General features: G+C 65.5%; 213 protein-coding genes, 8 tRNA genes and 2 pseudogenes (2 of these 223 cut by a window edge). 79 read left to right on the top strand and 144 right to left on the bottom strand.

All coding sequences use genetic code 11. The features are described 5' to 3' along the window. A protein-coding gene (locus AC4PTO_RS12140) for a thiamine pyrophosphate-binding protein (RefSeq protein ID WP_492728808.1) crosses the window boundary here: on the top strand, window positions 1-233 show its final stretch. The gene continues 2,170 nt to the left of window position 1, outside the view; 233 of the gene's 2,403 nt are visible here — the last part of the coding sequence; the start codon falls outside the window, past its left edge; the stop codon is at window positions 231-233. Window positions 234-260: 27 nt separating this feature from the next. Here the strand turns inward: AC4PTO_RS12140 and AC4PTO_RS12145 are convergent, their stop codons facing one another. Together AC4PTO_RS12145 and AC4PTO_RS12150 are read right to left on the bottom strand one after the other, a co-directional pair. Beyond that, window positions 261-725, bottom strand: coding sequence for an Lrp/AsnC family transcriptional regulator (locus AC4PTO_RS12145; RefSeq protein ID WP_492728810.1), 465 nt, complete (start codon window positions 723-725; stop codon window positions 261-263). Between the two features lie 168 nt (window positions 726-893). Then, window positions 894-983, bottom strand: a tRNA-Ser gene (locus tag AC4PTO_RS12150). Between the two features lie 335 nt (window positions 984-1,318). On the opposite strand from AC4PTO_RS12150, the gene AC4PTO_RS12155 reads away from it, so the two are divergent. Genes AC4PTO_RS12155 through AC4PTO_RS12185 form a run of 7 tightly spaced genes read left to right on the top strand, consistent with a single transcriptional unit; the run spans window position 1,319 to window position 7,710 of the window. After that, entirely contained in the window at window positions 1,319-2,200 is an 882-nt protein-coding gene (locus tag AC4PTO_RS12155; protein WP_492728812.1) for an SPOR domain-containing protein, read from the top strand. 18 nt (window positions 2,201-2,218) lie between these two features. Next, window positions 2,219-3,382, top strand: coding sequence for a D-alanyl-D-alanine carboxypeptidase family protein (locus AC4PTO_RS12160; protein ID WP_492728813.1), 1,164 nt, complete (start codon window positions 2,219-2,221; stop codon window positions 3,380-3,382). A 4-nt stretch (window positions 3,383-3,386) separates the two neighbouring features. Continuing rightward, window positions 3,387-3,998 (top strand): dTMP kinase, encoded by a 612-nt coding sequence (gene tmk / locus AC4PTO_RS12165; RefSeq protein WP_492728815.1) that lies wholly within the window; start codon window positions 3,387-3,389, stop codon window positions 3,996-3,998. Beyond that, window positions 3,995-5,110, top strand: a complete 1,116-nt coding sequence (locus AC4PTO_RS12170) for a DNA polymerase III subunit delta' (protein WP_492728817.1) — start codon at window positions 3,995-3,997, stop codon at window positions 5,108-5,110. The genes tmk and AC4PTO_RS12170 overlap by 4 nt, the downstream gene beginning before the upstream one ends. A 17-nt stretch (window positions 5,111-5,127) precedes the next feature. Continuing rightward, entirely contained in the window at window positions 5,128-5,934 is an 807-nt protein-coding gene (locus AC4PTO_RS12175) for a TatD family hydrolase (protein ID WP_492728819.1), read from the top strand. After that, a complete protein-coding gene (locus tag AC4PTO_RS12180) occupies window positions 5,931-6,731 on the top strand; it encodes an MBL fold metallo-hydrolase (RefSeq protein WP_492728821.1) in 801 nt (266 codons plus the stop codon). The genes AC4PTO_RS12175 and AC4PTO_RS12180 overlap by 4 nt, the downstream gene beginning before the upstream one ends. A gap of 28 nt (window positions 6,732-6,759) precedes the next feature. Next, entirely contained in the window at window positions 6,760-7,710 is a 951-nt protein-coding gene (locus AC4PTO_RS12185) for an AEC family transporter (RefSeq protein WP_492728823.1), read from the top strand. Window positions 7,711-7,896: 186 nt separating this feature from the next. On the opposite strand, the gene AC4PTO_RS12190 is transcribed toward AC4PTO_RS12185, so the two are convergent. From AC4PTO_RS12190 to AC4PTO_RS12215, 6 genes are all read right to left on the bottom strand, one after another. Then, window positions 7,897-8,808 (bottom strand): ABC transporter permease, encoded by a 912-nt coding sequence (locus AC4PTO_RS12190; protein ID WP_492728825.1) that lies wholly within the window; start codon window positions 8,806-8,808, stop codon window positions 7,897-7,899. 67 nt (window positions 8,809-8,875) lie between these two features. Further along, a complete protein-coding gene (locus AC4PTO_RS12195; protein WP_492728827.1) occupies window positions 8,876-10,126 on the bottom strand; it encodes an ABC transporter permease in 1,251 nt (416 codons plus the stop codon). Window positions 10,127-10,221: 95 nt separating this feature from the next. Continuing rightward, window positions 10,222-11,304, bottom strand: a complete 1,083-nt coding sequence (locus AC4PTO_RS12200; RefSeq protein WP_492728829.1) for an ABC transporter substrate-binding protein — start codon at window positions 11,302-11,304, stop codon at window positions 10,222-10,224. 99 nt (window positions 11,305-11,403) lie between these two features. Then, window positions 11,404-12,507 (bottom strand): ABC transporter ATP-binding protein, encoded by a 1,104-nt coding sequence (locus AC4PTO_RS12205; RefSeq protein ID WP_492728831.1) that lies wholly within the window; start codon window positions 12,505-12,507, stop codon window positions 11,404-11,406. Window positions 12,508-12,874: 367 nt separating this feature from the next. Continuing rightward, window positions 12,875-12,961 (bottom strand) — tRNA-Leu (locus AC4PTO_RS12210). 167 nt (window positions 12,962-13,128) lie between these two features. Next, window positions 13,129-14,427 (bottom strand): peptidoglycan-binding domain-containing protein, encoded by a 1,299-nt coding sequence (locus AC4PTO_RS12215; protein WP_492728833.1) that lies wholly within the window; start codon window positions 14,425-14,427, stop codon window positions 13,129-13,131. 247 nt (window positions 14,428-14,674) lie between these two features. Between AC4PTO_RS12215 and lipB the strand changes: the two genes are divergently transcribed. The 4 genes from lipB to AC4PTO_RS12235 all read left to right on the top strand — a co-directional run bounded on the left by lipB (window position 14,675) and on the right by AC4PTO_RS12235 (window position 18,277). Beyond that, on the top strand, window positions 14,675-15,352 hold the full coding sequence (gene lipB, locus AC4PTO_RS12220) for a lipoyl(octanoyl) transferase LipB (protein WP_492728835.1): 678 nt from the start codon (window positions 14,675-14,677) through the stop codon (window positions 15,350-15,352). Window positions 15,353-15,448: 96 nt separating this feature from the next. Then, window positions 15,449-15,859, top strand: coding sequence for a c-type cytochrome (locus tag AC4PTO_RS12225; protein ID WP_492728837.1), 411 nt, complete (start codon window positions 15,449-15,451; stop codon window positions 15,857-15,859). A gap of 175 nt (window positions 15,860-16,034) precedes the next feature. Continuing rightward, window positions 16,035-17,708: a cytochrome c oxidase subunit I gene (gene ctaD / locus AC4PTO_RS12230; protein ID WP_492728839.1), complete on the top strand. Its 1,674-nt coding sequence runs from the start codon at window positions 16,035-16,037 to the stop codon at window positions 17,706-17,708. 8 nt (window positions 17,709-17,716) lie between these two features. After that, window positions 17,717-18,277 carry a DUF2244 domain-containing protein gene (locus AC4PTO_RS12235; RefSeq protein WP_492728841.1) on the top strand — a complete coding sequence of 187 codons (561 nt, stop codon included), beginning with the start codon at window positions 17,717-17,719 and terminating at the stop codon, window positions 18,275-18,277. 69 nt (window positions 18,278-18,346) lie between these two features. Here AC4PTO_RS12235 and AC4PTO_RS12240 read toward each other — a convergent pair whose 3' ends face one another. Continuing rightward, window positions 18,347-18,805 carry a GatB/YqeY domain-containing protein gene (locus tag AC4PTO_RS12240; protein WP_492728843.1) on the bottom strand — a complete coding sequence of 153 codons (459 nt, stop codon included), beginning with the start codon at window positions 18,803-18,805 and terminating at the stop codon, window positions 18,347-18,349. 167 nt (window positions 18,806-18,972) lie between these two features. Between AC4PTO_RS12240 and carA the strand changes: the two genes are divergently transcribed. Together carA and AC4PTO_RS12250 are read left to right on the top strand one after the other, a co-directional pair. Continuing rightward, on the top strand, window positions 18,973-20,142 hold the full coding sequence (gene carA, locus AC4PTO_RS12245; protein WP_492728845.1) for a glutamine-hydrolyzing carbamoyl-phosphate synthase small subunit: 1,170 nt from the start codon (window positions 18,973-18,975) through the stop codon (window positions 20,140-20,142). Between the two features lie 103 nt (window positions 20,143-20,245). Then, complete coding sequence (locus AC4PTO_RS12250) at window positions 20,246-22,261, top strand: glycosyltransferase (RefSeq protein ID WP_492728847.1); 2,016 nt, start codon at window positions 20,246-20,248, stop codon at window positions 22,259-22,261. Window positions 22,262-22,270: 9 nt separating this feature from the next. On the opposite strand, the gene AC4PTO_RS12255 is transcribed toward AC4PTO_RS12250, so the two are convergent. Then, entirely contained in the window at window positions 22,271-22,906 is a 636-nt protein-coding gene (locus AC4PTO_RS12255) for a GntR family transcriptional regulator (RefSeq protein ID WP_492728849.1), read from the bottom strand. A gap of 124 nt (window positions 22,907-23,030) precedes the next feature. On the opposite strand from AC4PTO_RS12255, the gene AC4PTO_RS12260 reads away from it, so the two are divergent. The 4 genes from AC4PTO_RS12260 to AC4PTO_RS12275 all read left to right on the top strand — a co-directional run bounded on the left by AC4PTO_RS12260 (window position 23,031) and on the right by AC4PTO_RS12275 (window position 25,702). Then, window positions 23,031-23,678: a pyrimidine 5'-nucleotidase gene (locus AC4PTO_RS12260; protein WP_492728851.1), complete on the top strand. Its 648-nt coding sequence runs from the start codon at window positions 23,031-23,033 to the stop codon at window positions 23,676-23,678. Between the two features lie 109 nt (window positions 23,679-23,787). Continuing rightward, window positions 23,788-24,009, top strand: coding sequence for a hypothetical protein (locus AC4PTO_RS12265; protein WP_492728853.1), 222 nt, complete (start codon window positions 23,788-23,790; stop codon window positions 24,007-24,009). Window positions 24,010-24,069: 60 nt separating this feature from the next. Then, window positions 24,070-25,278 (top strand): UbiH/UbiF family hydroxylase, encoded by a 1,209-nt coding sequence (locus AC4PTO_RS12270; protein ID WP_492728854.1) that lies wholly within the window; start codon window positions 24,070-24,072, stop codon window positions 25,276-25,278. 82 nt (window positions 25,279-25,360) lie between these two features. Further along, window positions 25,361-25,702: a hypothetical protein gene (locus AC4PTO_RS12275; protein WP_492728856.1), complete on the top strand. Its 342-nt coding sequence runs from the start codon at window positions 25,361-25,363 to the stop codon at window positions 25,700-25,702. Between the two features lie 22 nt (window positions 25,703-25,724). On the opposite strand, the gene AC4PTO_RS12280 is transcribed toward AC4PTO_RS12275, so the two are convergent. Together AC4PTO_RS12280 and AC4PTO_RS12285 are read right to left on the bottom strand one after the other, a co-directional pair. Continuing rightward, on the bottom strand, window positions 25,725-26,192 hold the full coding sequence (locus AC4PTO_RS12280) for an Lrp/AsnC family transcriptional regulator (protein ID WP_492728858.1): 468 nt from the start codon (window positions 26,190-26,192) through the stop codon (window positions 25,725-25,727). Next, on the bottom strand, window positions 26,189-26,647 hold the full coding sequence (locus tag AC4PTO_RS12285) for an Lrp/AsnC family transcriptional regulator (RefSeq protein ID WP_492728859.1): 459 nt from the start codon (window positions 26,645-26,647) through the stop codon (window positions 26,189-26,191). The genes AC4PTO_RS12280 and AC4PTO_RS12285 overlap by 4 nt, the downstream gene beginning before the upstream one ends. 125 nt (window positions 26,648-26,772) lie before the next feature. Here AC4PTO_RS12285 and ilvC point away from each other — a divergent pair, with 125 nt between their 5' ends. Beyond that, window positions 26,773-27,795: a ketol-acid reductoisomerase gene (gene ilvC, locus AC4PTO_RS12290; RefSeq protein ID WP_492728861.1), complete on the top strand. Its 1,023-nt coding sequence runs from the start codon at window positions 26,773-26,775 to the stop codon at window positions 27,793-27,795. Between the two features lie 75 nt (window positions 27,796-27,870). Continuing rightward, complete coding sequence (locus AC4PTO_RS12295) at window positions 27,871-28,260, top strand: hypothetical protein (protein WP_492728863.1); 390 nt, start codon at window positions 27,871-27,873, stop codon at window positions 28,258-28,260. Window positions 28,261-28,266: 6 nt separating this feature from the next. Here the strand turns inward: AC4PTO_RS12295 and glmM are convergent, their stop codons facing one another. The 8 genes from glmM to AC4PTO_RS12335 form a co-directional block, all read right to left on the bottom strand. Continuing rightward, on the bottom strand, window positions 28,267-29,610 hold the full coding sequence (gene glmM, locus AC4PTO_RS12300; protein WP_492728865.1) for a phosphoglucosamine mutase: 1,344 nt from the start codon (window positions 29,608-29,610) through the stop codon (window positions 28,267-28,269). Then, on the bottom strand, window positions 29,607-30,629 hold the full coding sequence (gene folP / locus AC4PTO_RS12305; protein ID WP_492728867.1) for a dihydropteroate synthase: 1,023 nt from the start codon (window positions 30,627-30,629) through the stop codon (window positions 29,607-29,609). The genes glmM and folP overlap by 4 nt, the downstream gene beginning before the upstream one ends. A gap of 40 nt (window positions 30,630-30,669) precedes the next feature. Beyond that, window positions 30,670-31,590 carry a dihydroneopterin aldolase gene (locus AC4PTO_RS12310; RefSeq protein WP_492728868.1) on the bottom strand — a complete coding sequence of 307 codons (921 nt, stop codon included), beginning with the start codon at window positions 31,588-31,590 and terminating at the stop codon, window positions 30,670-30,672. An 86-nt stretch (window positions 31,591-31,676) separates the two neighbouring features. Further along, on the bottom strand, window positions 31,677-32,366 hold the full coding sequence (locus tag AC4PTO_RS12315; protein WP_492728870.1) for a cell wall hydrolase: 690 nt from the start codon (window positions 32,364-32,366) through the stop codon (window positions 31,677-31,679). Window positions 32,367-32,597: 231 nt separating this feature from the next. Beyond that, window positions 32,598-35,129, bottom strand: a complete 2,532-nt coding sequence (locus AC4PTO_RS12320) for a putative PEP-binding protein (RefSeq protein ID WP_492728872.1) — start codon at window positions 35,127-35,129, stop codon at window positions 32,598-32,600. Window positions 35,130-35,211: 82 nt separating this feature from the next. Beyond that, entirely contained in the window at window positions 35,212-37,383 is a 2,172-nt protein-coding gene (gene glyS, locus AC4PTO_RS12325) for a glycine--tRNA ligase subunit beta (protein ID WP_492728874.1), read from the bottom strand. 1 nt (window position 37,384) lies between these two features. Further along, the gene (locus AC4PTO_RS12330) at window positions 37,385-37,861 is read right to left on the bottom strand and encodes a DUF6446 family protein (RefSeq protein WP_492728875.1); all 477 of its coding nucleotides are present in this window, start codon (window positions 37,859-37,861) and stop codon (window positions 37,385-37,387) included. After that, complete coding sequence (locus AC4PTO_RS12335) at window positions 37,858-38,781, bottom strand: glycine--tRNA ligase subunit alpha (protein WP_492728876.1); 924 nt, start codon at window positions 38,779-38,781, stop codon at window positions 37,858-37,860. The genes AC4PTO_RS12330 and AC4PTO_RS12335 overlap by 4 nt, the downstream gene beginning before the upstream one ends. 198 nt (window positions 38,782-38,979) lie before the next feature. On the opposite strand from AC4PTO_RS12335, the gene AC4PTO_RS12340 reads away from it, so the two are divergent. Continuing rightward, the gene (locus AC4PTO_RS12340) at window positions 38,980-40,806 is read left to right on the top strand and encodes a peptidoglycan-binding protein (protein ID WP_492728877.1); all 1,827 of its coding nucleotides are present in this window, start codon (window positions 38,980-38,982) and stop codon (window positions 40,804-40,806) included. Window positions 40,807-40,843: 37 nt separating this feature from the next. Here AC4PTO_RS12340 and AC4PTO_RS12345 read toward each other — a convergent pair whose 3' ends face one another. Then, complete coding sequence (locus AC4PTO_RS12345; RefSeq protein WP_492728879.1) at window positions 40,844-42,292, bottom strand: TrkH family potassium uptake protein; 1,449 nt, start codon at window positions 42,290-42,292, stop codon at window positions 40,844-40,846. Between the two features lie 183 nt (window positions 42,293-42,475). Between AC4PTO_RS12345 and AC4PTO_RS12350 the strand changes: the two genes are divergently transcribed. The 3 genes from AC4PTO_RS12350 to AC4PTO_RS12360 all read left to right on the top strand — a co-directional run bounded on the left by AC4PTO_RS12350 (window position 42,476) and on the right by AC4PTO_RS12360 (window position 46,224). After that, window positions 42,476-45,910 carry a pyruvate carboxylase gene (locus AC4PTO_RS12350; protein ID WP_492728880.1) on the top strand — a complete coding sequence of 1,145 codons (3,435 nt, stop codon included), beginning with the start codon at window positions 42,476-42,478 and terminating at the stop codon, window positions 45,908-45,910. Between the two features lie 144 nt (window positions 45,911-46,054). Then, window positions 46,055-46,129, top strand: a tRNA-Gly gene (locus AC4PTO_RS12355). Between the two features lie 20 nt (window positions 46,130-46,149). Next, window positions 46,150-46,224: transfer RNA gene (locus tag AC4PTO_RS12360), tRNA-Gly, on the top strand. Window positions 46,225-46,279: 55 nt separating this feature from the next. On the opposite strand, the gene AC4PTO_RS12365 is transcribed toward AC4PTO_RS12360, so the two are convergent. Further along, complete coding sequence (locus AC4PTO_RS12365; protein WP_492728881.1) at window positions 46,280-47,956, bottom strand: BCCT family transporter; 1,677 nt, start codon at window positions 47,954-47,956, stop codon at window positions 46,280-46,282. A 216-nt stretch (window positions 47,957-48,172) separates the two neighbouring features. Between AC4PTO_RS12365 and hisB the strand changes: the two genes are divergently transcribed. Together hisB and hisH are read left to right on the top strand one after the other, a co-directional pair. Then, the gene (gene hisB, locus AC4PTO_RS12370; RefSeq protein ID WP_492728882.1) at window positions 48,173-48,760 is read left to right on the top strand and encodes an imidazoleglycerol-phosphate dehydratase HisB; all 588 of its coding nucleotides are present in this window, start codon (window positions 48,173-48,175) and stop codon (window positions 48,758-48,760) included. Further along, window positions 48,760-49,398 carry an imidazole glycerol phosphate synthase subunit HisH gene (gene hisH, locus AC4PTO_RS12375; RefSeq protein WP_492728884.1) on the top strand — a complete coding sequence of 213 codons (639 nt, stop codon included), beginning with the start codon at window positions 48,760-48,762 and terminating at the stop codon, window positions 49,396-49,398. Before hisB ends, hisH begins: the two co-directional genes overlap by 1 nt. 48 nt (window positions 49,399-49,446) lie before the next feature. On the opposite strand, the gene AC4PTO_RS12380 is transcribed toward hisH, so the two are convergent. Continuing rightward, window positions 49,447-49,830 carry a DUF2147 domain-containing protein gene (locus AC4PTO_RS12380; RefSeq protein ID WP_492728886.1) on the bottom strand — a complete coding sequence of 128 codons (384 nt, stop codon included), beginning with the start codon at window positions 49,828-49,830 and terminating at the stop codon, window positions 49,447-49,449. Window positions 49,831-49,960: 130 nt separating this feature from the next. Here AC4PTO_RS12380 and hisA point away from each other — a divergent pair, with 130 nt between their 5' ends. The 3 genes from hisA to AC4PTO_RS12395 all read left to right on the top strand — a co-directional run bounded on the left by hisA (window position 49,961) and on the right by AC4PTO_RS12395 (window position 51,928). Beyond that, the gene (gene hisA, locus AC4PTO_RS12385) at window positions 49,961-50,680 is read left to right on the top strand and encodes a 1-(5-phosphoribosyl)-5-[(5-phosphoribosylamino)methylideneamino]imidazole-4-carboxamide isomerase (RefSeq protein ID WP_492728887.1); all 720 of its coding nucleotides are present in this window, start codon (window positions 49,961-49,963) and stop codon (window positions 50,678-50,680) included. Between the two features lie 178 nt (window positions 50,681-50,858). After that, window positions 50,859-51,620, top strand: coding sequence for an imidazole glycerol phosphate synthase subunit HisF (hisF, locus tag AC4PTO_RS12390; protein ID WP_492728889.1), 762 nt, complete (start codon window positions 50,859-50,861; stop codon window positions 51,618-51,620). Further along, window positions 51,617-51,928, top strand: a complete 312-nt coding sequence (locus tag AC4PTO_RS12395; protein ID WP_492728891.1) for a phosphoribosyl-ATP diphosphatase — start codon at window positions 51,617-51,619, stop codon at window positions 51,926-51,928. The genes hisF and AC4PTO_RS12395 overlap by 4 nt, the downstream gene beginning before the upstream one ends. Before the next feature lie 15 nt (window positions 51,929-51,943). Here the strand turns inward: AC4PTO_RS12395 and AC4PTO_RS12400 are convergent, their stop codons facing one another. Continuing rightward, complete coding sequence (locus AC4PTO_RS12400) at window positions 51,944-52,897, bottom strand: LysR family transcriptional regulator (protein WP_492728893.1); 954 nt, start codon at window positions 52,895-52,897, stop codon at window positions 51,944-51,946. A gap of 223 nt (window positions 52,898-53,120) precedes the next feature. Here AC4PTO_RS12400 and AC4PTO_RS12405 point away from each other — a divergent pair, with 223 nt between their 5' ends. Continuing rightward, window positions 53,121-54,488, top strand: a complete 1,368-nt coding sequence (locus AC4PTO_RS12405) for an aminotransferase (RefSeq protein WP_492728895.1) — start codon at window positions 53,121-53,123, stop codon at window positions 54,486-54,488. A gap of 84 nt (window positions 54,489-54,572) precedes the next feature. On the opposite strand, the gene phaR is transcribed toward AC4PTO_RS12405, so the two are convergent. From phaR to phaC, 3 genes are all read right to left on the bottom strand, one after another. Then, entirely contained in the window at window positions 54,573-55,133 is a 561-nt protein-coding gene (gene phaR / locus AC4PTO_RS12410; RefSeq protein WP_492728897.1) for a polyhydroxyalkanoate synthesis repressor PhaR, read from the bottom strand. Window positions 55,134-55,266: 133 nt separating this feature from the next. Next, window positions 55,267-55,713, bottom strand: coding sequence for a phasin family protein (locus tag AC4PTO_RS12415; RefSeq protein ID WP_492728898.1), 447 nt, complete (start codon window positions 55,711-55,713; stop codon window positions 55,267-55,269). A 140-nt stretch (window positions 55,714-55,853) separates the two neighbouring features. Continuing rightward, entirely contained in the window at window positions 55,854-57,650 is a 1,797-nt protein-coding gene (gene phaC / locus AC4PTO_RS12420) for a class I poly(R)-hydroxyalkanoic acid synthase (RefSeq protein WP_492728900.1), read from the bottom strand. A gap of 103 nt (window positions 57,651-57,753) precedes the next feature. On the opposite strand from phaC, the gene phaZ reads away from it, so the two are divergent. Beyond that, window positions 57,754-59,022 carry a polyhydroxyalkanoate depolymerase gene (gene phaZ, locus AC4PTO_RS12425; protein WP_492728902.1) on the top strand — a complete coding sequence of 423 codons (1,269 nt, stop codon included), beginning with the start codon at window positions 57,754-57,756 and terminating at the stop codon, window positions 59,020-59,022. A gap of 51 nt (window positions 59,023-59,073) precedes the next feature. On the opposite strand, the gene AC4PTO_RS12430 is transcribed toward phaZ, so the two are convergent. Together AC4PTO_RS12430 and AC4PTO_RS12435 are read right to left on the bottom strand one after the other, a co-directional pair. Continuing rightward, window positions 59,074-59,787: an alpha/beta fold hydrolase gene (locus AC4PTO_RS12430; protein WP_492728903.1), complete on the bottom strand. Its 714-nt coding sequence runs from the start codon at window positions 59,785-59,787 to the stop codon at window positions 59,074-59,076. A gap of 101 nt (window positions 59,788-59,888) precedes the next feature. After that, a complete protein-coding gene (locus tag AC4PTO_RS12435) occupies window positions 59,889-60,644 on the bottom strand; it encodes an alpha/beta hydrolase (RefSeq protein WP_492728905.1) in 756 nt (251 codons plus the stop codon). Between the two features lie 269 nt (window positions 60,645-60,913). Here AC4PTO_RS12435 and thrS point away from each other — a divergent pair, with 269 nt between their 5' ends. Then, entirely contained in the window at window positions 60,914-62,860 is a 1,947-nt protein-coding gene (gene thrS / locus AC4PTO_RS12440; protein ID WP_492728907.1) for a threonine--tRNA ligase, read from the top strand. A 202-nt stretch (window positions 62,861-63,062) separates the two neighbouring features. Then, entirely contained in the window at window positions 63,063-63,269 is a 207-nt protein-coding gene (locus AC4PTO_RS12445; RefSeq protein WP_492728909.1) for a cold-shock protein, read from the top strand. A 56-nt stretch (window positions 63,270-63,325) separates the two neighbouring features. Here AC4PTO_RS12445 and AC4PTO_RS12450 read toward each other — a convergent pair whose 3' ends face one another. From AC4PTO_RS12450 to proS, 6 genes are all read right to left on the bottom strand, one after another. Continuing rightward, window positions 63,326-63,649, bottom strand: a complete 324-nt coding sequence (locus AC4PTO_RS12450) for an ArsC/Spx/MgsR family protein (protein ID WP_492728911.1) — start codon at window positions 63,647-63,649, stop codon at window positions 63,326-63,328. A gap of 17 nt (window positions 63,650-63,666) precedes the next feature. Further along, complete coding sequence (locus tag AC4PTO_RS12455; RefSeq protein ID WP_492728913.1) at window positions 63,667-64,341, bottom strand: ABC transporter ATP-binding protein; 675 nt, start codon at window positions 64,339-64,341, stop codon at window positions 63,667-63,669. After that, window positions 64,334-65,626 carry a lipoprotein-releasing ABC transporter permease subunit gene (locus AC4PTO_RS12460; protein ID WP_492728914.1) on the bottom strand — a complete coding sequence of 431 codons (1,293 nt, stop codon included), beginning with the start codon at window positions 65,624-65,626 and terminating at the stop codon, window positions 64,334-64,336. The genes AC4PTO_RS12455 and AC4PTO_RS12460 overlap by 8 nt, the downstream gene beginning before the upstream one ends. A gap of 81 nt (window positions 65,627-65,707) precedes the next feature. Beyond that, a complete protein-coding gene (locus AC4PTO_RS12465; RefSeq protein WP_492728918.1) occupies window positions 65,708-66,865 on the bottom strand; it encodes a cytochrome-c peroxidase in 1,158 nt (385 codons plus the stop codon). Between the two features lie 97 nt (window positions 66,866-66,962). Next, window positions 66,963-67,451 (bottom strand): DUF2937 family protein, encoded by a 489-nt coding sequence (locus tag AC4PTO_RS12470; protein ID WP_492728921.1) that lies wholly within the window; start codon window positions 67,449-67,451, stop codon window positions 66,963-66,965. Beyond that, the gene (gene proS, locus AC4PTO_RS12475) at window positions 67,451-68,788 is read right to left on the bottom strand and encodes a proline--tRNA ligase (protein ID WP_492728923.1); all 1,338 of its coding nucleotides are present in this window, start codon (window positions 68,786-68,788) and stop codon (window positions 67,451-67,453) included. Before proS ends, AC4PTO_RS12470 begins: the two co-directional genes overlap by 1 nt. 125 nt (window positions 68,789-68,913) lie before the next feature. Between proS and AC4PTO_RS12480 the strand changes: the two genes are divergently transcribed. The 5 genes from AC4PTO_RS12480 to AC4PTO_RS12500 all read left to right on the top strand — a co-directional run bounded on the left by AC4PTO_RS12480 (window position 68,914) and on the right by AC4PTO_RS12500 (window position 75,080). Next, a complete protein-coding gene (locus AC4PTO_RS12480; RefSeq protein WP_492728925.1) occupies window positions 68,914-69,432 on the top strand; it encodes an NYN domain-containing protein in 519 nt (172 codons plus the stop codon). 74 nt (window positions 69,433-69,506) lie between these two features. Then, a complete protein-coding gene (locus tag AC4PTO_RS12485; RefSeq protein ID WP_492728927.1) occupies window positions 69,507-70,589 on the top strand; it encodes an AI-2E family transporter in 1,083 nt (360 codons plus the stop codon). Window positions 70,590-70,594: 5 nt separating this feature from the next. Then, window positions 70,595-71,269 carry a P-loop NTPase family protein gene (locus AC4PTO_RS12490; RefSeq protein ID WP_492728929.1) on the top strand — a complete coding sequence of 225 codons (675 nt, stop codon included), beginning with the start codon at window positions 70,595-70,597 and terminating at the stop codon, window positions 71,267-71,269. 53 nt (window positions 71,270-71,322) lie between these two features. Continuing rightward, window positions 71,323-73,488, top strand: coding sequence for an RNA degradosome polyphosphate kinase (locus tag AC4PTO_RS12495; RefSeq protein ID WP_492728931.1), 2,166 nt, complete (start codon window positions 71,323-71,325; stop codon window positions 73,486-73,488). A 53-nt stretch (window positions 73,489-73,541) separates the two neighbouring features. After that, a complete protein-coding gene (locus AC4PTO_RS12500) occupies window positions 73,542-75,080 on the top strand; it encodes a Ppx/GppA family phosphatase (RefSeq protein WP_492728934.1) in 1,539 nt (512 codons plus the stop codon). On the opposite strand, the gene AC4PTO_RS12505 is transcribed toward AC4PTO_RS12500, so the two are convergent. The 5 genes from AC4PTO_RS12505 to scpA are packed head-to-tail and all read right to left on the bottom strand — an operon-like array spanning window position 75,077 to window position 79,933. Further along, the gene (locus tag AC4PTO_RS12505; RefSeq protein WP_492733614.1) at window positions 75,077-75,448 is read right to left on the bottom strand and encodes an AAA+ family ATPase; all 372 of its coding nucleotides are present in this window, start codon (window positions 75,446-75,448) and stop codon (window positions 75,077-75,079) included. The genes AC4PTO_RS12500 and AC4PTO_RS12505 overlap by 4 nt on opposite strands. A 40-nt stretch (window positions 75,449-75,488) precedes the next feature. Further along, the gene (locus AC4PTO_RS12510; protein WP_492728936.1) at window positions 75,489-76,502 is read right to left on the bottom strand and encodes an endonuclease/exonuclease/phosphatase family protein; all 1,014 of its coding nucleotides are present in this window, start codon (window positions 76,500-76,502) and stop codon (window positions 75,489-75,491) included. A gap of 10 nt (window positions 76,503-76,512) precedes the next feature. After that, the gene (locus tag AC4PTO_RS12515) at window positions 76,513-77,208 is read right to left on the bottom strand and encodes a TerB family tellurite resistance protein (protein ID WP_492728938.1); all 696 of its coding nucleotides are present in this window, start codon (window positions 77,206-77,208) and stop codon (window positions 76,513-76,515) included. Window positions 77,209-77,226: 18 nt separating this feature from the next. Beyond that, window positions 77,227-77,742 (bottom strand): GNAT family N-acetyltransferase, encoded by a 516-nt coding sequence (locus AC4PTO_RS12520; RefSeq protein WP_492728940.1) that lies wholly within the window; start codon window positions 77,740-77,742, stop codon window positions 77,227-77,229. A gap of 58 nt (window positions 77,743-77,800) precedes the next feature. Further along, on the bottom strand, window positions 77,801-79,933 hold the full coding sequence (gene scpA / locus AC4PTO_RS12525; RefSeq protein ID WP_492728942.1) for a methylmalonyl-CoA mutase: 2,133 nt from the start codon (window positions 79,931-79,933) through the stop codon (window positions 77,801-77,803). Window positions 79,934-80,173: 240 nt separating this feature from the next. Between scpA and AC4PTO_RS12530 the strand changes: the two genes are divergently transcribed. Then, complete coding sequence (locus tag AC4PTO_RS12530) at window positions 80,174-80,671, top strand: DUF4174 domain-containing protein (RefSeq protein WP_492728944.1); 498 nt, start codon at window positions 80,174-80,176, stop codon at window positions 80,669-80,671. Window positions 80,672-80,696: 25 nt separating this feature from the next. On the opposite strand, the gene AC4PTO_RS12535 is transcribed toward AC4PTO_RS12530, so the two are convergent. The 6 genes from AC4PTO_RS12535 to AC4PTO_RS12560 all read right to left on the bottom strand — a co-directional run bounded on the left by AC4PTO_RS12535 (window position 80,697) and on the right by AC4PTO_RS12560 (window position 87,787). Continuing rightward, window positions 80,697-82,259, bottom strand: coding sequence for a DUF8728 domain-containing protein (locus AC4PTO_RS12535; RefSeq protein WP_492728946.1), 1,563 nt, complete (start codon window positions 82,257-82,259; stop codon window positions 80,697-80,699). A gap of 1 nt (window position 82,260) precedes the next feature. Beyond that, a complete protein-coding gene (locus tag AC4PTO_RS12540; protein WP_492728948.1) occupies window positions 82,261-84,264 on the bottom strand; it encodes an acetyl-CoA carboxylase biotin carboxylase subunit in 2,004 nt (667 codons plus the stop codon). A gap of 167 nt (window positions 84,265-84,431) precedes the next feature. After that, the gene (locus AC4PTO_RS12545) at window positions 84,432-84,641 is read right to left on the bottom strand and encodes a YMGG-like glycine zipper-containing protein (protein ID WP_492728950.1); all 210 of its coding nucleotides are present in this window, start codon (window positions 84,639-84,641) and stop codon (window positions 84,432-84,434) included. Window positions 84,642-84,990: 349 nt separating this feature from the next. Beyond that, the gene (locus AC4PTO_RS12550; RefSeq protein ID WP_492728952.1) at window positions 84,991-85,383 is read right to left on the bottom strand and encodes a hypothetical protein; all 393 of its coding nucleotides are present in this window, start codon (window positions 85,381-85,383) and stop codon (window positions 84,991-84,993) included. Between the two features lie 442 nt (window positions 85,384-85,825). After that, window positions 85,826-86,221, bottom strand: coding sequence for a DUF6497 family protein (locus AC4PTO_RS12555; RefSeq protein WP_492728954.1), 396 nt, complete (start codon window positions 86,219-86,221; stop codon window positions 85,826-85,828). A gap of 33 nt (window positions 86,222-86,254) precedes the next feature. Further along, window positions 86,255-87,787 carry an acyl-CoA carboxylase subunit beta gene (locus AC4PTO_RS12560; RefSeq protein ID WP_492728956.1) on the bottom strand — a complete coding sequence of 511 codons (1,533 nt, stop codon included), beginning with the start codon at window positions 87,785-87,787 and terminating at the stop codon, window positions 86,255-86,257. 191 nt (window positions 87,788-87,978) lie between these two features. On the opposite strand from AC4PTO_RS12560, the gene AC4PTO_RS12565 reads away from it, so the two are divergent. Both AC4PTO_RS12565 and AC4PTO_RS12570 read left to right on the top strand, forming a co-directional pair. Further along, on the top strand, window positions 87,979-89,181 hold the full coding sequence (locus tag AC4PTO_RS12565) for a multidrug effflux MFS transporter (RefSeq protein ID WP_492728958.1): 1,203 nt from the start codon (window positions 87,979-87,981) through the stop codon (window positions 89,179-89,181). 51 nt (window positions 89,182-89,232) lie between these two features. Beyond that, window positions 89,233-90,627: a helix-turn-helix domain-containing protein gene (locus AC4PTO_RS12570; protein WP_492728960.1), complete on the top strand. Its 1,395-nt coding sequence runs from the start codon at window positions 89,233-89,235 to the stop codon at window positions 90,625-90,627. A 56-nt stretch (window positions 90,628-90,683) separates the two neighbouring features. On the opposite strand, the gene AC4PTO_RS12575 is transcribed toward AC4PTO_RS12570, so the two are convergent. The 4 genes from AC4PTO_RS12575 to betI form a co-directional block, all read right to left on the bottom strand. Next, the gene (locus AC4PTO_RS12575; protein ID WP_492728961.1) at window positions 90,684-90,923 is read right to left on the bottom strand and encodes an HP1242/YdcH family protein; all 240 of its coding nucleotides are present in this window, start codon (window positions 90,921-90,923) and stop codon (window positions 90,684-90,686) included. 106 nt (window positions 90,924-91,029) lie between these two features. Next, window positions 91,030-92,688: a choline dehydrogenase gene (gene betA, locus AC4PTO_RS12580; protein ID WP_492733616.1), complete on the bottom strand. Its 1,659-nt coding sequence runs from the start codon at window positions 92,686-92,688 to the stop codon at window positions 91,030-91,032. A 44-nt stretch (window positions 92,689-92,732) separates the two neighbouring features. Continuing rightward, window positions 92,733-94,187: a betaine-aldehyde dehydrogenase gene (gene betB, locus AC4PTO_RS12585; protein WP_492728963.1), complete on the bottom strand. Its 1,455-nt coding sequence runs from the start codon at window positions 94,185-94,187 to the stop codon at window positions 92,733-92,735. A gap of 33 nt (window positions 94,188-94,220) precedes the next feature. Beyond that, complete coding sequence (betI, locus tag AC4PTO_RS12590) at window positions 94,221-94,811, bottom strand: choline-binding transcriptional repressor BetI (protein WP_492728965.1); 591 nt, start codon at window positions 94,809-94,811, stop codon at window positions 94,221-94,223. 129 nt (window positions 94,812-94,940) lie between these two features. Here betI and choX point away from each other — a divergent pair, with 129 nt between their 5' ends. The 3 genes from choX to choV all read left to right on the top strand — a co-directional run bounded on the left by choX (window position 94,941) and on the right by choV (window position 97,793). After that, window positions 94,941-95,864 carry a choline ABC transporter substrate-binding protein gene (choX, locus tag AC4PTO_RS12595; RefSeq protein WP_492728967.1) on the top strand — a complete coding sequence of 308 codons (924 nt, stop codon included), beginning with the start codon at window positions 94,941-94,943 and terminating at the stop codon, window positions 95,862-95,864. A 73-nt stretch (window positions 95,865-95,937) separates the two neighbouring features. Beyond that, window positions 95,938-96,774 (top strand): choline ABC transporter permease subunit, encoded by an 837-nt coding sequence (choW, locus tag AC4PTO_RS12600; protein ID WP_492728969.1) that lies wholly within the window; start codon window positions 95,938-95,940, stop codon window positions 96,772-96,774. Further along, a complete protein-coding gene (choV, locus tag AC4PTO_RS12605; protein ID WP_492728971.1) occupies window positions 96,771-97,793 on the top strand; it encodes a choline ABC transporter ATP-binding protein in 1,023 nt (340 codons plus the stop codon). The genes choW and choV overlap by 4 nt, the downstream gene beginning before the upstream one ends. Window positions 97,794-97,801: 8 nt before the next feature. Here choV and AC4PTO_RS12610 read toward each other — a convergent pair whose 3' ends face one another. The 3 genes from AC4PTO_RS12610 to AC4PTO_RS12620 form a co-directional block, all read right to left on the bottom strand. Next, window positions 97,802-98,710 (bottom strand): DMT family transporter, encoded by a 909-nt coding sequence (locus AC4PTO_RS12610; protein ID WP_492728973.1) that lies wholly within the window; start codon window positions 98,708-98,710, stop codon window positions 97,802-97,804. 52 nt (window positions 98,711-98,762) lie between these two features. Further along, window positions 98,763-99,371 (bottom strand): LysE/ArgO family amino acid transporter, encoded by a 609-nt coding sequence (locus tag AC4PTO_RS12615; RefSeq protein ID WP_492728975.1) that lies wholly within the window; start codon window positions 99,369-99,371, stop codon window positions 98,763-98,765. Between the two features lie 66 nt (window positions 99,372-99,437). After that, window positions 99,438-101,318 carry a DEAD/DEAH box helicase gene (locus AC4PTO_RS12620; RefSeq protein WP_492728977.1) on the bottom strand — a complete coding sequence of 627 codons (1,881 nt, stop codon included), beginning with the start codon at window positions 101,316-101,318 and terminating at the stop codon, window positions 99,438-99,440. 263 nt (window positions 101,319-101,581) lie between these two features. Here AC4PTO_RS12620 and AC4PTO_RS12625 point away from each other — a divergent pair, with 263 nt between their 5' ends. Continuing rightward, on the top strand, window positions 101,582-102,850 hold the full coding sequence (locus AC4PTO_RS12625; protein WP_492728979.1) for a glycerate kinase type-2 family protein: 1,269 nt from the start codon (window positions 101,582-101,584) through the stop codon (window positions 102,848-102,850). Window positions 102,851-102,923: 73 nt separating this feature from the next. Here the strand turns inward: AC4PTO_RS12625 and dctP (AC4PTO_RS12630) are convergent, their stop codons facing one another. The 18 genes from dctP (AC4PTO_RS12630) to AC4PTO_RS12715 form a co-directional block, all read right to left on the bottom strand. Beyond that, on the bottom strand, window positions 102,924-104,015 hold the full coding sequence (gene dctP / locus AC4PTO_RS12630; protein ID WP_492728981.1) for a TRAP transporter substrate-binding protein DctP: 1,092 nt from the start codon (window positions 104,013-104,015) through the stop codon (window positions 102,924-102,926). A gap of 16 nt (window positions 104,016-104,031) precedes the next feature. Beyond that, on the bottom strand, window positions 104,032-105,354 hold the full coding sequence (locus tag AC4PTO_RS12635; RefSeq protein ID WP_492728982.1) for a TRAP transporter large permease: 1,323 nt from the start codon (window positions 105,352-105,354) through the stop codon (window positions 104,032-104,034). Then, a complete protein-coding gene (locus tag AC4PTO_RS12640; RefSeq protein ID WP_492728983.1) occupies window positions 105,344-105,844 on the bottom strand; it encodes a TRAP transporter small permease subunit in 501 nt (166 codons plus the stop codon). Before AC4PTO_RS12640 ends, AC4PTO_RS12635 begins: the two co-directional genes overlap by 11 nt. Window positions 105,845-105,996: 152 nt before the next feature. After that, window positions 105,997-106,707 (bottom strand): class I SAM-dependent methyltransferase, encoded by a 711-nt coding sequence (locus AC4PTO_RS12645; RefSeq protein WP_492728985.1) that lies wholly within the window; start codon window positions 106,705-106,707, stop codon window positions 105,997-105,999. Further along, window positions 106,704-107,513 (bottom strand): HpcH/HpaI aldolase/citrate lyase family protein, encoded by an 810-nt coding sequence (locus tag AC4PTO_RS12650; RefSeq protein WP_492728987.1) that lies wholly within the window; start codon window positions 107,511-107,513, stop codon window positions 106,704-106,706. The genes AC4PTO_RS12645 and AC4PTO_RS12650 overlap by 4 nt, the downstream gene beginning before the upstream one ends. A 17-nt stretch (window positions 107,514-107,530) precedes the next feature. Further along, entirely contained in the window at window positions 107,531-108,724 is a 1,194-nt protein-coding gene (locus AC4PTO_RS12655) for an MFS transporter (protein ID WP_492728989.1), read from the bottom strand. Then, entirely contained in the window at window positions 108,721-109,497 is a 777-nt protein-coding gene (locus AC4PTO_RS12660) for a GntR family transcriptional regulator (protein WP_492728991.1), read from the bottom strand. Before AC4PTO_RS12660 ends, AC4PTO_RS12655 begins: the two co-directional genes overlap by 4 nt. After that, window positions 109,494-110,684: a CaiB/BaiF CoA transferase family protein gene (locus tag AC4PTO_RS12665; RefSeq protein ID WP_492728993.1), complete on the bottom strand. Its 1,191-nt coding sequence runs from the start codon at window positions 110,682-110,684 to the stop codon at window positions 109,494-109,496. The genes AC4PTO_RS12660 and AC4PTO_RS12665 overlap by 4 nt, the downstream gene beginning before the upstream one ends. Further along, window positions 110,681-111,844 (bottom strand): acyl-CoA dehydrogenase family protein, encoded by a 1,164-nt coding sequence (locus tag AC4PTO_RS12670; RefSeq protein WP_492728994.1) that lies wholly within the window; start codon window positions 111,842-111,844, stop codon window positions 110,681-110,683. The genes AC4PTO_RS12665 and AC4PTO_RS12670 overlap by 4 nt, the downstream gene beginning before the upstream one ends. Before the next feature lie 24 nt (window positions 111,845-111,868). Continuing rightward, on the bottom strand, window positions 111,869-113,263 hold the full coding sequence (locus AC4PTO_RS12675) for an MmgE/PrpD family protein (RefSeq protein ID WP_492728996.1): 1,395 nt from the start codon (window positions 113,261-113,263) through the stop codon (window positions 111,869-111,871). Between the two features lie 10 nt (window positions 113,264-113,273). Beyond that, entirely contained in the window at window positions 113,274-114,545 is a 1,272-nt protein-coding gene (locus AC4PTO_RS12680) for a TRAP transporter large permease (RefSeq protein WP_492728998.1), read from the bottom strand. Continuing rightward, on the bottom strand, window positions 114,542-115,093 hold the full coding sequence (locus tag AC4PTO_RS12685) for a TRAP transporter small permease (RefSeq protein WP_492729000.1): 552 nt from the start codon (window positions 115,091-115,093) through the stop codon (window positions 114,542-114,544). The genes AC4PTO_RS12680 and AC4PTO_RS12685 overlap by 4 nt, the downstream gene beginning before the upstream one ends. A 31-nt stretch (window positions 115,094-115,124) precedes the next feature. Then, window positions 115,125-116,129, bottom strand: coding sequence for a TRAP transporter substrate-binding protein DctP (gene dctP / locus AC4PTO_RS12690; protein ID WP_492729001.1), 1,005 nt, complete (start codon window positions 116,127-116,129; stop codon window positions 115,125-115,127). 70 nt (window positions 116,130-116,199) lie between these two features. After that, window positions 116,200-116,706, bottom strand: coding sequence for a MaoC family dehydratase (locus AC4PTO_RS12695; protein WP_492729003.1), 507 nt, complete (start codon window positions 116,704-116,706; stop codon window positions 116,200-116,202). A 156-nt stretch (window positions 116,707-116,862) separates the two neighbouring features. Continuing rightward, window positions 116,863-118,236, bottom strand: a complete 1,374-nt coding sequence (locus AC4PTO_RS12700) for an amidase (RefSeq protein WP_492729005.1) — start codon at window positions 118,234-118,236, stop codon at window positions 116,863-116,865. Next, window positions 118,233-118,448 (bottom strand): hypothetical protein, encoded by a 216-nt coding sequence (locus AC4PTO_RS12705; protein WP_492729007.1) that lies wholly within the window; start codon window positions 118,446-118,448, stop codon window positions 118,233-118,235. Before AC4PTO_RS12705 ends, AC4PTO_RS12700 begins: the two co-directional genes overlap by 4 nt. Next, window positions 118,445-119,479, bottom strand: a complete 1,035-nt coding sequence (dctP, locus tag AC4PTO_RS12710) for a TRAP transporter substrate-binding protein DctP (protein WP_492729009.1) — start codon at window positions 119,477-119,479, stop codon at window positions 118,445-118,447. Before dctP (AC4PTO_RS12710) ends, AC4PTO_RS12705 begins: the two co-directional genes overlap by 4 nt. A gap of 382 nt (window positions 119,480-119,861) precedes the next feature. After that, a complete protein-coding gene (locus tag AC4PTO_RS12715) occupies window positions 119,862-120,221 on the bottom strand; it encodes a DUF1428 domain-containing protein (protein WP_492729011.1) in 360 nt (119 codons plus the stop codon). A gap of 90 nt (window positions 120,222-120,311) precedes the next feature. Between AC4PTO_RS12715 and AC4PTO_RS12720 the strand changes: the two genes are divergently transcribed. Beyond that, a complete protein-coding gene (locus tag AC4PTO_RS12720) occupies window positions 120,312-121,010 on the top strand; it encodes a winged helix-turn-helix transcriptional regulator (protein WP_492729012.1) in 699 nt (232 codons plus the stop codon). A gap of 94 nt (window positions 121,011-121,104) precedes the next feature. On the opposite strand, the gene AC4PTO_RS12725 is transcribed toward AC4PTO_RS12720, so the two are convergent. The 3 genes from AC4PTO_RS12725 to AC4PTO_RS12735 all read right to left on the bottom strand — a co-directional run bounded on the left by AC4PTO_RS12725 (window position 121,105) and on the right by AC4PTO_RS12735 (window position 124,417). Then, entirely contained in the window at window positions 121,105-121,554 is a 450-nt protein-coding gene (locus tag AC4PTO_RS12725) for a c-type cytochrome (RefSeq protein WP_492729013.1), read from the bottom strand. A 74-nt stretch (window positions 121,555-121,628) separates the two neighbouring features. Beyond that, window positions 121,629-122,003: a hypothetical protein gene (locus AC4PTO_RS12730; RefSeq protein ID WP_492729015.1), complete on the bottom strand. Its 375-nt coding sequence runs from the start codon at window positions 122,001-122,003 to the stop codon at window positions 121,629-121,631. Between the two features lie 149 nt (window positions 122,004-122,152). Beyond that, window positions 122,153-124,417 carry an adenosylcobalamin-dependent ribonucleoside-diphosphate reductase gene (locus tag AC4PTO_RS12735; protein ID WP_492729017.1) on the bottom strand — a complete coding sequence of 755 codons (2,265 nt, stop codon included), beginning with the start codon at window positions 124,415-124,417 and terminating at the stop codon, window positions 122,153-122,155. Between the two features lie 117 nt (window positions 124,418-124,534). Here AC4PTO_RS12735 and AC4PTO_RS12740 point away from each other — a divergent pair, with 117 nt between their 5' ends. Then, a complete protein-coding gene (locus tag AC4PTO_RS12740) occupies window positions 124,535-124,957 on the top strand; it encodes a DUF1489 family protein (RefSeq protein ID WP_492729019.1) in 423 nt (140 codons plus the stop codon). 6 nt (window positions 124,958-124,963) lie between these two features. Here the strand turns inward: AC4PTO_RS12740 and hisG are convergent, their stop codons facing one another. The 3 genes from hisG to hisS are packed head-to-tail and all read right to left on the bottom strand — an operon-like array spanning window position 124,964 to window position 128,228. Next, window positions 124,964-125,671, bottom strand: coding sequence for an ATP phosphoribosyltransferase (gene hisG, locus AC4PTO_RS12745; RefSeq protein ID WP_492729021.1), 708 nt, complete (start codon window positions 125,669-125,671; stop codon window positions 124,964-124,966). After that, window positions 125,668-126,741: an ATP phosphoribosyltransferase regulatory subunit gene (locus AC4PTO_RS12750; protein WP_492729023.1), complete on the bottom strand. Its 1,074-nt coding sequence runs from the start codon at window positions 126,739-126,741 to the stop codon at window positions 125,668-125,670. The genes hisG and AC4PTO_RS12750 overlap by 4 nt, the downstream gene beginning before the upstream one ends. Further along, window positions 126,741-128,228, bottom strand: coding sequence for a histidine--tRNA ligase (gene hisS / locus AC4PTO_RS12755; RefSeq protein WP_492729025.1), 1,488 nt, complete (start codon window positions 128,226-128,228; stop codon window positions 126,741-126,743). The genes AC4PTO_RS12750 and hisS overlap by 1 nt, the downstream gene beginning before the upstream one ends. 74 nt (window positions 128,229-128,302) lie before the next feature. Between hisS and AC4PTO_RS12760 the strand changes: the two genes are divergently transcribed. Continuing rightward, on the top strand, window positions 128,303-128,509 hold the full coding sequence (locus AC4PTO_RS12760; protein WP_492729027.1) for a SlyX family protein: 207 nt from the start codon (window positions 128,303-128,305) through the stop codon (window positions 128,507-128,509). 3 nt (window positions 128,510-128,512) lie between these two features. Here AC4PTO_RS12760 and dnaE read toward each other — a convergent pair whose 3' ends face one another. After that, a complete protein-coding gene (gene dnaE, locus AC4PTO_RS12765; protein ID WP_492729028.1) occupies window positions 128,513-131,959 on the bottom strand; it encodes a DNA polymerase III subunit alpha in 3,447 nt (1,148 codons plus the stop codon). A gap of 157 nt (window positions 131,960-132,116) precedes the next feature. On the opposite strand from dnaE, the gene xdhA reads away from it, so the two are divergent. Genes xdhA through AC4PTO_RS12800 form a run of 7 tightly spaced genes read left to right on the top strand, consistent with a single transcriptional unit; the run spans window position 132,117 to window position 141,392 of the window. Then, on the top strand, window positions 132,117-133,520 hold the full coding sequence (gene xdhA, locus AC4PTO_RS12770; protein WP_492729030.1) for a xanthine dehydrogenase small subunit: 1,404 nt from the start codon (window positions 132,117-132,119) through the stop codon (window positions 133,518-133,520). Beyond that, window positions 133,517-135,799: a xanthine dehydrogenase molybdopterin binding subunit gene (gene xdhB / locus AC4PTO_RS12775; protein ID WP_492729032.1), complete on the top strand. Its 2,283-nt coding sequence runs from the start codon at window positions 133,517-133,519 to the stop codon at window positions 135,797-135,799. Before xdhA ends, xdhB begins: the two co-directional genes overlap by 4 nt. Continuing rightward, window positions 135,796-136,737, top strand: a complete 942-nt coding sequence (gene xdhC, locus AC4PTO_RS12780; protein WP_492729034.1) for a xanthine dehydrogenase accessory protein XdhC — start codon at window positions 135,796-135,798, stop codon at window positions 136,735-136,737. The genes xdhB and xdhC overlap by 4 nt, the downstream gene beginning before the upstream one ends. Then, window positions 136,734-138,257 (top strand): ABC transporter ATP-binding protein, encoded by a 1,524-nt coding sequence (locus tag AC4PTO_RS12785; protein ID WP_492729036.1) that lies wholly within the window; start codon window positions 136,734-136,736, stop codon window positions 138,255-138,257. The genes xdhC and AC4PTO_RS12785 overlap by 4 nt, the downstream gene beginning before the upstream one ends. Further along, a complete protein-coding gene (locus AC4PTO_RS12790) occupies window positions 138,254-139,333 on the top strand; it encodes an ABC transporter permease (RefSeq protein WP_492729037.1) in 1,080 nt (359 codons plus the stop codon). The genes AC4PTO_RS12785 and AC4PTO_RS12790 overlap by 4 nt, the downstream gene beginning before the upstream one ends. Beyond that, on the top strand, window positions 139,330-140,262 hold the full coding sequence (locus AC4PTO_RS12795) for an ABC transporter permease (protein ID WP_492729039.1): 933 nt from the start codon (window positions 139,330-139,332) through the stop codon (window positions 140,260-140,262). The genes AC4PTO_RS12790 and AC4PTO_RS12795 overlap by 4 nt, the downstream gene beginning before the upstream one ends. A 47-nt stretch (window positions 140,263-140,309) precedes the next feature. After that, window positions 140,310-141,392 carry a BMP family ABC transporter substrate-binding protein gene (locus AC4PTO_RS12800; RefSeq protein WP_492729041.1) on the top strand — a complete coding sequence of 361 codons (1,083 nt, stop codon included), beginning with the start codon at window positions 140,310-140,312 and terminating at the stop codon, window positions 141,390-141,392. A gap of 66 nt (window positions 141,393-141,458) precedes the next feature. Here AC4PTO_RS12800 and modC read toward each other — a convergent pair whose 3' ends face one another. From modC to mgtE, 9 genes are all read right to left on the bottom strand, one after another. Then, complete coding sequence (modC, locus tag AC4PTO_RS12805) at window positions 141,459-142,550, bottom strand: molybdenum ABC transporter ATP-binding protein (RefSeq protein ID WP_492729043.1); 1,092 nt, start codon at window positions 142,548-142,550, stop codon at window positions 141,459-141,461. After that, window positions 142,547-143,257, bottom strand: coding sequence for a molybdate ABC transporter permease subunit (modB, locus tag AC4PTO_RS12810; protein WP_492729045.1), 711 nt, complete (start codon window positions 143,255-143,257; stop codon window positions 142,547-142,549). The genes modC and modB overlap by 4 nt, the downstream gene beginning before the upstream one ends. After that, entirely contained in the window at window positions 143,257-144,036 is a 780-nt protein-coding gene (gene modA, locus AC4PTO_RS12815; protein WP_492729047.1) for a molybdate ABC transporter substrate-binding protein, read from the bottom strand. The genes modB and modA overlap by 1 nt, the downstream gene beginning before the upstream one ends. A 138-nt stretch (window positions 144,037-144,174) precedes the next feature. Next, the gene (locus AC4PTO_RS12820) at window positions 144,175-144,915 is read right to left on the bottom strand and encodes a YebC/PmpR family DNA-binding transcriptional regulator (RefSeq protein WP_492729048.1); all 741 of its coding nucleotides are present in this window, start codon (window positions 144,913-144,915) and stop codon (window positions 144,175-144,177) included. A gap of 72 nt (window positions 144,916-144,987) precedes the next feature. After that, window positions 144,988-145,344 carry a hypothetical protein gene (locus tag AC4PTO_RS12825; RefSeq protein ID WP_492729050.1) on the bottom strand — a complete coding sequence of 119 codons (357 nt, stop codon included), beginning with the start codon at window positions 145,342-145,344 and terminating at the stop codon, window positions 144,988-144,990. Between the two features lie 32 nt (window positions 145,345-145,376). Continuing rightward, complete coding sequence (locus AC4PTO_RS12830; RefSeq protein WP_492729052.1) at window positions 145,377-147,155, bottom strand: SLC13 family permease; 1,779 nt, start codon at window positions 147,153-147,155, stop codon at window positions 145,377-145,379. 73 nt (window positions 147,156-147,228) lie between these two features. Beyond that, complete coding sequence (locus AC4PTO_RS12835) at window positions 147,229-148,044, bottom strand: TIGR00282 family metallophosphoesterase (RefSeq protein WP_492729054.1); 816 nt, start codon at window positions 148,042-148,044, stop codon at window positions 147,229-147,231. Between the two features lie 56 nt (window positions 148,045-148,100). Further along, window positions 148,101-148,649 (bottom strand): 5-formyltetrahydrofolate cyclo-ligase, encoded by a 549-nt coding sequence (locus tag AC4PTO_RS12840; RefSeq protein WP_492729056.1) that lies wholly within the window; start codon window positions 148,647-148,649, stop codon window positions 148,101-148,103. Continuing rightward, complete coding sequence (gene mgtE / locus AC4PTO_RS12845; protein ID WP_492729058.1) at window positions 148,646-150,031, bottom strand: magnesium transporter; 1,386 nt, start codon at window positions 150,029-150,031, stop codon at window positions 148,646-148,648. Before mgtE ends, AC4PTO_RS12840 begins: the two co-directional genes overlap by 4 nt. A 124-nt stretch (window positions 150,032-150,155) precedes the next feature. Here mgtE and guaD point away from each other — a divergent pair, with 124 nt between their 5' ends. Next, window positions 150,156-151,451, top strand: a complete 1,296-nt coding sequence (gene guaD, locus AC4PTO_RS12850; protein WP_492729060.1) for a guanine deaminase — start codon at window positions 150,156-150,158, stop codon at window positions 151,449-151,451. A gap of 27 nt (window positions 151,452-151,478) precedes the next feature. Here guaD and AC4PTO_RS12855 read toward each other — a convergent pair whose 3' ends face one another. Further along, window positions 151,479-151,643, bottom strand: coding sequence for a membrane dipeptidase (locus tag AC4PTO_RS12855; RefSeq protein WP_492729062.1), 165 nt, complete (start codon window positions 151,641-151,643; stop codon window positions 151,479-151,481). Between the two features lie 79 nt (window positions 151,644-151,722). On the opposite strand from AC4PTO_RS12855, the gene AC4PTO_RS12860 reads away from it, so the two are divergent. Next, window positions 151,723-152,685, top strand: coding sequence for a tyrosine-type recombinase/integrase (locus AC4PTO_RS12860; protein WP_492729064.1), 963 nt, complete (start codon window positions 151,723-151,725; stop codon window positions 152,683-152,685). Window positions 152,686-152,775: 90 nt separating this feature from the next. On the opposite strand, the gene AC4PTO_RS12865 is transcribed toward AC4PTO_RS12860, so the two are convergent. Then, window positions 152,776-152,851 (bottom strand) — tRNA-Phe (locus AC4PTO_RS12865). Between the two features lie 162 nt (window positions 152,852-153,013). Here AC4PTO_RS12865 and AC4PTO_RS12870 point away from each other — a divergent pair. Continuing rightward, window positions 153,014-154,114, top strand: coding sequence for a hypothetical protein (locus AC4PTO_RS12870; protein ID WP_492729066.1), 1,101 nt, complete (start codon window positions 153,014-153,016; stop codon window positions 154,112-154,114). Here the strand turns inward: AC4PTO_RS12870 and AC4PTO_RS12875 are convergent. From AC4PTO_RS12875 to AC4PTO_RS12920, 10 genes are all read right to left on the bottom strand, one after another. Next, a complete protein-coding gene (locus tag AC4PTO_RS12875) occupies window positions 154,111-154,293 on the bottom strand; it encodes a DNA gyrase inhibitor YacG (protein WP_492729068.1) in 183 nt (60 codons plus the stop codon). The two genes, AC4PTO_RS12870 and AC4PTO_RS12875, sit on opposite strands and share 4 nt — an antisense overlap. After that, on the bottom strand, window positions 154,290-155,333 hold the full coding sequence (locus AC4PTO_RS12880) for a ribonuclease E/G (protein WP_492729069.1): 1,044 nt from the start codon (window positions 155,331-155,333) through the stop codon (window positions 154,290-154,292). The genes AC4PTO_RS12875 and AC4PTO_RS12880 overlap by 4 nt, the downstream gene beginning before the upstream one ends. Then, on the bottom strand, window positions 155,330-155,911 hold the full coding sequence (locus AC4PTO_RS12885; protein WP_492729071.1) for a Maf family protein: 582 nt from the start codon (window positions 155,909-155,911) through the stop codon (window positions 155,330-155,332). The genes AC4PTO_RS12880 and AC4PTO_RS12885 overlap by 4 nt, the downstream gene beginning before the upstream one ends. Before the next feature lie 14 nt (window positions 155,912-155,925). After that, window positions 155,926-156,144: a translation initiation factor IF-1 gene (gene infA / locus AC4PTO_RS12890; RefSeq protein ID WP_010397442.1), complete on the bottom strand. Its 219-nt coding sequence runs from the start codon at window positions 156,142-156,144 to the stop codon at window positions 155,926-155,928. 117 nt (window positions 156,145-156,261) lie between these two features. Continuing rightward, complete coding sequence (locus tag AC4PTO_RS12895; RefSeq protein WP_492729078.1) at window positions 156,262-156,729, bottom strand: arsenate-mycothiol transferase ArsC; 468 nt, start codon at window positions 156,727-156,729, stop codon at window positions 156,262-156,264. Next, the gene (locus AC4PTO_RS12900; RefSeq protein ID WP_492729080.1) at window positions 156,729-157,208 is read right to left on the bottom strand and encodes a UPF0262 family protein; all 480 of its coding nucleotides are present in this window, start codon (window positions 157,206-157,208) and stop codon (window positions 156,729-156,731) included. Before AC4PTO_RS12900 ends, AC4PTO_RS12895 begins: the two co-directional genes overlap by 1 nt. Beyond that, window positions 157,208-158,518: a histidinol dehydrogenase gene (gene hisD / locus AC4PTO_RS12905; protein WP_492729082.1), complete on the bottom strand. Its 1,311-nt coding sequence runs from the start codon at window positions 158,516-158,518 to the stop codon at window positions 157,208-157,210. Before hisD ends, AC4PTO_RS12900 begins: the two co-directional genes overlap by 1 nt. 105 nt (window positions 158,519-158,623) lie before the next feature. After that, the gene (locus AC4PTO_RS12910; protein ID WP_492729084.1) at window positions 158,624-159,103 is read right to left on the bottom strand and encodes a DUF2948 family protein; all 480 of its coding nucleotides are present in this window, start codon (window positions 159,101-159,103) and stop codon (window positions 158,624-158,626) included. After that, the gene (gene murA / locus AC4PTO_RS12915) at window positions 159,100-160,371 is read right to left on the bottom strand and encodes a UDP-N-acetylglucosamine 1-carboxyvinyltransferase (RefSeq protein WP_492729086.1); all 1,272 of its coding nucleotides are present in this window, start codon (window positions 160,369-160,371) and stop codon (window positions 159,100-159,102) included. Before murA ends, AC4PTO_RS12910 begins: the two co-directional genes overlap by 4 nt. 4 nt (window positions 160,372-160,375) lie before the next feature. Next, a complete protein-coding gene (locus AC4PTO_RS12920) occupies window positions 160,376-160,558 on the bottom strand; it encodes a hypothetical protein (protein ID WP_492729087.1) in 183 nt (60 codons plus the stop codon). Between the two features lie 114 nt (window positions 160,559-160,672). Here AC4PTO_RS12920 and AC4PTO_RS12925 point away from each other — a divergent pair. Together AC4PTO_RS12925 and AC4PTO_RS12930 are read left to right on the top strand one after the other, a co-directional pair. Continuing rightward, window positions 160,673-160,747 (top strand) — tRNA-Thr (locus tag AC4PTO_RS12925). Window positions 160,748-161,003: 256 nt separating this feature from the next. After that, on the top strand, window positions 161,004-161,954 hold the full coding sequence (locus AC4PTO_RS12930; protein ID WP_492729089.1) for a helix-turn-helix domain-containing protein: 951 nt from the start codon (window positions 161,004-161,006) through the stop codon (window positions 161,952-161,954). An 8-nt stretch (window positions 161,955-161,962) separates the two neighbouring features. On the opposite strand, the gene AC4PTO_RS12935 is transcribed toward AC4PTO_RS12930, so the two are convergent. From AC4PTO_RS12935 to AC4PTO_RS12980, 10 genes are all read right to left on the bottom strand, one after another. Continuing rightward, entirely contained in the window at window positions 161,963-162,754 is a 792-nt protein-coding gene (locus AC4PTO_RS12935) for an SDR family NAD(P)-dependent oxidoreductase (protein ID WP_492729091.1), read from the bottom strand. Between the two features lie 6 nt (window positions 162,755-162,760). Continuing rightward, window positions 162,761-163,180, bottom strand: a complete 420-nt coding sequence (locus AC4PTO_RS12940) for a diol dehydratase small subunit (protein WP_492729093.1) — start codon at window positions 163,178-163,180, stop codon at window positions 162,761-162,763. Continuing rightward, entirely contained in the window at window positions 163,177-165,498 is a 2,322-nt protein-coding gene (locus tag AC4PTO_RS12945) for a propanediol/glycerol family dehydratase large subunit (protein WP_492729095.1), read from the bottom strand. The genes AC4PTO_RS12940 and AC4PTO_RS12945 overlap by 4 nt, the downstream gene beginning before the upstream one ends. A 135-nt stretch (window positions 165,499-165,633) precedes the next feature. Continuing rightward, window positions 165,634-166,806, bottom strand: coding sequence for an iron-containing alcohol dehydrogenase (locus tag AC4PTO_RS12950; RefSeq protein WP_492729096.1), 1,173 nt, complete (start codon window positions 166,804-166,806; stop codon window positions 165,634-165,636). A 29-nt stretch (window positions 166,807-166,835) separates the two neighbouring features. Then, window positions 166,836-168,173: a glutamine synthetase family protein gene (locus AC4PTO_RS12955; protein ID WP_492729097.1), complete on the bottom strand. Its 1,338-nt coding sequence runs from the start codon at window positions 168,171-168,173 to the stop codon at window positions 166,836-166,838. A 39-nt stretch (window positions 168,174-168,212) separates the two neighbouring features. Beyond that, window positions 168,213-168,926, bottom strand: a complete 714-nt coding sequence (locus AC4PTO_RS12960) for an ABC transporter ATP-binding protein (RefSeq protein ID WP_492729098.1) — start codon at window positions 168,924-168,926, stop codon at window positions 168,213-168,215. Continuing rightward, entirely contained in the window at window positions 168,910-169,680 is a 771-nt protein-coding gene (locus tag AC4PTO_RS12965) for an ABC transporter ATP-binding protein (RefSeq protein ID WP_492729100.1), read from the bottom strand. Before AC4PTO_RS12965 ends, AC4PTO_RS12960 begins: the two co-directional genes overlap by 17 nt. 11 nt (window positions 169,681-169,691) lie before the next feature. Continuing rightward, window positions 169,692-170,660, bottom strand: a complete 969-nt coding sequence (locus AC4PTO_RS12970) for a branched-chain amino acid ABC transporter permease (RefSeq protein ID WP_492729101.1) — start codon at window positions 170,658-170,660, stop codon at window positions 169,692-169,694. A 54-nt stretch (window positions 170,661-170,714) separates the two neighbouring features. Next, window positions 170,715-171,578 (bottom strand): branched-chain amino acid ABC transporter permease, encoded by an 864-nt coding sequence (locus tag AC4PTO_RS12975; RefSeq protein ID WP_492729102.1) that lies wholly within the window; start codon window positions 171,576-171,578, stop codon window positions 170,715-170,717. Window positions 171,579-171,706: 128 nt separating this feature from the next. Continuing rightward, window positions 171,707-172,948: an ABC transporter substrate-binding protein gene (locus tag AC4PTO_RS12980; protein ID WP_492729103.1), complete on the bottom strand. Its 1,242-nt coding sequence runs from the start codon at window positions 172,946-172,948 to the stop codon at window positions 171,707-171,709. Between the two features lie 213 nt (window positions 172,949-173,161). On the opposite strand from AC4PTO_RS12980, the gene AC4PTO_RS12985 reads away from it, so the two are divergent. From AC4PTO_RS12985 to hemP, 5 genes are all read left to right on the top strand, one after another. Then, window positions 173,162-173,569 (top strand): diacylglycerol kinase, encoded by a 408-nt coding sequence (locus AC4PTO_RS12985; RefSeq protein ID WP_492729105.1) that lies wholly within the window; start codon window positions 173,162-173,164, stop codon window positions 173,567-173,569. Window positions 173,570-173,680: 111 nt separating this feature from the next. Then, the gene (locus AC4PTO_RS12990; protein ID WP_492729106.1) at window positions 173,681-174,523 is read left to right on the top strand and encodes a glycosyl hydrolase; all 843 of its coding nucleotides are present in this window, start codon (window positions 173,681-173,683) and stop codon (window positions 174,521-174,523) included. 74 nt (window positions 174,524-174,597) lie between these two features. After that, window positions 174,598-175,194 (top strand): rhodanese-like domain-containing protein, encoded by a 597-nt coding sequence (locus AC4PTO_RS12995; RefSeq protein ID WP_492729108.1) that lies wholly within the window; start codon window positions 174,598-174,600, stop codon window positions 175,192-175,194. A 230-nt stretch (window positions 175,195-175,424) separates the two neighbouring features. Continuing rightward, entirely contained in the window at window positions 175,425-175,586 is a 162-nt protein-coding gene (locus AC4PTO_RS13000; protein ID WP_492729110.1) for a hypothetical protein, read from the top strand. Beyond that, the gene (gene hemP / locus AC4PTO_RS13005; protein ID WP_492729112.1) at window positions 175,583-175,747 is read left to right on the top strand and encodes a hemin uptake protein HemP; all 165 of its coding nucleotides are present in this window, start codon (window positions 175,583-175,585) and stop codon (window positions 175,745-175,747) included. The genes AC4PTO_RS13000 and hemP overlap by 4 nt, the downstream gene beginning before the upstream one ends. Before the next feature lie 8 nt (window positions 175,748-175,755). Here hemP and AC4PTO_RS13010 read toward each other — a convergent pair. Both AC4PTO_RS13010 and AC4PTO_RS13015 read right to left on the bottom strand, forming a co-directional pair. After that, window positions 175,756-175,829: transfer RNA gene (locus AC4PTO_RS13010), tRNA-Gly, on the bottom strand. 139 nt (window positions 175,830-175,968) lie between these two features. Continuing rightward, a complete protein-coding gene (locus AC4PTO_RS13015) occupies window positions 175,969-177,567 on the bottom strand; it encodes a bifunctional metallophosphatase/5'-nucleotidase (protein WP_492729114.1) in 1,599 nt (532 codons plus the stop codon). Between the two features lie 165 nt (window positions 177,568-177,732). On the opposite strand from AC4PTO_RS13015, the gene AC4PTO_RS13020 reads away from it, so the two are divergent. The 3 genes from AC4PTO_RS13020 to arsC are packed head-to-tail and all read left to right on the top strand — an operon-like array spanning window position 177,733 to window position 179,452. Beyond that, window positions 177,733-178,071, top strand: coding sequence for a DUF952 domain-containing protein (locus AC4PTO_RS13020; RefSeq protein ID WP_492729116.1), 339 nt, complete (start codon window positions 177,733-177,735; stop codon window positions 178,069-178,071). Further along, a complete protein-coding gene (locus AC4PTO_RS13025; RefSeq protein WP_492729118.1) occupies window positions 178,068-179,126 on the top strand; it encodes a quinone-dependent dihydroorotate dehydrogenase in 1,059 nt (352 codons plus the stop codon). Before AC4PTO_RS13020 ends, AC4PTO_RS13025 begins: the two co-directional genes overlap by 4 nt. Next, complete coding sequence (arsC, locus tag AC4PTO_RS13030) at window positions 179,117-179,452, top strand: arsenate reductase (glutaredoxin) (RefSeq protein ID WP_492729119.1); 336 nt, start codon at window positions 179,117-179,119, stop codon at window positions 179,450-179,452. Before AC4PTO_RS13025 ends, arsC begins: the two co-directional genes overlap by 10 nt. Here the strand turns inward: arsC and AC4PTO_RS13035 are convergent. The 5 genes and pseudogenes from AC4PTO_RS13035 to AC4PTO_RS13055 all read right to left on the bottom strand — a co-directional run. Continuing rightward, window positions 179,449-181,542, bottom strand: a complete 2,094-nt coding sequence (locus AC4PTO_RS13035; RefSeq protein WP_492729121.1) for a 3'-5' exonuclease — start codon at window positions 181,540-181,542, stop codon at window positions 179,449-179,451. The two genes, arsC and AC4PTO_RS13035, sit on opposite strands and share 4 nt — an antisense overlap. Further along, window positions 181,539-181,937 carry a response regulator transcription factor gene (locus AC4PTO_RS13040; RefSeq protein ID WP_492729123.1) on the bottom strand — a complete coding sequence of 133 codons (399 nt, stop codon included), beginning with the start codon at window positions 181,935-181,937 and terminating at the stop codon, window positions 181,539-181,541. The genes AC4PTO_RS13035 and AC4PTO_RS13040 overlap by 4 nt, the downstream gene beginning before the upstream one ends. 2 nt (window positions 181,938-181,939) lie before the next feature. Further along, window positions 181,940-182,473 (bottom strand): hypothetical protein, encoded by a 534-nt coding sequence (locus AC4PTO_RS13045; RefSeq protein WP_492729125.1) that lies wholly within the window; start codon window positions 182,471-182,473, stop codon window positions 181,940-181,942. After that, on the bottom strand, window positions 182,470-184,296 hold the full coding sequence (locus AC4PTO_RS13050; protein WP_492729126.1) for a putative nucleotidyltransferase substrate binding domain-containing protein: 1,827 nt from the start codon (window positions 184,294-184,296) through the stop codon (window positions 182,470-182,472). The genes AC4PTO_RS13045 and AC4PTO_RS13050 overlap by 4 nt, the downstream gene beginning before the upstream one ends. A 99-nt stretch (window positions 184,297-184,395) precedes the next feature. Then, window positions 184,396-185,721 (bottom strand): annotated as a pseudogene (locus tag AC4PTO_RS13055) (VC_2705 family sodium/solute symporter); the annotation flags it as partial. Between the two features lie 79 nt (window positions 185,722-185,800). Between AC4PTO_RS13055 and AC4PTO_RS13060 the strand changes: the two are divergent. The 3 genes from AC4PTO_RS13060 to AC4PTO_RS13070 all read left to right on the top strand — a co-directional run bounded on the left by AC4PTO_RS13060 (window position 185,801) and on the right by AC4PTO_RS13070 (window position 188,644). After that, the gene (locus tag AC4PTO_RS13060) at window positions 185,801-186,598 is read left to right on the top strand and encodes a Fic family protein (protein ID WP_492729128.1); all 798 of its coding nucleotides are present in this window, start codon (window positions 185,801-185,803) and stop codon (window positions 186,596-186,598) included. Between the two features lie 22 nt (window positions 186,599-186,620). After that, window positions 186,621-186,908 (top strand): HU family DNA-binding protein, encoded by a 288-nt coding sequence (locus tag AC4PTO_RS13065; RefSeq protein WP_492729130.1) that lies wholly within the window; start codon window positions 186,621-186,623, stop codon window positions 186,906-186,908. Window positions 186,909-187,315: 407 nt separating this feature from the next. Further along, window positions 187,316-188,644 carry an ISL3 family transposase gene (locus AC4PTO_RS13070; protein ID WP_492729132.1) on the top strand — a complete coding sequence of 443 codons (1,329 nt, stop codon included), beginning with the start codon at window positions 187,316-187,318 and terminating at the stop codon, window positions 188,642-188,644. A gap of 12 nt (window positions 188,645-188,656) precedes the next feature. On the opposite strand, the pseudogene AC4PTO_RS13075 reads toward AC4PTO_RS13070, so the two are convergent. The 5 genes and pseudogenes from AC4PTO_RS13075 to AC4PTO_RS13095 form a co-directional block, all read right to left on the bottom strand. After that, window positions 188,657-189,106, bottom strand: a pseudogene (locus tag AC4PTO_RS13075) (sodium:solute symporter family transporter); the annotation flags it as partial. Window positions 189,107-189,121: 15 nt separating this feature from the next. Then, entirely contained in the window at window positions 189,122-189,379 is a 258-nt protein-coding gene (locus tag AC4PTO_RS13080; protein ID WP_492729133.1) for a DUF4212 domain-containing protein, read from the bottom strand. A gap of 59 nt (window positions 189,380-189,438) precedes the next feature. Continuing rightward, complete coding sequence (locus AC4PTO_RS13085; RefSeq protein ID WP_492729135.1) at window positions 189,439-190,125, bottom strand: adenylate kinase; 687 nt, start codon at window positions 190,123-190,125, stop codon at window positions 189,439-189,441. A gap of 15 nt (window positions 190,126-190,140) precedes the next feature. Then, window positions 190,141-192,087, bottom strand: coding sequence for an acetate--CoA ligase (gene acs / locus AC4PTO_RS13090; RefSeq protein ID WP_492733618.1), 1,947 nt, complete (start codon window positions 192,085-192,087; stop codon window positions 190,141-190,143). Between the two features lie 361 nt (window positions 192,088-192,448). Beyond that, window positions 192,449-194,119, bottom strand: coding sequence for a SulP family inorganic anion transporter (locus AC4PTO_RS13095; protein WP_492729137.1), 1,671 nt, complete (start codon window positions 194,117-194,119; stop codon window positions 192,449-192,451). Between the two features lie 78 nt (window positions 194,120-194,197). Between AC4PTO_RS13095 and AC4PTO_RS13100 the strand changes: the two genes are divergently transcribed. Then, window positions 194,198-194,692, top strand: a complete 495-nt coding sequence (locus AC4PTO_RS13100) for a HugZ family pyridoxamine 5'-phosphate oxidase (RefSeq protein WP_492729139.1) — start codon at window positions 194,198-194,200, stop codon at window positions 194,690-194,692. Window positions 194,693-194,726: 34 nt separating this feature from the next. Here the strand turns inward: AC4PTO_RS13100 and AC4PTO_RS13105 are convergent, their stop codons facing one another. Then, on the bottom strand, window positions 194,727-197,018 hold the full coding sequence (locus tag AC4PTO_RS13105; protein ID WP_492729141.1) for a glycosyl hydrolase family 28-related protein: 2,292 nt from the start codon (window positions 197,016-197,018) through the stop codon (window positions 194,727-194,729). A gap of 221 nt (window positions 197,019-197,239) precedes the next feature. Further along, a complete protein-coding gene (locus tag AC4PTO_RS13110; RefSeq protein ID WP_492729143.1) occupies window positions 197,240-198,838 on the bottom strand; it encodes a lysine--tRNA ligase in 1,599 nt (532 codons plus the stop codon). A 107-nt stretch (window positions 198,839-198,945) separates the two neighbouring features. On the opposite strand from AC4PTO_RS13110, the gene AC4PTO_RS13115 reads away from it, so the two are divergent. After that, window positions 198,946-199,368 (top strand): tellurite resistance TerB family protein, encoded by a 423-nt coding sequence (locus AC4PTO_RS13115; protein WP_492729145.1) that lies wholly within the window; start codon window positions 198,946-198,948, stop codon window positions 199,366-199,368. An 8-nt stretch (window positions 199,369-199,376) separates the two neighbouring features. Here the strand turns inward: AC4PTO_RS13115 and dacB are convergent, their stop codons facing one another. The 7 genes from dacB to AC4PTO_RS13150 form a co-directional block, all read right to left on the bottom strand. After that, a complete protein-coding gene (gene dacB, locus AC4PTO_RS13120) occupies window positions 199,377-200,807 on the bottom strand; it encodes a D-alanyl-D-alanine carboxypeptidase/D-alanyl-D-alanine endopeptidase (RefSeq protein ID WP_492729147.1) in 1,431 nt (476 codons plus the stop codon). Between the two features lie 53 nt (window positions 200,808-200,860). Beyond that, a complete protein-coding gene (locus AC4PTO_RS13125) occupies window positions 200,861-201,469 on the bottom strand; it encodes a nicotinate-nucleotide adenylyltransferase (protein WP_492729149.1) in 609 nt (202 codons plus the stop codon). 87 nt (window positions 201,470-201,556) lie between these two features. Then, entirely contained in the window at window positions 201,557-202,516 is a 960-nt protein-coding gene (locus AC4PTO_RS13130) for a diguanylate cyclase domain-containing protein (protein WP_492729151.1), read from the bottom strand. Window positions 202,517-202,575: 59 nt separating this feature from the next. After that, window positions 202,576-203,163, bottom strand: coding sequence for a heme NO-binding domain-containing protein (locus tag AC4PTO_RS13135; RefSeq protein WP_492729153.1), 588 nt, complete (start codon window positions 203,161-203,163; stop codon window positions 202,576-202,578). 67 nt (window positions 203,164-203,230) lie between these two features. Further along, window positions 203,231-204,982 carry a hypothetical protein gene (locus tag AC4PTO_RS13140; RefSeq protein WP_492729155.1) on the bottom strand — a complete coding sequence of 584 codons (1,752 nt, stop codon included), beginning with the start codon at window positions 204,980-204,982 and terminating at the stop codon, window positions 203,231-203,233. A gap of 70 nt (window positions 204,983-205,052) precedes the next feature. After that, window positions 205,053-205,784, bottom strand: a complete 732-nt coding sequence (locus AC4PTO_RS13145; RefSeq protein WP_492729157.1) for an HAD family hydrolase — start codon at window positions 205,782-205,784, stop codon at window positions 205,053-205,055. Window positions 205,785-205,845: 61 nt separating this feature from the next. Continuing rightward, window positions 205,846-206,133, bottom strand: coding sequence for a DUF3572 domain-containing protein (locus AC4PTO_RS13150; protein ID WP_492729159.1), 288 nt, complete (start codon window positions 206,131-206,133; stop codon window positions 205,846-205,848). Window positions 206,134-206,217: 84 nt separating this feature from the next. On the opposite strand from AC4PTO_RS13150, the gene AC4PTO_RS13155 reads away from it, so the two are divergent. Further along, window positions 206,218-207,618: a diguanylate cyclase gene (locus AC4PTO_RS13155; protein ID WP_492729161.1), complete on the top strand. Its 1,401-nt coding sequence runs from the start codon at window positions 206,218-206,220 to the stop codon at window positions 207,616-207,618. Window positions 207,619-207,635: 17 nt separating this feature from the next. Here AC4PTO_RS13155 and AC4PTO_RS13160 read toward each other — a convergent pair whose 3' ends face one another. The 4 genes from AC4PTO_RS13160 to AC4PTO_RS13175 all read right to left on the bottom strand — a co-directional run bounded on the left by AC4PTO_RS13160 (window position 207,636) and on the right by AC4PTO_RS13175 (window position 209,832). Beyond that, the gene (locus tag AC4PTO_RS13160; protein ID WP_492729162.1) at window positions 207,636-208,157 is read right to left on the bottom strand and encodes a periplasmic heavy metal sensor; all 522 of its coding nucleotides are present in this window, start codon (window positions 208,155-208,157) and stop codon (window positions 207,636-207,638) included. Next, window positions 208,154-208,561: a hypothetical protein gene (locus AC4PTO_RS13165; protein WP_492729165.1), complete on the bottom strand. Its 408-nt coding sequence runs from the start codon at window positions 208,559-208,561 to the stop codon at window positions 208,154-208,156. Before AC4PTO_RS13165 ends, AC4PTO_RS13160 begins: the two co-directional genes overlap by 4 nt. Continuing rightward, entirely contained in the window at window positions 208,554-209,138 is a 585-nt protein-coding gene (locus AC4PTO_RS13170) for an RNA polymerase sigma factor (RefSeq protein WP_492729167.1), read from the bottom strand. Before AC4PTO_RS13170 ends, AC4PTO_RS13165 begins: the two co-directional genes overlap by 8 nt. A gap of 100 nt (window positions 209,139-209,238) precedes the next feature. Next, the gene (locus AC4PTO_RS13175) at window positions 209,239-209,832 is read right to left on the bottom strand and encodes an EF-hand domain-containing protein (RefSeq protein ID WP_492729169.1); all 594 of its coding nucleotides are present in this window, start codon (window positions 209,830-209,832) and stop codon (window positions 209,239-209,241) included. A 165-nt stretch (window positions 209,833-209,997) separates the two neighbouring features. Between AC4PTO_RS13175 and AC4PTO_RS13180 the strand changes: the two genes are divergently transcribed. Next, window positions 209,998-210,408, top strand: coding sequence for a DUF983 domain-containing protein (locus AC4PTO_RS13180; protein WP_492729171.1), 411 nt, complete (start codon window positions 209,998-210,000; stop codon window positions 210,406-210,408). Beyond that, complete coding sequence (locus AC4PTO_RS13185) at window positions 210,401-211,126, top strand: NUDIX hydrolase (protein WP_492729173.1); 726 nt, start codon at window positions 210,401-210,403, stop codon at window positions 211,124-211,126. Before AC4PTO_RS13180 ends, AC4PTO_RS13185 begins: the two co-directional genes overlap by 8 nt. Here the strand turns inward: AC4PTO_RS13185 and AC4PTO_RS13190 are convergent. The 7 genes from AC4PTO_RS13190 to AC4PTO_RS13220 form a co-directional block, all read right to left on the bottom strand. Further along, a complete protein-coding gene (locus tag AC4PTO_RS13190; RefSeq protein ID WP_492729175.1) occupies window positions 211,120-212,046 on the bottom strand; it encodes an AEC family transporter in 927 nt (308 codons plus the stop codon). The genes AC4PTO_RS13185 and AC4PTO_RS13190 overlap by 7 nt on opposite strands. Then, complete coding sequence (locus tag AC4PTO_RS13195) at window positions 212,043-212,936, bottom strand: EamA family transporter (protein ID WP_492729176.1); 894 nt, start codon at window positions 212,934-212,936, stop codon at window positions 212,043-212,045. The genes AC4PTO_RS13190 and AC4PTO_RS13195 overlap by 4 nt, the downstream gene beginning before the upstream one ends. Window positions 212,937-212,945: 9 nt before the next feature. After that, window positions 212,946-213,419, bottom strand: a complete 474-nt coding sequence (locus tag AC4PTO_RS13200) for a lipocalin family protein (RefSeq protein WP_492729177.1) — start codon at window positions 213,417-213,419, stop codon at window positions 212,946-212,948. A 26-nt stretch (window positions 213,420-213,445) separates the two neighbouring features. After that, on the bottom strand, window positions 213,446-213,790 hold the full coding sequence (locus tag AC4PTO_RS13205; RefSeq protein WP_492729179.1) for a hypothetical protein: 345 nt from the start codon (window positions 213,788-213,790) through the stop codon (window positions 213,446-213,448). A 9-nt stretch (window positions 213,791-213,799) separates the two neighbouring features. Continuing rightward, window positions 213,800-214,843: an aldo/keto reductase gene (locus tag AC4PTO_RS13210; RefSeq protein ID WP_492729181.1), complete on the bottom strand. Its 1,044-nt coding sequence runs from the start codon at window positions 214,841-214,843 to the stop codon at window positions 213,800-213,802. Between the two features lie 129 nt (window positions 214,844-214,972). Further along, window positions 214,973-216,520, bottom strand: coding sequence for an alanine/glycine:cation symporter family protein (locus AC4PTO_RS13215; RefSeq protein ID WP_492729183.1), 1,548 nt, complete (start codon window positions 216,518-216,520; stop codon window positions 214,973-214,975). A 12-nt stretch (window positions 216,521-216,532) separates the two neighbouring features. Beyond that, complete coding sequence (locus tag AC4PTO_RS13220) at window positions 216,533-216,970, bottom strand: universal stress protein (RefSeq protein ID WP_492729184.1); 438 nt, start codon at window positions 216,968-216,970, stop codon at window positions 216,533-216,535. Between the two features lie 272 nt (window positions 216,971-217,242). Here AC4PTO_RS13220 and AC4PTO_RS13225 point away from each other — a divergent pair, with 272 nt between their 5' ends. Both AC4PTO_RS13225 and AC4PTO_RS13230 read left to right on the top strand, forming a co-directional pair. Further along, on the top strand, window positions 217,243-217,674 hold the full coding sequence (locus AC4PTO_RS13225) for a DUF6270 domain-containing protein (RefSeq protein ID WP_492729186.1): 432 nt from the start codon (window positions 217,243-217,245) through the stop codon (window positions 217,672-217,674). 9 nt (window positions 217,675-217,683) lie between these two features. Continuing rightward, a complete protein-coding gene (locus tag AC4PTO_RS13230) occupies window positions 217,684-218,124 on the top strand; it encodes a hypothetical protein (protein ID WP_492729188.1) in 441 nt (146 codons plus the stop codon). Window positions 218,125-218,187: 63 nt separating this feature from the next. Here the strand turns inward: AC4PTO_RS13230 and AC4PTO_RS13235 are convergent. Together AC4PTO_RS13235 and AC4PTO_RS13240 are read right to left on the bottom strand one after the other, a co-directional pair. Further along, a tRNA-Met gene (locus tag AC4PTO_RS13235) sits at window positions 218,188-218,264 on the bottom strand. A 48-nt stretch (window positions 218,265-218,312) separates the two neighbouring features. Beyond that, entirely contained in the window at window positions 218,313-219,317 is a 1,005-nt protein-coding gene (locus AC4PTO_RS13240; protein ID WP_492729190.1) for an NAD-dependent epimerase/dehydratase family protein, read from the bottom strand. Between the two features lie 155 nt (window positions 219,318-219,472). Between AC4PTO_RS13240 and selD the strand changes: the two genes are divergently transcribed. Further along, a complete protein-coding gene (gene selD / locus AC4PTO_RS13245; RefSeq protein ID WP_492729192.1) occupies window positions 219,473-221,659 on the top strand; it encodes a selenide, water dikinase SelD in 2,187 nt (728 codons plus the stop codon). Here selD and mnmH read toward each other — a convergent pair. After that, on the bottom strand, window positions 221,649-222,664 hold the 3' portion of the coding sequence (gene mnmH / locus AC4PTO_RS13250; RefSeq protein ID WP_492729193.1) for a tRNA 2-selenouridine(34) synthase MnmH. 43 nt of this gene lie beyond the right edge of the window; only the last 1,016 of its 1,059 coding nucleotides appear in the window; its start codon lies beyond the right edge, outside the window — the gene reads right to left on this strand; its stop codon occupies window positions 221,649-221,651. The genes selD and mnmH overlap by 11 nt on opposite strands.

A 222,664-nucleotide genomic window follows, 5' to 3' on the forward strand; every position in this document is an offset into this window, starting at 1 on the left:
GCGAATGCCGCCTTGTCACCGTGCTTGACGGCCATCCCGCGACACTGTCGTGGATAGGGGGCGTGGCGGGGCATCGCACGTTGCCGCTCGGGGTTGAGCATTTCGGGCAGACCGGTTCCATCGGCGATCTATACCGCCATTTCGGCATCGACCGGCAGACCATCGCCGAACGCGCTGTCGCGCTGACATCGGGTCGCCGCCCGGAAGAGTTGCGAGGCCTGGTGCGGGGCTAGCCTCCCCCCCCCCCCCGGCAAGACCGTTCAGATCAGGCGTGACTGCAGCCCCTTCACACGCCGGATCGGGATTGAGGATTCGAGTGCGGCAACACCGGACACCTTGGTCAGCCGCCCGGTCAGGAAGCGCTCGAACTCATTCAGCCCGGAAACCGCCACGCGCAGCAGATAGTCGCGGTTTCCGGTCATCAGCCAGCAATCGACCACCTCGGGGAATTGCGCGATGGCCTTTTCGAAACTGACCAGCCGGTCATCGACCTGCCGGTCGAGCTGCACCGAGACGAAGACGGTAAAGCCGAACCCCATCCGCCCTTCATCGATCAGCGCGGCATAGCCGGTGATATAGCCCTTTTCCTCAAGGATGCGCACACGGCGCGCACAAGGTGTGGGCGACAGGCCGACCCGTTCGCTCAGCTCCTGATGGGTGAGGCGTGCATCACGCTGCAATTCCGCAATAATCCTGCGATCCGTGGCGTCAATATCTTTGATCATGCGAATCCCCGCTGGTTTTCTTCAATATCCGGATATCCCGAAACAACCTCCACGACGAGCGCGATCCCGTCAAAAGCCCCTAACCAGACGGCCCACAAGGCATGCCACGACACCTGCAATGCAGCGAACGAGCGTAAAACAACGCTCCGGATCAATGTAAACGAAAGGTGGCGGAAGCGGTGGGATTCGAACCCACGGTGGAGTTTCCCCCACGCTGGTTTTCAAGACCAGAGCCTTAAACCACTCGGCCACGCTTCCTTGACACGGCTTCACGATCGGCGCTTTGCACCCGCTGGCCACGCTTATGTCATTCGCCTGGGGAACCGGCCTTCGCGGGATCCGGAGTACCATTCGCGATTGCTGCGCGATCTAGACCGGATCACGCGATTCTGAAAGCCCGATACGCGCTGAAAACCGCGCGCGGGGGCTTGGCGCACTTTTCTTGGCTTTGCGGAACCGCTAATGTTCGTGCGAAACGTCCGCAGTGGCAGGGCGGAGCCGCCTGGGCAGCGGCTTTTCGATCGCCGCTCTCGGACCAGGGCGACAGACGCGGGCAAATCCGCGCGGGAAGGGGCACTATGGCGAAGCAGGCAATGATCCGTTGGGTACTGGTATTGGGCATCGGCGCAACGCTGGCGGGATGCGAAGAGGGGCAGCAGCCCCTTGGCTTCCTGAAAAAGGCCGATGCGGACACCGGCACCGAGGCGGCGGCGCCGCGCGCCCAAGGCCGCACGGTCGAGCGCGATGTGGAGGCCCCCGAGGTCTTTTCGGCGGATGGAGAGGGGCTTTGGGATGGCCGGCCTTCGCTTGGCGGGGTCTGGGTCGCGCATCCCGATGTCAAGGATCCCGAGCGCGTCATCATCCGCAACACCGCGAACGGCAAATCCGTGATCGGGGCCCTGTTCCGGCGCGAACGCGATAACCCCGGCCCGAAACTTCAGGTCTCGTCCGACGCGGCGGCAACGCTGGGGATGCTGGCAGGTGCGCCGACCAGAATCTCGGTCGTTGCCCTGCGGCGCGAGGAAACCACGATCGAACCCGAAATCGCACCCGAACAAACCCCGAGCGAGGCCGCGGGCGCGATCGGCACCGAGAAGATCGAGGCGAAACCGCTCGACGAGATCACCAGCAACGCGGCCAATGCGATCGCAGCGGCAAGCGCCAAGCCCGCCGCGCCCCCGGCCGCGACCCCGCCTGCCGCGAAACCGCCGGCGCCGGCCGCGCCGACCAAACCTGCCGCGGGCTTCAAATCCTATGTCCAGATCGGCATCTTCAGCATGGAGGCGAACGCCAAACGCGCCGCCGACCAACTGGCCAAGGCCGGCATCGCCCAAAGCATCCGCAAGGAGGAAAGCCAGGGCAAGACCTTCTGGCGCGTCCTTGCCGGGCCCGCCGCATCGGCGGCCGAGCGCGATGCGATGACCACCAAAATCAAGGGCCTGGGCTACAACGACGCCTATGCCGTTTCGAACTGACCGGGAAGCCGACCGAACATGACCCTATTCCGTTTTGCCGCCGCCCTGCTGCTGACGATTCTGGGCGCCCTGCCCGGACAGGCCTTCGAAACCCGTGCGAGTGCCGCCTGGGTCTATGACGTGACGACCCGCACGGTGCTGCTGGAGAAAAGCGCCGACGTAGCACTGCCGCCGGCCTCGATGTCGAAGCTGATGACATTGAACATGCTGTTCGAGGCGTTGCGCGACGGCCGGGTAACGATGGACACGACCTTCTCGGTCTCGGCGCGAGCCAAGGCGATGGGCGGCTCGACCATGTTTCTGAACGAGCAGGACCGGCCGACCGTGGAGGAGCTGATCCACGGGATCATCATCAACTCGGGCAACGATGCGTGCGTGGTGGTGGCCGAGGGGCTTGCCGGTTCGGAAGATGCCTTTGCCAAACTGATGACCGAACGCGCACGCACGCTTGGCATGGAAAACTCGATCTTCGCCAATTCCTCGGGCTGGCCGCATCCGGGGCACCGTATGTCGATGGAGGATCTGGGGATCCTTTCGGTGCGCCTGATCACCGAGTTCCCGGAATATTACCCGCTCTTTTCCGAGACCAATTTCAACTACAAGGACCGGGCTCCGGCGAATGCGAACAACCGCAACCCGCTTCTGACCATGCGCGGCACGGACTGGAAGGCGGACGGATTGAAAACCGGACATACATCCGAAGCTGGCTACGGCCTTGTGGGTTCGGCCTTGCAGGGTGACCGCCGTATCGTCTTCGTCGTCACGGGACTGGAATCCGAGGCCGGGCGTGCGCAAGAGGCCGAGGGTATCGTCAACTGGGCCTTCCGGCAATTCGTCATGAAGACGGTCGCGCCCAAGGGCAAGCGCCTGGCCGAGGCGCCCGTCTGGCTTGGCGATGCGCCCGCCGTGGGGCTGGTCCCGGCAGAGGATGTCACCATGCTGATCCCCGCGCTTGCGCAGGAAGGGCTGAAGGCCGAGGCGGTCTTCGACGGCCCCCTTGAAGCGCCGATCACGGCCGGCACCCAGTATGGCGAGCTGGTGATCACCGCCCCCGGCATCGCAAACGCGCGGCATGTGCCGCTGGTGGCCGAAAGCGATGTGGCCGCGGGCGGTTTTCTGGTGCGCGTGAAGGCCGCCTTCTGGCGGCTGAGCGCGCGGGCGATCGACGCGGTGAACAGCTGAGCGCATGTTCATCACCTTCGAGGGCATTGACGGTTCGGGCAAATCCACGCAGGCGCGGATGCTGGCGGAAACGCTGCGCGCCGAGGGCCACGCGGTCGTTCTGACCCGCGAACCCGGCGGCAGCCCCGGCGCCGAGGAAATCCGCAAGCTGGTCCTTGAAGGCGATCCGGACCGCTGGTCGGCGGAAACCGAGATCCTGCTGTTCACCGCCGCCCGGCGCGACCATCTGGAGCGCACCATCGCCCCTGCGCTTGCCGCCGGAAAGACCGTGGTCTGCGACCGTTTCGCCGACAGCACGCGCATGTATCAGGGCCTGACGCGCGGGGATCTGCGCCGGACGGTCGATGCGCTGCACAGCCTGATGATCGGGCGCGAACCGGACCTGACCTTCCTGATCGACATCGACCCGGAGCTGGGCCTTGGCCGCGCGCTTGCCCGCAACGGCCACGAAGAGCGCTTCGAGGAATTCGGCCTCGACATGCAGGTGCGCATGCGCGGCGGTTTTCTGGCGCTTGCCGGGGAATTCGCCCCCCGCTTCCGCATCATCGACGGCGGACGCAGCCCCGAAGCGATTGCCGCCGATGTCGCCGCCATCGCCCGCGAGGCCCTGGGATGAGCGCGGCCGACCTTCCCGATCCCACGCAGATCGAGGGCGCGGCCCATCCGCGCGACACGCATCACCTTTTCGGGCAGGCCCGCGCCGAGGCGGATTTCCTCGAGGCCTTCACCACCGGGCGGCTGCATCACGGCTGGATGCTGACCGGACCGCGCGGCGTGGGCAAGGCGACGCTTGCCTGGCGCATCGCGCGGTTCCTGCTGACGCGCCCGCATGAGGATGACGGCGGCCTTTTCGGCGCGCCGCCCCCGCCCGCCAGCCTTGACAGCGACCCCGACCACCCCGTCGCGCGCCGCATCCATGCCCAGTCGGAGCCCGGCATCTTCCTGCTGAAGCGCGGTCCGAACGATCGTGAAACCGCGCTTTCGGCCGATATCCGCGTGGACGACGTGCGCCGGCTGAAAAGCTTTCTGCACCTGTCCTCGGCCGAAGGCGGGCGGCGCGTGGTGATCGTCGATGCCGCGGACGAGATGAACACGGCTGCCGCCAATGCGCTGCTGAAGCTACTGGAAGAGCCGCCCCATGGCGTGACCTTCCTTCTTGTCGCGCATCAGCCCGCGCGGCTTTTGCCCACTATCCGCTCGCGCTGCCGCGAATTGCGCCTGGCCACGCTGTCGGCCGGCGACATGGCCGCCGCCCTTGCCCAGGCCGAGGTCGAGACCGACACCCCCGAGGCGCTTGCCGCCCTTGCCGGCGGTTCGGTCGGAGAGGCGATCCGGCTGACCAATCTCGACGGGTTGCAGAATTACGCGCGCCTCGTCGCGCTGATGGGCACCCTGCCCCGACTGGACCGGATCAAGGCCCTGTCGCTGGCCGACAGCGTCACCGGCAAGGGCAACGAGGCGCGCTTCGACCTGATGCTGGGGCTGGCCGACCTGTTCCTGTCGCGCCTGGCCAAGGCCGGGGTCGCCGGCCCTCCCGCCCCCGAAGCCGCCACCGGCGAAGCCGCCCTGCTGGCCCGCCTGGCCCCCGACAGCGGCGCGGCGCTGAAATGGGCGGCGTTGCAGCAATCGCTTGGCGCGCGGGCCCGGCATGGACGGGCGGTCAACCTTGACCCCGCCGCGCTGGTCATGGATATGGTTCTGGAGATAACGGCGGCCGCTGCTGCCTGAGCGACAAGGACCGGCAGATGCCCACCACTCAGCCCAGCATCGTAGACAGCCACTGCCATCTTGACTTTCCCGATTTCGCCGACGACCTGCCCGGTGTCGTGCAGCGCGCGCGCGATGCGGGCGTGACGCGCATGGTCACGATCTGCACCCGCCTGCGCAACGAACCGCAGGTGCGCGCCATTGCCGAGCGCTTCGAGGGCGTCTTCTACGCCGCCGGAACCCACCCGATGAGCGCGGCCGAAGAACCGATGGCCACGGTGGATGCGCTTGTCGACCTGTCCCGGCATCCCAAATTCGTCGGCATCGGGGAAACCGGGCTCGATTATCACTACACCGCCGACAGCGCCGAGGTGCAGAAGACCTCGTTGCGCATTCACATCGCGGCGGCACAGGAAACCGGCCTGCCGCTGATCATCCATGCCCGCGCGGCCGATGACGACATGGCCGCGATCCTGCGCGAGGGCTATCGCGCGCGGCCCTATAGCTGCGTGATGCACTGCTTCTCGTCCTCGCCGGAGCTGGCCCGCGCGGCGCTGGATCTGGGGTTCTACCTGTCGATGTCGGGCATTGCAGCCTTTCCCAAAAGCCAGGAAATCCGCGACATCTTTGCCGCCGCCCCGCTTGAGCGGGTGCTGGTCGAAACCGACGCGCCCTATCTTGCCCCGCCGCCATTCCGCGGCAAGCGCAACGAACCCGCCTATACCGCCCATACCGCCCGCCGGGGGGCCGAGGTCTTCGGCCTTAGCTACGCGGATTTCGCGGCCGCCACCTCCGCCAATTTCGACCGGCTCTTTTCCAAGGCCAGTATCGGGGTGCAGGCATGAGCACGCTGCGCTTCACCATCCTCGGCTGCGGCTCGTCGGGCGGCGTGCCGCGCATCGGCGGCCACTGGGGCGAGTGCGATCCGCAAAACCCCCGGAACCGGCGCACGCGCTGCTCGATGCTGGTCGAGCGTGTGGGCGAGGCGGGCACGACCCGCGTGCTGATCGACACCTCGCCCGACATGCGCGAACAGCTGTTGCGCACGGGGGTCGGCACGCTGGACGCCGTGGTCTTCACCCACAGCCATGCCGATCATGTCCACGGGCTTGACGACCTGCGGCAGGTCACCTTCAACATGCGCAAGCGCCTGCCCGTCTGGGCCGACAGCGACACGCAAGAGGCGCTGCTTGGCCGCTTCGGCTATGCCTTCGTGCAGCCGCCGGATTCGAACTATCCCCCGATCTGCGACCTGCGCGCCATCCATGACTGCTTCGAGGTGGCGGGCGCCGGCGGCGCGATCGCGTTCCAACCCTTCCGGGTCGAGCATGGCAATATCGACGCGCTTGGCTTTCGCATCGGGGATCTGGCCTATCTGCCCGATGTCTCGGCCATCCCCGAACCCGCCTGGGCGCATCTGGCGGGGCTGAAGGTCTGGGTGCTGGACGCGCTGCGCCGCACCCCGCACCCGACCCATGCGCATCTGGCGCTGTCGCTGGAATGGATCGCCCGCGCCGCCCCGGTCGAGGCGGTGCTGACCAACATGCATATCGATCTGGACCATGATGTGGTGATGGCCGAAACGCCCGCCCATATCCGCCCCGCCCATGACGGGATGGTGCTGGAGCTTCCCGAATCATGAGCCGCGCGCCCGCGAAGGCCCGCCGCCCATGACCGCCCTGATCGACGTGATCCTGCCCGTCTTCATCGTGATCGGCTTTGGCTACCTGGTGACATGGCGCGGTATGCTGAGCGAGTCCGCAATCGACGGCGTGATGCGATTTGCGCAGAATTTCGCGGTGCCCGTGCTTCTGGCGCGCTCGATCGGGCGGCTGGATCTGGGAGCAAGCTACGATCCGGGGCTGATGCTCAGCTTCTATTCCGGCGCGCTGACCAGCTTCGTGATCGGCATTGCCGCCGCGCGCCGGCTCTTTGGACGGAGCGGCCCGGATTGTGTGGCCATCGGATTCGCCTGCATGTTCTCGAACTCGCTCCTGCTTGGTGTTCCGATCACCGAGCGCGCCTATGGCGCGGATGCGCTTGCCGGAAACTTCGCGATCATCTCGATCCACTCGCCCCTGCTCTATACGGTGGGGATCGTGGCGATGGAGGCCGTCCGGTCCCATGGCAGCGGCGCGGGGCTGGGACGTGTCGGACTGAACGCGCTGGTCGGAGTTTTGCGGACGCCGCTGGTGATCGGCATCATGGCCGGCTTTGCGATCCAGCTGTTTCAGCTGACGGCCGGGCGCGACCTGCCCGTCCCGGTCTGGGCGGCGATGGACATGATGGCAACTGCCGCCCTTCCCACCGCGCTCTTCGGCCTTGGCGGCGTCCTGTTCCGCTACCGCCCCGAAGGCGACATGAAGGCGATCGCGATGGTCTCGGGACTGTCGCTTCTTGTCCACCCGGCCATCGCGTACGGGATGGGCCGCTGGGTCTTTGACCTCGACACCGCCCTGCTGCGCTCGGCCGTGCTGACAGCCGCCATGGCGCCCGGTGTCAACGCCTATCTCTTTGCCAATATATATAGCGTGGCGAAGCGCGTCGCGGCCTCAAGCGTTCTGCTGGCAACGGCAGGTTCCATCCTGACGGTCTGGGTCTGGATCGCAATCCTGCCATGAGAAAAGGGGGCGCCGCCCCCTCGGCGCTGCCGCGCCTCACCCTCGGGATATTTCCGCTCTGAAGAAACCGCACGCCGCCCTCTTCTTCAGAGCGCAAATATCCCTGGGGGGTGAATTTGCGCAAGCAAAGAGGGGGGCGAGCAGCCCCCCCTTTCCTGTTACACGTCACAATGTGTAGCGCCCGGCTCAGCGCGGGGTCACGCCCCGCAACCGCTCCGAACGCCGCCGCAGCAGCTCGACCGTCGTCAGAAGCGCGATCGAGATGATCACGAGGATCGTCGCGACCGCAAGGATGGCGGGGCTGATCTGTTCGCGGATACCGTTCCACATCTGGCGCGGAATGGTCTGTTGCGTATGGTCTGCCACGAAGAGAACCACCACCACCTCGTCGAAGGAGGTCACGAAGGCGAACAGGGCGCCCGAGATCACCCCTGGCAGGATCAGCGGCATCACGACGCGGAAGAAGGTCGTGCGCGGATTGGCCCCGAGATTGGCCGCCGCGCGGATCAACGACTGATCAAAACCGATCAGCGTGGCTGTCACCGTGATGATCACGAAGGGAATGCCCAGGGTGGCATGGGCCAGGATGATCCCCGGATAGGAGTTTGCCAGCCCGGTCTTCGAATAGAAGAAGAACAGCCCCGTAGCCGTGATGATGATCGGCACGATCATGGGCGAGATCAGGATCGCCATGATCGCCCGACGGAAGGGCATTTCCGGACGCGCAAGTCCAAGGGCCGCCAGCGTGCCCAGCACCGTTGCCACCAGGGTCGAGAAGAACCCGATGATGACCGAGTTCTTGGCGACATGCATCCATTGCGCATTGTGCCAGAAATCCGACCACCAATGGCCATTGCGCGGCGCCTCGGGGTTCTGCATGCCGAAGGTCATCAGGCTGTCATACCAGCGCATGCTGTAGCCTTCAGGGTCGAAGCTGAGCATCTTCTCGGTGAAGGTGAAGTAAGGCTCTGCGTTGAACGACAGCGGCATGATGATCAGGATCGGCGAGATCAGGAACAGGAAGATCAGCGTGCAGATCGCCAGGTAGCAGTAGTGCCAGGTCTTTTCGAGCGGGCTTGCATAGGCTGGAAGCGCCATTGTCTCTCTCTCGGTCTTGCCGGAGGGCGACGTGCCGCTCCGGTCGTTCCAGTCATGTGAAGCCGGATCAGCCCAGCTTCATCTTGTCGATCCCCACCAGCCGGTCATAAAGCCAGTAGAGCAGCAGGATCCCGCCCAGAAGCAGCCCCGCAAGGGCGGCGGCCAGCGACCAGTTGAGGGATTTCTGCATGTGGAAGGCGATCAGGTTCGAGATCAGCTGACCGTCGGCGCCGCCGACCAGAGCGGGCGTGATGTAGTAGCCGACAGCAAGGATGAAGACGAGAAGCGCCCCGGCGGCAATACCCGGAAGGGTCTGCGGCAGATAGACCCTGCGAAACGCGGTCCAGCTTGAGGCACCAAGGCTGCGGGCCGCACGCACATAGCTGGGCGGGATGGTCCGCATCACCGAATAGAGCGGCAGAACCATGAACGGCAACAGGATATGCGTCATCGCGATGATCGTGCCGGCCTGATTGTAGATCATGGCGATCCGGCCCTGATCGTCGATGATACCCAAGGCAACCAGCGCCGAGTTGATCACGCCCTGCTGTTGCAGCAGCACGATCCATGCGGTCGAACGTACCAGAAGCGATGTCCAGAACGGCAGCAGCACGAGGATCATCAGGATATTCGACTTGGCCAGCGGCAGGGTTGCCAGCAAATGCGCGATCGGGAAGGCCAGCAGCATGCAGAGCACGGTAATCAGCCCCGAAAGCATGAGCGTGCGGCCGAACAGCTTCTTGTAAACCCTCTGGCGTTCCTCGACCTGCACGATCTTGCCCGCCTCGTCGCGGGTCATGTCCAGCGCGGCCAGATAGAAATCCGGCGTGAAGGCCGAGGAGGCCGAGCGCATCGCCCGCCAGATCATCGGATCGCCCCAATCCTCATTCAGCGCAAGGATCGCCTCGCGGTAGGGAGGGGCAAGATCGTCGGCGCGGCGCGCGGCGGCGGTGAACAGCGAGCGGGTGCCGGCAACGTCATAGTTGATCCGCGTTCCGGCGGCACCGGCGGTCCGTTCCTCTCTCATCAGCTTGAGGTCGGCCGCGAGCGCTGCGAAAGCCGCCTCGTCCGGCACGGTGCCTTGCGGATTCGCACCGAACCATTCGTCAAGTGCGGGGGCCGCGTCGGAAAATGTCGGGTTGTAGATCGACTGGAACAGCATCTGTCCGATCGGGATCACGAAGGTGATCACGACGAACAGGAAAAGCGGAGCCACCAGCATCAGGGCCTTGCGCTTGGCGCGCGCCTGGGATGCGGCAAGCGCCGCCTTGAGCGGTTTGCCATCGGCCGTAGTCAGCGAAGCGGTTGCGTCGGTCATGCGATGTCCCGTCGTGAAGATCTGGTCGTCAGGCCGGGCTTGCGCGCCGGGCCCGGGTGCAGAGGCGGCAGCGGTGCCGCCTCTGCAAATCGGGATCAGCCGGCAAGCCAGGCGTTGAACTGTTCGCTCAGCTCGACATCATGGTCAGCCCAGAACTCCGGGTCGTCCAGAACAGCGTTCGTCATGTTGTTCGGGGCGGTCGGCATATGCGGGCCCATCTCGGTCTTGCCGTCCTTGTAAAGGCCGACCAGAGCCGCCGAGGATTTCCGCGCGGGACCATAGCTGATGTACTTCGCCTGATCGGCCAGCCGCTGCGTATCGGTGGCGAATTTCAGGTATTCCATCGCGGCCTCGGGGTTCGGCGATCCTTTCGGGATCGCGAACATGTCGAGGTCCATGTACTGGCCGTCCCAGATCACGTCGAAGGGTTTGCCTTCGGACACCATCGCGTCGAAGATACGGCCGTTATAGACCGTGGTCATGCTGACCTCGCCATCGGCCAGAAGCTGCGGCGGCTGCGCGCCGGCTTCCCACCAGACGACATCGTTCTTGATCGTGTCGAGCTTGGCGAACGCCTGCTCCACGCCCTCGGCCGAACCAAGCTTTTCGTAGATCTCCGCGGCGGGGACGCCATCGGCAATCAGCGCCAGATAGAGCGTACGCTTGGGGTTCTTCGGCAGGCCGCGCTTGCCCGGGAATTTCTCCAGATCGAAGAAATCAGCCGCAGTGGTCGGCAGGCCGTTCGGGAACTTGGTGGTGTCATAGGCGATCACGGTACCCCAGACGATGTTCGCCACGGCGCAATCGCGCAGCGCACCGTCTACGAAATCGTCGATGGCCGGGGTGCCGTCGGGCGCGGCGGGCAGATCGTCAGGGTTGATCTCGACCAGCGCGCCTTCGTCACACAGGCGGATCGCATCCGAAACCTCGATATCGAACACATCGCCGGTAACGTTGCCGGCCTCGACCTGCGCCTTCAGCGGCGAGGCCGGGTTGTCTGCGTCGATCATGTTGACCTTGATGCCCGTCATTTCGGTGAAGGGCTTGTTATAGGCTTCGACCTGACTGGCAGAATAGGCGCCCCCCCACGACACCACGTTGACCTCTTGCGCGGACACGGCAAAGCCGGTTGCGACAAGAGCCGTGGTCAGGATCATCGTCTTTTTCAGATTGTTCATATTGGACTCCCGGTTGGTTTGGTTGTTTACGTTTTCTTTGGCCGCCAAGGGGCGGCAGGCTGGCAGTGGCGCGCCCGCAGGCAGCGCCCATGCCGGATGTCAAAGCGGATCGAGTGCCCGCGCATCCTGCGGATGCCAGCCGATCTTGAGCGACTGCCCGGGCGAGAGCTTGGTCTGCCCCAGGGTGTTGCGCATCTTCATGACGAAATCATCGGACCCGGCAACGCGCAGCCGTGCGCGCAGGATGTCACCCATGTAGATGACCTCGAGCACTTCGGCGCCGATCATATGCGCGCCGGGCGGCATCATCTCGGGTTTGAACTCGACCCGCTCGGGGCGGATCGACACGAGCGTCTTCTGCCCCTTCTCGGTAACATTGACCGGCGTTGCGTCGATCAGCTCGCCATTGGCCAGGCGCACCAGGGCCTTATCGGCCCCCAGCTCTTCGATCGTGCCGGGCAGTTTGTTGTTCTCGCCGATGAACTGGGCCACGAAGCTGTTCTCGGGGCGTTCATACAGATCCTCGGGTGGCGCAAGTTGCTGGATGCGGCCATCGTTGAACACGGCCACGCGGTCCGACATGGTCAGCGCCTCGCCCTGGTCGTGGGTGACATAGACGACGGTGATCCCAAGGCTTTCATGCAGGTGCTTGATCTCAAACTGCATATGTTCGCGCAGCTGCTTGTCCAGCGCGCCAAGCGGCTCGTCCATCAAGACCAGCTCGGGATCGAACACCAGCGCACGGGCAAGCGCGATCCGCTGCTGCTGGCCGCCCGAAAGCTGCGCGGGGCGGCGATTGATGAAGCTGCCCATCTGAACCATGTCCAGCGCGCGTTTGATTTTGGTCTCGCGCTCGGATTTGCCCATACCGCGGACTTCAAGAGGAAAGGCGAGGTTCTCCCCCACCGACATGTGCGGAAACAGCGCGTAGTTCTGGAACACCATGCCGATGCCGCGCTTGTGCGGTGGAACCATGTTGATGTTCGTGCCACCCAGCCGGATCTCGCCGTGCGTCGCGGTCTCGAACCCCGCGAGCATCATGAGACAGGTGGTCTTGCCTGACCCCGAGGGCCCCAGCATCGTCAGAAATTCGCCTTTGCCGACCGACAGGTTCAGGTCTTTTACGACCAGCGTTTCCCCGTCATAGCTTTTCTGCACGCGATCGAATACGACGAATCCTTCGCCGTTGGCTGCAGTTGTCAAAGCGGGCTCCCCAGTTGGTTTTTTGTGGTTGGTTTTTATCCCGTATCGCAAACTAAAACGGATGCGCGCCAGTTATTCAAGAACTGATTTTGTCGCGCCTTCCGCTTCGGAAAGGACCCTTTTCGCTTGCACGGAACGCTTCGGCGGCCCCGATCCAAAAGCGACAGGTTGACCCCGTTTTGAGACTAGGGTCGCAAAAAGTTCCGCATTGCAGCACGGCCGGGACACCCGCCAAAAGCCTCTCGCGGGGGCAGGCGCATCCGGGAAAACGGGCGGACGGCGGGACAAAATCCGTCGGATCGCGGATCGCCGCACCGAAATCGAATCGCCTTTATGAGGGAAATTAAAGAATCACACTGAAGGTGATTGGTGCGGTCGAGAAGACTCGAACTTCCACGGGAGTTACCCCACAGCGACCTCAACGCTGCGCGTCTACCAATTCCGCCACGACCGCACGTCTGAGGCTTGGTGGCGGCGTATTAGCCGAGGCTTTCGAGGAAGGGAAGCGGATTTTTTGCCCCGCATCCGAAATCCTTCCGGCCGGCGCTATATGCCCGCCCAAAAGAAATCGGGCAGGCCATCGGCGGCCTGCCCGGCATCAATTTCAGGATCGTCAGAGGATCAGGACCGCCCGCCAAGCGACCATGCGGCCTTGCGGATCAGCTCGTTCCGTTCCGGCTGGCCGGGGGCGAAGACCGGCGTGGTCCCTGCCCCGGCGGCGTCGAATCCAGTCTGATACCAATCCATCGCAAGGTCGGGGCGCATGCTGGTTCCGAATCCCATCGCCAGGTGATGGCCCAGCAATTCGCCATAGACACGCTCGCCAAGGGCCGTCAGCAGCAGCGCCGAGGACAGCGCCACATCCATGTCGTCGGTGCGATAACCGACCGAGAGACAGATCTTCGCCGTACCCGACAGCTGCGCGGGGGTCATCCCCGAACCGAGCGCGAAGGCCGAGACATCGCTGAGCACCGCGTCACGCGCCTTGAGCGACAGTGCCGAGACCTGATCCTTCATTGCCGGGGCCAGCCCCGCGCATTGCGCCACGATCTCGGTCGGGGTTGCGGTCGCGATCTTGGCCGCCATGTCCTCGCCCTGGCTGATGGCATAGGTGCGCGCCAGGCAGAACTGTTCGCTCAGCGCCTGATTGGCGTCGCTCATCGAGGCCAGCGTGGTGAACCCGCCATTGGTCGAGGTCACGAGGTTGACCTTGTTGCAATGCGACGCAAGCGAGGCCTGAACCGCGCCGCCACCGCCCATGAAATTCGGCAGCGCGGCGGTGACAGGCGCCGGTGCAGCAGGTGCAGGAGCCGGTTCCGGCACGGCGGTCTCGGTCGTGGCGAATTGCGGGATCGTGGGCGCGCCCTGCAACACCGGCGGCGCAGGAACCACCGGCACCATGGCCATGGTGCCGGGCATGACCCCGCCCGCGGCCTCGTCGCGCCACGAGACGAGCAGCCCCTTCATCCCCATCGGGTTCGCGGCCGCCTGCTGCATCGTCATCCCGCCCCCCGCGATCGCGCGGTGATACGAGCCGACAAGAAGCGTGCGTTCATACTCGGTCAGCTGGCCCGTGGGCGTATATCCCAGAAGGGCCTGATATTCGCGGATCGCGCCGCGCGAACGCGACCCCAGAACGCCATCGGGCGATCCCGCCGGAAAGCCGAAATGGTTAAGCGCGACCTGCACGTCGCGGTTCGCCTCGCGCTGCGCCGAACTCACCGTGGCCTTGGGTGCCGCGCGATAGGTCCGCTGCGCGGGGGCGCGGCGTTGCTTGTTGCTTTCGTTGACGATGGCCCCGCCGATGATTCCCCCGATGATCCCCCCGACAAGGCCGTCGGCATCCGCGCGCGCCTGCATCGCAGGCCCCGTCGCAAGCGTCAGCGCCAGCGACACGATAAATAGCTTTTTCGTTTTCATACCCGTTTCTCCCTTGCTTATGCCACCCCGACGCAACTCTCCGAAAAGCCGCCGCCCTGTTCAGCGCCATGCGATCCTGTTGCGCCCTTCCCCAAATACGGGCGGCCCGCCGATAAGGCGCGTTGTCAAATACCTTCTGTCCCGAACTTGAATTTGGAACTTGTGACGGAATAACACCAAACAGTGTTCTCCCGAATCGCCATCAAGGCAAGGTTCTTGATCGACCGGACCGGCAAAGGAACAAGGTATGGTTGAATGGATCATGGCGCATGCGCCTGTCGGCTATGCCGAGGCGCTGGAATTCATGGAAGACCGGGTGGCGCAGATCGCCGCCGGGCGGGCCGATGAGGCCGTCTGGCTGCTGGAGCATCCGCCGCTTTATACCGCAGGCACCTCGGCCCGCCCCGAGGATCTGACCGATCCCGACCGTTTCCCGGTCTTCGAGGCCGGGCGCGGCGGCCAATACACCTATCATGGCCCCGGACAGCGCGTGGCCTATGTCATGCTGGACCTCAACCGACGCGGGCGCGACGTGCGCTGCTTCGTGCGCCAGCTCGAGGCCTGGGTGATCGCGGCGCTTGCACAGTTCAACGTGACGGGCGAGATCCGCGAAGGCCGCGTCGGGGTCTGGGTCACGCGCCCCGACCGGCCGCTCAATCCCGACGGCACCCTGCGCGAGGACAAGATCGCCGCGATCGGGGTCAAGCTGCGCCGTTGGATCAGCTTTCACGGCATCTCGATCAATGTGGAACCCGATCTGAGCCATTTCGAGGGAATCGTGCCCTGCGGCATTCGGGAACACGGTGTCACCAGCCTTGTCGACCTGGGCCTGCCGGTGACGATGACCGATCTCGACGCCGCCCTGATTTCACAATTCGGGGAAATTTTTGGTGATTTGCACGAAAAATGCGCTGCAATGCCCTGACGCGACAGAGTGTCATCTGGTAATACAAAGGGGATCGCTCCAACTCGGGGCGCGAAGCCGGCCCGATTGCCGGCCCAACCAGTCAAGGATAACGCGATGAAGATCAGCCTCTATGCCACCCTCGCCGCTTTCGCATTTGCCGTCCCGGCGATGGCACAGGATGCCGCCGTCGGCGAAAAGGAGTTCGCCAAGTGCAAAGCCTGCCACATGATCCAGGCCCCCGATGGGACGGACATCGTGAAAGGCGGCAAGACCGGCCCGAACCTTTATGGCGTGATCGGCCGTCAGGTCGCTTCGGAAGAAGGTTTCAAATACAAGGACTCGATCGCGGCCGTGGGCGAAACCGGCCTGATCTGGGACGAGGCCGAACTGGCCGCCTATGTGACCGACCCGAAAGCCTGGCTGGTCGAGAAGACCGGCGACAGCGGCGCGAAGACCGGCATGACCTTCAAGCTGAAGTCGAAACAGGCCGACGTGGCGGCCTATCTGGCCTCGGTCGCCCAGTAAGGGCCGCGGGCGCGCGGAACACGCGCGATACCGAAAGCACAATCCCTCAAGGCGCGGCAATTTTTCCGATTGCCGCGCCTTCGATTATTGCCGTTCGTGAATTTGGTCTTTAGAACAGTCCTATACCGGCGCAGGTTGGGAGAACCGGCGCCGTCGCGCTAAATGGGAGATCAGCATGGCGGACGCAGCCGTTCACAGCCATGGTGAACATGACAACCGGGGTTTCTTTGCCCGCTGGTTCATGTCCACCAACCACAAGGATATCGGTATCCTCTACCTCTTCACCGCGGGCTTCGTCGGCCTGATTTCGGTGATGTTCACCGTCTACATGCGCATGGAGCTGATGGAGCCGGGCGTGCAATACATGTGCGCCGAAGGTGCGCGCTTCATTGCCGATTCCTCCGCCGTGTGCACGCCCAACGGGCATCTGTGGAACGTGATGATCACCTATCACGGCGTGCTCATGATGTTCTTCGTGGTGATTCCGGCCCTGTTCGGCGGTTTCGGCAACTACTTCATGCCGCTGCATATCGGCGCGCCGGACATGGCCTTCCCGCGGATGAACAACCTCAGCTACTGGCTTTATGTCGCGGGGGTCTCGCTTGGCGTGGCCTCGCTTCTGGCGCCGGGCGGCAACGGCCAGCTTGGCTCGGGCGTGGGCTGGGTACTTTACCCGCCGCTGTCCACCACCGAGGCCGGGATCTCGATGGACCTTGCGATCTTTGCGGTGCACGTCTCGGGCGCGTCCTCGATCCTGGGCGCGATCAACATGATCACCACCTTCCTGAACATGCGCGCGCCTGGCATGACGATCCACAAGGTGCCGCTGTTCGGCTGGTCGATCTTCGTGACCTCGTGGCTGATCCTGCTGTCGCTGCCGGTGCTGGCCGGTGCGATCACCATGCTGCTGATGGACCGCAACTTCGGAACGACCTTCTTCGACCCTTCGGGCGGCGGCGATCCGATCCTCTATCAGCACATCCTGTGGTTCTTCGGCCACCCCGAGGTCTACATCATCATCCTGCCCGGCTTCGGCATCATCAGCCATGTCATCGCCACCTTCGCGCGCAAGCCAATCTTCGGCTACCTGCCGATGGTCTATGCGATGGTCGCGATCGGGGTTCTGGGCTTCGTCGTGTGGGCGCACCACATGTATACCGTGGGCCTGTCGCTGACGCAGCAAAGCTACTTCATGCTGGCGACGATGGTCATCGCCGTGCCGACCGGGGTGAAGGTCTTCTCGTGGATCGCCACGATGTGGGGCGGCTCGATCGAGTTCAAGACGCCGATGCTCTGGGCGTTCGGCTTCCTGTTCCTGTTCACCGTGGGCGGCGTGACCGGCGTTGTCCTGAGCCAGGCGCCGCTCGACCGGGTCTATCATGACACCTATTACGTCGTGGCCCACTTCCACTATGTGATGAGCCTTGGCGCGGTCTTCGCGATCTTCGCGGGCGTCTATTTCTGGATCGGCAAGATGTCGGGCCGGCAATATCCCGAATGGGCGGGCAAGCTGCACTTCTGGGCCATGTTCATCGGTTCGAACATGATCTTCTTCCCGCAGCACTTCCTGGGCCGCCAGGGCATGCCGCGCCGCTATATCGACTATCCCGAAGCCTTCGCCTTCTGGAACTACATCTCGTCGATCGGCGCCTTCGTTGCCTTCGCCTCGTTCGTGTTCTTCATCGGCGTGGTCTTCTACACACTCTTCGCCGGCAAGCGCGTGACCGAGAACAACTACTGGAACGAATATGCCGACACGCTGGAATGGACCCTGCCCTCGCCGCCGCCCGAACACACGTTCGAGCAGCTGCCGAAGCGCGAGGACTGGGATCACGCCCACGCGCACTGAGCGGGCTGATGCCTTATGAATGGGTGATCCACCCCGACGCGGCCCCGGAGCATTCCGGGGCCGCTGTCACTTCGGCGCCCCCGTCCGGGCCCGCGCCCCTGGCCGAGCTGCACCTGTGGCCCTACCGGTCGTTGCCGCGCAAGGGCTTCGTTCTTTTCATCGGCGCCACCTGCACGCTGCTTCTGCTGCCGCTGCTGGCGGTTCTCGGGTCCGTCATCATGTGGGCGCTGCTGCCGTTCCTGCTGGCCGCGATCGGCGCGATCTGGTGGGCGCTCACGCTCAGCTATCGCAGCGGCGAGGTGCTGGAGACGCTGCGCATCTGGCCTGACGAGATGGTCCTGACGCGGCACGACCCGCCCGCGCGCAACCGGCAGTGGCGCGCCAACCCCTACTGGATCACGCCCGAGCTGCACGCCCGTGGCGGCCCGGTCGAACAATATCTGACGTTGAAAGGCGGCCCGCGCATCGTGGAGCTGGGCGCGTTCCTGACACCCGAAGAACGGCTTCGCCTGTGCGACGAGCTGCGCGCGGCGCTGTCCCGTGCCCGCCGGCCTGGCCCCGGCACCTGAGCCCCCGCCCCAAAAACAACACGCCCGCGAAGGATCTTCGCGGGCGCTGAACGGGCATCCTGCGGGCGCTTAGCCCAGCCGGGCCTTCACCATGGGCCCCACCGCGCCGAAATCCATCTGCCCGGTGAATTTCGACTTCAGTTCGCCCATCACGCGGCCCATGTCGCGGATCGAACTGGCCCCGATCGACTTTATCGCGGCATCGACCGCCGCCTCCACTTCCGCGGGCGAGAGCTGCCGGGGCAGGAAATCCTCGATCACGCGGACCTCGGCCAGTTCCTTTTCGGCCAGTTCAAGCCGCCCGCCCTCTTCATAGGCGCGCGCCGATTCCTGGCGCTGCTTGACCATCTTACCCATGATGGCCAACACCTCCGGATCTCCGACCGACCCGCCATCCCCTTCGGAACGCAGGGCAATTTCGCGGTCCTTGATGGCGGCATTGATCAGACGCAGCGTCGAAAGCCGCTCTGAATCCTTGGATTTCATCGCATCCTTAAGGGCCTGTGCGATCTTCTCGCGCATGTCCATGGCTTCATCCCCAGTGGTTCAAGGCGGCCAGAATAGCCAAATCCGGCGGCAGGCACAACCTTGCCAACCCATTGAAATATATAGAAAACGAGAAAGCCCGTTATCCCCTTGACCCCGGCCCCCGCCGCCCGTAGTTTCCAGCAGATTTTTGCCCGGGGAGTCGCGCCATGTCTGCAAGCCAACAGTCATCGGAAAAACCCACCGCACTGATCGCATTGGCAGACGGGCAGCTGTTCTACGGCTACGGCTTCGGCGCGACCGGCGAGACGGTGGCGGAACTTGTCTTCAACACGGCGATGACCGGCTATCAGGAAATCATGACCGACCCGTCCTATGCCGGGCAGGTGGTGACCTTCACCTTCCCCCATATCGGCAATGTCGGCGTCACCCCCGAGGATGACGAAAGCTACGAGACCCCTTCCGCCGCCGGGCTGGTGGTCAAGTGGGACCCGACCGAACCGTCGAACTGGCGCGCCTCGGGCGACCTGCGCGACTGGCTCGAGAAGCATGGCCGCATCGGGATCGGCGGTGTCGATACCCGCCGGCTGACCCGCGCGATCCGCCAGCAGGGTGCGCCGCATGTGGCGCTTGCGCATGATCCGAACGGTGTCTTCGACATCGAGGCGCTGGTGAAGAAGGCGCGCGAGTGGAAGGGGCTTGTCGGGCTCGACCTCGCAAAGGAAGTGACCTGCGCGCAATCCTACCGCTGGAACGAAAAGCGGTGGGCCTGGCCCGAGGGTTACTCCACCCGCGAAGGCGCGGGGCTGAAGGTCGTCGCCATCGACTATGGCGCAAAGCGCAACATCCTGCGCTGCCTGGCCTCGGCGGGATGCGACGTGACGGTTCTTCCCGCCTCGGCCACGGCCGAGGATATCCTTGCGCTTGGGCCCGACGGGGTGTTCCTGTCCAACGGTCCGGGCGATCCGGCCGCGACCGGCGAATATGCCGTGCCGATGATCAGGGATGTTCTGGCCGCCGATCTTCCGGTCTTTGGCATCTGCCTGGGCCACCAGATGCTTGCGCTTGCGCTTGGCGCCAAGACGATCAAGATGAACCATGGCCATCATGGCGCGAACCACCCGGTCAAGGACCTCGTCACCGGCAAGGTCGAGATCACCTCGATGAACCACGGCTTCACGGTGGACAGCCAGAGCCTGCCCGAGGATGTGCAGGAAACCCATGTCAGCCTGTTCGACGGGTCGAATTGCGGCATCGCGGTGAAGGGAAAGCCGATCTTCTCGGTGCAATACCACCCAGAGGCGAGCCCCGGCCCGCAGGACAGCTATTACCTGTTCGAGCGTTTTGCCGAGGCCATGCAGGCCCGCCGCGCCGGATAAACCCGCAGAACCCACGAAATACAGTGGGTTGCGAAGATTTGTTAACCCAACGTTAACCACGGGAAGCGAACGCTGCGCGTATCGTTTTACACGCTGTGGTTTCATGACGGCTTCTGCCCAGCTTCACCTTCGGCCCGTTCCCGCCCCGGCGGCGCGTGGCGATGTCGTGGCCCTGCCCCTCGCGCCGCCCCTCGGGGTGCCGGGGCGCATGCCGCTGGGGCAGATCCTGCTGGACATGGGTGCGGTAAGCCCGACCGACCTCTTGCAGGCGATCGTGATGCGGGATCGTCAGCAGGTGCGGCTGGAGGATGCGCTGCTCAGCAACGGCTGGGTGAGCGAGGCCGACCTGATGGCCGCCCTGGCGCGTCGCTGGCAGGCCCCGGTTCTCGACCTGCTTGCAGAGCGGCCGGACCCGCGCCTGATCGACGCGATCGGCGCGGAAACCTGCCTCGGCCTGTCGCTGGTTCCCTGGCGCCGGATCGGCGGACAGACGGTGATCGCCACCGCCCGGCCGGATCGCTTTGCCGCCCTCTGCGCCGCTTTGCCGGCCGCCATCGGCCCTTATGCCATGGTCCTCGCGCCGGAACGCGACATCCATGCCAGCCTTCTTGCGCAGCGCCAGACCGCGCTGATCCGGCGCGCCGAGACCCGCGTGGCCGCGCATGAAAGCTGCCGCAGCGGCGATGGTGCGCGGCTGTCGCGGCGGGCCCTGGCGCTTCTGGCGGGAACCGCCGTCGCACTTTGGGCCGCGCCTTATGCGGCGTTCACGCTGATCTTCCTGTGGACGCTACTGACGCTGGTGCTGGGAACTGCGCTCAAGGCGGCGGCCTTCGTGGCAGAGCTGCGCGGACAGGCGCGCACCCGCCCGGCCGTGCACACGCCCCTGCCGCCGGGCCAGCTTCCCGTGATCTCGATCATGGTTCCGCTTCTGAAAGAGCGTGACATCGCGGACCGCCTGCTGCGCAGGCTGGGGCGGCTGAACTATCCGCGCGAATTGCTCGACGTGCTTCTGGTGCTGGAAGAGGATGACAGCACCACCCGCGACATGCTGGCAACGACCGATCTTCCGCACTGGATGCGCGTCGTGCGCGTGCCGGACGGCCCGATCAAGACCAAGCCGCGCGCGCTGAACTATGCGCTGAACTGGTGCCGCGGCACGGTGATCGGCATCTATGACGCCGAGGACGCGCCCGCGCCCGATCAGCTTCAGACGGTCGCGCGCCGCTTCGCCGAAGCCGGCCCCGAGGTGGCCTGCCTGCAAGGCATCCTGGATTACTACAACCCCCGCACCAACTGGCTGTCGCGCTGCTTCACCATCGAATATGCGGCGTGGTTCCGATCCATGCTGCCGGGGATCGCGCGGATGGGGCTTGCGGTTCCGCTTGGCGGCACGACGCTGTTCTTCCGGCGCGCGGTGCTTGAGGCGCTTGGCGGCTGGGATGCCCATAACGTGACCGAGGATGCCGATCTGGGCATCCGCCTTGCGCGCCACGGCTACCGCACCGAGCTGATCCCCACCGTGACGGAAGAAGAGGCCAACTGCCGCACCCTGCCCTGGGTCAGGCAACGGTCCCGCTGGCTCAAGGGATATGCAATGACCTGGGGCGTGCATATGCGTGATCCACGGCGGTTGTGGCGCGAACTGGGCCCGCGCCGCTTCGCCGGATTCCAGATCCTGTTCCTGGGGGCGCTGTCGCAGTATCTTCTGGCGCCGGTCCTGTGGTCGTTCTGGATCATCCCGCTTGGCCTGTGGCACCCGATGCAGGAGGTGATGACCGCCGGCCAGATGAACGCGCTGATCCTGTGCTTCCTGGGCGCCGAGGCGGTCAACATCACCGTGGCGCTCTGGGCGGTGCGGGGGCGCGCGCATCGCCACCTGATGCCATGGGTGCCCACGCTTCACATCTATTTCCCGCTCGGCGCGCTTGCCGGCTGGAAGGCGATCTACGAGGTGGTGACGATGCCCTTCTACTGGGACAAGACCGCCCATGGCGTCTTCGACGAGATCCATGAAGAACTTGTCGCCGCCGCCCCGGTCAGCGCGCTTGTGCCCGCCACCCTCGGCCCGGCCGGCGGGCAGACCGGCGGTCGGTTGCCCCGCGCGCCGCTGATCGGCTGAGCGCGCCCGTCAGCGCGGCGCGCGCACGCCGCCCGCATCCAGCTTCAGCCGCGTCTCGAACGCCTTGGAGATATGCGCCCGCAGCGCCGCCTGGGCGCCATCCTCATCGCCCGCGCCGATCGCGTCGACGATCGCGGAATGCTCGGCCAGGGCGGTTTCGCCCCGCCCCTCGGCCGCAAGTGACGTGGTGGCCAGAAGCGCCATGGAGCGATGCACAAGGTCGAGCTGCTGCACCAGGTAGCGGTTATGCGAGGCCAGGTGGATCTGCTTGTGGAACCGCCTGTTGGCGCGGCTGAGCGCCTCGGGATCGTTCAGGATGGTCATGTCCTCGGCCACCATATCGCGCAGCACGCGCACCTCTTCGGCACTGGCATGCTTGGCGGCCAGGCGCGCGGCAAGGGCTTCCAGCTCGGCGCGCACGACATAAAGCTCGGCCAGCTGGTTGTGGTCGAGCGAGGCCACGATCAGGCTGCGCCCGTCCCGCGCCAGCATGGATTGCGTTTCAAGACGTTGCAGCGCCTCGCGCACCGGCGTGCGGGACACGCCGAAGCGATCCGCCAGCTCGGATTCGACCAGCCTGTCGCCGGGGCGATAGATCCCGCCGTCGATCGCTTCGAGGATAAGGGTGTAGGCGTCTTTCTGCATCGGTCCGCTTTCGGCAAGCCACCCGGCTTCGCGGGGCGTGAAACCCTAAGCCGGGCGTGGGGGCGATGACAAGCCCGCGCGCGCCTGCGATTGCCGTTCACCGGCGGCCGGGCTAATATGCGCCATGCCCGCAGAGCGCTTTCATCATGTGACCAACTGGGTCTTCGACCTGGACAACACGCTTTATCCGCCCGCCGCCCGGCTTTTCGACCAGATCGAGATCCGCATGACGCATTTCGTGATGCAGGCCCTTGGCATCGAGCGGACCGAGGCCGACCGCCTGCGCCGCCACTACTGGGCGCTTTACGGCACCACGCTTGCCGGCCTGATGCACGAGCATGACGTGGACCCCGGCCCCTACCTGACCGAGGTCCATGACATCTCTCTTGATCATCTGGCGCCCGACCCCGCGCTGCGCGCCGGGATCGCCGCCCTGCCCGGCCGCAAGATCGTCTATACCAACGGCTGCGCCCCCTATGCCGAACGGGTGGTTGCCGCGCGCGGGCTTTCGGGCCTGTTCGACGGGATCTACGGCGTCGAGCATGCCGCGTTCCGCCCCAAACCCGACCGCGCCGCCTTCGAGACGGTCTTCGCCCGTGCGGACATCACCCCCGCCCGCGCCGCGATGTTCGAGGACGATCCGCGCAACCTTGCGGTTCCGCATGCCCTGGGCATGCGCACGGTTCATGTTGCCCCGGCCCCCGTCGAGGCGCCGCATATCGAGCACCATACCGACGATCTGGCGGGGTTCCTGACCGCGCTCAGGCGCTGATCGCCCAGGCACGCGGACCCGGCGCGACAAATTGTCCGATGGCGAGGCCCGGCCAGCACACTAGATCGAACCGCGATCGACAGGATCACGCGAACGGGAGATCTGCAAGATGACCACCACCACCGCCGCCGAAACCGGCGCCAGCCCCACCATGCCTCACGCCCCCGCGAAGAAAGAGCCGACAGCCGCGCTGTTTCTCTTTGCGCTCGTGCTCGTCGTCGGTGTCGGCGCGGCAACCTTCATCTGGGGGCTCGGAGCGCTTATCATCTCGGCGGTGATCGCCAGCTGGGCCATCCTTGCCCTTCTGGTGTTCATGACGGCGGGCAGCTGACGGCATTGGACCTTGCCCCGCGCCCGCGCTAGATTGCGGGCAAACGATGGAGGGCAGGCCATGGCCGGGCAAACGCGGATCACAACCGATATCCTTATCTCGGGCGGCGGCGTTGCGGGCCTTGTTGCGGCCGCGGCCTTCGGCGCCGCCGGGTTCCGCGTGATCTGCGTGGACCCCGCCCCCCCCGTCACCAGCGAAACCGACGCAGGCGCGGATCTGCGCACCACCGCCTTTCTGCACCCCTCGCGCAGCGTCCTCGAGGCCGCGGGCCTCTGGTCCCGGCTGGCGCCATTTGCCGCGCCCCTCCAGATCATGCGCATCATCGACGCGGGCGGCGAGAAGCCCGAGGCGCGGCTGACGCGCGATTTCAATGCCGAAGAGATTTCGGACGAACCCTTCGGCTGGAACCTGCAAAACTGGCTCTTGCGGCGCGAGATGGTCGCCCGCCTGGCCGAGTTGCCCGATGTCAGCTTCCGCCCCGGCATCGCAACCACCGGCGTCGTGACGCGCGAAACCTCGGCCGAGGTGCGCCTGTCGGACGGCACGCAGGTCAGCGCCCGGCTGCTGATGGCCGCGGACGGGCGGAACTCGCCCGTACGCGAGGCGCTTGGCATTCCCGTCCGCACGACGCGCTATGGCCAGAAGGCGCTTGCCTTCGCCGTGACCCACCCGATCCCGCATCACGACATCTCGACCGAGATCCACCGCTCGGGCGGGCCGTTCACGCTTGTGCCGCTGCCCGACCGCGACGGCCAGCCCTCTTCGGCCATCGTGTGGATGGAGCGCGGCCCCGAGGCCGAGCGGCTGGCGGCCCTGCCCGTCCCCGAATTCGAGGCCGCGATGCTGGAACGCTCCACCGGGTTCCTCGGGCCGCTGACCCTTGCCACGCGCCGTTCGGTCTGGCCGATGATGAGTCAGATCGCCACGCGCTTCAACGCGCAGCGCAGCGTGCTGATCGCCGAGGCCGCGCATGTGATCCCGCCAATCGGCGCGCAGGGCCTGAACATGAGCCTTGCCGATCTGGCCTGCCTGCTGGACCTGTGCCGCAACGACCCCGCGCATATCGGAGAGCCCGCCATGCTGGCCGCCTACAACCGCCGCCGCTGGCCCGAGGTGGCGGCGCGGGTGGCGGGGATCGACATGCTGAACCGTGCCTCAATGGCCTCTGCGCGTCCGCTTCGGGATCTGCGGGCTGGCGTTCTGGGCGCGCTCTATTCGCTGTCGCCGGTGCGCAAGACGCTGATGCGGGCGGGGCTCGGGCTGCGCTGAAAAAATCTGGCGGCCTTATCCATTTGTTAAATCCGATGCAGGAGGCTGGCCGGGACAGCAGCTCATACCCCCGGAGGCTTCGATGCATCTCAAACCCCTCGCCGACGAACTGGCCGATATCCGCGCCGAGATCGCGCGCCTGAAGCGACGCGAGGCCGAATTGCGCGCGGCCTACCTGACCCAGCCGGAACTGCCCCGCGCGGGGCGCCGCCACCGGGTCGAACTGGTCACCCAACGCATGCGCATCTTCGATCCCCGGCTGCTGCCTGCCGAACTGCGCAGCGATCCCGCCTTCCAGCGTGACAAGATCACCCGCGTGCTGCGCACCGTGGCCATCGGACAGGGCGAGGCCGGGATCCCCGAACCGCATCAGTTCGATTTCGCACGCCCGCGCGGCCTGTTCCGCTTTGCAGCGATGCACTGACCCCGCCCTCCGGGCGCCGCGCTCAGCCCAAAGGGCCGGGGCGGCGCTCTTCGGACAAAAGCACATTAGCCTCGACCTGCCCGACTCCGGGCAGCGTCATGATCCGGCGCCGCAATACGCGCTCGAAATCGGCAATGTCGCGGGCGGTGACGCGCAGCCGGTAATCGAACAACCCCAGGACGTGCTGAACCACCTGCACCTCTGGGATCGCCGTCGCGGCGCGCTCGAAATCTTCCAGGCTGACGCGCCCCTTGGTGGCAAGCTTGATCCCCAGGAACACGGTCACGCCGAAGCCCAGCTGCGCGGGGTCCAGAACCAGTCGCCGGCCCTTCAGGACGCCAGCTTCCTCCAGCCGCCGGATGCGCCGCCAGCAGGCGGGTTGCGACAGGCCGATCATCCGGCCCAGCGCCCCGGCGCTTTGGGTGGCATCCCGCACCAGCGCGCGCAGGATCGCCCGGTCGGTATCGTCCATCTCGATCCCTGCGCTCATAGCGGCAGTTCCTCGCTTTTCTTGATCGTCGATACCAGCATCAACGCCTCGGTATCGGCGATATGCGGCAGGGTCAGGATCCGGGCGCGGTAGATTTCCTGATAGTGCGCCATGTCCCGCGCAATCACGTTCAGCCGCACATCGGTCTGGCCCAGAAACGTCTGGATCTCGAGCACTTCGGGAACCTTGCGCGCGGCCTCCAGAAACTCGTCAAAGGCGCGCGGATGCGTCTTGTCGAGGGTGAAACGTAGACTCACCTCAACCTCCCAGCCCAGCACCCGCCAGTCGATCACCGCCTGCTCCCCTAGAATTACGCCCGCCTCGCGCATCTTCTCGATCCGGCGCCAGCAGGTCGCCGTCGTCAGCCCCGCCCGCGCGGCCAACTCGGCACCCGACAGGCCCGGCTCCGCCAGCATCTGACGCAAAATCCTGCGATCGACATCATCTACGCGCATTAATTTATCTCATTATTAAATGATCAAGAATGGATATTACCAATGATCTGCAAATTATTCAAATTTTGAACGGCAATTTTCTTCAACCTTCGTATTCTGCCACCAGACATCAACGGAGGAACGCCATGCGCGTCTATTATGATCGCGATTGCGATGTGAACCTGATCAAGGACAAAAAAGTCGCTATCCTCGGCTATGGCAGCCAAGGCCATGCCCATGCGCTGAACCTGCGCGACTCGGGCGCCAAGAACGTCGTCATCGCCCTGCGCGAAGGCTCGGCCACGGCCAAGAAATGCGAAGCCGAGGGCCTGAAGGTCATGGGAATCGCCGAAGCGGCGGCCTGGTGCGACCTGATCATGTTCACCATGCCCGACGAATTGCAGGCCGAAACCTACAAGAAATACGTCCATGACAACCTGCGCGACGGCGCGGCGATCGCTTTCGCCCACGGCCTGAACGTGCATTTCGGCCTGATCGAGCCCAAACCCGGCGTCGACGTGATCATGATGGCGCCGAAAGGTCCGGGCCACACCGTGCGCGGCGAATATACCAAGGGCGGCGGCGTGCCCTGCCTCGTGGCCGTGCATCAAGACGCGACCGGCAAGGCGATGGAGCTTGGCCTGTCCTACTGCTCCGCCATCGGCGGTGGCCGCTCGGGCATCATCGAGACGAACTTCCGTCAGGAATGCGAAACCGACCTCTTCGGCGAACAGGCCGTGCTGTGCGGTGGCCTGGTCGAGCTGATCCGCATGGGCTTCGAGACCTTGGTCGAGGCCGGGTATGAGCCCGAGATGGCCTATTTCGAATGCCTGCACGAAGTGAAGCTGATCGTGGACCTGATCTACGAAGGCGGCATTGCGAACATGAACTACTCGATCTCGAACACCGCCGAATACGGCGAATATGTCTCGGGGCCGCGCATCCTGCCCTATGACGAGACGAAGGCCCGCATGAAGGCCGTCCTGACCGACATCCAGACCGGCAAGTTCGTGCGTGACTTCATGCAGGAAAACGCCGTCGGCCAGCCCTTCTTCAAGGCGACCCGCCGCATCAATGACGAGCATCAGATCGAACAGGTCGGTGAAAAGCTGCGCGCCATGATGCCCTGGATCTCCAAGGGGAAAATGGTCGACAAGTCGCGCAACTGAGCGATAAGACAGATCTTGCGGGGGGCGCCTGAACGGGCGCCCTTTCGCATTCCGCCCCGGAAGAAAGGCCGAACCATGCACGACACCCCGCAATCCGAACTTGACGCGATCACCGCCGAGCGTGCCCGGATCTTCTCACGCAAGTGGTTCGCGGATCTCATGTCGGGCAGGCTTGGCGCGGGGGATACGTTCTGGCTGGGGAATTACGGCATCGGGCTGGTTATCGTGCCCGCGGTAGTGCTGCTGGCCGCGATCCTTGCCGCTGCGGCGCCGCAGGCGATGGCCCCGGTTCTTGCCGTCCTGGCGGCCGTGGCGGGGATCTACCGGATGGCGCTGCTGCGCGCCTTCCTCATCGTCATGCGGCGGCAGGACGGCCCGCGCGGCTGGTTCCGCGCAGGGGCCGCGATCATCGCCATCGACGGCCTCGCGCTTCTGGGCTATGCGGCATCCGCCCTGACGGGGTGAGGGGGCTCAGATCTCGGCCTCGACCGCCGCCACGATCCCGTCCACGGTTTCGCGCAACATCGCGTCATCCTCGCATTCCGCCATCACGCGGATCAATGGCTCGGTGCCCGATTTGCGGATCAGGATCCGGCCCTTTCCGGCCAGGCGCTGCTCTGAGAGGGAAATCACTTTTCGAACATTATCGGACGAAAGCGGCTCTTGCCCCTGCTGGTAACGCACGTTTTTCAACATTTGCGGCACGGTCTCGAATTGCGTGACAAGTTCGCTTGCGCGCTGCCCGGTCTCGACCATGGCGGCCAGGAACTGAAGCCCGGCGATCAGCCCGTCGCCGGTCGTGGCATAATCGGTCATGACGATATGGCCCGATTGTTCCCCGCCAAGGTTGAAGCCGCCCTCGCGCATGCGTTCGACGACATAGCGGTCGCCCACGGCGGTGCGTTCCAGCCGCAGCCCGCGCGCGTCCAGGAACCGCTCCAGCCCAAGGTTCGACATCACGGTGGCCACCAGCGCGCCGCCGCGCAGGCGCCCCGCCTCGGCCCAACGGGCGGCCAGAAGCGCCATGATCTGATCGCCATCGGCAACGCGGCCGGTCTCGTCCAGGATCATCACCCGGTCCGCATCGCCATCCAGGCAGATGCCCAGATCCGCGCCATGCGCCACCACCGCCTCTGCCGCCGTCTCGGGATGGGTCGAGCCGCAGCGGTCATTGATGTTGAAACCGTTCGGCGCCACGGCAACCGGGATCACGTCGGCGCCCAGCTCCCACAGCACCTCGGGCGCCGCACGATAGGCCGCGCCGTTCGCGCAATCGACCACGACCTTCAGCCCCGAAAGCTGGCCGCGCCCCGGAAAGGTGGTCTTGGCATATTCGACATAGCGGCCCCGGCCATCCTCGATACGCTTGGCCCGGCCGATATTCTGGGGCTGCGCGGGCTCGATCTCGGCCCCGACGATCGCCTCGATCTCGGCCTCGGCCTCATCGGACAGCTTGAAGCCGTCGGGGCCGAAGAACTTGATGCCGTTATCGGCCGCGGGGTTGTGCGAGGCCGAGATCATGATCCCGATATCGGCCCGCATCGAGCGGGTCAGGAAACCCACCGCCGGCGTCGGCACCGGCCCCAGAAGCAGCACGTTCATCCCCGTCGAGGTCAGCCCCGCGGTCAACGCATTTTCCAGCATGTAGCCCGACAGGCGCGTATCCTTGCCGATCACGACGCGGTGGCCGTTGCGCCCGTCGCGGCGGAAATAACGCCCCGCCGCCGCCCCCAGACGCAGCGCCAGCTCGGCCGTCATGGGATAGCTGTTGGCGCGGCCCCGCACCCCGTCGGTTCCGAAAAGCTTCCTGCTCATTGCTCATACCCTTCTGAAATCGCACGCCAAAGCCGCACGCCCTGCGCAACTTCGGCCACATCGTGAACCCTGTGAATCTGCACCCCCTGCGCAAGCCCCGCAAGCGTGACGGCAAGCGTGCCGGGCATGCGCACGCGCGCCTCGGGGGCCTGCCCGATCGTGCCGATGAAGCGCTTGCGCGAAGCGCCCAGCAGAACCGCGCATCCCAGCCCGTGAAACAGGCTCAGCCCGCGCAGCAGCGCAAGGTTATGCGCCACCGTCTTGCCAAAGCCGATGCCGGGATCGACGACGATCCGCTCGGGCCCGATCCCCGCCTGCGCCGCGGCCGCGATCCGGGCCTCCAGGTAGTCATAGACCTCAAGCAGAACATCGTCATAGCGCGGGTCTTCCTGCATCACCTCAGGCGTGCCCCTGGCATGCATCAGGCAGACCGGCGCCCCGGTTTCGGCCACGGCGGCGGTCATGGCGGGATCGTATTCCATCGCCGCCACGTCATTCACAAGATCGGCCCCCGCCTGCAACGCGGCGCGCGCCACGGCGGCCTTGCGCGTGTCGATCGAAAGCGGAAGGCCCATGCCATCGCCCCGCAGGGCCGCGATCACGGGCGCGGTGCGCGCGATCTCTTCGGCATCGGGCACGACGGCGGCGCCGGGACGCGTGGATTCGCCCCCCAGATCAAGGATATCCGCCCCCGCCGCCTGCATCCGCCGCGCCTGATCCATCGCCTCTTCGGGGCGCAGGAACATCCCGCCATCCGAAAAACTGTCGGGCGTGAGGTTCAGGATCCCCATGATCTGCGGCGCCTCAAGACGCAGGCGGGCGACGGGCGCGCGCGGCGCGCTCAGCCGGTCCAGCATGTCGGCGGGAACCTCGGAAAGCGGCACGATACCGTCCGAGCCGCCATGTCGCAGCACCTCGACCCGGTCGAACCAGCACCATCCCCCCGCCAGCGGCAAGGCCCCGCGCGGGCGCGCGGCGGCATCGGTCATGGCGATCGGTCGGAAATACAGACGCTCCATGCCCCCGCTTTCACCCGATCGCAGCCGACTTGGCAAGAGCCTAGCGCGTCACCACCGCAATCGGCACGCGGCTTCCTGCCGGGGCTGAAACATCGCCGTGAAGCTCCAGCCGGGTGGCGGCAAGGGTTTCGGCCAACCACAGCGCAAGCGCCACGGCATCGCGCGCGGGCGCCTTGGGCCCGTCCACCGCATCGAGCACGATCTTGGAGGGCGCCCAGACGATGGTCCGGCCCTGCTTCATCGCCCAGTCGATCTCGGTCCGGCTGGAAACCACCACGCAGCGCGGATCGCGCGCGGCCAGCATCCATGCGTTCTGCTCGATCGCCAGAAGGTCGATGCGCCGCTGCGTCGGGCGATGACCGCTTTGCGGCACCGCCCCGTCGGGCATTCCCACGGCCAGGATCACCGGCAGGCCCGCCGCCTCGATCCGGTCCAGCCGCTGCGCAAGATCGGGCGCCGCGATGGCGGCGTTCGACAGAAGGGCCACCAGCGGATGCAGCGCCTCGGCCGAGCCGTCCGCCGCCACGCCCTGCACCGGAATCGCCGCGCGGGAACGCACGATCTCGACCCCGAGCGCGCCGGGGCCGCGATCCAGCTTTTCGATCCGGACGAAAACGCGCATCGCCTGCGGTTCTGCCAGAACGCGCTCGGCCACACGTTCGGCCAGCGTTTCCAGCAGGTTGAGCCGCTCATCGGCCAGTTCGGCCGCGATCGCCTCGGTGATGCGGTCATAGGACAGGATGCGGTCCACATCGTCGGCCAGCGGAGAGATCTGCCCCCGCACCTCGACCACGACATTGAAGCGCAGCCGCTGCGCATGGCCCCGCTCTTGCTGGAACGCACCGATATCTGCCTGCACGACATGATCGCGCAGCGAGATGCGGTCGCGCGGATCGGCCCCCGCAGAGGCTTCGGCGCGCTCTTCAGGATGAGCGAAGGCAAGTGAGATGTCGCTGGTCATGGGATTTCCGCTTCAGTCGGGCGGATCATAAGCAAAGGGTGGGCCCCGGCCCACCCCGAAACGGCATCCCGCAGTCGCAAGCGACCTCAGTTCATCGCCGTGCGCAGCGGCGGGCGGTAGAAGATGTGCGACCCGATCTGCGTCGTGCGCGTGAAGCGGGTCGACCAGTTCGGCCGAACGGCCGGGGTATGGAAGAAGGTCGCGCCATCGGTCAGCCCGCGTGGTGCACCGTCCAGCATCGCCCGCGCCACCTTGGCCACGTTCACGAAAGTTGCGTTCTGCGGCACCGTATCGGGGCGCCCGTCGCAGGTGAACGAAAACTGGCAGCCACGGCCATTGCTCTGGTTCACGACGCTACAGACCGAGCCCGGAAAGGCCGCGTCATCGACGCGGTTCAGAATAACCTCGGCCACGGCGATCTGGCCCTGAAGCCCTTCCCCTCGTGCTTCGTGATAGATCGCGGAGGCAAGGCACTGGAACTCGGCCCCGCCCGAAGGCGCAGGCTGCGCCGACAGCCATTCGGCCGTGATCGGTTGCGGGGAAGCAACGGATTTGGAAGACTTGCGCGGCGCTTTCGGCGCCGTGGTGATGGCAGAGATGCGTTTTGCCGGGATCGCCTCAAGCGCAGAGCGTTCCTGCCCCAGAAGCGCCACCAGACCGCTGCCCACAATCGCGGTGGGATCGTTCGACTGGCTTACCGTAACTTCGGCACGCAAGCCTCCGGCCATGGCAAGAAGCACGAGCGCGCCCCCCGTCCAGCTTTTCAGCACTGACATGTTTTCTTTCCGATAAGTTCAATCGCCCCGGCCCGCAGGCCGCGACCGCAGTGCCATACCCGAAAAACGGCCAAAGAGTCTACCCGGGGGCGGGATCACGCTTTGCGGCGCGATTTCATGCGCGGATTTCAGCCGAAGCCGCGACCTCGGGAAAGCCGGGAAAGAGGTGCAGGAGCAAAGGCAAACTGCTGAAAAAACGTGCGGAATCGCAACGAGGGTGCGGATTCAACCTCAGGTTTTAGGGGTCAGCAGCGCGAAGTGTGCTGCCGCAAGTCGCGCAACCGGCACGCGAAACGGCGAACAAGACACATAATCGAATCCCGCCGCGCGACAGAACGCAATCGATTCGGGGTTGCCGCCATGCTCCCCGCAGACCGAGATCGTCAGGTCCGACCGCGCCGATCGTCCGCGGGCCGCCCCCATCAGCAACAGCTCCCCCACCCCCTCGACATCGAGAATATGGAACGGATCTTCGGCATAGACCTTCTGATTGACGTAAGAGCCCATGAACCGTCCCGCATCGTCGCGCGACAGCCCGTAGGTCATCTGCGTCAGGTCGTTCGTGCCGAAGGACAAAAAGGCCGCATGCTCGGCGATCTCGCCCGCGCGCAGGGCCGCGCGCGGAGTTTCCACCATTACACCCAGGCGATAGGTGAAATCGGCCTTCGCCTCGTTGCGCACGGCGGCGGCGACCGCGTCGATGCGGGTCTTGACCAGTTCCACCTCGCGCTGCGCCGAAACCAGCGGGATCATGATCTCGGGCACCACGGACGCGCCGCGGCGGCTTGCCTCTACGGTCGCCTCGAATATGGCGCGCGCCTGCATGTCGTAGATTTCCGGCACGGTGATGCCCAGCCGCACGCCGCGCATGCCCAGCATCGGGTTGAATTCGCTCAGCGCCTCGACGCGGCGCGTCACGTCCGACAGGGGGCGGTCCAGCGCCTCGGCCAGCTCGCGCATCCCTTCGCGGTCATGGGGCAGGAACTCGTGCAGCGGCGGGTCGAACAGCCGGATGCAGACCGGAAGCCCCGCCATGATGTCGAAAAGCGCCGTGAAATCCGCACGTTGCATCGGCAGAAGGCGATCGAGCGCGATATGCCGGTCATGCGCGGTATCGGCAAAGATCATCTCGCGCATGACGGTCAGGCGGTCCTCGTCGAAGAACATGTGCTCGGTCCGGCACAGGCCGATCCCCTCGGCCTCGAACATCCGCGCGGTGCGCGCATCGTCGGGCGTATCGGCATTGGCGCGGATGCCGATGTCGCGCGCATTGTCGGCCCATCGCAGCAGGGTGCGGAACCCGTCGTCCAGTGCCGGCTCCAGCATCTCGGCCGCGCCGGCCAGAACCTCGCCGTTGGTGCCGTCGACGGTGATCACCTCGCCCTCGCGGAAGATGCGGCCGTCGGGGGTGCGCAGGGTCCGCTCGCGCGCGTTGGGCTGCATGTCGGAACAGCCCACGATGCAGGGCAGGCCAAGGCCGCGCGCGATCACCGCGGCATGGCTGGTCATGCCGCCGCGTTCGGTCAGAACGGCCACGGCGGCGTGCATGCCGCGAATATCCTCGGGCACGGTTTCGCGCCGCACAAGGATGCAGGGCTCGTCCCGCGCCGCACTGGCCTGCGCGGCGGCCGAGGTGAAGACGATCTTGCCGGTCGCGGCGCCGGGGCTGGCGGCGATGCCATGCGCGATCGTGTCGCGCGGTGCGCGTGGGTCCACCTGGTAATGCAACAGCTCCGACAGCGCCCGCGGCTCGACCCGCAGCAGCGCCTCGTCGCGCGTGATGATCCCATCCTTGGCAAGCGCCACCGCGATCTTCACCGCCGCGCGCGAGGACCGCTGCACCCGCACCGCGTCGATGATCGAGACCGCCCCGTCCTCGACCGCGAATTCGATCTGCATCTCTTCGCGCAACTGCTCGCGGCAGGCCGCGCCATGGCGGACCAGACGGTCGAACACCTCGGGCGAGGCCTCTTCCAGCGATGCCCCGCGCGGATCGCGCGTCAGATACAGCGTCTCGACCGCCTGGTTGCGGCCCTGGCTCTGGCCGCGGAACCGTCCGGTGATGCGGGTGGCGCCGGTCACGCTGTCGACGAACTGCATCGTCCCCGAACCCGACAGGCCGGGCCCGATCCCAAGCGCCATCTCCTGCACCACAAGGCCAAGCGTGGCCTCGGCCGGGGCGCCCTTGGCTTGACGCAGAAGCCGCGCGGTCGTGCCCTCCCAGGCGCGCGCCATCGAGCGCAACACCTCGGCCAACTGGCGGGCGGGGGACTGCGGGAAATCCTCGTCGGTCTCGGCCTGATAGGCCTCAAGCGCCGCGGCAAGCGCATCGGGACCGGGGGGCGCGATGAACATGTCGGGATCAAGCCGCGCGACATGGGTGGCATAGCTTTGCACGAAACGCAGATAAAGCGCATCGGCGGCCTCGGCACCATGGCTCCGTTCCAGCCGGTCGCGCGCGGCATCGTTCATGCCGACATTCAGCACCGTCCCCGGCCCGCCCCATGCGGGATTTTCGGGGCTGGAGCGGACCGAGACCAGAAAATCATCGCCGAAAAGGGCGACCAGCGCCTCGGTATCGGGCATCTGGCCGGCGGCGATGGCGCGCACCGTCTCGACCGGAAGCGCCACGGTGCGCGGCACCGGAAGCTCCATCCGGATCAGGCGTTGCAGGCATTTCGCGCGCCAGCCATGGCGCGAGACGACAACCGGCGCCGAGGGCGTCAGTTCCACGAATTCGGCAAGATCGGCACGCTTCTGCATTGCAGCATTTCCTGAACTTGCGCGAAGCATAGGGCGAAAGCGATTCGCCGCAAGCGCTACCTTTGCCCGCGTCCCTCGCCGCTCAGCCCTCGATCCGCGTCAGATCGGCGACCGAAAGGCAGATCTGGCGGATCCGCGAAAGCAGATTGAGCCGGTTGCGCCGCACCACCTGATTGTCCGCGTTCACCTGAACCGCCTCGAAGAACGCGTCGATCGGCGCGCGCAGGGCGGCCATCGCTCCCATCGCGGCGGAGAAATCCTCGGCCTGCATGGCGGGCGCGATCGCGGCCTCGGCGGTGTCGAGCGCGGCAAACAGCGCGCGCTCCTCGTCGCTTTCGGCGAATTTCGGATCGGCGCCATAGCTGTATTCGACCCCGTCCTTTTCCTCGGCCTGGGTCAGGATGTTGTTGGCGCGCCGGAAGCCCTGGATCAGGTTCCCGCCATCCTCGGTCCCAAGGAAGGCCGAAAGCGCCTCGGCCCGCTTGACCAGAAGCGTGAGGTCATCATTGCCCGGCATGGCGAGACAGGCGTCGATCACGTCATGGCGGATGCCCTGATCGCGGAGATGGACCTTGAGGCGGTCATGGAAGAAGGACAGGAGGTCGAGCAATACAGTAGGAACCTGCCGCCCATCAACATTTGTCGTGACAATCGCGCTCGCCACTAGCGAAATCCCAAGCGCCTCTCGCGCCTCGCCCAAACGGCGATCATGCTCTTGACGATGAACCAGTTGAAAATGCTCAAGCAACAACTTGATCAGTCCGATCCGCAGCCCATTCCCCAACACCAGCCGGATCACCCCCAGCGCCGCCCGGCGGAGCGCGAAGGGGTCCTTGCTTCCCGTCGGCTTTTCGTCGATCGCCCAGAACCCGGTCAGCGTGTCGATCTTGTCGGCCAGCGCGACGGCGACCGAGACCGGCTCGGAGGGCACGTCGTCCGAGGGGCCAAGGGGCGAGTAATGCGCCTTGCAGGCATGCGCCACCGCCTCGGGCAGGCCCGCGGCGCGGGCGTAATAGCTGCCCATCAGGCCCTGAAGCTCGGGGAATTCGCCCACCATGGCCGAGCGCAGGTCGGATTTCACCACGCGCGCCGCCTCGGCCGCAAGATCGGGCTGGGCGCCGACCAGCGGCGCGATCTCGCGCGCGAGCGCCTCGATGCGCCGGATGCGGTCGGCCTGCGAGCCCAGCTTGTTGTGGAAGGTGACATCGGCCAGCCCCGCGCCCATGCCTTCAAGCCCCTCGGCGCGCACGGTGCGCAGGTCGTTCTCCCAGAAGAACCTGGCATCCGACAGCCGCGCCGACAGCACTTTGAGATTGCCCTGCAGGATCGTCGCGCCGTGATCGGCGGTTTCGCGGTTGGCCACGGTCACGAAGCCCTCGATCCGGCCGGTCTTCGGGTTGCGGACCGAGAAGAATTTCTGATGCTCTTTCATCGAGGTCTGAAGCACCTCGGGCGGCAGTTCCAGAAACGCGGGGGCGATGTCGCCCATCAGCACCACGGGCCATTCGACCAGCCCCGCGACCTCGGCCAGAAGGCCCCGGTCCTCGACCAGTTCCAGCCCGCGCGCGAAGGCCATGTTCTGCGCGTCGTGCCAGATATGTTCCTCGCGCTCGGCGCTGTCCAGAATGACGCGGGCGGCCTTCAGCCTGGCGCGGTAGTCGTCAAAGCTGCTGACGGCGAAGCGGCCCGGCGCCATGAAACGGTGCCCCTCGGTCGTGTTGCCCGCCACGATGCCGTCGACCTCAAGCGCCACGACCTCGGCCCCGGCCTCGGAACTGAGCAGGCACAGGATCGAATGCAGAGGGCGCACCCAGCGCAGGCTGCCCGCCCCCCAGCGCATGGATTTCGGCCAGGGAAAGTTGCGGATCGCGCTTTCCAGCACCTCGGCCACGATCTCGGGCGCGCGGCGGCCCGGCTTTTCGATCACCGCGAAATAGACCTGGCCCTTCTTGTCGTCCCGCCGCTCAAGCTGATCGAGATCAAGGCCGGTCGCGCGCAGAAAGCCCTGCACCGCGGCATCGGGGGCGCCGACAGCGGGGCCCTTGCGCTCCTCGCGCAGCGTGGGGCTTTCGTCCGACAGCCCCTCGATTGTCAGGCACAGCCGGCGCGGCGTCGAAAACGCGCCCGCGCTTTTGTAATGCAGCCCGGCCGCGACCAGCCCGTCGGTCACAAGACGGCGCAGGTCCTCGCGCGCGCGGGCCTGCATGCGGGCGGGGATTTCCTCGGAGAAAAGCTCGATCAGCAGGTCGGACATGTCACTTCTCCGCATTCTCGTTGAGTTGGTGCCAGGCATAGGCCCGGCCATCGGGATAGACCGCCACCACGCGGTCGATACCGGGGCGGATCTCGTGTTCGGACAGGAAGGCGATGGCCGCGCCGCTTTCCAGATCGGCGCCGATCGTCGCGGCGTCGAAGCAGTCGAACCAGCCCGGCGCGTTCAGCGGCGTTGCGTGGTCATAGACGGCGAAGGTCTCGGACAGCATCGCCAGCGACAGGGGCGTCGAGAAACAGCCGCGGAACCGCAGCGGAGAGCTGTCCGCGTCGATCCCCGAAAACCCTTCGGTCAGGATCGGTTCGGGCCGGCCGGTCGTAACCGAGGTCAGCCGGATCTCGGCCGCGGGGGCCGAGGCGGGCAGCGGTTCGTAATAGCCGTAGACCTGCATATACCAGACCGCGGCGCCGGCGATGAGGGCGCTCAGCACGATGGCACCTCCGACGAACTTGCCATTCACGCCGCTGCCCCACCCGCTTCGGTCTGCACGAAGGCATCCGCGCATTTCTTCGCAAGCGCGCGCACCCGCCCGATATAGGCCTGCCGTTCCGTCACCGAGATGACGCCGCGCGCATCGAGAAGGTTGAACAGATGGCTGGCCTTGATGCACTGATCATAGGCCGGATGCGCCATCACGATGCGCCGCCCGGCCGCGTCGGTTTCGGGCGCGGCAAGGATGCGTTCGCATTCTGCCTCGGCATCCTCGAAATGCGTCAGCAGCATGTCGGTATCAGCCTGGTCAAAGTTCCAGCGGCTGTATTCCTGCTCGGTCTGGCGGAACACGTCGCCGTATTTCAGTGCGATCGGGGCATCCGGATCGTTGAAGGGCATGTCCATCACATGGTCGATGCCCAGCACATACATCGCAAGGCGTTCAAGCCCGTAGGTCAGCTCTCCCGAGACGGGCTTGCAGTCATGCCCGCCGACCTGCTGGAAATAGGTGAACTGCGACACTTCCATGCCGTCGCACCACACCTCCCAGCCCAGCCCCCAGGCGCCGAGCGTGGGCGATTCCCAGTCATCCTCGACGAAGCGGATGTCGTGCAGCGCCAGGTCGATGCCGATGGCCTCGAGGCTGCCCAGATAAAGCGCCTGAAGATCGGGCGGCGAGGGTTTGATGAGAACCTGATACTGGTAGTAATGCTGCAACCGGTTCGGGTTTTCGCCATAGCGCCCGTCGGTCGGGCGGCGCGAGGGCTGCACATAGGCCGCGGCCCAGGGCTTCTGGCCAAGCGCGCGCAGGGTGGTCGCGGGATGGAAGGTGCCGGCGCCGACCTCCATGTCATAGGGCTGCAACACCGCGCATCCCTTCGAGGCCCAGTAGGACATCAGGCGCAGGATGATTTCCTGGAACGAGCGCGGAGCGGCGGGCTTGGACATGGGGCACCTCGGATGAGAAAGCGCCCTCTCCCTAGACAAGGCACCGGCAAGGGTCAACGGGGGCGCGGGGGGCGGGGGCGCGGAATCGGGCACGCAAGGGTGAATTCGGCAGGCGCATTTTGGGGTGACGCGGGCGCTGGTCCTGCTAATTTGCCCCGCAGGGCACCGCGAACAGGTGCGACAACATGGGATTGAGGTATGAGTGGTTTTGTCAGAGCGGTCTGTGTGACGATGGGGCTTGGCCTGTCGGTGGCTGGCCTGTCGGGGGCCGCACTGGCCGAGGCGTGGGTGCAGATCGAGGCCCAGCCCTCGCTGAGCGGCGCCGAGGCGCGCGCGCGCGACTGGGCGGGCACCTTCCCCGACGTCTCGGGCTATGCGATGTCGACGGGCTGGTATGCGATCAGCCTTGGCCCCTTCGCCACCGAAGACGAGGCGCAGGGCCGGTTGCGGCTCTTGCTGGGCGAACGGCTGATCCCGCGCGACAGCTATGTCTCGGACGGCGGCAATTACCGCCAGCAGTTCTGGCCCGTCGGAGCGGCGCTTGGCACCGGCACGGCCGTCACGCCGGACGGCGCGGCGGCGCTTGGGGCCGGCTCGTCCGCTGCCCAGCCCGTCATTCCGGCCGAGCCGATCCCCCCGGCGGCCACCGAGCCCCCGCCCGAGATCGCGGCCGCGCCCGTCACGCCGCCGCCCCCGCCGGTCGAGACGCTGGCCGATTCCCGCCGCCTTGAAGCCGCGCTGAGCCGCGAGGAACGGCAGGAAATCCAGACCGCGCTGCAATGGCAGGGCTATTACAACAGCGCGATCGACGGCGCCTTCGGGCGCGGTACGCGCGGCTCGATCGTAGCCTGGCAAACCGCCAACGGGTTCGAGCCGACCGGGGTTCTGGCCTCGGACCAGCAGGCCGCACTTCTGGCCGCCTATCGCGGCGAGCGCGACGCCATCGGCCTTGCCCCGATCGAAGAGGAAAAGGCCGGCATCGCGGTCGAGCTGCCCCTGGGCCTTGTGGAATTCGACCATTACGACGCGCCTTTCGTGCATTACCGCGAAAAGAACGGCTCGGGCGTGCGGGTTCTGCTGATTTCCCAGCAGGGCGACCAGAACACGCTTTTCGGGCTTTACGACGTGATGCAGACGCTTGAGATCGTGCCGCTTGAAGGGGAACGCGCGCGCGATCGCAACGGCTTCCGGCTCAGCGGGCAGAACGAGCGGGTCCATTCCTACACCGAGGTGAAGCTGCAAGGCGGCCTCATCAAGGGCTTTACCCTGGTCTATCCGCCGGCCGAGGCGGAACGGATGGCGCGGGTGCAGGCGGCGATGCAGGCCAGCTTCCGCCCGGTGGGGGCGCATGCGCTGGACGATACGCTTGGCAAGCCGCTGGAGGTGGCAAAAAGCGATCTTCTGGCGGGTCTGGACGTGCGCCGCCCCGAATTCGCCCATTCCGGATTCTATGTCGATGCCAGCGGCAATGTCTTGACCGCCGAGCGCGGGCTGGAGGCCTGCGGGCGCGTGACCGTCGACGGCCAGCAGGTCGACCTGTCCTATGTGAACAAGGATCTGGGCATCGCGGTGCTGACCCCGCGCAGCACCCTTGCACCCTCGACCGTGGCCGAGTTCCGCACCGCGCCCGCGCGCACGGGAACCGAGATTGCGGTGGCGGGCTATTCCTATCCCGACGCGCTTTCGGCGCCGGTGCTGACCTTCGGCACGCTGTCGGACACGACCGGCCTGATGGGCGAAGCCGGGCAGGCGCGGCTGACCGCCAGCACGCTTGACGGCGACGTGGGCGGCCCGGTTCTCGACGGTTCCGGCTCGGTCATCGGGCTGCTGCTGCCGCGCGACGGGGGCGACGGCAAGCTTTTGCCCGCGGATCTTTCGCTGGCCGTGCAGGTGGATGCGATGACCCCCGCCCTGGCCGAGAACGGCTTTGTCCCGCAGGCCTCGGCCCGCAGCGGAACGCTTCCGCCCGAGGATCTGGCCAAGCTCGCGCGTCAGATGACCGTGCAGGTTTCCTGCTGGCAATAGGGCCTGCCCGTCCGGCGCGGCCCCCCGCGGGGCCGCGTCACTCGCGCCAGAAGCGCGGCAAAAGCAGCACCAGAACCGACAGAAGCTCCAGCCGGCCAAGGAACATTCCCAGGATCATCAGCCACTTGGCCGGTTCCGGAAAGGCGTTGATCGAGCCGGTGGGCGAAACCTCGGGCCCCCAGGCGGGCCCGACATTGGCAATCGCGGTCCAGGCGGCGGTCATCGCGGTCTGCGTCTCGAGGCCGGTCAGCGACAGCCCCACGATCAGCAGCCCGAATGTCAGGATGAAGAACGAAAAAAACGACACGACCGAATTCACGACCTCTTCGGGGATCTGGCGGTGATCGAAGCGCACCGGCTCGACCCGGTGGGGGCTGTGCAGGCGGCGGATCTGCGTCTTGATCGCCTCGAACAGGATCAGGTAGCGAAACACCTTGACCGAACACCCGGTCGAGGCCGTGCAGCCCCCGATCAGCCCCACGATGATCAGCACCACGAAGGCCATGTGCCCCCATTTCGTGATGTCCTCTGACGCATAGCCCGTGCCCGTGAAGGTGGACACCACGTTGAAGGTGACCTCGCGCAGGGTGGGAAGCAGGCTCGCCTCGTGCCGGATCATCCGGTAGGCCACGATCATCAGGATCGCATAAAGGTTCCAGCGCAGGAAGGCGCGCACCTGCGGGTCACGCCAAAGCGGCGCCACATGGCCCTGCGTCAGCTGGATGAACCGGATGAACGGCATCGCCGCCAGCAGCATGAACACCGAAGAGGCGTATTCCGGCGCGCCCTTGTAGACCCCGAAGCTGGCATTGTAGTTGGAAAACCCGCCGGTGCTCATCGTGGTCAGCGCATGCACGACGGCATCGAAGGCGGTCATGCCCAGGGCCGCGTAAACCGTGGCGCACAGCACCGTCAGCCCGACATAGATGCGGATCATCTGGGTCGAGATGTCCATCGCGCGCGGCAGGATCTTGCCCAGCGTGTCGAACCCTTCCGAGCGGAAATACTGCATCCCGCCGACCTTCATCACCGGCAGGAAGATCATCGCCACGATGACGATGCCAAGCCCGCCCAGCCATTGCAGGATCGCGCGCCACAGGTTGGTGCCCCAGGGCAGCACGTCCAGGTCGGGAAAGGCGGTGGTGCCCGTCGTGGTCATGCCCGACATCGCCTCGAAATAGGCATCGGTGAAACTGACGCCGGGCGCGCCGATCATGAAGGGCAGAGATCCGAAGAAGGGCAGCGCCAGCCACACCCCCGAGGTCAGGATGAAGCTTTGCTGCAAGGTCAGTGTCTTGCGCAGCGCGTTCTGCGAGGCCATCGCCAGAAGCGCGCCCGAAATGATGGTGATGATCGCGGATTCGAGGAAGGCGCGCCAATGCTCGTCCCCGCGATGGAAATCGAGCGCCATCGGTATCAGCATCGCCACGCCGAGAACCGAGATCAGAAGACCAATGATGTAACCCACCGGGCGCAAGTCGATCATGCGCCTTGCTTGCCCCTGTCGGTTCGGACCTGTCAAGGGCAAGCCGCGTCGGCGGCCGCTTGTGCCGAATTCCGCGTCACTCCCCGAAGCGGTGCAAGAATTTGTTACAATCGGTCGGTTTCCGCCTTGCGCCGCGCCGCAGCGTCGCTACCGTTCGCGCACACAGTCCGGGGAGGGTGTCTGATGTTTCGCAAGATCCTGATTGCAAACCGTGGCGAAATCGCGATCCGCGTGATGCGCGCGGCAAACGAGCTGGGCAAGAAGACGGTCGCCGTCTATGCCGAGGAAGACAAGCTTGGCCTGCACCGCTTCAAGGCCGACGAGGCCTATCGCATCGGCGAAGGCCTGAGCCCCGTCGGCGCCTATCTCAGCATCCCCGAGATCATCCGCGTGGCCAGGGAATCTGGCGCGGATGCGATCCATCCGGGCTATGGGCTTCTGTCGGAAAACCCCGATTTCGTCGAGGCCTGCGCCCAGGCCGGGATCACCTTCATCGGCCCAAAGGCCGAAACCATGCGCGCGCTTGGCGACAAGGCCTCGGCGCGGCGCGTGGCGATCGCGGCGGGCGTTCCCGTCATCCCCGCAACCGAGGTCTTGGGCGAGGATTTCGACGCGATCAAGGCCGAGGCCGCCGAAATCGGCTATCCGCTTATGCTCAAGGCAAGCTGGGGCGGCGGCGGGCGCGGCATGCGCCCGATCATGGGCGAGGGTGAGCTGGTCGAGAAGGTCCGAGAGGGCCGGCGCGAGGCCGAGGCGGCATTCGGCAATGGCGAGGGCTATCTGGAAAAGATGATCCTGCGCGCGCGCCATGTCGAGGTGCAGCTTCTGGGCGACACGCATGGCGGGCTTTATCACCTTTATGAACGCGACTGCACCGTGCAGCGCCGCAACCAGAAGGTCGTGGAACGCGCCCCCGCCCCCTACCTGACCGAGGCCCAGCGCGCCGAGGTCTGCGAACTGGCGCTGAAGATCGGCCGCGCGGTCGGTTATCAGAACGCGGGTACGGTCGAATTCCTGATGGATATGGACAGCCAGCAGTTCTATTTCATCGAGGTCAATCCGCGCGTCCAGGTGGAACATACCGTCACCGAGGAAGTGACCGGCATCGACATCGTGCAGGCCCAGATCCGCATCGCCGAAGGCGCCACCCTGGCCGAAGCCACGGGTATCACGGACCAAAGGGGGGTGACGCTTTCGGGGCATGCGCTGCAATGCCGCGTCACCACCGAAGATCCGCAGAACAACTTCATCCCCGATTACGGCCGCATCACCGCCTATCGCTCGGCCACGGGGATGGGGATCCGGCTGGATGGCGGCACCGCCTATGCGGGTGGCGTCATCACGCGCTACTATGACTCGCTTCTGGTCAAGGTCACGGCCTGGGCGCAGACCCCCGAGCAGGCGATCAGCCGCATGGACCGCGCCTTGCGCGAATTCCGCGTGCGCGGCGTCAGCACCAATATCGAATTCGTCATCAACCTGCTGAAACATCCGACATTTCTGGATTACAGCTATACGACGAAATTCATCGACACCACGCCCGACCTGTTCCAGTTCCGCAAGCGCCGCGACCGGGCGACCAAGATCCTGACCTATGTCGCCGACATCACCGTCAACGGCCACCCCGAGACCGCCGGGCGCCCCCGCCCCCCGGCCGAGGCGCGCCAGCCCCGCCCGCCCGCGCCGAAACACCCGGTGGCACCGGGTACACGCGACCTGCTGGTGTCCAAGGGCCCGCAGGCGGTGGCCGACTGGATGGCGGCGCAGACGAAGCTTCTGATCACCGACACCACGATGCGCGACGGGCACCAGTCGCTTCTGGCCACCCGCATGCGCTCGATCGACATGATCGGGGCGGCACCGGCCTATGCGGCGAACCTGCCGGGTCTTTTCTCGGTCGAATGCTGGGGGGGCGCCACCTTCGACGTGGCCTACCGCTTCTTGCAGGAATGCCCCTGGCAGCGGCTGCGCGACATCCGCAAGGCCATGCCCAATGTCATGACGCAGATGCTGCTGCGGGCCTCGAACGGGGTGGGCTACACCAACTATCCCGACAATGTGGTGCAGTTCTTCGTCAGGCGCGCCGCCGAAACCGGCGTGGACGTGTTTCGGGTGTTCGACAGCCTGAACTGGGTCGAGAACATGCGCGTGGCGATGGATGCCGTGGTCGAGGCCGGCAAGGTCTGCGAAGGCACGATCTGCTATACCGGCGACATCCTCGATCCCGACCGCGCGAAATACGACCTGAACTATTACGTCGCCATGGGCAAGGAGCTGAAGGCCGCGGGCGCGCATGTGCTGGGCCTGAAGGACATGGCGGGCCTTCTGAAACCGGCCGCCGCGCGCGCGCTCATCGGCGCGCTCAGGCAAGAGGTCGGCCTGCCGATCCACTTCCACACCCATGACACAAGCGGGGTTGCCGGCGCCACGGTCCTGGCCGCCGCCGATGCGGGCGTGGACGCGGTCGATGCGGCGATGGACGCGTTCTCGGGCGGCACCTCGCAGCCCTGCCTCGGCTCGATCGTCGAGGCCCTGCGCCATACCGAGCGCGACACCGGCCTCGATGTCGGCGCGATCCGCGAGATCTCGAACTACTGGGAGGCCGTGCGCCACCAGTATCGCGCCTTCGAGTCGGGCCTAGAGGCGCCCGCCTCAGAGGTCTATCTGCACGAGATGCCGGGCGGCCAGTTCACCAACCTCAAGGCGCAGGCGCGCAGCCTTGGCCTTGAGGAACGCTGGCACGAGGTGGCGCAGGCCTATGCCGATGCGAACCGCATCTTCGGCGATATCGTGAAGGTCACACCCTCGTCCAAGGTGGTGGGCGACATGGCGCTGATGATGGTCGCGCAGGGGCTGAGCCGGGAACAGGTCGAGGATCCGGCGGTCGACGTGGCCTTCCCCGACTCGGTCGTCGACATGCTGCGCGGCAATCTCGGCCAGCCGCCGGGCGGTTGGCCCGAAGGCATCACGCGCAAGGTGCTCAAGGACGAGAAACCCTCGACCGAGCGTCCGGGCCGGCACCTGCCCGCCGTTGACCTGGAGGCGACCCGCGCGAAGCTCTCGGCCGAGCTGAACGGCTTTGCCGTGGATGATGAGGATCTTGCGGGCTATCTCATGTATCCCAAGGTCTTCCTCGACTATATGGGTCGCCACCGCATCTATGGTCCGGTGCGCACGCTGCCCACCCCGGTCTTCTTCTACGGTATGCAGCCCGCGGACGAGTTCTCGGCCGAGATCGACCCCGGCAAGACGCTGGAGATCCGGTTGCAGGCGGTTGGCGAAACCGGCGATGACGGCAACGTCAAGGTGTTCTTCGAACTGAACGGCCAGCCGCGCGTGGTGCGCGTGCCCAACCGTGCCGCGAAGGCCGCCACCGCCGCAAAGCCCAAGGCCGAGGAAGGCAACCCCAACCATATCGGGGCCCCCATGCCCGGCGCCGTCGCCTCGCTTGCGGTCGGGAGCGGCCAGAAGGTCAATGCGGGCGATCTGCTGCTGACCATCGAGGCGATGAAGATGGAAACCGGCATCCATGCCGATCGCACCGCCACGATCAAGGCCATCCACGTCGCGGCAGGAAGCCAGATCGACGCCAAGGATCTGCTTATCGAACTGGAATGAATGCGAAACGCCACGGGCCCGCCGGCATGCGGGCCCGCCATGGCGGACCTTCCGGCAAGATCAGGAGAATTCCCCCGGTCAAAGAATTTTTCCCTTGCAGACCGCGCCGAGAGGGCCTAAATCCGCCTCCACCGAACCGGTAGCGCGGGCGTAGCTCAGGGGTAGAGCATAACCTTGCCAAGGTTAGGGTCGTGAGTTCGAATCTCATCGCCCGCTCCAGTTCGGTGGAAGTCAGGAGTGCGGGCGTAGCTCAGGGGTAGAGCATAACCTTGCCAAGGTTAGGGTCGTGAGTTCGAATCTCATCGCCCGCTCCAGACAAAAGGGCGCCGGTTTCGGCGCCCTTTGTCGTTTCATGCCGCCTGGACCGGCTTACTTGATGTGCCGGTATTCGCCCATCAGACCCTTCACGATGGCATAGCATGCCCCCAGAAGGACGATGGTGAAGGGCAGCCCGGTCGACACGGCCATGGCCTGCAACGCCGCCAGCCCGCCGCCCAGCAAAAGGGCGATGGCCACAAGCCCCTCGAACGAGGCCCAGAAGACGCGCTGCGGCGTGGGTGCGTTGACCTTACCCCCTGCCGCGATCGTGTCGATCACCAGCGAGCCCGAGTCCGACGAGGTGACGAAGAACACCACCACCAGCACAATCCCCACAAGCGAGGTGATCCCGGTCAGTGGCATCTCGCCCAGCATGGCGAACAGCTTCAGCTCCAGCGCCGCTTCCTGCACGCCGGTGAAGCCATCGTTCAGAAGCTGCCCGATCGCCGTGCCACCCATGGCCGTCATCCACAGGACCGACAGGATGGTGGGAACGATCAGCACCGCGATCAGGAATTCGCGCACCGTGCGGCCGCGGCTGACGCGGGCGATGAACATGCCCACGAAGGGCGACCAGCTGATCCACCAGGCCCAGTAGAAGGCCGTCCAGCCCGAGGCAAAATTGGCATCCTCGCGCCCAAAGGGCATGGCAAGCGCCGGCAGGTATTCACCATAGGCGACCAGATTGGTGAAAAAGCCGCTCAGGATGTCCAGCGTCGGCCCCACAAGGATCACGAATCCCAGCAGCACCGCCGCCAGTACCATGTTGATCTCGGACAGGCGCTTGACCCCCGCGTCCAGCCCAGCAACCACCGAGGTCAGCGCCATTACGGTGATGAGGATGATCAGAAGCACCAGCGCCGGGCTCGAGGTGGGAAAGCCGAACAGGAAGTTCAGGCCTGCCGCTGCCTGCTGCGCCCCGATCCCGAGCGACGTGGCAAGCCCGAAGATCGTTGCGAGGATCGCCAGAAGGTCCACCAGGTGCCCCGGCCAGCCCCAGATCCGTTCCCCGAAGACCGGGTAGAAGCACGAACGAAGTGTCAGCGGCAGGCCCTTGTTATAGGCGAAAAGCGCAAGGGCAAGCGCCACGACGGCATAGATCGCCCAAGGATGAAGCCCCCAGTGGAAGATCGTCGCAGCCATGCCAAGGCGCGCACTTTCGGCAGCATCGCCCGCGGCCCCGCCAAGCGGCGCCCAGTCGGTCCGCATGCCGTTTTCATCCATGGTCGTACCTGCGAACGCGCTTTCGTAATGGCTCATCGGTTCGCTGACGCCGTAGAACATCAGCCCGATCCCCATGCCCGCGGCGAACAGCATCGCAAACCAGCCGGTGTAATTGTAGTCCGGCCGCGCCTCGGGCCCGCCCAAGCGCACCTTGCCCAGCGGAGAGACGATCAGGACCAGACACAGGATCACGAAGATATTGCCCGACAGCAGGAAGAACCAGTCCAGCCGCGTTGTCAGCCAGTCACGCAGACCGACGAATACGGGCTCCAGTTCGGTCTGGAACGCCATCGTGGCGAAGGTAAAGGCGATGATTGCAAGCGCCGAGATCGGGAAGACCGGGTTGTGGATGTCAAATTCGATCTTCCACGCGGTCGAGGCGATGTTGTGCTGACCGATCTCGTAATCGGTCTCGATCAACTCGGTCGTTCCCTCCGGCTCGGGCAACGCTTCGACTGCTGCGCTTTCCTCTTCTTCGCCGGTTGGGATTTCGGGTTCGGTCATATTGGCCTCCTTCCGTTGTCACATCCGCGCATTCGTGGCGCCGATAGGTCATCTTGAAGGCAATGCTAGGGGACAGACGGCCAGAACTACACCCAATATGACAAAAAAACGACATGAAACGCCGCAGAAAGCCCAACGCACCCGCGATTCCCGCCTCCCCCTTCCCACGCGCAAGCCGCGCGCCTATAACGCGAAAAGTTCGTCAAGGAGCCTCCGATGCGCACCGCAACACTGACCCGCAAAACCGCCGAGACCGAGATCACCGTGACCGTGAACCTCGACGGGACCGGCGTATATGACAACGCGACGGGGGTCGGCTTCTTCGATCACATGCTCGACCAACTGGCCCGCCATTCGCTGATCGACCTGACGGTGCGCGCCACGGGCGATCTGCATATCGACGACCACCACACCGTCGAGGATACGGGCATCGCGCTTGGACAGGCGCTTGTGCAGGCGCTTGGCGACAAGAAGGGCATACAGCGCTACGGCCATTTCGTGCTGGCGATGGACGATGCGCAGATCCGCTGCGCGCTGGACCTTTCGGCCCGGCCGTTCCTGGTGTGGAACGTCGATTTCCCGACGCCGAAGATCGGCAGCTTCGACACCGAACTGGTGCGCGAGTTCTTCCAGGCCCTCTCGACCCATGGCGGGATCACGCTGCACCTGGACCGGGTGCACGGGGTCAACAGCCACCACATTGCCGAGGCTGCCTTCAAGGCGGTCGCGCGCAGCCTGCGCATGGCGGTCGGGACCGACCCGCGCATGGGCTCTGCCCTGCCCTCGACGAAGGGCGCGCTTTGATGCTGACGGCGCTTGTCGATTACGATTCCGGCAACCTGCATTCGGCCGAGAAGGCCTTCCAGCGCATGGCGGCCGAGACCGGCGGCGGCCGGGTCATCGTTACCTCGAACCCCGAGGACGTGGCCCGCGCCGACCGTATTGTGCTGCCCGGCGACGGCGCCTTTCCCGCCTGCCGGCAGGCGCTTGACGGGTTCGGCGGCCTGTTCGAGGCGATCGAAGAGGGCGTGCGCGTGCAGGGCAAGCCCTTCCTGGGGATCTGCGTCGGCATGCAGATGCTGGCAAGCTGGGGGCGCGAATATGCCGATACGCCCGGCTTCGGCTGGATCCCCGGAGAGGTGGTGCGCATCGCGCCCTCGGACCCGGCGCTGAAAGTGCCGCATATGGGCTGGAACGATCTGGTGATCGACCGGAGTCACCCGGTTCTGGACGGGATCGTGACCGGCGATCACGCCTATTTCGTGCATTCCTACCATTTCCGGGCAGAGAATGCCGCGCATCTGCTGGCCCATGCCGAATATGGCGGGCCGATCACCGCGATCGTGGGAGAGGGCAATATCGTCGGAACCCAGTTCCACCCCGAGAAAAGCCAGGCCACGGGGCTGCGGCTGATCGCCAATTTCCTGCGCTGGAAACCATGAAAAAGGGCGCCTCCCGGCGCCCTCTGCGATGCCGTTGCGTGGCCTATCTCACTTGATCTTGGTCCAGTTTTGCTTCGCGCAGATCAACCCGCCCGCAACGCAGCCGGCAAGTTTCATCGCCTTGCCGTTCAGCGCGATCTTGCCAAGATAGGTCTTGCCGTTCGAGGGCCGCCAGACCTTGCCCTCATAAGCGCCGTTGCCTTTCGGCGCCATGTTGGAAACGATCTGCTTGCCCAAGTTGGGGGACTGGTATTCGCCGCCGTCGTTGAACGTCTTGACGATGGTGCCGCAGAAATTCGCCCCGCAGGGCGCGATCTGCACATGGGCATAGGCCCCGTCATCCGGCTGGGTCTGCCACAGCCCCTCGATCGGGTCGGCAAAGGCCGCACCCGATGCCAGGGCGAAGGCGGCGGCCAGAATGGTGGTTTTCATGGTCTCTCCTCCCAAAGAACCTGCCCCATCTGCGCATGCACCCCGATTCCCGGCAAGACTGACGTGGCGTTGCGCGCTTGCTCCGCACCGGCGCACATGGCATGAGGCGGCAAACGAACGGAGCCCCGCCATGATCCTCTACCCCGCAATCGACCTCAAGGACGGCCAGTGCGTGCGCCTTCTGCATGGCGAGATGGACAAGGCCACCGTCTTCGGCGACGACCCCGCCGCCCAGGCCGCCAGGTTCGAGGCCGCCGGCTGCGAATGGGTGCACCTGGTCGACCTGAACGGCGCCTTCGCCGGCCAGCCGGTGAATGCCGCGGCGGTCGAGGCGATCCTTGCGCGCATCACGGTTCCCGCCCAGCTTGGCGGCGGCATCCGCAACATGGCCACCATCGCCGCATGGATCGAGAAGGGCCTCGCACGCGTGATCCTTGGCACCGTCGCGGTGGAAAACCCCGCCCTCGTGCGCGAGGCCGCGCGCGCGTTTCCCGGCAAGGTGGCCGTGGGCATCGACGCACGCGGCGGGCGCGTGGCGACCAAGGGCTGGGCCGAGGAAACCGATGTGATGGTCACCGACCTTGCCCGCAGCTTCGAGGACGCCGGCGTCGCCGCGATCATCTATACCGACATCATGCGCGACGGCGCGATGACCGGCCCCAATATCGAGGCGACCGAGGCGCTTGCCCGCGCCGTGGCGATCCCCGTGATCGCTTCGGGCGGCGTCTCCTCCCTGCCCGACCTGATCGCGCTGCGCGACACCGGCGTGATCGCAGGCGCCATTTCAGGCCGCGCGATCTATGACGGCGCGCTGGATCTGGGCGCCGCACTCGACGCGCTCAAGGGATGATCCCCGGCACGGGGGGCGCTGCCCCCCGCCTGCGGCTCCCCCCGGGATATTTCTTCAAAGGTGAAGGGGGGTTCATCTTCGTGCAAATATCCCGGGGGTGCGGGGGCAGAGCCCCCGTTTCACGGGCTGGTCAGTGCCGGGCGCGCCGGGTATGTAGGTGCCACAAGGAGCCCGCCCCATGTTGAAGACCCGCATCATCCCCTGCCTCGACGTGGCCGATGGCCGCGTGGTCAAGGGCGTCAACTTCGTCAACCTGATCGACGCGGGCGACCCGGTCGAGGCGGCCAAGGCCTATGACGCGGCGGGCGCGGACGAGCTGTGTTTCCTTGACATCCACGCCACCCATGAAAACCGCGGCACGATGTTCGATCTGGTCACGCGCACGGCCGAGCAATGTTTCATGCCGCTGACGGTGGGCGGGGGCGTGCGCACCCAGCACGATGTGCGCGCGCTTTTGCTGGCCGGGGCGGACAAGGTCTCGTTCAACTCGGCCGCCGTTGCCAATCCCGATGTGGTGGCCGATGCCGCCGATCGTTTCGGCAGCCAGTGCATCGTGGTGGCGATCGACGCGAAAACCGTCGCGCCCGGCCGGTGGGAGATCTTCACCCATGGCGGGCGCAAGCCCACCGGAATCGATGCGGTGGAGTTCGCGCGCACGGTCGCGGCCAAGGGCGCGGGCGAGATCCTTCTGACCTCGATGGACCGGGACGGCACGCGCGCGGGCTTCAACCTGCCGCTGACGCGCGCCATCTCGGATGCGGTGAACATTCCGGTCATCGCCTCGGGCGGGGTGGGCACGCTCGATCATCTGGTCGAAGGGGTGACGAAGGGGGGCGCAAGCGCGGTGCTGGCCGCCTCGATCTTCCATTTCGGCGAATACACCATCGGCGAGGCCAAGGCCCACATGGCCGCCGCCGGCATCCCTATGAGGCTGACATGAGCACGCTTGCACGGCTGGCCGATACGATCGCGGCCCGCAAGGACGCCGATCCCGACAGTTCCTGGACGGCGAAACTGTTGGCCAAGGGGCCCGAGAAATGTGCCGAGAAATTCGGTGAGGAGGCCGTCGAGGCGATCATCGAGGCGGTGAAGGGGGATCGCGCGCGCCTGACCTCTGAGGCCGCGGATGTGCTTTATCACCTTCTGGTCATGCTCGCCGCGCGCGATGTGACGCTGGATGCGGTTCTGGCCGAGCTGGACCGGCGCGAAGGCATCTCGGGCATCGCGGAAAAGGCCGCGCGCAAGTAGCGCGAGGGGCCGGGCTCAACCCGGTTCGATCCGCAGCGCATCGGCCAGCCAGGGCGCCTCGGCCAGGGCGGGGACGACGATCCGCTCTGCGACAAGGCCACGCAGGCGGGCCGCGACCTGGGCGGGCATCCCGCCCATCATGCCGGCGCGAGTGAACAGCGCGATGCGGCGCGCCAGCGGCGCGAAGGGCAGCGGCCGCATCTCGACCCCGCCATGGGCGCGGTGGCGCACGCCCGAGGGGGTTAGGATCGCCCAGCCCTGCCCCGCCGCCACCATCGCCAGGATCGAGGGATAGCTGTCCAGTTCGAACCGGTGGCCGGGATGCAGGTCTTCACGCGCCAGATGCGCCGCGATCTGCCGCCCCATCAATGTGCGTTGGCTGTAATGGATCAGCGGCAGGTCAGCTTCTGCCCGCCCCCTTGGCCAGACGGCCACGAAGGGCTCGTGCAGAAGGGGATGGGTCTCGATGCCCTCTGCACGGGCCTCTCCGGTATGCGCGGCAACGATCATGTCCAGCGCGCGCGCCTCAAGCTGGGCGTGCAGGCGGTGGCTGGGCCCGGTTTCCAGCAGGAACCGGCAGGCACGCAGATCCTGCCCCATGCCGCCCAGCAGAAGCGGCGTCACCTCAGCCTCGAAATCCTCGATCATGCCCAGCCGGAAGGAACTGAGCCCGGCGGGATCGGCCAGGCCCACCGTGGCGCGGCCGCGCGCCAGCTCGTCCAGCATCGCGCCGGCATGGGGCAGAAAGGCCTGCCCGGCCTGCGTAAGCGCCATCGGGCGCGCCGAGCGGTCCACCAGTTCCGCGCCCATCGCCGCCTCAAGCGCCGCGATCTGCTGCGACACCGCCGAGGCCGAAACCCCCAGCCGCCGCGCCACGGCCGAGATCGCCCCCTCTTCGGCAAGGGCGACAAAGACCTCGACCGCCCAAAGCGTGACCCGTCCGGCGGCCCGGTCATCCCTGATTGCCATGTTCCGCCCCCTGCCCCTGCCGCGCGCGCAGCCTAGCGCCCCACCCGGCCCCACGCAACGCCCCGCCCCACGCAACGCCCGGCAGATTGCGCGCCGGGAAACGCCCGGCCCGCTGCACTTCGCCCGCCTCCGCAAGGCATTCCGCAGGATGCGGCGCAACAGCCCATTGACGCCGCGAAACGCGCCGATAGCGTGGAGGCGACAACGACCGAGGAGACACATGATGCGGGACCAAAGCCCCAACAGCTGGGAAGCGCGCGCCGACGCATATTCGTTCTACGGCTTCACCGATCTGCCCTCGGTCCATGAACGCGGCACGGTGGTGCTGACCCATGGCCACGGCCCCTATGTCGTCGACACGCAGGGGCGGCAATACCTGGATGCCAATTCGGGCCTTTGGAACATGGTGGCGGGTTTCGATCATCCCGGCCTGATCGCGGCGGCGCAGGCGCAATATGCGCGCTTTCCGGGCTATCACGCCTTTTTCGGCCGCATGTCCGACCAGACGGTGATGCTGTCGGAAAAGCTGATCGAGGTCTCGCCCTTCGAACGCGGCAAGGTGTTCTACACCAACTCGGGCTCGGAGGCGAACGACACCATGGTCAAGATGCTGTGGTTCCTTGGCGGGGCCGAGGGCAAGCCGCAACGGCGCAAGATCCTGACGCGCGGCAATGCCTATCACGGCGTGACCGCGGTTTCCGCAAGCATGACCGGCAAGCCCTATAACAGCGTCTTCGGCCTGCCGCTGCCCGGCTTCATCCACCTGACCTGCCCGCATTACTGGCGCTTTGGCGCCGAGGGCGAAACCGAGGAACAGTTCACCGCCCGCCTTGCCGCCGAGCTGGAGGCCACCATCATCAAGGAAGGCGCCGACACGATCGCGGGCTTCTTCGCCGAGCCGGTGATGGGCGCGGGCGGGGTTATCCCGCCCTCGAAGGGCTATTTCCAGGCGGTGCAGAACGTGCTGCGGAAATACGCCATCCCGCTGATCTCGGACGAGGTGATCTGCGGCTTCGGGCGCACCGGGAACACCTGGGGATGCGAGACCTACGGCTTCACGCCCGATGCGATCATCTCGTCCAAGAACCTCACGGCGGGGTTCTTCCCGATGGGCGCGGTCATCCTTGGCCCGGAACTGTCGGACCGGTTGCAGGCTGCCGCCGAGGCGATCGAGGAATTCCCGCATGGCTTCACCGCCTCGGGGCATCCGGTGGGCTGCGCCATCGCGCTGAAGGCCATCGACGTGGTGATGAACGAGGGCCTGTCGGAGAATGTGCGCCGCCTAGCACCGCGGATGCAGGCCGGCCTGGCCGAGATCGCGCAGAACCCCAATATCGGGGAACTGCGCGGCGTGGGCTACATGTGGGCGCTGGAAGCGGTGAAGGACCGCGCGACGAAAACCCCCTTCGACGGCACGCTGAGCGTTTCCGAACGCATCGCCAATACCTGCACCGACATGGGGCTGATCTGCCGGCCGCTGGGGCAATCCATCGTGCTGTGCCCGCCCTTCATCCTGACCGAGGCGCAGATGGACGAGATGTTCGAAAAGCTCGACCGCGCGTTGAAGAAGGTCTTTACCGAACTGGGCTGAGACGCGCGGCGGAACAAAGCGACAGGGGCGCGGGTCATTCCCCCCGCGCCCCTTTGTCATGTGGCTGCCGCCGCGCGCCTGTGCCTAAAGCTTGGAAAGCTTGGATTGCAGCTCTGCCAGTTGCTTCTTTATCGCCGTCAGTTCGGCCCGGTCGTCGGCCGCGCTCTGGCTGTCGTCCTCTTCGGGTTCGGGCCCCGACGATCCGGTCCAGCCGCTCATCATCTGGCGCAGGAAGGCCTGTTGCTGGCGTTGCAGCACATCGAAGCCCGGCATTGAGGACATCGGGTGCGGGATGGACGAGAAATTCTCCATCATCTTGGACTGCCCCTCGCGCAGCAGCTCGAACGAGGCGGCAAGGAACTGCGGCACAACGCTTTGCGCCTGCGTGGTGTAGCTGCGCACCAGATCGGTCAGCACATCCACCGGAAGGACGTTTTCGCCCCGGCTTTCGTGTTCGGCGATGATCTGAAGCAGGTATTGCCGGGTCAGGTCGTCGCCCGATTTCAGATCGACGATCTTGACCTCGCGGCCTTCGCGGATGAAGCCGGCGATATCCTCCAGCGTAACGTAATCGCTGGTTTCGGTATTGTAGAGACGGCGGCTTGCATAGCGTTTGATCAGCAGCGGTTTTGCGTCATCTGCCATCCTGACCTCCCGTAGTTTGTTTGGCGGCGCAGCAATGATTAAGCCGCGCCGCCGCAAAAGCAACACAAGAAAAAGGGCAGGCGCATGGCCTGCCCTTTTCCGAAAGGTCTCGATCCGCCCGAAGGCAGCGCGATTATTTCGAAGCGGTCGCTTTCTTGGCAGCGGCGCTGACTTCCTCGGTCGCTTTCTTGACCGCGGCGGTCGCGTCGTCCGAGATGTCCTTGCCGGCGGCCAGCATCAGCTCGACGGTTTCCATCTGAACCTTTTTTGCAACTTCGGCGAAGGCGGCCATGTTCTCGGCAGCCATCTCGGCCGAGGCCGACGCGAAATCGCTCACGGCTTTGGCGTAGTCCGAGGGCTCGTCCTTGGTCTTGGCAAGCGTGCCGACCTTGGTGATGGTGTCTTTCGCCCATTTGGACGAGATTTCGGTCGACTTTTCAGCCGCGTCCAGCGCGACACGCGCCATCTTCTCGCCCAGGACGGCCTGGGTCTTGAACGCATCCTGGAATTTCGACGCGTCAACGGGCATCGAAGCCATCATGTCCTGCATGATCTTGGTGAAGTCTTGGGTCTTGGCCATGGTATCTCTCCGGTTGTAACGGGCCCGTGGGAGGAATTCGGCGAAGGGCCCCTGTCGCTCATGGCAAGGATATACATGCTGCGCCGCAGCATTTCAAGACCATTGTCGCTGCGGCGCAGAAAATTGCCGATATGCTGGCCTCAGGCCCCGGCCCGCTGCTCGATCACATAGGTGCCGGGCGCGGCACACAGGACCGGATGATCGGGCCCGCCGGGTTCGCGGGCGGGAACCATGCGCCCGGACCGTTTCGCCAGCCACTCGCCCCAACGCGGCCACCAGCTTCCGCGATTGTAATCCGCGCTCGCCTTCCACTCGTTGGCATTCTCGATCGGCACGCCCGAGGTGTAATGCCCGTATTTCTCCTTGGAGGGCGGATTGATGATGCCGGCGATATGACCCGATTCCGAGACGATGAAGGTCTTGTCCTTGGAGCCCATCTTCGACACGCCGTTGAAGCTTGCGATCCAGGGGGCGATATGATCGCTTTCGCAGGCAATGGCGCAAAGCGGCACCTTCACCCCCGAGATATGCAGCGATTCGCCCAGCATCTCGATCCCGTCGCGGGCAAAGCGGTCCTGCTGGCACAGCTGGCGCAGATACTCCATCGCCATCCGTCCGGGCAGGTTCGTGCTGTCGCCATTCCAGAACAGAAGATCGAAAGCGGGCGGCGCCTCTCCCATCATGTAGCTGCGGATCGCGGGCTGATAGACCAGATCGTTGGCGCGCAGGAAGCTGAAGGTCCGCGTCATGAAATACGACGACAGGATGCCATCGGCATTCACCTGCGCCTCGATCCCGTCCACGAAATCGTCCTGAAGGAAGGCCGTGAACTCTCCCTGATCCGAGAAATCGGTGAGCGCGGTGAAGAAGGTCGCACTGTTGATCGACTTGTCCTTGCGCTTGTCCATAAGCGCCAGCGTCAGGCTGAGCGTCGTTCCCGCGATGCAGTAGCCGACCGCGTTGACCTTGGCCTCTCCGGTGATCGCCTTCACCTGTTCGATGGCGGTCAGGTAGCCCTCTTCGATGTAGTTCCCAAGCCCGACATCGGCATAGCTTTCATCGGGGTTTTTCCAGGAAACCACGAACAGCGTGAACCCTTGCGAAACGATCCACTTGATCAGGCTGTTCTGCGGCTTGAGGTCCATGATGTAGAACTTGTTGATCCACGGCGGGAAGATGATCAGCGGCGTCTTGTGCACCGTTTCCGTGGTGGGCTTGTATTGGATCAGCTCGAACAGGCGGTTGCGATAGACGACCGAGCCCTCGCTGATGCCGATATTCTCGCCAACCTTGAAGGCATCCCGGTCGGCAAGGGTCACGACGAGATCGCCCTTGTTCGCCTCGATGTCGCGCACAAGGTTCTCAAGGCCCTTCACAAGGCTTGCCCCCTCGGTCTGGACCGCGCGTTCCAGCGCGTCGGGATTGGTGGGCAGGAAGTTCGTCGGCGCCATCATGTCGACGATCTGGCGGGTGAAGTAATCCACGCGGCGCCGGTCGATCGGGCTGAGCCCTTCGATGGCGGCAACCGAATCCTCGACCGTCTTGGCGGTGATCAGGTATTGCTGCTTGATGAAGTTGAAATAGGGATGCGTGTCCCAAAGCGGGTTGGAAAAGCGGCGATCCTTGGGGCCCGGGTCCGCAGGTGCCTGCAATTTGCCCTGCGACAGCGCCTCGCTGGCCTCGATATAGTGCTTCATCGCCTGAGCCCAGTAATTCACCTGGGTCTCGAGAATCCGCGAGGGCTTGTCCATCATCTCTTTCAGGAAAGCCGAACCGGCGGTCAGGTAAAGATCCGCCCCCGGCCCCTCCAATGCCGGATTCGGCGCCTTCTTTTGCGCCAGTGCGGCCACCAGACGTTGCGACAAAGCCTCTATCCTGGCCATATTTTCCTTCATTTGCTGCGTCGCAGCAGAAGGGGCCTCGTCACTTGTTGTCATATGAATATTTCCTCCCTATCCTCCGCTTACAAGCATAGCGCCGCTTTTACGGGGGGGTAAAGCGACGATTGCAGGGAAGTTTCGAGGGTATTTAGGAGTCTTCATGCGTGGGATGATGCGGTACGACCTGATGGAAACCATCAGGAACTCTCAGGAATGGATGGGCGCGTCGGCCCGGGCGATGGCATCGTATCCGATGTGGTCGATGATCCCGCATCCGATGTTCAAGGTGATGTCGGCCTGGGGCCGCGTGACCGAGCGCAGCTTCGCACGCATGGTGATCAAGCCCGACTGGGGCATCCGCACGATCGCGGGCGAAGACGGGCGCGACCATCTGGTCAGCGTCGACACCGTGGTCGCCAAGCCGTTCGGCGACCTGATCCATTTCAACGTCGCGGGCCGGGCGCCGATGGCGCGCCGCGTTCTGCTCGTCGCTCCGATGTCGGGCCATTACGCAACGCTCCTGCGTTCCACCGTGGCCAGCCTGCTGCCCGATTGCGAAGTCTATGTGACGGACTGGCACAACGCGCGTGACATTCCCGTGTCGGAAGGCAAGTTCGACATCGAGGATTATACGCTCTACCTTGTCGACTTCATGCGCCATCTCGGGCCCGACCTGAACGTGATCGCCGTCTGCCAGCCCGCGCCGCTGACCCTTGCCGCCACCGCCTATCTGGCCGAAGAGGAACCAGACGCGCAGCCCCGCACCCTGACCCTGATCGGCGGCCCGATCGACCCCGACGCCGCCGCGACCGAGGTCACCGATTTCGGCCGTCGCGTCACGATGGGCCAGCTGGAGCATCTGGTGATCCAGAGGGTGGGTTTCAAATACAAGGGCGTCGGACGGATGGTCTATCCCGGCCTGATGCAGCTTGCCTCCTTCATCTCGATGAATCTCGACAAGCACACCGCCGCCTTCCAGGAGAAGATCCTCAACGAATCGAAGGGCGAGGGATCGGAGCACGATCACCACAACCGCTTCTACGACGAATACCTTGCAGTGATGGACATGACCGCCGAATTCTACCTTTCGACGGTCGAGCGGATCTTCAAGGGCCTCGAAATCGCGCAGAACCGCTTTGTCGTGGACGGCAAGATGGTCGATATCGGCAAGATCACCAAGGTTGCCGTGAAAACCGTCGAAGGCACGAATGACGACATCTCGGCGCCGGGCCAATGCGTTGCGGCGCTTGCGCTTTGCACGGGCCTGCCCGACAGCATGAAGGCCAGCCACCTGGAGCCGGGCGCAGGCCATTACGGCATCTTCGCGGGCAAGAGCTGGCGCAACAATATCCGCCCGCTCGTGCTCGATTTCATCGACCAGAACTCGGGCCTGCCGAAATCGAAGATCCGCCCGGTGCGCGCGCTCTGACACCGCCGCCCACGGCACTTTCCACACGGCCTCCCCCCGCGGGAGGCCGCTTCATTTCAGCAAGAGCGGCGCATCCAGCCATTCCCTCAGCGCCTGCGTGACCCGCTCGGGCTGCTCCAGCGGGCTCAGGTGGCCCGCATCGCGGATCATGCGAAAGCTGGCATGCGGCATCAGTTCGGCCAGAAACTCGTGCCGGCGCGGAGGGCAGATCGTGTCATGCTCGCCGCACAGCAGCAGCGCCCGGACCTTGGTGTTACGCAGTGCGCGCTGCTGGTCGGGCCTGCGCATGAGCGCGCGCGACTGGCGCTGGAAAACCTCTCCGCCCAGATCCTCGGCCATCTCGATCATCATGGCCAGAACGGCGGTCTGCTCCGGCCCGGGCGCAAGCGCCTCGGGCGGGATCTCTTCCAGCATCGCCTCGGTCAGCTTGCCCGCGCGCGCCCGCGCAATGCGCGGCTCGCGCAGCGCGGAGACCTGCGGCGTCTCGGGCAGGGCCGAAACATCGGCAAGCGCGATCCGGCTGACCCGATCCGGCGCGCGGCGCAGGATCTCCATCGCCACCAGCGCCCCGAGCGAATGCCCGATTGCGGCGAAATGCGGCGGCGCATCGGCCAGCACCTCTTCGGCCATGTCCTCGATCGTGCCCCCGCGCGCAAGCGAGGCGACGTGAACGGGCCGCGACGGAGAGAAGCTGATGATCTGGTGCCAGAAAAGCCGCGCATCGGCCATGAACCCCGGCAGGACGACTAAAGGCTCGGCACGCATATATCAAAGGCTTTCTTCAGACATCGCGGGCAGTCTGACATGTCGTTGCAGCCGCTGCCAGCCCCCTGCCCAAGGGTCGGCAGGCCCTTGCCTGCGCATCGTCACCGGCCGCCGGCCCGGCCCAGAACCTCTTCGACCGCCGCTTCGATCAGCGCCAGGCATTCGGGCGTCGAAAAGCGGTGATCGGCGCCCTTGACCAGCGTCAGCCGCATGTCCCCGCCCTCGGCATGATCCAGAAGCCGCAGCGCAACCTCCTGCGCGACATCCTCATCCGCCGTGCCCTGCAACATCCGCACCGGGAACGGCAATGGCAGCGGGCTGCGCAACACCAGCCGGTTGCGCCCCTCGTTGATCAGCCGGCGCGTGATGACATAGGGGCCGTCGCTATACTCCGAAGGCAGCTCGATCTGCCCCTCCTGCTCCAGCCGGCGGCGCGTGTCCTTGTCCATCGAGGCCCACATGCTGTCCTCGGTGAAATCCGGCGCCGCCGCGATGGTGACCATGCCGCACACCCGCTCGGGCAAGGCGCGCGCGATCAGCAGCGCGATCCACCCACCCATGGAGGAACCGACCAGGATCTGGTGCCCCTCGGTCAGGTGAAGGATCGCATCGCGCGCATCCTCGAACCAGTCGCCGATCGCCCCTTCGGTGAACTTGCCCGAGGATTTGCCATGCCCGGAATAGTCCAGCCTCAGGAACTGCCGCCCCTGTGCCCGCGCCCAGGCCTCCAGCGCAAGGGCTTTCGTCCCCTCCATGTCCGACCGGAATCCCCCGAGGAACACGACGCCCGGCCCCGCGCCTTCGCTGAGATTATAGGCAATGCGCCGGCCTTCGGGCGTGGTGAAGAAATCAGTCATGAACAATCCTCCTTGCGTGGCAAGACTAGCGTGCCCGCCCCGCCTCTTCCAGACCGGTCCCGGCGGAACGCGCCGCGGGGGATATTTGGGCGAAGATGAAGGGGCTTTCACATTCGTCCAAATATCCCCGCCGGAGGCTCCGACAGTGCAGTTTGCGCAGCGGCCGGGGCAAGCGGGCGCGATTGACTTCGCCCCGCAAAAGGCCGATACCCGCGCGACATAACCCGCAACCGGGCGTTCCGTGGGCGCCAAACCGACGAGGAGGACACATGTCCCAGATTTCCCTGACCTTTCCCGATGGCAATTCGCGCGACTATCCCGCCGGCGTGACGGCGGCCGAGGTGGCGGCCTCGATCGCGCCTTCGCTGGCCAAGGCCGCGATCTCGGCCACGCTGGATGGCGCGCATCACGATCTGGCCTGGCCGATCACGTCGTCGGGCCGCATCTCGATCAACACGATGAAGGATGACGCCGTCGCGCTGGAACTCATCCGCCACGACTTTGCCCATGTGATGGCCCGCGCCGTGCAGGAACTCTGGCCCGACGTGAAGGTGACCATCGGGCCGGTGCGCGATCAGGGCTGGTTTTACGATTTCGACCGCGAAGAACCCTTCACGCCCGAGGATCTGGGCGCGATCGAGGCGCGGATGAAGCAGATCATCAATGCCCGCGACCCGATCAAGACCGAGGTCTGGGACCGCGCGCGCGCGATCGCCCATTACGTCGCCAAGGAAGAACCCTTCAAGGTGGAGCTGATCGACCGCATCCCCCTGGGCGAGGATGTGCGCATGTATTGGCACGGCCACTGGCAGGATCTGTGCCGCGGCCCGCATCTGCAGCATACCGGCCAGCTTCCGGCCGATGCCTTCAAGCTGACCACCGTGGCCGGGGCCTATTGGCTGGGCGACAGCACGCGCCCGATGCTGCAACGCATCTACGGCGTCGCCTTCAGGAACCGCGACGACCTGAAGGCCCATCTGACCATGCTCGAAGAGGCCGCCAAGCGCGACCACCGCAAGCTTGGCCGCGAGATGGAGTTGTTCCACCTTCAGGAAGAAGCCCCCGGCATGGTGTTCTGGCACCCCAATGGCTGGTCGGTCTATCGCACGCTTGAGGATTACATGCGCCGCCGGCAGCGCGCGGCGGGCTACCGCGAGATCCGCACGCCGCAGGTCGTGGACCGGGTGCTGTGGGAGCGCTCTGGCCATTGGGAGGCTTACCGCGAGAACATGTTCATCGTGGAGGTCGACGAGGAAGGCGCGAAGGAAAAGCGTATCAACGCGCTGAAGCCGATGAACTGCCCCTGCCATGTCCAGGTCTACAATCAGGGCCTGAAATCCTATCGTGACCTGCCCCTGCGTCTGGCGGAATTCGGCTCGTGCCATCGCTACGAATCCTCGGGCTCGATGCACGGGCTGATGCGGGTGCGCGGCTTCACACAGGACGATGCGCATATCTTCTGCACCGAAGAGCAGATCGAAGAGGAATGCGCCGCCTTCATCGAGCTGCTGTCCAGCGTCTATGCCGACCTTGGTTTCGACAGGTTCGACATCAAGCTGTCGACCCGGCCCGATGTGCGCATCGGCAGCGATGCGGATTGGGACACGGTCGAGAGCGCGCTGGAAAACGCGATCCGCAAGGTGGGGCGCGACTATGTGATCGACCCCGGCGAAGGCGCCTTCTACGGGCCGAAGCTGGATTTCAAGCTGACCGACGCGATTGGGCGCGAATGGCAATGCGGCACCTTCCAGGTGGACCCGAACCTGCCCGCCCGCCTGGGCGCCGAATATATCGGCGAGGACGGGGCCAAGCATCGCCCCTACATGCTGCATCGCGCCATCCTTGGCAGCTTCGAACGCTTCCTTGGCATCCTGCTTGAGAACTACGCGGGCAAGCTGCCCTTCTGGCTTGCGCCGCGCCAGGTGGTCGTCGCCTCGATCGTGTCGGATGCGGACGACTATGTGCGCGAGGTCACGAACGCGCTTTGCGCCGCGGGCATCCGCGCCGAGGCCGACACCCGCAACGAGAAGATCAACTACAAGGTGCGCGAGCATTCGGTGGGCAAGGTGCCGGTCATCCTGGCGATCGGCATGCAGGAGGTCGAGAAACGCTCGGTCTCGGTCCGCCGGCTGGGGGAAAACCGCACCGAAAGCACCAGCCTGGAGGACATCATCGCAACCCTGACGCAAGAGGCCACCCCGCCCGACCTGCGATGACAGTTGCGTGAAGATTTCGGCGGGGGCCTGCCACCCCGCCTGATTCCTTGTTGATTTTTCTTGGCGCTAGGGCATGCTTTTGCCTACGTGACCTGCGACTTTCCTACCGCCTCCCTCTCATGGGGCAGCCGGAAGACCCGAAAGACCTGGCTGCACGGCCCGAAGCAATTACGCCTCGGGATGGAACTGAGAGGAGATACGGATGGCCACTGGCACCGTGAAATGGTTCAACACGACCAAGGGTTTTGGTTTCATCGCCCCCGACGATGGCGGCAAGGATGTGTTCGTGCACATCTCGGCCGTTGAGCGCGCAGGCCTCAAGGGACTGAATGACAACCAGAAAATCAGCTACGAGCTGCAAGCCGGACGCGACGGGCGTGAATCGGCGGCCGAGCTGAAGCTGCTCTGACCCGCGGTCGGATACCGGAATGACGAAAGACCCGCAGCCTTGCGGGTCTTTTGCATTCAAAGCCCCTGCGCGGCCTGGGCGGTCTTGTCCCAGCCAAGCGTCAGGGCGGCGCCCCGAATCACCGGTCGTTTCATCAGCGCCGGATGGCGCGCCAGCAGCACGGGCGCGGGTTCGGCGCGCTCGGCCTCGGGCAGGCCGCGCCATGTGGTCGAGGCGCGGTTGACCAGCCTGTCCCCGAACGCCGCGATGAATTCGGCGATTTCGGCTTCGCTCAGCGGGGCGGCGCGCACGTCGCGCAGCGTGACCGCATGGCCCGCGGCCTCAAGGGCCTTTTTCGCCTTGCGGCAGGTATCGCAGGTGGGAATGCCATAAAGGATCATCGGGGGCCTTTCCTTTGTCAGACAAGCCGACCGTCATCCAGGCGCAGGATGCGGTCCATGCGGCCGGCCAGTTCCATGTTATGCGTGGCGATCAGCGCCGAAAGGCCGGTTTCGCGCACCAGCTCCATCAGGACCGAAAAGACCTGATCCGACGTGGTCGGATCAAGGTTGCCCGTCGGTTCATCAGCCAGAAGCAGGCGCGGGCCATTGGCAAGCGCACGGCAGAAGGCCACGCGCTGCTGTTCGCCCCCCGACAGGGCCGAGGGGCGGTGCCCCATGCGCGCGCCCAGCCCGACCTGTTCCAGCAGCGCGCGGGCATGGTCATGCGCCTGCGCGCGCGGCACGGCATTGGCCAGTTGCGGCAGGACGATGTTTTCCTCGGCGGTGAACTCGGGCAGCAGGTGGTGGAACTGGTAGACGAAACCCATCTCGCTGCGCCGTGCGGCGGTGCGGCGGCGGTCCGACAGGCCGGTCAGATCCTCGCCCGCAAGGGTGATGCGGCCCCGGTCGGGCGTGTCGAGCAGCCCCGCAATATGCAAAAGCGTGGATTTGCCCGCCCCCGAGGGCGCGACAAGCGCCACCACCTCGCCCCGCGCGATGCGCATATCTACGCCGCGCAGCACCGAAACCTCGGCCGGGGTGCCGCGGTTGTAGCTTTTCCCGATCCCCGACAGGGTCAGCACGTCACTCATAGCGCAGCGCCTCCACCGGGTTCATGCGGGCCGCGCGGCGCGCGGGAAAGATGGTGACCACGAAGGACAGGCCAAGCGACAGGATGACCGCGCGCAGCACGTCCCAGCCCTGAAGCCTGGCCGGCAGGGCATAGATCCCGCGGATCGACGGATCCCACACCCCGCCCCCGTTCAGCCAGTTCACGAAGGACATGATCTGGTCGATGTAAAGCGCCATCAGGCAGCCAAGCCCCACCCCGGCCAGCGTGCCGATCACCCCGGTAAAGGCGCCGCACAGGAAGAAGACGCGCAGCACCGAGCCCTCGGTCAGCCCCATGGTGCGCAGGATGCCGATATCGCGCCCCTTGTTCTTGACCAGCATGATCAGTCCCGAGGTGATGTTCATCGCCGCGATCAGCACCAGCACCGACAGGATCACGAACATCACGTTATCCTCGATGTCGAGCGCGCGCAGGAAACTGCCCGAGCTGTCGCGCCAGCTCCACAGAAGGGTGCCCGGCCCGCCCGCCGCGATCAGCGGTCCGGCCCAGTCCTCGACCGCCTCGGGATCGGTGACCGAAACCTCGATCTCGTCGGCGCCGCCCTCGCGGTTGAAATAGGATTGCGCCTCGGCAAAGGGCATGTAGATGCGCGTGCGGTCGATATCCCACCGGCCGGCGGTGAAGATATAGACCACCTCATAGGCGTTCACTCGCGGGCTGGTGCCGAAGGCCGTCTTCGCGCCATTGGGCGAGATCAGGCGCACCCGGTCGCCGATTCCGACGCCCAGCTCGCGCGCAAGGCCCGAGCCGATGGCGATCCCGTCCCCGAAACGCGCCAGGTCGCCAAGCGCGGTTTCGGGGTTCGCCACGCGGGGGATGGTCGCCAGATCCGCGCCCGAGATCCCGAAAACCTCGGCCACGTTCGCGCGTTCGCCCATCGTGGCCATGACCTGCCCGCGCACCAGCGGGGCCGCGCGCGTCACGCCGGGCACGGCACGGATCCGCTCGGCCCGTTCGGCATAATCGCGCAGCAGGCTTGAGGTGACACCGCTTCCCGGCACCACCTCCTGCGGGGCCGAATAGACCGTCATATGCGCGTTGGAACCAAGGATCGTATCCACGAATTCCGCGCGGAACCCCGCGCGCACGGCCAGCGTCAGGATCAGCGCGGCCACGCCAAGGGTGATGCCGATCAGGCTGATCCATGTCATCACGCTGACCCCGCCCTCGGCGCGGCGCGCGCGCAGGTAGCGCCAGGCGATCATGAATTCGAAGCCGGAGAACGGGGCGGTGCGTTGGGCCATGCGGGTCTTTCCCTAGATCGCGCGCAAACTGGATGCGGCCGGATCAAAGGTCAAGGGCAGAGCGCTCACGCCTGCGTTGGGCTATTGCGGCAAAAGATGCTCGTAGCGCGCATCCGTCAGGGTGTTGAGGAAGGCCACGATCGCGTCGATGCGCGCATCGTCAAGCGCGGGGCCATGCTCAAGCTCTTCCAGCGACAGGGTGCCGGGCACCTCGGGCGCGTCATAGGGCTGGCCGGTCTCGGGGTTGATCCCGGCCGAGGCCTTGCGCGAATTATACTTGTTGTAGAACAGGATGACCGTGCGCAGATCCGCGAAGACGCCGTTATGCATGTAAGGGCCGGTCACCGCCACATTGCGCAGCGTGGGCACCTTGAACCGGCCGTCCTGGGCCGGGTCGTCGATGGCCGGATTTTCCAGAAGCCCGTGATCGACATGCCCCGCGCCCAGCCCGTTCAGCGCACGCGCCGCGGGATTCGGGGGAACGCCGATATTGTGATACTCATAGTTCGAAAACGTCTCTTTTTCCGTCAGCGGACCGGGATTCAACTGGTGGCAAAGGTGGCAATTCGTAAACTGCTGCGAAAAGAACAAAAGCCGCCCCAGCTCTTCCTCGTCGCTCAGCCGTGCCTCTCCGCGCAGGTAGCGGTCGTATTTGCTGTCGAAGGGGGCGAAGGTTTCGGTCTGCTCGAAGGCGGCGATCGCCCTGGCCACGGCGGCAAAGGCCAGATCGGGATCGGAGGCCGCGCCCGCACCGCCAAGCGCGCGCAGCGTCGCCGCATGGCGCGGATCTTCGGCCAGGCGCGCCGCGATCGCGGCCGCATCGGGCATGCCCATCTCGATCGGGTTGAGCGGCGGGCCCGCCGCCTGATCGGCCAGCGTGGCGGCGCGCCCGTCATGGAACTGGCCGCCTTTCCACTTGCCCTCGGGCGTGCGCGTGAAGGCGGGCGAGAACTTCGCATAGGCCGCGGTCGGCGCGTTGCGGTCGCCAAGCGAATGGCCGTCATCGCCAAGCGAGACGGCCAGCCCTGCCTCGGTCTCGCGCGGGTCGGTGAAGGCGCGGGCCGGATCGTGGCAGGTGGCGCAGGACTGGGTGCGGTTGGCCGAAAGGTTGGTATCGAAGAACAGCGCCTCGCCCCAGGCTTCGAGGCTGGGATAGGGCGCGGCCTCTTGTCCGCCCGCCGGCAGGGCAAGCAACAGCGACAGCGACAGCGACAGGGCGGCGGGAAGTATCTTGGTCATCGCGGATCCGTTCGAAAGGCGCCCCCTGTCTGCGCCGGAACGGGGATGCGCGCCTTGACGCAAGTCAATACCTGATAAATTCAGTCAGATCCAGGAATCATTGCGCCCGCCGCCGGAACGGCCGCGCAAGCACCCCAAACAGGAGCGACAGCCCCGTCCAGCCCAGAAAGAAGCCCAGGCCCGCCGCGATCAGCCCCGCAGAGGTCACCGGCACCGCCGGCTGATAGTCGGCCCAGGTGGCCTCAAGCGTCTCGGTATCGCGGAAACGGTGCGGCAGGGCCATCCGCTCCAGCGGGCCCGCGGCCCTGAGCAGCGCATAATCGGCATCGACCCGCGCGGCGCGCGCGATGACCGCGCGCATGTCGCCCTGCCGGGCGTTCAGGAAATGGCTGCCCGAAAGCTCGGCCAGGGCGGCCTCGCGGCTTAGCCCCGCGCCGCTGGCCGAAGCGTCGAAATCGGCCACGACCGCATTCAGCGCGTCGCGCTGCCCGCCAAGACGTTGCAGATATTGCTGCGAGAATTCGGGGAATTGCGACAGGCCCGTGCCCGCCGCAACCCCGCCGATCAGCGCCAGCATCCGCAGCATCAGACCCCCACGTAGATCGCGGCGATACGCTCGACCGCCGCCTCCGGCGACATTTCCTCGGATTCGCCCGAGCGCCGCGAGGTCAGTTCGACCAGGTTATTGGCCAGCCCCCGCGGGCCGACGGTGATCCGCCAGGGCAGGCCGATCAGGTCCATCGTGGCGAACTTGGCGCCCGCGCGTTCGTCGCGGTCATCGTAAAGCGGATCGAGGCCTTTCAGTTTCAGCGCCTTGTAGATCGCCTCGCAGGCGCTGTCGGTCGAGACATCGCCCTGCTTGAGGTTGACGATCCCCGCATGGAAGGGCGTGACGCCTTCAGGCCAGATGATGCCCTTGTCATCGTGGTTCGCCTCGATCAGCGCGCCGACCAGACGGCTGACCCCGATCCCGTGCGACCCCATCTCGACGGGCACGCGATTGCCTTCGGGGGTGACGACGGTGGCGCCCATCGCCTCGGAATATTTCGTGCCGAAATAGAAGATCTGCCCGACCTCGATGCCGCGGCCGACCATGCGCCGTTCCTCGGGGATCTTGTCGAAGGCCGCCGGGTCATGGGTTTCGTCGGTGCGCGCGTAAAGCGTGGTGAACTCTTCGCAGATCGCGGCAACTTCCGCGCGGTCGTCGAAATCGACCTCGCGCGTGCCCAGCTTCAGCTCGGGCACCTTGGCATCGTAGAACACCTCGGATTCGCCGGTCGAGGCAAGCACGAGGAATTCATGCGTATTGTCCCCCCCGATGGGCCCCGAGGCCGCGCGCATCGGAATCGCCGTCAGGCCCATGCGTTCATAGGTGCGCAGATAGCTGACCATATGGCGGTTATAGGCGTGCAGCGCGTCTTCCTTCGTCAGGTCGAAATTGTAGCCGTCCTTCATCAGGAATTCGCGCCCGCGCATCACGCCGAAACGCGGGCGGACCTCGTCGCGGAACTTCCACTGGATATGATACAGCGTCAGCGGCAGATCCTTGTAGCTGTTCACATGGCTGCGGAAGATGTCGGTGATCATCTCTTCGTTGGTGGGGCCGTAAAGCATGTCACGTTCATGCCGGTCCCTGATGCGCAGCATCTCCTGGCCGTAATCGTCATAGCGGCCGGATTCGCGCCACAGGTCGGCCGGTTGCAGCGTCGGCATCAAAAGCGGGATGTGACCGGCGCGAATCTGCTCTTCATGCACGATCTGCTCGATCCGGCGCAGCACCTTGAACCCCATGGGAAGCCAGGAATAGATCCCCGCGGCCTGCTGCTTGATCATGCCCGCCCGCAGCATGAGCCGGTGGCTGACGATCTGCGCCTCGGCGGGGTTTTCCTTGAGAACGGGGAGGAAGTAGCGGGAAAGGCGCATATCGGACCTGTCGGTGGGGGTTTCGCGTTGCCTTGGGCTAACGGAAAAGCCCGCGCACAGCAAGATCGCGCTTGCGGGGGGCGGGCGGGCCGATACAGTTCGGGCAGCAATTATCGAGGCACATATTGGATTTTCTTGCACAGGTTGCCCCGCTGAGCGGTTATCTTGCCGAAATCGGACTGGGGCTTGCACTTGCGCTCATCTGGCTCACGCTTGACCTGCGCCGCCGACGGCGCGCGGCGCGGGTCTGGGTGGTGCTGGATGGCTCGAATGTGATGCACTGGCACGAGGGCACACCAAAGATCGAGACGGTGATCGAGGTAATCCACACGCTTGAGGCCCGCGGCTTTACCGCCGGTGTCGTGTTCGATGCCAATGCGGGTTACAAGGTGCTGGGACGCTATCTGGGCGACAACGATCTGGCGCGGCGGCTTAAACTGCCGCCAGACCGGGTGCTGGTGGTGGGGCGCGGCACGCCTGCCGATCCGGTGATCTTGCAGGCCGCGCGCGATCTGGGGGCACGAATCGTGACCAATGACCGCTATGCCGATTGGGCAGGCGATCACCCCGAACTGCGCCAGCCCGGCCATCTGATCCGCGGCGGGTATCGCAGTGGGCGGCTTTGGCTGGATCTGCCCGGCTGAAACACCCCTGTCGCTGCCCCTTGAATTTGCGCGGCAATGCGGCAATTTAGCGAAGACGTAGAAGAGAGGTTCTCATGGCCTTGCCGGTGCGGCAACAGGTGACCTATTGGGGCGTCGCGTTCGTGGCGCTGTTTGCCGTGCTTTGGGGGCTGGGCAATGTCGTGCTGCCCTTCCTTGTGGGCGGCGCGATCGCCTATTTCATGGACCCCGTCGCCGACCGGCTGGAACGTCTGGGCCTGTCGCGCATCGCCGCCACGGTGGCGATCGCGCTTGTGGCGACGCTGGCTTTCGTGGTGCTGGGGCTGGCCATCATCCCCGCGCTCGTGCGGCAGCTGAGCGGCCTGGTGGAGACCGCGCCCGAGATCACCCGCCGCCTTCTGACCTTCCTGAACGCGCAATTCCCCACCCTGATGGAGCCCGGCTCGGTCGTGAACGAGGCGCTCACCACCCTGGGCGAGGCGATCAAGGCGCGCGGCGGGGAACTTGCCTCGACGCTGCTCAGCTCGGCCATGAGCGTGGTGAACTTCGTGGTCTTCATCGTCGTCGTGCCGGTCGTGGCCTTCTACATGCTGCTGGACTGGGACCGGATGGTCGCCAAGGTCGACGGCTGGTTGCCGCGCGATCACGCCGACACGATCCGCGGCCTGGCGCGCGACATCGACAGGGTCCTGTCGGGATTCGTGCGCGGGCAGGTCTCGGTCTGCCTGATCCTCGGCACGTTCTATTCGGTGGCGCTGATGCTGGCGGGACTGAATTTCGGGCTTGTGGTGGGGGCGATCGCGGGGGCGATAACCTTCATTCCCTATATCGGCGCGCTGATCGGCGGGGCGTTGGCCATCGGGCTGGCGCTGTTCCAGTTCTGGGGGGACTGGCTGTCGATCGGGATCGTGGCGGGGATCTTCGCCATCGGCCAGTTCCTCGAAGGCAATATCATCACGCCGAAACTCGTGGGCAATTCGGTCGGGCTGCATCCGCTCTGGCTGATCTTCGCGCTCTCGGCCTTTGGCACGCTGTTCGGCTTTACCGGCATGCTTGTCGCAGTGCCGGTGGCGGCGATGATCGGGGTTCTGGCGCGCTTTGCGCTGGATCGCTATGTGGGCAGCCGGCTCTACAGCGGGCTGAGCACCGACGCCGCCCCCCCGCCGGACGAAGGTTAGGCCCGATGGAACGCCAGCTGGCTTTCGACCTGCCCTGCAGAAGCGCGCAGGGGCGCGAGGATTTCTTCGTCGCGCCCGCCAATGCGCTTGCCCTTGCAACGCTGGATGCGCCCGAGACATGGCCGCAGCGCAAGATGCTGGTGATTGCGCCCGAAGGCGCGGGCAAAAGCCATCTGGCGCAGATCTGGGCCGACGAACGCAGCGCCGTGATCGTCGATGCCGCGGCGCTGAATGCCGAGAACGCGCCCGGCCATGCCGCTGCGGGCGCGGTCGTGGTCGAGGATGCCGACCGGATCGGCGGCCTTGGCGCCGCCGAGGCGGGCCTGTTTCACCTGCACAACCTCTTGCAGGCCGAAGGTGGGCTTTTGCTGCTGAGCGCGCGCAGCGCGCCCCGCGACTGGAACCTGACCCTGCCCGATCTGCGCAGCCGGATGGAGGCCACGCCGAATGTCCGCATCACTCCGCCCGACGATGCGCTTCTGGCCGCGGTGCTGGTCAAGCTGTTCGCGGATCGTCAGCTGGTGATCTCCGCGACGCTGGTGCCGTGGCTTGTGACGCGGATGGACCGCTCGCTTGCCACGGCGCGCCGGGTCGTTGCCGCGCTTGACGCGCGCGCGCTTCAGAAAGGCAGCGCCGTGACCCGCGCCCTTGCCTCCGAGGTTCTGGACAGTCTTGCCTAGGCAACGCAGAATGCTGTCACAATGCCGAAACAATATCTCAGCATAAGCGCATCATGACACAGGCAGATTTCCTTCAGACCCCGTTCCCCACCCCGATCGAGAAGCCCGAGGACGTGATCCACGGCCCCGCGCGCTTCTTCAATCGGGAACTTTCATGGCTTGCCTTCAACTGGCGCGTGCTGGAAGAGGCCCGCAACCCCCGCGTGCCGCTTCTGGAGCGGTTGCGGTTCCTGTCGATCTCGGCCACCAACCTGGACGAATTCTACACCGTGCGCGTCGCCGGCCTGCGCGAGCTGGTGCGCGAGGGCAACGTCACGCCATCACATGACGGGCTGCCCCCGGCCGAACAACTGGTGCTGATCAATGCCGATGCGCGCCGCCTGATGGAAACGCAGCAGACCAGCTGGAACCGCATCCGCCGCGCGATGGAGGCCGAGGGGATCCACCTTCTGACCCGCTCCAAGCTGACCAAGCGCGACGAGACCTTCCTGCGCGACCACTTCCTGATGAATGTCTTTCCGGTCCTTTCACCGTTGGCGATCGATCCGGCGCACCCCTTCCCCTTCATCCCCAACACCGGGTTCTGCCTTGCGCTGGAGCTGGAGCGCGAATCCGACCGCAGGCGGCTTCAGGCGCTCTTGCCGATCCCGCAGCAGATCGACCGCTTCGTGCGCCTGCCGGGCGAGGCCCGCTTCCTGCCGCTGGAAGAGCTTTTGCTGCTGCATCTCAACTCGCTCTTTCCCGGCTACCGCGACACCGGCCATTGCGCCTTCCGGGTGCTGCGCGACAGCGACCTCGAGGTCGAGGACGAGGCCGAGGATCTGGTGCGCGAATTCGAGACCGCGCTGAAACGGCGCCGCCGCGGGCAGGTGATCCGCCTCAAGATCACCGCGGGCGCGCCCGAAACGCTGCGCTCGCTGATCATGGACGAGCTGCATGTCAGCACCGACGAGGTCGTCGAGGTGCGCGGCCTTCTGGGCATCGCGGATCTGAAGGAACTGGTGCTTTCATCGCGCAGCGACCTGCTGTGGTCCTCGTTCACGCCGCGCGTGCCCGAACGGGTGCAGGACCATGACGGCGACATGTTCGCCGCGATCCGGCAAAAGGACATGCTGCTGCATCACCCCTATGAAACCTTCGACATGGTGATCCGCTTTCTCAACCAGGCGGCGGCGGACCCCAACGTCCTTGCGATCAAGCAGACGCTTTACCGCACCTCGAAGGACAGTCCGATCGTGTCGGCGCTCTGCGAGGCGGCGGAATCGGGCAAATCCGTCACCGCGCTGGTCGAACTGAAGGCACGTTTCGACGAGGCCGCCAATATCCGCCAGTCGCGCCGGCTGGAACGCGCGGGCGCGCATGTCGTCTATGGCTTCATCAACTACAAGACGCATGCCAAGATCTCGACCGTGGTGCGGCGCGAGGGGGACCAGCTTGTCACCTATACCCATTACGGCACGGGCAACTATCACCCGATCACCGCGCGCATCTATACCGACCTGAGCTTTTTCACCTGCGACCCCGCGCTCGGGCGTGACGCGACCAAGGTCTTCAACTACCTTTCGGGCTATGTGCAGCCCGAAGGGCTTGAGAACCTTGCGATCTCGCCCATCACGCTGAAGCCCCGCCTGCTTGAGATGTTCGCGCAGGAGGCCGAGTTCGCGCGCCAGGGCAAGCCGGCCGAGATCTGGGCCAAGATGAACAGCCTGATCGACCCCGAGGTGATCGACGCGCTTTATGCTGCAAGCCAGGCGGGGGTGAAGATCAGCCTTGTGATCCGCGGCATCTGCGGCCTGCGCCCCGGCATCAAGGGCCTGTCCGAGAATATCCGCGTCAAATCCATCGTCGGGCGTTTTCTGGAACATTCCCGCATCGTCTGCGTCGGCAACGGCCACGGGCTGCCTTCGAAGAAGGCGCGGGTGTTCTTCTCCTCGGCCGACTGGATGGGGCGCAACCTGAACAGGCGGGTGGAAACCCTGGTCGAGGCGACGAACGACACCGTCAAGGCGCAGATCGTCAGCCAGATCATGGCCGCCAACATGGCCGACGAGGCGCAAAGCTGGATCCTGCAACCCGACGGGAAATTCCTGCGCGAACTGCCCGAGGGCAAGGACGACCTGTTCAACTGCCACCGCTTCTTCATGGAAAACCCCTCGCTTTCGGGGCGCGGTTCCGCAGGGGCAAAGGACGTGCCGAAGCTTGCCCACAGCATGGACTAGGGGCTAGGTTCCCCGCGACTGGCTTGCACGACTCATAGAACCGGGATGGAACGATGAACGGATTGACCGAGGCCCATGGCGACGACTGGGACCCGTTCGGCAAGCCGCTGTTCGATGATCCCTCCGCCCGCGCGCTGTCGCGCGTGGGGGTGGTCGATGTCGGCTCAAACTCGGTGCGGATGGTGGTGTTCGACGGCGCCGCGCGCAGCCCGGCCTATTTCTACAACGAAAAGGTCATGGCGGGCCTTGGACAGGGGCTGGCCGAAACCGGCCAGCTGAACCCCGCGGGGCGCGAACGCGCGCTTGCCGCGCTAAGGCGCTTTTCGCTTCTGGCCGAGGCAATGGGCATTGATCTGGCCTGCGTCGCCACCGCCGCCGTGCGCGACGCCAGGGACGGCCCCGCCTTCGAGCGCCAGGTCGCCAGGGAAACCGGGCTGCGCCTGCATGTCATCGACGGCAAGGAAGAGGCCCGCCTTTCGGCGCAGGGCGTGCTTCTGGGCTGGCCGGGGGCCGAGGGTCTTGTCTGCGATATCGGCGGCAACTCGATGGAGCTGGCCGAGGTGCGGGGCGGCAAGGTCGGCCGCCGCCTGACCTCGCAACTGGGCCCGTTCCGGCTGCAACAGGTTGAGGGCGGCCGCAAGGGCATCGTCGATCATGTCGAGGCCGTGATGCGCGATCTTGGCGACCAGATCGGCCGCGATCATGACCGGATCTACCTTGTCGGCGGCTCATGGCGGGCGATCGCGCGGCTGGACATGGAGCGGCGCGGCTATCCCCTGCCGGTCCTGCACGAATACCGGATGGACCAGGAAAACCTGCTCAAGACCATCGGCTGGATCGAGAAGAACGATATCGGCGCGCTGCGCGCCCGCACCGGAACCTCGGCCGCGCGGATGGAACTGGTGCCGCTTGCCTCGATCGTGCTGCGCGCCCTGGTGGCCGAGTTCGACCCGACCGAGATCGACGTGTCCTCCTACGGGATCCGCGAGGGGCTGCTTTACGAACAGATGCCCGAAAAGCTGCGCCGGCGCGACCCGCTGATCGAGGCCTGCCGCCATGCGGAACGCACGATGGCGCGCATCCCCGGCTTCGGCAAGAAGCTTTACAACTTCGTCCTGCCGCTGTTTCCCGGCGCGCCCCATGCGCGCCTTCGCCTGATCCGCGCGGCCTGCTTGCTGCATGACACCACCTGGCGCACGCATCCCGATTATCGCGCCGAGGCCTGTTTCGACAATGTCACCCGCGCCCACATGGCCGCGCTGTCGCATTCCGAACGGGTATTCCTGGGCCTTGCACTTCTGCATCGCTACAAAAACTCGCGCAGCGGCTCGCGGCTGGAGCCGCTTTTCGGCCTGCTCTCGCCCGAGGATCTGCGCGATGCAGAGGTGCTGGGCAAGGCGATGCGCTTCAGCGCCATGCTGGCGGTCCAGGACCCGCAGGATGCAGGTGAATTGTCGCTGTCGCCCAAGGGCGACCAGATCCGGTTGACCCTGTCTAAACGCGGCAACGGCCTGTTCGGAGAGGTCGCCGAGGCGCGCTTCCAGTCGCTTGCAAGCGCATTGAAGGCCGAAGCCGTGGTCAAACGTCCCTAAAGCTCGATCTCGGACTTCTCGTCACGCAGATCGGGCGGCAAGGGCGCGTCCGGCTTGCGCCGGATGATGATATCACCATTGGGAAGCCGCTCGGGCGCGTCATAGTTGCGTATATCGTCGATCATGCCCCAAAGCGCCTCCAATGCGGGCCGGGCCTCCTCCGAGAAGTTTTCAAGCCCCTCCTGCATATCTTCAAGCGCCGGTCCCATCTGGTCGACAAGCCCCCGGAACAGAAGCTTCGCCCCCTCTTCGAGAAGGCTGAACCCCTGCTCGACCTCGCCCGAAGGGGCCTCGGCCCCGTCCTCTTGCGCGGCCAGCGGGCCGACGGTCAGGCCCAGGACCAGAGGAAGCACCAGAACATACCGCATCGTCACAACATCACCCTTTGCCAAAGGTTGCCCGCGCAGATCAGAACGACAGATCGACGCTGACGGGAAAATGGTCCGAAGCCTGCAACAGCGCCTCGCGCAGTTCGGGGGTCTTGTAGCAGACCGGGTCATCGAACGGATGCCAGATCCGCCATTTCGGGTTGTCCACACATAGATCGGGCGAGAGCAGCACAAAATCAAGCATGGCCGAAAAATACTGCCCTACCGGCGCAAGATAGAAGCGCGCGGACGAGGGCGCCGCCTCGCAGGCCGACTTGCGGCCCAGGCGGGCATGCGGGTCGCGCAGGCGCAGCTCGGGCGGGGCCTGTTCGCCCACGACGATATCCAGCCCCGAGCGGCCGAACAGCTTCTCGTATTCGTCCAGCCCCGGCCCGTCGTTGAAATCGCCCAGCACGATCAGGCTTTCGTTGCGCGCCAGATGCTCCTCGACGCGTTCGCGCAGCCAGATGCATTGCGCCATCTGCTTGCGGCGGTTCTCGATGGCGATGCGTGTCTCGGCCTCGGGCGAACCCGCGCCATGGGGGGCCTTGGATTTGATATGCACCCCGATCAGGCGCAAAAGCCGGCCCGCCTCGGTGCGCAGTGCCACCTCAAGCGGCGGCTTCGAGAAGATGACGGTGTCAAGCGTCGCGTCTATATCGAGGTCGATCCTGTAACTCTGGTCGAAACGCGGGCTTTCGCCCTCGCCGCCGCGCGGATCATGCGTGGCCTTCAGCTTGTCGGGATCGTAAAGCAGCGCGATCTCTTGCTGGGTATCGTTGGAAAAGCCGATCAGCGCGCGCCGCTGACGCAACTCGAACTGCGCGGCAAAACCCTCAAGCATCGCCACCGTCTGGCGCCGGCGATTGTTGTCGGGCGCCTCGATGATCATAATCGCATCGGCATCCAGCGCCGTCAAAACGATGCCGATCGCCTCAAGCTGCTCGCGCCGCGTCACCTGATAGCGCGAGGACCATTCGCCATCCGCCATCATCCGGCCGTTGCGGTCGAAAAGATTGGTGAACCACTCGATATTATAGGTGGCGATACGCATCGCGCCCTCCTCAGGCGGCCCTGTCACCGCGAATTTCCTGCCAGGCGCGGTTCAGTGCGACCACCCGCGCCTCGGCCAGCCGCACCGCCTCTGCGGGAAGGCCGCGCGCGAGCGCCCGGTCGGGATGCGCGTCGCGGACCGCGCGCCGCCAGGCCGCGCGCACCTCCTCCAGCGGGGTTCCGGGGGCCACCTCGAGAACCGCCCAGGGATCGTGCCCGGCATTGGGCGCAATGGCCGCCCGCAGGGCATAAAAACAGCATTCCTCCAGGCCGAAGATTCGCGCGACCTCGTGCAGGAAGACATCCTCGGCCTCGTGATACTCGCCATCGGCCGCGGCAATGAAGAACAGCCCCTCCAGCAGATCCTTCAGCACCGGATCGCCGGGGCCGAACATCGCCGCGATCTTGCGTGCATAGGCGTCGAAGCCTGCCACATCGGTGCGCGCCAGGTTGAAGACCCGCGCCGCATTACCCTCTTCCTCCGGCGGGATTTGGAACACCTCGCGGAAGGCGGAAACCTCGTCGCGCGTCACCTTCCCGTCGGCCTTGGCCATCTTCGCCCCCAATGCGATGACGGCAATGGTGAAGGCCACGCTGCGCTCGGGGGCCGCGCGCAGATGGTCGAAAACGGCCGCCAGCCCCTCGCCCCGGGCAAGGGCGGCCAAGGCCTCGGAAATGCGCGACCACAAGGAAAGCGGCTTGTCCATGCGGGGGACTTTAGCGGGTCAGAGCAGCTTTTGCATCAGCACAAGATCAAGCCAGCGACCGAATTTTCGCCCGACCTGCGGCATCCGCCCGGTCTCGACATAGCCAAGGGCGGCGTGAAAGGCGATCCCGGCGGCGTTCTCGCCCGAAATGCCCCCGACCATCACATGCCCCCCCGCCTGCCGCGCATGGTCCTCGAGCGCATGCATCAGACGCCGGCCGATCCCTCCCCCGCGCACCTCCCGCGCAAGGATCACGGTATGCTCCATCGCATGGCGATACCCGTCGCCGCCGCGAAACTGGTCATAGCTCGCAATGCCCACCGCAAGCCCGCCCAGATCGGCCACGAACACTTCGCGCCCCGCCGCACGGCGCGCATCGAACATCGCCCGCAACCCCGCCTCGCTCTTCTCCTCGGAAGCGAAGGTCACGGTGGTCTCGCGGATGACGGGGTTCCAGAACCCGACGATCGCGGGAATATCCGCCTCCCGCGCCACCCGGATCGCCACAGTCTTCATCGGGGAACCCGCCACCATTTCATCTTCGCAAGAAATATCCCGGGGGTGCGGGGGCAGAGCCCCCGCCCCTTGCACCTCAGGAAGCGCCCTGCGCGCTGATCATGTCAAGGATTTCGCGCGCCGCGGCCGGAATATTCGTGCCCGGCCCAAAGATCGCCCGCACACCGGCCTTGCGCAGGAACTCGTAATCCTGCTGCGGAATGACCCCGCCGCAGATCACCAGGATATCCTCCGCCCCCTTGGCCTTCAGCGCCTCGATCAGCTTGGGCGCAAGCGTCTTGTGCCCCGCTGCCTGGCTCGAGATCCCGACCACATGCACATCGTTGTCCACCGCATCCTGCGCGGCCTCGTCCGGGGTCTGGAACAGCGGCCCCACATCCACGTCGAACCCGATATCGGCGAAGGCCGTGGCAATCACCTTGGCGCCGCGGTCGTGACCGTCCTGCCCCATCTTGACCACCAGCATGCGCGGGCGCCGCCCCTCGCGCTCGGCGAAGGTCTCGACATCCTTCTGGATCTGGGCAAAGCCCTCGTCGCCCTCATAGGCCGAGCCATAGACCCCGGCCAGCGTCTTCACCTCGGCCCGGTGCCGACCGAACACTTTTTCCATCGCCATCGAAATCTCCCCGACCGATGCCCTTGCCCGCGCGGCCGCCACGGCCGCTTCCAGAAGGTTTCCGCCCTTTTCGGCACGCCGGCCCAACTCGTCCAGCGCGGCCTGGCAGGCGGCCTCGTCGCGCGATGCGCGCATCTTTTGCAGCCGCGCGATCTGCGCCTCGCGGACCTTGACGTTGTCGATATCCAGAATGTCGATCGGGTCTTCCTTGGCCAGGCGATACTTGTTCACCCCCACGATGACCTCTTCGCCGCGGTCGATCATGGCCTGGCGCCGCGCCGCGGATTCCTCGATGCGCAGCTTGGGCATGCCCGAGGCCACGGCCTTGGTCATGCCACCCATTTCCTCGACCTCCTCGATCAGCGCCCAGGCCTTCTCGGCCAGCTCCGCCGTAAGGCTCTCGACATAGTAGCTGCCCGCCAGCGGATCGACGACCCTGGTGATCCCTGTCTCTTCCTGCAAGATCAGCTGCGTGTTGCGCGCGATCCGGGCCGAGAACTCGGTCGGCAGCGCGATCGCCTCGTCCAGCGCGTTGGTATGCAGCGATTGCGTGCCGCCAAGCGCCGCGGCCATCGCCTCATAGGCGGTGCGCACGACGTTGTTGTAGGGGTCCTGCTCTTGCAGCGACACGCCCGAGGTCTGGCAATGGGTGCGCAGCATCAGGCTGCCGGGTTTCTTCGGCTCGAACTCGGACATGATGCGGTGCCACAGCATCCGCGCCGCGCGCAGCTTCGCGGCCTCCATGAAGAAGTTCATGCCGATGGCGAAGAAGAACGACAGGCGGCCCGCGAAGGCATCCACATCCATCCCCCGCGCGATCGCGGCGCGCACATATTCGCGCCCGTCGGCCAGCGTGTAGGCCAGCTCCTGCACGAGGTTCGCGCCCGCCTCCTGCATGTGATAGCCCGAGATCGAGATCGAGTTGAATTTCGGCATCTCGTTCGAGGTGTATTCGATGATGTCCGCGATGATCCGCATCGAGGCCTCAGGCGGATAGATATAGGTGTTGCGGACCATGAACTCCTTGAGGATATCGTTCTGGATCGTGCCCGACAGAAGGCTGCGATCCACGCCCTGCTCTTCGCCCGTCACGATGAAGTTCGCCAGGATCGGGATCACCGCGCCGTTCATCGTCATCGACACCGAGATCTTCTCCAGCGGGATGCCGTCGAACAGGATCTTCATGTCCTCGACCGAGTCGATGGCCACGCCCGCCTTGCCGACATCGCCCTCGACGCGCGGGTGGTCGCTGTCATAGCCGCGATGGGTGGCAAGGTCGAAGGCCACCGAAACCCCCTGCTGCCCCGCGGCCAGTGCCTTGCGGTAGAAGGCGTTCGATTCCTCGGCGGTGGAGAAGCCCGCATATTGCCGGATCGTCCAGGGGCGGCCGGCATACATCGTAGCGCGCACCCCACGCGTGAACGGCCCGATACCCGGCACCGTGCCCATATGCGGCAGGCCGGCAGTGTCCTCTTCGGTATAAAGCGGCTTGACGCGGATCCCCTCCAGCGTCTGCCATTCGAGGGAGTCGAGCGGCCTGTCGCGCAGTTCCTTCTGCGCAATCTTCGCCCAGTCCTGTTTGCGGTCCGTCATCGCTTTGTCCTTCCTTCCCGGCCATCGGGGCGGCCGGCGAACCCGGCGCCCCTGATGGCAATCCCGTCATATTTCCGATGCCCCGCACCACAGGGGCGCGCGGCCTTGCCCCGGCGCGATCCCCGCAGGCGCCCGGCAGGCGCCGCGCAGGTATCGCACCGGAAAAGTTGTGAAATTGCAGTCCCCCGGCCTTTGCCCCGGGCCGGAGATGCCCCTATATCGGTAAGGAAGGAGACCTGCATGTTGCGCATCGCCCCCCTTGTCGCGGCCTTCGGCCTGCTCTGGCTGCCCCCCATGGCCGCGGGGGCACAGGATAACACCCCTGCCCCAAGCGCGGCAGCAGCGGCCGAGGCGGCGGATGAGACCGCCTTCGCCCCGGTCCCGGCCACCGATGTGACGCTGGACGAATTCGTCTGGCACAAGCGCCCCGTGGTGGTCTTTGCCAATACGCCCGAGGACCCGGCCTTCATAGAACAGCTGCGCCAGCTTGAGGCCCGCTGGCCAGAGCTGCGCGCCCGCGATGTCGTGATCATCACCGACACCGCGCCCGAGCCGCTGAGCGCGGTGCGCCGCGCACTGCGCCCGCGCGGGTTTTCACTGGTCATCATCGAAAAGGACGGGACCGTCGCGCTGCGCAAGCCCTTCCCCTGGGACGGGCGCGAGATCATGCGCGCCATCGACAAGATGCCCATCCGGCGCGAGGAAATCCGCAACGGCGGCCTTGGCGCAAGCGGTTGATCCGCCAACTGACGCCCCCCCGCCCTCATGGCGCCACCGGCACGGGTACAAGCAGCGCCCCGGCTGGAAGCGTGGGGGCGAAATCTGCCAGAAGGGCCGCGATCACAGGGGCCTCGGCAGGGTCGGTCGCGTAAAAAGACACCTCCCAGCCGCCAAGCGCGCCTCGGCGGTTCTCCATCGTCAGCTCGGCCAGCTTGACCCAGGTCTCTCCGACGCCCTCCTCAAACCAGCGGTCGTAGATCATCGCAAGCCGCACGCCTTTTTGCGCGGCAAAGGGTGCAAGCCAGCCCTTCTGGGCACCCCCCTCGCGCAGCCGCTCGGCCAGAGCCTCGGGTGAGCCGAGCCCGTAGGCGTCGAAGACATAGCTGGGATTGCGCCAGGCGACGCGGCCCAGATCGTTGACCAGAACGGCGGACTTGAACCAGTCCTGCGCAAAACGGCCCATCTGCTCTTGCTGGAGGTGGATCGCACGCGGGTTCCACACATACAGCCCCAGAAGCGTCGGATAATAGGCCACCGCGGCCATGGCACATGCGGTCAGGGCGAACACGCGCGCAACCAGCCCTTCGCGGGCCAGCAAACCCGATCCGGCCAGCAGCAGTGCCGCCACCTGCGCCACAATGATGTAATGTTCGTAGCGGTGCATCCAGCCGATCTGTCCGCCCACCAGATGCGCAAACCCGGCGATCGCCAGAACCCCCGCCAGGATGCCCTGAGACCGTTCGCCCTTGCTCAGCAGGATCATAGCGATAAGGGCCAGCAGCACGCTGAGCGCGCCCAGCAACCTACCCGCAAGCGAGGTCAGGTTGACCAGCACCCCGAAGATCAGCCGGTCCACCCCGCCCAGATCCGGCGCGGCAAGCCCGACCTTGGCCATCACCGAACCCGGCAACGGCGGCAGCCCGAGCGAGGTGAGGTAAAGCGCAAAGGCCGCCACCGGCAAAAGCACCGCCGCGCCAAGCCCGACCCCCGCCCGAACCCGGCCCTGAAGCATCACCACCGCAACCGCCAGAAGCGACAGCGCCAGCCCCTCAAGGCGCAGCAGCGGGCCAAGCACGGCCCCCGCGATCAGAAGCCATCCCACCGGCCCGCCGTTCAGGAAGCGCCACAACCCGATCACCAGCGCAAGCGCGGTGGCGGTGTGCAGGCTGTGCTCCATCCCCGTAAAGCCGACACCGGGCACATTGAGCGCAACCGGCCCCAGCAGCGCAAACAGGATCCCGGCACCACCGCGCAGGCCGGCCTCGACCAGCGCCATCCCCCAGAACCAGCCCACGGCAAGGATCGCCGCGAAGTTGATCGCAAGCGGCAGGAATCGCTGCGCCTCGGACCCGCTCAGCGGGGCCAGAAGGAACGGATAAAGGATCGACGAGGCCGCCGAGGCAGGCTCGGACGGGTTGATCCCGTATTCCCCCGCCGCGATGCTTTCGGCCATCGCCAAGTGGATATAGACATCGTCAAGGGGGTATTCGAACACCCCGCCCGCGATGGACATCGCCATCATCTGGAGCGCGATGAACCCCAAGCCGGCCGCAAGTGCGGCAAGGGCCGGAAGGCCCCGGCTGCGGTCTTGCGGCAGGGAAATCATGTCACTCGAACTCCATGATCACGTCGTCGACGCGCAGGCTGTCGCCCGCGGCCGCGTTGATCTTGGAAACCACACCGCGTTTTTCGGCGCGCAGGATGTTCTCCATCTTCATCGCCTCGACCGTGGCAAGTGCCTGGCCTTCCTGCACTTCCTGGCCTTCTTCGACCGCGATCTTCACGATGAGGCCGGGCATCGGGCAAAGCAGGAACTTCGAGGTATCGGGCGGCAGCTTCTCGGGCATAAGCTGCGCCAGTTCCGCCTGGCGCGGGGTGCGCACATGCACCTTCAGATCCGCACCGCGGCAACGGATGCGGAAGCCCGAGGGGATCTTGCCGACTTTCAGCACCAGCGGATCGCGGTCGACCTCAAGCCGGGCAAGCGGGTCGCCCGGCGTCCAGTCCGAGGTCACACGATGCTTGCCGCCCCCTGCGAAGCTGACCGTGGCGCCATCGCGGTCGGCCGCGATCTTCACCGCGTAATCCTGACCCTGAAGCGAGACCACCCAGTCTTCGCCCACATGGCGTTCGTGGTTGCCAAGACGGCCCGAGATACGCGTGCGCCGGATCTCGGCCACACGGTTCATCGCGGCGGTCGCGGCGGCGATGCGGCGCAACAGTTCCTCGTCCAGGACGGCGCCCTGGAAGCCTTCGGGATATTCCTCGGCGATGAAGGCGGTCGTGATGTCACCCGACACGAAGCGCGGATGGTCCATCACCGCGCCCACGAAGGGCAGGTTGTGCCCGATACCCTCGACCTCGAAGGTATCCAGCGCCAGCCGCATCTCTTCGATGGCCTCGGCGCGGGTCGGCGCCCAGGTGCAAAGCTTGGCGATCATCGGGTCGTAATACATGCTGATCTCGCCGCCCTCGTAGACGCCGGTATCGTTGCGCACGATGCCGCCGCGGTCGGTCGGGCCTTCCACCGGCGGGCGGTAGCGCGTCAGCCGCCCGATCGAGGGCAGGAAGTTGCGATAGGGGTCCTCGGCGTAAAGGCGGCTTTCAATGGCCCAGCCGTTGATCTTGAGGTCTTTTTGCGTGAAGGGCAGCTTCTCGCCATCGGCCACGCGGATCATCTGTTCGACCAGATCGACGCCGGTGATCAGTTCGGTCACCGGGTGCTCCACCTGAAGGCGGGTGTTCATCTCGAGGAAGTAGAAGTTCTTGTCGCCATCGACGATGAATTCCACCGTGCCCGCGCTGGTATAGCCCACCGCCTTGGCAAGCGCGCAGGCCTGTTCGCCCATCGCCTTGCGGGTCGCCTCGTCCAGGAACGGCGAGGGCGCCTCTTCGATGACCTTCTGGTTGCGGCGCTGGATCGAGCATTCACGCTCGTGCAGGTAGACGCAGTTGCCGTGCTTGTCGGCCAGCACCTGGATCTCGATATGGCGCGGCTGCGTCACGAACTTCTCGATGAAGATGCGGTCATCGCCAAAGCTGTTGGCGGCCTCGTTCTTCGAGGACTGGAACCCTTCGCGCGCCTCTTCGGCGTTCCAGGCGATCCGCATGCCCTTGCCGCCGCCGCCGGCAGAAGCCTTGATCATCACCGGAAAGCCGATCTCCTCCGAGATCTTCACCGCCTCGTCGGCATCCTCGATCAGGCCCATATAGCCCGGCACAGTGGAAACGCCCGCCTCCTGGGCGATCTTCTTCGAGGTGATCTTGTCGCCCATCGACTCGATCGCCGGGCTCGGCGGGCCGATGAAGGCCACCCCCTCTTTTTCCAGCGCCTCGGCGAATTTCATGTTCTCGGACAAAAAGCCATAGCCCGGATGGACCGCCTCGGCGCCGGTCTGGCGGATCGCGTCCATGATCTTGTCGATCACGATATAGGACTGGTTCGCGGGCGGGGGGCCGATATGCACCGCCTCATCGGCCATCTTGACGTGCAACGCATGCGCGTCGGCATCGGAATAGACGGCAACCGTCCTGATCCCCATCTTCTGCGCCGACTTGATCACGCGGCATGCGATTTCGCCGCGGTTTGCGATCAGGATTTTCTTGAACATCTCAGACCCTTCCCATCGGGCGCCGGGGGAAAACCCCGGCCCCGCTCTTCGTTATGGCTTGGTAAATGGCGGAAAAAGAAATGCCACCGGGACGGAAGGTCCCGATGGCATTGTCACAAGGTCTGTCACCGGCGCGCGCTGCGCGCCCGTTCAGACGAAGCCTGCAATCAGTAGCTGCGGCGGCAGATGCCCGCGTCGTCGCAATAGGTGCCGGCAAGGGCGCCGATCGCCGCACCGGCGACCATGTTCTCATCGGTGGCATCGGCGACAAGGGCGCCGGCCGCGGCGCCGGCCAGGGCGCGCTCGCCATCGGTCTGCATGCAGCCGGCAAGGGTTGCGGCCGCGATGAGGGAAAGAAGGAACGGGGTCTTGCGCATGATGATCTGCCTCTGTTCAGGTTTGTTTTCGGATGCGATTTTACCGCAATCCGCACCGAACGAAAGCCAATAGCACACATGCAGAAACCATCGGCAATGCCCCGCCGATGCAGCCCCGGAACCACCCTGCGGTCTTCGATCCCCCACGGGAAAGGCGGCCCGACCCGCGTGGGGTCGGACCGAAGGGGAAGGGAAGGGGTACGGACTTGACAGTCACGAAGCACCGGCCAGTGCACCGGGTGTTCCGCAACTACAGGATGCGCTGCTTCGGCCGTTCTGGCAAAGCCCGTTTCACCCCCGCCCGAGGTTTCGGCAACAAGCCGCCATTTCGCGCATGAGGTCGGCAAGATCATGCCAGATCATCCTCGTCTTCGTCGCCCCATCCGAAATCGGCGCCCTCATCGAACACTTCGGGGAACGCGGCGCGCGCCTTGGCAGCGTCGATCCGCAACAGGGCCTCGTAGGACGCCGGATCGAACGGGTCCTCGGCTGCAACCACCTCGCGGCCGAAAAGCCAGGACAGGCGTCCCGCATCAAGATTGCCACGTTCGAAAGGCTCTTCGCCGAAATGGTCCCAAAGTGCCGCCATAAAGCCCGCGTCGGCACGCCGGTCGGCCGCCGCGCGGTCACGGAACCGCTCGCGCCGGATGATCTTGGTCGCGCCGGCCTTGTTGGCCCGGCGAATGACGAACTGGAAATCGGTTCCGGGAAGACGCCCGGGGAAACCGCGATGTTTCAGCATCTCGTGCCCTCCGCAGAAAGGGGCAGGCCCGAGCGCCACTGAAACGCCGTCACGCCAAGGCGCGCGCGGCAGGGGTCAGGGGCGGGAACGGGTCCCCGCCCCAGTCCGGCATTACTTGTATTTGCCGGTGTAGGTCGGCTCGACGGTGACTTCCTGAACCGGCTCGGTTTTCGGTGCGCAAGCGGCAGCGAAAGCGACCAGAGCGATCGCGAGCAGAGCTTTCTTCGACATTTCGTTCTCCTGTCCCGGCAGAGGTGGCCCGGGCCTGCGCCCTCAGGGTTCCGCCGATTGTCATCTTTGCAGGTCAACAGATTCTGACCCTCCCCGACAATATCCCGCGCCCACGCGCCATTACAGAGGGAAAAATACTTCTCTGCACAGATAGTTGCACGAAGGCTTACCCTCCATGATGGAAAACGGAGCGGTGAAGGGACGGCACGCATCAATAAAGCTCCCAGATGCAGGCGCCGTCTTCGATCTGGAACGCCTCGAAATACTGCACCGCCTCGGCATCGGTCACGCCGAACTCGACCGGCCGGTCACTGAGCGAGATCACGACGGTCTGCGCCACGATCCCCTCATGGCTTAGCCAGGGCAGCGCGAAACTGTCACACAGCGCAGCCATGTCACCAAGCGCGGCCTCGGCGTCAACGTTGCCCCCCTCGGCGATCGCCGGCGCCAGGAAGCGGAACCGCACCACCGCCTCTTCCCCGCCCGAGGTTTCGTCGATCACCTCGACGAAGGCGACGCTCTGCCCCGAGGGCACGCCCACCGGTTCGGCCGCGCCAAGCGGGACCGCGCCGGCAAGGGCCAGAAGCCCCGCCGCCGACATGCGCATGAACCTACCCCTGCAAAGCATCGCCGCCCCCGGTCAAAGCGGAATATTGTCGTGTTTCTTCCAAGGGTTGGACAGCTTCTTGCTGCGCAGAGAGGCGAAGGCCCGCGCCACCCGCTTGCGGGTGGAGCGCGGCTGGATCACCTCGTCGATGAAGCCCTTCTCGGCCGCCACGAACGGGTTGGCGAAGCGGTCCTCGTAATCGCGGGTGCGCACCGCGATCTTGTCGGGATCGCCCAGTTCGCTGCGATAGAGGATCTCGACCGCGCCCTTGGCGCCCATCACCGCGATCTCGGCGGTGGGCCAGGCATAGTTGAAATCGCCGCGCAGATGCTTGGAGGCCATGACGTCATAGGCACCGCCATAGGCCTTGCGGGTGATGACCGTCACCTTCGGCACGGTCGCCTCGCCATAGGCGAACAGCAGCTTCGCGCCGTGCTTGATGACGCCGCCATATTCCTGGCCCGTCCCCGGCAGGAAGCCCGGCACGTCGACGAAGGTCAGGATCGGGATCTCGAACGCATCGCAGAAGCGCACGAAGCGCGCCGCCTTGCGCGAGCTGTCGATGTCAAGACAACCGGCCAGCACCATCGGCTGGTTGGCCACGACGCCCACGGTCTGCCCCTCGATGCGGATGAAGCCGGTGATGATATTGCCCGCGAAATCCTTCTGGATCTCGAAGAAATCGCCCTCGTCCGCAACCTTCACGATCAGCTCTTTCATGTCGTAGGGCTGGTTGGGGTTGGCCGGGATCAGGGTATCGAGGCTTTCCTCGATGCGCGCGACATCGTCGAAAAACGGACGCACGGGGGCCTTTTCGCGGTTCGACAGCGGCAGGAAGTCGATCAGGCGGCGCGTTTCGGCCAAGGCTTCCACGTCGTTTTCATAGGCGCCATCGGCGACCGAGCTTTTCTTGGTGTGGGTTGAGGCACCGCCAAGCTGTTCGGCGGTAACCACCTCGTTCGTCACGGTCTTCACCACGTCGGGACCGGTGACGAACATGTAAGAGCTGTCCTTCACCATGAAGATGAAGTCGGTCATCGCGGGGGAATAGACCGCGCCGCCCGCGCAGGGGCCCATGATCAGGCTGATCTGCGGCACCACACCCGAGGCCATGATATTGCGCTGGAACACCTCGGCATAACCGGCAAGCGAGGCGACGCCCTCCTGGATCCGCGCGCCGCCCGAATCGTTGATGCCGATCACCGGGGCACCGTTCTGCACCGCCATGTCCATGATCTTGCAGATCTTCTCGGCATGGGTTTCGGACAAGGAGCCGCCGAACACCGTGAAGTCCTGGCTGAAGACATATACCATGCGGCCGTTAACCGTGCCCCAGCCGGTGACCACGCCGTCGCCCGAGGGACGGTCTTCCTGCATCCCGAAATCGACGCAGCGATGCGCCTTGAACATGTCGAACTCTTCGAAAGAGCCCTCATCGAGCAGCAGCTCGATGCGTTCGCGCGCCGTCAGCTTGCCGCGGGCGTGCTGGGCATCGATTCTGCGCTGACCGCCGCCAAGACGGGCTTGGGCACGGCGGTCTTCAAGTTCGCTCAGGATGTCTTTCATGGGTCCCCTCCGAGATTTCGGGCACACTATACGCACACAAGGCTGTTACAAAGCAGATTTGCGTAAATTTGCAAAATGTTGGCAACCGCCTCGGTGCGAATTGCAATCTTGCAAATCCATGGCCACGCCCGGGATTGAACCCATACATTTCCGCGATGGACAAACCGGCGGGCCGGGCCTAGCGGTCGGATATGCGCGCTGTATTCCTGGATCGGGCGAGCCCGCCCCATATCGTTACGCTGGTCCTGATCGCGGGGCTGGCGGCGCTGTCACTGAACATCTTCCTGCCCTCGCTGCCCGGAATGGCGCGGCATTTCGGGGTGGATTATGCGGTGATGCAGCTTTCGGTTTCGGCCTATCTGGCGGTTTCAGCGGTGCTGCAACTGGCGGTCGGGCCGCTGTCGGACCGCTACGGGCGGCGGCGCGCCCTGCTGGTATCGCTGACGATCTTCCTTCTGGCGACAGTGGGCACGCTGCTTGCGCCCAACGCGGGCATCTTCCTGGCCTGCCGCATGATCCAGGCGGTCATCGCCACGGGCTTCGTGCTGTCGCGCGCGGTCGTGCGCGACATGGTGCCGGCGGAACAGGCCGCCTCGATGATCGGCTATGTCACGATGGGCATGGCGCTTGTGCCAATGGTCGGCCCGGTGATCGGCGGCGCGCTGGACGAGTTGTTCGGCTGGCAGGCGAGTTTCATCTTCCTGCTTTTGTTCGGCTGCGCGATCTTCGCACTGGTCTGGGCCGATCTGGGCGAGACGACGCGCGATGGCGGCGTGCCCTTTGCCGAGCAGTTGAAAAGCTATCCCGTGCTGTTCAGCTCGCAGCGGTTCTGGGGCTATTGCTTTGCCGCCGCTTGCGCCTCGGGGCTGTTCTTCGCCTATCTCGGCGGCGCGCCCTTCGTCGGCACGCAGATTTTCCATCTCAGCCCGGCCGAGCTTGGCTCCTATTTCGCTCTGCCGGCGCTTGGCTATGCGGCGGGCAATTTCATCTCGGGGCGCTATGCCACGCGGATCGGCATGGACCGGATGGTGCTTCTGGGCACGGTCTTCGCCACGCTGGCCCTGGTGGTCGCCCTCGGAGCCGAGTTCGCGGGCTTTTCGCATCCGCTGATCTTCTTTCCCGCGGTCGGCGTCACCGGGCTTGGCAACGGGATGGCGCTTCCCTCGGCCAATGCCGGGATGATGTCCGTCCGGCCCGAGCTGGCCGGAACCGCCTCGGGCCTTGGCGCGACGATCACGGTGGGCGGGGGCGCGGCCTTGTCGGCCGTTGCCGGCGCGATGCTGGGCCCCGACAGCGGCGCCGCACCGCTTCTGATCATCATGACGGCATCGTCTCTCGGCTCGATCCTGTCGATCCTCTGGGTGATCCGGCGGCGGGCGCAACTGGGGGTTTGACCTTCGCCCTTTGCAAAGATTAGATGCTCTTTGCAAATAAGGGGGTGCGCGATGGCGACGCAGAAACTCTATGCCGGCGTCAAGCTGCGCGAGACGCGCACCAAGCTGGGCCTGACGCAGAAGGTCTTTGCCGACCGGCTTGGCGTCTCATTGCCCTATCTCAACCAGATGGAAAACAACCATCGCCCCGTGTCGGCCGCGGTGGTGCTGGCGCTTGCGGGCGAATTCGGCCTCGATGTGACGGAACTATCCGCAGGCGATGCCGAGCGGCTGGTCAGCGACATGCGCGAGGCGCTTGCCGATCCGGTTTTCGCCGATACCACCGCGCCGCTTGCCGACCTGCGGCTGACCGCCTCGAACGCCCCTGCCCTTGCCCGCGCCTTCCTGGAGCTGCACCGCGCCTATCGCCAGGCGCATGAGCGGCTGGCCTCGCTGGACGAGGCCTTGGGCCGCGAAGGCGCGCAGACGGTCGTTTCCCCTTGGGAAGAGGTGCGCGATTTCTTTCACTATTGCGACAATTACATCGACGCCGTCGACCGCGCGGCCGAGCATTTCACATGCCCGAACGGAAACAGAAAAGATCCGATCAAGCGCGCCCTGGAAACCCTGGGCGAACGCGGGGTTGAAGTTCAGTTTTCCAACATCGACGGATTGCGCAATCGCAGCGGCAAGAAGATCGTCATCTCATCGCGCGCCGGGGGGGCCACGCAGGCCTTCCAACTGCTGCACCAGGTGGCACTGATCACCCAGAACGAGCTTCTGGAGGCCACGCTGGATCTTGCCCGGTTCCAATCCGAAACGGCGCGCACCATCGCCAAGATCGGGCTGGCGAACTATTTCGCGGGGGCGGCGCTGCTGCCCTATCGCGCCTTTCTTGAGGCCGCGCAGGAAACCCGCCACGACCTGGAACGGCTGACCGACATGTTCGGCGCCTCGGTCGAGCAGGTGGCGCATCGGCTGTCCACCCTGCAACGCCCCGGCGCGAAAGGCATCCCCTTCTTCTTCGTGCGGGTCGATCAGGCCGGCACGATCACCAAGCGCCATTCCGCCACCCGGCTGCAATTCGCGCGGTTCGGCGGCGCCTGCCCGCTTTGGAACGTGCACCAGGCCTTCGAGACGCCGGGCCGCTTCCTGCGTCAGCTCGCCGAAACGCCCGATGGCGTGCGCTATCTGTGCATTTCGCGCGACGTGTCGAAAACCGGGGGCTCGTTCCACGCGCCGGTGCGCCGCTTCGCTATTTGCCTGGGATGCGAGATCAGCCACGCCAAGGGGCTGGTCTACGCCGACGATCTGGACGTGAACAACCCGCGCGCCTATCAGCCGATCGGCATTTCCTGCCGCATCTGCGAGCGCAAGGATTGCCATCAGCGTTCCGTTCCGCCGCTGGAGCGCCGCCTGCGCGTCGACCCCGACAGCAGGGGCGTGCTGCCTTACGACATCGCATGATCGCATGAAAAAGCCCCCGTCTCCGGGGGCTTGCATCACTTTTCTCGGGCACTGCCTCAGGCGGCCGAAAGCATGCGCGCGATCTCGTCCTTCACCAAGGCGCGCTTCTTGCGAAGCTCCACCTCGGCCAGTTGCTCGATCGGCTCCACATTGGTTTCGGCCCGATGCACCTTGTCGTTCAGCGCATCATATTCATCCAGAAGCCGGGCGAAATGCGCGTTCGAGACCTTGAGCGCGTGGATCGCATCCATCTGGGTGGGGAATTCGTCCTGAAGCGTGTGCGGTGTATTCGACATGATGTCTCCCTTGTTTCCGTCGCTGTCGAAAGGATTCTAGCGCGCGGAATCGGCGCCAGCCTTGACCGGGATCAATATCGCCGCACGCGGTGATTGCAATGCGATTTCAGCGCTGCGCCACCTGCCAGTTGGGGTGAATCCAGGGCGCAACGTTCTGCGGCGCAAGGGGCGCGCGGCCCAGAACCAGATCCGCCGCCTTTTCCCCCACCATGATCGAGGGCGCGTTCAGGTTGCCGTTGGTGATGCGCGGAAAGACCGAGCTGTCGGCCACGCGCAGCCCCTCGACACCGATCACCCGCAACTCCGGGTCGACCACGGCCATCGCGTCGTCGCGCGCGCCGATCCGTGCGGTGCCGCAGGGATGGAAGGCGCTTTCGGCATGTTCGCGGATGAAGGCGTCGATCTGCGCATCGCTTTCGACCCCGGTGCCGGGCTGGATCTCTTGCCGGACAAAGGGGGCCATGGCGGGCTGGGCGAAGATCTCGCGCGTCAGGCGCAGGCAGCGGCGGAACTCGTCCCAATCGTCGGGATGCGACATGTAGTTGAAGCGGATCTCGGGCGCGGCATCCGGATCGGCCGAGCGCAGCCGGATCGTGCCCCGCGATTTGGAGCGCATCGGCCCGACATGGGCCTGGAAGCCATGCCCGCGCAGGGCGGATTTCCCGTCATAGCGCACCGCCAGCGGCAGAAAGTGGTACTGGATGTCGGGATAATCCACCCCGGCGGCCGAGCGGATGAAGCCGCAGGCCTCGAACTGGTTCGACGCGCCAAGCCCGGTGCCGGTGAACAGCCATTGCGCCCCGATCAGCGCCTTGCCCAACAGGTTCCAGTAACGATAGAGCGTGACCGGCTGCGCCGCCGCGAACTGCACATAGACCTCGAGGTGGTCTTGCAGGTTCGCCCCCACGCCCGGACGGTCGGCCACCACCCCGATCCCGCGCGCGGCCAGATGCGCGGCCGGGCCGATCCCCGACAGCATCAGAAGTTTCGGCGTGTTGATCGAGCTGGCCGCAAGGATCACCTCGGCCCGCGCGCGGACAACTTCGACCTGCCCCGCGCGGGAAATCTCGACCCCCGTGGCGCGGCCCTCCTCGATCACCACGCGCCGGGCAAGGCCGCGCAGGATCGTCAGGTTCCCGGTCTTCAGCGCCGGGCGCAGATAGGCATTGGCCGCCGACCAACGCCGCCCCTTCCAGATCGTCGCCTCCATCGGGCCGAAACCCTCCTGGCGCTCTCCGTTGTAATCGGCCGTCGCGGGATAGCCGGCCTGCTGCCCGGCCTCGATGAAGGCCGCAAAAAGCGGGTTCGCGCGCGGCCCGCGCGTGACGTGAAGCGGCCCGCTGTCCCCGCGCCATGCGGCATCGGCCCCGTCGGACCGGCCGTGCCAATGCTCCATCCGGCGGAAATAGGGCAGCACATCGGCATAGGACCAGCCGGTGGCGCCGGATTCGGCCCAATGGTCGAAATCGCGCGCATGGCCGCGCACATAGACCATGCCGTTGATCGAGGACGACCCCCCGATCACCTTCCCGCGCGGCGTGACCATGCGCCGCCCGTCAAGGTGCGGTTCCGGTTCCGAAGAAAAGCCCCAATCGTATTGGCGCATGTTCATTGGATAGGAAAGTGCAGCGGGCATCTGGATGAACGGGCCGAAATCGCTGCCACCATGTTCGATAATGACAACTTTGCGCCCGGCCTCGGCCAGCCGGTAGCCCAGTGCCGAGCCCCCAGACCCCGCCCCTACGATCACATAATCGGCTTCCATCACCCTTGCTTTCCGATCCGTCATTCCTGCCCCCGCGGGCGTGTTCAATAGGGCGCCTCGACCGGGCCCATGCCGACATAAACCGCCTTGATCTGGCTGTAGTGATCAAGGGCCGCGCGCGAATTTTCGCGCCCGAAGCCCGAGCCCTTGACGCCGCCGAAGGGCATCTCAACCGGGGTCAGGTTGTAGCTGTTGATCCAGCAGGTGCCCGCCTGAAGCTGCGCGATCACGCGATGCGCGCGCGCCAGATCGGCGGTGAAGACACCGGCGGCCAGCCCGAACTGCGTGGCATTGGCACGGGCGATCACCTCTTCCTCGGTGTCGAAATCCAGCACCGCCATGACCGGGCCGAACACCTCTTCGCGCGCCAGCGTCATGGTGTCGGTCACCTCGGCGAAGACGGTGGGCTGCACGAAAAGCGCCCCCGCATTGCCCGCGGCCCCGCCGGTGACAAGCCGCGCGCCCTCTTGTTTTGCGCGCGCGATATAGCCCATCACCTTGTCATGCTGTGCCGCATTGATCAGCGGGCCGAATTGCGTGGCCGGGTCCATCGGATCGCCTGCAACGATGGCCGCACTCCGCGCGGCCAGGCGCGTCAGGAACCGCTCTTTCAGGGCGCGCTGCACGAAGACCCGCGTCCCGTTCGAGCAGATCTGCCCCGACGAGTAGAAGTTGCCCAGCATCGCGGCGCCCACCGCATCCTCGAGGCTCGCGTCGTCAAAGACGATCAGCGGCGACTTGCCCCCCAGCTCCATCGTGACATGCTTCATGCCCGTGGCGGCGGTGGCATAGACTTTGGCCCCGGTGGGGACGGACCCTGTCAGCGACACCTTGGCCACGCGCGGATCGCCCGCAAGCGCCGCGCCCACCGCGCCAAGCCCCTGCACCACGTTGAACAGCCCCGCGGGGGCGCCCGCCTCGATCAGGATCCCGGCCAGTTTCAGCGCGCCAAGCGGCGTGACCTCGGAGGGCTTGAAGACCATCGCATTGCCCATCGCAAGCGCGGGCGCGGCCTTCCAGCAGGCGATCTGGCTGGGATAGTTCCACGCCCCGATGCCGACGCAGACCCCAAGGGGTTCGCGGATCGTATAGGCGAAATCGCCGCCAAGGGGGATCGTCTCGCCCGTCACCGCGGCCGCGAGACCCGCGAAATATTCCAGCGCATCGGCCCCCGAGGGCCAGTCGGCCACCTCGGTTTCCTGGATGGGCTTGCCGGTATCCATGGTTTCCAGACGCGCCAGTTCCGCCCCCCGCGCCCGGATCAGATCGGCCGCGCGGCGCAGCACCCGCCCGCGTTCCACCGGGCGCCACGCGGCCCAGTCCTTCTGCGCGCGCGCGGCGCTGTCCAGCGCGGCCTCCAGAATGGCCGGCGTGGCCGCGTGCAGCCGGGCGATCGTTTCGCCCGTATAGGGGGTGGTCACGTCGATCGGCGTTCCTGCGCTGTCTTCGACAGGGCGGCCATCGACGAAATGGCTGGCGGCGGGCTGGAACTGGGACATCGGGATACCTCTGGCAAAACGGTGCGGATCGGCCTAGCGCGGGGCGCCAAGCTCTCGGGCGAGGGCATCGAGCACGAGGTCGGCCGCCGCCTGACGGTCAAGCCCGCCCTCGGTCGGGGCCGAAAGCGCCGCGCGCAGATAGACCCCGTCGATCAGCGCGCCCAACGCCTCGGCGATCATCGCGGCGCGCGCGCCGGCAAGGGGGCGCAGATCGTGCATCAGATTGGTGCGCAGCCGGCGGTGATAGACATTCAGCAGGCGCCGGGCCTCGGGCTCGGTCTGGGCGAGGACGTAGAAATTGAGCCAGGCCGCCACCACCTCGCGCCGGAACGAGCCCGAGGCGAAGGAGGCTCGGATGATCGCCTCGACCCGCGGCCGCGGGCCATGCGCGGCGGCCAGGGCCCCGCGCACCTCGGCCCCGAAGATCGTCAGGACATGGCGCATCGTGGCCACGAAGATCGCCTCCTTGGAGCCGAAATAGTGATGCGCAAGGGCCGAACTGACCCCCGCCCGGCGTGCGATCTGCGCCACCGTCACCTCAAGCGAACCGCGCGCCCCGATCTCGACGATCGTTGCTTTCACAATATCGGCTCTTCGTTTAGGCTCCGCCGCAATCCGTGCCATATTGCCCTCAAAAACAGTTGCAATACGGATTTTGACGTGAGTTAATTGACTCGTCAATCAAGAAACGCCGGGCCAGCGGCGAAGACCGCGCCCAGCAAGATGTCAACCATGACGCCCAGGGAGTGTCCTATGAAACTGAGAACCACGATCCCGACCCTTGCCGTTCTGGCCGCTGCGGGCGCGGCACAGGCCGATTGCGCAAAGGTCACGCTTTCCGATGTCGGCTGGACCGACATCACCGCCACCACCGCCGTCACCACGACCCTGCTGAACGCGCTTGGCTACGAGACCGACGTGAAGCTTCTGTCGGTGCCGGTGACCTATTCGGCGCTGTCCACCGGCGATGTGGATGTCTTCCTTGGCAACTGGATGCCCACGATGGAGGCCGACATCGCCCCCTACCGTGAAAACGGCACGGTCGAGACGGTGCGCACCAACCTTGTCGGCGCGAAATACACCCTGGCCACCAATACCGCGGGCGCCGATCTGGGCATCGCGGATTTCGCCGATATCGCCGCACAACGCGAGGCGCTGGAGGGCAAGATCTTCGGCATCGAGCCCGGCAATGACGGCAACCGCCTGATCCTCGACATGATCGAGGGGAACGCCTTCGAACTCGGGGGGTTCGAGGTCGTCGAAAGTTCGGAACAGGGGATGCTTGCGCAGGTGGAGCGCGCGGACAAGGCCGGTGAACCGGTCGTCTTCCTTGGCTGGGAACCCCATCCCATGAACGCCAGTTTCAAGATGACCTATCTGGCCGGCGGCGATGACTTCTTCGGTCCGGATTTCGGCGGCGCCGAGGTGGCGACCAATGTGCGCGCCGGCTATGTGGCCGAATGCCCCAATGTCGGCAAGCTGTTGCAGAACCTCGAATTCTCGCTGCCGCTGGAGAACGAGATCATGGGCGCGATCCTCAATGACGGCGCCGATCCGGGCGATGCGGCCAAGGCCTGGCTTGCGGCGCATCCCGATGTGATCGGCCCCTGGCTTGACGGCGTGACCACGCTGGACGGCGGCGATGCGATGGCCGCCGTGACCGAGGCGCTGAAGTAACGCCCGAAACCGCATCCGCGCCGCGACACGGGCGGCGCGGAGCCTTGCCGCGCAATCAGGGGAGATCGGCGCGATGGATTGGCTGACCGCCAACAAGATACCGGTGGGCAAGACCGCCAAGGTGATATTCGACTGGCTCAAGGATCATGCCGGCGTGTTCTTCGACGCGCTCTCGGTGGCGATGCGGGGATTGATCGACGCGATCCTGCTGGTCTTGCAGGGGCCGCATCCGATGATCATCGTGGCGGCCTTCGTCGCGTTGACGGCCTTTCTGCAACGCGACTGGAAGACGCCGCTTCTGGTGCTGGCGGGGTTCCTGTTCATCCTCAACCAGGGATACTGGAAGGAAACGACGGAAAGCCTGACGCTGGTGCTGTCGTCCTGCGTGGTCTGCATGGCGATAGGCGTGCCGATCGGCATCGCCGCCGCGCACCGGCCCCGGCTTTACGCCTGGATGCGGCCGATCCTCGACCTCATGCAGACGCTGCCGACCTTCGTTTACCTGATCCCGGCCATCGTCTTCTTCGGCATCGGCATGGTGCCGGGCCTGATCGCCACGGTGATCTTCGTGCTGCCCGCGCCGATCCGGCTTACGCATCTGGGCGTGTCGTCGACCCCGCAGACGCTTCTTGAGGCCGTTACCGCCTTTGGCGGCACCCGGCGGCAAACCCTGTGGAAGGTAGAGCTGCCCTATGCGCTGCCGCAGATCATGGCGGGGCTGAACCAGACCATCATGCTGTCGCTGTCGATGGTGGTGATCGCGGCGCTGGTGGGCGCGAACGGGCTGGGCGTGCCGGTCGTGCGCGCGCTGAACTCGGTCAATACCGCGCTCGGCTTCGAATCGGGCTTCATCATCGTGGTGGTGGCGATCATCCTTGATCGGATGCTGCGGATCGGAGGCAAGAAATGACGGTTGCGGTCGAATTCGACAAGGTCAACATCGTCTTCGGCGATCACCCCGACCGCGCCCTGCCCATGATGGACAAGGGTATGAGCCGGGCCGAGATCCAGAAGGCGACCGGGCAGGTGCTGGGCGTCCACGACTGTTCGCTAAGCGTCGAAAGCGGCGAGATTCTGGTGCTCATGGGGCTGTCGGGCTCGGGCAAGTCGACGCTTCTGCGCGCGGTCAACGGGCTGAACCCGGTCTGCCGCGGCCGCGTCGTCATTCATGACGGGGACTGGACCTGCGACATGGTCGGCGCCGCCCCCGCCGACCTTCTGCGCGTGCGCCGCGAATGCGTGGCGATGGTGTTCCAGCAATTCGGCCTGCTGCCGTGGCGCACCGTGCGCGAAAACGTGGGCCTCGGCCTTGAACTCTCCGGCCAGTCTGCTGCCGGGCGGCGCGCGAAGGTGGATGAGCAACTGGCGCTGGTCGGGCTTTCCGACTGGGCCGAACGCAAGGTGGGCGAGCTGTCGGGCGGCATGCAGCAGCGCGTGGGCCTTGCGCGCGCCTTCGCCACCGACGCGCCGATCCTTCTGATGGACGAGCCGTTCTCGGCGCTCGACCCGCTGATCCGCTCGAAGCTGCAAGACGAGCTGCTGGACCTTCAGGCGAAGCTCAGGCGCACCATCATCTTCGTCAGCCACGACCTGGACGAGGCTTTCAAGCTGGGCAACCGGATCGCGCTGATGGAGGGCGGACGCATCGTGCAATGCGGCACCGCGCGCGAGATCATCGCCGCCCCGGTGAACGACTATGTGGCCGATTTCGTGGCCCACATGAACCCGCTTGGCGTTCTGACCGCCGCGGATGTCGCGCAGGAAGGCCCCTGCCCCGAGGGCTGTGCGGTATTGCCCGCCGATACGCCGGTGCGCGACATCATGAAACGGCTTTGCTCCGAGCCCGCGCTTGCCCTGTCCGACGGACGGATGGTGACGCGCGAGGGCGTGATCGCGCATCTGATAGATCCGCGCGGAACCGTGGCCTGAGAAGACCCTCAGACCTTGGTTTCGCCCACCGCCGGGGTGACGGCGCGGCGCTTCAGCTGCGCCTCGCGCCAGGTCATGTAGCTGATCGCGCCGATGATCAGCCCACCCCCCAGAAACACCCAGGGGTCGGCGGCCTCGTCAAAGACCAGAACCCCCAGCAGCGTCGCCCAGACCAGTTGCAGGAAGGTGACCGGCTGCGTCACCGTCATCGGCGCGGCGGCAAAGGCGCGCGTCATGCAATAATGCCCGGCCGTGGCGAAGGCCGCCACCAACGCCAGCCACACCATCTGCTCAGCGCGCATGGGCACCCAGACCGAAAGGGCAAGCGGCGCCAGGCCCAGGGTGACCGTCAGCGACAGCATCGCCACCACCGCGCCGGCCGGAATACGCTCGGACAGCCGTTTGGCGATCAGGTAGCTCAGCCCGAAACTGACTGCGGCGCCAAGCTGGGCGTAGTGGCCCGGAAGGATTTCGCGCAGGCCCGGGCGCAGGACAACCACCGCCCCCAGCAAGGCCACGCCGATCGCCATCAGCCGCCGCGCCGCCAGCCGTTCGCCAAAGGCGATGGCCGCGCCAAGCGTGACGACGATGGGATTGAGATAGCCGATCGCCGTCACCTCGGCGACGGGGATGCGCGCCATGGCATAGAACCACAGCGACACCGCAAGCGTATGAAGCGCGCCGCGCAGCGCGAACATCGGCAGCGCGGCCTGCACCGCGGCCATGCGGAACGTGGACAGCAGCACCGGCGCAAGGAGCACCAGCCCGAACAGGAACCGCATGAAGGCGCCCTGCACCGCGGGAAGGTCGGTTCCCAGATGCCGCACGATCCCGGTGACCGCGACGAAGCAAAGCCCCGTGACAAGCATCCAGACAATTCCGGCAAGGGGTCTGTTGGGGGGCTGCGCCATCGTCATTGGCCGAGATAAGCCCATCGCGGCGGGCACCGCAAGGCAGCGATTGTGTCGGTCACATCCCGCCAAGCGCAAGTCGCGCCGCGATAGAGACCATCACCACCGCCACACCCGCATCCAGAATGCGCCAGGCGACCGGGCGCGCAAAAAGCGGCGCAAGGGCGCGCGCGCCATAGGCAAGCAGGAAGAAGAACCCGAACGAGGCCGAGATCGCCCCCGCGGCGAACGCCACCCCCTTCCCCGGAAACTGGGCCGAAACCGCACCAAGAAGCACGACCGTATCCAGCCAGACATGCGGATTGGCCCAGGTCAGCGCCGCGACGGTCAGCATCACCCCCCAAAGCGGCACCGGCGCCTGCCCGCCCGCCGCGGCAAGCGCGGCCTCTCCGCGCCAGGCCGAATGGGCGGCGCGCGCGGCATAGGCCAGAAGGAAGGCCACCCCGCCCCACCGCATCAGCGGCAGCATCCAGGGCGCGGCCTCGGACAGCGCGGCAAAGCCCGCCACGCCGAGTGCGATCAGCAGCGAATCCGACAAGGCGCAGAACAGCGCGACGGCAAAGACATGCTCGCGCCGCAGCCCCTGGCGCAGCACGAAGGCGTTCTGCGCCCCGATCGCCACGATCAGGCCCAGCCCCAGCTTCAACCCTGCCCAGTAAGCACCCATGCCACCCCCTTCGACACGAGGGTCTAGAGGGTAAGCCCCGATGGTTTCAAGCGTTTTCGCGCGGGCTTATTTGCGCCCGCGGCCACCGCCCTCGGGTCCGCCCCGCGCGGGCCGTGCCTTGGGCTTGCCCCCTTTTGCGGCGGGCTTGCCGAAGGACGGCTTCTTGCCCTTGGCGGGCTTTCCCGCGCTCTCGGGCTTTCCCGCCTTGCCGGGCGCTGGTGCATGCGAAGCGGGCTTTGGCTTCTTCGGGCGCGCAGGCGCGTCCCCAAGGGTCCGCTCAGGCGGCGCGCCTTTCGGGCCCGGCCGCTGATATTTGGGTTTTCCGGCCCCGCCACGCCCCGGCTTGCCGCCTGCGAAGGGCGCGCGCCCGGCCGGCGGAGCACCTACCGCGCCAAGCTGCGTCAGCACCGCGCCGCCCTCGATTCGCATCTCGGGCCCGATCGCGGCAAGAAACCCCGTCACGGCGCTTTCGCGGATTTCGAACAGCGATTCATCGGGCTGGATACGGATCGCCCCGATATCGTCGCGCGTGATGTCGCCCGCCCGGCACAGCATCGGCAACAGGCGGCGCGGATCGGCATTCTGGCTGCGCCCGCCGGGGATCGAGAACCACACGCTGGGGCCGAAGGCCGTGCGCGGCGCGGACCGCTCGTCCACGTCCGACAGGTCTTCGGGGGCCGAGTGGCGTTCGCTGTAAAGCCGCAGGTAGGCCGCGGCGATCTGCGCGACCGAGAAGCGCGCGGCAAGCTTGTCCACCGCGCCGCGCTCGGAGTCCGACACCGCCTCCTGCCAAACCGGGTCCAGCATCATCCGCTCTTCGTCGCGCGCGCGCACCGCATCGGCCGAGGGCGCCTCGGTCCATTCCGCATTCAGCTTCGCCGCACCCAGCAGGCGCTCGGCCTTGCGCCGCGCCACGGGCGGCACGATCAGCGCGCTGACCCCCTTGCGCCCGGCGCGCCCGGTGCGCCCGGACCGGTGCAGCAATGTCTCGTGGCTGGTCGGAAGCTCGGCATGCACGACCAGATCGAGGTTCGGCAGGTCGATCCCGCGCGCAGCCACGTCGGTGGCCACGCAGATCCGTGCCCGCCCGTCGCGCATGGACTGAAGCGCATGCGTGCGTTCGTTCTGCGACAGCTCTCCCGACAGGGCCACGACCGAGAAGCCGCGGTTCGAAAGCCGCGTCGTCAGCCGGGTGACCATGGCGCGCGTATTGCAGAACACGATCGCATTGGGCGCCTCGTAGAAGCGCAGCACGTTGATGATGGCGTTTTCCGCATCGCGCGGCGACACCATCATCGCGCGATATTCGATATCGGCATGCTGCGATTTCTCGGCCGCCGTCGACACGCGCACGGCATCCTTCTGATAGCTTTGCGCAAGCCTGGCGATCGCCGCGGGCACGGTGGCCGAGAACAAGAGCGTCTGGCGGGTTTCCGGGGCCTCGCCCAGGATGAACTCCAGATCCTCGCGGAAACCGAGGTCCAGCATCTCGTCGGCCTCGTCCAGAACCACGGCGCGCAGCTCCCCCAGTTCGATCGAGCCGCGCATGATGTGATCGCGCAGCCGCCCCGGCGTGGCAACGACGACATGCGCCCCGCGTTGCAGCGCGCGGCGTTCGTCGCGCATGTCCATGCCCCCGACGCAAGAGGCCACCACGGCGCCGGCCTGCGCATAAAGCCAGCCCAGTTCGCGCTTGACCTGAAGCGCCAGTTCGCGCGTGGGCGCGATGATCAGCGCAAGGGGGGCCGCGGCGGGGCCGAACACCTCCTCCTCGCCCAGAAGGCCCGGCGCGATGGCAAGGCCGAAACCCAGCGTCTTGCCCGACCCGGTCTGCGCCGATACCAGCATGTCCGCGCCCGCAAGCTCGGGTTTGGTGACGGCAACCTGCACCGGGGTCAGGCTGGTATATCCACGTTGTTCGAGCGCGTCTGCGAGGGCTTTTTTCACGGTCTGGCTTTTCTGTAGCTGAGGGGGCGGGCGACCCGATGGCACCGGGGCGCCCACATCGGGGCGCAGGGCGGGCCCTGCATCCGGGAAGGTCGATCCGGGGCCTCTATAACGTCCGGCGCAAAATGTATAGGCATATCTGCGCCCGGTGGCGCATCCGGGCGCCGGCACGCAGCGGGCTGTTGCGCATTGCCCGCGCCGGGGCCAAGCTTTGCCGAAGGCCACCGGAACAAGGACCACCCGATGCAGCGAAAGGGCATGGCATGACCGATCCCGCGGCGCTTTTGCGAAAGCTGTTCGATACCGCCGTCGCCACGGCGGACCCGATGCGCGTCATCGCCCCGAACCTGCCCCCGCCGCCGAAGGGGCGGCTGATCGTGATCGGTGCGGGCAAGGCAAGCGCGCGCATGGCCGAGGCGGTCGAGGCGCATTACGGGCCCTGCGCGGGGCTGGTCATCACCCGCTACGGCCATGCCCGCCCCTGCACCGGGATCGAAATCGTCGAGGCCGCCCATCCCGTGCCCGATGCCGCCGGGGTCGCGGCCACGGCGCGGATGCTGGCGCTGCTGGACGGGCTGGGGCCCGACGATCTGGTGATTGCGCTGATCTCGGGCGGGGGATCGGCGCTTCTGTGCGCCCCCGCGCAAGGGCTGAGCCTTGAGGAAAAGCAGGCGATCAACGCGGCCCTTCTGGCATCGGGCGCACCGATCTCGGCGATGAACACGCTGCGCAAGCATATCTCGGGGGTGAAGGGCGGCCAGCTTGCCGCGCGCGCGGCGCCTGCACGGATGCTGGCGCTGCTGATCTCGGACGTGCCGGGCGACGATCCGGCGATGATCGCCTCGGGGCCGACGGTCGGGGATGACAGCACCGCGGAAGACGCGCTTGCAATCGCGGAGCGCTGGGGGATTGCGCTGCCCGATAACCTTCGCGCGGCGCTGCTTCGGGGGCGCACCGGCGTTGTACCCCGCAACGACCCGCGCCTTGCCCATGGCGAGACGCGGGTGATCGCCGCGCCCGCGCAATCCTTGCAAGCCGCCGCGAAGGTGGCCCGGTCCGAGGGCTGGCAGGTCATCGTCCTGGGTGACGCGATCGAGGGCGAGGCCCGCGAGGTTGGCGCCGCACACGCACACCTTGCCAAGGGGATCGCGGCCGCATTGGGCCCCGGCGCGCGGCCCGTGCTGCTTTTGTCGGGCGGAGAGCTGACGGTCACGCGGCGCGGCGACGGCATCGGCGGGCCGAATGCCGAATTCGCGCTTGCTGCCGCGCTGGAGCTTGGCGGCGCGCCCGGCATCCATCTTCTGGCCGGCGATACCGATGGCGTGGACGGCGCGGCCGAGGTCGCAGGGGCGCTGATCGGCCCCGACATCCTGACGCGCGCCCGCGCCGCCGGGCTGGATGCGGCCGAGGCCCTTGCGCGCAACGACAGCCACGGCTTTTTCGGCGCAACGCAGGCGCAGTTGATTACCGGCCCGACCCTGACGAATGTCAACGATTTCCGCGCCGTCGCCATCCTGCCGCCACGCCGCTGACAGGCGAGCACGAAAAAGGCCCGCACAGTTCCCGCGCGGGCCTTCGTTTCCTGCGATCCTGCCGGATGCGGATTTACTGCGCGCAGGCGCGGATCTTCTCGATATCCGGGCCGTTCGGCGTGCGGCCGAGGTTGAAGGGCGCAGAGGCATCACGCCATTTGGCGTAGTCGGCCAGATATTCCAGCTGGCTGAGATAGACCTTGGCGGAATCGGGGTTTTCGCAAGCGGTTTCCTCGATCACCGTGTTGGCCATTTCCTGCACCTTCGCGAGGGTTTCGTCATCGTAACGGCTGATCTCGGTGCCCGCGTCCACGAATTGCTGATAGGCTTCGGTCGCGCGCTTTTCGGTGAAGGACAGCGACCAGATCAGGTTGGCCTGCGCCGCGATCTTCAGGTCTTCCTGCGTTTCGGGCGACAGCGCGTCCCACGAGGCCTTGTTGATCATCACCCCGAAGACCGAGGCCGACTGGTGCCAGCCGGGCGTTGCCCAATACTTGGTCACCTGCTGGAAGCCGCCCGAGAAGTCGACGTTCGGCGTCGAGAATTCGGCCCCGTCGATCACGCCGCGCTCAAGCGCCTGATAGATCTCACCGCCTGCCATGGAAACCTGGCTGCCGCCAAGCTTTTCAAGAAGGCGCCCCTGCTCGAGCCCCGACAAGCGCAGACGCTTGCCCTGCAGGTCATCGAGCGACACGATCTTCTCGTTGGTGCGGAAGCCGGATTCGTTGTTGGTCACGCCGTAGGGCAGATAGACCATGCCGAACTTGCCATAGATCTCGTTGTAAAGATCCGCGCCGCCCCACTGCTCGATCCAGTTGACGTAATCGACCGCGTTGAACAGGCTGGCCGTGGTCGCCAGCGGCGAGAAGGCCGAGTTGCGGCCCGCCCAGTAGCCCGGCCAGTCGCCGCCGGCCTGGATCGTGCCCGATTCCACCGCACCGAAAACCTCGCCCGCGGGCACAAGGGCACCGCCCTCGAAGAACTCGATGGTCAGCGCATCGCCGGTCAGCTTGTTGGCCAGTTCCACGAAGTGCTTGTCGATCTCGATCAGTTCAAGCGAGGTCGGCCATGTGGTGGTCATGGTCCAGCTTTCCTGCGCGAGCGATTGCGTGGCAATCCCTGCACCCAGTGCGATACCCGCCAGAACGGCTGTTTTCGTCGTCATCTCCACTCCTCCTTGTTTAACTCTTGTAAAGCGTGTGCGGCAGCCAGGTCACAAGGCCCGGCAGCAGTGCAACGGCAAGACACATCAGGATGATCAGCCCGATGAAGGGCAGCACGCCCACGATGATCTGGGACGTCTTGACCGTGCTTGGCGCGATGGCGCGCAGGTAGAACAGCGCGTATCCGAATGGCGGGGTCAGGAACGAAGTCTGCAACACCACCGACATCAGCACCACGAACCACAGAAGGTCGATGTTCAGTTCCTGCACGATGGGCAGGAAGATCGGGAAGGACAGAAGCACGATGCCCGTCCAGTCCAGGAACGCCCCCAAGATGAAGACGATGAACATCATCATGGTGATCAGCAGCCACGGCGCCATGTCGAGGTTGCGGATGATCTCTTGCGTGGCGCGCAGGCCGCCGGTGATGTTGAACACCCCCGTGAAGGCGGTGGCCCCCACCACGATGAACAGGATCATCGCCGAGGTGCGCCCCGTCTCCAGCATCGCGCCGTAAAAGCTCGACCAGTTGAACTTTCCGCGCAGGATCACGATCACCAGCGCAAGCGCCGCCCCGATCGCCGAGGCCTCGGTCGCGGTGGCGATCCCGGCCAGAAGCGAGCCAAGGATCCCCAGGATCAGCACGAGGGGCGGCACCGCCTCGATTGCCAGCATGCGCAGAAGCGCGGGACGCGCGATCTTTTCATCGGGCTCGACCGCGGGGGCCATGTCGGGGCGGAACACCGCGACGATCACAACCCAAACCGCGTAAAGCAGCCCCAGAAGGACGCCCGGCACCATCGCACCGGCAAACAGCTCGCCCACCGACAACGGCGAATAGCTAGCCATGAGGATCAGCATGATCGACGGCGGGATCAGGATGCCAAGGCAGCCCGAGGCCGCGATCACCCCGGTGGTCAGCGTCGGGCTGTAGCCGTATTGCAGCATCGGGCGCAGCGCCATCACCCCCATCACTGTGATCGAGGCACCGATGATCCCCGTCGTCGCCGCCAGCAGGATCGAGATGAACACCACCGCCAGCGCAAGGCCGCCGCGCACATTCGACATCAGCAGCCGAAGGGATTCGAACATCTTGTCGGTCACGCCACTGTCGGACAGGAAGCGAGCCATCAGCACGAAGAGCGGGATCGCGATCAGCGTGTAGTTGTCCAGCACATCGCCGAAAATCCGGTTAATCACGATGCCAAGCAACATCGGCTTGCCGGCAAGCAGCGTGCCCGCCACGGCGGCGCCGCCCAGAACGAAGGCCAGAGGATGGCCCATGAACAGCCCCAGAAGCAGCAGGCCGAACATGGACAGTGCGATTAACTCAGGCGACACGGACATCCTCCTGGCGATTGAACACAAGCTTCAGAAACTCGGAGATCCCCTGCAACAGCAGCAGTGCCGCCGCCACGGCCATCGCCATCTTTAACGGATAAACCGGAAGCTGGACCGACCCATAGGTCGTCTCGGCCTGCGCATAGGAGCGCATGGCGAATTCATACGAGCGGGTCATGAAGACCCATGCGAAAGGGAAAAAGAAGATCACATAGCCTGCCGCCTCGACCCAGCGGCGCACATTGTGCTGCAAGGCCGCGGTCACGAGGTCCACGCGCACATGCGACTGATGGCGCAGCGCATAGCCCCCCAGCATCACGAAATAGAAACCGAAAAGCTGCTTGGTCACGTCAAAGGCCCAACGGGTCGGCGCATTCAGCACATAGCGCATGATGACATCGTATATGATGATCGCCGCGAAGATGACCGCGACCACGGAAATGATCCTCCCGACAAGCTCATTGAGCCCGTCGATCGCACGGAAAAGCATGATTTTTCCTCCTCTGTGGCCCGCAGGTTAGTGGCTGGGAAAGAGAAGACAAGCACATTTCCGGCGATCCGGCGCAGTTGGCGGGGCCAAAGGCCGGTGCGGCATTGCTTTGCCCTGATATCAGGCATTTCCACGCCGGAGGTGACCTTGCGTCACATGGCCGCGCGGCGCAATAGCGTTACCCGCATCGGCCGCGCAAAGTGTCCTTCCAGCGGCACGGCAAGCCGGTCCCATGCTGCGCGGACGCGGGGACGGATCTCCGGCGAGACGGGGCGTGGCAAGGTCGGCAGATGCATCATGCGCCGATCGAAATCGTCGAAATCGGCAAAGCTGACCGGGGCCAGGAAAAGCCGCTCATCAACCAGATCGAACGGCCCCCCGGCTACCGAGGCATGCAGCGCGGCAAGCGCCGCGGCGCGTTCGGCCTGCTCGTCGTGGAAAAGGCGCATGATCTCGTTCAGCGGCCCCGCGAAGACAGGTTCGCAGACATAAAGCAGCCCCTCGGGGCGCAGCACGCGCGCAACCTCCTGCAGGGCCGTTGACATGGAAGCCTGCGGCACATGATGCAGCGATTTCAGCATCAGGGCCGCATCGAAGCTACCATCCCCAAAGGGCAGCGCCTCGGCACGGCCCGAGATGAAATCTGCCGGAACATCGCCCGGCGTCAGCGCGGTTGCGCGTGCGACATCGGCGGGATCGACCTCGACCCCGGTCACGCGCGCCCCGGCCTTTGCCAGCCGGCGCGACATCGCGCCATCGCCGCATCCCAGATCCAGCAGGCGCGCGCCCGCAACGGGAAGGGTGGCGGCAATCAGGTCGAATTCGTCGGCGATCAGGGCGGGGCGCAGCTCAGGAAGGCTCATGGCGTGATCGTCTCCACAAGGCGGCGGGCGCGTTCGGCCACGGGGCGGTCGATCAGCTTGCCATGCAGGCGGATCGCGCCATTGGCGCCCGCCGCATCGGCCGCGGCGACAATCGCGCGGGCCTGCGCGATCTCGGCTTCGGAGGCGGCGAAGCCCTCGTGCACGGGGCCGATCTGGCGCGGATGGATGCACAGCTTGCCCCCGAAGCCAAGGCCCCGTGCGCGGGCCACGTCACGGCGCAGGATCGCGGCATCGTCCAGCGCGACGGTGACCCCGTCCATCGGCGCCGCGATCCCCGCGACGGCCGAGGCCAGCACAAGGCGCGCGCGGGCATGCAGCAGCGCGTCGTAATCATCCTCTGAATCGGGAATGCCGGCATCAAGCTGGAAATCGACCGACCCGAAGGCAATCTGCGTCACCCCCGGAACGGCGGCCAGATCGCGCGCGTTCCACACGCCAAGCGCGCTTTCGACCAGCGCGATAAGCGCGCAGCCCGCGGGCAGGACTGCGGCCAGCCGCGCCAGATCGGCGGCCTCTTCCGCCTTGGGCAGCATGAGCGCGCAAAGACCCGGCTCTTGCAGCAGCGACAGATCCTTTTCGTGCCAGGGCGTGCTCACGCCGTTCACCCGCACCCCGGCCCTGCCGCCGTTGCGCAGGAAAGCGCGAATCTGCTCGCGCGCGGCGTCCTTGGCATCGGGCTGCACCGCATCCTCAAGGTCAAGCACGACCAGATCGGCCCCCGTGGCCAGGGCCTTGGCGAAACGCTCGGGGCGGTCGGCGGGGGTGAAAAGGCAGGATCTGAACATCGCGGGCTCCTTGCAGGTCACAGTTCGGCCATGCGCGGACGGGTCAGCCCCAGAAACGCGCCGACCGCGAGGATCACGATCCCGATCGCCAGGAACGAGGCGGAAAAGCCGCCGCTGGCTGTCAGGGTCGCGGCAAAGCAGGGCGGCCCGGTCACGACGCCGAAATAGGTGAAGAACAGCGTCCCGCCGGTCACCTTCCCGGCCTGTCCGGGCGGGGCAAGGCGCGCAACCTCGGCCAGGTAGACGCCGTTCCAACCGATGGCCGTGGCCCCGGCCGTCAGCGCCACCAGCCCCACGACCAGCAGCGGCCAGCCCGGCCCGATCAGCGCGAACAGAAGCGCGCAGATGCCGATCGTCACCCCAAGGCTTGCCAGCATGATGCGCGGGGCCACGAAGCGGTCGGCCAGCCAGCCCCAGAGCAGGCGCCCCGCCACGCCGCCGCCCTGCGCGAAAGCCATCATCAGGCCGGCGGCCAGCAGGTCGAGCCCGTAGCTTTGCGTCAGCCACAACACGAGATAGGTCGTCAGGCACAGCTGCACCGAGGCGAAGAAGAACGAGCAAAGCGCGATGTCGCGCAGCGCAGGATGCGCAAAGATCAGCCTGAGCGGCGACAGCACCCCGGCGATCCCGGCCATGCGCGCATGGCCGTTGCGCCCGGCATCCAGCGCGCCGCGCAAGGGCTCGCTCAGCACGGCCATCAGAAGGCACATCCCCGCAACCATCAGCACCGCCACCTCCCAATGCGAGACCGCCACCGCCATGGGCACGAGGATCCCCGCCATCGCGCCCCCCAGCGGCACGCCAGTCTGCTTGAGCGAGAATGTCAGCCCCATGCGATGCGGCGGGGTGGTGCGGATCAGGATGTAAGAGCTGGCCGGCGTGACCGGACCGTAGCCGAACCCCAGCAAAAGCGCGCCGAGCGCGATCTGCCAAAGCCCGCCAAGCACCGTCATGCCCAGCCCCGCTGCACAAAGCAGCAGGCAGACCTGACTGACCCGGATCGGGCCGAAACGCTCGATCAGGTCGCCGCTGACCAGCGACGAGGTCATCGCCCCCGCATAGACGATGCCGATGAAGACCCCGGCCAGGCTTGCCGGATGCCCGGTTGCCGCCGCCGCCTCGGGCGCGATCACGGGGATGGTCAGCGATGCCATCGAGACCAGGGCCTGAATGGCAAGGGTCACGATCAGCGGTGCAAGGTTCTTTATCAATTCCCGGGTCCGTTTTCGGCTTTGAGGCGCAGCGTGCTGACATGGCTGAACCGCGAACCGGGATGCAGGTTGACGGCAAGTTCGAAAAGCTCGTTACGGCTGGAATAGTATTTACGCACGACGCGCAGGCCCGGCTCACCCGCTTCCATGCCAAGACGCCGCGCCACGGCCGGATCCACCGCCACAGCCGAAATTTCCTGGCGGACCTCGGTCAGCTGCAGGCCGAACCGGCGCTCGATCAGGGCATAGATCGGCTCATCGGGTTCGTTTACATGTTCGACCGCCGAACGATAGGGAGCCGCGACATAAATGTCGCTTAGCGCGATCGGTTCGGATTCGCCTGCGACATGGCGCTCACCGCGCATGCGAAACCACTTCTGGCCGGGATTGCAGCCGATCATCCCGGCCAGGTCGTCATCGGCCACCACGTCTTCGCTGTCCGTCAGCGTCAGCGTCACATCGCGCACATACTGGAACAGGTCCGAGATGCCCTCGGCGGACTGGACATAATGGCTGACCGGGCGCGCCGCCTTGACATGCGTGCCTACCCCCGCCTTCGCCGCCACCAGTCCCAGCGCCGCAAGCCGCCGGATCGCCTCGCGCACGGTGTGGCGGCTGACGCCGAACTGCTTGCAGAACTCGGCCTCGGTGGGCAGCAGCGTGCCCACCGGATAGCGGCCGGACTGGATGTCATGCATGATCGCCTGGGCCACGACGAAATAGCGTGGCTGACCCGTGGCGAGGCTGGCTTTGGCGGTGGGCGGCATACTCATACGATCCTGCGTTTGGACAACTCCCCGATCCACTCGTCATCGTCCCGTATCCGGCGCAGCACCTCCTCGGTATGCGCGCCCAGACGCGGCGCGGGCCGCGCCGGCAGGGTTTCGCCCGGACAGCGGATCGGACAGGCCAGCGTCTGGATCGTTCCCCGCACGGGATGAGGGACATCGACAATGAACTCTTGCCCGCGGACATACGGATTGTCGAGCGCTTGCGCAACATCGTAGACCGGAGAGGCGGGCACCTTGCCGCCAAGGGCTTCCATCCATTCCGCCGTGCTGCGCGTCGACAGAACGGCATCAAGCTCTTCGGTCAGCGTGTCGCGGTTTTCCAGCCGTGCGGCAAAGTTATGGTAGCGTGGGTCGTCGGCCCATTCGGGCTTGCCGATCGCATTGGCCAGCACGCCCCAGAACTTTTCCTTGTTGCACATGATGAAGATCCAGCCGTCGCCGGTGCGGTAAAGCTGGCTGGGCGTGAGCGAGGGGTGCGACGAGCGCGGCTTGCGATCGGTCTCGACCCCGTCATTGAGATACCAGGTGCCCAGATAGGTCAGGTTGTGCAGCGCCACCTCGAAGAGGTTGGTGTCGACATCGCGCCCCTGCCCCGTCGCGCGCGCGCCCAGAATGGCCGATACCGTGGCAAGCGCGGCCATCGTGCCGGTCATCATGTCGATGATCGAAATCCCGAAGCGCGCGGGCGGGCCGTCGGGCTCTCCGGTCAGCGACAGATAGCCCGCCTCGGCCTGCGCCAGATAGTCATAGCCCGGCCAGGCCTTGCGCGGCCCCGTGCGCCCGTAGGCCGAAAGATGGGTGCAGACGATCGCGGGATTGACATCCTTCAGCGCCGCGTAGGTCAGGCCCAGCCGTTCGGGCAGATCGCCACGCAGGTTGTTGAACACCGCATCGCTTTGCGCCGCCAGTTCGCGCAGGATCTCCATTCCCTCGGGGCTTTTGAGATCAAGCGTCATCGACTTCTTGTTGCGGTTGAACGACTGGAAGAAGTGGCTGTCGCCCGGCTCGAAGAAATGCGGACCCACGAGGCGGCCGACATCGCCCCCTTCGGCGGGGTTCTCGATCTTGATGACCTCGGCGCCCAGATCCGCCAGATGCTGGGTGCCGAACGGGCCCGCGCCATATTGCTCGATGGCAATGATGCGGACCCCGTCCAGAGGGAGCGTCATACCTTGTTCCTCTCGATCTGTTGGCGCGCGATGATGATGCGCTGCAATTCGTTGGTGCCCTCGCCGATCGTTAGAAGCGGCGCGTCACGATAAAGGCGCTCGACATTGTATTCCTTGGAATAGCCATAGCCGCCGTGGATGCGCATGCATTGGGTGGCGTTCGTCAGCGCGGCCTCGGTGGCGAAGTATTTCGCCATGCCCGCCTCCATGTCGCAACGCTCGCCCCGGTCATAGGCGCGGGCGGCATTCTCGACCAGAAGCCGCGCGGCCTCGGTCCGCGTCGCCATCTCACCCAGATAAAGCTGGATGGCCTGATGTTCGCAGATCGGCTTGCCGAAGGTCTTGCGGATCTGGCTGTAGGTGGTGGCCTCGTCAAGCGCGGCCTGCGCCACGCCCACGCCGCGGGCCGCCACGTTGATGCGGCCCAGTTCCAGCCCCGACAGGATTTGTTGCAGGCCCCGGCCCTCGACCCCGCCCACCAGCCGGTTCGCGGGCACGCGATAATCCTCGAAAAGAAGCTCGCAGGTATCGATGCCGCGATAGCCAAGCTTCTCCAGCTTGCGCGTGACCTTGAAGCCCGGCCCTTTCTCGGCGATCAGCAGGCTCATGCCCTTGTGGCGGGGCTGGGCCGCGGGATCGGTCTTCACCAGAAGCGCGATGCAGTTGCCCTGCCCCGAATTGGTGATCCAGGTCTTGGCGCCGTTCACGACGTAATCCTCGCCGTCACGCCTGGCGACCGTACGGATCGCCTGAAGATCGGTGCCCGCATCCGGCTCGGTCAGCCCGATGCCGCCGCGCAGCTCTCCGGTGGCGAATTTCGGCAGGAACTCGGATTTCTGCGCCTGCGTGCCGTTGCGCTGCACCGCCGAGGCCATGATGAGATGCGAATTGACGATCCCCGACAGCGACATCCAGGTGCGCGAGATCCGCGCGATGATCTTCGCATAGGTTGAGGTGCTCAGCCCCAGCCCGCCGTAATCCTCCGAGATGATGCAGCCGAACAGGCCCATCTCCTTCATCTTCTCGACGATCTCGGCGGGATAGATATCCTCATGCTCCAGCTTGCGAACATGCGGGACCACCTCGGCTTCAAGAAAGCGGTCCAGCATGTCGAGCATCATGGCTTCCTGCTCGCGGCGGTCTTCTTCGGTATGGCTCATGTCTGTTGTCCTTGATCTGCGGCCTCAGCGGCCGGCAAGCAGTGCCGCGAAAGCGGGCGTGTCGGTGATGTCGTCCAGCCCCAGAACCGCCTCTTCGATACGGTCAAGCGCGCTGTGCGACAGCGCCATGGCTGCGTTTTCACGGTATTTCTTCACGATGTCGTCCGCGCTCAGCGGCCGGTCCGAGGCCCCGCGGTTGATCTGTTCACGATGCGCCAGTTCGCGCCCGTCCTTCGTGCGCACGATCACCTCGCCCGAGTAGTATTTCGGGAAGGCCGAATTCGGATCGACCTCGTAGGCGACCTTCGCGGCCAGCCCCAGCGTCTCTGGGTCGGCAAGGGCCTCGGCCTCCAGCTCGCGCAGGCCGAAGCGGCCAAGATGCAGGCCCGAGGCAACCGCGAAGGGGATCGAGAACTGCGCGTCATAGCTGTTCTGCGGGCGCTGCTTGGTGGCAACGGGTTCGCAGACGGTCTTGACGACCTCGGCCGGGATCAGGGCGCGGACGCTTTCGATCATGTCGGCGCTCAGCCCGTGCTTTTCGCGCAGGATCACGGCCGCATCGGCACAGGCATGGGTGAAATGGCACGCGGGCAGCGGCTTCACGGCCACCTGCGACACCTCCCAGATATCGCCAAGCGCTTCGGTGGCCAGCGACAGGTCGCAATTCTCGGCCAGCGGACCCAAATGGCTTGCATAAAGACCGAAGCGCCCTTCATAGGCGGCTTTCGGGCCGACAAAGCCGTTGCGGGCAAGCGCGGCGGCGGTGATCCCCTGCGCGCCGGCGATACCGGGATGGATGCGCTTGGTCCAGGCGCCATCTTGCAGGAATTCAAGGCTGCCCGAGGCCAGTGACAGCGCAATCCCCTGCGCCGAGGCCAGTTGATCCTGCGTCAGCCCGCGCATCCGCCCCGCGATCAGCGCGGTGGCAAAAATGCCGATCAGCCCGGTGGGATGGAAGCCGGTCTGGTGGAACCCGCCCTTCGCAACCGAGCCAAGCCGCGTCGCCACCTCCATGCCCACGATATAGGCCGTCACCATGTCCTTGCCGCTTGCCCCGGTCTCCAGCGCCATGCCAAGCGCGGTGGGGAAGGTGCTGGCCGTGGCATGAATCACACCACGGGTATGCGTGTCGTCATAATCGAGGCCATGCACCAGAAAGCCGTTCATCGTGACCGCATCGCGCAGCGGCAGGCGCGCGCCATATCCGATCACCGGCGAGGGGCCCGCGCCGAACTCGCGCAGCGCGGCAAGAGTGCGGTGCGAAAAGTCGTATTGCGTGGAGGCAAGCGCGATCCCGACCGCATCGAGGATCAGGTAGCGCGCCCTTTCGCGCACCTCGGCCGGGATCGCCGCCGGATCGAGCCCGCCGGCAAATGCCGCCAGTGTCTGCGAGATGGGCGAAGGGGTGGTCTGCGTCATGTCATCCTCCTCAGCGCACGAGCGCAAGCGATATTTCAGGTATGTATGAGATCAGCATCAGCCCGGTCAGGCGGATCGCGAAGAAGGGCAGCACGCCGCGCGCGATCTCGTGCACCGGGATGCGGGCGATGCCGCTCATCACGAACAGATTAAGGCCGATCGGCGGGGTAAGGGTGGCGATCTCGACATTGGCCACCATGATCACCGCGAAATGGATCGGGTCGATGCCAAGCGCGATCGCCATGGGGAACAGCAGGGGCGCGGTCAGCACGATCAGCGCGATGCCGTCAAGGAACATGCCCAGGATCAGAAGCAGCACGTTCACCACGATCAGGAACATCCACGGGCTCATGTCCATGTCGCGGATGAACGCTACCATCTGGGCCGAAACCCCCATCCGTGCAAGAACGAAGCCGACCAGGGAACCGCCCATCACGACCGCGAAGATCATCGTGGTCTGAAGCACCGATTCCCGCGCCACCAGCCAGAACCCCGTCAGGTTGACCGAGCGATAGACCAGAAGGCACAGCACCGCGGCATAGGCCGCCGCGAAGGCGGATACCTCGGTCGGGGTCAGGAAGCCCGCGTAGATCGAACCGATCACCAGAACCGGCATCGCCAGCGCGGCCGAGGCCTTGGGCAGGCGATGCGCGAAACCTGACCAGTCGGGGCGCTGCGCCTTCATGCCGTAGCCGTGGCGCCGGACCATGAAGGTCACGCCAATGATCAACAGACCCGCCTCCATCAGTCCCGGCAGGATGCCCGCCATGAAAAGCTTGTCGACGGGCAGCCCGACGATGGAGCCGATCAGGATGAACCCCAGCGACGGCGGGATCATCAACCCCAGCGTGCCCCCCACCGCGACGATGGCGGCCGAAAACCGGGCGGGGTATTTCTCGCGCCGCAACCCCTCGACGGTCGAGGCCCCGATCGCGGCGGCGGATCCCACGGAAGACCCCGACACGGCGGCAAAGAAGACGCTGGTGATCAGCACGGTCAGCGCCAGCCCGCCGCGCACCGCGCGCACGATGGCCCCGACAAGGTCGATCATCAGCTCGGCGATGTGCCCCTTCATCATCAGGTTGCCCGCCAGGACGAACATCGGAATGGCCATCAGCGGATAGCTGTTCACCGATTTGAACGCCGTCTGCGCGATGACCGTGGCCGGCACCCCGTCGATGGACAGCACCAGCAGCGCCGTCACAAGGCCCAGTGCGATCGAGACATGCGACCCGATGCCAAGCAGCAGGAGCGTCAGAACAAGTGCGAAAGCGATAATCACAGCATTGGGCCTTTCATTGCGCCGCTATCCGTTGGTGCGGCTTCGGCCTGGGCATAGGGATCCTTCCCGCCGATCGCGGTCAGGAACGCACCTGCGTAATAGATCCCCATCAGGGCCGCGCCGATCGGCATTGCCAGGAACAACAGCCACATCGGCAGGTCGAGCGTGGATTCCGTCATCATGCCCATCGTGTAGTAGCGCAGCACCTGCGGCACCGAGGCATAGAACAGGATCCCCGCAAACAGCATCCCCAGCACGGTGGTCGTCACATTGGCGATCCGCCGAAGGGCGGGCGGCAGGGCATCGACCAGCATTTCCGTGCGGATCATGTGGCCCGCGCGCCCCGCGCAGCCGATTGTCAGGAAGAACGCCCAGACCATCAGGTAGCGCACCGATTCCTCGGCCCAGAAATAGCTGTGGTTGAAAAACCCCCTGCCCGCCGCCTCGAACATCATGATCGTCGTCGCCAGAAGCGCGAGGCAGGTCGCCACCGTCAGAAGCACCGACCGCTCGAAACGCACCCAGAGATTTGGGCGGGTCGTCGGCATATTGCCGGCAACCCCTTCCACATTTGTGCGTTCATCCCCCGAGGCCACAAGAGGCCTCCAGTTCTGCAAGGGCCTTGACGACATCGCCATGCGCTTCGGTGAAGGAACCCGCATTGGCTGCAGCCATGTCGCGCCAGCGCTGAAGCTCGGCCCCCTCGGCCACATGAACCACCGCACCTTCGGCCTTCATCTTCTCGATCAGCTTTTCGTCGGCGGCTTTCGCCTCGTTCCACTGGCGGTCAGCGATTTCGGCGATCGTGTCGTTGATCGCGGCCTGCTGGTCGGCCGGAAGCGCCTCGAACCAGCCCTTGTCGACCACCACGGCATAGGTCGACAGCGAGAAGCCGGGCACATACCAGGCATGATTGCCGGTGATGCCGATCATCTCGGCCCAGCCCGCCGGCGAGGTGAAGACGCCGTCGATCGCCCCCTGGGACATCGCCGTGCTCATCTCGGAGGCGGCCATCGAGACCGGGCTTACCTGAAGGGTCTTCATCGTGTCCTGGAACACCCGGCCGCCGGTCACGCGGACCTTGGTGCCCGCCAGATCCTCCATCTTCGCCACCTCGCGGTCCTTGAAGATGAACAGAAGGTCGGCTGTGCGCAAGAAGCCCAGAACCTTGAGGTTGCGCGGATCGACATAGCCCGAGATCAGCGGGGTCAACCCCTTGTTGAAGCAGCTGTTCAGCATCATCTCGTCGCTGAGTGCGAAGGGCAGGTTGAGAACACCGGTTGCCGGTTCGATCGATTCAAGGCGAACCGAAACCGGCCAGACCATGTGAACCGCCCCGGTGCCAAGGGCGGCAAGCGCATCCTGTTCATTGTAAAGCTGACCGGCGGGGAACACCTTCACATCGATCGCACCGCCGGTGCGTTCACCGACCTTCTGCGCGAATTCGTTCTGGTAGTCGGTCTTCCAATGCGTGGCCGCAACCTCGCTTGGCAACACCAGCTCGTCGGCCGCCGCGAAGCCCGCAGACGCGGCCCCCAGAAGCGCGGCCGCGCACAGCGCCCGGAAACCTTGGTTGATCATCATTTCTCCTCCCGTTTCGTTATCTTGATCGTTCCGAGCCGCCACAATCCTCGTGCCGGGCCGAAAGCGGCAATCAGTAACCTGCCGCCTCGTCGATATTGCCCGCCCGCTTCTGGATCAGCGCCGTGCGGTCAAAGCGCATGAAGACGGTGCCGCAGGCCTTGCGCCCCGTAGTCCGCACCGTGACGATCCCGGCATTTGGACGCGACTTGGAGTCACGCTTTTCCAGAACCTCGGATTCCGCATAGACGGTGTCGCCGGGAAATACCGGGGCGACAAGGCTGATGTCCTTCCAGCCAAGATTGGCGATGGCCTTGCCACTGACTTCGGGCACGGTCATGCCAAGCACGATGGCCAGCGTCAGCCCGCTATTGACCAGCGGCTTGCCAAATTCGGACTTGGCGGCATAGGCGCTGTCGCAATGCATCGGATGCAGGTTCATCGTCATGAGCGAAAAATTGATGTTGTCCGCCTCGGTGATGGTACGGCCGGGGCGGTGCTCGTAGACATCGCCAATCTCGAAATCCTCGTAATAGCGCCCGATTTCACCGCGATATCTTTGATCGCCGATTTTCTTCACGCATGTCTCCTTTCAGCGGGCGGCGGATACTCCGCCATTTGTACGGACATTAGGATATTAATCGGACAAATGAGTCAAGACACTTCGGAAGCACCGTGAAACTTTTTTACCGGGTGACCCGTCCCCCGCTGCCTGGTTGCGGGAGACGGAGGGCAACTACTGCAGGAACGGCGGCCGCATCCGGTTGAAGCCCGCGGCGCTTTCGAACGCGTGCCCTGCCCGCAGCAACAAGGCCTCCTGCCGCGGCGCACCGATCATCTGAATCGCCATGGGCACGCCCGCCTCGTCCAAGCCGCAGGGCGTAACCAGCCCGGGAAGGCCCAGGAAGTTCAGCGGCCGCGTGAAGGCCGTGATCGCCTCGAGGTTCCGCCGCATCGCATCGCCGTTTGCCTCTTCGACGTCGACGGCACACGGCGCTGGAATGCGCAAGGCCGGGGTCAGGATGATGTCGCACGCGTGCAGCGGGCCATCCAGCATCGCGCGCAAGGCAAGGCTGCGCAACTGGTGTGCCCGGACATAGTCCACGGCCGAGGTCGCAAGTCCCTGCATCAACCGCGCCCTGGCCTGCGGCGCCAGTCGCTCGGGATCGGTCTGCAATGTCCTGAGATGCAGCGCGGCCGCCTCCGGCTTCCAGATCGCATCGGCCAGATCTGCATAGGGGCCATGATCGGGCAGGTCTACCTGGCGGATATCGCATCCCAGATCCCGCAACACCCCGATGGCCGCGTCGAAGGATGCCGCCACTTCGGACGCGAGATCCTCGACATAGTAGCTTTGCGGAATGCCGATGCGCAGACCACGCACCCCGGCCTCGAGGCCGCGTTCGTGATGCGCCGTGCCGCACATCACATCCATGAGGCGCGCGATATCGCCGCTTGAGCGGGCCATCGGCCCCGGACAATCCAAGCTTTCCGACAGCCCCATGACCCCTTCCAGAGACAAGAGCCCCTGCGTCGGCTTGAGTCCGACAACCCCACACAATGCCGCCGGAAGGCGAACCGATCCCCCCGTATCGGAGCCAAGCGCGCCGTAGGCGAACCTCGCGGCCACCGCCGCACCCGAGCCGGACGAAGACCCGCCACTGATCCGGTCGGGCGCGAAGGGATTACAGCAGCGCCCGAAGCTTCTGTTATGCCCGGTTGGCCCCATGGCATATTCCGCCATGTTCAGCCGCGCAAAGCTGATCGCACCCGCCGCATCCAGCCGCTGCAAAAGCTCGGCCGTGCTGCCCATGCGGGTGTCGCGTCGAAACCCTGCGCCGCAGGTCGTCACCTCTCCGGCACGGTAATACATGTCCTTGTGGGCCAGCGGCACGCCATGCAAAGGCCCGCGCGCCTCTTTGGGCAACCGATCCAGCGCCGCGGCCTCTGCAAAGGCCCGCTCGGTCTCGATCGCCAGGACAGCGTTGCAGATGTGATCGTGACGCCCGATCGCCGCGACCACCTCGCCCAGCAGCTCCTGCGCGCCGATCCGGCTGGCCCGAAGCAAGTCCGCCACCTCGCGCAATCCCATCATCAGGACGTCGCTCATCCCGGTTCTCCCCCTGCGCGCAGCGCCACATCGAAGCTTGCCATGCGGATATCGAATAACGGCCCGGCCGCATCCGCCGCCCGATTCACCGCCTGGGCCGAGCGCACCATCTCGGCCGAGAACCAGCGGCTTTCCTCCGGGTCCAGCCGCAATCCCATGACGGTGAGGGCGTATTGCGCCCCCACCTCGGGTTTCATCCCGGACGCGCTCATCTGAAGGGTGCCAATGCGGCCTGGAAATCATCCCATGCCTTCGGATGTTGTTCCTTCCAGGTCTCGTTGATGCTTTGCGCGGCCTCGACGAAGGCCTCACGCTCGGCACCCTCAACCTTCGAAAGCTTTCCGCCCCGTGCAACGATGGCGTCCAGCGTTTCCTGATCCAGCCGCTTGGCATCCGGCCAGTTGCTCCGCACGAATTCGGCCGTCGTCTCCTCGATGGCGGCGCGCAGATCGTCCGGCAGGGATTTCAGCCAGGTGTCGTCGATCATGATCGCGTAAGTGACCATGTTGAGCCCCGGCACCAGCGAGGCATAGGGCACGACATCGGTTCCGACCATCTCCCAACCCCCGGCAGAGGTGAGCGCCCCGTCGATGGCGCCCTGCGCGAGGGCGGGCCCCATCTCGGGCGCGGGCATCGCGATCGAACTCGCGCCGAACTTGCCCAGCAGATCAAGCAGCACGCGGCCGCCCGTCGCACGGATTTTCATGCCCTGAAGGTCGGACATCTCGGCAATCGGTTCCTTGCGGGTCAGGAAAAACAGATCGGCGGTGCGCGCCACCCCCATTACCCGGATCCCGAGCGGTTCGAGATATTTCGACAGATAGGCGCCAACCGCCTCCGGGGCGCCCTCCTTGCCCATCAGTGTATCGTCGATCGCAAAGGGAAGGCTGAGAACGCCCGCTTCGGGCGCGATGGTCTCAAGGCGCACGGCGACCGGCCAGACCATATGCACCGCCCCTGTCCCAAGCGCGGCAATGGCATCCTGATCGTTGTAAAGGCTTCCAGCATGGAAAACCTTCGGGGTCACGCGCCCGCCGGTGCGCTCTTCGATCCGGCGGGCGAAATCCTCCATGACGCCCGTCGTCCAATGGGTGGTTGCCAGTTCGTTGGTGATGACCATGTCAATCGAATCCTGCGCCGCGGCCGGGCCGGCCGCCAGGCCAGCCACCGCCGCAAGACCAAGAGCCGACGCCAAGGCACGCATCCGCGCAATCAGCGCGGAAGGCTGATGTAGAAACTGCATATCTTCCTCCCTGTCAAATGCCCGAATGTCCGAACATTATGAGGGGACGTTAGGAAAACATGCCGGCGACATGCAAGGAAAATTCCGAAATATCTGGAAAACGGCGCTGGCCGCTCATCGACGAGCACGGCCAAGGCGGAGCGAATTCTCCTGGTAACAGACTGTTATGAAATGAAATTCATTGGGAAACCAAGCAGACTCGCCACGCGTGGCGATCAACGGGAGAACACCCCCCGATCCCCTGCCCAAAAACCAGATCTCCCGAGCGAAGGCCGACTCACCCGGCCACTCCCGCTCGGGATAGGGCTATCTGTCCGATCCCGAGCCTGAAGCGGTAGTCCACAGAAGATCGGCATAAAGGGACGGAACCGCACCCGGGGCTTCAGCCCTCATCGGAATCGAAGACCGGAGAAAAGCCGCCCCAGAACATGCGCATGCCGTCGAACGGCATTTCCGGCATCGGACTGTCTCTCATCTCGTCCTCCATCCGCGCCCAGGCGGCATCGGCCGTCGCGCGGTCGGGCCATTCGATCCAGGAAAACAGTGGCACTTCCCCGTCCTTCGCATCGGTCGCGCGATAGAAATCGGTCTGCTTGCCATGAGGCACATCCTCGCCCCAGTTCTCGACCATGCGGATTGCGCCCGCCCGTTGGAACATCGGCCACGCCTGCCGGGCATGCTCGATATAGGCCTGCTTGTTGGCAGCAGGAACCGCGGCGACGAAACCGGAATAATAGGTCATTGCAACTCTCCCTGTTATACGGGCCATAAGCCCATCACCAGAGGCAGCATATCCCTTGCAGTATGAAAAACCAACCGTTAGTATTAAAATATGAGTACCATCGGCGAAACCCCGCGCCTGCGCTATGACGAAGGCTGCCTTGCGGCCCACGCGCTGAATCTGATCGGCGATCGTTGGGCACTTTTGGTGGTGCGCGAACTGATGCTGCGCGACAAGCGTTTTCAGGCGATCCGCACAGGACTTCCGGGGATCACCGCTGGCGTGCTGACGCAGCGGCTGTCGCAACTGATCGGGGCGGGCGTGGCGCTTCATGACCCGGAAACCGGCCTCTACGGGCTGACCGGATCCGGCAGGGCCTTGCAGCCGGTTCTCGTGGCGCTTTGCCATTGGGGCAGCCAGCACCCCGGCCACGATCCGCGCCGCTTCATAAGCCCCACCGCGCTGATGATCTCGATGTCAGCCAAGATCAACACAGCCGCCGCCGCAGGGTGTGGCACCGTGGCCGGGATCGCAGCCGGAAACGAGGCCTTCACTCTTCGCCTGGACAAACACGGCGCGCTTCTGGCGACGCCGGGTTTGCAGAACGGGTGCGACTTCATCCTGTCGGGCAGTGGCAACACACTGGCCCGCGCCATCTATGGCCCACAGCCGGTGGCCGCGTTACAGGCCGCAGATATCATCGCGCTGGAAGGGGATGCCTCCGCCGCGCAAAGCTTCGTCGACCTGTTCAGCCTGCGACACATCGGCGACATCGTGACGACAGGGGCCAATGCGGGCGACCGCGGCTGACCGCGGCCCGCCCCGAGACCCGAGCAGACAGGATGGCCGCGCCGGCCGAACAAGCTGAGAGGCGCACCTTTCCCCTGGCACGCCTCGCCCCAGCCTATTCGATGCCGTTGAAGCGCTGCAATTCGCGCACATAGGCGACGATGGCGCGCACATCGCCCTGTGTCAGCCCCTCTTGTGGAGGCATGTCGCCAAAAGTCCAGTGATGCGCGCGCACGCCCTGCGTCACCGCCATCAGGAACGACATGTCTCCATGGTGGTTCGGTTCATAGATCCTGTGAACAAGCGGCGGCCCCACGCCATCGTTGCCTACGCCACCCGTGCCATGGCAGGCCGCGCAAACCGCGTCGAAAGCCTTCTCACCGGTCTGCGCCAGCGGCGACAGTTCTGCGGGCAAGTTTACCTCGACGAGCGGCCTTGCCTGCTTGGTCTCGACGGCGGACTGACCGGTCACGACAGCCTCTGTTGCGGTCGGCGATTTGAAATAGGCAGCGGCGGCAAGACCCGCGGTAATGCCTGCGGCTGCCAGAAGAAGAGTGCGTTTCATATGTGACTCATGCGTTAAGAGCGTAGCAAATCGCTACGGGATGGGAACACAGCCCCGAAGGGCGTCGGCATGAGTCAGGCCCGCGGTGGCGGAGGCTCGGGCACGAGCGCGCGCTGCGGCTTTGTGCCAAGGCCTGCAGGCGGCGCGGCAAGAAACCCGGCAAGCGGGCTCGGGAATGCGGCGGAAACCGCCGTTACGAAAGAGGCAGGCATCGCACAGCCTGCATGGGTGCCGCACAAGGCCCCCGCCGCCGCACAAGCAGGCAACATGGCGTGGCCCTCTTGCCGCTCGGGGCAGCCTGGACAATCGGGGCAGTCGGCGGTTGCAGCCATGGCGCCATGCGACGCTTCGGTCGCGGCCGAAGGCTGCGGCGACAGGGCAAGGAAGACACCCCAGATCAGGCAAAGGATCAGTGCAAACTGGCGCAAGCTGGCCTCGATGGTTGGCATCACGGACCGAGTCGCCTCGGGTCCACCGGACGATATTGGCACGTACACGCGCCCTGCCTCCATGACATTTGTCATGTCGCGGCGCGCGTGACACATCGGATCATGGACGGCCCTGTCCTACGGGTCAGCGTGCCACTTTATGCCCTGGGTCATCCGCATTTGGAATGGCCGCAATCCGCGCAGGTCATGCAGCCTTCGATCATGCGCATCGCATAGGCGCCGCAATGTGGGCAGGCGGGCGCGCGCGGGGTGTCGCCCGCAACCATGCGCTCGGCCTGCGGGTCGGCCTTCAGGCCCATCCCCTCGCCCTCGATGAAGCCGATCGAGATCAGGTGCCGTTCGATCACGCCGCCGATCGCGGCGAGGATCGACGGGATATAGCGCCCCTCGATCCATGCCCCGCCACGCGGGTCGAACACGGCCTTCAGCTCTTCGACCACGAAGGACACGTCGCCCCCGCGCCGGAACACCGCCGAGATCATCCGCGTCAGCGCCACGGTCCAGGCGAAATGCTCCATGTTCTTGGAGTTGATGAACACCTCGAAGGGGCGCCGGTGGCCGCCCTGCACGATATCGTTCACCGTGAGGTAGATGGCATGTTCCGAGCCGGGCCATTTCAGCTTGTAGGTTGCGCCTTCCAGCGCCGCGGGCCGGTCCAGCGGCTCGGTCAGATAGACCACCTCGGCGCCGTGATCGGCCTCGGGCGCGGCCTCGGACTTTTCGGACACCGACAGCACCGAGCCGGTCACGTCATTGGGCCGGTAGGTCGTGCAGCCCTTGCAGCCCTGATCCCAGGCCGCCATGTAAACCTCTTTGAAGGCGTCGAAAGAGATATCCTCGGGGCAGTTGATCGTCTTGGAGATGGAACTGTCGATCCATTTCTGCGCCGCCGCCTGCATGCGCACATGGTCAAGCGGCTGAAGCGTCTGTGCATTGACGAAATAGTCGGGCAAGGGCGCATCGCCCTTCAGGTCGCGCCACATCTGCACGGCGTAATCGACCACCTCTTCCTCGGTCCGGCTGCCGTCCTTCTGCAACACCTTGCGGGTATAGGCATAGGCGAAGACCGGCTCGATCCCCGAGCTGACATTGCCCGCATAAAGGCTGATCGTGCCGGTCGGCGCGATCGAGGTCAGAAGCGCGTTGCGGATGCCATGCGTGGCGATCGCGTCGCGCACGTCCTTGTCCATCTGCATCATGTTGCCCGAGGCCAGATACCCCTTGGCGTCGAACAGCGGGAAGGCCCCCTTTTCCTTCGCCAGATCGACCGAGGCAAGATAGGAGGCCCGCGCGATCGCCTTCATCCAGGCCTCGGTGCGGGCGGCGGCCTCGGGGCTGCCATAGCGCAGGCCCATCATCAAAAGCGCATCGGCAAGCCCGGTCACGCCCAGCCCGATGCGGCGCTTGTTCTTCGCCTCTTCGGCCTGTTGCGGCAGCGGAAAGCGCGAGGCATCGACGACATTGTCCATCATGCGAATGGCGGTGCGCACCAGATCGTCCAGCGCCGCCAGATCCAGATGCGCGGCCTCCGAGAACGGCGCGCTGACCAGCCGCGCAAGGTTGACCGAGCCCAGAAGGCACGCGCCATAGGGCGGCAGGGGCTGTTCCCCGCAGGGGTTGGTGGCCGCGATCTGCTCGCAATAGCCAAGGTTGTTCATCTTGTTGATGCGGTCGATGAAGATCACGCCCGGCTCGGCGAAATCATAGGTCGCGCGCATGATCCGGTTCCACAGGTCGCGCGCGTTCAGCGTGTGATAGATCTTGCCGCCGAAGGTCAGCTCCCAAGGGCCGTCGGCCTTCACGGCCTCCATGAAGGCATCGGTGACAAGCACCGACAGGTTGAACATGCGCAACCGCGCACTGTCCTGCTTGGCGGTGATGAAGGCCTCGATATCGGGGTGATCGCAGCGCATCGTGGCCATCATCGCGCCGCGGCGCGAACCCGCCGACATGATCGTGCGGCACATCGCATCCCACACATCCATGAACGAGAGCGGCCCGGACGCATCGGCCGCCACGCCCTTCACCTCGGCCCCGCGCGGGCGGATGGTCGAGAAGTCATAGCCGATGCCGCCGCCCTGCTGCATGGTCAGCGCGGCTTCCTTGAGCATGTCGAAGATGCCCGCCATGCTGTCGGGGATGGTGCCCATCACGAAGCAGTTGAACAGCGTCACCGCCCGGCCGGTGCCCGCCCCCGCGGTGATGCGGCCCGCGGGCAGGAAACGGAAATCCTCGAGCGCGGCGTAGAACCGCTCTTCCCACGCGGCGGGGTTTTCCTCGACCTCGGCCAGGGACCGCGCGATGCGGCGCCAGCTGTCCTCGACCGTGGCATCGACCGGGGTGCCGTCCGCCTCTTTCAGCCGGTATTTCATATCCCAGATCTGTTCGGCGATGGGGGCGGCAAAGCGGGTCATGCGGTTCCTCGGGATGGGCAATGCGACAAGGATAACCAAGCTACCCCCAGCGGGCGGCATGGTCAATTGATTGTGGACCGGCCAAAGCCCCTATATAGTCGGCACAGGGGATGACGAATGGCCGATCTTGTGCATCTGATCAAGCTTTGCGTGGGCGCCGAGAAGGTCGAGGACCTGATCGACTGGCAGGCCGGCCGCTATGGCGACGGCCCCGCGCGGCATGTCACGCGCATGTGGCCCAAGCGGGGCGACGAGATCCTTGCCGGCGGATCGCTTTACTGGGTGTTCAAGGGGGTCGTGCTGGCCCGCCAGCGGATCATCGGCCTTGAAGAGGTGCCGGGCGCCGACGGCATCACGCGCTGCGCCATCGTGCTTGACCGCGATGTGGTGCGCACCGAGGCCCTGCCCCGCCGCCCGTTCCAGGGCTGGCGCTACCTTGCCCAGAACGACGCGCCGCGCGACCTGCCCGCCGGGCGCGAACGCGAAGACCATCTTCCGCGCGACCTCATGGCCGCACTGTCCGAGATCGGGCTGCGCTGAGGCCGCTCAGAACTTCGGCAGGGCGATGCCGCATTGCGTGCAAAGGGCGGCCAGGGCCGCGCCGCTTCCGCCCGTCCAGTCGGCGCCGCGCGCGGCAAACAGCGTGGCCTGGCTTTGGTGGATCACCCCGTCCGACAGGATCTTCAGGTGATTGGCGCGCAGCGTTTCCCCCGACGAGGTGATGTCGGCGATCGCCTCGGCGGTCAGGTTCTTGACGGTGCCCTCGGTCGCGCCCTGGCTGTCGACCAGCTGGTAATCGGCCACGCCCTGCCGCGTCAGGAATTCCCGCACGAGGCGGTGATATTTCGTGGCGATCCGCAGCCGGAAGCCGTGTTCGCGCCGGAAGGCATGGGCGACCGCGTCCAGATCCTCGAGCATGTCGACATCGGACCAGCAGGCAGGCACCGCGATGATCAGATCGGCATGGCCAAAGCCCATCGGTGCCAGATCGGCCACCTGCGTTTCCCAATCGGCCAGCTTCTCGCGCACGAGGTCCGATCCGGTAACGCCCAGATGGATGCGCCCCGCGGCCAGTTCGCGCGGGATCTCGCCCGCCGAAAGCAGCACCAGCTCCACCCCGTCCGCACCCTCGACCGCGCCGGAATATTCCCGCTCGGACCCGGTGCGGTGCAGCCGCACGCCATGCGCGGCGAACCAGTCGAAGGTCTGCTCCATCAGCCGCCCCTTGGAGGGCACGCCCAGCTTCACACTCATGGCGCAACCTCCAGATCGGCCACCAGCCCCGGACGGATCACCCCGCCCACCGCCGGGATCGAGCGGCCCTGCCCCAGCACGCGGGTCAGCGCATCGTAGCGCCCGCCCGTCGCCACCGGCGGAAGGCCCGGATCGGCGGCCGAGAAGGTGAAGACGAAGCCGTCGTAATATTCCATCGTCGTGCGCCCGTGGCTGGCATCGAAGCGCAGCGTGGCAAGGTCGATCCCGCGCGCCTCAAGCGCCGAAAGGCGGCGCGCCAGCCGCGCGATCGCGGGGGCGAGCGCGGAAATCCCCAGACCCTCCAGCCGCTGCGGCGCCTCGGGCGCTGCGCAGCGAAGCGAGAAGAGCGCATCGAACCGCGCCACCTCGGCCGCGGGCAGCGGCGCGGCGGCGGCATCCTCTTGCAGGCGGGTCACGCGTTCGTGCATCTCGTCCGGCGCGCGCAGCCCGATCCAGGGCGCATCGCTTTCCGCCTCGCCCGCCAGAAGCGTCTGGCGCGAGGGCGGCACCGGCGTCAGCCCGGCATAGCGCTGCAACAGCGCATGAAAGCGCCGGGGCCGCCAGATATGCCGCGCAAGCGCCGATTTGCGCACGGCAAGCGTATCAAGCCCCGCAACCGCCGCCGTCAGCAGCCCGATATCCCCGATCGTCGCCTCAAGGCCAAGCGGCGCAAGCTGCGCGGCGAACAGCGCGAAAACCTCGGCATCGGCCTCTTCGGGGGCGGTGCGGTCGAAAACCTCATACCCGGCCTGAAAATACTCGGCCGCGCGGGCCGGGCCGCTGTGATCCTGCTGGCGGAACACCTCGCCCAGATAGCAGTAGCGCGCAGGCTCGGCCCCGCCGGTCATGTGTTCCTGCACCACCGGCACGGTGAAATCCGGGCGCAGCATCATCTCGCCGCGCGAGGGATCGTGGGTGACGAAGGCGCGCGCGCGAATATCCTCGCCGTAAAGATCCAGAAGCGCCTTGGCGGGTTGCAGGATGTCGGGATCGACGGCGCTTGCCCCCGCCGCGCGGAAGGCTTCCAGAAGGCGCGCGCCGGTCGCGCGGGCGGCGGCTTTCGTGGCCATCAGACCCCCAGCATCTTCTTGACGGTGGCAACCATGTCGGCGCGCGGCACCTCGACCTGCGCGGGCTGGGATTTCCATTCCTCCAGCGAGGCTTCGGCCGCGATCTTCGCACCCAGCACCAGATCCTTGATCTGCACCACGTCGCGCGCAGCCTCGTCCCCGCCCTGGATGATCGCCACGGGGCTTTCGCGTTTGTCCGCGTATTTGAGCTGGTTGCCGAAGTTCCTGGGATTGCCCAGATAGACCTCGGCGCGGATGCCCGCGCGGCGCAGATCGGCGGCCATGGACAGATAATCGCCGATCCGGTCGCGGTCCATCACCGTCACGACGACGGGGCCCTGCGCCTGCCCGCCGATCCGGCCCTTGGCGCGCAGCGCGGCCAGCAGCCGGTCAACCCCGATGGAAACGCCGGTGGCCGGCACCGCCTGCCCGGTGAATCGCTTGACCAGATCGTCATAGCGCCCGCCGCCCGCGACCGAGCCGAACTGCCGCTTGCGGCCCTTTTCGTCGAGGATCTCGAAGGTCAGCTCGGCCTCGAAGACCGGGCCGGTGTAATAGCCAAGGCCGCGCACGACCGAGGGGTCGATCACGATGCGGTCGGGGCCGTAGCCCTGCGCCTCCAGAAGCGCCGCGATCTGCTCAAGCTCGGCCACGCCCTCCATCCCGAGGGCCGAGCCGCCGACCAGCGCGCGCAGCCGCGCGGCGGTTTCGGCCCCCGTCTCGCCCAGTGCCCCCATGAAGCCCATCACGACATCGGCCTGCGCATCCGAAAGCCCCGCGCCCTTGGTGAAATCGCCCGACTCGTCCATCCGGCCCTTGCCCATCAGCGCGCGCACGCCGGGTTCGCCGAACTTGTCGAACTTGTCGATGGCGCGCATCACGATGCCGCGCTCATGCGCGAATTTCTCGGGATCGGCGGGGTCGAGTACGCCCGCCACCTCCATCACGCCGTTCAGGACCTTGCGGTTGTTCACCCGCACGATGTAGTCGCCGCGCGGAATGCCCACCGCCTCCAGCGCATCCGACAGCATGCCGCAGATCTCGGCATCCGCGGCCACGCTGGCCGAACCGACCGTGTCGGCATCGCATTGATAGAACTGCCGGAAACGCCCCGGCCCCGGCTTTTCGTTGCGCCAGACCGGGCCCATCGTGAAGCGCCGGTAGGGGCTGGGCAGATCGTTGCGGAACTGCGCCGCGACGCGCGCAAGCGGCGCGGTCATGTCATAGCGCAGCGCCAGCCAGTCGCCATCCTCTTCCTGCCAGGCAAAGACGCCCTCGTTCGGGCGGTCCACATCGGGCAGGAACTTGCCAAGCGCCTCGACGGTTTCCACCGCCGATGTTTCCAGCGGATCGAAGCCGTGCGCGCGATACACCTCGGCGATTTTGCCAAGCATTTCCTGACGTTCGGTCACATCCGCGCCGAAATAGTCACGAAATCCCTTGGGCGTTTCCGCACGCGGTCGACGGGGAGCCTTGTCCTTGGCCATCACTTGCACCTGTTCTGATCTCGGGCGAGGGTGTAGCGGAAGGGACGCGGGGCGGCAAGCAGCGGGAGCAACCTATGCAGGATCGGATCGAAAAGGCCGAGGAACAGATCGCACATCTGACACGGATGGTCGAGGATCTGTCCGATGTGGTCGCGCGCCAGGAAACCGAGATCGCGCGGCTGACCCGCCGCCTTGGCCTTCTGATGGAACGCGAGGCCGAGCGCGAAATGGATGCCGGCGGACAGATCCCGCTGGCCGATCAGCGCCCGCCGCACTGGTAGGCGCTAGACCTCCTCGACCATGACGACGCCGCGCAGCGCGCGCAGCGCACCCTTGATCTGCGGATTGACCGGAAAGTCGCGGCCCGCGGCAATCTCGTATTCCGCGCCGCGCGCGGCATCGGTCACGCAAAACGAAATCGGCCCCTGGCTGCGCACCTTGCCCTCTTGCACCATCCGGCCCAGAAGCGCCGCGACCGAGGCCACCGCATCGGCGGTTTCCAGATGCACGCGCAGCCCCGCCCCGCCCGCATCGGCGGCCACGCTGTCGATCGGCTGCGCCGCGCGGGCCAGCAGCTTCAGCGTCTCGCCCTCCAGATTGGCCTCGACCGTCAGAACCACGGCCATGCCGGGTTCAAGGAACTGGCGCGCGGCCTCCAGCGTGTCGGAGAAAACTGTCACCTCGTAAAGCCCGGTCGGGTCCGACAGCGACACGAAGGCGAAGCGGTTGCCCTTGGCCGATTTCTTTTCCTGCCGGGCCGAGACATTGCCCGCGATCTTGGCAACCAGCGGCCCGCCCTCGGCACGCGCGGTGATCTCGGCCAGCGTCATCACCTGCTTGCGCTTCAGCGCCGGCATGTAATCGTCCAGCGGGTGGCCCGACAGGTAGAACCCCACGGCGCGGTGCTCTTCGGCCAGCCGCTCGGCGGGCAGCCAGTCGTCGGTATCGGCCAGACGCGGCGGGGGCAGATCCTCGCCCGCCTCGCCGAACAGCGAAACCTGGGAACTGGCCTTGGCCTCGGCCACCGCCGCCGACCATGCCGACAGCGCATCGAGACTGTCGAAGACGCGCTTGCGGTTGGGATCGAGCTGGTCGAAGGCGCCCGCACGCGCCAGCATCTCCAGCGGCCGCTTGCCGATACGCTTGAGGTCGCAGCGCCGGGCAAAATCCACCAGATCGGCAAACGGCGCCTCGCCCCGCCCCTCGACGATCAGGCGCATCGCCTCCACGCCCACGTTCTTCAGCGCACCAAGCGCATAGACCACGCGCCCCGCGGCCACCGTGAAGGTGGCAAGGCTGCGGTTGACGCAGGGCGGAACCGTCTCGATCTCCAGCCGGTCGACCTCGCGCTTGTAGACGGCCAGCTTGTCGGTCAGGTGGATATCGCAGTTCATCACCGCGGCCATGAACTCCACCGGGTGGTTCGCCTTCAGCCATGCCGTCTGATAGCTGACCACGGCATAGGCCGCCGCATGCGATTTGTTGAAGCCGTAATTGGCGAACTTCTCAAGCAGGTCAAAGACCTCGCCGGCCTTCTTGCCGTCGATCCCGTGGGTGGCCTTGGCGCCCTCGATGAATTTCGGGCGCTCCTTGGCCATCTCTTCGGCGATCTTCTTGCCCATGGCGCGGCGCAGAAGGTCGGCGCCGCCAAGGCTGTAGCCCGCCATGACCTGCGCAATCTGCATCACCTGTTCCTGATAGACGATGATGCCCTGCGTCTCGGCCAGGATATGGTCGATCGTGGGGTGGATCGAGGTGATCTCGCGCAGGCCGTTCTTGACCTCGCAATAGGTGGGGATGTTCTCCATCGGGCCGGGGCGGTAAAGCGCCACCAGCGCCACGATATCCTCGATGCAGGTGGGCTTCATGCGCCGCAGCGCATCCATCATGCCGGTGGATTCCACCTGGAACACCGCCACCGTGCGCGCGGCGGCATAAAGCTCGTATGTCGCGGCATCGTCCAAGGGAATGGCCGAGATGTCCACCTCGACCGCGCGCAGGCGCAACAGGTCCAGCGCGTTCTGGATCACCGTCAGCGTCTTCAGGCCCAGGAAGTCGAACTTCACCAGCCCGGCCTGCTCCACCCATTTCATGTTGAACTGCGTGGCCGGCATGTCCGAGCGCGGGTCCTGGTAAAGCGGCACCAGCTCGTCCAGCGGCCGGTCCCCGATCACGACACCGGCGGCATGCGTGGAGGCGTTGCGCAACAGCCCCTCGACCTGCTGGGCATAGTTCAGAAGCCGCTCCACCACCTCTTCGGCGCGTGCCGCCTCGCGCAGGCGCGGCTCATCGGCAAGGGCCTTCTCGATGCTGACGGGCTTCACGCCTTCAACGGGGATCATCTTGGACAGCCGATCCACCTGCATGAAGGACATCTGCAACACGCGCCCCACATCGCGCACCGCCGCCTTAGACAGAAGCGCGCCGAAGGTGATGATCTGGCCCACCTTCTCGCGCCCGTATCTGCCCTGGACATAGTGAATCACCTCTTCGCGGCGATCCATGCAGAAGTCGATGTCGAAGTCCGGCATCGACACCCGCTCGGGGTTCAGGAAGCGCTCGAACAGCAGGCTGTAGCGCAGCGGGTCAAGGTCGGTGATCGTCAGCACATAGGCCACAAGCGACCCCGCGCCCGAGCCCCGCCCCGGCCCCACCGGAATCCCCTGCGCCTTGGCCCATTTGATGAAATCGGCAACGATCAGGAAATAGCCTGGAAAGCCCATCTGCTCGATGATGCCCAGCTCGAATTCCAGCCGCGCGCGATACTCCTCGACCGGGGCGGCATGCGGGATCACGGCAAGCCGCGCCTCCAGCCCCTCCCAGGCCTGACGGCGCAACTCCTCCACCTCGTCATCGGCAAAGCGCGGCAGGATCGGCTTGCGCTTGTAGGCGGCAAAGGCGCAACGGCGCGCGATCTCCACGGTATTCTCAAGCGCCTCGGGCAGATCGGCAAACAGCGCCGCCATTTCCTCGGCACTCTTGAAATAGTGCTGGGGGGTCAGGCGGCGGCGCGGCTCCTGCTGGTCGACATAGGCGCCCTCGGCAATGCAGATCAGCGCGTCATGCGCCTCATACATCTCGGTCCTGGGGAAATAGACATCGTTGGTGGCCACCAGCGGCAACCCCATCTCATAGGCCATCTCGACAAAGCCGCGCTCGCTCAGCCGTTCGGCGCGGGGCAGTTGCCCGCCCTCGCCCGGATGGCGCTGCAACTCGACATACAACCGCTGCGGATAGATCGCCGCCAGACGCTCCAGCAACAGCCGCGCCTTGCCCGGATGGCCGGCTTGCAGGAATCGCCCCACCGGCCCTTCGGCCCCGCCCGTCAGGCAGATCAACCCCTGCGCATGGGCCTCCAGCTCCTTCAGCGTCACCTGCGGCACCTGCCCTGCCTTGTCGAGATAAAGACAGGAATTGAGCTTCATGAGGTTCATGTAACCCGCCTCGTCCTGCGCCAGCAGCACGACAGGCGCAGGGTCGCGCGGCTTCTCGCCGGGCTGCGCGGGATCATGGGCAAGTGAGACCTGGCATCCCATGATCGGCTGCACCCCCGCCCCCTTCGCCAACACCGAAAACTCCAGCGCGGCGAACATCGCATTGGTGTCGGTCACCGCCACGGCCGGCATCTGGGCCTTCTGGCACAGGCCGATCAGCTTCTTGACCGGCACCGCCCCTTCCAGAAGCGAGTATTCGGTGTGCACACGAAGATGGATGAATCGCGGATTGCTCATGACGTGACCCTATCCGAGACATGTGGCGGCGAAAAGTCTTGCCAAACCGCCCGGTCCTGCGGTTTCCTGACCAACAGGACAAAAGCCGCGCCCCCGCTTTACGCCGCATCGGGCGGGGCCGCGACGCTCTGGCGAACAGACCGCGGCGGAACACACCATGGACATCACGTTTCTTCTGAACGGAGAAACCACGCATCTGACCGTGACCGACCCCACGCAAACGGTGCTCGACTGGCTGCGCGAGACACGACACCTCACCGGCACGAAAGAGGGCTGCAACGAAGGCGATTGCGGCGCCTGCACGGTAATGCTCAGCGACGCGCACGGCAGCCGGGCGCTCAATGCGTGCCTGCTGTTCCTGCCCCAGATCCACGGCAAGGCGCTGCGCACCGTCGAAGGCATCGCCGCCCCCGACGGCACCCCCCACCCCGTGCAGCAGGCCATGATCGACCAGCATGCAAGCCAGTGCGGCTTCTGCACGCCGGGCATCGTGGTCGCGCTCGCCACCGCGCATCTCAACGCCCGCGACGATCACGACGACATCCTCGCAGGCAACCTGTGTCGCTGCACCGGCTATGCCCCCATCCTGCGGGCCGCACAGGCCGCCCGCGCCGCCCCCCCGCCCGACTGGATGCAGACCGACCGCGCCCGCGCCCCTGATTTCACCAGAGCGGAAATATCCTCGGGGGTGCGGGGGCAAACAGCCCCCGCCTTCGTGCCGCAAGATGCCGACGAACTGGCCGCCTGGTATGCCGAACATCCCGATGCCACGCTGATCGCGGGCGCCACCGACCTGGGGCTCCGGGTGACCAAGGGGCTGCAAGCGCTTGCGCCCGTGGCCTTTCTCGGCCGTTGCCGCGATCTGGCCGGGATCACACAAACCGCCGATGGCATCACCGTCGGCGCGGGCGTCACCATCGCCGATCTGCGCGCGGCCATGAGCGGCCCCCACCCCGCCCTGGCCGAGCTTCTGCGCCGCTTCGCCTCGGAACAGATCCGCCAGGCCGCCACCATCGGCGGCAATATCGCCAACGGCTCGCCCATCGGCGACGGCCCGCCCGCGCTCATCGCGCTCGGCGCGCGGCTGACGCTGCGGCACGGGCCCGAACGGCGCACGCTGCCGCTTGAGGATTTCTTTCTCGACTACCGCAAGCAGGACCGCCGCCCCGGCGAATTCGTGCAGGACATCACCCTGCCCGCGACCGCCCCCGATCTCGCCTGCTACAAACTGTCCAAGCGGTTCGATCAGGACATCTCGGCCGTCTGCGGCTGCTTCGCCATCACCCGCAAGGGCGGAAAAGTCACCGCGGTCCGGATCGCCTTCGGCGGCATGGCGGGCATTCCCAAGCGCGCCCGCACGGTCGAGGCGGCGCTGATCGGCGCCGACTGGTCCGAAGCCACGATCGAGGCCGCCCTGCCCGCTTTCGCCGAAGATTTCTCGCCGCTCAGCGACATGCGCGCCTCGGCCGGCTACCGGCTGGAAACGGCCCGCAACATGCTGCGCCGCTACTGGCGCGACAGCATGGGCGAGACCACCGCCATCCTGGGGGTGCAGCCATGAGCGTGACCCGCCCCCTGCCGCATGATTCCGCGCTTTTGCATGTGACCGGCGCCGCGCGCTATACCGACGATCAGCCGACGCCCGCGGGCACGCTGCACCTGGCCTTCGGCCTCTCGGATGTGGCCCATGGCACGATCACCGCGCTCGACCTCGACGAGGTGCAAAGCAGCCCAGGCGTGGTTGGTGTGCTGCGCGCGGGCGATCTGCCCTTCGCCAACGATGTCTCGCCCTCGGCGCATGACGAACCGCTGCTGGCCACCGGCAAGGTCCATTACATCGGCCAGCCCATCTTTCTGGTGATCGCCGAAAGCCACCGCGCGGCGCGGATCGCGGCCCGCAAGGCCCGCATCGAGATCGCGCCCCTGCCCCCGATCCTGACGATCGACGCGGCCATGCAGGCAAACAGCCGGTTCGAGGACGGCCCGGTGATCTGGGCGCGCGGGGACGCCGCCGCCGCCATCGCCGCCGCCCCGCACCGGATCGAGGGCAGCATCGAGATCGGCGGGCAGGAGCATTTCTACCTCGAGGGCCAGGCCGCCCTTGCCCTGCCCGGCGACGAGGGGATGGTGATCCACTGCTCCTCGCAGCACCCGACCGAGATCCAACACAAGGTGGCCGAGGCGCTTGGCCTTGCGATGCACGACGTGCGCGTGGAAATGCGCCGCATGGGGGGCGGTTTCGGGGGAAAGGAAAGCCAGGGCAACGCGCTTGCCGTGGCAACCGCCGTGGCCGCCCGCCTGACCGGCCGGCCCTGCAAGATGCGCTATGACCGCGACGACGATTTCACGATCACCGGAAAACGCCACGATTTCCGCATCGGCTACCGCGCCGGGCTGGACGGCGACGGCCGGTTACTCGGGGTCGAATTCGTGCAGCTTGCGCGCTGCGGCTGGTCGCAGGATCTCAGCCTGCCAGTGGCCGACCGCGCCATGCTGCATGCCGACAACGCCTATTTCATCCCCAACCTGCGGATCGAAAGCCACCGGCTGCGCACCCATACCCAAAGCGCCACGGCCTTTCGCGGCTTTGGCGGCCCGCAAGGCATGCTGGGGATCGAGCGGGTGATGGACCATGCCGCGCACCGGCTCGGGCTTGACCCGCTGGAATTGCGCCGGCGGAACTTCTACGCCGCGCCGGACAGCCCGGCCCAGCACACCCATTACGGGCAGGAGGTGCGCGATTTCATCCTGTCCCCGCTGATCGCGGAACTGGAGAAAACCAGCGAATATGCCCGCCGAAAGGCCGAAATTGCCGATTGGAACAGCAAGAACCGGACATTGAAGCGCGGGATCGCCCTCACCCCGGTCAAGTTCGGCATCTCGTTCACGCTGACCCATCTCAATCAGGCCGGCGCCCTGGTGCATGTCTATCAGGACGGTTCGGTCGTGCTCAATCACGGCGGAACCGAGATGGGCCAGGGCCTGCACCGCAAGATGACTCAGGTGGCCGCCTCCGCCTTCGGCCTGCCGGTGGAGCGCGTGCGCGTCACCGCAAGTGACACGAGCAAGGTGCCCAACACCTCGGCCACGGCGGCAAGTTCGGGGGCGGACATGAACGGCATGGCGGTCAAGGCCGCCTGCGACACGATCCGCACGCGCATCGCGGAGTTTCTGGCCAGACGCGAGCGCTGCGACCCGCAGGAGGTGCATTTCCAGGACGGCCGCGTCTTTGCAGGCTTGGCCGAGATGCGCTTCGACGAGGCGGTGCAGGCCGCCTATCAGGCGCGGGTCAGCCTGTCCTCCACCGGCTTCTATGCCACCCCGAAGATCGCCTGGGACAGGGTGGCAGGGCGCGGCCGGCCGTTTCTCTACTTTGCCTATGGCGCGGCGGTCAGCGAGGTCGTCATCGACACGCTGACCGGCGAGAACCGCATCCTGCGCGCCGACATCGTGCACGATGCGGGCACCAGCCTGAACCCCGCCATTGACATCGGCCAGATCGAGGGCGGCTATGTCCAGGGCGCGGGCTGGCTGACCACGGAAGAGCTGGTCTGGGACGACAGCGGACGGCTGCGCACGCATGCGCCCTCGACCTACAAGATCCCCGCCTGCGCGGACCGGCCGCGCATCTTCAACGTCGCGCTCTGGCCCGAGGCGAACCGCGAAGAGACGATCTACCGCTCCAAGGCGGTGGGAGAGCCGCCGCTGATGCTGGCCAATTCGGTGCTCATGGCGCTGTCGGCGGCCTGCGCGGCCTGCGGGCCGCATTATCCCGACCTGCGCGCCCCCGCCACCCCCGAGGCGATCCTGGCCGCGATTCACCGCGCGGAGGGCACATGAGCCTGTCCCCCGATCTGCTTGCAAAGGCCGCGCGCCGGGGCGCGTTCGTGCGCGTGCTGGTCGCGGGCACGCAGGGCTCCGCGCCGCGCGAGGCGGGAGCGGAAATGCTGGTCTGGCCGGACGGGACCGAGGGCACGATCGGCGGCGGCCACCTGGAATGGGCCGCGATCGAGACCGCACGGCGCGCAACGCTTCCGCGCATCGAACGCATCGCGCTTGGCCCCGCGCTTGGCCAGTGCTGCGGGGGCGCGGTCACGCTGGTGATGGAACGGTTCGACGCGCAAGCCGTGGGTGCCATTCCCCCCGGCTTTCACGCCCGCCGCATCGAGGGCCCGGAACGGATGCCCCCGGCCGCCGAACGCGCCCTTGCGGCCATGCGGCGGCAGGGGATGGCGGCGCCCGTCCTTGTGGATGGCTGGTTGATCGAGGCGGTCGCGGCTGCGCCCATGCCGGTCTGGATCTGGGGCGCGGGCCATGTCGGGCGCGCCATCGCGGGCGTTCTTGCGCCGCTTCCGGGCTTTGCGATCCACTGGATCGACACCGACCCGGCACGGTTTCCCGATGATGATCCGGGCACCACGCGGCTGATGGCGCAATCGCCCGAAACGCTTGTGCCGCTTGCCCCGCGCGATGCCGCGCATCTTGTCCTGACCTATTCGCATGCGCTGGATCTGGAACTGTGTCACCGGATCCTGTTGCACGGATCGCGTTTTCTTGGCCTGATCGGCTCGGCCACCAAGCGCGAGCGATTCCGCCGCCGATTGCGCCTTCTGGGTCATCAGGGCGACGATATCGCGCATCTGATTTGCCCAATCGGAGAACCGGCGCTTGGAAAGCATCCGCAGGCCATTGCTGTCGGCGCCGTCGCCGCGCTACTGAAAGAACAGAATGCGGCCCGCACGGAACGCGCCGCCACCAAGGGGAGACGTGCCGTTTGACTGGGGATGAAACGCTGCTTGCGGTCGACGGGCTGACCAAGGCCTATCCGGGTGTCGTGGCCAATGACGGGGTCAGCTTTTCCGTCGCTCCGGGCGAGGTTCACGCGCTTCTGGGTGAAAACGGCGCGGGGAAATCCACGCTGGTCAAGATGATCTACGGCCTCGTGCGGCCCGATCAGGGCACGATGCGCTTTCGCGGCGCCCCCTATGCCCCGGCCGAGCCGCGCGCCGCGCGCGCCGCGGGCGTTGCCATGGTGTTCCAGCATTTCTCGCTGTTCGAGGCGCTGAACGTGGCCGAGAACGTGGCGCTTGGCATGGAGAACCCGCCGCCCATGCGCACGCTTGGGCAGCGCATCCGCGAGGTTTCGCAGACCTACGGGCTGCCGCTCGATCCCGACCGCCTGGTGGGCGATCTGTCGGCCGGCGAGCGTCAGCGGGTCGAGATCATCCGCTGCCTGCTGCAAGACCCCAGGCTGCTCATCATGGACGAACCGACCAGCGTGCTGACCCCGCAAGAGGTGGCGATCCTGTTTCACACCCTTCGCAAGCTCTCGTCCGAGGGCACGGCAATCCTTTACATCTCTCACAAGCTTGAAGAGATCCGCGCGCTTTGCGATCACGCGACCATCCTGCGCGGCGGCCGCGTGGTGGGCAGTTGCATCCCGCGCGAAAAGACCGCCCGCGAGCTGGCCGAGATGATGGTCGGCGCCGAGCTGCAACTGACCGACCGCGCCGGGCGCACCGCCGGAGAGGTGGCGCTGGAGGTCGCAGGGCTGAGCCTTGCACCGCTGTCGCCCTTCGGGCCCTCGCTCAAGGATGTGGGGTTCGAGCTGCGCATGGGCGAGATCCTCGGGATCGGCGGGGTCGCGGGCAACGGACAAGAAGAACTGCTGGCCGCCCTCTCGGGCGAGCGGCCGACGGCCCCCGGAACGGTCATGCTGGGGGGGGCGGATATCGCGGCACTTGGCCCCAACCCGCGCCGCGCGCTTGGAATTCTGGCCGCGCCCGAGGAACGGCTGGGCCATGCCGCCGTGCCGGACATGAGCCTGACGGAAAACGCCATCCTGACCGGCAGCGTGCGCAAGCCGCTGACGAAGAACGGCTTCATCGACATGGCCGCCGCCCGCGGCTTCGCCGACGAGATCATCCGCGCCTTCGATGTCCGCACGCCGGGCGCACATGTCGCGGCGCGCGCGCTTTCGGGCGGGAACCTGCAAAAATACGTCATCGGCCGCGAGGTTCTGCAAGAGCCGCGCGTGCTGATCGTCAACCAGCCCACCTGGGGGGTGGATGCCGCCGCCGCCGCCGCGATCCGCCAGGCGCTGCTGGACCTGGCCGCGCGCGGCGCGGCGGTGATCGCCATCAGTCAGGACCTTGACGAGCTGCTGGAGATTTCGGATCGTTTCGCCGCCCTGAACGAAGGGCGCCTGTCCGCGCCGCGTGAAACCGCGGCCCTGACGCTGGAAGAGATCGGCCTGATGCTTGGCGGGGCCCATGGCATGCAGGAGGCCGCGCTATGATCACCCTGGTCAAACGCCCCGCCCCCTCGCGTCTGTGGGCATGGTCGACGCCGCTTCTGGCCGTTCTGGCCACGATGATCGCGGGTGGGGTGTTGTTCGCCCTGCTGGGCAAGAACCCGTTCGAGGCGATCCGCACGATCTTCTGGGACCCGCTTTTCGGCCCCAACGCCGCCTATTTCCGGGGCCAGCTTCTGGTCAAGGCGGGGCCGCTGATCCTGATCGCCTCGGGGCTGGCGGTGGGGTTCCGGGCGGGCGTGTGGAATATCGGGGCCGAGGGGCAATATGTCATCGGCGCGATCTGCGGCGCCTCGGTGGCGCTTGCCGCCTATCCGGCCGAAAGCGGGCTTCTGTTTCCCGCGATGGTGCTGGCCGCGGCGATCGGGGGCTGGGCCTGGGGGATGATCCCGGCGGTCCTGAAGAACCGTTTCGGGGTGTCCGAGATTCTCGTGTCGCTGATGCTGGTCTATGTGGCCGAGAACCTTCTGGCCTACATGGCCTTCGGGCCGCTGAAGAACCCGCAAGGCTTCGGCTTTCCCGGCTCGCGCAACCTGCAACAATATCCGGCCGCGCATAACCCCGAACTGATCGCCGGGACGGGGATGCACTGGGGCGTCGTGGCGGCCCTTCTGGCGGTTGCGGGCGCCTATGTGCTGATGCATCGCCACATCGCGGGGTTCCGCATCCGCGTCGCGGGCGAGGCCCCCCGCGCGGCGCGTTTCTCGGGCGTGGTGCCCGCGCGGCTGGTGGCGTTCTGCCTTGGGCTTTCGGGCACGCTCGCGGGGCTTGCGGGCCTGTTCGAGGTGGCCGGCCCCGCCGGCCAGATCACCGACAGCTTCAACGCGGGCTACGGCTTTACCGCGATCATCGTGGCCTTTCTGGGCCGGCTGCACCCGATCGGCATCCTGCTGGCGGGGCTTCTGATGGCGCTGACCTATATCGGCGGGGACATGGCGCAGCTGATGCTGCAACTGCCCGCCGCCGCGATCCAGGTGTTCCAGGGGATGCTTCTGTTCTTCCTTCTGGGCTTCGATTTCCTGACCAATTACAGCATCCGCATCCGGGGGGCGCTCGCATGATCATCGGCGGCATCGACATCATCGCGCTTGTCGCCACGCTCATGGCGGCCTCGACCCCGGTGCTTCTGGCCGCCACGGGCGAGCTGGTGGCCGAGAAGTCGGGCGTGCTGAACCTGGGCGTCGAGGGGATGATGATCATGGGCGCGGTCGGCGGTTTCGCCGCCGCCGTCAGCACCGGAAGCCCGGTCCTGGGCTTTGCGGCCGGCGCGGTCGCGGGCGCGGTCCTGGCGCTTCTGTTCGCCTTTCTCACGCAGGTTCTCTTGTCCAACCAGGTGGCCACGGGGCTTGCGCTGACCCTGTTCGGCCTTGGCCTTTCCGCGCTGATCGGCAAGGGGTTCGAGGGCATCCGCCCGCCCCCCACCGCCAAGGTGCCCTTCGGCCCGCTGGCCGAGATCCCGGGCCTTGGGCGCATCCTGTTCTCGCATGACTGGATGGTCTACTTCTCGCTCTTGCTGGTGGCGGCAACCTGGGCCTTCCTGCGCCATTCGCGCGCCGGGCTGATCCTGCGCGCGGTCGGCGAAAGCCATGACGCGGCGCATGCGCTTGGCTATCGGGTGGTGGCGGTGCGGATCGGCGCGCTTGCCTTCGGGGGCGCACTTGCCGGGCTTGGCGGCGCCTATCTCAGCCTTGTGCGCGTGCCGCAATGGACCGAAGGCATGACCGCGGGCGCCGGCTGGATCGCCCTTGCGATCGTGGTCTTCGCAAGCTGGCGGGCCGAACGGGTGCTGCTTGGCGCCTATCTGTTCGGCGGCATCACGGCGGCACAGTTGCAGTTGCAGGCCGCGGGCTATGCCATTCCCGTGCATCTTCTGTCGATGGCGCCCTTCGTCGTCACCATCGTGGCGCTCGTGCTGATCACGGCGCTGCACCGCCAGGGATCGCAGGCCGCACCGGCCAGCCTTGGCCGCGCCTTCCACGCCTCAAGCTGAGGCAGGATTACCGCCCCAACACGGGGCCCAACCAACGGGGAGTTCCCATGAACCGCAGATCCTTTCTGACCACCACCGCCGCAACGGCCCTCATTGCCGCCGCCTCCGGCCTGCCCGCCCTGGCGCAGGAACCGCTGAAGGTGGGCTTCATCTATGTCGGGCCGGTGGGGGATATGGGCTGGTCCTACCAGCACGACCTGGGCCGCAAGGCGATCGAGGAGGCCTATGGTGAAAAGGTCGTCACCTCTTACGTCGAATCCGTGCCCGAAGGCCCCGACGCCGAACGCGTGCTGACCCAGATGGCGCTGGAAGGCAACAAGCTGATCTTCGCAACCTCGTTCGGCTTCATGGATTCGGTGATGAATGTCGCCGCGAAATTCCCCGACGTGAAATTCGAACATGCCACCGGCTACAAGCGCGCCGACAACGTGGCCACCTATGACGCGCGCTTCTACGAAGGCCGCGCCGTGATCGGCACCATCGCGGGCCGGATGACCAAATCGAACAAGATCGGCTATATCGGCTCGTTCCCGATCCCCGAGGTGGTGCAGGGCATCAACTCAAGCTTCATCCATGCCCGCAAGGTCAACCCCGATGTCGAGATGAAGGTGGTCTGGGCCTATACCTGGTTCGACCCGGCGAAGGAGGCCGACGCCGCCGCCGCCCTGATCGCCGAAGGCGTGGACGTGATCCTGCAACATACCGATTCCACCGCCCCGCAGGCCAAGGCGCAGGAAGCCGGGGTCTACACCTTCGGCCAGGCCTCAGACATGTCGGCCTTTGCGCCCACGCCGCGGCTGTCCTCGATCATCGACAACTGGGCGCCCTATTACGTCGAGCGGGTCGGCCTGATGCTGGAGGGCAAGTGGGAATCGACCGCCGCCTGGAACGGCATCGCCGGGGGCGAGGTCGAAATCGGCGAGATCACCGAAGCCGTGCCCGCCGAGGTGAAGGCCGAGGCCGAGGCGCTGCGCGACAAGATCGGCGCGGGCGAATACCACCCCTTCACCGGCCCGCTGAACAAGCAGGACGGTTCGGCCTGGCTGGCCGATGGCGAAGTGGCCACCGACGAGATGCTGTCGGGCATGAACTTCTATGTCGAGGGCATCACGGCCGAACTGCCGCAATAAGCGCGGGCCGAACGGTTGGAAAAGGGCCGGGTTTCCCCGGCCCTTTTTCGTTCCCGCCTGCGGGTCTCAGGCCCCGCCCCGGCCCACATCCTCGGGGGCGACGGCCACGGATTTCAGGATCGCGTGGCATTCCGCGCCCGGCACCAACCCCAATGCCTGCACCGAGCGGCGGGTCAGCCCGGCCAGCACCGTGCCCGCCGGGGTGCGGATCGACACGATCGCGCCATGGCTGTCGCCGGGGCGGACCTCTTGCACCACGCCGGGCAGGATGTTGAGCGCCGAAAGCCCCTCGGGGCGCGCGCGCGATATCAGAACCTCATGCGCCGCGATGCGCACGCGCAGGCGCGCGCCCGGCGCGGCGGCCACCTGCGGAAGAAACAGCGGCACCCCGCCGGCATCGGCCTCGCTCAGCCCGTCAGGGTGATGCGCGACCAGCCGCGCCTCGAGAACGGCGCCGGCGCCGCGCACCCCGACCGGGGTGACGGCCGGATCGCCCAGAACCTCGGTCGCGCTGCCCTGACGCAGGACGCGCCCGTCCTGCAACGCCACCACCGTGGTGGCCAGCCGTGCCACCTCGGCCGCGGAATGGCTGACGTAAAGGATCGGCACCGAGACCTCGTCGCGCAGCCGCTCGAAATAGGGCATGATCTCGGCCTTGCGCTCATCGTCCAGCGCGGCCAGGGGTTCATCCGCCAGGATCAGCCGGGGCGCGGCCAGCAGCGCGCGGCCGATGGCGACACGGCTTTTCTCGCCCCCCGACAGCAGCGCGGGGCGACGGTCGAGCAGATGGCCGATACCCAGCATCTCGACCACGCGGCCGAAATCCTCGCGCGCGGCGCCGCGCGGCGCGAACCACGCGCCGTAGCGCAGGTTCTGGCGCACGCTCAGATGCGGGAACAGCCGCGCTTCCTGAAAGATGCAGCCCAACCGGCGGCGATACGGCGGCAGCCAGCGATGCGCGGCGGTGTCGAACAGGACCCAGTCACCCGCCGCGACGCGGCCCTCATCGGGGCGCAGAAGGCCGGCGACGGCGCTGATGATCGCGGTCTTTCCCGCGCCCGAGCGGCCGAACAGGACGGTCACGCCGGGCGGCGCCTCGAAATCCACATTAAGGGTGAAGGCGCCGAAGGAATGGCGCAGGCGCACCGAAAGCGTCATGTGCCCGCCACCCGTCTGGCCACCCGCCGCGCAAGGATCTCGGACAGAAGCAGCGCCGCCATCGCAATCACGACCGAAACCGCCACCAGCCGCCCGGCGGCCTCGGTGCCGCCCGGAACCTGAAGGAAGGAATAGATCGCCGAGGGGATCGTCTGAGTCTGGCCGGGAATGTTCGACACGAAGGTGATCGTGGCGCCGAATTCGCCCATCGCCTTGGCAAAGGCCAAGACCGCACCCGCGATGATGCCCGGCAGGATCAGGGGCAGCGTGACCGTAACAAAGACCCAGATGCGCGAGGCACCAAGTGTGCCCGCCGCCTGTTCAAGCCGCGGGTCCACCGCCTCGATCGCAAGGCGCACGGCGCGCACCATCAGCGGAAAGGCCATCACCGCCGCGGCAAGCGCAGCCCCCGTCCAGCGGAACGAAAGCACGATGCCGAAGACCGTTTCCAGAAACCCGCCGATCGGGCCGCGCCGACCAAAGCCCAGCAGCAGCAGATAGCCCGTCACGACCGGCGGCAGGATCAGCGGCAGATGCACCACCCCGTTCAGCAGCTGCTTGCCCGGAAAATTGCCGCGTGCCAGAAGATAGGCCACCAGAATGCCGAAAGGCAGGCTGAGAAACGTCGCCCAGAACGACACGCGGAGTGACAAGCGCACCGCCTGCCACTCTGCCGGACCCAGGATGCCAGTCAGCGTTTCCCACATCAGTCAAATACCGTGAAACCCTCGTCCAGCCAGATCGCACGCGCGCCGGGCGTACCGAGATAGCCAAGGAATTCCTCGGCCACGGGGCTTTGGCTTTGCGCGGTCACGGCGGCCGGGTAGACGATCGGCGCATGGGTCTCGGCGGGGAAGGTGCCGATCACGGTGACATTCTCCGAGGCGGCGGCATCGGTCGCATAGACGATCCCGAAAGGCGCCTCGCCCTGTTCGACAAGGGTCAGCGCGGCGCGCACGTTATCCCCCTGCGCAACCTTCGCCTCGACGCTGTCCCACAGCCCAAGCGCGGTAAGCGCGGCCTTGCCATAGACCCCCGCGGGCACGGAATCGACCAGCGCCATCGCCATCCGCCCATCCCCCAGAAGCGCGGACAGATCGAGGTCGGGGCCGATCTCGACCGGCGCGGCCCCGGTGCCATGCGCGATCAGGACCAATGTATTGCCCAGCAGGTCGCGGCGGGTCTCGGGGCGGATCTCGCCCCCGGTCTCCAGCGCATCCATCCAGTCGGTGCTGGCGGAGATGAAGATATCGGCCGGGGCGCCCTGTTCGATCTGGCGGGCAAGTGCGGAAGAACCGGCATAGGAAATCGTCGTGGTGTTGCCGGTTTCGGCGGTCCATTCCGCCGCGATCCGGTCAAGCGCGGTGCCAAGGCTGGCGGCGGCGAACACGGTCACGTCCTCGGCCGCCGCGCGCAGCGGCAGTGCCAGAACGGTGACGGCCGCGAGTGCCGCGAAGAACGAGGGGCGAAGCAGGCGGGATTGCATGGCGATCTCCATCAGTATGTTCGGCAGAACATATCGCCCGCCGCACCGCCCGAGGCAAGCGTTATTTTCCATCGGATATATCCGGAACGGAAAAGGCCCCGCGCCGGCGGGGCCCCGTCCTTTCTGCTGCGCGGCGGCTTACAGCTGCGCGGCAACGTCTTCGGGAACGTCGAAATTATGCGTCACTTCCTGCACGTCATCGTCCTCTTCAAGCAGGTCGATCAGCTTCATCAGCTTCTGCGCGGTCTCGAGGTCGACCTCAGTGCGGACCTGGGGCTTCCAGATGAGCTTCGATTCGCGGCTTTCGCCAAGCTCTTTCTCCAGCGCATCGGACACGTCCGAAAGGCTTTCCATCGCGCAGTAGATGTAATGGCCCTCTTCGTCGCTTTCGACATCGTCGGCGCCCGCATCCAGCGCGGCCATCATTACCGTATCGGCATCCGCGGCCTCAGCCGGGTAGCTGATCTCGCCCACGCGGTCGAACCCGTGGCTGACCGAGCCGGTCTGGCCAAGGTTGCCACCCGCCTTGGTGAAATAGCTGCGCACATTCGATGCGGTGCGGTTGATATTGTCGGTCATCGCCTCGACGATGACGGCGATGCCGTTGGGGCCGTAGCCTTCATAGCGGATCTCGGTATAGTCCGCCGCATCGCCGCCCAGCGATTTCTTGATCGCGCGTTCGATCACGTCCTTCGGCATCGACTGGGCCTTGGCCGCCTTGACCGCAAGGCGCAGGCGCGGGTTCTTGTCGGGGTCCGGGTCACCCATCTTCGCGGCGACGGTGATTTCCTTCGCCAGCTTCGAGAACATCTTGGAGCGGAGCTTGTCCTGCTTGCCCTTGCGATGCTGGATGTTTGCCCATTTGGAATGGCCTGCCATGTGCCCTCTCAGTCGAAATTCGCTTGATCCCGGCCTCTATATGCCAGCGACCCACCCTGCCGCAAGCGCCGCTCAGCGTCCGCCCGACCAATCGCCAAGCGGGCCCTGGCGGGCATCGGGCGTGCGGTAGCTGTCCCGCCAGCCGCTTGCATCGCCAAGCGTGATCGTGGCGTAGGGCGCAAACAGCCCCCCGAGGGCGCGCAGATGGCTTTCCTGTTCGACCGTCACCGCATAGTCCAGCGGATGGGCGCAATCGGGCAACCGCCCCGCAGGCACCTGCCGGAAGTCCGCCCGGCACATCACCCCGTCCGTGAAGATCACTACAAGCCGGTCCCCGGCAAGCTGCACGATATCGGGGCGTGCACCCGGCACGGGGCCGCCGCATGCCACCAGCACAAGCAGCCCGGCAAGCGCAAGCAGATGTTTCATGATCGCACCTTCGTGTTGGACGGCCGCCCGTCTTACAGCGGCCAGAACAGGGGGATGATAAGGCAGGCGGTGATCCCCGTCACGATATCCATCGGAATCCCCAGACGCAGGAAATCCGAGAACCGGTAGCCGCCGGGGCCATAGACCATCATATGCGTCTGATAGCCGATCGGCGTGGCAAAGGCCACCGAGGCCGAGAACATCACCGCAATCGCAAAGGGCCGCGGGTCCAGCCCGAGCGCGAGCGCAAGCTGGATGGCGATCGGCGTATAGATCACCGCCACCGCGTTGTTCGACAGGAACTCGGTCATAACGAGCCCCAGGAAATACACCGCGAACAGCGCCGCAAGCGGCGGCAGCTGCCCCAGATGCGGGGCCACCAGATCGACGATCAGCTGCACCGAGCCGGAATGATCCAGCGCCTCGCCGACCACCAGCATGGAAAAGATCATCGCCAGCAGGCGGCCGTCGACGAAGGTGAAGGCCTCGTCCGCGTCGATGCAGCGGGTCGACAGGATCACCGCCACCGCCACCATCGCCAGAAGCATGATCGGCGCCACGTCCAGCGCGGCCAGCCCCACGACCGACAGAAGCGCCGCCACCGCGATCGGCATGTGGCTGCGCCGGAACGCCCGCATCGCCGGCTTGGAGACATCGACAAGATCCATGTCCGCGGCCAGGCGGGCGATATCCTCCGGCGCGCCTTCCAGAAGCAGCGTATCGCCCACCACCACGACCAGATCGTCAAGCTGGCGGCCGATATTCTGGTTGCGGCGATGCGCGGCCAGAACATAGACCCCGTAGCGACGCCGCAGGCGCAACTCTCCCAAAGAGCGGCCGACCATCCGGCAGCCGGGCGAGATCAGCACCTCGACGGTTTCGGTCTGCACCGAGCTGAGCTTGTCCACCATGCGCAGGTCGGGATTGGCCTGCATGCCCAGAAGCTCGGTCATCTCGGTCCGCAGCACCACGCGGTCGCCCGCCTCGATCGCGGTATTGGGCAGGTCGCGGCGCAACGAGGCATCGCCGCGCAGCACGTCGATCAGGCGCACCCCGTCACGGCGGAACACGTCGATCTCCTGCACCTTCTGGCCGATCAGCGCCGAACCTTCGGGAATGGCGACCTCGGTGAAATATTTCATCTTCGGCCGGTCGCCCAGCAGGAAGGACATGGATTGCCGTTCGGGCACGAGGTGCCTGGCGAAAAGCGCCATGAAGACCGAGCCGACCAGACAGATCGCAATGCCGACCGGCGCGATCTCGAAGATCGAGAACGGCTCCAGCCCGTCTTTGCGCACGACGCCGTCGACAAGGATGTTGGTCGAGGTGCCCAGCAGCGTGATCATGCCGCCCATCACCGTGAAATAGGACAGCGGCATCAAGAGCCGAGAGGGCGAGACATTCAGTCGCCGCGCAACCTGGATGAAGATCGGGATCATCACGGCGACGACGGGCGTGTTGTTCATCACCGCCGAGGACACCATCACCAGCCCGAACATCATCACCAGCGTCACATGCGGCCGGGTCGAGATATGGCTTTCGGCAAAGCGCGTCATCCGGTCAAGCGCGCCGGTGCGCACCAGCGCCCCCATGATCAGGAACATGAAAGCGATAGTCCAGGGCGCCGAGTTCGACAGTGCCGCCGTTGCCGTGCTGTAGGGCACGAAGCCCAGAACCAGCATCACCGCCGCGCCCGACATCGCCACGACCTCGGGCGGCACGCGTTCGCGCAGGAACATCACGAACATACCCAAAACGATCAGCAGCGCTGCAACAGCCGTGCCCGTGGCGGAAAGATGCAGGTCGATCATGGGCCCTCTGCGGCGGATTGGGTTATCGCAGCGATACTATCCTGCCCGCGCACGGGCACAAGAACCAAGCCGCTCAGTTCGGTGCAGACGGCATGAGCCGCCCCCCCACGCGCACCGGCTGGCAGCGCAGCGCCTTTCCGGTGCGATCGTCGGTTTCCACATAAAGGCCCGACAGCGTGGCTTCGCCGGCGGCGGGGGTGAAGCGTTCGCGCGCCATGCCGGTTATGAAGCGCCGCATCGGCTCGGCCCGCTCCATCCCGATGACCGAGTGGTAATCGCCGCACATGCCCGCATCGGTCAGATAGGCGGTGCCGCCCGGCAGCACCATCGCATCGGCGGTCGGCACGTGGGTATGCGTGCCCACCACGACCGAGGCGCGCCCGTCGCACCAATGCCCCATCGCCATCTTCTCCGAGGTCGCCTCGCAATGCACATCGACAAGGATCGCCTGCGCAAGGCCCCCCAGGGGGTGGGCCCGCAGGACCGTATCCACCGCCGAGAAGGGATCGTCGAAGGGTCGTTTCATGAAGACCTGGCCCAGCACCTGCGTCACCAGGACCTTGCGCCCGCGCTGGTCGGAAAACAGGCGCGCGCCCTTGCCCGGCGCCTCCTTGGCATAGTTCAGCGGGCGGATGATCCGCGGCTCGGTGTCGATGAAGCGCATCATGTCCTTCTGGTCGAAGGCATGATCGCCAAGCGTGACGCAATCGGCCCCCGCCTCAAGGATCAGGCGCGCGTGATCGGCCGTCAGCCCCGCCCCGGCCGAGGCGTTCTCACCGTTGACCACGACGAAATCCAGCCCCCAATCCGCGCGCAGCTTCGCCAGCTGCCCGCTGATCGCCGCGCGCCCGGCGCGGCCCATGACATCGCCCAGAAAAAGTAGCTTCATGACCGCAGGCTTAGGCCCTGAACGCCGCAAGGGCAAGGAAAAGCCGACCGGCCGGGCTACGGCACAAGGCAGCCGTGCTCGGTCACGATCAGGTCGAGCGGCTGATCGATCGGCTCGGTCGGAACGCGGCCGACCTCTTGCGCGGCAAAGGCGAAGCCGATGGCCGTGACCGGCCCCGCGGCGCGCAAGCCTTCCAGCGTGCGGTCATAGAACCCGCCGCCATAGCCCAGCCGGAAGCCGCGCCGGTCGAAGGCCAGAAGCGGCACGATCAGCACGCGCGGCACCAGAAGATCCCCTGCCTCGGGGATCAGCGCGCCGAATTCGCCCGGCACCATCCGCGCCGTGGGCGTCCAGCGGCGAAACACCAGGGGAAGGCCCGCCCCCGTGATCACCGGCACGCAGACCGGCCCCTCATGCGCGCCCATCGCCCAAAGCGGGTCGATCTCGGTGCGCATCGGCATGTATCCGGCCAGCACCTGCCCCTGATAGGGGGCAAGCACCTCGGCCAGCCGCTCGATCCCGCCCCGCGGACGCGCGGCGAACGCGGCCTTGCGCGCGGCGAACGCGGCGCGGCGGGCCGCGGCCTTCTCTTCAGGTAGGCTCATAGCAGCACCGCCGCGGCCAGCCCCAGAAAGGCGAAGAAGCCCACCACATCGGTGACGGTCGTGACGAATGTGCCCGAGGCAAGCGCCGGGTCCGCGCCCATCTTCTCAAGCGTCAGGGGCACGATGATCCCGGCAAGGGCCGCTACGAACAGGTTGATGACCATTGCCAGACCGATCACCAGCCCCAGCTCGGCCTGCCCGAACCAGACCCAGGCCACGCAGCCCATGACCACGGCGAAGGCGATGCCGTTGAACAGCCCCACCACCGCCTCGCGGCGCACCACGCGCCAGACGTTCGATTCAGTGAGGTTCTTGGTGGCAAGCGCGCGCACCGCGACGGTCAGCGTCTGCGTGCCCGCATTGCCCCCCATCGAGGCCACGATCGGCATCAGAACCGCAAGCGCCACCAGCCGTTCGATCGTGCCCTCGAACAGCGCGATCACGCCCGAGGCCAGGATCGCCGTCAGCAGATTGACGAATAGCCAGGGCAGCCGCTGCCGGCTGGTTTCCAGAACCGTGTCCGAGATCGCGCTGTCCTCGCCCACGCCAGCCAGACGCAGGATGTCTTCCTCGTGCTCCTCGTCCAGGACCGACATGGCATCGTCGATGGTGATCACACCCACAAGCCGGTCATCGTCATCCACGACCGCGGCCGAAATCAGGTGGTACTGGTTGAAGGCATAGGCCACGTCGGCCTCTTCCTGATAGACCGAGATGGTGCGGAAGCTTTCTTCCTGAATTTCGGTCAGCGCCGTCTTGCGCGTGGCCGACAAAAGCCGCCCCAGCGTGACATACCCCACCGGATGATGCGCAGGATCCACCAGAATGACGTGATAGAACTGGTCAGGCAGCCATTCCTCGGCGCGCAGGAAATCGATGGTTTCGCCCACGGTCCAGTGCTCGGGGGCGGTCACCACCTCGCGCTGCATCAGGCGGCCGGCCGAATATTCGGGATAGGTCAGAGACTGCTCGACGGCCGCACGGTCGGATTCCTCGAGCGCGCCGAGAATGGCTTCCTGCTGCGGCTCTTCCAGATCCTCGATCAGGTCGACCACATCGTCGGAATCAAGCTCGCGGACCGCTTCGGCCAGAACGTCGCGCGGCAGCGCCTCGATCACCTCTTCGCGGATCGATTCGTCGATCTCCGACAGGATCTCGCCGTCGATCTCGCGGCCCCACAGGCGCAACAGTTCGCGCCGCTCGGACCCACCGATCTGTTCGAGAAGGTCGGCAATGTCGGCCGCGTGCAACGGTTCCAGAAGCTCGGTCAGGCGCGCGGCGTCCTGCGCCTCGATGGCGTCGAGGACCTGATCGACGACATCGCCGTCAAGCCGGTAGTCCTCTTCCTCGCGCGCCTCGTCTTCCGTCCGTTCTTCGACCATCCTGCACCCCGCCTGCAATCGCCAGACACCTTACCCGAGCGCCCCGGTGGAATACAGGGGCCGAAGGGAATTTACCTTGTTCGCGCCCCCCTCTAGCATGGCCGCGTGACGGAAAGGAGACCGTATGCCGGAACTGTTGCTTGGGCAGGTGATCGCCTTCACCGACGACCCCTTCGTTGCCGGGCCGGCAGCGGCGCGCCATCTGGTGCGTGGCGCGGTTCTGCTGGAGAACCGGCAGATCCTCCGCGTGGCCGAGGCAGACAGCCTGCGCGCGGAATATCCGCATGCCCGGCTGCACGACTACGGATCGGCGCTGATCTCGGCCGGGTTCGTCGATGCCCATGTGCACTACCCCCAGACCGGCATCATCGCCAGCTGGGGCAAGCGGCTGATCGACTGGCTGAACAGCTACACTTTCCCCGAAGAGATGCGCTTCGACGATCCGGCCTATGCCGCGCAGATCGCCGCGCGCTATTTCGACCTCGCGCTTGCGCACGGCACCACCTCGATGTGCAGCTATTGCACGATCCATCCCGAAAGCGTGGAGGCCTTCTTCGCCGAGGCGCAGCGCCGCGGGATGCGCGCCCTGGCCGGCAAGACCTGCATGGACCGCGACACCGCCCCCGCGGGCCTGCGCGATACCGCGCAATCGGCCCATGACGACAGCCTGCGCCTGCTGCGGAAATGGCACGGGCGCGACCGGCTGGGCTATGTCATCACGCCGCGGTTCTCGCCCACCTCGACGCCCGCTCAGCTCGAGGCGCTTGGCGCGCTTTGGGCCGCGCATCCCGATTGCCTGATGCAGACCCATCTGAGCGAGCAGCCCGACGAGATCGAATGGGTGCGCGCGCTTTACCCCTCGGCGCGGGACTATCTGGACACCTACGAGGCCCACGGCCTGCTGGGCGCGAACGGCGTCTATGGCCATGCCATCCACCTTGAGCCGCGCGAACGCGACCGGCTGCGCGACCATGGCGCGGCCCTTGTGCATTGTCCGACATCGAACACCTTCATCGGATCAGGCCTGTTCGACATGGCCGGGCTGATGGCCGAGGGGCAGCGCATCGGCCTTGCCACCGATACCGGGGGCGGCTCGTCCTTCTCGATGCTGCGCACGATGGCGGCGGCCTATGAGGTCGCGCAGTTGCGCCACAATCCTCTGCACCCCGCGCAGCTTTGGTGGCTGGCAACCGTCGGCGCGGCGCGCGCGCTGCGGATCGACGCGCAGGTGGGCAATATCGCGCCCGGAATGGAGGCCGATCTGATCGTTCTCGACCTGCATTCGACACCCGCCATCGCGCAGCGCGCCGAACGTGCGGAAAGCTTCTGGGAAGAGCTGTTCCCGACCATCATGATGGGCGACGACCGGGCGATCAGCGCCGTCTGGATCAACGGGCGACCAGTCCGCACCAGACCCTGATCGCCCCGAAAGAATCTTGCGTCGGCGCTATACAGTCCAGACCCGGTCAAGAAGCGCGACCCAGTTCTCGCCCATGACCCGACGGATCTTCGTCTCGGACCAGCCCGCGCGCTGCATCGCGGCGGTTAGGTTGGGGAAATCCGCTATAGATTCAAGGCCATCGGGGAATTCAACCTTCCAGATCTCGGTCAACTGGCGGGCATAGCCCTTGTCACGATTGAGGTATTCAAAGAACTTCGCCCCGTACCGGCACGGCGGCGGGAAGATCCGGTTGCGCGGCCCGGTCGGATCCCCCGAATTCCTCACCGACTACCGCCGCGCCGCCGCCGGGCCGAAGGTGACGAGGGGCGGCGACAAGCGACCCGGCCGGGTGATCCCGAAGAGTCTCCGCTGGCTCTGCGTCGAATACTTCAAAAGCGCCATGTTCGCGGAACTGGACGCGCGTACCCAGAAGGTGCGCCGCTCGATCCTGGAACGCGCCTGCCAGATCAAGGATCGCGGCGACCACCCTTATTCGCTTCTGATGCCCCGTCACCTTCGCAAGTGGCGCGACGAGATGATGGACCGGCCCGAGGCTGCCAACGGCATGTTGAAGGCTGCGCGGCAACTCTACAAATTCGCTGTGCGGTACGATCACCACGACCGGAATCCGGCTGCCGAAGTCGAATACCTTTCGAGCAAGAATCCCGAAGGCTTCCATTCTTGGACCTTGGCCGAGATCGAGGCATTCGAGGAAAAGCACCCGGTCGGCACGACCGCCCGCCTTGCCTTGGCCCTCGCCCTATACACCGGGCAGCGCCGATCCGATCTGGTTCTATTCGGGCGCCAGCATATCCGCGACGGATGGCTGATCTTCACTCAGCACAAGAACCGCAACACGAACCCGGTGCGGATGGAGATCCCGGTGATCCCGGAACTGCAAAAGATCATTGACGCCACCCCGACCGGCGACCTGACCTTCCTTCAAACGGCGTTCAACCGCCCCTTTACCTCGAACGGATTCGGCAATCGCTTCCGCAAGTGGTGCGACGAGGCGAAGCTGAGTCAGTGCTCCGTTCACGGGCTGCGCAAGGCGGCCGCCGCCCGCCTTGCGGAACTGGGCTGTACCGAACAGGAAATCATGGCGATTACCGGGCACCGGACCTCGAAAGAAGTGACGCGATACACCCGCGCCGCCCGCCAAAAGACTCGTGCCGAAAGCGCCCTGAAGCGCATGTCAGGAGAACAAAAGTAAGACAAAAGTGTCCCACTTTTCCCGACCATGGCAAACGGTGGGACAATTTTGCCGCTTAACCACTTGATATGTAAGGAGAAAAAATTTGAGTGGTGCCCAGAGCCGGAATCGAACCAGCGACACGCGGATTTTCAATCCGCTGCTCTACCAACTGAGCTATCTGGGCACCGGGCCTTACCGGCGTTGGTGGAGGGTTACTAGACGAGGGTGGTGGGGCTGTCCAGAGTGTTTTTAGGCTGATCTCTGGAATTCTGGTGCGCCCCGGCTCCAACTTGAATCCGCCATATTTCGATTTTATCCCGACCAGCGAATTGATCCGAAGATTTCAATGCTACGTTTGTTTACTATCCTTCTGGCGCTTTGCGCCGCCCCTGCCGCATATGCACAGGACGCCTCGACCGATTATGCCGAGTTGCTTGGCCTGCGCGAGGAATTGCTGGACATCCTCACCGCGCAGCAGCAGGCGCTCGATGCGCTTGTGCTGGGCGTGGCGGGGTTCGATTGCACGATCCGCACCCATCCCGCCCAGGCGCAAAGCAACCTTTATGCCGACCGGGGTTGGGACTGCACCCCCACGACCGGCGAGGCCCGTGGACGGATGGTGGTCACGGCCACGCTGACCCCATTCGAGGCCAAGAGGGATCGCGCGGAGTTCGAAAGCGCGCGCAAGTCCGCGACCTACCCTGCGGTCGTCCGCACGATCGGCGCGTGGCAGACGGCCATAAGCGTCGCATGGGCGATGGCGATCTTCGACGGATCGGCAACACTGGAAATGCAAAATCTCGATGGCCGCAAGGGTGAGCCGGTCACCGAGGCCTTCATGGCGGGCGTTCTGGCGCATCCGAGCGAGGCGCTGGCCCTGAGCCTGCAAGCCGAGCCCCGCGCCGAGGACCTGCGCGCCCGGATCGGCGAGATCCAGCTGCGCCGGTCCGAGCGGCTCTATACGGCGCTCGTCGCAGCGGGAGGGACGAACGGCGGCGCCTGCACCACCCTGCCCGTCGTGCCCTGCGCCCGGGCGGGTTTCGAAGTGCCGGCGATCTCGGAAACCGGGGAGCCCTGTCATGTCACGGTCGGTCTCAGCGCAACCGCGATCGACCTGGTCCAGACGAAGGACGCCGAACGCGACGCGCGCAAGCTGATGCGGAACCCCGAGCAGCGCGCGCTGCTGATCGAGGAGCCGGTCGAGAGACCTCGGGGCATCGGCACGTTCAGCGTCTTTATGCAGACCCTGACCTACCGGCTCGACGACGCGATGTCGGTGCAGATCAGGGGTGGGATCGACCGCAGCCTGCCGGACGATGCGCAATGCCTGCAATCGGTGGCACAGCTGTTGCCGCTTCTGGAGCGCATCGAGGCGAACCTGCATCTCGAGGACGGCGACGCCGACATGGCGGCCCGGATCGCGGCGGCGTTCGATATGCCGCGTTAGTGCAGCGGGCCGTCCCGGCCCTCGACGCCCTCGGGAGCGCGCTCATCTTCCTCGGCGATATCGCCCGAAATGACGTAGGAATTGTTCAGCCAGCGCGCCAGATCCACGTCCGCACAGCGTTTCGAGCAGAACGGGCGATATTTTGGATCGGAGGCCTTGCCGCAGATCGGACAGCTCATCCGCGGCCCTCCAGCACCTGAGTCAGCGCAACCCGGTCGCGCTTGCGCTGAAGCTCGAAATTGCCAAGCGGGGTCCAGCCGGCAAGGCTCGTTTCGGCCGCCTCGCCCTTGAAGGCCACGCGCAGCTGCTGTTCCAGCGTGGCGCGGTCGCGCTTGGGCATGGGTGCGAAATCGACGGTGACCTGCCCGCCAAGCCCGCGCAGGCGCAGCTGGCGCGGCAATTCCCGCGCGGCGGCGATATTGACCTTCAGCGCCGCCGCCGGAGAGCTGTCGGCACCGGTATTCACATCCACCGCGATCAGCGCGCGGGTCGGCTCGATCAGCATATGCCCGCCGCCCGGCAGCGCGACCTCGGGCGCCAGAAGCGCGTCGATCGCCTCAAGAACGCCATGGGCGGACATGTCGCCCTCGATCACCTCGTCGGGCGCCGGATCGGCCCAGTCGCGCCAGGCCTCTTCATGCGGACCGGGGGCATCAACCAGCAACTCCGGCGCGCCCGAAAGATCGGCCATCACCGCTTCGGCAAGGGCGCGCATCGCCCCGATATCGCCGGAAATCTCGTCGGGCGCCGCCCCCTCGCAGGCCGAGCGCAGGATCAGCCCCATCGCGCTTTGCGCCATTGCCGCGGCCGCAAGCGCATCCAGTTCGGCGCGCAGATCCTCGTCCCGGATGCGGCGCGAGATGTTGAGCCCCGGCGCCCCCGGCGTCACGATCGCGTAGCGCGACTTGAACAACACGCGCAGGCTGACCGGCAGCGCCTTGCCGGCCTCGGCCCCGCCGGTAACCTGGCAGATCACGGACTGGCCCGGAGAAAGGCCCTTCACCTCGCGCAGGAAACCCTTTTCACCGCCCGGCAGGCGCACGAACACGCCGCCCTGCCCCTTCATCTGCCGGTCGACCGTGCCGCGGCAGATCGCACCGGGGGCAAGGGCCACGACCTCGGACGTGTCAAGCAAAAGATCCTCGAGCCGACCGTCAAGCATCAGCGCGGCGGCCTCGCGCCCCGCGATCTCGCCCAGGATGACGGTGCGCCCCTTCATGCGGTTTCCTCCTTCGCGGCGATCCCGAATGCGCCCAGCAATGTCACGGTTTCCGCAAGGGGCAATCCGACCACGGCCGAGAAAGACCCCTGAAGCCACGGGATGAAGGCCCCGGCCCGGCCCTGGATGGCATAGCCGCCGGCCTTGCCCGCCCACTCGCCCGAGGCGAGATAGCCGTTCACATCGGCATTGGAAAGCGGGCGGAACCGCACGATCGTGTCGACCAGCCGCGCGCGCAGCCCCGAGGGTCCGCGCACGGCAACGGCGGTCAGAACGTGATGGCGCCGCCCCGACAGCGCCCAAAGAAACTCGGCCGCCTCGCCCGCATCGCGCGGCTTGCCCAGGATGCGCCGCCCCAGCGTGACCGTGGTATCGGCGCACAGGATCACCTCGTCGGCCGCGCAATCAAGCGCCGCCGCCTTCTCGCGCGCCATGCGCGCCACATAGGCGCGCGGCGTTTCCGATTTTCGCGGGGTTTCGTCGATCTCGGGCGCGCGCACGGCGTCGGGCACAAACCCGGCCTGAACCAGAAGCTCATGCCTGCGCGGGCTGGCCGATCCCAGGATCAGACGCGGCACGGAAGGCGCCGCGATCACTTGAAGCGGTAGTTGATGCGACCCTTCGTCAGGTCATAGGTGTTCATTTCCACCTGCACCTTGTCGCCGGCCAGAACACGGATGCGGTTCTTGCGCATCTTTCCTGCCATATGCGCGATGATCTCATGGCCGTTTTCCAGCTCGACCCTGAACGTCGCATTGGGCAGAAGTTCCTTCACGACGCCGGGAAATTCGAGCATTTCTTCCTTGGCCATGGTCACTCCTTGATATGCCGCCCGCCGGATTCCGCGAGCGCGCATTAAATGCGCCTCGGTAACGTTTTTTTCAAGGGCTATATGGCCGCCCGCCCGCATTTCGACCGGCGGATGCGGTCATCCTGCCTGCGTTTGCGCCGTCGGGGGGCCAAAACGCTCGATCATGCGCGACACGATCTGGTCGCGCGTGCGCCGGAAGGCGGCCAGCTTGGCCTCGCGCCCCTCGGCGATGCCGGTGGGGTCCATGATCGGCCAGTATTCGACATCCAGATGGAAAAACCGCGTCAGTTCCAGCGCCCGGCGCTGACTGGCGGGCGACAGCGCGATCACCAGATCGAAGCCCGAAAGATCGTCGCCCCAATCCTCCATCTCGTCGAAAGAGCGCGAGCGGTGGCGCGACAGCTCGACACCGATTTCGTTGCACACGGCGATGGTGAAGCCGTCGATATCCATATCGGCCTTCACGCCGACGGACTGGACATAGCATTCCTGCCCGTAAAGCTTCTTCATGATCCCTTCGGCCATCGGCGAGCGGATGGCGTTATGGTCGCAGCAGAACAGGACCGAATGGGGAAGCTTGCCCATCAGGTCACCGGCGCAAGCACGCAGATCAGGGTGAACAGGCGCCGCGCGGTGTCTATGTCCAGCTCAGCCTTGCCTTCAAGGCGCTCCTGCAACACGCGCGCGCCCTCGTTGTGGATGCCGCGCCGCGCCATGTCGATCGCCTCGATCTGGCTGGGCGGCAGCTTCTTCACCGCCTCGAAATAGCTTTCGCAGATCTGGGAGTAATCCTTCACCACCTGCCGGAACGGGCCGAAGGACAGGTGGAACTCGGCCACCTTTTCGCCCGCCTCGGTGGCGGTGTCGAAGACCAGCCGCCCGTCACGCACCGACAGGCCAAGCGCGAAGGGTCCCTCGGGGGTGGGGGCGTCGCCGCGGCCGGGGATCGAGAAGCTGTTATCCTCGAGCAGGTCGTAGATCGCCACGCGGCGCTCCTGCTCGATCTGGGGCGACGGCGCGGCCAGGCCGGCCTCGTCGATATCTATGCGGCAGATACGGGACATCAGCTTTCCCTTTCGTTCAGGGCGTTCAGGCGCACACGCACAGACAGACCGTGCGCCTCGAGGCTTTCCGATTGCGCCAGCCGCTCGGCGGCAGGCCCGATGGCCGAAAGCGCCGCGGGCGTCATGCGCGCCAGCGTGGTGCGCTTGAGGAAATCCATCACCGACAGCCCCGAGGAAAACCGCGCCGAGCGCGCGGTGGGCAGAACGTGGTTCGGCCCGCCGACATAATCGCCGATGGCCTCGGGGGTGAAGGCGCCCAGGAAGATCGCCCCGGCATGGGTGATCCGCGCCGACAGCGCATCGGGATCGGCCACGCACAGCTCAAGGTGCTCGGGGGCGACGCGGTTCGACAGCTCTGCCGCCTCGGCCAGGTCGCGCGTCACGATCACCGCGCCGTTCTCGCGCCAGCTTGCCCCGGCGATCGCGCGCCGCTCCAGCGTCTTCAGCCGCGCCTCGACCGCGGCCGCCACGGCAGTGCCGAAATCCGCGTCATCCGTGATCAGGATGGATTGCGCGCTTTCGTCATGCTCGGCCTGGCTCAGCAGATCGAGCGCGATCCAGTCGGGATCGTTGTCGCGGTCCGCGATCACGAGGATCTCGGAGGGGCCGGCGATCATGTCGATGCCGACCTTACCGAACACCCGGCGCTTGGCGGCGGCTACATAGGCATTTCCGGGGCCGGTGATCTTGTCCACCGGCGCGATCGTCGCGGTGCCATAGGCCAAGGCCGCCACCGCCTGCGCGCCGCCGATCCGGTAGACCGTATCCACCCCCGCGATCCGCGCGGCCAGCAGGACCAGCGGATTGACCACGCCCCCCGGCGTCGGGCAGGCGATCACCAGCCGCTCTACCCCCGCCACCTTGGCCGGGATCGCATTCATCAGAACCGAAGAGGGGTAAGAGGCAAGCCCGCCGGGCACATAAAGCCCCGCCGCCGACACGGGCGTGAAGCGCCAGCCCAGCATCGCGCCCTCGGGATCGGTCCATTGCTGGTCCTCGGGCATCTGGCGGACGTGATAGGCGCGGATCCGTTCGGCCGCCAGTTCCAGCGCCGCGCGATCTTCGGCCGAGACCTTCGCAACCTCTGCGGCGATCTCGTCGGGTGAAAAGGCAAGCGTTTCGGGCGTCAGCGCCAGGCGGTCCAAACGCTCGGTCAGTTCGATCACCGCCGCATCGCCCCGGCTGCGCACCTGCGCGATGATATCGGCCACGGCGGCATCCACATCGGGCGCATCTTCCCGCTTCATTCCAAGCAATGCCTGGAAGCGTGCCTCGAAACCGGGCTCTCGGGTCGACAGGAACTGGGGCATCGGCGGCTCTCCTCAGGTCGCACAGGACTTAGAGTGTCATCGCGCCTGCCGCAAGCGCCCTGCGCGGGGAAAGCCGCAATCTGGTGCCCCGAAAAAGACGGCTGCCTATTGCGGATGCTCCGGTGCCTTGCCCGAAGGCGCCGCATAGGGCCGCGTCACATCGCGCAGGTCGATATCGAGACATTCCACCTGCGCGGCGATCGCGCCATCACCGGCCAGCGTGATGAGCACGCGCCCCGCCCCGTCCTCGCCCGGCTCGAATTGCAGGTCCAGCATGGACAGGATCGTGTCACGCTCGCCCCGGTCAATGCCCTGGCTGGCAACACCCGTCACCCCGGACACGACCAGAAGCGCGCGCGCGCGCTCATAGGGGCGGCCAAGCGCCTCGGCGGTGGCCTTGTCCTCCCAGCGGAAGCGGTTGATCAGGAAGGCGAGCGTGCGGGCGCGGGCATTCCAGACGATATCGGTGACCGGCAGGATCGCATCCTGCACCAGCGCCGCGATCACGGGCACGTCCTCGGGCGTTTCGGCGCGCAGGCTCAGCGCGCTTTCGCCGGCATCCTCGAAACGCGCATCCCCGCTCATTCGCCCTTCACCCGCTCGATGGTCGCGCCAACGGCCGACAGCTTTTCCTCGACCCGCTCATAGCCGCGATCGAGGTGGTAGACGCGGCTGACCACGGTTTCGCCCTCGGCCGCCAGCCCCGCCAGAATCAGCGAGACCGAGGCCCGCAGATCGGTGGCCATCACGGGTGCCCCGCGCAGCCGCTCCACCCCCGTCACGGTCGCATGGCCGCCATGGACGTCGATCTTCGCGCCCATCCGGATCAGTTCGGGCGCGTGCATGAAGCGATTCTCGAAGATCGTCTCTTCCAGAACGCTGACCCCGTCGGCCGTGCACAAAAGCGCCATCATCTGCGCCTGAAGATCGGTCGGAAAGCCCGGGAAGGGTTCGGTCGTCACATCCACCGCCGACACCCGCCCGTTCCTGCGCGCGACCTTGAGGCCCTTTTCCGTCTCTTCCACCATGATGCCCGCCGCATCGAGCTTTTCGCAGAACGCCGCCACAAGCTCGATCCGCCCGCCGATGCACTCCACCTCGCCGCCGCAGATCGCGGGGGCGAGCATGTAGGTGCCCAGCTCGATCCGGTCGGTCACCACCGGATGGGTCGCGCCGCCAAGCCGCTCGACCCCCTGGATCGTGATGGTCGCGCTTCCCTCTCCCTCGATCTGCGCGCCCATCTTGCGCAGGCAGCGGGCAAGATCGACGATCTCGGGCTCGCGCGCGGCGTTGCGCAATTCGGTCGTGCCCTTGGCCAGCGTGGCCGCCATCAGCGCGTTTTCCGTGGCGCCCACCGACACCAGCGGGAATTCCACCACAGCCCCCTTCAACCCGCCCGAGGGCGCCTTGGCATGCACATAGCCGTCACGCAGTTCCAGCTCGGCCCCCATCGCCTCAAGCGCCTTGAGATGCAGGTCCACCGGGCGCGCTCCGATCGCGCAGCCACCGGGCAGCGACACCACCGCATGCCCCGCTCGCGCCAGCATCGGCCCCAGCACCAGGATCGAGGCGCGCATCTTGCGCACGATATCGTAATCGGCGGTATGGTTGCTCAGGTCATGGCTGGACAGCGCCAGAACCTGCCCGCCCTGAAGGCTCGCCACCTCGGCCCCGAGCGAGGCCAGCAGTTCGGACATCGTGCGGATGTCGGACAGGCGCGGCGCATTGGTCAGCGTCAGCGGCTCGTCCGACAAGAGCGTGGCCGGCATGAGCGTGAGACAGGCGTTCTTCGCCCCCGCGATCGGGATCTCGCCACGAAGTTCCGCGCCGCCCCGCACAATGATCTGATCCATTCGCCTACTCGTCCTTTGTGTCAACGCCCGAAGGGCCGCCCGCCGCGCCGTCCGCCCGCGCCTCGTCCGACCGCGCCCGCGCCTGCGCCTTGCGCTTTTGCAGATTGGCCCGCAGCGCGGCGCGCAGCCGTGCCTCGCGGCTGTCCTCGGGGGGCTTGTCGCCGGTTTTGCGGGGTTTGTCATCCATCGCCTCTCTCTAGCGCGTCGCCCGAAATGCGTCCAGAGAGCTGCGCGACTTTGCGCTTGCGCGGCCCGGCGAATACGTCTAAATCCCCGCCACGGTCGAATTCGACCCACCGGCGCTGCGGTAGCTCAGTGGTAGAGCACTCCCTTGGTAAGGGAGAGGTCGAGAGTTCAATCCTCTCTCGCAGCACCATCTTTTTCCCTCCCCTTTTCAGGTTTAAAAGCGCCAGACTGCAAAGAGTACCTCCCGGGGTTCGGCTTCATGCCGTTCGTCCGGTATCGGGGCGGCGGTAAAGAGTTGCCCGAAACGGCTTCTTGATCCGGGCGACACAAGGCGCATAACATCCCATCAACGGACCGGCTGCATCCGACGTAAGATCGGCGCGACCGGTCCGCACCTTTCGACTCTGGACGCATCGTGACAGGCGCGCGCAAGACGAAGGAGACCGATGAACACCGCAACCGGGTCTGAAGATCATATCCGCCGCAGCGACAGCGTTCACCATCAGGCGGAACTACTGGACAGATGGGATCAGCAATATTCCCAACTGGGCAGCGGGTTATTTTCGGGCTCCGTCACCATGTGCAGGAACGGCGCTGCCCGACTTTTTCGCGAAGACCTGAACCTAGATGTCTATCAGGTCGGCGGCTTGTCGACGCCGCGGATCGCTTTCGGCTTTCCCCTTCGCTTCGATGGCAACTGCTTTCTTTGCGGCGAAGCGGCCCGAATCCGTGATCTGCTGGTCTTTTCAGGCCAGTCGGGATTCGAGTTTCTTTCGCCACGGGATTTCGAGTTCTACGGGGTCGAGTTCGATGCCTCGAAAGCCACCGACCCGGTGCTTGCGGCCATGCTCGATGAGTTGTCGGACGTCTTCGCCAGCGGAAGGCGTTCCATCCGGCTCGATCCGTCGCAGGCCAACAACCTCTCCTCCTCTCTCGTGTCCCTGTTCCATGCGCGCGCGGCCGCCGAAGCCACCCCCTGGTCGGCCGAGCAGACAAATGCCATCAATCGCCAGATCGCGGGCTCCACGCTCGATTGCCTGCCCGCCGACGCGGCCGGGGGGCCGCGAAGCGAACGGCATTGGGACGTCATCTCGGCGGTGCGCGATCTGGTGCGCGACAATCCCTATTGTCCGCGCTCGGTCGCGGAACTGACCATCGAGTTGGGGATATCCCGCCGCACTTTGCAAAATGTCTGTCAGGACATCCTGGGAATCAGCCCCGTGCATTTCCTGCGCGTTCTGCGCCTGAACGAGGCGCGCCGCGCTATCGAAGCCACCCAGTCGGTCACGCAGGCCGCCACACAATTCGGTTTCTGGCATCTGAGCTATTTCGCGCGCGATTACCGCGCGCTTTTCGGAGAGCTGCCCTCCAGAACGCTGGAACGGGTCCGCCGCTAACCATCGTGCTACAGAAACTCTCCTCCGTCCACCACGAAGGCCTGTCCGGTCATGAAGGCCGACATGTCCGAAGCCAGGAAGAGGATCGCATCGGCAATCTCCGAGGTGCTCGCCCAACGGCCCATGGGAATGGCCGTGCGGATATAGGTTTCCAGCTGCGCCCGCCCGCCCATCTGCTTTTCGAAGCCCGCGTTGAAGGGCGTGTCAACGAACCCGGGGCAGAGCGCATTCACGCGGATATTGGCGCGTGCATAATCCGCCGCGATCTGGCGCACCATGGCAACGGCTGCGTGCTTGGTCGTCGCATAGGCGATCATCTCACGGTCATATTGCACGCCGGAATTCGACGCGGTGATGATGATGCTGCCACCACCTTGCCGTTTCATCGGCCCGACAGCAGCCTGGGCCGCCACGAAATGCGCCCGCACGTTTAGCCGCCACGAGGCATCCATCTGCGCCACGTCCACCTGTTCAAGTGTGCCCTCGACCTGCAACCCCGCATGCGAATGCAGAACGTCCAGCCGGCCATGTGCCGCAACCGCCCCTTCGATGGCGGCGCGCAGCGCAACGTCATCCGTGACATCAAGTCCGAGCCCCGTGACCGAAAGCCCCTCGGCTTGCAGTGCGCCGGCCACCTGGCTTGCGCGCGCGGGGTCAAGATCGGTCGCAACCACCGTCGCGCCGGCCCGGGCAAGAGCTTCGGCCCCGGCCCGCCCGATGCCCGACCCTGCCCCCGTCACAAGACAGACCTTGCCCGCCATGAGCGCGGGACAGCGCACGGGGTTTTCAGCACTCACCATCGTTCGTCACTCCTCTTTCAGAAGGCCTCGGCGCAGGTAGATCTCTGCGGCACGGTCGATGAAATCGGCCATCAGGGGCGCCCCGTAACGGCTGCGAAACTCCTCGGCACGGTCCGTCAGGATGCTTTTGGAACGCACGCGGCCGGGCCGCAGCATTTCGTAGGTGTCCATGATCACATCCTGCGGAACGTCGACCAGTTCGGCCCCGCGTTCGAAATTGCGGGCAAGTGTATGGCGTCCGGCAGCATCCGCGATTGCGGCCTGCGCCCTCAGCGCATCCTGCGTGATACGCAGGTCCTCCATCTCGACCCGACCCGACAGGACGGCATCCAGCGTGATTTCGTCCGGCGCTATGCCCCGGCGTCCCCTGATCCTGTCCCCCTGCGTTTCGGCCAGCGGGTAATCGGCAATGGTCGGTTTCTTCATCGGCTGCCACCTCCCTTGGCCTCGTCGAGAAATTTCAGCGTCACCTCATCCGGAGCGCGGTCGGGGTCGACAAGGCCGGTCTCGATCGCGTGGATCAGCGCCACCTGCGCATGGAATCGCGCGCCGAGCGCCTCGCCCTGGGTCGGCACGACGATGGGTTCCACCGCCACACCAAGCGCGTAACCGGCAGCGTTGCGCCCAAGGCCCCGATAATGCTCGAGCGTGGTAATCGGCGCATTGGAAAACAGCTCAAGGTTGTTATGCGGCAGGCGGTCGCGCGAATGGATGATCGCAGTGCCCTTGGCCTGAATGCCGATCCCGACCCCCGATCCCGCCAGCCGTGCCGCGGAATGACCCAGGAAAGAGGTGTCGGCAGTATGGTGCATGCGCACGATGCGCGCCACGGCACCCCCCTCTTCGATACCGCCCACGATATGACGCAACACCTGCGACAGGTTAAGCCCTCCGGTGGTCTGGTAAAGCTGCAGCCCGAAAGCCGGGCTGATACCTACCACCACTTCCTTCGGATCATTGCCTTCCCGCGCCTCGCCCGCCTCGAGATAGGCGATCCGCTGCGCCTCGGCCTTGCGGTGCATGGATTGCGCGCTCAGCACATCGCTTTGCCCCAGAAGGTCACGCAGATCGCTGATTTCGCCCCGCCGCTCTTCGGTCAGCCTGTAACCGCTGCCGGGTCCGGCGTAGTCATTGGGGTCGTTGATCGCACTGATCACACGGCCCTCGCGCACGATGGCCGAAGTCTGAAGATAATCGCCCGAGACCCGCAGCTTGACCAGCCGCAATAGGTTCTCGGCCTCTGGCACGAAACCGCGATTGGCAAGCGCGCAGATCACGTCGATCACGGTGATGCCCCGACCCTGGATCGCCTCGCTGATCTGCGCGGTTGCCCCAAGCGCGAAGGTCTGCGTCTCGCGCGAGCCCGAAGCGACGACGACACTGGCCTTCATCTCGGCGGTGGGGCTGGCCAGGTCCAGTTCTTCAAGCACAGCCGAGATCGCATCCACCGCCCGCGCCCGCAATTCCAACGCGCGCGATTCCGGCAGCGGCGTCAGCCCGCCATCGGCCTCGAAATCGCGTTGCAGCGCAAGGTAATCCTCCATCTCCTCGCCATTGAACAGTGAGGCGTTGAACGAATTGTCATAGGACAGGATCGACCCGAAGCCCGAGCAGATGAAATCCGACCCCGCAATCAGATAAGGCAAGATCTTCGCCCCAACCCGGATCTCGGATTCGGTCGAACGCGCATCGTTGCCGCTGGCACATTCCAGATCCAGCCATACGGCAAGCAGGTTCTCGGCCATCATCTCGCGCACACCGCCTGCAATCGTTGCGGTCAACGGCGCGCCGTCGATCCCCCCGTTTTGAGTGCCCTGAACCCCCATGCCGCGTTGCAGGCACAGGCAGCGCGCCTCAAGATACAGAAGCGACTTCGCCTCGTGAAAACCCATCAGAAGCTCGGACCCGCCGCCCGAGGTGCAGCGCGCCTTGATCCCCCGCGAGGCATAGGCAGCCACGAGAAAAGCCTTGGACCAGGGCGTATCGTCCCCGTCAGTAAAGCTTTTCTCGGTGCCATAGACGGAAACCGTCTCCGCGTAAGAGGTAAAGCCCGCCATGCCGATGCGAAGCTCCTCGGCCTCTTCGCTGGAACATTGAAAAAGCGTCCCCCACCGCCCGACCGATGAACCGACAACGCAGGCCATCGCGTTTGACCAGGCGTTGCGCGACACGCGCATCGTGGTTTCCAGCTCATCAAAGCCAAACCCCACAGCCGTGGCCGCATCGGCGGCAAGTTGCAGCGGATCGTCCTTCGCATTGGTCACATGCGCCTGGTTTCCCGGCGTCTTCCGCGGGCGCATCTTGGAATAGGCAAACGCGATCTCAAGCGCATTGAGGCGTGACACGACATCGGCCAGCTTCGCCGGCGTCATGCCGCGTGCCAGCCGCACCAGATCGCTGCGTGGCACATTCATGTCCACCAGCATGCGCGCGATCTTGGCCGAATCCATCGCCATCGCCTCGGCCGCAACCTCGGGATCCAGATGATGCTCGGCGATGAAGGCGTCGATCATGTCGAAGTCATGCACCAGAACGCCATCCATGCTGGCGATCCTGCCTTGCGACAACGTCACCCCGGGCTTGGGATCGGCGGGGCTGGAGAAGGCTGCAAAACCGTTCGCCGCGTCCTCGCGCGCGAACTTGTCGAGCCGCAGGGGCCGGTCATCCCAGTCCGAATAACGCCGCCAGCGGTTCGGCACCGGCGTTTGCACCGCGCGTTGGGTCTGCTTTTCCGTCTTGTCCATCGTCACCCCATGGCCTCCGCTATGTTGGCAATGACATAGGCGCCGCGCATCCGGTCGAACCCAGCGGGGCGTCTGGCACGGCAACGGTCTTCCTGTGTCGGCATGGTGTTCCTTTCTGTCAATAGCGGGACCGGATCAGGCCAGGTCCAGATCACCCCGAACCGCCGCCAGATAGACACGGCGAAAATCTTCCACATCCATCCTGCGCGGGTTCGACGCAGTCGAGGGATCGACCAGCGCCTTGGCCGCAATCTCATCTGCATCCGCCGCCGTCAGGCCAAGATCGGCCAGACGATGCGGAATCCCCAGAATTTCGCGAAACTCCAGCAACCATTGCAGAAAGCCGTCGAAACCACCTTCGATTTCCATGCTATGTGCAATCTTTGCAACTTTGGCCTCGATCACGGGCCGGTTGAAGCACACGACATAGGGCAGGATCACAGCGTTGGCGAGACCGTGCTGGATGTCATGGATCGCCCCCAGGGGGTGGGCGATCGAATGCACCGCCCCCAGTCCCTTCTGGAAAGCGACACCGCCCATCATCGCCGCGACGAACATCTTCATCCGCGCGTCAAGATCCGCCCCGTCGGCACAGGCGCGGGGAAGGTTTTCCTTGATCAGCCGCATGCTTTCCAGCGCAATTCCGTCTGCCATTGGGTGAAAACGCTCGACACAATAGGTCTCGAAGCTGTGAGTGAAGGCATCCATCCCGGTTGCCGCAGTCAGCGCGGCGGGAAGACCCACGGCAAGCTCCGGGTCGCCGATCACGACCGAAGGCAGCATCCGGGGATGGAAGATGATCTTCTTCACCGCGTCGGCGCTGCGCGTCAGAACCGCGGCCCGCCCGACCTCCGATCCTGTCCCCGCCGTGGTCGGCACGGCGATCACCGAATAGATCGCCGTGGCATCCGCCCGCGTCCACCAGTCGCCGATATCCTCCAGATCCCAGACCGGAATGGTCTGGCGCGCCATCAGCGCGATCAGCTTGCCCACATCCATCGCCGAACCCCCGCCGAACGCGACGATCCCGTCATGCCCGCCGGCCCGGAAGGCCGCGATACCCGCTTCAAGATTGCTGTCCGTCGGATTGCCCTGCACGTCGCTGAACAATGCGGCCGTGATCCCGGCTTGTGACATTGCCGCAAGGGCCACAGAAATCATCGGAAGCCCGGCAAGGCCCCGGTCCGTCACCACCAGCGGGCGGCGCAGCCCGAGTGCCGCACAGTGCCGGGGCAACTCGCCGATCTTGCCCGCCCCCGCATGGATCGCGGTGGGATAGGTCCAATGGGCAGACAATTCGTATGGCATCGGCGGGTCTCCTCCTGTGGCGCGACCTGTCAGATCATCTCGAAATAGCGGTGCAGTTCCCAATCCGACACGGCGGCCCGGCAGGCTGCCTCTTCGGCTTCGCGGCTGGCGGCGTAATGTTCGACAAACGGATCGCCGAACCACTCGCGCGCCATGGCCGAACTGCGCAACCTTGCGGCGGCCTCGCGCAGCGATGTCGGGAATTGCAGCGCTTCGGGGTGGTCAGCCGCATAGGCATTGTCGCGGGTGGGAGCGGTCGGTTCGATCCCGTCACGAACCCCCGCAAGGCCCGAGGCAAGCGCCGCCGCCAGCACGAGATAGGGGTTCGCATCGGCCGCGGCCGGACGGTATTCCACCCGCAAGGAGGCATCACTGTCCCCGATCACGCGCAGCGAACAGGTGCGGTTGTCAAACCCCCATGTCGCCGCGGTCGGGGCCCAGTAGCCCGGAGCAAGGCGGGTGAAGGAATTTATCGTCGGCGCAATCAGCGCCAGAAGCTCGGGCATGTAGCGCTGCTGTCCGCCGATGAAATGCCGCGCGGTCATCGAAAGACCATCCTCCGCAGCCGGGTCCAGGAAGGCCGAGGCGCCCGCCTTGCGCAGCGACAGATGCAGATGCCCGCCACATCCCGGAAGCCCCGCGATGGGCTTGGCCATGTAGCACAGCATCACCCCGCTGCGCTGTCCCCACGCCTTGCTGAAGGTCTTGAACACCACCGCCCTGTCGGCGGCCTCCAGCGCTTCGCAAGGCGCAAGCGCGAATTCCATCGCGCCTTCGCCTGCCTCCGGGTGAATACCCTCAAGCGGCGTTTCAAGCGTATCGGCTAGCCCCATCAGGCCATCAAAAAGCCAGGGGTTGGCCGCGCTGCGCAGCACCGAATAGCCCCCCGTGGTCGGTGACAACGGCGTGAGGTTGCGATACCCCTTCGCCATCGCCGAAGCCGGGGTTTCGTGAAACACGAAGAGTTCGTATTCGAACCCTGCCATGGCCGAAAACCCGGCTTCGGCCGCCTTGTCGATCATGCGGCCGGCCAGGCGACGGGCGCAGATCCTGCGCCCGTCGCCCGCGAATTCCAGCAGGTGGAAATCCCGCCCGTCCTCGGCCAGGGTGCGGCGCGATTGCGGCACCACGCGCAGGTCGTCATCGGGAAAGCCGTTGAACCAGCCGGTATAGGCGTTCTCATAAAGCCCATCACGCGCGTCCCAGCCTAGAACGACCGAACAGAAAGCCCCGCCCTTCTTGCAGATCGACTCGAACTTCTGGCGCGAGACGTATTTTCCCCGGATCAGCCCGTCGAGATCGACATAGCCCAGCATGACGAAATCTTCGCGCGGTCGGCTCGGTGCGGGATCTATTGGCGTCTGCATGGTCTCTCTCTTGTTTGCAAGTTGCCGATATCTGTCCGCTCAGGCCCCCAGATAGGCCTTGGCCACCTCGGGGTTTTCCAGCAATTCGGCCGAGGGGCCGTGCAGCGCAATGGAGCCTGTTTCCAGGACATAGCCGTGGTTGGACAGGGTCAGCGCAAGATTGGCGTTCTGTTCGACCAGGATGATCGACAAGCCTGAATCCCGCAGAGACACGATCAGTTCGGCGATCTGATCGATCATGATCGGCGCAAGTCCCAGCGAGGGCTCATCCATCAAGAGCACCTTCGGACGCGCCATCAGCGCCCTGCCCATCGCCACCATCTGTTGTTGCCCACCGCTCAGGCGGCCGGCCATTTCGTTCTGCTTCTCGCGCAGAATCGGGAACCGATCGAACACATCCTCGATCCCCTGGTGGATCGCGGCCCTGTCCTTGTTGAGATAGGCCCCAAGGCGCAAATTCTCGCGCACGGTCATAAGCTTGAACAACCGCCTTCCCTCGGGAACGTGCACGATCCCCATACCGACGATGTCGTTGGGCGCAGTCTTGTCGATGCGCTTGCCGTTATAGCGGATCTCACCCGAGCTTGGCCGCACCAGTCCGGAAATTGCCTTGAGGATCGAGCTTTTCCCCGCGCCATTGGCCCCGATCAGGGTGATGACCTCTCCCTGCTCAAGCTTGACGGTTACGCCCTTGACCGCCTCGACCTTGCCGTAATGCAGATGGAGTTTGTCGACCTCAAGCAACATGGGCATGGCTCCCCAGATAGGCCTCGCGCACGCCGGTATCGTTGCGTATCGCTTCGGGCGTGCCTTCCGCGATCTTGTTACCAAAGTTCAGAACCGTGATGTTGTCGCAAAGGCCCATCACGACCTTCATGTCATGCTCGATCAGCATGACCGAGATACCGGTTTCCCGGATGCGGCGCACAAGGTCGATCATGGCGCGGGATTCCTCGTTGTTCATGCCCGCGCAGGGTTCGTCCAACAGCAGCATATGCGGCTCGGCCGCAAGGGCGATGGCGATGCCAAGGGCTTTTTGGTGCCCGTGCGGAAGGCTTGCGGCCTCTTTGTCGGCAATGCCACCAAGGCCCACGAATTCAAGGATCTCGCGCGCGCGCCTTTCGCTACCCGCCTCCGCCTCGCGGGTCTTGCGGGTGCCGAAAAGCGCACCCAGATAGTCGTGCCCCGAATGCAGGTAGTTGCCGGCCATCACGTTCTTGAGCACCGAGAACTTCTTGAACAGCGTCACGTGCTGGAAGGTCCGCACCAGGCCGAGGCGCGCGATCTCATGCGGTTTCAGCCCGCTGATCTTGTGGCCGCGGAACCGAATTTCTCCGCTGGTGATCGGGTAACGCCCGCTACAGGCGTTGAACAACGTGGTCTTGCCCGCGCCGTTCGGCCCGATAAGCCCGCGAATGTCGTTTTCATTCACCGTCAGGTTCAACCCGTCGATGGCGGTGACGCCACCGAATTTCATCGTCAGGTCGGTCACTTCAAGCTGATGCACCGCCAAGCCTCCTATTTACCCGAACGTTGAAAGAGATTGCGCAGCCGCTGCGGAATGGTCTCAAGCCCGCCGGGCAGCAGCACGACCGATGCAATCAGAACGACACCGAAGAAAATCGTGCGGAAATAGCCTGTTGCGCGCAACAACTCGTCCACGACGGTCAGGCTGATCGCCCCTGCCACAGGCCCCCCTACCGTTGTCAGCCCGCCGACGATGACATGGACAAGCGCGAATTCCGATTTCCAGATATCGAAGGATTTAGGGCTGATATAGGTTTGGTAATGGGCATAAAGCGCGCCCGTCAGCCCGGCCAGCGTACAGGCGATGGTGAAGGCGATGACCTTCTGGCGAAACACGTCGATGCCGGTATGCTGGGCCAGAAGCTCGTTCTCGTGAATGCTCCAGTAGATCATCCCGGTGCGCGAGTTGTTCATGCGATAGATGATCAGCACGATCAGCGTCACGAAGAACAGCGCCAGATAGTAATAAGCGACGCGATTGGCGAAATCGACCTGCAGGAAGCCCAGGTCAAGCTTCGGCGCGCGAATGTCGAAGATACCGTCCCAGCCACCGAACAGATCACGGAAATAGGCGAAGTTGCGCTTGATCACCTCGCCGACGGCCCAGCTTGCCATGAAGAAATAGACCGCACGCGTGCGCATCAGCGGAACGCTGATGGCAAGCGCGATGGCGCCGGAAACAAGGGCCCCGATCCACAGCCCATACCACATCGAAAGCCCCAGCTTGGTCAGCAGGAGGGCCGATGTATAGGCCCCGATCCCCATGAACCCGGCATGGGCGAAAGAGATGAAGCCAAGCGACCAGATCATCCACATACTTGTGGCAAGCGCGACGTTGAGGCTGATGGTGATCGCCACATGGATCATGTATTTGTCAAAGCCGACAAGGACCGGAACAAACAGCGCGACGGCAAACAGTGCCAGCCATGCAATCTTCCGGGGTCGATCAGGGTGCTCCATCTTCACATTCCACTGTTTTTCTTGACGGGGGCCGGGGTGCCGGCGGTTTCAGGGCTAGTCCCAGTGCTGGCCGAACAGGCCCGATGGCCGGAACACAAGAACGAGGAAGATCACCACGAAGCTGAGGATAAGCGCGATGTCGCTGCTGATGGTGGTGGTCACGACGCTGTCGATCATGCCAAGGATCAGCCCGCCGACGACCGCCCCCAACACGCTGCCCAATCCGCCCATAATCACGATCATGAAAGCCTTGATCGTCGCAAGAAATCCCATCGTCGGCACGATCGACAGAAGCGTTCCCATCATGCAGCCCGCGATCGCGGCCATCGAGCTGCCCAGGCCGAAGGCGATCCAGTGAATGCGACTGGTGCGGATGCCCTGAAGCGCGCTGGTGTCCGGGTCTTCGGCCACGGCGCGGATCGCAAGGCCCGTGGTGGTAAAGCGCAGAAAGAACCACAGCGCCAGGATCAGCGCCGCCGATACCGCCGAAATCACCATGCGTTCGTAAGACAGGTAAGTGCCCGCGAACAGCACCCCGCCGCTGACCGCACTCGGGATACCCTTGACGGTGGTGCCGAACAGGATCTGCCCGCTGCTCGAGATGATGAGCACAAGCCCGAGCGACACCGCCAGCGAATAGAGGATATTCTTGCCGTGCAGCCGGCGAAACAGAACAATCTGGAGAAACGCACCGAACAGGAAGATGACGACTGCGCTGACCGCGACACCGGGCCAGTAAGGCAGGCCGAATTCGGCATTCCAGTAATACAGCGTGAAAGCGCCCAGCATGAACATCTCGCCATGGGCATACTGGATGATCCGCATGACACCGAAGATCAGCGTAAGACCGATGGCGATCAGCGCATACATCAGGCCCAGATTGAACCCGGTCAGTCCCATCTGCAAAAGTTCGCTCATATCAAGGGCTCTCCACTTGGGGCTGCAGTGCCGGCGCACCCGGCCACAAGGGGCCGTGCGCACGCAAAAAGGTTGGGAAAAGACGGGACGATGCCCGAGGCACCGTCCCTTCAGTGCCCGCCCCGCGATCAGTAATCGTCGGGCAGGCTGGGGAAGCGGACATCCGCAAGCGTGGCGACGCCGTTGTCGATCGTCGTGGTGAAGCAGTCATAGACGCCCTGGCGATTGACCCCGAAAGAGTTCTCGCCCGCCCATTTCACCTTGCCGACATAGCTGTCCTCAAGCTCGACCTGCGCGAGGGCCTCGGCGACGGCGGCTGTATCCTCGGCGGTGCCCGCCATCTCGATCCCGGCCTTGAGCGCATAGATCCACCACGAATAGTTGCCGGCCAATGCGTTGAACGTGCCGAAACGCTCCATGAAACGGTCCCGGATGGCGGTTTGCGTTTCACTGGACGGGTCCACATTGGTCACCGGCAGAATCACGTCGGTCGCGTGTTCCCCCGCCACTTCGAGGATGGTCTGCGTCTCGGAAGCGGCAGGCGAAGCGATAGGCCCCTTGTAGCCAAGCTCGCGCGCGGCCTTGATGATGCTTGCGGTAATACCCGGCGGCGAAGGGCTGGTGACGATGAAATCGGGCGTGTCGCGGATGGTCTTGGCGACGATCGGATAGAAATCCGTGTCTTCCCAGTTGAAATACTCGACCGATTTCTTCTCGATCCCGTAGTAGTCCATCAACCGCTCGTAAGAGAAGTGGCAGTCGATGCCATCCTGGTCGTCGGGTCCGATGAAGGCCGCCGACTTCAGCGCGTCCTTGCCGTATTTCTCCTGCATGTAGGGGATATAGGCGAAGCCCTGCTCGTAATCTGACATCTCTGCCCGGAAATGCAGCGGATAGTCCTTGCCGAACAGCTCCAGATAGCCCCAGCAGGCCACGATGGACAGCACGCCCGCCGGTTCGGTCACCTGAAGCATGCCGACCGTGCTTGCGGCGGCCTGGCTGTAGACGAACTTGACGCCGTCCTGCTCGACCAGGCGCATGGTCGCTGCGCGGGAATCGGCCACCTCGCCCTTGGTGTCGTAGTTGATGACTTCGATCATGTGGGGTTCGCCATTGACCATGACGCCACCGGCCTCGTTGATGACGGCGGCGCCATCGACAAAGCCCTGCATGGTGGACTGGCCCCAATAGGCAACCGGGCCCGAAAGCGGTACCGCGCCACCGATCTTGATGGTCCGGGTCTGGGCGAAAGCGCTGCGCGGAAGGATAGCCGGGGCCGCAAGGCCGCCGGCAAGAGCAAGCCCCCCGCGCTTCAGCAGGCTACGGCGGTTCATCCGCAACAAGGATGGCGGAGTCTGATTCCTGATCATGTCTTGTCTCCCTGTGTTTTATGATTGAATCAACTATTCTGCCTGCCTTGCGGCTTGACTATCCCATATTGGCAATGCCCCGGATCGGACTGAAAAACCGCCCCGCATCGCAGGGAAACAAGCGCCGGTCGCGGTTGCGGCCGATCCATCCGCGATGGACATTTCCCATCCGTTGCGCAATGAAGGGCGGGCCATTTTCAGGACATCAGCCGAATGCGGAAAATCGACAATATGGCCGAAACCGAAACGGAAATGCCGCGCAAACCGCCTGGACGTGTTTCCGGGCTGGGGCATCTTTTCGCGGCGGGAAGCTATTCCATTGGCGGCCTGCGCAGGCTGTGGCGTGAAACCGCATTCAGGCATGAGCTTCTGTTTTCGGCCGTGGGGATCGGCCTTTTGGTCGCATTCGGCGCCAGCCCTGCCTGGGTGGCGGGATTTGTCGTTCTGAACCTGGCGCTTATCGCCATCGAGGCGCTGAACACCGCCATCGAATGCCTGGTCGATCACGTCTCACCCGACTGGGCCGAATTTGCACGTGACGCCAAGGATCTCGGTTCGCTTGCCGTGGCTTGCCTGATCGCGGCAAACGTCGTCTGCTTCGTGGCAGCGCTACTGCTCTGAACGCCTGCCCGCGGCCCCGGGGCACAATCCCCAATTGCATGAGTTGGCCGCATTCGCGCCTTATTTGTCCCTTGATCTGCCGTTATTGCCGAAGCGATATCGGAGGTTAAGATGCTCTACAGGCTTCTTGCAGGTGTGATCCTTATGCTGCTGGCGACTTCGGCCCATGCCCAGAAGGTGGGAATCGGCGCATGGGAAAACCCCGCGCTGACCATGCTGGAATGGGTCGAACGGGGTGAACGTCTGGGCTGGTATTACAACTGGCGCAGCGATCAGATCCATCATCGCGGCAATCTTCAGCGCTCGGTCGAGTTCGTGCCGATGATCCATGGTGCGAAGAATGTGAACGACCGGATCCGTTCGGACCTGCCGGTACGCGCGCTTCTGGGATTCAACGAACCCGATGGCAAAGCGCAAGGCCAGACCAATATCACGGTCGAGAAGGCAGTGGCGCTTTGGCCGAAGCTGCAGGCCCATGGCCTGCGTCTGGGCAGCCCGGCCACCACGCGCGAAGGCACTCTTGGCAAGAATTCGTGGCAGCGTCGCTTCATGGACCAGGTCGCGGCGCGCGGCCTGCGGGTGGATTTCATGGCGGTGCACTATTATTCCCCCGACGGAGACGTGGCCACGTTCGAGCGGTGGCTGCGCACCGTGCATGCGGAATACCGCCGCCCGATCTGGGTAACCGAGTTCGGCATGGTCGACTGGAGCAATCCGGGCAAGACCACCCGGGCACAGAACGCCGCCTTCGCGATGGCAGCGATCCAGATGATGGAACGCCTGCCCTTCGTCGAACGTCACGCCTGGTTCGCCGCCAATCCGTACAGCTGGGGTGGCAGCACCATCCAGACCAATCTGGTGGATAACGATCTCAACACCACCGTTGTCGGCGCCGCGTTCGAGCGGATCGCGGCACGGCTTGGCGGCATGCGTCTGGCCGACGCGCGCGAGTAACCCGGACAGCTTGCCCCATCGCGGGTAACAGGGCAAAGTCAGCCTTTCGGTTCAAACCGGAAGGAGGAACGTCCATGCGCCCGCACTTTTTCGTCCTGGTCCTTGGCCTGTCATGCGGCCCAGCCGTTGCCGAGGACATGCCTGTCGGCATCACTCATGACATGAAGTCGGTCACGATCCAGACCGAGAGCGGCCCCGCCGAGATCTCTCGCATTCAGGATCCTACACACGAACTGTCGGGGGAATGGGCGCGCACCTCACGCCCCTGCCCCGATTTCTGCATCCAGCCGATGCATGTCGCCGAAGGTGTCAGTACGATCGGAGAGCTGGAACTTCTGGACATGCTTGCCGATCCCGAGGCCATCGTGGTCGACAGCCGCACGCCCGAGTGGTTTCAGGGCGGCACGATCCCCGGCGCCGTTTCGATGCCCTATACCGAGATGACCGATCATCTGGCCGAGCTCGGCTGCGAGATCGACTTCGACGGCTGGGATTGTGCGCAGGCGCGCGATGTCGCGTTGTTCTGCAACGGCATCTGGTGCGGCCAATCCCCGACCGCCATTCGCGCGATGATCGCGGCAGGTTACCCGGCCGAACGGATCTTCTGGTATCGTGGCGGCATGCAGGTATGGCGCCTGCTTGGGCTGACCGTGGCCGGGGGACAGGGCTGACCCCCAGTTGCCCCAACCCGGCCATTATCCAGCACCGAAAACCGACGGCCGTTCTCGAAATCAACGGCACCCAATCCGTTTTGCGCCCCGTTTTCAATAATAAAATCAATATATTACCGGTAAGGTTATTTCCGATTAAAAGAATCGGTATTTACATAGGTGAGTTTTTTGGTCAGATTACGTTCACCGCCAGTCCTCGGACCAGCCCGAACGCCAACAGGAGACCGGATATGAAAGCCATCCCCTTGCCCGGCCCCACTGCCCGGGCCAGTGACAGACTGACTGAACCGCCGATTACACTGCGCGACATCGTGCAGGCGCTCTGCTCGGGCATGGCCGCGCATGGCCAGGGCATCGAACTTGTCCTCGACCGTATCGAGAGGGCGTCATGACCATCCCGCAGAGCTTTTCGCCGCAGACCCTCTCGCAATCGCTTCCCGCACATGATGCCGAAGCGCTGACGGGGGGCGGCAATACCGCACATATCCTGCTGAACGGTCAGGTCTACACGCTGCGCATCACGCGGGCGGGCAAGCTTATCCTGACGAAATGAGGATGGGTTGGAGCGGGTGATGGGAATCGAACCCACGTATTCAGCTTGGAAGGCTGCTGCTCTACCATTGAGCTACACCCGCGTCCCCCTCCTATAAGCCGCAATCGGGGCGAAGCGCAAGCGCTTCGCCCCATCCCTGATCGTCCATCGGACCGGACGAAAAATCCCTCAATCTCTGCGATCAAAGGGCGGGCGGCGCGTTTGCGCCGCCCGTTCCGCGTTCATTTGCGGGTGATCCGGCCATCCAGCGCCGGGGTATAGGGGCCGATCTTCGCCATATACTCGGCCGTCACATCCGCAAGGTCGGGGCCGTAGTCATAGGCGTTCATCGCCTCCGAGGCGAACATCCGATACCCGTCGCCGCCCTGGCGGACATAGTTGTTGGTGACGACGCCATAGGTCTTGTCGGCCTCGATCGGCACCCAGGCATCGCCCTCCATCACCATCACGTCCGAAACGCGGCTTCCGGGGGGCTGCGCCGGATCGAAGGTGTATTTCAGCCCCGCAACCTGGGTGAAGCGCCCGGCACCGTCCTCGATCTGGCTTGCGCCGTTTTCAAGCGCGGCCACCACGACCGAGCCTTTCGCCTCAAAGGTGGAAAGCGTGTTCTGGAACGGCAGCACGCTCAGCACTTCGCCCATGGTCACCGGCCCCGCGTCGATGGAGGAACGCAACCCGCCGCCGTTCTGGATGGCGATGCTCACGCCCTGATCCTTCACCCGGTCAAGAATCGCATCGGCCACAAGATTGCCCATTGCGCATTCCACCTGCCGGCAGGTATCGCGCGAGCCGTCGATCTCGGCCGTGCTTTCGGCCACGACCTTGTTCTTCAGCTCTTCGATGGGGGCCCCCATCTCGGCCACGCGGGCGGCGATCTCGGGATCGGGGGTCACGCTGGCATCCAGCACGATCGTGTCCCCGTCGGCGAATTTCAGGTTGCCCTCGTCGTCGAAGGTCAGCTCCAGATGGCCGAGATACTTGGAATAGGCATAGGCCTGAACCACGGGAACCATCGTTCCTTCGGCATCGACCCAGGTCGGATAGGGGCCATGGCGGTCGGGGTCGCTGGCGGACAGGAAGGTGTGCGAATGCCCCCCCACGACTGCGTCCACCCCCGGCACCGAGGCGGCGATCTCCTGATCCTTGTTATAGCCGACATGGGTCACGGCGATGATCTTGTTGACCCCCTCGGCGGTCAGCGCCTCGACATCCGCGCGCAGGCTTTCGATTTCGTCCTGGAACAGCACCGCGGGGCCCGGCGACGAGGTATCGACCGTATCCGTCGCAAGCGCCGAAATGATGCCGATCTTCTGCCCGCCCACATCGAGAACGGTGCGCTTCGTCACCTTGTCCTTGAGCAGATTCGACTGGCTGAGATCGAGGTTGCCCGAAACCACCGGGAATTCGACCTTGTCGATCAGGCCCGCCAGCCCCTCGGGGCCATCGTCGAATTCGTGGTTGCCGACCGCCATGGCGTCGAACCCGATCTTGTTCATGAACTCCGCGACCTCTGCCCCCTTGTAGGTCGTGTAGAACAGAGAGCCCTGGAACTGGTCGCCCGCATCCAGAACAAGCACGTTCTGTCCGTCGGCGCGCAGCTGGTCGCGCAGTTCGTTGATCTTGGTGGCAACGCGCGCGACGCCGCCGAAACATTCGCCCTTGGCTTCGGTTTCGGCATCGCAGGTCGAATCGTATTTGTTGATGGATTCGATCCGGCTGTGCATGTCGTTGATATGCAGCACATGAAGCGTGTAGTCGGCGGACGCCGTGCCGGCCGACAGCGCCAGAACGGCCGCCGAGGCAAGGAAACGGGTTTTCATGAGGGACCTCCGGTTCAAACAGACTGGGTTCAGATTGCGGCGACTGGCCGCAGGAGTCAAAGCTCGTCTCGCCTGCGGGTGTTAAAGGGCTGTCATGACAATGGGATGTCGGCGCATGCACGCACGGGATTGACCGGCGGGCAGGCAAAGGGCATGTGAGGTTTCATGCTGATCTACAAGATATTCCGTCGCCCCGAATGGGACGCTTTCCGCGCCGCAGGTGAAACTGCGGGCGCGCCGGTCGATCTGGAGGACGGGTTCATCCATTTCTCGACCGGAGCGCAGGTCACCGAAACCGCCGCCAGGCACTTTGCGACCGAAAGCGATCTGGTTCTGGTGGCGGCCCAGGCCGAGACACTTGGCCCCGCCCTGAAATGGGAACCTTCGCGCGGGGGGGCGTTGTTTCCCCATCTCTACCGCCGGCTGAAACTCTCCGAGGTGGTCTGGGACAAGTCCCTGCCCCTTGGCGCAACCGGGCACATCTTTCCGGAGGCCCCGCTGTGAGCCTGCTTGAACGCACCACCCTGGCGGTCATGCACCGCCTCGACCCCGAGCTGGCGCATGGCCTGTCGCTGCGCGCGCTGCATTCGGGCTTTGCCCCCCTGCCTGGCCCGGTCAGCTCGCCCCGGCTTACGACCGATCTGGCGGGGCTGAGCCTGCACAACCCGGTCGGGCTTGCCGCGGGTTTCGACAAGAACGCCACCGCCGTCGCGGCCCTTATGCGCGCCGGGTTCGGCTTTGTCGAGCTGGGTGCCGCGACGCCGCGCCCGCAGCCGGGAAACCCGCGCCCGCGCCTTTTTCGCCTGACCGAGGATCGCGCGGCCATCAACCGCTTCGGCTTTAACAACGACGGTGTCGAGGCCATCACCGCGCGGCTGGCCGCACGCCCGCCGGGCATTCCGGTGGGCCTCAACCTCGGGGCCAACAAAGACAGCGCGGACCGCGCGGCCGATTTCGCCCGCGTGCTGGCCGTCGCGGGGCCGCATGTGGATTTCGCAACGGTAAACGTATCCTCGCCCAATACCGAGAGGCTGCGCGACCTTCAGGGCAAGGAGGCGCTTGGCGCGCTGCTGCGCGGGGTGATCGAGACGCGCGCGGGGCTGGCCCGGCGGGTTCCGGTCTTTCTCAAGATCGCGCCGGATCTTGGGGCGGCCGAGCTTGAGGATCTGGCCGAGGTGGCCCTGACATCGGGCATCGACGCGGTGATCGCCACCAACACCACGCTGGCCCGGGACGGCCTTGCAAGTGCCCATCGCACCGAGGCGGGCGGACTGTCCGGCGCCCCGCTGTTCGAGAAATCCACCCGGATCCTTGCGCAACTGTCGCGCCTGACCGAGGGGCGGCTACCGCTGATCGGCGTGGGGGGCATCTCGAACGCGGAACAGGCCTATGAAAAGATCCGCGCGGGCGCCTCGGCCGTGCAGTTCTATACCGCGATGGTCTTTCACGGGCTGTCGCTGGCCGCCGATATCGCGCGCGGGCTGGACGACCTTCTGGCGCGCGACGGGTTTTCCCATGTGGCCGAGGCGGTCGGGACGGGGCGCGACAGATGGCTTTGACGATCTGGCACAATCCGCGCTGCACGAAATCGCGTGAAACGCTGGCGCTGTTGCAGGCACGGGGCTTGCAGCCCGAAATCCGGCTTTACCTGCAAGACCCGCCGGACCGGGCCGAGCTTGAGGCGGCGCTTGCGCTTCTGGGGCAGCCGGCCTCGGCGCTTCTGCGCCGGAAAGACAGCGGCCTGGCGAAGGATGCCGATAGCGGGCAGATCCTCGACGCGCTGCTGCGCAACCCCGCGCTGATCGAACGCCCGCTGGTCCTCACCGACAGTGCGGCCGCGATCGGCCGCCCGCCCGAGGCGGTTCTGGCGATCCTGCCCGCCTAGCCGTTCAGATCCTTCAGAAGGCGGCCGTGCTTCTTCACCTCGGCGATGACATCGCCGAAGGTCTCGATCCCGCGCGCGCGCAGGGCCGGCAGGAGCTTGAGAAACGCATCCGCCGTGGCGACCGTGTCGCCGATCGCGGTGTGGCGGGCCTCTTCGGGGATCGTGATACCCAGCCGATGGGTCAGCGCATCGAGGCTGTGGGTTTCGCTTTGCCCGAAGACCACCGCCGACAACAGCACCGTGTCCAGGATCGGGTGATCGAAGGTCTTGCCGATCACGCCTTCCTTGCGGCGCAGGAACTCCATGTCGAAGGGCGCGTTGTGCGCCACAAGCACCGCGCCTTCGGCGAACTGGTGGAACCGCCGCCCGATCTCGGCGATGTCGGGCGCATCGACCACCATCGCATCCGAGATGCCGTGCACCTCGGTCGAGGCGGGCGGGATCTTGCGCCCCGGATTGACCAGCGTGTCGAAGACTTCCTTGTCGACCCGGCGGCCGTTGACGATGCGCACCGCCGCGATCTGCACGATCTCATCGCCCTCGGAGGGCAAAAGGCCCGTGGTTTCGGTGTCGAAGACGACATAGACCAGATCGGACAGTTTCGCGCTGACGACCTCGGGGTTGCGGACCTTCGAGAGCAGGTCGAAATCATAGACCACCGCGCGCGGCACCGGCGGCGGGCGCTTGGCGGCACCCCGCGCCTCGCGCAGCGGCAGGCACAGGCGCGCGCGCCCGTCGGGCAGGGTTTCGGGCCAGATTTCGGTTGCATGGGTCGACAGCACCCGTCGCCCCGTCACATCGGCCAGCCCGACCTCGAGCGGCCCGGCGATCCAGCGGTCAAGCTCGGAGACCGGGGGCGGCGCACCGCGCCAGTCCAGCGCGACAAGCGCGCCGGGCCCGTCGGCGGTGATCGCCAGGCCGAAATCGTCGCGCCCCGGCGCCAGATGCCCGATCAGCGCCGAGGTCAGCGCCACGATCTCGAAACCGTCGCAGCGCAGGATCAGCGGCTCGACCGAGACGCGCAGCGCGACACCTTCGGTTTCGGCGCGCGCGCGGGTCGCCTCGGCCAGGTCAGAGGCGCGCACCATCGACAGCGGCCACCAGTTCGCCCGCGCCGCATCATGGCGCGCGGCCAGCTCGGTCACCGAGCGGGCGAGAGAGCGGACCTCGGCCATCATCGCACGGTCAAGCGCCTCGGGCACCGTGCCGCCGGTTTCGGACACGACGCCAAGCACCGTCTGAAGATTGGCCGCCGGGCGGCGCACGCGGTCGAACAATTCGTCGATCAGCGCGGCCTGCTCGGCATGGGAGGCCAGATCGCCCGTCACATCGCGCAGCGTCAGCACATAGCCGGGGCGTTCGTGCAGATGATGCTCGGCCCCCTCGGCAAGAAGGCGCATCCGCGCGGCCAGCACCTTCGCCTCGCCCTTGGTGGCGCAAAGCAGGTCCGAGGCCGCATCGGGATCGTCGGTTTCCAGAAGGCGGGCATAGGCATGCCGGATCGGGGCGGCGTGCAGATAGTCGAAGACCCGCCGGTCAAGCCCCGGCGCATAGCCCGCGTCGATCCCGCCCAGAAGGTCGACGGCATGGCCGTTGTAGAACACCAACTGATGGTCGGGCGAACACAGCAAAACCCCCACCGGCACATCGGACAAGAGCGCCTCAAGCCGCTCCTTCTCTTGCGCGAGACGGGTGGTTTCGCGCGCCACCGCCTCGGCCAGGGCGTTGCGCGTTTCGGCAAGGTTGCGCGTCACGGCCACCGCCGCGGGCGCCAGATCCCCCAGATAGCGCGCGGGTGCCTCGTCGATCTCCGAGGCAACCTCGGCATGGCTGCGCGCGCGCATTCCCCCCGCCAGCCGCTCGATAGGCTTGGCCACGTTTTCGTCGAAGAGGAACCAGACCCATGTCACCAGCCCCAGGATCACGAAGCCCGCGATCAACCCGCCGATGACAAAGGCGTTAAGGACATTGGGATCGCCAAGCCTATGATACCCAAGATAAAGCCCGACCCCAAGGGCCGCGACATTGCCCACCGCAAGGGCGGCGAAGAACAAAAAAACCCGCAGCCGCAGGCTCAGGCGCCTGATCATGCCGCGCCCCCGGCATGCTGCAAGAGCCGCTGCACCTCTTCGCGCAACTCCTTGAGTTCGAACGGCTTGGCGATGAACCCGTCCGCCCCGAGCGCCAGCCCCTTGCGCCGCTCGAGCGCGGAACCGCGCGCCGTCATCATCAGGATCTTCACGTCGCGCAGGCTGTCGTCGGCGCGCACCTCCTGACAGATCTCGTAGCCCGAAACCTCGGGCAGCATCACGTCAAGCAGCACCAGATCGGGATGCGTCCTGCGGATCGCGCCGATGGCCTCTGCGCCATTGGCGATCCGGTCGTGATCGTAGCCCTCGCGCGACATCAGGTAATCCAGCGCGATGGCGATATTGTCCTCATCCTCCACGATAAGAACGCGGTGTTTCCTCCCCCCGTCGGCCATGCTCATCCTCCGTTGCAGGCGGCCTTGAGTCCCTCATCAGTCAGTCCAACCGGAATCCATTCCGCCCCGGTAAGGTTTCCGGCTTCGTCCATTGCAGCACCCCCGATCAGATCGGCGCGCGCGCCGGCGGCACAATCGAACACGACCGGCACGCTGCGCATCGGTGTCCAGCGCTGAACCGCAAGGATCCGCGCCGTGACCAGATCGTCGTTTGCGGCAAGGCGATGCGTCTCGGCCCGGTCGATGGCCAGGAAACGCGACTTCATCGGGGCGATATAGGTCCAAGGCCGCCAGGGCGCGCTTTCCTCGACCGTGTGCACCACCGCCACGGTTTCGGGCAGTGCCCGCGTGACCCGGCCATACCAGGAATATTCGTTCCAGATCGAATAGCCGATCATCGCCGCGCCCGCCGCGGCCGGCAGCACCCATTTTGGCAGCCTGCGGCCGCTGGTCCGGCGCCAGAAATGACCAAAGGCAAAGGCGACGCAGGCGGCCAGGATGCCCGCGGCCAGCATGGAAATCAGGTCATTCGTCACGTCACCGCCCCTTTGCCATGCCCCAGCGCCGATTGCATCGTGCGCACCACCACGAACGCATCGCGCAGATGCGAGCGTTCGAAATCCGACAGATCCGAGGGCGCGAGGTAATTGTCCGGCTTGCGCCCCGATTTCACCAGATGCAGCTGGTTTTCCAGCCGCATCGTGGCGATCAGGTCATAGGCCTCGACCAGATCGCGCGCGCCCGAGGCCGAGATCACCCCGGCATCCTCTGCCGCCAGAAGCCGCGCACGGGTATTGGCCGCCGTCAGCCGCCCCTGCAACGCATAGACCCGTGCCAGATCGGTGACCGGAACCACCCCGTTATGCTTCATGTCGATATGGTTGCGATGCTCGCCCGAGCGGATCGTGGCAAAGCCCCGGATCAGCCCCAGCGGCGGCGTATGCTTGAGGCTGTTGGCGATCATATGCGCCACGAAGATCGAGTTGCGCGACGCGTTCTCAAGCGTTTCGGCCTGCAAGTCCTGAAACAGTCCGACGGCGTTGCCCCCGATCGGGCGCAGGTCGAACATGACCGAGGCCAGCATCTGCGCCTCGGGCGAGGGCTTGTTGATCCAGCCCCGGAAATACTCGCGCCAGACGCGCATCGGCTGGCACCACCGCTCGGCCGTGGCCATCATGTCGCCGGGGCAATAGACATATCCGCAGGCGTTCAGCCCATCGGACACGAATTTCGCCAACTGTTGGAAATAGGACATATCGCCGGGGGTAACGGCATCGTCCAGCAGCAGGCAGTTGTCCTGATCGGACACCCCGGTCTGTTCCTGCCGCCCCTGGCTGCCACAGGCAAGCCACAGGTAGGGAACCGGCGGGGGGCCAAGCCTTGCCTCGGCCATGGCCAGCAGGCGGCGGGTTACAGCATCGGCGATATCGGTGATCAAGCGGGTCACGACCTCGTGGCTGTGATTGCCGCCGACCAGTTGCACCAGAAGCTGCGGGATCCGCGCCGTGACCGCCGCAAGTTCGGCCACGCTGTCCGAGCCGACGATGTCGCGGATCAGCACGGCCGAGCTGACGGCCTGGAACCGAGTCAGGTCGGTCTGCGTGATCATGCCCACGAAACGGCCATTCTCGACGATCGGCAGGTGGCCGATGCGGCGCTCGAGCATGATATGCAGGATGTCCGAGCCGAGCGCCGATGGCGGCAGAGAGACCGGATCGGGCGTCATCACGGAACGGACTGGCGTGCGCGGGTCAAGGCCGGCGGCCAGCACCTTGTTCGACAGGTCGCGCACCGTGACGATCCCCAGCAGCTTGTCGTCCTGCGTCACGCCAAGCGACGAGACATGATCATCGCGCATCTGCCGCGCCACCTCGGCCACGCTGGTGTCCGGGGCGCAGTCCAGCGGCTTGCGGGCAATAAGGTCCGAGACCTTGAGCGTTGCGATATCAGGGTTGCGCGCCTCGGTGCTGCGGCTGCGGTTGAAGAAACGTGCAAAGGGCGGTGAATCATTGAGGAGCCGCTGGAATTCGTCGACGGGCAGCACCAGAAGGACGCTGTCGGTCTTGGTCCGCGCACGGGTAACGGCCAGCCCGTCGCGCAGCAGCCCGCGCTCTCCAAAGCTGTTGCGCGCCGACAGAAGCGAGACGAGGGCGCCGTTGCGGTCAAGCACCTCGACCCCGCCCTGCATGATCAGGTAAAGCCCCTCGAGCGAATCCGCGATGTCGTAGACCTGCGTTTCGGCTGGCACGTCCCTGCGGCTGAAGAAACCGGCGACCCGCACCAGTTCGTCCCGCGGCAGACTGTCATAGGGATGGACGGATTCCAGAAATGTGACGATTGCCTGCAGGTCCGGATCCATCTTGTCCTCCGTTGGTCGGGTTGGCGCCCCTGGACGGGGCGCCCCCTGTTGTCAGTCCGGGGCAGGTGCGCGTCAAGCGCATCCGCCCCGAAACAGATCTTAGTGGCCCGTCGCGGCGCCCGCACCTTTCGGCACGCGGATCGACTCGACCAGTTCCTGAACTTCGACCGGCGGCTCTTCGGTCGCGCTCGACACGACATAGGCCACCACGAAGTTGATCAGGGCACCGACCGCACCGAACGAGGTCGACTTGATCGACAGCAGCAGCGGATCCGCATCCGTGAACGAGTTGGTGTCCGGAACGAAGAACCAGCCCTTGTGCAGGAAGATGTAGATGATCGTGACGATCAGACCTGCAAGCATGCCGGCCACGGCGCCCTTGTTGTTGATGCGCTTCGAGAAGATGCCCATCATCAGCGCCGGGAAGATCGACGAGGCCGCCAGACCGAAGGCAAGTGCCACCGTCTGCGCCGCGAAACCGGGCGGGTTCAGACCCAGATAGGTTGCCACGGCGATAGCGACACCCATCGAGATCCGGGCTGCCAGAAGCTCGCCCTTCTCCGAGATGCCGGGGTTGAGCTGACCCTTGATAAGGTCATGCGACACCGCCGAGGAGATCGCGAGCAGAAGACCCGCCGCCGTCGACAGCGCGGCGGCAAGACCACCGGCAGCGACCAGAGCGATCACCCAGCCCGGAAGCTGTGCAATCTCGGGGTTGGCCAGAACCATGATGTCGTTGTTCACGGTCAGTTCGTTGGCCTCTTTGTCGCCAACATAGTTGATCAGTCCGTCGCCGTTTTTGTCTTCAACGGTCAGGAGGCCTGTCGTGACCCAGTTTTTCACCCAGTCAAGGTTGTTGCCATGACTGTCCACGCCCGCTTCGATTTCGGCCACGCTCAGCGGTTGCGAGGCGGTGCCTTCGGGGTAGAAGGTGGTGATCAGGTTCATGCGCGCCATCGCGGCCACCGCCGGAGCGGTCAGGTAGAGAAGCGCAATGAACACCAGCGCCCAGCCGGCCGAGGAACGGGCATCCGCCACTTTCGGCACGGTGAAGAAGCGCACGATCACGTGCGGCAGGCCCGCCGTCCCGATCATCAGCGACATGGTGAACAGGAACATGTTGAGCGTGGTATCAGACTGGTTCAGGTAGGATTTGAAGCCCAGATCCGTGACCAGACCTTCCAGCGTCTGCAACAGCGGCTGGCCGGTGTGAACCTCGTTCGAGAACAGGCCGAGCGGCGGAAGCGGGTTGCCGGTCAGTTGCAGCGAGATGAAGATCGCCGGAATGGTGTAGGCGATGATCAGCACGACATATTGCGCCACCTGGGTGTAGGTGATGCCCTTCATGCCGCCGAGAACGGCATAGGCGAACACGATCGCCGCACCGATATAGAGGCCCGTCGCGTTCGACACTTCGGGTATCCGTAATTCATGATTGAAGTGCTGCCGATGCGCGTGTATTAATATTCGCAATACATGATTGTTTTGGGCAAGGGGCGAGCGGATGCAACTGTTCGAAAAATTGGGGTTCAGGTGGGATCGTTCAGCGGTCCCTGCCGATGTGCCTGCGTCCGTTGATCGCGCGATCTTTCGCTACAAACAGATGCTTGCGCAGTTCGTATTTGACGCGAGTTCTCTCGAAGGGAATCCTTTCACCTTTCCCGAAGTCAAAACGCTTCTGGACGGGGTGACGGTTGGTGGACACAAGCTGACGGATGAACAGCAAGTTCTTAACCTTGCCGCCGCCGGAAGGGAGCTGTTCGCGCTGGTCAAAGCGGGATCGTTCCGGCTCGACAAGGCAACCTTTGATCGCCTCCATGCTCTCGTCGCTCGTGAGGAACCCTTGGAATGGGGGTATTTCCGTGGTGAGGGTGAGTTCACAGACATAACACCACACGTCGGTCTTGGCTATGAAGGCGAATTTGTGCCTTCCCATCCTACGGAACCCGGCGCGAAAAACCTCAAGAAGCTGTTTGCCGATGCTGTGCAAGCCCTTGAAGCCGAAGTCGCCGATCCGCGCGAACGCGGAATGGCCTTCTTCCTGTTCGGGGCGTTGCAGCAATTCTATTTCGACGGAAACAAGCGCACGTCGCGCTTCATGATGAACGGCGTTCTCATGTCGCATGGCTTTGACGCCATTTCGGTGCCTGCGAAGAGAGCGCAAGAATTCAACGAGAATATGGTGCGGTTCTACACGAATAAGGATGCAACAGAGATGATGCACTTCCTGATCGACTGCCAACCGAAGAACGCACCAACACCGAAGCCTAAACCCGCGCCTAGTTCCGGGCCGTCAATGTGAAATTACGAGGAGAACAACACTCATGACAAAACCCATCACTAAAGCCGATTTGATCGCTGATATTGCGGAACGGAGCGGCATCAGCAAAGCGCAAGCCGGAGAGGCGCTTGACGCTGTTACCGCGTCGATCTCAGCCCAGCTTGTTGCTGGGAATGCGGTTGCACTTCCGGGGCTGGCAAAGTTCGAAACCCGTGATCGACCAGCCCGTCAGGTCCGCAATGTCGCCACAGGAGCGATGATGGACAAGGAGGCAGATCGGACGGTGAATATCACCGCACTGACCGCGATCAAAGTGGCGGTGAATGGGTGAGGTTCGTATGATAATTGCTAATGGTTTGCAAAAATGAAGCAGATACCTTCGCCTTTAGACGCTTTGGAGTACCTGGTTGGCACGCCAAATAGAGAGCGGTGGTTCGCACGTATCGTGGTGTTTTATCTGATAGTTGTAGGTCTTTCGATACTTTTATATCCTTGGAAGGTTTATGAAGAAAGAACGCGCTACGCGAACGCGATAGTTCAAGCCTGCGAAACAAGAAATGGCCCCGGCCCTCGCACAGCACCGGATGCCGAGCGCTTTGAGTGGTTCGAAAATTGCATAAAAGAGATGTTGTCCGAGTGAAGAAAAAGCGCGGGGCGGGCGTTGAATTTTCGACAGGGATTGTCGGATCAAGCGCCTTACTTTGGGGGATTGGCGGGCCCTAGCCGCCATGATCGTGCATGGACCTTCTGCAACTCGATGACTTCGATCTGATCCGCGTGGTTGAGGAAGATCACGACTTCCACATCTATGCCAAGCTCTCCGGTGAAACGACACACTGCCAGCATTGTGGGAAATATGGCGTTATCGGCTTCGGACGGCGCGAGCAGGTTATCAAGGATTTGCCGCGCCTTGGTAAACGATCTTCGATCTATGTAGAAACCCGCCGCTGGCGCTGTAAACACTGTGGCAAGACCTTCTATGAAGACCTGCCCCACATGGACGAAAAGCGCCGCATGACCGATAGACTCGTCCACTGGATCGGCGAGCAGGCCGTGCGACGGACAAATTCCAGTGTGGCCGAAGAAGTCGGCGTGACCGAAGGCACGATCCGTCTTGTCTTCGCAGAGTATGTCCAGCGCAAGTATGATGCCATGCGCTTTGCCACGCCGCGATGGCTGGGCATAGATGAAATCCATCTCATCAAGCCGCGCTGTGTTCTCACCAATGTCGAAAAGCTGACGGCCTTTGACATCCTTGAGAACAGGAACAAGCAGACTGTCGCGACCCGACTTGCGCGGCTCGATCACCGCAACAACATCGAGCTGGTGACGATTGATATGTGGCGACCCTATCGGGATGCCGCCGCTGCGGTTCTCCCGAACGCCACAGTCGTCGTTGACAAGTTCCATGTGGTGCGAATGCTGAATGCCGCCTGTGAGACCGTCAGGAAGGCGTTACGGGCCGATCTCACGCCCGCTGAGCGCCGTGGACTGGTGAACGACCGTTTCCTGATCCTGAAGCGCAAGCACCGGCTGAATGGCAAGGAGCATATGATGCTGTCTGGCTGGTTGGAAAACTATCCGGCGCTGGCCATGGCCTATGAAATCAAGGAAGCGGGCTATCGCATCTATGACGCTAAGACCCGCGATGAGGCCGATGCAGCTTTTGAAGAATGGCGGTCGTCCGTGCCGCAAGAGATGAAAGGCGCGTTCGGCGGCTTCGAGCGGGCGTGGCGCAACTGGCGAGAAGAAATCCTCGCCTACTTCGATTGCCGCGCGACCAACGCCTACACAGAGAGCTTGAACAATCTGATCCGCACCACCAACCGGGTCGGACGTGGATACTCATTCGAAGCGCTACGCGCGAAGGTGCTGCTGTCTGAAGGGCCGGAGAAGAAAGCTGCGGCTCGCCCAGCTTTCCAGAAGATGTTGAGCCGTGATCATGCCTTCGAGACGACAGTGCATGATATGCGCGTTCCTACGCGCTATGAGGGGCGCTACGGAACGCTCCTGTCAACACTTCCCGAGATTCTTCGCGAAAGCGATTTGACCCCAAAACAATCATGAATTACGGATACCCGACACTTCAAGGAAGCGCGAGAACGCCACGCCGACGCCGGTCATCTGGCCGATAACATAGGTCACCGAGGCGACGATCAGGCAGATAACGGCAACAAGCCGAGCGGTCGGTGAATAGAATCGGTCGCCGATGAATTCCGGCACGGTGAACTTGCCGAACTTGCGCAGATAGGGCGCAAGAAGCATCGCCAGAAGCACATAGCCCCCGGTCCAGCCCATGAGGTAGGCCGAGGTGTCATAGCCGCCAAAGGCGATGATGCCGGCCATCGAGATGAACGAGGCGGCGGACATCCAGTCCGCGCCGGTGGCCATGCCGTTCATGACGGGGTGAACGCCCCGGCCGGCGGCATAGAACTCGGCGGTCGAGCCCGCGCGGGCCCAGATCGCGATGCCGATGTAAAGCGCGAAGGTCGCGCCGACCACCAGCAGGTTGAGGGTAAACTGATCCATTGTCCCTGCTCTCCCTTATTCTTCCACGCCGTGTTCACGGTCCAGTTTGTTCATCCGCGCCGCATAGGCGAAAATGAGAACCAGGAACACGAGGATCGACCCTTGCTGGGCAAACCAGAAACCCAGATCGGTGCCGCCGATGCCAATGCCCGAAAGCACCGGGCGCAGCAGGATGCCGAACCCGAAGGAACACACGAACCAGATCACCAGAAAGATCTGGATCGTCCGGATGTTGGCCTTCCAGTAGGCATTGGACGAAGATTTGTCCGCCATGAGAGTAACTCCCTTTTTTAACTTTAGACGGGCCCCGGCATGGGCCCCGCCCCTCCCCATCAGGTCGCGGATACGCGCGACACGACCTTACCCAGCCCCGTAGCGATCGCCTCGATGCTGCCCATCGCGTCGATCCGCTCCAGAACCCCCAACCGATCATAATGCACGATCAGCGGCGCCGTTTCGGCGTGATAGGCCTGAAGCCGTGCACGCGCCGTTTCGGCATTGTCGTCGGCGCGGCGCTTGAACGCCGTGCCGCCACATTTGTCGCAAGTGCCCGCCACGGCGGGCTGCTTGAATTCGTCGTGATAGCCTTCGCCGCAGGCCGCACAGGTGTAGCGGCCCGAAACCCGCTTCACCATTGCCTCGTCATCGACCTCCAGGCTGACCGCGGCGGTCACCTTCTGCCCGGTTTCCTGCAGCAGCGTATCAAGCGCCGCAGCCTGACCCGCGGTGCGCGGGAAGCCGTCAAGAATGACGCCGCGCGCCACATCGGGCTGGGCCATGCGGTCCCTGAGGATCGCCAGCACGATATCGTCAGATACAAGCCCGCCCGATTCCATCACCGCCTTGGCGGCCAGGCCGGCGGGGGTTCCCGCCGCAACGGCCGCGCGCAGCAGATCGCCGGTCGAAAGCTGGATCAGGCCGAACTGCTCTTCGAGCATACGGGCCTGCGTCCCCTTCCCGGCGCCCGGAGGCCCGAGAAGGATCAGGACGGCGGGGGTTGTGGTCACTGGATCTGTCATGAACTCCCCCACCCCTCAGCCGCGATTCATGCGGTTGGCGATCAGATCGTCGACCACCGAGGGATCGGCCAGCGTCGAGGTATCGCCAAGCGCGCCATAGTCGTTCTCGGCGATCTTGCGCAGGATGCGGCGCATGATCTTGCCCGAACGGGTCTTGGGAAGGCCGGGCGACCACTGGATCAGGTCGGGCTTGGCGATCGGGCCGATCTCGGTGCGCACCCAGGTCTCCAGCTCCTTGCGCAGCGCGTCGGTGGGTTCGACATCGTTCATCAGGGTTACATAGGCATAGATGCCCTGCCCCTTCAGTTCGTGCGGATAGCCCACCACGGCGGCTTCGGCTACGGCGGAATGCGCTACGAGCGCGCTTTCGACCTCGGCGGTGCCCATGCGGTGCCCCGAGACGTTGATCACGTCATCGACGCGGCCAGTGATCCAGTAATAGCCGTCCGTATCGCGGCGGCAGCCGTCACCGGTGAAGTAATAGCCCTTGTATTGGCTGAAATACGCCTCCTGGAAACGCTCGTGATCGCCCCAGAGGGTGCGCATCTGCCCGGGCCAGCTGTCCGAGACGCAGAGCACGCCCTCGGCCTCGGTCTCGCCCTGGCGCACGGCGGTCGACGGATCGAGCACAACCGGCTTCACCCCGAAGAAGGGCAGCGTGGCCGCGCCCGGTTTGGTCGGCGTGGCATAGGGCAAGGGGGTGATCATGTGGCCACCCGTCTCGGTCTGCCAGAACGTGTCGACGATGGGGCATGTGCCCTTGCCGACAAACTTGTCATACCAGGCCCAGGCCTCGGGGTTGATCGGCTCACCGACCGAACCGAGGATGCGCAGGTTTGAAAGATCGTATTTCTCGACCCATTCCGGCCCCTGCCCCATCAGCGAGCGGATCGCCGTGGGCGCGGTGTAGAACTGGGTGACCTTGTGTTTTTCGCACACGGCCCAGAAGCGGCCGGCATCGGGATAGGTCGGAACGCCCTCGAACATCACCGTGGTCGCGCCGTTGGCGAGCGGGCCGTAGATGATGTAGCTATGCCCGGTGACCCAGCCCACATCGGCCGTGCACCAGAACACGTCGCCATCCTGATAATCGAAGGTGTATTGATGGGTCATCGCGGCATAGACAAGATAGCCGCCGGTCGTGTGCACGACGCCCTTCGGCTTGCCGGTCGAGCCAGAGGTGTAAAGGATGAACAGCGGATCCTCGGCCCCCATCGGACGGGGCGGGCACTCGGGGCTCGCGTGTTCCATCAGCGCCTTCACGTCCACGTCGCGGCCCTGGATCCAGGTGGTCTGGTCGCCTGTATGCCGGACCACGAGGCAGCGGACCTTGTCCGAGCAGTGCAACAGCGCGGCATCGGTATTGGCCTTCAGCGGCGTGCGCCGGCCGCCGCGCGGAGCGGTGTCGGCGGTGATGACGACCTTCGCGCCAGAGTCGTTGATGCGATTGGCCAGGGCGTCCGGCGAAAAGCCCGCGAAGACGATCGAATGGATCGCCCCGATCCGCGCGCAGGCCAGCATGGCATAGGCGGCCTCGGGGATCATCGGCAGGTAGATCACCACGCGGTCGCCACGCATCACGCCCTGGCTGAGCAGAACGTTCGCCATGCGGTTCACACGCTCGGAGAGCTGGCGGTAGGTGATATGCTCGGCCGGGGTTTCGGGATCATCGGGCTCGAAGATGATCGCCGTCTGCTCGCCGCGCGTGGCAAGGTGGCGGTCGATGCAGTTGACGCTTGCGTTCAGCACGCCGTCCTCGAACCACTTGATCGACACCTGACCATAGGTGAAATCGGTGTCCTTGACCTTGGTATAGGGGGTGATCCAGTCCAGCCGCTTCCCCTCGCGGCCCCAGAAGGTGTCGGGATCCTGGATCGATTCCGTATACATCGCGCGATACTTGGCCGTATCGGCATGTGCCTTGTCATACCCCGTCGGAACGTCCCGCAGTGCCGGCGTCATTGCCGCCTGGTCCTGAGTGGCCATCATGGATCCTCCCTCAAATTCAAGCGGCCGCCGGCCGCGAATTGCCCCCGGCCATGCCGAAAGCGTTCAACCCGAGAGAATTGTAAACCAAAACGCGGTTTTCATGTAACCCCCTTTATCGCATGCATTTTTTTGTAAATTTTTTCACACAGTTTGCGATAACTGTGTAAATCTTTCACTTTTTGAGAGTTTTTTGACATTTTATTTCAACGCCTTGGGTGTTCACGGAACGGTGAAGCCGGCGGCGGTCCGCCGCCCACGGGGCAACGGGGCGTCAGGCGGCCTTTCGGCCGCGCATCGGGTTTTGCCGGAAAGGTGATTCGATTCGCTGCGGGAATCAGCCGCCATCGGGCGCGTGCAGCGCCGCCACGACCGCGTCGCTGTCAGGCAGGAAACGCACCTCTGTTTCCGTCAGGCCCTGCGCCTCCATCCCCCGGCGCAGTTCGGGGGAAACGCCGGTCAGGTAAAGCACGCCGTTCCTGCGGGCCAGCTTGCGTGCAAGCGTCAGCACCATGCGCGCGCCGGTCGAATCCACGAAGCTGACCTCGGAAAAGTCGATGACGACGGCGCGCGGGCGCTGCGCGATGCGGTCCAGAACCGTGCCCAGCCGGGCGACCGAGCCGAAGAACACGGCCCCGTGCAGCCGGTAGATCACCAGATCGCTGTTCTGGCTTTCGACATCCTCGGCCTCCTCGTGCGTCAGGGGCGCGCGTTGCAGCCGCGTCATCTCGGACATGTGGCGGATGAAGACAAGGCCGCCAAGCGCGAAGCCCACCACGATCCCTTCGGTCAGGTCGCGGAAGACCACCAGCAGGAAGGTCGCCAGCAGAACCAGCGCATCTCCGCGCGAGCTGCGCAGCAGGGCAAGGAACTCGTGTCGCTCGATCATGTTCCAGGCGACGATCGCCAGAAGGCCGGCCAGGGCGGCAAGCGGAATATAGCCCGCAAGCGGCGCGGCCACGACCATGAACAAAAGGATGAACAGCGCATGCAACATCCCCGAGATCGGCCCCCGCGCGCCGGCCCGCACATTGGTCGCGGTGCGCGCGATCGTGCCGGTGACGCAGAATCCGCCGAAAATGGCCGCCCCCATATTGGCCAGCCCCTGCGCCACCAGCTCCATGTTGGAGCGGTGCTGGGTGCCCGACATCCCGTCCGCCACCATCGCCGAAAGCAGCGATTCAATCGCGCCCAGCAGGGTAAAGCTGACCGCCCAGGGCAGCGCGGCGATCACCGCCTCGCGGCTGAAATCGGGCAGTGCGGGGGCGGGAAGGATCCGGGGCAGCGCGCCGAAGCGGCTTGCGATGGTTTCCACCTGAAGGCCAAGGACCGCCGCCACAAGCGAGGCAAGCGCGACACCGATCAGCAGCGACGGCAGCCGCGAATCGATGCGCTTCACGGACTCGATCACAAGGATGGTTCCCAACGCGACGCCAAGTGCCGTCGGGTTGAAGCTGTCCCGCGCGGCCCAGAGGGTTTCGACCTTTGCGATGATCTCGCCGGGCTCGGGGCCGCTCAGATGCAGGCCGAACAGGTCCTTCATCTGGCTGGCCAGAATGATCACCCCGATGCCCGTCGTGAACCCGACGGTGACGGGATAGGGCATGAAGCGGATATAGCTTCCCAGCCGCAGCACCCCCAGCACGGCAAGCATGCCGCCCGAAAGGAAGGTGGCAAGGATCAGCCCCTCCACCCCCGTCTGCATCACGCAGGCCGAAACGAGCACGATGAACGCGCCCGCCGGGCCGCCGATCTGGAACCGCGATCCGCCGAATGCCGAAACCAGGAAGCCGCCGATGATCGCGGTGTAAAGCCCCCGCTCCGGCCCGACGCCCGAGGCGATGGCGATCGCCATCGACAGGGGCAGCGCCACGATGGCGACCGTCAGCGCGGCGATCGCATCCGCCCGCAGCGCGGCGAAGGAATAGCCCTCGCGCAGAACGGTGAGAAGCTTGGGAAGCAGCGGCTCACGCGCCGCCACCGGGGAGTCATAACTTGTCGATGTCATTTGGCTGGGCTACCGATTGGATGGCTTAACAAAGCCGCCCGCAAATGAAGTGTCAACAAGGACCGCGGAGGCAAGCCCATGCAATCGCCCAAACCCTTCTCTCCGATCCGGGAAACGGATGACGAGGCGCGCGTGCTGGCGCGGGGCCTGATCGCAAAGGCGCGCTTTGCCGCCCTTGGCGTGCTGGACCCCGATACCGGCGCCCCGGCCGTCAGCCGCATCGCCATCGGCACCGGCCCCGAGGGTGGCATCTGGACGCTGGTTTCCGGCCTTTCGGCACATTCGCGGGCCCTGCGCGCGGACCCGCGCGCGGGCCTTCTGATCGGAGAGCCCGGCCTCAAGGGCGATCCGCTGACCCATCCGCGGCTCAGCCTTTCGGTGCGCGCCCACCCCTTCCCGCCCGACGCCCCCGGCCTTTCGGCTCTGCGCGCGCACTGGCTTGCCGGCCATCCGAAGTCGAAACTCTATCTCGACCTGCCGGATTTCTTCTTCCTGCGCTTCGAGGTGCTGTCAGGGCTGCTCAACGGAGGGTTCGCGCGGGCCTATCGGTTGACACCCGCCGATATGGAATGACCGGGGCGGGCGCCGCGGCACCCGCCCCGATCGCTCAGTTCGGGTTGTCCATGCGGATCTTCAGGTTCACCCGCCCGCGCGCCGCCTGGGACCAGTTCAGCGTCACCTGCCGGCGCTGCGCGCCCTGCTCGACATTGACGAAGGGCATTTCGGAGACACGCGCGCCCGTAGCATTGGCGATCATCCCCTCGGCCACCACGCTTTCCACATTGCGCGCCCAGCCCCCGAACGGCAGATAGCCCGCCGGGTCGATCGTCCAGACCGTCTGCGCCGCAGCCTGATCGAACTGAAGCAGGACCGGGTTCGACACGAATTGCGTCACCCCGTTGAAAGTGTTCCCCTCGATCTTGATGTTGCGCATCCGCTCGTTGTCCAGCGCGGCAAAGGTCGTGTCGACCCTTTCGAAGCGGTCCACCGATCCGTTAAGCGACTTGAACACGTTATCCGCGATCGTCAGGCCGTGGATGAAATGCCCCGGCCCATGGGGCTTGACCGAAAACCACGCAAACCACGGCGCGACGTTCAGGCAGACGAAGGTGTTGCCGCTGACCGTCAGCCCGCCAAAGGAATACTCGACCCCGAAATCCGGTTCGGTATCGTATTCGTTCGTCCACTCGATCACCGAGTTGTCGATGTAGTTGCCGGTCACGGCCGATTGCACATTGGTCTGCGTGAAGACAAGGCCTGCGCCGCGCACGCCGGACTGCTCTTCATCGCCCTGGAACCAGTGGTTCCCGACGATCAGGTGCCCGGTCCCGTTCAGGATCATCGTCGTGCCGAAACGCACGAAGCGCGAATCCCGGATCTTGGAATCGTTGGCATTCACGTTCAGCGCAACGGTCGTGCGGTCCTGCACCGGCATCTGCATCTCGTTGGACAGAAACTGGCAGCGGTCGATCAGGATGTCCTGGCAGCCCCGCCCGATCGAGGTGATCGCGCGGTCCTTGGGGCGCACCACATAGCTGTCGCGCAGATGGAACATCTGGCCCTCGGCGGGCAGCATGATGCAACTGCCGATGCCGTTGCACAGGAACTCCACATCGTCGATGTTGAAGCGGTCCAGCCGCGCCAGCCCCGAGAAGTCGAGCGCATACTTGTAGCGCCGGAAGCTTAGCACCCGCGTGCCAGAGCCGCCATGGAACGGCTGTGACAGGGTAATCGCCCCCGCGGCCACATTAACCGCACGCACATAGACCTCGCGCCCGACGCCTGCGCCCGTCACATGTGCACCAACGGGGATATTGGCCACATTGGCCACATTGCTCAGCGTAACCGGCTGCGCGATGTCATAGCTCGCCTGCGAGGTCACGACCGTGTCGTCCCAGGCGGGACCCGCGATCAGGTTGATCTGCCCGTTGCGCAGCACCCGCCGGTTCGAGAAAGAGCTCAGATCCGGCGCCACCGCCTTCATGTCGATCGGTTCGGTCAGTTCCACCCGGCGGCCGCACATATCCAGAGTATTGTGATCGGTATAGGAAAACAGCGCCTGAAGGGCTTTGCGAAGGCCCGTGGCCTCGTTCCCGAATGCCTCCGCATAGGTCGGGAAATCGTAACTTGCCAGAAGCGCCAGGCGCGCCGTGTCCGGCATGACAAGCGTGCCCTCGAAGCGGACCGGCGCACTGATCGCCAGCGAACTGCCAAGGAAATAGCTGCCCTCGGACACGAGGATCGAGCGCCCGCCCGCCGCCGCATCCGCCGCAAGGAACGCCGCCGTATCGTCGGTGACCCCATCGCCCCGCGCACCGAAATCGCGCACATCGACCCAGTCGATCATGTCGCGCAGGAAGGCGCCGGTGATATCCTCGATCTCGATATCGTCGATGCGCACCACGCCGCCATTGGCCCCGACCAGATCCAGGCCGAAATGGCCGTAAACCGGCCCGGTCCCCCAGACCATGTCGACACCGCCGCGCGCGCCCGTCCCGACAATCGCCGAGACGGTGACCACGCGGCCATAGGCCGCCAGCGTCACCTCGGGACCGGCCTCGATCAGGCCGCCGACATGGGTGCCGTCGGCCCGCGCGGCATAGCCCGCGATGCGAACGCGCGGCAGGTTGCCGCTCATGGCTTTCACGCGCGCGGTGATGCGCAGGTAGCATCCCGGCAAGACCAGCGTCTGCCCGGTATAGCGCAGCTTTTGCGTGTCGGCGGTCTTGGCCAGCTCCAGGCAACTGCCGAAATCCTGATCCGCGGGAGCAAGCGCCGCATTTGCCGCGCCCTGATAGCTTGCCGATCCGGCCGTCCCGTCGCCGCTGGACCACACGCCCAACCCAAGCTCGAAGGCGGGCGGCATCAGCACCAGCCCGTCGGTAATCGCCTTGTTCATCAATGACCCCTTTGCGTTCCGGCCCATCCAGCATGCGGCACGGCGCGCAAAGGGCGGGGGTCCGGCCGATCCGGTCCCTCCGGCCGCATCGCGGCGCGTTTCTCGTGCTGGGAGGTTGCCGGGCGCACCATGCCCCGGCGCAGGCGAAGCTAGGAGCAAAGGTTAAAAAAGGCCTGAGCCCACCGAACGCCCGGCAGGCTCAGACCATTGCCATTGGGCTGTCAGACCAGTTCGCCCGCAAGCGCGCGGTCGATCAGGGCAACCGTCTCGTCCACGCCGTAAAGGGCGATGAAGCCGCCGAAACGCGGCCCCTGAGAGGCCCCCAGAAGAACCTCGTAAAGTGCTGTGAACCAGTTGCGCAAAGGCTCGAACCCGTGATCGCGTCCGACCGCGAAGACAAGGCTTTGCAGCCCTTCGGCAGGGTCTTCGAAGGTGACGTGCAGATCCTGCTTCGGCAGATCCTTCAGCCGCGCGACCAGATCCTGCATCGCCGCGCGTTCCTGATCGTCCGGAAGGCGGAAGACGCGCGTAGGCGCCACGAAATCGCGGAAATAGCGCACCGCGAATTCGGCGGCCTGATCCAGATCCGGATGCGTTTCGGGCGTTGCCTCGGGCGCATAGCGCTTGATAAAGCCCCAAAGGCCGGTCTTGTCGGTCGCCCCGGCCACGCTGGCCAGGTTCAGAAGCATGGCGAAAGGCACCACCATATGGCTTTGCGGCGGGGTGCCGCCGTGAATATGCCAGACAGGGTTGTTGACCTGCGCGGCGACATCCTGCGCCGGATAGGCCCGAAGCTGCTGGTGATATTCGTCCACCGCCTTGGGGATCACGTCAAAATACATCCGCTTGGCGGTCTTCGGCTTGAGATACATGAAATAGCTCAGCGACTCGGTCGAGGCATAGGTCAGCCATTCGTCGATCGACAGGCCATTGCCCTTGGATTTCGAAATCTTCTCGCCCTTGTCGTCCAGGAACAGCTCATAGGTAAAGTGCTCGGGCGCGCGGCCGCCAAGCACTTCGCAAATCCCGTCATAGATCGGCGTGTTGGTGGAATGATCCTTGCCATACATCTCGAAATCGACATCCAGCGCCGCCCAGCGGGCACCGAAATCGGGCTTCCACTGCAACTTCACATTGCCGCCCGTCACCGACAGGGTCAGCTCCTCTCCGTCCTCGTCGTTGAAGGTGATGGTGCCCGCCTGCGCATCGACATGCTTCATGGGCACATAAAGCACCCGGCCCGTCTTCGGGCTGATCGGAAGGAAGCACGAATAGGTCTGCTGGCGCTCCTCGCGCAGGCTGGCCAGCATGATCTTCATGATGTCGTCATACCGCTCGGCCGCGCGCAGCAAAACGGCATCGAGCTTGCCCGAGCGGTAATAATCCGTCGCGCTTGCGAATTCATACTCGAAGCCGAACGTATCGAGGAACCGGCGCAGCATCGCGTTGTTGTGGTGGCCAAAGCTTTCATATTCACCGAAAGGGTCCGGCACGCTGGTCAGCGGCTTTTGCATGTGCTGGCGCAGCATTTCCTGCTGGGGCACGTTCTCGGGCACCTTGCGCATCCCGTCGAGATCGTCGGAAAAGCACAGAAGCTTCGTCGGAATATCCGAGATGATCTCGAAAGCGCGGCGCACCATGGTCGTGCGGGCCACCTCGCCGAAGGTGCCGATATGGGGCAGGCCGCTTGGCCCGTAGCCCGTCTCGAACAGCACATAGCCCTTCTTCGGCGGCGCCTTCTCATAGCGTTTGAGCACGCGGCGGGCTTCCTCGAAAGGCCATGCTTTGGAGTTCATTGCAGCGTCGCGCAGCGTCGTCATGTCATACCTCTTCGCGGGGGCCCCTTGCCCCCATCGCGCTCCACCTATTGAACGGGGGGGCAATCGTCAATAATTTGCGCTGAACCGTTCTTATCAGGATGACCCCCGTGACCGACACCCTCGCCTCGCTTTCCCCGCAAGACGCCCTGATCGCCGTGATGGTGGCGGTGTCGATCTCGGACGAGAATATCCGCACCTCCGAACTTGTTGCGATCGAGCGCATGGTCAACCACATGCCGATCTTCGCCACCTATGACATCGACCGGATCCGCATCGTGGCGGGAACCGTCTATTCGCTGTTCGAGGAAGAGGACGGCCTTGACGCGCTGTTCGGCCTTGTGCGCGACGCACTTCCCGAAAGCCTGCGTGAAACCGCCTATGCCCTGTCTTGCGATGTGGCCGCGGCCGATGGCGCGCTGCGCCAGACCGAGCTGCGGATGCTGGAAGAGGTGCGCAACGAACTGGCCATCGACCGGCTGCATGCCGCCGCCATCGAATGGGGCGCACGGGTCCGGCACCTGACGAAGTAGCGCGGGGCCTAGCTTCCGTAGATCGCGGCCCACCGCTCGATCAGCTGCTGTTGCAGGCGCTTGGACCGGCGCACCCACTCGACCGAGCCTTCCGCGACCTCGAAGTCCTTGAAGCGCGCGCGCCGCGCGACATCGCCGGTCAGGATGGCAAAGACCAGTTCGGTCCCGTCCGGCGCGGTCATGAACCCCGCAAGGCTGGAAACGAAATTCAGCGTGCCGGTCTTGGCCTGCACCTTTACCGGGTGCGATTTCATCGCGCGCCCGTTCTGATCGCGCAGGGCAATATCGCGCAGGATGCCGCGCAGCCCCGCCGGCGGGCCCAGCATCGCAAGCGCCCGCACCATTTCCGCGGGCGTCACGCGCGACGCCGCGCCAAGGCCGGAATGGTCGACGAATTTCGCGCGACTCATCCCCGAACGCGCGCGCGCCCATTCGCCCATGGCCGGGCCGGACCGGCCAAGCGCGGCCGGGGCACCGCGTTGACGGCTGGCCGTCATTCCCACCGCCTCGGCGGTGATGTTGGTCGAATATCTCAGCATGTCGCGCAGGACATCACGCAGCGCGGCACTGGATTTCTGCACCAGAACCGTCCCCCCCGGCAGCGCGGCGACCGGCTGCGGGGCGGGCAGCGGGATCCCCTGTGCACGGGCCAGGGTCTGGAACACGTCGCCCGCATAAAGCTCGGGGTGGCGCACCGGCAACCAGCGGCTTCCGCCCTTGCCAAGCGCGGCCTGCGCAACGGTCCAATGCTCTTTCCCGCCGCGATCGCCATAGGTGAAAAGCGGCGCACGGCGATTGGCCAGCGAGACATCGGCCGTATAGGCGCGCGGCAGATGACGCTCGCCACGCGCATCCATGCTCAGCTGATATCCCCCGCCCGCGCGCTTCCATTCGAAATGCACGCGGTTGTAGTTCAGGATCAGGCCCGAAATCGACGGGTTGTAGCCCACATGCACGGGCTGGTCATTGGCAATCTCGGGCGCGAAGGGCAAGGCGCCGCCCCAGACCAGAAAGGCGCCGGTCACCCCCGTTACCCCCCGCGCGCGCAAACCCGCGGCCATATCGCCCAGATCGTCGGTGCCAAGCGTCGGATCACCACCACCCGCCAGGACAAGGTCCCCCTGGACGATCCCGCCCGCAACCGGGCCGGTGGCAATCAGCCGGGTGTCGAACCGATAGCTCCCGCCAAGTGCCTCGAGCGCGTAAAGCGCAGTGATCGCCTTCACGGTCGAGGCGGGCGGCATCGGCCGGTCGCCGGCGCGCGCCTCAAGAACAAGGCCGGTCCGCATATCGGCAACCTGATAACAGACATCACCCCCAAGGGCGGCCGCGCGCACCAGATCCTCGGCCGCGGCGACGGACTGGGTCGCCTGACCGAAGGCCGGACCGGCAAGCCCCGCCGCCAACCCGCCAAGCATCGCGCGCCGCGTGATCTGCATCCTCGTCCCCCTCATCGTCCCGAAAACAGCTTAGCGCGTGCCTGACGCCGCGTTCAAGATGACCTTCGCCATTGCCCGCTTGCCCTGATCCGGCTTGAGGACATGTCGTTCATCGGCGCATTGATCAGGCACCATGCCGGCGGCGCGCAATGGGGCAGCCGGCGTGCCTCGGCCTCGGACAGGCGGGCAGGTTCGTAAATGCGCGCCGCCCGCGCCAGCCTTGCCCGCAGCCGCGTTCCGGGCCGCGTGATCACCCCCACCGGCACCATCCCCAGGATGCCCTGCCAGTTGTCCCAACGGTCGAACTGCACGAGATTGTCCGATCCCATAAGCCAGACGAAGCGCACGCCGGGATAGATCGCGCGCAGGCGGGTCAGCGTTTCGGCCGTGTAGCGCGTGCCAAGGCGCGCCTCGACATCGGTGATCGTGACGCGCGGATCGCGCATGACTGCGCGCGCGCGGGCCAGCCGCTCGGCTATCGGAGCCGGCCCCTCGGGTTTGAGCGGGTTGCCCGGACTGACCAGCCACCACACCCGGTCCAGCCCGAACCTGCGCAATGCAGTGCGGGTGATATGGACATGGCCTTCATGGGCGGGGTCGAACGACCCCCCCAGCAAGCCGATGCTCATACCCTTTCGGGCAATGGGAAACCCTTGTTTCATGGCCAAGCCCTAGCGGATCACGCACCGGAAGGGGAGAGTGAATTTCCACCCGCCCGCCGCGCGCCCGTCTCTGTGCGGCCGGGCCGTTCATCCCGCCCCGGCCAGCGTGCAGCGCCCCCGCCCCGCACGCTTGGCGGCATAAAGCGCCGCATCGGCATCGGCATGCATGCGATCGGGGTCGGGCCGCGCGTAGGCGCTGGAAATAACCCCCCCGATCGACCCGGAAATCCGGCACGGCGCGCCCTCGATCAGGCAGGGCTCTTCCAGCCGCGCGATGATCCGCCCGGCCAGTTCCTTCAGGCGGCAAGGGTCGGACACCCCATGAAGCAAAAGCACGAATTCGTCCCCGCCGACGCGGGCGACGACATCGCCCTTGCGGGTTTCGGTGCGCAGGATCCGCGCCACCCGTTCAAGGATCCGGTCGCCTGCGGCATGGCCGAGGGAATCGTTCACCGCCTTGAACCGGTCCAGATCAAGATGCATCAGCGCGAAAGGCAGGCCCCCGCGGTCAAGCGCCGCCACGGCGTCGCCGATGGCACGCTCAAGCGCCCGGCGATTGGCAAGCCCGGTCAGTGGGTCGGTCTGCGCCTGCGCCTCGGCCGAAAGGCGCGCCTGCTCAAGCCGCAGATTGAGGGCGCGCAACTCGGTCAGCACCGCCTCTTTCGCCTCTTGCAGATAAAGCAGCTCCATCGCCAGGTCGCTTGGTGCGAAATCCGCCTCGGTCAATCCGAATTCCCGCACCGCGTCGAACAGACCGATCCCGAAACTGAGGTTCAGCAGAACCCCGTGCCGCCCCGCCGCGCCCAGATCCACGGCGCTGCCCCGCAGAATCGTCGCCGGGCGCGCGACCAGCGTCAGATGCAACCGGCCCCGCCGCACCAGCCCTTCGGCAAAGCCGCGCTGCGCCTGACCGCAAGGCGCGCGCCCGATCTTGAAATGCCGGTCGAAAGGCTGGCCGACAGTGCGGCACCCGCCCAACAACTTTTCCAGGGTCGGCCCCACCCCCAGAATCCCGCCCTCGCGCGACAGCCAAAGAAACATCGGCATCAGCCGTGCCAGGGCCGGCGGAGAAAGGGGGACGGCGGGGCTTGCAGCGGCGGCCCCCATCAGTGAACGGCCGCGGGCTGGGTCAGATCGAAGCGCCGCCCCTCGGCAAATCGCGCGTCATGCAGCGTCACATGGACGATCCCCGCAGCCCCGTATCCGGCCTCTTCCATTTCGATCAGCGCCAATGCGCCGTAATCGTCGGCCATGGCCCGCAGCAACCCCGCGACGACCGCGACCCAACCTTCCCAGCGGGCATGCACCTGCATCCGGAACCGCCCGCCCGCCGCGTCGCACAAGACCAGAGAGGGCATTTCAAGCTCGGGCAAGGCCATCAGCCCGCGGCCCTCCAGCTCATCCAGAGACAGCACGAATTCCGCGAAATCCGCCCCCCCAAACCGCAAAAGCCTGCGCAGCGGCTCGATCGAGACAAGATGCGCCCCCAGATCCTCAAGCAAGGCAAGGCGCGGCTTTCCAAGACGCGCGGCCGCGGCATCCAGCAACGCCTCGGTCAGATCATCTGGATATTGCAGCATCGGCTCGAACCCATCCGGCAAGAGGCCGATTTCCCCCGCAACATCGCGCCACAGGTTCTTTCCATAGGTTTCGTTCAGGAAATTCTGAACCGATCTGTTGATCAGGCCATGCATGTGCAACCTCTACCGTTTCACGGCAGACTAGCCCTGCGGGGTTAAGAAACCCCCAATTCCCGAAGGTTCAGGGGCTGGCGACGAAACTGTGGCCGCCGACATCAAGCGCGTTGATCCCCGACGGCAGGACGGAAAATCCCTCGCGCAGGATGCTGTCGATCAGATCGCCGGCGGAAATCTCCTCGCCGCTCAGCGCGCGGGTAAAGGCCGATTGCTGCCACCCCGCGGGCCCGTTCAGCAGGACCGGCGCGCCGGACAGCGCACGCAACTGCCTGTGATTCAACAAGATCACGGCTTCCTCACCCGCAGCATCGGGCAACATGTCCGCCAGCACCACCAGGCATCCCGCATGCGCCGCTGGCGTCGGCTTTTCGCAGGCCTGAAGCCATCCCTGCAAGATGCGCGCGCCCACGTTGTCGAAAAGCCCGTCGGGCAGCACAGCCCCCCGCGGCGCCACCAGAAAGGCCTTGCGCGCTGCTGCAATGGCATCACGGTCCGGTGCCGCCGCCTGCGCGGGGCGCATCTCCCAGCTACCCTCTGCGGTATCAAGCTGCACCAGCCGCGCCGCCAGATCTTCCTGCCCCGCGCCCTGTGCCCGCTGCCGCAACCCGGCAACGGCATGCGCGCCCGCCGTCCCCCAGTCATGCGCCAGTTCCCACAGGGGCAGGTCGCCTACGGGCAGCTGCCCGGCCTCGAAACGCGCCATCTGCGAGCGGACCGCGATCCGCTCGGGCGAGATCAGCGGCGTCAGCCACAGGGCCGAAAGCGCGATCAGCACCAGCGCCATCGCCAGATTGGCGCGCCGGACAAGCCCCATCCAGCCACGCCCCGCCAGAACCGCCAGCGTGTAAAGCAGCGCATAGCCACAGGTGACAAACACGCTTGCCGCGGCCGAAACCCGCACCGGCGTCCAGCCATATTGCCCCACCCGCAGCACAAGCGCCCAGACGGCAAGCCCGGCCAGCACCGGCAGTAACAGCGCCAGAAGCCGCGCCGCAGGCGGCAAAAGCCTGTCATGCGCGCCCTCGATGTCATCCTGATCGACGGTGATCGAGATCAGCGCCACCGCCGCGGCCGCCACCCCCACCAGGATTCCCGTTGCCGAAAGATGGCCGAAAAGCCGGTCGAGCCCGCGAAACGGCAGCGCGGCCACGAAAACCGCCACCACGATCAGGACGACGGGCAGCAGCAACCGCAACAGGCGCAACAGCAGATAGGGCGAGATCAGGTCCGGAAGGTCCGTCACCACGGCCAGGCCCAGCCCCAGCACCGCGCCGCTGAGCATCCAGATCACCGCCTCTTCGCGCAGCAGATGCTTCAAGGCGTCGATCCCGACAAGTTGCAGCAGCTCGTAAGACAGCACCAGAACCAGCCAGACCACCGCCACGAACATCAGCGCCGCGGCATAGCGCACGACGATGTTCCACGAATTCATGAACAGCGCGGGATAGTCGTTCCAGCCCGCGCGCCCCTGCTGCCCGATCCCGATCAGGAACGGCACCGGAAGCGCGCCCAGCAACACGGCGGCAAACAGCACATGTCCCGTTTCAAGGAATGCCCCTGCCGTGGGAAAACCAAGCGAGTCGATGAAGACAAGCACCCCGAGGGGCAGCGCAATCACGGCCGCAAACAGAAGCGTCGGGCGCAGCCGCAACTCGGCGGCCATGGCAAGCGCGGGGCCGAAGAAGCCCACGACGAGAACCGTCGCCACAAGCGCCAGCCGGCCCTCCCAAAGATCGGGCAGCCGGTCGGTCATCACCCAGCACGAAAGCCCGGCAATGGTTCCGAGAATGACGTAGGAAAGCCTGCCGATGCCCATGTCGCACCCTTGTCGCGTCTGATGTTGCGCCGGAACGCTAACGGTCCGGGGCCGGAAATGCCAGAGGCGCTCAACCCGCGGCCAGACGGTCCAGCCAGCCCGGAAGCCCGCCGATATCGGGCAGGACAATGTCGGCCTCGGGGGCCAGGTCGTCGTGCCGCGCGGGCCCGCTCAGGACCCCCACGGTCCGCATGCCGGCCGCACGCCCCGCATGCAGGTCGTGCAGGCTGTCGCCGACCATGGCGATCGCGCCCGGCGCCGCGCCCACCGCCCTTGCAAAGGCCAGCAACTGACCGGCAGCCGGTTTCGCGCCGAACCCGCTGTCATATCCCGCGACATAAGAGAAAAGATCCTCTACCCCGGCCTTGCACAGATGCGCGCGGGCCGGCGCCTCCGCGTCATTCGTTGCCACCCCGAGCGTAAGGCCACGCCCGCGCAACCCCTCCAGCAGCGGGCGCAGCGGCACGGCGGGCACAAGCGGGGCCTCGGCGGCACGCAGGTTCATGTCGGCAATCAGATCGGGGCGGCGCCACTGCGTCAGGTGTGGCAACAGAAGCGCGGCCACCTCATCGACCGTCCCGGCAATCACCGGCGACCGGGGATCGAAACTGCCCGCCCCGCGCACCCCATCCGCATCTGGCGGGTCGAAGCGATAGCCGATCGCATCGGCCAGCCGCGTCGAAAGGGCCAGGTCGCCATCGGCAAGACGGCCAAGCTGATCGCGCGCCCATGCCCCCCAACTGGCCTGAAAATCGAAAAGCGTGCCGTCCTTGTCGAAAAGGATCGCTCTAATCGCCGGCATTGCACCTGTCCTTTCCCTGAATGCTCTGGCTGACCGATCGGCGCCCGATTTGCAAGGCCGCTCAGGTCCAGTGACGCATGTCCCCGCCGCCCAGGATCGCGCGGGCCTGCATCGGCTGTTCGGGCGGCGTCTGCGTATCACGGCAGAACCCCAGCACCCATTCATCTTGCATCAGAAGGAAATCGAGCACCGCCGCAAGGAAAGCCGGATCTTGTGCGCGCTGCCGGATCCCCGCAAGATCGGCCCCGGTCGCGCCCAGAAACGCCCCGAAGATTTCGTCATCCCCGGCGATCCAGCCAAGCGCCCGGATCGCCAGATCCTGCGCATCTTCCTGCCGATGAAATGCCATGTCCGACCTTCCGGAAAGGGTTTGTTAACCTTTTTGAAACAAAAAAGTCCTTGATGGTCGAATGTAAAGGGAGCGCGTGCTAGAGTGGCTGGGAAAATCCTCATCGTGGACGATTTTGCCGCCAACCTGGCCGAGCTTGGGGCCAGGCTGGCCGCCGCACGATACGAGACAGCGCAGGCGGACAGCGCAGGCGAGGCGCTTCGCCTTTGCATTCAGGAACGCCCCGACCTGGTGATGATCGGCACACATCTGGCAGACCCCGGCGGTGCACAACTTTGCCGGCAGTTGAAGCAAACCGCCATCACGGCCGAAATTCCGGTGATCCTTGTTTCGAACCACTGCGATACCAAGGGGCGCCTTGCCGCCCTGCGGGCCGGGGCCGACGATTTCCTGTCCAAACCCGTCGACGACATCCTGCTTCTTGCGCGTCTGCGCAGCCTGCTGCGCGCCCGCGAAACCGACGAGGAGCTGCGCCTGCGCGACCAGACCTGCCGCACGCTCGGCTTCGCCGAGGCGGCAGAGGGTTTCAGCGGCCCCGCCCGGATCGCGCTGATCGCCGCCGACAGGGCGACCGGCGCGATCTGGGAAACCACCCTTTCGGGTTTCATGCCGCGCGACCTGTTCACCGTGCTTGCCCAGGAAGAGGTGCTCGGCGCGGCCGACCTGAATGCCCCGCCCGATGCCTATGTGATCTCGGCCGATCTCGCGCATCGCTCCGAAGGCCTGCGCCTGATGTCGGAACTGCGTGCGCGTCCCGCCACGCGCCACGCCGTGATCTGCATCGTGATGGATACCACGCCGTCCGAAGGGGCGGCCATGGCGCTGGACCTGGGCGCCAACGACCTTCTGCCTGCGGACATGGCCTCGGCGCCGCTTGCGGAAGAAGCCGCGTTGCGGTTGCGCCGTCAACTGGCGGGCAAGCGCATTGCCGACAGGCGCCGCCAGCGTGTGGCGGACGGGCTGCGCCTTGCCGTCACGGACCCGCTTACCGGGCTGCACAACCGCCGCTACGCCCTGCCGCACCTGTCGCGCGTCGCCGATCAGTCGCAAAAGACCGGGCAGCAGTTCGCGGTGATGATCCTCGATCTCGACCGCTTCAAGTCAATCAACGACACGCTTGGCCACAGCGCGGGTGACGGGGTTCTGGTCGAGGTCGCCCGCCGCCTGGACGCCAACCTGCGCGAAGGCGATCTTGTCGCCCGGATCGGCGGAGAGGAGTTTCTTGTCGTGATGCCCGAAACCTCGCTCGGCGCGGCGCGCGTCACCGCCGAGCGGCTTTGCCGCGCGATCGAACGGGAACCGATCGAGCCGGGCGGGGGGCATGCGCCGGTCTCGATCACCATTTCGATCGGTCTCGCCATCGGCGGGGGCGGCGGGGTGCAGTCCACGGACGATCTGGTCTCGCAAGCGGATCGGGCGCTGTTGCGCTCCAAGGCCGGCGGGCGCAACAGGGTCCATATCTCGGGCACGGCAAGCGCGGCCTGATCCCGGGCCGCGGCCGCCTAGTTGCCTTTCGCGTGGTCGGGCATGCGTTCGCGGCGCTCTGCCATCCGCTCCAGCCGGTCGGCAAAGGCCTGCCGTTCCGCGGCGCTCATCGCCTTCACGCGTTCCACCATCAACCGCTCTCCAAAGGCCGAACGCTCCGCAAGCCTCTGGCGGCGGGTTGCGAAGACCTCCTGGACCACGGCCTCGTCCAGAGGTTCGGCGCGCAGCGCGGCGATCAGCCTTCGGTAATCCTCGCGGGCGGCCTGGCGCATCGCACGAAACCCCGTGCTTTCGCGCTGCGCCGCACGGCGCAGGGCCTCGCGGTCGTTCTGCGACAGCGCCTCCGTGAACGGCCCGATCGAGACGTCGGAGATCATCGGGCGCGGCGGGTGCCTGTCATGCCGGATGATCCCGCCCACAACCACCCCCGCAACCAGAAGGTTGAGCGTGACCGACGCGATGAACGCCGCCTTGACCCAGCCCTTCAGGCGCGCGCGCGCCGGTTCGGACGGTGCTGCGATCTTGTCCTTTTGCGTCATTCCTGACCCTCCAGTTCCGTGGCGAAGGCCAGCACATCGGATTCAGGCATCAATTCGACCGTGCCCAGAACCTCGGTAGCCCCCAGATAGCCCGACGCGGCATCGGTGATGCCGCCCACGCCCGAAAAGCCGATCCACACCCCGGCGGCGGTGGCCATCACCATGCCGCCCGCAGTTTGCCAGCCGCCGAAAATCGCGCGCAAACCCGCCAGCAGGCCCGACCGGGCCGCCCCGGCGGGCGCAGCGCCCGCCACTTGCACCGCGGCCGGGCGACGCGCATCCGCATCCTCCAGCATCCGGGCCAGCAATGCCGGCGACGGCTCGGGCGGCGCGCGGCGCGCGGCGGCGAAGAAATCTTCCACATGATCAAGATCCGGACGACCGGACCGTTCGTTCTCAGTCATGACCAAACCCCAGTTCCTCTTTCTGCCCGGCCAGATCCGCGGCCAGTGCCCGTTTCCCGCGCGCCGTAAGGCTTTCGACGGCCTCGACGCCAATATCCATCGCAACGGCAATCTCGGGGTTCGAAAGCCCCTCGAGATGACGCAGCACTACCGCCTGACGCTGACGCGCGGGAAGCCGGTCCAGCGCGCCCTGCAAGGCCGCCGCGCGGTCCGCGTCGATCATCGTCTCAAGCACGCCGGGGCGCCCGTCCTCGGGCTCGGGCGCCTCGTCAAGCGCCACGCCCCGCCGGCGGCGCAGCCGGTCCGTCGCCAGGTTCGTCACCACGCGATACAGCCACGTTGAGACCTGCGCCTCGCCCTGACGCCATTCCGGGGCAACCTTCCACAGCCGCAGCATCGCCTCCTGGGCCAGATCCTCGGCCTCGGCGGCATCGCCCAGCATCCGCATCGCCACGCGATAGGCCAAAGGGCCAAGCCGCACGACCAGACTGCGGGCCGCGCCCCGGTCCCCATTGGCATAGAGAACCAGGAGTGCCTCGTCAGAAGCGTCGTTTTGCGCGTCGAATGCCATATCCATCCTGCTGCCGGCCTAGCGCGAATTCACCCGATTGGCAATTTCCACACCTATGTGCCCGCGCGCCCCAAGGCCACCCGCCCCGGGGCGCGCAGCGCGATCCTCAGTTGCGTCCGCCGCGCCCCGGCATGCCGTCACAGTTGAACCGGCCCTTGCCGTCCTTGCCGCCATGGTGCCGGCCGAAACGCGCATCCTTGCGGCCATCGCGGCCCTGCGCGCGCATCATGTCCCGGCGGGCCTGCATCTCTTCGGCGCTGACCGCGCCGTCGCCATCGGCATCCATGCGCTGGAACATCCGATCGGGCATCGGGCGGGCGGCAAGCTCGGCGGCCGACAACATGCCATCGCCATCGCTGTCCTGCGCCGCGATCCGCGCCTTCACGCGCGCCTCGATACGGGCCTGGGCATCCTTCATCTCCTGCGCCACAAGCTCTTCGAGGCTGATCTTGCCATCGCCATCCGCGTCAAGCTCGGCCGCCCTGGCCGCGCGGGACGCCTGGATCTCGGCCTCGGTCACCTTGCCGTCGCCATCGGTATCGAACCGGGCAAACGGGGCGGCAAGGCCCTGCGGCGCCGTATCGGCCGCCGCCGGCGGCGCGGCGGGCGCTTCGGACTGGGCATAGACCGGAATGGCCATCGCAAGGCTTGCGCCGCCCAGAATGATCGCCACAGCGGCATCCCTGAAATTCGGTTTCATCACGTCGTCTCCTGTATGGTCCGCAGCTTCCCGCTGCCTGATGCAAACCAAACGCGGCAGCCCCACGTTTCCGTCGCAAAATCCCCGATCTCACCAAAGCGTGACATTGCGTGCTTTTCTTGCCGTCCGTTTCGATGGATAACTACCCCGTCAAGGGAGAAGACGATGACCGACACCACCTACGATCAGGAGACGGACCGCCCGATGCGCCGCTCGATCCTGCGCGGCCTGGCCTGCCGCTGCCCGCATTGCGGCAAGGGGCGGCTCTTGCATTCCTATCTGAAGGTGAACGATCACTGCCCCGAATGCGGCGAGGAATTCTTCCATCACCGCGCCGATGACGGGCCGGCCTACATGACCATCCTGATCGTCGGGCATCTTCTGGCCCCGCTGATCCTGTGGTTCTTCGTGGCCTACCGGCCCGAGCCGATGACGATGATCGCCATTTTCATGACCGGCAGCATCGCGCTGTCGGCGGTGCTGCTGCCGCGCATGAAGGGCATGATCGTGGCGATCCAGTGGGCCCAACGCATGCATGGCTTCGCCCACGCCGGAGCATCGCGCCGCAATGACTGACACCGCCGCGCCATCGCAAGGCCCCGATATCGACAAGTCCCGCATCATCCGCGATGCCGCCACGATCCTTCTGGTCCGGCGCGACAGGGGCAAGGCGCCTTCGGTTCTGATGGGCATGCGGGGGGCCGGGGCGGCCTTCATGCCGTCGAAATACGTCTTTCCGGGCGGTGCGGTCGATCCGGGCGATGCCTCCATCCCGCTGGCGCGGCCCTTGTCCCCGGTCTGCGCCGCGCGGCTTGAAAGCGGCACCACCCCCGGCGCCGCCCACGGGCTTGCCGCCGCCGCCGTGCGCGAGCTGTGGGAAGAGACCGGGCTGATCCTGGGCGCACCCGGGCAATGGCCGGGCGCGGTGCCCGCCGACTGGGCCGGATTTGCCGCGCGGGGCTATCTGCCCTCGGCCGCCGCGCTGAATTTCGTGTTCCGCGCGATCACGCCGCAGGGCCGGCCGCGGCGCTTCGATGCGCGCTTCTTCCTGGCCGATGCCGCGCAGGTGCAAGGCGATCCGGACGATTTCTCGCAGGCCTGCGACGAGCTTTCGCACCTGCACTGGGTGCCCATCGCCGAGGCGCGGCAACTGAACCTGCCCTTCATCACCGAGGTGGTCCTGGCCGAGGTTTCGGCGCTTCTGGGGGATGGCAGCGCAGCGCCCGCACACCCCGAGAGCGTGCCGTTTTTCGACAACCGGCACGCGCCCTCGGCTTTTCGCCGGATTCAGTAAAGCCAGGAGATCAGCGACAGCGTAAGCGGAATGCTGACAAAGGCCACGATGGTCTGGGCCGTGATGATGGCCGCCATCAGCGGGGCGTCCGCCCCCATCTGGCGCGCCAGCGAATAGGCCGCCACCGCGACGGGAAGCGCCGCATAGATCATCGCCACCTGCGCCACGATCAGCGGCGGCCCGATCAGCCAGATCGCAACGGCCACCACCAGCGGAAAGACCACAAGCTTGCCCACCGCCGCAAGGATGACCGGCCCCATCGAGGCCCGCAGCCCGTCCAGCCGCAGGTTCGCGCCCACACAAAGCAGCATCACCGGCAACGCACCCTGCCCCAGCACCAGCGCGGTTTCGTGCAGCACGGGCACATGGCCCAGCCCCATGAGGTTGAACGCGACACCCGCAAGGATCGACAGGATCAGCGGGTTGCGGATCAGCTCGCGCAGCGTGCCGCCAAGGCGCGATCCGCCATGCGTGCCCAGCATCATCGCCAGCATGCTCACCATCACCACATTGACCACCGGCACCAGCAGCGCCGAGCCCAGAACCGCCGTCTGCAAGCCCTGCGCGCCGAACATCGCCTCGGCGATGGCAAGGCCCACGAAGGTGTTGAAGCGCCCCACCCCCTGCACGACATCCGTCCCCTGTGCAGGCGCATAACCCGCAAGGTGCTGCGCCAGCCAGCCAAACCCCACCGCGGCGAAAAAGCCGGCGTAAAGGATACCTGCAAAGCCCCCCAGGGGGGCCGCGCCCAGATCCGCGGACGAGATCTTGGCAAAGAACAGCGCCGGCATCAGCACCCAATAGACCAACCGGTCGTTGAGGTTCCAGAACTCGAAGGATGGAATGCCGCCCCGCCGCAGCACATAGCCAAGAACGATCAGCGCAAAGGTCGGCGCGATGGCCAGCCAGGCTCCTATCATCGGGGCGCTCCAAGAACGATCAGCACAAGGCTGGCGACCACCATCGCAATCCCCCCTGCCTCGCGCAAGCTGAGCTTTTCATGAAAGACCAGCGCCGAGGCGATCAGCGTGAACACGATCTCGACCTGCCCGACCGCGCGCACGAGCGCGGCGTTTTGCAGCGAAAAGGCCGTGAACCATCCCGCCGATCCCAGCACGCCAGTCACGCCCACCCAGACCGTGCGCCGCCAGGCCAGGGCCACGCGGCGCAGCTCTCCGGGTTCGCGCAGCGCAAGATAAAGCGCCATGCCAAGGGTTTGCATCGTAGTCACACAGGCCAGCGTCACCACGGCGCGGGACAGGAAATCAAGCGGCATCAGTTCCAGCGTGGCACCGCGATAGCCGATGGCGGAAATCCCGAAAAGCCCGCCTGCCAACACCCCGAAAAGCGAGGCCCGCGTGACAAGCCCGCCCCCTGCGGGATGGCGCGACAGCAGCAACACCCCCGCCAGCCCGACAAGGATGGCAAACCACCCCCAAGGCCCGACCCGCTCGGACAGGATCAGCGCCGAGAAGACGGCAACCTGAACCGTCTCGGTCTTCGTGAAGGCAACCCCAACGGCGAAATTGCGCAGGCTGAACAGCGCCACGGTCAAGAAGGTGGCGGCAACCTGCGCCGCGCCGCCGAAACCCGCAAAAAGCCAGAAGCGCGCCGTGAATCCTGGCATCACTTCGGGCGTGCGCGCCAGCAGCAGCGCCGCGGCCATGGCCGCAAGCGGCGCAGCAAAGACGAACCGCGAAAACGTGGCCCCCCCGGTCGACAGCCCGACACCCTTGAGCTGTTTTTGCAGCATGAAGCGCACCGTCTGCATTGCGGCCGCGCCAAGCGTGATCCAGATCCAGAGCGTCATGACAGCGCGCTACCGGGGGGCGAAACGGGCAGGATCGTAGCCGTTGAAGGCCAGAACCTCTTGCGCCGCGCGCATCAGGTCGGGGCGCGGCGCGGGGCTACGCGACAGCACCATCCCCCACTCGCCCGAGGGCGTGCCAAGCGCCGCGATACGGTAGCCTTCGTCGACCCAAAGCACATAGACCGGCTGGCGCGCAAACGCGCTTTGCGCCGTGATCCGCCCACCGGGCCCGGTCACGACCGCGCGGCCGGCAAGGGCGGCAGGCGCCGGGCCCGCGCAATCCGTGCCCGACAGGCTGTAGCTGCCGACGTCTTCCATCCGCCAGTCCTGCACCGCACCCGCGCATCCCGCCGCATGGCTTTGCACCACATGCCAACGCCCCGCGAACCGGGCCGCATCGAACAGCGCCGCCGAGGAAATCCGCGCCGCGGGGTCACGCCGCCCCGCCCCGCGATCTGGGGACGCGCACGCGGCGAGAAGCATTAGAGCGGTCAGGGCCGCAGCCCGCATCACTCCACGCATTCGCGCACCCGCAGACCGGAAGAGGTGATGACCTCGTTGCATCCAAGAAGTGGCTTGACCGGCGCGCAGGTCATCGAACGGGCAAGGCACACGCCCGCGCAATCCGCCCCCGTCCGGCAGCTTTTATCCGCATCGGGCAGCCGCATCAGGCAGACCCAGCCGCCCGCGCCGGCCTTGCGAAACTCTCCTCCGCGCTTTTCGCAGGCCGCGCGCTCCAGCGCGACGCGCGCCTCGCCGACCGGGGGAAGCGGGGCGGCGGGCGGTTCCCGCCCCGGAATACATCCGGCCAGAACAAGGCCAAGAAGGACACAACTGATGACAAGACGCGGCATCATACCTCCTCAGAACGGCATGGAATGGGCACGATAGGCGCGCAGGATCGCCTTGGAAACCGCCTCATCAAGCACAAGATCCGCCGCATCCAGCGAACGGTCAAGCTGTTCGACCGACGTGGCGCCCACGATCGGGATCACCGGGAAGGGCCGCGACATCACCCAGGCCACCGCCATCGTCACGGGATCAAGCCCGGCCTCGGCGGCAATCGCGGTATAGGCCTCGGTCGCGGCCCAGGTGCGCGCGTTCACCCGCCCCCCCAGTTCCGGCACCAAAGACCGGCGCGAGCCCGGCGGCACCGCCCCGTTGGCATATTTGCCGCTCAGCAATCCGGCGGCCAGCGGCGAATAGGCCAGCAGGGTCACGTCCTCGTTCACGCCAAGCTCGGCCAGATCGCCGTCATAGTAGCGGCACAGCAGCGAATATTCGTTCTGGATCGCCACCGCGCGCGGCCCGTGCCCCTGTTCGGCCAGGCGCAACCACTGCGCCATGCCCCAGGCCGATTCATTCGACAGACCGAAATGCCGGATCTTGCCCTCGGCCTGCAACGCCCCCAGCGTTTCAAGGCAGGCGGTCATGTCGGCAAGCGTGGCCGCCCGGTCCTGCCCCGAGGCATCGAACCCCCAGATCTGGCGGAAATGATAGCTGCCACGGTTCGGCCAGTGGAATTGGATCAGGTCGATATGGTCGGTCTGCAACCGGCGCAGCGCCCCCTCGACCGAGGCGCGGATGGTCTCGGGCGAAATCGGCGCGCCGCCCCGCACCGCCTTCAGACCCTCGCCCGAGACCTTGGTGGCCAGCACGACATCATCGCGCCGCCCGCTTGATGCAAACCAGGTTCCGATGATCTCTTCGGTGCGCCCGATGGTCTCGGCGCTGACGGGATTGACCGGATACATCTCGGCCGTGTCGATGAAATCCACGCCCCTCTCCAGCGCCCGGTCGATCTGCGCATGGCCCTCGGCCTCGGAATTCTGTGTGCCCCATGTCATCGAACCAAGGCAGATCGCCGAAACGGAAATCCCGCTCCGGCCCAGGGGCAGTTTCTTCATCGTCAACTCCGCATTCCAGTGTCGGGCAGACCCTGCCACAGCCCCGCCTCGGAAGGAAGGGGGCCGGGGCATGCAGGAACGCCCCCCGGAACAGACGGCCCGGCACCGCCGGACCGCCCGCAGATCCGCTTACCTGCTGACGAATTTCCGGATCTCGCCGGATTTCAGCCGCGCGCGGTAAGAGGCCAGCTCGGCCCGGACGATGGGCATGAGCACATAAAGCGCCGCGATATTGACCACCGCCATCGCAAAGATCGCCGCATCCGAAAAGTCGATCACCGGGCCAAGGCTTGCCGCCGCCCCGATCACGACGAAGACGCAAAAGAGGATCTTGAAGGTCAGTTCGGTCGTCTTGCCCTCGCCGAACAGGTAGGTCCAGGCCTTGAGCCCATAATAAGACCACGAGATCATCGTCGAGAAGGCGAACAGGATCACCGCGACCGCCAGCACATAGGGGAACCAGCCGAACCCCGTGGCAAAGGCCGCCGAGGTCAGCGCCACCCCCGAGACATCGCCCACCGTCTGGATCGAACCTCCGTTCACGATGTAATCGCCCGTGGCCGGGTCGACCATCAGATGGCCCGAGATGGTGATGACCAGCGCGGTCATCGTGCAGATCACCACCGTGTCGATGAACGGCTCCAGAAGCGACACGAAGCCCTCGGTGATCGGCTCCTTGGTGCGCACCGCCGAATGGGCGATGGCGGCCGAACCCACGCCCGCCTCGTTCGAGAAGGCGGCCCGCTTAAAGCCCTGGATCAGCGCACCGACCATGCCCCCCGCGACACCGGCCCCGGTAAAGGCCCCGTCGAAGATCTGCCCGAACGCCCAGCCGATCCTGTCGAAATTGACCAGCAGGATGATCACCGCGGCACCGACGTAAAGGATGCCCATGAAGGGCACGACCTTCTCGGTCACGCGCGCGATCGACTTGATCCCGCCCACGATGACCGCAAAGACCAGCGCGGCGAACAACAGCCCGGTGATCCAGCCCGGATAGCTGCCGAAGATGCCCGAAATCTGGGCATGCGCCTGGTTGGCCTGGAACATGTTGCCCCCGCCCAAAGACCCGAGGATGCAGAACACCGCAAAGAGCGCCGCCATGAACCTGCCGCCCGGCATCCCGCGCTCGGCAAAGCCCTTGAAGATGTAATACATCGGGCCGCCCGACACGCTGCCATCGGGATACTCGTTGCGGTATTTCACCCCCAGCGTGCACTCGGTGAACTTGGAGGCCATGCCAAGCAGGCCCGCCAGGATCATCCAGAACGTGGCCCCCGGCCCGCCGATCCCGACGGCGACCGCGACCCCCGCGATATTGCCAAGCCCGACCGTGCCCGAAAGCGCCGTCGCAAGGGCCTGGAAATGGCTGACCTCGCCTGCGTCATTGGGGTCCGAATAGTCGCCCCGGACCAGCTCGATCGCGTGTTTGAAGGCCCTGAACTGGATGAAGCCGAAATAGATCGTGAAGATCGAGGCGGCCACCACCAGCCACATCACGATCCACGGGAACGCCGTGCCCGGAAGCGGCGCGAAGATCAGGCTGACGAACGGGCCCGTCACGGTGTCGAAAACCTCGTTCACGGCCTCATCGATGGTTCTGCTTTCCTGTGCGGCCGCCGACGTGGCGGCACCGGCAAGCAAGATGAGAGCTGCGGGAAAAAATGCGTGTTTCATCTGTTCTCTCCTTCAGCCGACGACCGTGACGGGCACGCTTGCATGCATCACGAGATTGGCGGTGGAGGATCCGAAGATCCGGCGCTTGATGCCCCCTTCCGAGGTGCGTGCGACGATGATCTGATCGGCGCCGCGCTCGACCGCGATGGTATTGAGAAGATCGGCGACATCGCCGTGGCGAACCTCGCCCGATGCTTCGACACCGTCCTTCTTCAATGCATCGACCGCCGGGGACACGACGCGCTCCATTGCGGTCTTGATCTCTTCTTCCCGGCGCTTGTGGCGCTGCGCGTTTTCTTCCGCGGTCTGAAAGGAATAGGGTGACCATTCGATCACATAGACGAGGATTATCTCGCAGTTTCCGATAAGCCGGGCTACCTTTTCGGCATAGGAAACCGCGCGCGATCCCGCGCCGCTTCCATCCAGCCCAACAACGATCTTTGCAGACATGATGTCCCCCTGTGTTGGAAAAGCTATTGTTTTATTTTGATATTTTTGGAAGTTCCCGCGACAGGACCGACAGGAACAACCCTTTCATTGGACCCGCCTCATGACCCTGGGTCAACAGGCAATGCGCCGGGCCGGCAAAGACCGGCATCCGCCGGGCGGCAAAAGGCGGCGAGGACGCGGCGCCCGGCCGGCACGATTTCCGCCATCCGGGCGCGGAATCCGGTTTGACCCGGCCTCGAACCGGACGCAGACTAAGCCACCACAGGGAAGGCATGAGCATGGGCTTGCATCGGGTTGCGATACACGGATCTTGTGTATCCAGGGACAACTTCAACACGCAGTTCAACGCGGATTACAAAGATCGATACACCGTTACCCTGCTACAGAATCAAAGCTCCATCGTCAGCTCGGCCGCCCCACCGCTATCGGGGATTGAAGACCAGATCTCGGAACTGAACGACTGGAGCAGGACCACGGTCCTGAATGATTGCAGCAAGAACTTTCTGTCGCGTTATCGGGAATCAAAGGAAGGCATCGTAATCTTTGACAATTTTGCGGATGTCAGGTTCGGGTATTCCGAAATCCTCGATACGCGCGTCACGCATAATGTCTGGCAGATCGGCAATTCCCGGTTCGAACAGAATTTCAAGGGCATCAAGGACCACAAGCCGGCCGACAATATCCGCGCCTATCTGCCGGTCTAACGCAAGTCATTGAAGCACGTCATCAAGATCATAAGGCGCGCGAATCCCGAGGCGATCATAATCCTGAACTGCGCCAGAGCCGCATCCGATGAGGTCAGCGAGGCCGGACTGACCAAAGGAAAATACAGGATGTCGCGCTTCAACGAGGCCTGGGCCGCGCTCGACAAGGCCTTTATGGAGATCGTTCCGGAATGCCGTCCCATCACGGTGTCCCATGACAGGATCATAGGCTGGGCAGGCCATCCCTGGGGGCCGGGCTACGTTCACTACGTACCCGAATTCTATAACGAATTTCTGGAAAAACTGGGCGCCACGCTCGATGACAGCACGGGGGCCCGCCGATTGGCGTCCGGCGGCAGGAAACCCGGCCTGCCGGGCGCGCTTATCAAGCGGCTTTATGCGGCGTGTTCTCGAAACCGTCTCTGGGGGGCTGCGGGGGACAAGGATTGAAGATCCTGCCACCCCATTCCCTGAACGCATCCGCGGGTCCGGCGCCATGTTAGGGGGGATCGGTGGTGGCGAGGGGGGGACTCGAACCCCCGACCCCGTGATTATGAGTCACGTGCTCTAACCAGCTGAGCTACCTAGCCATTGAAGCGGGTCTCTACGGCAGGCACCCAGTTGCGTCAAGGGCGAAATCAGTTTCCGTAATAGCCGCGATACCAATCGACGAATTGCGCGATACCCTCGCGCACGCCGGTTTGCGGCCGGTATCCCGTCAGATGCTGCAAAAGGCTGTTGTCGGCCCATGTCGCGCGCACGTCGCCCTTTTGCATGCCGGCAAGCTCCCGTATCGCGGGGATGCCGGTGGCGGCCTCGATCGCGTCGATGAAATCCATCAGGGCCACCTTGTCCCCGTTGCCGATATTGACCACGCGCCAGGGCGCCACGGGCGAAAGGCTGTCGCCCTCGGCCACGGGGCGGCCGCGTTCGGGCACCGCGTCGATCAACCCGCGAATGCCGCGCACCAGATCGGTGACATAGGTGAAATCACGATACATCCTGCCCTCTCCGAACACCTTGATCGGTTCGTTCGCCAGGATCGCGCGGGTAAAGAGGAACGGCGCCATGTCGGGCCGCCCCCAGGGGCCGTAGACGGTGAAAAAGCGAAACAGCGTCGTGGGAATGCCATGCAGGTCGGCATAGGCATGGCTCATCGATTCGCAGGCCTTCTTAGTCGCGGCATAAAGCGAGACCTGGCTGTCGGCCTTGTCGGTCTCTCGGTAGGGCATCCGGGTATTGGCGCCATAGACCGACGAGGTCGACGCGATCAGCAGATGCGCCACGCCCACCGCGCGCGCGGCTTCAAGCACGTTGAACGTGCCCTCGATATTGCCGCTGATATAGCTGCGCGGCGCCTCGAGGCTGTAGCGCACGCCGGCCTGCGCGGCCAGATGCACGATCACGTCGGGGGCGAATGCCGAAATGTCGGCCAGAAGGCGGTCGCTGTCCTCAAGCATCGCCTCGGTCGAGGTGAAGCCCGCATGGCGTTCCAGAAGGGCCTGGCGGTCGCGCTTCAGCTTGACGTCGTAATAGGGGGTGAAGCCGTCATAGCCGTGCACGCGAAAACCCTGTTCCAGCAGCAGTCCGGCCAGATGGAACCCGATGAACCCCGCGGTTCCGGTAACATAGATGCGCCGCATGCAATCCCTCCCCTGCGCGCCAATTTGTGCGACAACTTGTGCTACAATTTTGCGCGACAATGACGCGCCGCGCGTCCAAGGTCCAGTGCCGACACCGGGGCTGGCCGTGGCGTGGCCGGCAGGTTAGGGATGGGCCGAGCAAAGGGATACGAGTGATGCAGAACGCCCCCCTTCCCCTGACCCGCGACCTTGTGCTGATCGGCGGCGGGCACACCCATGCCCTGTTTCTTCGGATGTGGGGCATGAAGTCCCTGCCCGGTGTGCGGCTCAGCGTCATCAACCCGCTGCCCACGGCGGCATATTCGGGCATGCTTCCGGGCCATATCGCCGGGCATTACCCGCGCGAGGCCTTGCAACTGGATCTGGTGCGCCTTGCCCGCCACGCCGGGGCGCGGCTGATCCTTGGCCGGGCCGAGGGGATCGACCGCGAAGCGCGGCGCATCCATGTGCCGGGGCGGGCGCCGATCGGCTATGACATCGCCTCGATCGACATCGGCATCACGGCCGAGATGCCTGACCTGCCCGGCTTTGCCGACCATGTCGTGCCGGCCAAGCCGCTTGACGCCTTTGCCGACCGCTGGTCGGGCTTCGTGGCCGATCCGCGCAAGGGGCGGCGCGTGGTGGTGATCGGCGGCGGCGTAGCGGGGGTGGAACTGGCACTGGCCGCCGCGCATCGCATCGGGCCGGAGGGCACGGTCACCGTGCTCGAGGCCGCCCCCGAGGCGCTGTCCGCCCTCGGGCCGGGGGCGCGCCGGCGGCTTCTGGCCCATTGCGACCGGCTTGGCGTGCGGGTCGAGACGCACGCGCAAGTGGTTGCCGCGCAGGCCGGGGGCGTCACGCTTGGCGATGGCCGTTCCATCGGCGCGGATTTCGTCATCGGCACGGGCGCAACCCGCCCCGCGCCCTGGCTGCAAGAGACCGGGCTGCGCCTGCACGACGGCTTTGTCGAGGTCGCGCCGACCCTGGCCTCGGTGAACGATCCGGCGATCTTCGCCGCCGGGGACATCGCCCATATGCGCCACGCACCGCGCCCCAAGGCCGGGGTCTATGCCGTGCGGCAGGCCCCCGTCCTGATACACAACCTGCGCGCCGCATTGTCGGGCGGGCGGCTGCGCAGCTACAAGCCGCAGCGCGATTACCTGAAGCTCGTCTCGACCGGCGACAGGCGGGCCGTGGCCGACAAATGGCGCCTGCCGCTTGACGGCGCCTGGCTCTGGCGCTGGAAGGACCGGATCGACCGGCGCTTCATGGCGATGGTGCATGACCTGCCGCAGATGCCCCCCGCCGCCCTTCCCGCCCGCGTGGCCCTGGGGCTGCGCGAAGAGGTCGCGGGCAACAAGCCGCTTTGCGGCGGTTGCGGCGCCAAGATGGACCGCACGGGGCTGATCGCCGCGCTAGGCGAACTGCCACGCGCCGGGCGGCAGGACGTGCTGACGGGGCCCGGCGACGATGCGGCCGTGCTGCGCCACGGGGCGCAGGGCGGGCTTCAGACCATCACCACCGATCACGTCCGCGCCTTCACCGAAGACCCCTGGCTTCTGGCGCGCATCGTGGCGGTCCATGCGATGGGCGACATCTGGGCCATGGGGGCCAGCCCGCAGGCCGCACTTGCGCAGGTCACGCTGCCGCGCATGTCGCGCGCGCTGCAACAGCGCACCCTGGCCGAGATCCTTGCCGCCGCGACGGCCGAGTTCGCCGCCGCCGGGGCGGAACTGGTGGGCGGCCATACCAGCATCGGCGCGGAACTGACGCTTGGCTTCACTATCACCGGGCTTGCGCAGGACGGGGCCATCCTCACCAATGCAGGCGCGCGGCCGGGCGATGCGCTGATCCTGACCAAGCCGCTTGGCACCGGGGTCGTACTTGCGGCCGAGATGGCGCGGGCCGCACCCGGCGCGGCCGTTGCGCATACCCTGGCCTCGATGGCGCGCGGCAACGCCGCTTCGGCGGCGATTCTGGCGCCGCACGCACATGCCATGACCGATGTGACCGGCTTCGGATTCGCCGGGCACCTGATGGCGATCCTGGAGGCCTCGGGCTGCGCGGCCACGGTCGATCTGAGCGCGATGCGGTTTCTGCCGGGCGCCGAGGCGCTGTCGCTGGCCGGTCACGGCTCCAGCCTGCTGCCGGCGAATACCGAGGCGCTTTCAGGCCTGATCACGGCCCCGGACCATCCGCGCCTTCCGCTTCTGTTCGATCCGCAAACCGCAGGCGGGCTGCTGGCCGCGATTCCTTCCGACGAAGCCGCCGATCTGCTGGCCGCCCTGCGGGAGGCAGGCGAGGATGCGGCCCTTGTCGGGACGCTTTTGGCCGGCCTGCCGCATCTGAACGTCACGGCCTGACCAGTCGCCCTGCCGCGGCCGCCACGCGCGCGGCCAGTTCGGGAAGCGCATCGGCGGCAAGGCTGTCGGCCACGACCCGCAGCCCGGCGCCATCGTCATGACGCGCGCGGTGCTTTTCGTAGCGCGGATCGTAATGCTGCTGCATCAGCTCTTGCGCCAGTTGCGTAACCTCGCCCGCGTGCGCAAGCCCGATCCATCGCCCGATCACCTGCGCGGCATGCATCGGCCGCAGCCGCAGGATCGTCGTTTCCAGCCGCCCGATATCGGCTGCCAGATCGCCATAGGCCCGCACGAGATAGCGCGCGCGCTCCTCGACCGGCAGCGCCAGATGCAGCCGCGGTGCCGCGCACATCGCCTTCCAGAGCCCCCGCGGCACCGATATCGCCCCGATCCGGGAACTTTCGGCCTCGACCAGAACTGGGCGGGCCGGATCGAGCGCGGCAAGCGCAAGCGCCAGGCGGCCTTCGAAGGCCTTCTGGCCGGGCTGCCCCCCGTCCCGCGCGCCGAAAAGAGAGCCGCGATGATTGGCAAGCCCCTCAAGGTCGATGACCTGATGCCCGGCCAGGGCACAATGCTGCAAGATCTCGGTCTTGGCCGAACCGGTATTGCCGTCCAGAACCACAATCGGCGCCGCAACCGGCGCGGCGACCGCCTCGACGACCAGTCGGCGCCAGCTCTTGTAGCCTCCCTCGATCAGTTCGGCGCGCCACCCGACTTGCCGCAGGATGGTTGCGAAAGATCCCGACCGTTGCCCTCCGCGCCAGCAATAGATCAGCGGTCGCCATCCCCCCGGCCGGTCGGCCAGTGGTCCGGTTAGGTGGCGCGCCGCATTCCCGGCCACCAGTGCCGCGCCGATCTTGCGTGCATCGAAGGGCGAAACCTGCTTGTAGATCGTGCCGACCCTGGCGCGCTCGGCATCGTCCAGAACCGGCAGGTTGATCGCGCCGGGCAGATGATCCTCGGCAAACTCGGACGGAGAGCGCACATCGATGATGTCATCAAACC

This window comes from Rhodobacter maritimus (assembly GCF_058747975.1).

Bases quoted from the DNA above. Each gene is read 5' to 3' on its own strand.
- AC4PTO_RS12145 (WP_492728810.1), bottom strand. From the start codon at position 725: ATGATCAAAGATATTGACGCCACGGATCGCAGGATTATTGCGGAATTG.
- AC4PTO_RS12155 (WP_492728812.1), top strand. From the start codon at position 1,319: ATGATCCGTTGGGTACTGGTATTGGGCATCGGCGCAACGCTGGCGGGA.
- AC4PTO_RS12160 (WP_492728813.1), top strand. From the start codon at position 2,219: ATGACCCTATTCCGTTTTGCCGCCGCCCTGCTGCTGACGATTCTGGGC.
- tmk (WP_492728815.1), top strand. From the start codon at position 3,387: ATGTTCATCACCTTCGAGGGCATTGACGGTTCGGGCAAATCCACGCAG.
- AC4PTO_RS12170 (WP_492728817.1), top strand. From the start codon at position 3,995: ATGAGCGCGGCCGACCTTCCCGATCCCACGCAGATCGAGGGCGCGGCC.
- AC4PTO_RS12175 (WP_492728819.1), top strand. From the start codon at position 5,128: ATGCCCACCACTCAGCCCAGCATCGTAGACAGCCACTGCCATCTTGAC.
- AC4PTO_RS12180 (WP_492728821.1), top strand. From the start codon at position 5,931: ATGAGCACGCTGCGCTTCACCATCCTCGGCTGCGGCTCGTCGGGCGGC.
- AC4PTO_RS12185 (WP_492728823.1), top strand. From the start codon at position 6,760: ATGACCGCCCTGATCGACGTGATCCTGCCCGTCTTCATCGTGATCGGC.
- AC4PTO_RS12190 (WP_492728825.1), bottom strand. From the start codon at position 8,808: ATGGCGCTTCCAGCCTATGCAAGCCCGCTCGAAAAGACCTGGCACTAC.
- AC4PTO_RS12195 (WP_492728827.1), bottom strand. From the start codon at position 10,126: ATGACCGACGCAACCGCTTCGCTGACTACGGCCGATGGCAAACCGCTC.
- AC4PTO_RS12200 (WP_492728829.1), bottom strand. From the start codon at position 11,304: ATGAACAATCTGAAAAAGACGATGATCCTGACCACGGCTCTTGTCGCA.
- AC4PTO_RS12215 (WP_492728833.1), bottom strand. From the start codon at position 14,427: ATGAAAACGAAAAAGCTATTTATCGTGTCGCTGGCGCTGACGCTTGCG.
- lipB (WP_492728835.1), top strand. From the start codon at position 14,675: ATGGTTGAATGGATCATGGCGCATGCGCCTGTCGGCTATGCCGAGGCG.
- AC4PTO_RS12225 (WP_492728837.1), top strand. From the start codon at position 15,449: ATGAAGATCAGCCTCTATGCCACCCTCGCCGCTTTCGCATTTGCCGTC.
- ctaD (WP_492728839.1), top strand. From the start codon at position 16,035: ATGGCGGACGCAGCCGTTCACAGCCATGGTGAACATGACAACCGGGGT.
- AC4PTO_RS12235 (WP_492728841.1), top strand. From the start codon at position 17,717: ATGCCTTATGAATGGGTGATCCACCCCGACGCGGCCCCGGAGCATTCC.
- AC4PTO_RS12240 (WP_492728843.1), bottom strand. From the start codon at position 18,805: ATGGACATGCGCGAGAAGATCGCACAGGCCCTTAAGGATGCGATGAAA.
- carA (WP_492728845.1), top strand. From the start codon at position 18,973: ATGTCTGCAAGCCAACAGTCATCGGAAAAACCCACCGCACTGATCGCA.
- AC4PTO_RS12250 (WP_492728847.1), top strand. From the start codon at position 20,246: ATGACGGCTTCTGCCCAGCTTCACCTTCGGCCCGTTCCCGCCCCGGCG.
- AC4PTO_RS12255 (WP_492728849.1), bottom strand. From the start codon at position 22,906: ATGCAGAAAGACGCCTACACCCTTATCCTCGAAGCGATCGACGGCGGG.
- AC4PTO_RS12260 (WP_492728851.1), top strand. From the start codon at position 23,031: ATGCCCGCAGAGCGCTTTCATCATGTGACCAACTGGGTCTTCGACCTG.
- AC4PTO_RS12265 (WP_492728853.1), top strand. From the start codon at position 23,788: ATGACCACCACCACCGCCGCCGAAACCGGCGCCAGCCCCACCATGCCT.
- AC4PTO_RS12270 (WP_492728854.1), top strand. From the start codon at position 24,070: ATGGCCGGGCAAACGCGGATCACAACCGATATCCTTATCTCGGGCGGC.
- AC4PTO_RS12275 (WP_492728856.1), top strand. From the start codon at position 25,361: ATGCATCTCAAACCCCTCGCCGACGAACTGGCCGATATCCGCGCCGAG.
- AC4PTO_RS12280 (WP_492728858.1), bottom strand. From the start codon at position 26,192: ATGAGCGCAGGGATCGAGATGGACGATACCGACCGGGCGATCCTGCGC.
- AC4PTO_RS12285 (WP_492728859.1), bottom strand. From the start codon at position 26,647: ATGCGCGTAGATGATGTCGATCGCAGGATTTTGCGTCAGATGCTGGCG.
- ilvC (WP_492728861.1), top strand. From the start codon at position 26,773: ATGCGCGTCTATTATGATCGCGATTGCGATGTGAACCTGATCAAGGAC.
- AC4PTO_RS12295 (WP_492728863.1), top strand. From the start codon at position 27,871: ATGCACGACACCCCGCAATCCGAACTTGACGCGATCACCGCCGAGCGT.
- glmM (WP_492728865.1), bottom strand. From the start codon at position 29,610: ATGAGCAGGAAGCTTTTCGGAACCGACGGGGTGCGGGGCCGCGCCAAC.
- folP (WP_492728867.1), bottom strand. From the start codon at position 30,629: ATGGAGCGTCTGTATTTCCGACCGATCGCCATGACCGATGCCGCCGCG.
- AC4PTO_RS12310 (WP_492728868.1), bottom strand. From the start codon at position 31,590: ATGACCAGCGACATCTCACTTGCCTTCGCTCATCCTGAAGAGCGCGCC.
- AC4PTO_RS12315 (WP_492728870.1), bottom strand. From the start codon at position 32,366: ATGTCAGTGCTGAAAAGCTGGACGGGGGGCGCGCTCGTGCTTCTTGCC.
- AC4PTO_RS12320 (WP_492728872.1), bottom strand. From the start codon at position 35,129: ATGCAGAAGCGTGCCGATCTTGCCGAATTCGTGGAACTGACGCCCTCG.
- glyS (WP_492728874.1), bottom strand. From the start codon at position 37,383: ATGTCCGACCTGCTGATCGAGCTTTTCTCCGAGGAAATCCCCGCCCGC.
- AC4PTO_RS12335 (WP_492728876.1), bottom strand. From the start codon at position 38,781: ATGTCCAAGCCCGCCGCTCCGCGCTCGTTCCAGGAAATCATCCTGCGC.
- AC4PTO_RS12340 (WP_492728877.1), top strand. From the start codon at position 38,980: ATGAGTGGTTTTGTCAGAGCGGTCTGTGTGACGATGGGGCTTGGCCTG.
- AC4PTO_RS12345 (WP_492728879.1), bottom strand. From the start codon at position 42,292: ATGATCGACTTGCGCCCGGTGGGTTACATCATTGGTCTTCTGATCTCG.
- AC4PTO_RS12350 (WP_492728880.1), top strand. From the start codon at position 42,476: ATGTTTCGCAAGATCCTGATTGCAAACCGTGGCGAAATCGCGATCCGC.
- AC4PTO_RS12365 (WP_492728881.1), bottom strand. From the start codon at position 47,956: ATGACCGAACCCGAAATCCCAACCGGCGAAGAAGAGGAAAGCGCAGCA.
- hisB (WP_492728882.1), top strand. From the start codon at position 48,173: ATGCGCACCGCAACACTGACCCGCAAAACCGCCGAGACCGAGATCACC.
- hisH (WP_492728884.1), top strand. From the start codon at position 48,760: ATGCTGACGGCGCTTGTCGATTACGATTCCGGCAACCTGCATTCGGCC.
- AC4PTO_RS12380 (WP_492728886.1), bottom strand. From the start codon at position 49,830: ATGAAAACCACCATTCTGGCCGCCGCCTTCGCCCTGGCATCGGGTGCG.
- hisA (WP_492728887.1), top strand. From the start codon at position 49,961: ATGATCCTCTACCCCGCAATCGACCTCAAGGACGGCCAGTGCGTGCGC.
- hisF (WP_492728889.1), top strand. From the start codon at position 50,859: ATGTTGAAGACCCGCATCATCCCCTGCCTCGACGTGGCCGATGGCCGC.
- AC4PTO_RS12395 (WP_492728891.1), top strand. From the start codon at position 51,617: ATGAGCACGCTTGCACGGCTGGCCGATACGATCGCGGCCCGCAAGGAC.
- AC4PTO_RS12400 (WP_492728893.1), bottom strand. From the start codon at position 52,897: ATGGCAATCAGGGATGACCGGGCCGCCGGACGGGTCACGCTTTGGGCG.
- AC4PTO_RS12405 (WP_492728895.1), top strand. From the start codon at position 53,121: ATGCGGGACCAAAGCCCCAACAGCTGGGAAGCGCGCGCCGACGCATAT.
- phaR (WP_492728897.1), bottom strand. From the start codon at position 55,133: ATGGCAGATGACGCAAAACCGCTGCTGATCAAACGCTATGCAAGCCGC.
- AC4PTO_RS12415 (WP_492728898.1), bottom strand. From the start codon at position 55,713: ATGGCCAAGACCCAAGACTTCACCAAGATCATGCAGGACATGATGGCT.
- phaC (WP_492728900.1), bottom strand. From the start codon at position 57,650: ATGACAACAAGTGACGAGGCCCCTTCTGCTGCGACGCAGCAAATGAAG.
- phaZ (WP_492728902.1), top strand. From the start codon at position 57,754: ATGCGTGGGATGATGCGGTACGACCTGATGGAAACCATCAGGAACTCT.
- AC4PTO_RS12430 (WP_492728903.1), bottom strand. From the start codon at position 59,787: ATGCGTGCCGAGCCTTTAGTCGTCCTGCCGGGGTTCATGGCCGATGCG.
- AC4PTO_RS12435 (WP_492728905.1), bottom strand. From the start codon at position 60,644: ATGACTGATTTCTTCACCACGCCCGAAGGCCGGCGCATTGCCTATAAT.
- thrS (WP_492728907.1), top strand. From the start codon at position 60,914: ATGTCCCAGATTTCCCTGACCTTTCCCGATGGCAATTCGCGCGACTAT.
- AC4PTO_RS12445 (WP_492728909.1), top strand. From the start codon at position 63,063: ATGGCCACTGGCACCGTGAAATGGTTCAACACGACCAAGGGTTTTGGT.
- AC4PTO_RS12450 (WP_492728911.1), bottom strand. From the start codon at position 63,649: ATGATCCTTTATGGCATTCCCACCTGCGATACCTGCCGCAAGGCGAAA.
- AC4PTO_RS12455 (WP_492728913.1), bottom strand. From the start codon at position 64,341: ATGAGTGACGTGCTGACCCTGTCGGGGATCGGGAAAAGCTACAACCGC.
- AC4PTO_RS12460 (WP_492728914.1), bottom strand. From the start codon at position 65,626: ATGGCCCAACGCACCGCCCCGTTCTCCGGCTTCGAATTCATGATCGCC.
- AC4PTO_RS12465 (WP_492728918.1), bottom strand. From the start codon at position 66,865: ATGACCAAGATACTTCCCGCCGCCCTGTCGCTGTCGCTGTCGCTGTTG.
- AC4PTO_RS12470 (WP_492728921.1), bottom strand. From the start codon at position 67,451: ATGCTGCGGATGCTGGCGCTGATCGGCGGGGTTGCGGCGGGCACGGGC.
- proS (WP_492728923.1), bottom strand. From the start codon at position 68,788: ATGCGCCTTTCCCGCTACTTCCTCCCCGTTCTCAAGGAAAACCCCGCC.
- AC4PTO_RS12485 (WP_492728927.1), top strand. From the start codon at position 69,507: ATGGCCTTGCCGGTGCGGCAACAGGTGACCTATTGGGGCGTCGCGTTC.
- AC4PTO_RS12490 (WP_492728929.1), top strand. From the start codon at position 70,595: ATGGAACGCCAGCTGGCTTTCGACCTGCCCTGCAGAAGCGCGCAGGGG.
- AC4PTO_RS12495 (WP_492728931.1), top strand. From the start codon at position 71,323: ATGACACAGGCAGATTTCCTTCAGACCCCGTTCCCCACCCCGATCGAG.
- AC4PTO_RS12500 (WP_492728934.1), top strand. From the start codon at position 73,542: ATGAACGGATTGACCGAGGCCCATGGCGACGACTGGGACCCGTTCGGC.
- AC4PTO_RS12505 (WP_492733614.1), bottom strand. From the start codon at position 75,448: ATGCGGTATGTTCTGGTGCTTCCTCTGGTCCTGGGCCTGACCGTCGGC.
- AC4PTO_RS12510 (WP_492728936.1), bottom strand. From the start codon at position 76,502: ATGCGTATCGCCACCTATAATATCGAGTGGTTCACCAATCTTTTCGAC.
- AC4PTO_RS12515 (WP_492728938.1), bottom strand. From the start codon at position 77,208: ATGGACAAGCCGCTTTCCTTGTGGTCGCGCATTTCCGAGGCCTTGGCC.
- AC4PTO_RS12520 (WP_492728940.1), bottom strand. From the start codon at position 77,742: ATGGTGGCGGGTTCCCCGATGAAGACTGTGGCGATCCGGGTGGCGCGG.
- scpA (WP_492728942.1), bottom strand. From the start codon at position 79,933: ATGACGGACCGCAAACAGGACTGGGCGAAGATTGCGCAGAAGGAACTG.
- AC4PTO_RS12530 (WP_492728944.1), top strand. From the start codon at position 80,174: ATGTTGCGCATCGCCCCCCTTGTCGCGGCCTTCGGCCTGCTCTGGCTG.
- AC4PTO_RS12535 (WP_492728946.1), bottom strand. From the start codon at position 82,259: ATGATTTCCCTGCCGCAAGACCGCAGCCGGGGCCTTCCGGCCCTTGCC.
- AC4PTO_RS12540 (WP_492728948.1), bottom strand. From the start codon at position 84,264: ATGTTCAAGAAAATCCTGATCGCAAACCGCGGCGAAATCGCATGCCGC.
- AC4PTO_RS12545 (WP_492728950.1), bottom strand. From the start codon at position 84,641: ATGCGCAAGACCCCGTTCCTTCTTTCCCTCATCGCGGCCGCAACCCTT.
- AC4PTO_RS12550 (WP_492728952.1), bottom strand. From the start codon at position 85,383: ATGCTGAAACATCGCGGTTTCCCCGGGCGTCTTCCCGGAACCGATTTC.
- AC4PTO_RS12555 (WP_492728954.1), bottom strand. From the start codon at position 86,221: ATGCGCATGTCGGCGGCGGGGCTTCTGGCCCTTGCCGGCGCGGTCCCG.
- AC4PTO_RS12560 (WP_492728956.1), bottom strand. From the start codon at position 87,787: ATGAAAGACATCCTGAGCGAACTTGAAGACCGCCGTGCCCAAGCCCGT.
- AC4PTO_RS12565 (WP_492728958.1), top strand. From the start codon at position 87,979: ATGCGCGCTGTATTCCTGGATCGGGCGAGCCCGCCCCATATCGTTACG.
- AC4PTO_RS12570 (WP_492728960.1), top strand. From the start codon at position 89,233: ATGGCGACGCAGAAACTCTATGCCGGCGTCAAGCTGCGCGAGACGCGC.
- AC4PTO_RS12575 (WP_492728961.1), bottom strand. From the start codon at position 90,923: ATGTCGAATACACCGCACACGCTTCAGGACGAATTCCCCACCCAGATG.
- betA (WP_492733616.1), bottom strand. From the start codon at position 92,688: ATGGAAGCCGATTATGTGATCGTAGGGGCGGGGTCTGGGGGCTCGGCA.
- betB (WP_492728963.1), bottom strand. From the start codon at position 94,187: ATGTCCCAGTTCCAGCCCGCCGCCAGCCATTTCGTCGATGGCCGCCCT.
- betI (WP_492728965.1), bottom strand. From the start codon at position 94,811: ATGGCACGGATTGCGGCGGAGCCTAAACGAAGAGCCGATATTGTGAAA.
- choX (WP_492728967.1), top strand. From the start codon at position 94,941: ATGAAACTGAGAACCACGATCCCGACCCTTGCCGTTCTGGCCGCTGCG.
- choW (WP_492728969.1), top strand. From the start codon at position 95,938: ATGGATTGGCTGACCGCCAACAAGATACCGGTGGGCAAGACCGCCAAG.
- choV (WP_492728971.1), top strand. From the start codon at position 96,771: ATGACGGTTGCGGTCGAATTCGACAAGGTCAACATCGTCTTCGGCGAT.
- AC4PTO_RS12610 (WP_492728973.1), bottom strand. From the start codon at position 98,710: ATGACGATGGCGCAGCCCCCCAACAGACCCCTTGCCGGAATTGTCTGG.
- AC4PTO_RS12615 (WP_492728975.1), bottom strand. From the start codon at position 99,371: ATGGGTGCTTACTGGGCAGGGTTGAAGCTGGGGCTGGGCCTGATCGTG.
- AC4PTO_RS12625 (WP_492728979.1), top strand. From the start codon at position 101,582: ATGACCGATCCCGCGGCGCTTTTGCGAAAGCTGTTCGATACCGCCGTC.
- dctP (WP_492728981.1), bottom strand. From the start codon at position 104,015: ATGACGACGAAAACAGCCGTTCTGGCGGGTATCGCACTGGGTGCAGGG.
- AC4PTO_RS12640 (WP_492728983.1), bottom strand. From the start codon at position 105,844: ATGCTTTTCCGTGCGATCGACGGGCTCAATGAGCTTGTCGGGAGGATC.
- AC4PTO_RS12645 (WP_492728985.1), bottom strand. From the start codon at position 106,707: ATGAGCCTTCCTGAGCTGCGCCCCGCCCTGATCGCCGACGAATTCGAC.
- AC4PTO_RS12650 (WP_492728987.1), bottom strand. From the start codon at position 107,513: ATGTTCAGATCCTGCCTTTTCACCCCCGCCGACCGCCCCGAGCGTTTC.
- AC4PTO_RS12660 (WP_492728991.1), bottom strand. From the start codon at position 109,497: ATGAGTATGCCGCCCACCGCCAAAGCCAGCCTCGCCACGGGTCAGCCA.
- AC4PTO_RS12665 (WP_492728993.1), bottom strand. From the start codon at position 110,684: ATGACGCTCCCTCTGGACGGGGTCCGCATCATTGCCATCGAGCAATAT.
- AC4PTO_RS12670 (WP_492728994.1), bottom strand. From the start codon at position 111,844: ATGAGCCATACCGAAGAAGACCGCCGCGAGCAGGAAGCCATGATGCTC.
- AC4PTO_RS12675 (WP_492728996.1), bottom strand. From the start codon at position 113,263: ATGACGCAGACCACCCCTTCGCCCATCTCGCAGACACTGGCGGCATTT.
- AC4PTO_RS12685 (WP_492729000.1), bottom strand. From the start codon at position 115,093: ATGCCGACGACCCGCCCAAATCTCTGGGTGCGTTTCGAGCGGTCGGTG.
- dctP (WP_492729001.1), bottom strand. From the start codon at position 116,129: ATGATGATCAACCAAGGTTTCCGGGCGCTGTGCGCGGCCGCGCTTCTG.
- AC4PTO_RS12700 (WP_492729005.1), bottom strand. From the start codon at position 118,236: ATGAGCGACGTCCTGATGATGGGATTGCGCGAGGTGGCGGACTTGCTT.
- AC4PTO_RS12705 (WP_492729007.1), bottom strand. From the start codon at position 118,448: ATGAGCGCGTCCGGGATGAAACCCGAGGTGGGGGCGCAATACGCCCTC.
- dctP (WP_492729009.1), bottom strand. From the start codon at position 119,479: ATGCAGTTTCTACATCAGCCTTCCGCGCTGATTGCGCGGATGCGTGCC.
- AC4PTO_RS12715 (WP_492729011.1), bottom strand. From the start codon at position 120,221: ATGACCTATTATTCCGGTTTCGTCGCCGCGGTTCCTGCTGCCAACAAG.
- AC4PTO_RS12720 (WP_492729012.1), top strand. From the start codon at position 120,312: ATGAGTACCATCGGCGAAACCCCGCGCCTGCGCTATGACGAAGGCTGC.
- AC4PTO_RS12725 (WP_492729013.1), bottom strand. From the start codon at position 121,554: ATGAAACGCACTCTTCTTCTGGCAGCCGCAGGCATTACCGCGGGTCTT.
- AC4PTO_RS12730 (WP_492729015.1), bottom strand. From the start codon at position 122,003: ATGCCAACCATCGAGGCCAGCTTGCGCCAGTTTGCACTGATCCTTTGC.
- AC4PTO_RS12735 (WP_492729017.1), bottom strand. From the start codon at position 124,417: ATGACCCGCTTTGCCGCCCCCATCGCCGAACAGATCTGGGATATGAAA.
- AC4PTO_RS12740 (WP_492729019.1), top strand. From the start codon at position 124,535: ATGGCCGATCTTGTGCATCTGATCAAGCTTTGCGTGGGCGCCGAGAAG.
- hisG (WP_492729021.1), bottom strand. From the start codon at position 125,671: ATGAGTGTGAAGCTGGGCGTGCCCTCCAAGGGGCGGCTGATGGAGCAG.
- AC4PTO_RS12750 (WP_492729023.1), bottom strand. From the start codon at position 126,741: ATGGCCACGAAAGCCGCCGCCCGCGCGACCGGCGCGCGCCTTCTGGAA.
- hisS (WP_492729025.1), bottom strand. From the start codon at position 128,228: ATGGCCAAGGACAAGGCTCCCCGTCGACCGCGTGCGGAAACGCCCAAG.
- AC4PTO_RS12760 (WP_492729027.1), top strand. From the start codon at position 128,303: ATGCAGGATCGGATCGAAAAGGCCGAGGAACAGATCGCACATCTGACA.
- dnaE (WP_492729028.1), bottom strand. From the start codon at position 131,959: ATGAGCAATCCGCGATTCATCCATCTTCGTGTGCACACCGAATACTCG.
- xdhA (WP_492729030.1), top strand. From the start codon at position 132,117: ATGGACATCACGTTTCTTCTGAACGGAGAAACCACGCATCTGACCGTG.
- xdhB (WP_492729032.1), top strand. From the start codon at position 133,517: ATGAGCGTGACCCGCCCCCTGCCGCATGATTCCGCGCTTTTGCATGTG.
- xdhC (WP_492729034.1), top strand. From the start codon at position 135,796: ATGAGCCTGTCCCCCGATCTGCTTGCAAAGGCCGCGCGCCGGGGCGCG.
- AC4PTO_RS12790 (WP_492729037.1), top strand. From the start codon at position 138,254: ATGATCACCCTGGTCAAACGCCCCGCCCCCTCGCGTCTGTGGGCATGG.
- AC4PTO_RS12795 (WP_492729039.1), top strand. From the start codon at position 139,330: ATGATCATCGGCGGCATCGACATCATCGCGCTTGTCGCCACGCTCATG.
- AC4PTO_RS12800 (WP_492729041.1), top strand. From the start codon at position 140,310: ATGAACCGCAGATCCTTTCTGACCACCACCGCCGCAACGGCCCTCATT.
- modC (WP_492729043.1), bottom strand. From the start codon at position 142,550: ATGACGCTTTCGGTGCGCCTGCGCCATTCCTTCGGCGCCTTCACCCTT.
- modB (WP_492729045.1), bottom strand. From the start codon at position 143,257: ATGTGGGAAACGCTGACTGGCATCCTGGGTCCGGCAGAGTGGCAGGCG.
- modA (WP_492729047.1), bottom strand. From the start codon at position 144,036: ATGCAATCCCGCCTGCTTCGCCCCTCGTTCTTCGCGGCACTCGCGGCC.
- AC4PTO_RS12820 (WP_492729048.1), bottom strand. From the start codon at position 144,915: ATGGCAGGCCATTCCAAATGGGCAAACATCCAGCATCGCAAGGGCAAG.
- AC4PTO_RS12825 (WP_492729050.1), bottom strand. From the start codon at position 145,344: ATGAAACATCTGCTTGCGCTTGCCGGGCTGCTTGTGCTGGTGGCATGC.
- AC4PTO_RS12830 (WP_492729052.1), bottom strand. From the start codon at position 147,155: ATGATCGACCTGCATCTTTCCGCCACGGGCACGGCTGTTGCAGCGCTG.
- AC4PTO_RS12835 (WP_492729054.1), bottom strand. From the start codon at position 148,044: ATGAAGCTACTTTTTCTGGGCGATGTCATGGGCCGCGCCGGGCGCGCG.
- AC4PTO_RS12840 (WP_492729056.1), bottom strand. From the start codon at position 148,649: ATGAGCCTACCTGAAGAGAAGGCCGCGGCCCGCCGCGCCGCGTTCGCC.
- mgtE (WP_492729058.1), bottom strand. From the start codon at position 150,031: ATGGTCGAAGAACGGACGGAAGACGAGGCGCGCGAGGAAGAGGACTAC.
- guaD (WP_492729060.1), top strand. From the start codon at position 150,156: ATGCCGGAACTGTTGCTTGGGCAGGTGATCGCCTTCACCGACGACCCC.
- AC4PTO_RS12870 (WP_492729066.1), top strand. From the start codon at position 153,014: ATGCTACGTTTGTTTACTATCCTTCTGGCGCTTTGCGCCGCCCCTGCC.
- AC4PTO_RS12875 (WP_492729068.1), bottom strand. From the start codon at position 154,293: ATGAGCTGTCCGATCTGCGGCAAGGCCTCCGATCCAAAATATCGCCCG.
- AC4PTO_RS12880 (WP_492729069.1), bottom strand. From the start codon at position 155,333: ATGAAGGGGCGCACCGTCATCCTGGGCGAGATCGCGGGGCGCGAGGCC.
- infA (WP_010397442.1), bottom strand. From the start codon at position 156,144: ATGGCCAAGGAAGAAATGCTCGAATTTCCCGGCGTCGTGAAGGAACTT.
- AC4PTO_RS12895 (WP_492729078.1), bottom strand. From the start codon at position 156,729: ATGGGCAAGCTTCCCCATTCGGTCCTGTTCTGCTGCGACCATAACGCC.
- AC4PTO_RS12900 (WP_492729080.1), bottom strand. From the start codon at position 157,208: ATGTCCCGTATCTGCCGCATAGATATCGACGAGGCCGGCCTGGCCGCG.
- hisD (WP_492729082.1), bottom strand. From the start codon at position 158,518: ATGCCCCAGTTCCTGTCGACCCGAGAGCCCGGTTTCGAGGCACGCTTC.
- AC4PTO_RS12910 (WP_492729084.1), bottom strand. From the start codon at position 159,103: ATGAGCGGGGATGCGCGTTTCGAGGATGCCGGCGAAAGCGCGCTGAGC.
- murA (WP_492729086.1), bottom strand. From the start codon at position 160,371: ATGGATCAGATCATTGTGCGGGGCGGCGCGGAACTTCGTGGCGAGATC.
- AC4PTO_RS12920 (WP_492729087.1), bottom strand. From the start codon at position 160,558: ATGGATGACAAACCCCGCAAAACCGGCGACAAGCCCCCCGAGGACAGC.
- AC4PTO_RS12930 (WP_492729089.1), top strand. From the start codon at position 161,004: ATGAACACCGCAACCGGGTCTGAAGATCATATCCGCCGCAGCGACAGC.
- AC4PTO_RS12935 (WP_492729091.1), bottom strand. From the start codon at position 162,754: ATGGTGAGTGCTGAAAACCCCGTGCGCTGTCCCGCGCTCATGGCGGGC.
- AC4PTO_RS12940 (WP_492729093.1), bottom strand. From the start codon at position 163,180: ATGAAGAAACCGACCATTGCCGATTACCCGCTGGCCGAAACGCAGGGG.
- AC4PTO_RS12945 (WP_492729095.1), bottom strand. From the start codon at position 165,498: ATGGACAAGACGGAAAAGCAGACCCAACGCGCGGTGCAAACGCCGGTG.
- AC4PTO_RS12950 (WP_492729096.1), bottom strand. From the start codon at position 166,806: ATGCCATACGAATTGTCTGCCCATTGGACCTATCCCACCGCGATCCAT.
- AC4PTO_RS12955 (WP_492729097.1), bottom strand. From the start codon at position 168,173: ATGCAGACGCCAATAGATCCCGCACCGAGCCGACCGCGCGAAGATTTC.
- AC4PTO_RS12960 (WP_492729098.1), bottom strand. From the start codon at position 168,926: ATGCCCATGTTGCTTGAGGTCGACAAACTCCATCTGCATTACGGCAAG.
- AC4PTO_RS12970 (WP_492729101.1), bottom strand. From the start codon at position 170,660: ATGGAGCACCCTGATCGACCCCGGAAGATTGCATGGCTGGCACTGTTT.
- AC4PTO_RS12975 (WP_492729102.1), bottom strand. From the start codon at position 171,578: ATGAGCGAACTTTTGCAGATGGGACTGACCGGGTTCAATCTGGGCCTG.
- AC4PTO_RS12980 (WP_492729103.1), bottom strand. From the start codon at position 172,948: ATGATCAGGAATCAGACTCCGCCATCCTTGTTGCGGATGAACCGCCGT.
- AC4PTO_RS12985 (WP_492729105.1), top strand. From the start codon at position 173,162: ATGCGGAAAATCGACAATATGGCCGAAACCGAAACGGAAATGCCGCGC.
- AC4PTO_RS12990 (WP_492729106.1), top strand. From the start codon at position 173,681: ATGCTCTACAGGCTTCTTGCAGGTGTGATCCTTATGCTGCTGGCGACT.
- AC4PTO_RS12995 (WP_492729108.1), top strand. From the start codon at position 174,598: ATGCGCCCGCACTTTTTCGTCCTGGTCCTTGGCCTGTCATGCGGCCCA.
- AC4PTO_RS13000 (WP_492729110.1), top strand. From the start codon at position 175,425: ATGAAAGCCATCCCCTTGCCCGGCCCCACTGCCCGGGCCAGTGACAGA.
- hemP (WP_492729112.1), top strand. From the start codon at position 175,583: ATGACCATCCCGCAGAGCTTTTCGCCGCAGACCCTCTCGCAATCGCTT.
- AC4PTO_RS13015 (WP_492729114.1), bottom strand. From the start codon at position 177,567: ATGAAAACCCGTTTCCTTGCCTCGGCGGCCGTTCTGGCGCTGTCGGCC.
- AC4PTO_RS13020 (WP_492729116.1), top strand. From the start codon at position 177,733: ATGCTGATCTACAAGATATTCCGTCGCCCCGAATGGGACGCTTTCCGC.
- arsC (WP_492729119.1), top strand. From the start codon at position 179,117: ATGGCTTTGACGATCTGGCACAATCCGCGCTGCACGAAATCGCGTGAA.
- AC4PTO_RS13035 (WP_492729121.1), bottom strand. From the start codon at position 181,542: ATGATCAGGCGCCTGAGCCTGCGGCTGCGGGTTTTTTTGTTCTTCGCC.
- AC4PTO_RS13040 (WP_492729123.1), bottom strand. From the start codon at position 181,937: ATGGCCGACGGGGGGAGGAAACACCGCGTTCTTATCGTGGAGGATGAG.
- AC4PTO_RS13050 (WP_492729126.1), bottom strand. From the start codon at position 184,296: ATGGATCCGGACCTGCAGGCAATCGTCACATTTCTGGAATCCGTCCAT.
- AC4PTO_RS13060 (WP_492729128.1), top strand. From the start codon at position 185,801: ATGCAACTGTTCGAAAAATTGGGGTTCAGGTGGGATCGTTCAGCGGTC.
- AC4PTO_RS13065 (WP_492729130.1), top strand. From the start codon at position 186,621: ATGACAAAACCCATCACTAAAGCCGATTTGATCGCTGATATTGCGGAA.
- AC4PTO_RS13070 (WP_492729132.1), top strand. From the start codon at position 187,316: ATGGACCTTCTGCAACTCGATGACTTCGATCTGATCCGCGTGGTTGAG.
- AC4PTO_RS13080 (WP_492729133.1), bottom strand. From the start codon at position 189,379: ATGGCGGACAAATCTTCGTCCAATGCCTACTGGAAGGCCAACATCCGG.
- AC4PTO_RS13085 (WP_492729135.1), bottom strand. From the start codon at position 190,125: ATGACAGATCCAGTGACCACAACCCCCGCCGTCCTGATCCTTCTCGGG.
- acs (WP_492733618.1), bottom strand. From the start codon at position 192,087: ATGACGCCGGCACTGCGGGACGTTCCGACGGGGTATGACAAGGCACAT.
- AC4PTO_RS13095 (WP_492729137.1), bottom strand. From the start codon at position 194,119: ATGACATCGACAAGTTATGACTCCCCGGTGGCGGCGCGTGAGCCGCTG.
- AC4PTO_RS13100 (WP_492729139.1), top strand. From the start codon at position 194,198: ATGCAATCGCCCAAACCCTTCTCTCCGATCCGGGAAACGGATGACGAG.
- AC4PTO_RS13105 (WP_492729141.1), bottom strand. From the start codon at position 197,018: ATGAACAAGGCGATTACCGACGGGCTGGTGCTGATGCCGCCCGCCTTC.
- AC4PTO_RS13110 (WP_492729143.1), bottom strand. From the start codon at position 198,838: ATGACGACGCTGCGCGACGCTGCAATGAACTCCAAAGCATGGCCTTTC.
- dacB (WP_492729147.1), bottom strand. From the start codon at position 200,807: ATGCAGATCACGCGGCGCGCGATGCTTGGCGGGTTGGCGGCGGGGCTT.
- AC4PTO_RS13125 (WP_492729149.1), bottom strand. From the start codon at position 201,469: ATGAAACAAGGGTTTCCCATTGCCCGAAAGGGTATGAGCATCGGCTTG.
- AC4PTO_RS13130 (WP_492729151.1), bottom strand. From the start codon at position 202,516: ATGCCGATGTTTCTTTGGCTGTCGCGCGAGGGCGGGATTCTGGGGGTG.
- AC4PTO_RS13135 (WP_492729153.1), bottom strand. From the start codon at position 203,163: ATGCATGGCCTGATCAACAGATCGGTTCAGAATTTCCTGAACGAAACC.
- AC4PTO_RS13140 (WP_492729155.1), bottom strand. From the start codon at position 204,982: ATGGGCATCGGCAGGCTTTCCTACGTCATTCTCGGAACCATTGCCGGG.
- AC4PTO_RS13145 (WP_492729157.1), bottom strand. From the start codon at position 205,784: ATGCCGGCGATTAGAGCGATCCTTTTCGACAAGGACGGCACGCTTTTC.
- AC4PTO_RS13150 (WP_492729159.1), bottom strand. From the start codon at position 206,133: ATGGCATTTCATCGGCAGGAAGATGCGCAGGATCTGGCGATCCGGGCG.
- AC4PTO_RS13160 (WP_492729162.1), bottom strand. From the start codon at position 208,157: ATGACGCAAAAGGACAAGATCGCAGCACCGTCCGAACCGGCGCGCGCG.
- AC4PTO_RS13165 (WP_492729165.1), bottom strand. From the start codon at position 208,561: ATGACTGAGAACGAACGGTCCGGTCGTCCGGATCTTGATCATGTGGAA.
- AC4PTO_RS13170 (WP_492729167.1), bottom strand. From the start codon at position 209,138: ATGGATATGGCATTCGACGCGCAAAACGACGCTTCTGACGAGGCACTC.
- AC4PTO_RS13175 (WP_492729169.1), bottom strand. From the start codon at position 209,832: ATGAAACCGAATTTCAGGGATGCCGCTGTGGCGATCATTCTGGGCGGC.
- AC4PTO_RS13180 (WP_492729171.1), top strand. From the start codon at position 209,998: ATGACCGACACCACCTACGATCAGGAGACGGACCGCCCGATGCGCCGC.
- AC4PTO_RS13185 (WP_492729173.1), top strand. From the start codon at position 210,401: ATGACTGACACCGCCGCGCCATCGCAAGGCCCCGATATCGACAAGTCC.
- AC4PTO_RS13190 (WP_492729175.1), bottom strand. From the start codon at position 212,046: ATGATAGGAGCCTGGCTGGCCATCGCGCCGACCTTTGCGCTGATCGTT.
- AC4PTO_RS13195 (WP_492729176.1), bottom strand. From the start codon at position 212,936: ATGACGCTCTGGATCTGGATCACGCTTGGCGCGGCCGCAATGCAGACG.
- AC4PTO_RS13200 (WP_492729177.1), bottom strand. From the start codon at position 213,419: ATGCTTCTCGCCGCGTGCGCGTCCCCAGATCGCGGGGCGGGGCGGCGT.
- AC4PTO_RS13205 (WP_492729179.1), bottom strand. From the start codon at position 213,790: ATGCCGCGTCTTGTCATCAGTTGTGTCCTTCTTGGCCTTGTTCTGGCC.
- AC4PTO_RS13210 (WP_492729181.1), bottom strand. From the start codon at position 214,843: ATGAAGAAACTGCCCCTGGGCCGGAGCGGGATTTCCGTTTCGGCGATC.
- AC4PTO_RS13215 (WP_492729183.1), bottom strand. From the start codon at position 216,520: ATGAAACACGCATTTTTTCCCGCAGCTCTCATCTTGCTTGCCGGTGCC.
- AC4PTO_RS13220 (WP_492729184.1), bottom strand. From the start codon at position 216,970: ATGTCTGCAAAGATCGTTGTTGGGCTGGATGGAAGCGGCGCGGGATCG.
- AC4PTO_RS13225 (WP_492729186.1), top strand. From the start codon at position 217,243: ATGAGCATGGGCTTGCATCGGGTTGCGATACACGGATCTTGTGTATCC.
- AC4PTO_RS13240 (WP_492729190.1), bottom strand. From the start codon at position 219,317: ATGCGGCGCATCTATGTTACCGGAACCGCGGGGTTCATCGGGTTCCAT.
- selD (WP_492729192.1), top strand. From the start codon at position 219,473: ATGCAGAACGCCCCCCTTCCCCTGACCCGCGACCTTGTGCTGATCGGC.